Consider the following 230686-nt stretch of genomic DNA (forward strand, 5'->3'; position numbering starts at 1 on the left):
CCGACGCTCTTCCGATCTCGGGGCGATACCCATCGCCCCGGGCCGCTCCCCGCCCGCCGGCCCCCGCGGGTGCCGGTCTCGCACAGGGTCATGAGCATCAGCCGTGGTTAGGTCCCCGGACCGTAGCGGCGTTCGCGTGGGCATTTTGCCGGAGATTATCTGTCTTGCGGGCGCTGGGGCGCTTCGTAGAGGATTGCGGCTGCTCGCGTCCTCCTCCCCGGAAGCACCCGTTCGAGGCTAGTAGCGTGGGCGCTGAGGGGCTTCTCATGGCGTCGCCGATCATCCTGGACGGGGTCCGGACCCGGCCGGCGGACATCGCGGACATCGCCATCGCCGGCGCACGCGTGTCCCTGGACCCGGGCGGGCTCGACCGCGCCCTGGCGTCGTACAAGGCCGCCAAAGAGATCGCCGCGCGGCGTCCCGTCTACGGCCGCACCACCGGGGTCGGCGCCAACCGCACCGAGGCCGTCGCGGCGGGCGAGGAGGACGTCCACGGCCTGCGCCTCCTGCGCAGCCACGCGGGCGGCATCGGCCCCCGGGAGCCGGACGTCCACGTGCGCGCGATGCTCGCCGTCCGGGCCAACCAGATCCTCGCCGGCGGGGCCGGGCTGCGGCCCGCCTTCGCCGAGGCGCTGGCGCGGGCCCTGAACTCGGGGAACCTGCCGGAGATCCGCGAGGTCGGCGCCATCGGCACGGGAGATCTCACCGCGCTGGCCGAGACCGGGCTCACGTTGATCGGCGAGCGGCCCTGGGCGGTGCACCCCATGCCCGCCCCAGCCCGGACGGGCGAACCCCACCCTCAGGGCGGGGAGGGCGGCGCCCCGCCGCCTGCGGAGCCCACCGCCCGCCGTCACACCGGGCCACTGCGGCGAAGCGCTCCCCCGGAGCCGCTGAGGCTCGAGGCCGGGGACGCGCTCGCCTTCTGCAGTAGCAGCGCCATGACCATCGGCCAGGCCGCCCTCGCCTGGTCGGAGATCGCCACCCTGCTGCGGGCCGCGGGGGCGACCGCAGCGCTGTCCCTGTTCGCCGTCGACGGCGGCACCGAGCCCTACGACGCGCGCGTGCACGCCGGGCGTCCCCATCCCGGGGCCGTCGCGGCGGCCGCCGAGATGCGGCGCCTGCTCGGCGGCCCGCGCGCGACGCCCTCCCGCGTGCAGGACCCGTTCGGGTACCGCTGCCTCCCCCAGGTCCACGGCGCGGCGACGGAGGCTGCGGACGCGCTCGAACGCGTCCTTGGCGTCGAGATCAACGCCGCCGCGGAGAATCCTCTCTTTTCGGCGGCCGGCGGCACCGTCCACCACCACGGCGGGTTCCACCAGGCCGCGCTCGGGCTCGCGCTCGACCACCTGCGCCTGGCGCTGCTCCAGGCCGCGCACCTCTCGGCGGCGCGCCTGGCCACCCTCATGGAGCCCGGGTACACCGGCCTGCGTCCCTTCCTCGCCGGCGACGCGCCCGCCGCCTCGGGCGCGATGATCCTGGAGTACTCGGCGAACTCGGCGCTGGCCCGGCTGCGCGGCGCCGCGCAGCCGGCCTCACTCGGGCACGCCGTCCTGTCGCGCGGCATGGAGGACCACGCGAGCTTCGCCCCCCAGTCGGCCCGCCAGACCCTCGACGCGGCCGGGTGCTACCGGCTCGTCCTCGCCTGCGAGCTGGTCGCGGCGGTACGGGCCCTGCGCCTGCGCGGGACCGCCCCCGGGCCGTCCACGCCGGCCGGCGCGGCGTTCGCCCTGGCGGCGGCCCGGCTCGACCCGCGCGACGAGGACCGCCCCCTGGGCTCGGACGTCGACACCGCCGCGCACCTCCTCGACACCCTCGCCGTACTCTGAGACCGCGCCCTGACACCGTGCTCTGAGACCGGACCGCTGTCAGGCGGCGTAACCCCAAGCCGGAGATTTGCCTCCTGACCGGACGAACTACAGTTTCCTCCGCCGGGCAACCCGCGGTCACCGTCATGCATACGGAAGGGCGGGCGCCGCACGAGCGCCCGGCCGGAGGTCACGCCGTCCGGGAATCCAGGCCGGGCGGCCCATGGAGAACCCGCGCGCGTGCGGCCACCCCACCGAGCAGGAACGGACGGAACCAGCGACGTGACCCGAGCGACACTGCCGCCGGCACCGGAACCACGCCCGGCCACCGAACCCGACGGCATACGCGCGCCCACCGGGCCGCCGGCACCGCCGCACGATCGAATGCGCGCCCTGGACGGCCTGCGCATCCTCGCCGCGCTGATGGTCTGCCTCTACCACTACTCGGGCAGAAGTGGCCAGATCACCCACATGTGGGGCCAATCCCCGAAGGAACTGTTCCCCGCCGCCCTGTGGCAGGCCACCTCCTACGGCAGCCTCGGCGTGCAGATCTTCTTCGTCATCAGCGGCTTCGTCATCTGCATGAGCGGCTGGGGACGTACGGTCGGCGACTTCTTCCGCTCGCGGGTCGCCCGCCTCTACCCCGCGTACTGGGCGGCCATCGTCGTGGTCACCGCCGCGTGCGTGATCATGCCGTCCGTCAGCGAGCCGCTGCGCCCGCACGAGATCCTCGTGAACCTGACCATGCTCCAGCAGCCGACGGGCGTGAATCGGGTGCTCGGAGTGTGCTGGACGCTGTGGATCGAGGCGCGGTTCTACGTGCTCTTCGCCGTCTTCGTCCTGTGGAAGGGCGCGACCTACCGGCGCGTGGTGATCTTCTGCGGCGGGTGGACGATCGCCACCGCCCTGGCCCAGGTCGCGGACAACCGGCTCGTCAGCGAGATCGTGATGCAGGACAGCGCGCCGTTCTTCATCGGCGGCCTCGCGCTCTACCTGATCCACCGGTACGGCGGCGACCTGCTGCTGTGGGGCATCGTGGCCGTGTCCTGGGCGCTCGGGCAGTACTACGCGACCATCACGCTGTGGGATCCGGAGGTGACCAAGGTCTTCTACGTGCGCTCGCCGTACGTGATCCTGCTCGTCGTCACCTTCGCGTTCGCGTCCGTGGCGGTCGTGGCGCTCGGGTGGGCGCGGTGGGCCGACTGGCGCTGGCTGACGTTCGCCGGCGCGCTCACCTACCCGTTCTACCTCGTGCACGAGCACCTCGGCTGGTTCGCGATCACCGTGCTGCACCGCGGGCTCCACCTCGGCGCGGTCCCGACGCTGCTCGCCTCGATCGCCTCGATGCTAACGGTCGCCTGGCTCATCCACCGCCTGGTGGAGAAGCCCCTCGGCCCAAGACTCAAACACGCCCTGAAACGCGCCGCCCTACGCTTGCGTCCCTGACAACACGCCGCCCACGCCGGCGACGGTGGTCACGGGAGATCCGGTGGCCGGGGGGTGGTCGAGGGGGTGGCCGGCTGGTCAGGAGGTCAGGCTGATGGCGAGGCGGGCGGTCAGGCCGGTGTTCCTGCGGTTGCCGAGACGGTGGACCGCAGCCTCCAGGGCGTCGCGGCGTCCGACCAGGACCACCCACGCCTTGGCCCGGGTCACCAGCGTGTAGAGCAGCCTGCGGCGCAGCATCACTCCCCCGGCGTCGGCGACGATCGGCGCGACCACGAACGGGTACTCGCTGCCCTGCGAGCGGTGGACGCTGATCGCGTAGGCGTGCGTCAGCTCGTCCAGCTCGCCGAAGGTGTACGTCACGGTCTCGCCGTCGTCCGTGCGGATCTCGATCTGGCGCTCCTGCGGATCGACCGCCGTGACGGTCGCCGTCTCGCCGTTGAACACGCCCTTGTCGTAGTTGTTGCGAATCGGCATGACCCGGTCGCCCACCCGGAACACCGACGGCCCCGACCAGTGCTCGGCCACACCCTCGCGGGCGGGGTTCAGCCGCTCCTGCAGCCTGCGGCCGAGCTCGCCGGTCCCCGTCGGGCCCTTGCGCATCGGGCACAGCACCTGCACCTGATCCGGGCCGATGTTCTGCTTGCGCGGAATCGCCACCGTCGCCAGATGGACGACCCTCTCTGCCACCTGCTCGGCGTCGTCGAGCTCCTCGAACCAGAAGCCGCCCCGGCCCGGCAGCACGGGCAGCTCGCCGGCCCGGATGCGGTGAGCGGACTGGACGATGCCGCTGTCCTGCGCCTGCCGGAAGACGCGGGTCAGCCGGATGCGCGGAATCTGATCGACCCGCAGCAGGTCGGCGAGGACGCTACCCGGCCCGATGCTCGGAAGCTGGTCGCTGTCGCCCACCAGGAGCAGATGGGCGCCCTCAGGGATGATCGACGTGAGCCGGGTGGCGAGCTGCAGATCGAGCATCGACGCCTCGTCCACCACGACCAGGTCGGCGTCGGCCGGGGACTGCTGGAACAGCGCGCCGTCGTCGCGGTCGGCCTGCTGGGCGAGCATGCGGTGGACGGTCATCGCGGGCATGCCGGTGAGCTCCGACAGGCGCTTGGCCGCCTTGCCCGTCGGGGCGGTGAGCGTCACCCTGCCTCCCATCGCGCGCACGGTCGCCGCGATCACCTTGAGCGTGTGGCTCTTGCCGCAGCCGGGACCGCCGGTCAGGATCGAGACCGTGCTGGTCAGGGCCAGGTTCACCGCCACGCGCTGGTCCTCGTGGAGCCCTTCGTCCTCTGCGTAGGGGCGGTGCGGCATCGTGGAGCGGGCCCGCAGCAGCCGGGTCAGGTTCGCCGTCAGGGCGACCTCGCGGCCGTGGTGCTCCTTGGAGTACACCACCACCTGGCCGTGCCCGGCGGGCGAGGCCTCGACGACGACCCGGCGGTCGGCGGCCAGCGCGTCCACGGCCCGGCGGATCAGCTCCTCGTCCTGCTCCACGAGGGCGACGGCCGCGGCGACGAGGACGGGCAGGGGCAGGTAGCAGTGCCCGTCGCGGGCGGCCGCGGCGTCCAGCCGGTCCGCGACCGCCGCCTTCATGCGCTGGGGGCTCGTCTCCGGCACGCCTGAGCGCAGCGCGATGCGGTCGGCGGTGTGGAAGGCGATGCCCCTGACCCGGCCGATCAGCCGGTACGGGTCGGAGGTCAGAACCTCGCGCGCCTCGTCGCCGTACACCTGGTAGATCTTCGCCGCGAGCAGCGGGCTCACGCCGAAGCCCTGCAGGACGACCATCAGCGCGGCGACCGCCTTCTGCTCGGCCCACGCCTCGACGATCTGCGCCTGCCGCGCGACGCCGATGTTCACGACCTCCGTGAGGCGCTCCGGCTCGGTGTCGATAACCGTCAGCGTCCGCTCGCCGAAGTGTTCGACGATGGCCTGGGCGAGCCTCGGGCCGATGCCGCGGATCAGGCCCGAGCCCAGGTAGAGCGCGATGGCGGGCACGGTGGAGGGGACCACCCGCTCGCAGTGCCTGACCACCAGGCGGCCGCCGTGACGCGGGTGCTCCTCCCACTCACCCGCCAGCCGCAGCGTCTCGCCCGGCTGCACCCCGGCCAGCGCGCGCCCCGAGGCCACGAACACCGGCCGCGACTCGGCGCTCATCCGCGCGACGGTGTACTCGTCCTCGCGAACGTACACCAGCCGCTCGACCGCCCCCTCCACCTCGACCAGCCCCGACTCCGACACCACAGAGCCTTTCATCGGATCGGCCGAAGGTCTCATGAGCACGCCCACCGTGCACTCCCCGGGTAATGTGCGCCACCTCCTCGCACACTAGCGCCCCCTTCCGACACACCCATCCCCCTCGGCCCCAAGCCCCACGCCTAGGACAACGCGGGTTCGGCCGCATCCGAGGTGGCCGCCGAGCGGGTGGTGATGCGGGTGGCCAGGACGTGTTTGCAGGGGCCGCGGGAGCCGCGGTGGTCGAACCACCAGGGGCAGGTGCACGAGCCCTGTTCCAGCCCGACCTCGTAGACCCCTCCGGCCGTGGTCACCTGGGCCGTGCCGGGGCCGGTGAGGCGGACGGCGCCCGCCTCCACCAGGGCCCGGGCGGCGGACAGGCGGGGGTTCAGGGTCTCGACGTGCTCGCGGTCGTAGGGCAGCTCGCGGTGGAAGTGGCCGGCCTCGGCGAGGTCGTAGCCGACCCTGCCCGCGGTGCCGAGCTGGGTGAGCGCGGCGCGGACGCGGGCGGGGGTGAGGCCCGACCGGTCTGCCAGCAGCCCGATCTCGACGGAGGGTTCGAAGTTGAGCAGCATGCCGATCACGTCGGCGTCGGCCTCGGCGTCGTCGCCGGACAGGTCGTCCAGCACCGCGCCCTCGCCGGAGAACCCCCTCCAGGCCTGCGGGGACAGGACCAGGGTGTACCGCATGCCGGGCAGTTCGAGCTCCCAGGCGCTGGAGGCGGCACGGTCGTGGACGGCCGGGCCGTACACGCGCAGCGCCTTGGCGAAGCGCAGCAAGGGGTGGAGGGTGGCCAGCCGCCCGACCCCGGCCAGGCACACCGCGCCGGGTGCGGGACCGTCGGTGACCCGCAGGTCGCGGCCCGACGGGACCACCCACACGTTCGCCGAGGCCTTCTTCGGCAGGCCGCGCAGAAAGCGGACGGCCGGCATCCCGGCGAGCTCCGCCCGCAGGTCGAACCCGGCCGCGATCACCTGGACCTCGGCGAACCCGCGCAGCCACCGCTCCGGCAGCGGCACCTTCTTCTCGATCACCGCGCCGTCCATCGTGGTGACGGCGAGCTCGTCGGCTCCGACCCCGAGGTGCAACGGATCGCGCCCGCCGACCCGGGCCAGCGCCTCGCGCAGCGGGCCGTTGACGTCGACGTTGGTGGTGCCGCGGTCGAAGACCTCGCCGTCGAGCGCGCCGCCCAGCAGGTCGAGCCGCGCGTACACCCCGCCGCAGGCCGAGAACGATTCCAGCCGGAGCCGCTCGCCGTCGCAGGTGATCACGGGATCGCGCGAGAAGCCGCCTCCGCCCGCGCGGGGCTGGTGGTAGCGCGCGAGCGCCACGTCGGCCAGGGCGAGCAGCCCGTGGGCGGCGGGGGCCGCCTGGGTCACCACCCCGCTGAAGAACCTGGGGCGGCCGATGAGGCCGGTGGCGGTGCGCCCGCCCGAGGTGGACAACCCCAACTGATCCCCCACCAGCGTGGAGGGCCCGGCGTAGGAGTACGCCTGCACTGTGCTCGTCATGCCAGGAACCGTAAAGATCGCCTCCGACAAAAACCCGGGGCAGCGGCGACGGGTGACGGGTATTGTGCGCTGACATGAAGGTCCTCATCTCCATCGACATGGAGGGCGTCGCCGGTGTCGCGACCCTCGACCAGATCTACCGCGGCGGCAGCGGCTACCCGCGTGCGATGGAGCTGATGACCGAGGAGGCGAACGCCGCGATCGTGGGCGCGTTCGCCGGCGGTGCGACCGAGGTGGTCGTGGACGACAGCCACGGGACCATGGACAACCTGCTGCACGCGCGGCTCGACCCCCGGGCGCGGGTCACCTTCGGCACGCCGCGCGCGCAGTGCATGGTGCAAGGCGTCGACGCCGAGACCGATGTCGTGCTGTTCGTCGGCTACCACGCCCCCGCCGGTTGCCACGGTGTGCTCGCCCATACGTACGCGGGCTTCACCTCGGTGCGCATCAACGGGGTCGAGCAGAGCGAGGCCTCGGCGAACGCGATCATCTGTGCGGCACACGGGGTGCCGGTGGGCATGGTCACCGGTGACGACGTGATCTGTGCGCAGGCCCGGGAGCTCTTCCCCTCGGCGGAGGTCGTCGAGGTCAAGCAGGCGGACGGCTTCGCGGCGGCGACGTCGGTGCACCCCGAGGTGGCGCAGGACCTCATCCGGGCCGCGGCCGAGCGGGCGGTCCGCGACGCGGCGCAACTGCCGCGACCCGAGGCGCCGGCGTACCTGGTCCTCGAGCTCGACTTCCCCACGCCCTTGCACGCCGACTTCGTCGCGCTGTGCCCGGGCTTCGAGCGCGTGTCCGGCATGACCGTTCGTGCCTCGTTCTCGGACGCGCAGGAGCTGGCGCCGGCCATCTCGGCGGCCTTCTACCTGATGTCGATCGCGGCCGGCCAGTTCGCGGCGGGTCGTCGCTAGCCGGGCGTGTGGTCGCGCGGAGGCTGCTGCTTGAGCAGCAACCGGCCTACCTGATCGGCCGTCTTCGCATCGAACATCTCCGCGACCGAGCCGCACGCGAACTCGGAACCCGGTTCACCATCAAGGACTTCCACCACCACGTTCTCGCCAATGGCGCCGTTCCCTTGGAAACGCTCGACGACATCATCGAGCGCTGGATCGAACGAACAACCGGCTGACCAGTGTCCTAGCCAGGTGTCCCGCACCCAGGAACGAGGCCCGGGCGACAGTTGTCGCTCCGCGGTGACCGAACACTCGGCAATCGTCTGATGTGCCCTGCAGTGCCGCGGCGCGAAAATTCCTCTCGACCACCTTCCCCGTCTGACCGGATCCGCAGGAAGGAAGACATCATGGAAGACCTGGAGACCACAGCGGCCTATCGGAAGGTCACGGACCACCTGCGGGCCCTGCACGAACCGGCGTTCGGCCGTCCGCACGCGCTCCGGGAGCCGCACGTGACCCGCGACGGCGGGCGCGTGGTGGTGACCGGTGCGGTGCTCGACGAGCTGACCGGGCTGCCCAGGACCGTGGTGTACGCCGCGGAGGACGGGGAACTCCGCGCGGTGTCCGCGGGGCGGGGATCGGCGCGGTGGGCGCGGTTCTCCCCCGACGGCGGCATGCTCGCGTTCCTTTCCGACCGCCGTGAGGCCGGCGTGTTCCAGCTGCACCTGCTCGGGGACGGCCGGCTGGGCGAGGCGCTGCCCGCGCCCGAGGTGCCCGGAACCGTGGAGTACGCCCACTGGTCACCCGACGGCCGCGAGATCCTGCTCGGCGTCGCCGGGCTCGGCGCGGAGCTGTCCGGCGGCCAGGGCTCGGGCACGAACGCGAAGCGGGAGCGGGACAAACCGTCGTGGTTCCCGGAGGTCGACGACGGCACCGACGACGCGGCCTGGCGCAGCCTGTGGGTCTACACCGTGGCCACCAACGCCCTGACCCGCTTGTCGCCGGAGGGCCTCAACTGCTGGGAAGCCGGGTGGTGCGGGCGGCAGGTCGTCGCGATCTCGTCCGACGCGCCGGGAGAGGACGCGTGGTACACCGCGCAGCTCAACCTGATCGACTCCGGCGGCGAGGTGCGGAAGCTGCTCGGCAGTCCCGTCCAGCTGGGCCTGCCGGCCGGTTCGCCGGACGGGACCCGGGTGGCGGTGGTCGAGGCCGTGTGCAGTGACCGCTGGGCGGTCGCCGGGGATCTGCTGCTCGTCGACCCGGCCACCGGCGCGGTGCAGCGGATCGATACCGAGGGCACGGACGTCACGCAGGTCGAATGGCTCGACGCGAACCGGCTCGGCTATCTCGGGCAGCGCCGGCTCGATTCGGTCGCCGGGATCCTCGACGTGCCCGGCGGGAAGGCCCGTGAGGTGTTCGCCACCGAGTTGTCCTGCAGCGGCGGCACCTTCTACGCGCACGGCGCGTTCACCTCGGACGGCCGGGTGCTGACCGTGCAGGATGGCTATGAGCTGCCGCCGCAACTCGTGCTCACCGGGGAGGACGGCCGGGAGGTGCTCGCCTCGGCGGCGCATCCGGGCACCGACTACCTCCGCTCGGTCGCCGGCACGGCGGAGGCCGTGACCTGGACCGCGCCGGACGGACTGGAGATCGACGGGATCCTGTGCCGCCCGGCGGGGGAGGGACCGTTCCCGCTGGTGGTCGACATCCACGGCGGGCCGATCTGGGCCTTCCAGAACTGCTGGTCGATGCGGCTCCCGTGGGTGCCGCTGCTGGTCGCGCAGGGGTATGCGGTGCTGAGCCCCAATCCCCGTGGCAGCAGCGGCCGGGGACAGGACTTCACCGGCCGCGTGGTCGGGGATATGGGCGGCGACGACACCCACGACTTCCTGTCCGGCATCGACGCGCTGGTCGAGCGCGGCATCGCCGACAGCGCGCGGATCGGCCTGATCGGCGCCAGCTACGGCGGGTTCATGTCGTCCTGGCTGGTCACCCAGGACCGCCGGTTCGCCGCCGCGGTCCCGATCTCCCCGGTCACCGACTGGTACAGCCAGAGCTTCACGAGCAACATCTCGGCCTGGGGCAACCGGTTCCTCGACGCCGACCCCGAGCAGCCGGGCAGCAGGGCGCACACGCGCAGCCCGGTGCTGCACGCGAGCAAGGTCCGCACCCCTTGCCTGAACGTGGCCGGCGCGCTCGACCGCTGCACGCCACCGGGCCAGGCCCGGGAGTTCCACCAGGCCCTGCTCGCCCACGGCGTGCCCTCGGTGCTGGTGATCTACCCGGAGGAAGGCCACGGCGTGCGGGCGTTCCCCGCGCAGATCGACTTCCTCGCGCGGGCCCTGCAGTGGTTCGACCGGTACATGCCCGCCTCGTGACCCCGGGCGAGGGAAGCCATTCCTCTCGGGTGTGAACACGCGAGGTTCCTGGCTAGATGGCGCTGAAGTGGTCCCGTGAGGGCACGAGAATCGCAGGGAGGACGTGAGCCATGAGCCCGGAAGTCAGCGCGGATGCCGTGGTGGTCGGCGCGGGCGTGATCGGATCGGCGATCGCGCTGGAGCTGGCCAAGACAGCCCGCCGGGTCGTCGTCGTGGACCGCGCGGGCGGGGCCGGGCAGGGCTCCACGAGCGCGTCGAGTGCGGTGGTGCGGTACAACTTCTCCACCCTCGCCGGGGTCGCGGCCGCGTGGGAATCGTACTTCTGCTGGTCGGCGTGGGCCGAGCACCTCGGCCACGACGTCGGTGACCTGGCCCGGTTCGAGCGCAGCGGCCTGGTCATGCTCGACGTGGCGGCGGCCCCGCGGTCGGCCTGGCTGCCGTTGTTCGACCAGGTCGGTGTCCCGTACGAGGAATGGGACGCGGCCACGCTCGCCGACCGGGTGCCGGGCATCGATCCGGGCCGGTACTGGCCGCCGAAGCGCATCGACGACGACCGGTTCTGGGCGGACCCGGATGACGCCCTCGGCGGGGTCTACACCCCGGACGCCGGGTACATCACCGATCCCCAGCTGGCGGCGCAGAACCTCGCCGCCGCGGCGGTCGCGGAAGGTGCCGAGTTCCGCTTCCGCAGCACGGTGACCGCGGTCGAATCCGCCGATGGCCGCGTGACCGCGGTCGTGCTCGCGGACGGCACGAAGATTTCCGCACCGATCGTGGTGAACGCCGCGGGCCCGTGGTCGGGCAAGCTGAACGCGCTGGCCGGCGTCGGCTCGGACTTCACCGTCGGCGTGCGGCCGATGCGGCAGGAGGTCGCGCACGTCCTCGCGCCCGAGGGCTACCACCCGGCCGGTGGGGTCGGGCCGGCGATCGCCGACATGGACCTGGGCACGTACTTCCGCGGCGAGGTCGGCGGCGGGCTGCTCGTGGGCGGCACCGAGCCGGAATGCGATCCGTTCGAGTGGCTCGACGACCCCGACGACGCGAACCTCAACCCGACGATGGCGGTCTTCGAAGCCCAGGTGACGCGGGCGGCGCGGCGACTGCCCGGGCTGCGGATGCCGAACCGGGCCCGTGGCGTGGTGGGTGTCTACGACGTCGCCGACGACTGGACCCCGATCTACGACCGGACCGACCTCGGCGGCTTCTACGTCGCGATCGGCACCAGCGGCAACCAGTTCAAGAACGCCCCGGTGGTCGGCCGGCTGATGGCAACGCTGATCGAGCAGGTCGAGGCGGGCGCCGACCACGACCGCGAACCCGTGCGGTACAAGGGCGTGCACACCGGACTGGCCGTCGACCTCGGCGGTTTCTCCCGCAAGCGCGAGCGCAATGCCGGCAGCTCCGGCACGGTGATGGGCTGACCGTCCGCCGCCGGTCACGCAGCGTGCGGGGTGGGTTCGCTCGGTCGGGTGAGCGCGCCTCCGCCGGGAGCCGGTGTGAACCCCCTGTCCGGGGGCATGGCCAGCCGTAGGAGAGACCCCGATCCGGGAGGCTGAGCTCTCATGCTGATCGTCGGGACGTCCGGATGGCAGTACGCGCACTGGCGCGAGGTCCTGTACCCGACCGGGCTGCCGCAGCGGCTGTGGCTGGAGCGGTACGCCGAGTGCTTCGACGCCGTCGAGAACAACAACGCGTTCTACCGGCTGCCCGCGAGGGAGACGTTCGAGGGCTGGCGCGACCGCACCCCCGGCCACTTCGTCATGGCCGTCAAGGCGAGCCGCTTCCTGACCCACATCAAGAGGCTCAAGGACCCGGCGGAGCCGGTGGAGAGGCTGATGGAGGCCGCCGGGGGTCTCGGCGGCAAGCTCGGACCGATCCTGCTCCAGCTTCCCCCCACCCTGCGCGCCGACCCCGAGCGGCTGGACGCCTGCCTGCGCCGCTTCCCGTCCGGTACCCGTGTGGCCGTCGAACCGCGCCACCCCTCGTGGTGGACGGACGGGGTGCGCGACGTCCTCGCCGCCCGGGGCGCCGCCCTGTGCTGGGCGGACGTCCTGGGCAGGCCCGTGACCCCGCTGTGGCGCACCACCGACTGGGGGTACCTGCGCCTCCACCAGGGCCGCGCCCGCCTGTGGCCCTCGTACGGCGAGACGTCCCTGCGCTCCTGGGTGCACCGCCTCGGCGAGCAGTGGGACGCGGCGGAGGACGTCCACGTCTATTTCAACAACGACCCGAACGGCGCGGCCGTCCGCGACGCCACGCGCTTCGCCGCCCTGGCCCGCGCCGAGGGCCGTCCGGTGACCCGCACCCCGGAGGGCGTCCCCGCTGTGCCCGCCCGGTCATAACGCCCCGTCCGCCAAGCTCGACGCGCAGCGCTCCGGGAACGCCCGAGGGCGCCCAGTGGTCACCTGGGCGCCCTCGGGCGGGGCGTCGCGTCCTAGATCTCGTCGAGGATGCGGGTCAGGGCCTTCCTGGTGTCGGACACCGGGATCGCGTCGAGGCAGAGGCGCTCCATGACCGCCTGGTAGCGGTCGAGGTCCTCACGCTTGTCGAGGTAGATCGCGCTGGTGAGCTGTTCCAGGTAGACCACGTCGGGCAGGTCGCGCTCGGCGAAGCGCAGGATGCTGAACGGGCCGCCGGCCGCGGCGTGGCCACCGGCGCTGAACGGCATCACCTGCACGGTGATGGTGGGGGACGCGATGGCCTCCAGCAGGTGCTTGATCTGGCCGCGCATCACGTCGGGGCCGCCGAGCGGGCGCCGCAGCGCCGCCTCGTCGATCACGGCCCACAGGTGGGGCGGGTTGGCGCGTTCGAGCAGCTTCTGGCGGGCCATGCGCAGGTCGACCCGCCGCTGGAGCTCGTCCTCCGCGCAGTCGGGGTGGCCGAGCATGACGACGGCACGGGCGTAGGCCTCGGTCTGCAGCAGGCCAGGGACGAACTGGACCTCGTAGCTGCGGATGCGGGTGGCGGCCTCCTCCAGGCCGACGTACGCCTCGAACCAGTTCGGCAGCACGTCGTCGAAGTTGTGCCACCATCCGGGGCGGTTGGCCTGGGCGACCAGGGACAGCAGCGCCTCGCGCTCGGTCTCGTCGGTGACGCCGTAGAGGGTGAGCAGGTCGGCGACGTCGCGCAGCCGGAAGCTGACGCGCCCGAGCTCCATGCGGCTGATCTTGGAGTGGGAGGCGCGGATCGAGTGCCCGGCGGCCTCCAGGGTGATGTTCCGGCTCTCGCGGCGCCTGCGGAGCTGCGACCCGAGAAGGATGCGCAACACCGTTGAGCTGCCGCGTTCCCGAGCCATCATGTTGAGAGGGGCCTCATCCCCTTCGGCTCGGGCTGTGATCATATCTCTTCCTTAGAACGGCAGATCGACTCACTTCTCACGGGCATAGAGAAGTTCACGATACCCCTCACGCCCCAATCCGGATATACCCCAACATCACCCTTAGGGCACAATTTTGAACGGTCAGTAATCGTCTAACCGGTCAAAAGGCCAGGTCATCGAAGTCCCCGCGCTTCGCGCCCTGGATGAAAGCCGCCATTTCGCCCCGGCTGTAAATCAGCGCGGGGCCACCCGGATGCCGGGAGTTCCGTACCGCGACACCGCCGTCCGGCAGAGGGGCCAGCTCGACGCAGTTGCCGCTCGGGTTACTGTACGCGCTCTTGCGCCATCGCACGCCGACTTGCTCCAAGCGTGCGGTGAGCTCGGACGCGGGCATGCCGTTGGAGATTTCGTCCATCTCGCCCCTTCACATCCCCCCGGAAATCCAGACAAATCTGACATCTGTCTCGTAAGCCCCTCTGTGCCACGGGAGCCCCATATAGGCGGTTCGGCCCTCAAGCGACAGCATACCTCTGTGCGTATGCACGTGCATCGGTACTTGCACATGCACACTAGCTAGGGGCAATATGGCTAAGCGCTAATCGCCCCGCCGATCAGGACCTAACCTCACAAGGCTCACTTATGACTGGGTATAGGACACAACGGACGAATCCCGCTCGGGTACCGGACCACGAGTGGGACGACTGGCTGGCCGCTCTCGACCGTGTCCTGTCGCCCGCGGGCCCCTGGGCCTCTGATGACGAGACGAGCGGCGAGAAGAGCACCGACCGGCTCAGGCTCGCCCTGTGCGAACTCCGCCAGGACCCGTACGCCGCCCGCACCGCCCGCACGTTCACCACGGACACCGTGCGCGGATGGGGGCTCACCGACCTGCTCGACGACGCCGAACTGGTCATCGGGGAGCTCGTGATCAACGCGCTGCGGCACGGGTTACGGGGCCGCCCCGCCGTCGTGTCCGCTCACACCGTGCGCGTCGTTCTGCTTCTCACCGACACCTCGCTGGTGTGCGTGGTCATCGACGAGGGCGCGGAGGTGCCGACGCCGCGCGAGCCCGACTTCGGCGACGAGGACGGGCGCGGCCTCCAGGTGGTCGCGGCCATCAGCGACCGGTGGGGATGGGCGCCCCTGCGCTCCCCCGGCAAAGCCGTGTGGGCCGCCTTCGGTCTCGGCGACCGGCCCGCACCCACCGGCCGACATCTGGAGATATGCCAGTAAATCCCGTTGAACCGGCACATCGGTCATACGCCGGAGAAAACCTTCTCCGTCCCCTCTCATCTCTTTTGAGGAAAGAACGGCCTCGGGCTCCCTCCGCCGGCGCTAGCATCGGCATTCCGGTGGAGGTGGAGCATGACGGCGCACGCGGGGTACAAGCCTCTCGGGTTCGATCCGAAGATCCCCAGCGAGGCCCGCGTCTACGACTACTACATGGGCGGCAAGGACAACTTCGCCGCCGACAGGCACGTGGCGCGGCTCGCCCTCAAGATCGCGCCCGAGCTCCCCCTCATGTGCCGTGAGGGACGCAGGTTCCTCGAACGTGTGGTGCGCCACCTCGCCGCTGCGGGGATCCGGCAGTTCATCGACGTCGGCTGCGGCCTTCCCACCCAGGGCAACGTCCACGAGATCGCCAGGGAGGCGGCCCCCGGCTCGCGGGTGGTGTACGTCGACAACGACCCGATGGTCGTCCGGCACGCCCAGGCCCTGCTGGCGGACGACGACTCGTGCACGGCCGTCATCGAGGCCGACATGCGCGACCCCCGCGTGCTCCTGAACCACCCCCGCCTGACCGAAGTGATCGACCTGGAGCAGCCGGTCGCGATCCTGGTCCTCTTCACGCTGGTCGGGATCTCCGACGACGCCGCCGCGCACGCCATCGTCCGCGGGTTCCGCGAGGCGGTCGCCCCGGGCAGCTACCTCGCCATCGCTCACAGCGTCTCCGACCTGTGCCCCGAGACCACCGCCAGGCTCACGGCCCTCTTCCAGGACGACGGTATGGTCTCCGACGGCCCGCGCCGCGACCAACTGCGCACCAAGGCCGAGGTCGAGCAGTTCTTCGACGGCCTGTCGCTCATCGAGCCCGGCGTGGTCTACATCGTGGACTGGCGGCCCGGCACGACGAAGGCGGAGGGCGACGGCGGTGGGGTGTGGTCGGTCGGCGGACTCGGCCGGGTGGCCGCGCGGACGGCCGCGACCGCCCCCGAACCGGCCGCCCCCGAACCGGCCGCCTGAGCCGGCCGAGCCGACCCCGAGCCGACCGAGCCCGCCTGAGGCGATCCCCGGCGATCCCGGGCTCCGGCGCGGCCGGGCCGAAGGCGTACTGTGGGCGCATAACGGCATCGAACCTGGTCAGGGACACCGCGAGGGGGCCCTGCCGGTGCCGTCCGGCGGCGCGCGCCGTGCCGCCCGATGGAGTCGCCATGTCCGCCACCACCGTCACCCCGCCCCGGCGGGCGGTGCTCGCCCCGCTGCCGGTCGCCGTGCTCGGCCTGCTGGCGGCGTTCCCGCCGTTCGCCGCCGACATGTACCTGCCGGGTTTCCCGGCCATCGCCCGCGACCTGCGCACCACTCCCCTGGGCGTGCAGTCGACGATCACGGCGCTGCTGCTCGGGATGGCCGCGGGCCTGTTCCTGACCGGCGCGCTCGCCGACCGGTACGGCCGCCGCCGCACGCTGCTCCCCTGCCTGGCCCTGTGCGCCCTGGCCGGCGCGGTCTGCGCCCTCGCCCCGGGCATCGGGACGCTGATCGGCGCCCGGTTCGTCCAGGGGCTCACCGGCGCGGCATGCGTCGTGATCGCCCGTGCCGTGGTCTCCGACGCCACCGACGGCCGGGAGGCGGCCCGCCTCTTCGGCCTCATGATGACCGTCCTCGGCATCGCGCCCGTGGTGGCGCCGCTCATGGGCGGCATCGTGGCGAGCGCTGCGGGCTGGCGCGCCGTCTTCTGGGCGCTGGCGGCGCTGACCCTGCTGATGTTCGCGGCCGCGGTGGTTGCCGTTCCCGAGACGCCACCCGGGCGCGTGCGGCCCCTGCGGGAGCCCGGCGCGCCGGTGGGCGGCCTCCTGCGGGACCGCCCGTTCCTCGGGTACGCGGTGGCCTTCGCCCTGGCCTTCGGCGCGCTGACGGCGTTCCTGGCCGCGTCGCCGTTCGTGCTGCGCAGTGTATACGGCCTGTCGACCGAGGCGTACTCGCTGATCATCGCCGTCTACGCGCTGGTGCTCACGCTGGTCGCCACGGCCGGCGCCCACCTGGTGTACCGCCACATGCCCCACCGGCTGCTGGAGGGCGGGCTGACCGTGCTGCTGGCGGCCTCGGCCACCCTGTGCGGCCTCGCGCTCACCGGCGCGCTGCCGCTCGCCGCCTGCCTGCCGTTGCTGCTGGTCGCGGTCGCGTCCCTGGGGCTGGTGCTCGGCAACGCCTGCGCGCCGGCCCTCGGGCGGACGCCCCGGGCCGCGGGAGCCGCCGCGACGTTCCTGGCCGCCGCGCAGTTCACGGCCGGGGCGATCACCGCGCTTCTGGCCGGGATCGGCGGTGACCACGCGGCGGCCATGGGCCTGGTGATGACGGTCTGCGCCCTGGTGGCGCTCTTCGTCGTGGCGACGACGCGGGGCACCATGGACGTGACGAGACGCGAACGCCTTGATACCGGACGTATCGGTATCGGGTCTTGCGATCAACCCCGGTGACGCACACACTCGAAGCGGGCGAGCCGACTCACGGCGCGTTCTGGGGGTGGTCCTCGTGCACGATGGCTACAGCACTCGCGAAACCTGGCCCTTCGAGTGCCCGCGGTGCCTCATGATCTGGGAAGAGGATTACACCGTCCGGCATCTCACCGACCGCCACGGCAACGTGGTGGAGGTCTGGTCGCTCGGCGGGGTGCTGGTCCAGCCACCGTGGTCGGGCGCGTGGTGCCCGGGCTGCGGCCACGCCGACGTCAAGATCTTCCCCCGCGGTTATCTCTCCCGACATCCGGAGATTCGCCTCACCACCCGCGCCGCGCCGCCCCTCCCGGAGCCCGTGGCGGGCGGTGAGCCGATCACGCCGGCGTCCGAGCCGCCGCCCGCCGTTCCCCCCTCGGCGGCCTCTCGGCGCCCTCTCGTCCATCCGAGGCACCCGGTGCTCTACGCGCTGGCCGGCCTCTCGGTGCTGCTCGTCGCGGGGCTTGAGTTGCTCCAGCTCCTCAGGGCGGCTCACCCCGTGCACTGACGGCGCCGCGGGGCGTGGCGCGCACGGAAACGAAAACTTTCCCGGCGCCACCCCGAGGCACGTGTCAGCGGTACGGCGCGCCGCGCCACGCGGGGCGGGCTCACCGCCCCTGCGATGATCTCGAATGATTACGGTCCGTTGGTACCGTCCGGACGATCGAGCCCCAATATGTCAGTGATCTCGTGGGAGAAAGATCGATTGCCGCCCGCGCGTCGGCACGAATCAGACTTAACTTTTGCCTCATACCCCGTAAAATCCGCCGATGTGAACGATGGTCACCACGTCCCACAGGAGCTTCCGGTCCGCGAACGCTCGTTCCGGACCAGCTCCGGCAGGCACCGGCGCCCGGTGCCCGCGCATCTGCCTCCGGACGCGCCCGCACTCGTGCTGGCCGCGCCCGGCGCCGGCGGCGACATCCCGGCGGCCGTCAAGACCATCGTCAGCGTCGATCATCCCCAGCTCGACGTGCGCCTGATCCACCTGGGCGACGCCAAGACCAACCTGGCCGAGACGCTCACCGAATGCGCCGCCAAACGGCCCGCCGGATCGCCCGCCGCCATCGTCGTCCCGCTGGTCACCGGCCCTCACCAGCAGGTCTACCGGGCCATCCGGGAGGCCGTCGCCGAGAGCGACGTCATGACCACCATCGCCGACCCGCTCGGGCCGCATCCGATGCTGGCCGAGGCGCTGCACGTCAAGCTGGCCGAGAGCGGGCTCGCCCGGGCCGACCGCATGCGCCTGTTCAACATCGCCGCGCCGGTGGACGGCATCATCGTGGCGACCGTCGGCGGCCAGGAGGCCGTGCGCGCGGCGGACGCGACGGTCGTCCTGCTCGCCGCCCGGCTCACCCTGCCCGTGGTCGCCGCCTCGCTGGACGCCTCGCCCGGCGTCGGGGACGCCGCGCAGCGGCTGCGCAACATCGGCGCCTCCCGCCTGGCGCTCGCGCCCTTCCTGATCGGGCCGGAGATCGACCCGCTGAAGATCACGAAGGCCGCCGAGTCCGTGGGCGCCGGGTGCTCCGATCCCATCGGCGCGCACACCGCGGTCGCCCAGCTGGTCGCGCTCAGCTACGGTAGCTCGCTCACCGGCGTCGACCCCGACCAGCCCTAGGCGGTCACGTCCTCCGCCGCGTCCCGTCCACCGCAAGGGCCGGCGTCACATCCGGCCACGTGTGCACGGGCTCCTCTCCTCCCCACCCAAGATGGAGCCCCACCCTTGACTCCACGTGCGCGGCCCCGGCCGTTCCGGCGGGCCCACCGGGAGCCGCGCGCGGAGATCACGGGAACCCATTGACGCCGCACCGGCTAGTCGGTATGCCTGAACAGCGCCATTGTTTGACGCGCTCCCCGGGCTGAAGCCCGGGGATTCCGCCTGTGCCGCGCATACTCACGCGGCGGCACTTCGGTGGCTTCCTGCTTCCTCGACCGTGCCCTTCTCCCCGCGCCGGGGCGCGGGGGCCGGGGTCTTACGGGTCTCCGCAGGCGTTTTGGGTCTCCGCTTCCCGCCCATCTCAGGCACGGGTTTCCGTCCAGCGGCGACCTGCCGCCTCCCGGCGGCCAATATGTTACGCGCGGCGTTGACATCCCGATCGTGGACCGCCCCGCAGGCGCAGGTCCACTCCCGGACCCTCAACGGCATCGACTCGGCGACGGCCCCGCAGTCCGAGCACAGCTTGGAGGAGGGGAACCACCGGTCGATCCGATGAAAGACCCGCCCGTACAGCGCCGCCTTGTACTCCAGCATGCCCACGAACGCCGACCAGCCCGCGTCATGCACGCTCTTGGCCAGCCGGGTGCGCGCCAGTCCCGCCACGGCCAGATCTTCCACGTAGATCGCTTGGTTCTCGCGAACTATCCGGGTGGACTGCCGGTGGTGGAACTCGCGGCGCGCGTCAGCGACCTTCGCGTGCTGCCGGGCGACCTTCTGCCGGGCCTTGGCCCGGTTGCTCGACCCCTTGACCTTACGCGACAGCGCCCGCTGGAGCTTCTTGAGTTTCTTCTCCGCCCTGCGCAGGAAACGCGGAGCGTCGATCTTCCGCCCGTCGGACAGGACCGCGAAGTGCCCCAACCCCAGATCGATCCCGGTCTCGGACTCGACCGGCGGGAGAGGCCGTTCGCCGATCTCGACGACGAACGAGGCGAAGTACCGCCCGGCCGCGTCCTTGACCACCGTCACACTGGACGGGTCGGCGGGCAAGGCGCGCGACCAGCAGACCTCCACCTCCCCGATCTTCGGCAGGCGCAACCCCCCGCCGGGCGTGACGCAGAAGCGGGCGTTCTTGGTGAAGCGGATCGCCTGCCGGTTGTCCTTCCGGGACCGGAACCGGGGCAGGCCCACCTTCGGCCCCTTCCGCTTCCCGCTGACCGAGTCGAAAAAGTTCCGGTACGCCGTGTTCAGGTCCGCCAGCGCCTGCTGCAACACCACGGCCGACACCTCACCCAGCCAGGAACGCCCAGGCGTCTTCTTCGCCTCGGAAATGACCCGCTTGGACAGCTCACCGTCCGAAACGTACGGCAGCCCCGCCGCGTGGGCGTCGGTCCGTGCGCGCAGCCCGTCGTTGAACACCACCCGCGCGCACCCGAACGCCCGCGCCAGCGCGACGCGCTGACCAGCGGTCGGGTAGAGGCGGAAGTTGTACCTGAGCTGCACGGCGCCAACGGTATCCCGGTACGCGGCCGGGCGAATGGGTGTTCGAGAACTCGCGACCACCTGGGGCGCCTACTTCTTCACTGGTGAGCCGGCCACCGCCGAACGCCACCGCGAACCCCGCGGCCCTGGTCCGCCACCCGCCCGGCAGATCGAACAGCACAACATCTCGACTCCGCCGGGTAAAGCCGATCCGCCTTGGCGGCGGATCGGCTTTCCTGCCCCGCTGTTCGGACTCCCGGCCTCCCGGCCGGGAGTCCGTCCGTCACACCGGCCGGCTCGGACGCGCTACCGGATCGCCGCGAACGCCGCGCCCGCGACCAGAGCGATGATCAACGACAGGACGATCACGACCATGATCGTGCCCAGCGGCTCGGGGCGGCGCGGCATCCGGCCGTGCACCCGCGCGGCGCGGACCTGCCCCGAGGGCGTGACCGCCGAGGGAGAGGGCTCGGCGGACGGCAGGGACGGCGCGGGCGTGGGCTCGGGCACCTGCCGCACCGGCGGCCGCACGACCGACGGCAGCGCCAGCGGCGGCCGGACGGGCGGCCTCGGTGAGGGGACCACCGGCGGCACGGGTGCGCGCGTGGGCGTGGCACTGGGCGCAGGACGCGGCGTGGAGGTCGGCCGCGGGGCGGGCTCGGTGGGAGCCGGGGGCCGGGACGGCTCGGGCGCGGGAGTGAGCGTCGGCGCGGGCTCCGGCTCCCGCGTCGGCGGGGAGGACGGCGGGGGCTCGGGCGGCGGAGCGGGCCGCGGCGGCGGGCGATGACACAGGGGCGGGCCGCCGATGCTGAGCCCGACCCGCAGGCTCACCACGACGTCCACGTCCAGGCACACGGTGATCAGCCCGTCGTCATCGTCCCCGCCGAGCAGTCCGAGATCGACGTCGGCCACCCGCCGGGCGTGCTCGGGCGACGACGGCGGGTCCGAGGGAAGGGCGTCGTCCGCCGTGACGGTGATCCGCGCCGGGCCGGGAGCGGGAGTCGCGTGCCGGCGCTGGGGGGCCGCAGGCTCGGGGGTGGCGCCCGGGAGCGGGGTGAGCGGCGAGAGGGAGAGCGCGGTCAAGAGCGCGGTGGCGCGGATGGCCGGCACGGTCAGCCGCTCCAGGGCAGGCGCCGCACTTCGGTCAGCGCGGCCTCGAACGCGTCGGGGCCGACCGAGAGGCCGCTGGCGAAGGTGTGCGAGATCTGCCAGGCGAGGAAGACGCCGAGGCCGAGCAGGCCGGACATCACCATGAGCGGCACCAGCGTCTTGCCCCGAGGCCGCGCGCCCGCGAGGAAGGGGAAGACGATGACGATGAGGCCGGTCAGGACGGCCAGGGGAAGCACGCCCGCGGGAGGTTTGGCCGAGGCGTCGGCCGCGCGCTGGCGGCGGGCCGCGGACCAGTCGCGCATCTCGTCGAGCAGCTCGCCGCGGGCGACCTTGGCGTCGTCGTCGCTCAGCACCAGCCCGTTCACCAGTGTGCGCAGCGCCTCCAGCCGCGTGGCGCCCTCCTCCCCGAGCCTGCCGGAGGCCATGAGCGGCCATTCGCGGTGCACCACGAAGTCCAGGTAGTCGCGCACCTGTTGCCGCACCTGGGGCCCGGCGGGCGCGGGCAACCGGGCCGCGGACCAGTAGGACTCGACGGCCGCCTGGCTCTCGGCGTAGGTGTTCTGGCGGGCGGAGTCGGCCGTGGCCCACGGCACGACGATCGCGATGGCGAAGACCAGCAGGAACAGCGAGGACAGCATCGACCCGGAATGCCCAGCCGTGGGGCCGTTCGGCGCGAGGTCGTCGGTGCCGCCTCCGTACCGCCGGAACAGGAGCGCGGCCACGGCCACCACGCCGACGGCCGCGAGGATCGCGAATACGCTGACCAGGATCATCTGCATAGCCACTTTCTGCCAGGGACGCTGCGTCCGTTGCTGATCGCATGCCGTGACATAGGTATCACATTACGTAATGACTTCGGACGCCGATCGCGCAGATGTGCATAACTCGTGCTTGGTGCCCGTCACCATCGGGAGCAATCCGACATAGTGAGCACGTGACGGCGAAGGGAGGCTCGCACCACCCTGAGAGGGGAGGCCAGGCCCATGTCCGGGCAGGGCCGAGTGTCCCTACGGTGAGGACATGAGCGTCGCCGAGGTGAGCACCCCCTGGGACCGGGTCCGCGCCCACTGGTCGTCGCGTTCCTGGCTGCGCATGTTCCACCTGGTGACCGGCGCTCCCCTGAGCGCGGTCGCCCTGGCGCTCATCCTGGGCGTCGGCGCCGTGTCGGTGATCTTCGTGTGGACGCTGGTCGTGCCGGTGGCGGGCTCGCTGCTGCTGATGTGGCTGCTGCCGCTGCTCACCCGCCTGCAACGCCTGAGGTTCGCCGCCTACCTCGGCGTCGAGATCCCTCCGGTGCCGAAGCGCCGCTGGGAGGGCAACATCGCGATGCGGCTGGTGCGCCGCGCCCGCTCGGCCACGCTGTGGCGCCAGGTCGCCTACCACCTGCTGTCGCCGCTGATCAGCGGGGTCGGGTTCGCGGGGGTGATCGCCACCTGGTCGGGCGCCTTGGTGACGGGCGGGGTCGCCGCGCATTTCTGGGGGCTCGGGGACCGCTGGCCCGGCGTGCTGTTCACCGTCCTTTCCGGGGCGCTGGTCGTGGCCGGGCCGTGGCTGGCCCAGGGGGTGACCGCGCTCGACGTGATCGCCGCCGAGGCGCTGCTCGGCCCGAGCATCAGCGACCAGCTCGCCGAGCGGGTGGAGACGCTGCGCGAGAGCCGGGCCGAGGTGATCGACGCCGCGGACGCCGAGCGCCGCCGCATCGAGCGCGACCTGCACGACGGGGCGCAGCAGCGGCTGGTGTCGCTGGCGATGAAGCTCGGCATGGCCCGCGCGACGTTCGGCGACCTGCCGCCGGCGGCCCGGGACATGATCGCCCAGGCGCACGACGAGGCCAAGCACGCGCTGAAGGAGCTGCGCGACCTGGTACGGGGCCTGCACCCGGCCGTCCTGAACGACGAGGGCCTGGACGCGGCGCTGTCCGGCCTCGCCGCGCGCGCCTCGCTGCCCGTGCGGCTGCGCGTGGACGTCCCCGAGCGGGTCTCCCCCACGATCGAGGCGGTGGCGTTCTTCGTGGTGTCCGAGGCCCTGGTCAACATCGCCAAGCACGCCGGGGCGTCCACCGCCGAGGTGACCGTGCTGCGGGAGGGACCGCGGCTGCGCGTGGTGGTGTTCGACGACGGCCGGGGCGGCGCGGACCCGGCCGCGGGCACGGGCCTGCGCGGGCTGGCGCAGCGCGTCGGCTCGGTGGACGGGACACTGAAGCTCGACAGCCCGCCGGGCGGGCCGACGACGATCCGCGTGGAGGTGCCGTGCGCGTAGTGCTCGCCGAGGACTCGGTCCTGCTCAGGGAGGGCCTGGTCTGGATGCTCGGCTCGGCCGGCATGGAGGTCACGGCGGCCGTGGCCGACGCCGAGGCGCTGCTGCGCGCCTGCGACGAGCACAGGCCCGACCTGGTCGTCACCGACGTGCGCATGCCGCCGGGCCACTCCGACGAGGGGTTGCGCGCGGCGCTGGTGCTGCGCCGCCGGTGGGCGGAGCTTCCGATCGTCGTCCTGTCGCAGTACGTCGAGGAGCGCTACGCGACCCAGCTGCTGTCGACGGAGACCAGCGGCATCGGCTACCTGCTGAAGGACCGTGTCGCCGACGTCGAGCAGTTCCTGGACGCGCTGCGCCGGGTGGCGGCGGGCGGCACCGCGCTGGACCCGGAGGTCGTGGCCCAGCTGCTCGTCCGCCGGCACAGTGATCCGCTGGACCGGCTCACCCGCAGGGAGTACGAGGTGCTGGCGCTGATCGCCGAGGGCCGGTCGAACACCGGCATCGCCGAGGCGCTGGTGATCTCCGAGGGCGCGGTCGGCAAGCACATCAACAACATCTTCTCCAAGCTCGACCTGCCCGGCGCGGACAAGGACCACCGGCGGGTGCTCGCCGTCCTGCGCTTCCTGAAGATCTGAGGGGCTCTGGAAGACGTGGCCATGCGCAGCACCGTTCGCACCGGCTGGATCGTCGTGGGAGGGCTGTTGTCCGCCCTCGCCGTGTTCGGCATCGCCTTCGCGGTCTGGGACAACCTCCGCCTGCCCGGCGCGTACGGGCTCGGCACGCGGTCGTACGACTCGGCGGACCTCGGCCGGGTGACGACCGAGATCTCGACGGTCGCCTACGCGATCACGGCCCCGCTGATCCTGGTGGACGCGTCCGGCCCGGTGGAGGTGCGGGTCGTCCGGGGCGCCGAGGGCAGGCTCACGATCCGGCGGGAGATGTCCTGGCACGAGGCCGACCGCGAGTTCGGCGAGTCGTGGGCCGGCGGCACGACGCTGCGCGTGCGGCTGGACTGCCCCACCCGTCCGGACGGGCCCTCGTGCCGGGCGGTCTACACGTTGAGCGTGCCGCCCGCGGTGAAGGTGAGGATGGCGACGCCGGACGGCCTGGTCGCCTGTCCCGCCGCGGCGGCCACGGAGGCACCCTCCGCGACGCCGTCCCCGTCCGCCCCGCCCGTTTCCGCCACGCCCTCGCCCGCTCCGGAGGCCCCGGCCGGGCCGTCCGTCCCGTCGTGCCGCGACGGCGTCCCGGCGGACGCGGAGCTCGCCGGAACGTGAGATCCGTCAGCGACCTTCGACGGGCCTCACGGAGGGAACGGCGACGTCGCCCGAAGCCCGTCCGGGCAGGTGGTTCCCTTGCCGCCGCCGGTGACGACGACGGACCGCCCGGCCACTGAGGTGAACATGGGTACTCCGTCGTGCTCTGCCCTGCTTTGGGGCTCTAGAGGGAGCCGCTCAGATAGCGCTCGGCCAGCTCGCAACTGCCCAGCGTGTAGCCGGTGCCGAGCTCGCGGGCGACGTCGGCCGCCGAGTGCGAACCGATCCAGGCGAGCAGCAGGAGCCGGCGGAACATGACGAACGTCCAGATCTCACGCTCGTCGTCCGCGGAGAGGCCGTGGACGGTCCGGTAGCCGCGCACCCAGGCGTCGATCATCTCGGGGACCTTGGGGTGGTGCTCGATGAAGCTGACGGCGGCGCCGAGGTCGTACATGTACCAGCTGATGCCGCAGTCGTCGAAGTCGATGACGGTGGTGCCGGCGGTGCCGTCCACCAGGAGGTTGGCGAGGCGCATGTCGGCGTGGATGAGCCCGAACCGCTCGGGGCCCTTGCCGTACCGGGCGAGCCGGTCGCGCAGGGCCGACTCCAGCCGGGCCAGCACCTCGTGCGCCTCGCGGTCGACGCCCACCCCGTCCTGCCACCGGCCCCAGCGCGGCGCGGGGCCGAACGCGGCGTCCTCGTCCCAGGCGAAGCGGGTGAACGCGGCCGGCCGCCGCCAGCGGCGGGCGTGCAGGTGCATGCGCGCGGTGATGGCACCGAGGGGCTCGAAGTGCTCGACGAGGCGCTCCTCGGGCGGCTCGGCGCCGGGGACCCACTCGAACATCACGCAGTTGCGCGGCGCCGCGCCCGGGTCCTCGACGGTGACGACGCGCGAGCCGTCGAGGGCGGCCAGCACCGCGGGGGTGCGCACGCCGGCCTCGTCGCCGAGCGCCGACTGCCAGTCCAGCTCGGAGAGGATCGCCTCGGGCGAGTGGTATCCGAGCCGGTGGACGCGCAGCACCGTGCGCGCCCCTTGGTCCTCGACGAGGAACGTCGCGTTCTCGGACACGTTGAGGAGCGTGACCCGCGCCTCGGGCGACATCCCGTAACCCGGCAGCGCCCGCCGGGCCACCAGCCCGACGCGGGACAGCACCTCGTCACCCCCGGACAGGTCGTGGAGCTCCATCGGCCCTCCTCATGCTCGCGGCTCGCCCATGACCGGCGTGGCCGCCACGCGGTAACGGTCCCATGCTCACGGCTGCGGCGCCACGCCGACCCAGGGCCTCCGCGTCAGTGGTCGCGACCGTCGTGCTCACCCGACGGCCTGATGGCGGGCTCGCTGAAGATGCGCGACCCGACCAAGTGCGACATCATCGGCCGGATCGTCCTGGAGGACGCGCCAGACGTCCGGGTTGGAGGCGATGGCGTCGAGGATGTCGTAGGTGATCACGGCGCTCTGCGCGGGCGAGGACGCGCTCGGGTGCTCGGAGTCCACGGACGAGGGGACGATGTAGCTCACCTTGGGCAGGCGCCCGCGAGGGCGTACACACGCTTCCGACGGCCGAGATCAGAACCGCCGCCGCAGCCGGTGACCGTTCCGGTCGGGCAACGCGGGGCTCCACGAACTGGTGACGGTCCCCGGTCCCTGGGTGCACCGCCTCGCACTTCACGGGCTGGACCGTCTGATTCTCGACTGCGCCGAGCGGCCTTGCAAAGAGCTTCCGTGAAACCGGATGTCCGGCCTGGAGAGCGCGAAGTGTCCAAGGCCAGGCAGGCTCGATGACCGGTCCAGAGACCACGGCGATGGCCGACGCCTGACAAGGGTTCGCACGGGCCGGCACCACGATACGTAAACCTCCCGATGTGTGAAACGCGGCGCGGCGCCTACGGTCGGCGGCGTCGAGAACCCCCTGAGGCAAGGTGGAGTTCATGCGCGTTCTGGCCGTGTTCCTCTTCGCCGTCCTTTCGAGCACCCTCATCTCCTCCCCCGTCGCCGCGGACACTCTCGCGGCGGGCGGGAAACCCCGTCCCAGTCCCGTGGTGGACGTCGTCTACAAGCGCGAGGCGTTCCTCGCGGGCACCGCCGAGGGCGTGTCCGCCGCCGACCGCCTCACCTTCCGGTCACCCGCGGGGACGACGACCTACACCGACGCGCTCGGCACCAAGACCTGGGAGTACGCCCGCTGGACCGGCAGGGAGCGGCCCGTCGGCTTCGCCGCCACCGAGCTGGTCGCCTCCTGGACGGCCGACACCCCCGCCGGGAGCTGGCTGCAGGTCGAGATGCGCGGGCGGCACACCGGCGGCCTGACCAAGTGGTACGTCCTCGGCCGCTGGGCGTACGGCGAGGGCGACATCCGCCGCACCTCGCTGCCCGGGCAGGGCGACGCCGACGGCACCGTCTACGTCGACACCTTCGCCGCGAAGACCGGCAAGGCCATCTCGGCCTACCAGCTCCGCGTCACCCTGTACCGCACGCCCGGGTCGTCCGCGCGGCCGGTCGTGCGGACACTCGGCGCGATGTCGTCGGCCGTCCCCGAGCGGACGGAGGTGCCGGTCAGCCCCGGCGGCGGCGCGTGGGGAACCGAGCTTCCGGTGCCCCGGCGTTCGCAGAGCGTCCACCAGGGCCACTACCCCGAATGGGACGGCGGCGGCGAGGCGTGGTGCAGCCCCACCTCGACCACCATGGTGCTGGGCTACTGGGGCAGGTGGCCGAGCGCCGCGGACACCTCGTGGGTGGACCCGTCCGACCCGAACCCCGAGGTCGACTACGCGGCCCGCTACACCTACGACCACGCCTACCAGGGCGCGGGCAACTGGCCGTTCAACACCGCGTACGCCGGGCGGTACGGGCTGGACGGGTTCGTCACCCGGCTGCGGTCGCTGACCGAGATGGAACGCCTGATCGCCGCCCGCATCCCCGTGATCACCTCGCAGTCGTTCGAGGAGGAGGAGCTGCCCGGCGCGGGCTACGGCACCAACGGCCACCTCATGGTGATCATCGGCTTCACCTCCACGGGCGACGTGATCGCCAACGACCCGGCCTCGCCCTCCAACGACGCCGTGCGCCGGGTGTACCCGCGCGCGGCCTTCGAGAAGGTCTGGCTGCGCAGCACGGGCAGCGGCGGCGTCGTGTACGTCATCCACCCGGCGAACCGTCCCCTGCCCCCGGCCGCCGTGCCGGGACAGCCCAACTGGTGAACTGAGGCCTGAGGGGACGGCGGTCGCGCCGTCCCCTCATCCGTCGGCGTCGCCAGGTCCAGCACCCGGATCCCCGCCAGGGCTTGCATCTCGCTCCTCCGTGGTCACGGAGTCAGGGTTTCGCGGCTCGGAGGTTCGCGGCTCGGAGGTTCACGGCTCAGGGGTTCACGGCTCAGGGGTTCACGGCTCAGGGGTTCACGGCCGACTCCAGGGCGGCGTCGACCTCGGCGCGCGTGGGCATGGACGTGCTCGCCCCCTCGCGCTGGACGGACAGCGCCGCCGCCGCGGTCGCGAAGCGCAGAGCGCGCTCGGCGGGCATGCCCTCGGCACGGCCTACCGCCAGCGCGCCGGCGAAGGTGTCGCCCGCCGCCGTGGTGTCGACGGCGGTCACCGGTAGGGCCGGGACGCGCAGCCGCGCGCCCGAGCGCGAGCCGTACAGCGAGCCCTCGGCCCCGAGGGTGATCACCGCCTCGGGGACCAGGTCGAGCAGGGCCTTGAGCGACTCCTCCGGGTCGGCGAGGCCGGTGATGGCCGCCGCCTCGTGCTCGTTCGGGACGATCAGGCCGACGGCGCCGAGCAGTTCGCGCGGCATCTCCTGGGCGGGGGCGGGAGTGAGGACGACGGGGACGCGCGCCCGGGTCGCAGCGGCTACCACCGCCTCCATGGGCAGCTCCAGTTGCAGCAGCAGCGCGTCGGAGCGGTCGATGACGGCCAGGTCGTCGTCCGTGGGCCCGGTGAGGGTGCCGTTGGCGCCGGGGACGACGATGATCGAGTTGCCGCCCGCGTCGTCCACGACGATGTGCGCGATCCCGGACGAGCCGGGCACGACGCGCAGGCGGGTGACGTCGACGCCCGCCGACGCCAGCGTCTCGCGCATGACCGGACCGAACGCGTCGTCGCCGACCGCCCCGATGAAGGCGACCTCGGCCCCGGCGCGGGCCGCCGCGATGGCCTGGTTCGCCCCCTTGCCGCCGGGGATCGTGGCGAACGCCCGGCCCGTCACGGTCTCCCCGCGTCTGGGGGCGGTCGCGGTGTAGGCGACCAGGTCCATGTTGGCGCTGCCGAAAACCGAGATCATGATCCGTCCTCTTCCCTACCGGTTACACCCGCGTCGTACCCGCGGCCGGTCCGGCCGCGCGCGTGCGGCGGGCGAGCTCGTCGAAGCCGATGCCGTCGGCAGGTCAGTGGACGTGGTCGACGGCCTGCGCCTCAGAGTTGGCCCTGAGCCGGGCGATGCGCTCGCGGCTCTCGTCGTCCATCGGCGTGTAGACGACCATGCGCGTCTCGGGCGGGGACGGCAGGGCCATGCTCGTCGACGTCGTGCGCACCTCGCCGACCGCCGAGTGCTGGAAGATCTTCATGCGCTTGCCCGGCTGCGCCACCTCGTGATCCGCCCACATCGCCGCGAAGGTCGGGCTCGCCTTGGACAGGCCGCGCACGAACTCCACCCACGACGGCTCGCCGATGTGCCGGACGAAACCGGCGCGCAGCGTGGCCACCATCAGCGCCTGCTCCGCCTCGGCGTTCAGCACGGGATTGCAGCACGCCGGGCAGGTGAAGCACTGCCAGATCGCGTTGCGCTCGGGCAGCTCGCGCCGGACCATGTTCGGGAGCAGCGCTCCGTACGGGGCGTTCCAGGCCAGCAGGTCGTACCTGCTGTTGTACACGGACGCGGGCAGCGGGTCGAGGTTCTCCAGGATCGTGTGCACCTCGGGCTCCAGGACGCCGCACCCGTCGGCCGGGCGCACCTCGGGGACGTCCGCGAGCCGGTACAGGTGCTCGCGCTCGGCGGTGTCCAGCCGGAGCGTGCGGGCCACGGCGTCCAGCACCTGCACGCTGGCGTTGATCCTTCGCCCCTGCTCCAGCCAGGTGTACCAGGTCACCCCCACCCCGGCGAGCTGGGCGACCTCCTCGCGCCGCAGGCCCGGCGTACGCCGGCGCAGGCCGGGCGGCAGGCCGACGTCGGCGGGCGAGATGCGCTCGCGGCGGCTGCGCAGGAACGCCGCAAGCTCGGTACGCCGCACGGGGTCCTTCTCCCGTACGGCGCCCGTCATCGGCACCGGACCACCGTTCCGCATCGCCCCCGCCTCCCGCCGCGCATCCCCCCGAGACCGCGCCGCCACCCCGCGGCCCGGACCTCCCCGGCCCGGCCGGATCGAGGCTCCGGCGGCACCCCCTTCATACTGGACGCCGGGCGGACCCGTTGCCAGGTGGCACCGGTACCAGGATAGGCAGGCTCTCGTTACCGGTATCGACGGGCGACGACGATCGTCCCCATGACCTCAGTGACAAGATCCTCTCCCGCCGGGGGGACGGGGACGGCCGCCGTCCCCGGGCGGGCCGATCGGGCGTCCCGGCGAGGTGCGGGGTGGCTGCTCGGCATCGTGCTGGTGGGCCAGTTCATGGCGACCCTCGACGTCTCGATCGTCAACGTGGCGGCCCCGACGATCCGCACCGACCTCGCCACCTCCGGCTCCGGCCTCCAGCTGATCATCTCCGGCTACACGATCGCGTACGCGATGCTGCTCATCACCGGCGCCCGCCTGGGCGGGCTGTCCGGCCCGCGGCGGCTGTTCCTGCTCGGGCTCGCCGTGTTCACCGCCGCGTCCCTGGCCTGCGGCCTCGCCGGCTCGGAAGGGGCGCTGATCGCGTTCCGGCTCGTCCAGGGCGCGGGATCGGCGCTCATGGTGCCCCAGGTGCTCAGCATGATCCAGCTCCACTTCACGGGCGCCGCGCGGGCCAGGGCACTCGGCGCCTACTCGGCCGTGCTCGCCGGGGGCGTGGTCGTCGGGCAGGTCGCGGGCGGCGCGCTGGTGAGCGCCGACCTGTTCGGCATGGCCTGGCGGCCGGTGTTCCTGGTCAACGTCCCCATCGGCGCCGCCCTGCTGGTCATCGGCGCGCTGCTGCTGCCACGCGAGCACGTGCCCCGCGAGCAGGGCCTCGACCTCGCGGGCCTGATCACGCTGTCGGTGGCGGTGGTCATGCTGGTGGTGCCGCTGGTGCTCGGGCACGAGCAGCACTGGCCGGCGTGGGGCTGGTGGTCGATGGCCGCGAGCGCGGCCGTGACCGGCGTGTTCGTCGCGGTGGAGCGGCGGGCGCGGCACCCGCTGATCCCCGGCCGCCTGCTGCGGACCCCCGGGCTGGCGCCCTCGGCGCTCGGCATGTTCGGGTCGATGGTGACGTGGGGCGGGTTCCTGTTCAGCGTGGCGCTGCACCTCCAGGGCGGGCTCGGCGACAGCCCGATCGGCGCGGGGGTCTCGTTCGTCCCGGGCGCGGCCGGGTTCGCGCTCGTCAGCCTCACCTGGCGGCGCCTCCCGGCACGGCTGCACCGGCCGGTGATCTTCGCCGGCTTCGCCGCGGCGGCCGTGGGCTACCTGGGCGTGGCGCGGGCCTTCGCCTCCGGCGGCGACGGGCAGCCGTACTTCGGGATCTTCTTCGCCGTAGCCGGGATCGGGCTCGGGCTGGCCTACAACCCGCTGTTCACCGTGGCGCTGGAGAACGTCGCCGCGCGCGACGCGGCCGACGCCAGCGGGCTGATGGCCATGACGCTGCAGCTCGGACAGGTGGTGGGCGTGACGGCGTTCGGCACGCTCTACCTGAGCCTGACGCCGTCCGCGCACGCCGTGGGGGTCACCGCCGCGGGCCTCGCCGCCACGACCGTGGTCGCGGGAGCCTGCGCGCTGCCTCTGCTTCGGCGCGGCGCCGGACGCCGGGCGACGGACGCCTGAGTACGGGCGCCGGACACCGGCTCAGAGCGTGCGGCGCCACACGTCGATGACGAGAACCGGGCGCATCCCGACCGACTGGTACAGATCCAGCGCCGGGGACGTGTTGCCGGAATCCACGTGCAGGTAGGTGCCCACGCGGCCCCGGCGCGCATCGGCGGCGAAGGCGTGCCTCAGCAGCAGCCGTCCGATGCCCCGCCCCCGGAACTCCGGCAGCACGGCCAGGATGCGGACGTATCCGTGGTTCTCGTCGGCGGCGAACATGTCGCTGCCGAGCAGCATCCCGGCCGGGTGGCCGTCCGCCTCGGCCAGCAGCAGTTGCGACCAGTCGTGGGTGGCGGACGCCTCGAAGTCCTCCTTCCAGCGGTCGTACTCCTTGGGGACGAAGCCGAAGTGCTCGGCGAAGCCCTCCTGGTGGATCCGGTGCGCGGCCCGCATGAGCTCCTCCAGGCCGGCGGCCGGGTGGACGGTGACGCCGGGCAGGGAGCCGGGGTCGGGGTCGCCGTGCTCGATCCTCAGCCGGTGGAAGCTCGTCGCCGGGGCGAAGCCGTGCGCGCGCGCCGCCGCCCGTTTGGCCGCGTCCCCCCGGTAGACGCCGATGTCCACGATCGCCGCGGGGAGGCCGAGCTCCACGGCGATCTCCCGGGCGCGCCCGAGCACAGTCCGCCACAGCCAGGAGCCGGCCTCGGCGTCCCGGGCGTAGACCTCGATCTCCACTCCCCCGCCGGACCCCTGCCGCACGGCGTACCCCCAGCCCACGGGGTCCTCGCCGCCGTCGCGCCCGCGCACCAGCCAGGCGTCGCGGGAGACGTCCAGGCCGGGGTCGGCGAGCGCGTCGGCCACGTCGTCCTGGGTCATGTCGGGACGGCCGAGTACCTCGGTGTCGCACGCGGCGACCAGCCGGTGGATCGCCGGCACGTCGGCCATCTCCGGGCGGCGGACGTCGTACCTGCTCAGGATGGGGTCGGCCGGGTTCTGATGTGCGTTCACGCCTTTCGTTGTACCGTGGGCGACTTGCCGGACGCTGGGTGCGGACTTGGCGCGAGCCGCCGCGCCCGGCCCTGCGTGCGGCATGATGGCGATATCAGGGCGGATCATCACACGCGGAGGCCGGCATGAATGTACGGGAGTTCTTCGAGAACCTGTCCGGGGCCCGGCGCGTGTACGGGGATCCGTACGAGAAGGACGGCGTCACGGTCATCCCCGTCTTGCACATCCGCGCGGCCGGCGGCTTCGGCCGTGGGGAACGGCGCGGGGCCGAACCCGGCGAGCAGCCCGGCGGCGCGGACACCGCCGTGGTCTCCGGCAACGCCATGAACGACGGGGAGGGCGGCGGCGGCGCCGCGGAGGCCCGGCCGGTGGGCGCCTACATCGTCAAGGACGGCGAGGCCCGGTGGGAGCCGGCGTTCGACGTCAACCGCTTCGTACTCGGCGTCCAGATCCTCGTCGGTCTCGCCCTGATCCTCTTCGCCCGCCGCCTACGCCCCCGCCGGTAGGCGAGCCCACGGTCCGTCCGCGCGCGCTTGAACCGTCCCTTGGGACGAACAGCGGCGCCTCTGCCGGGCGGTCCGGGAGCGGCTCCAGCAGGGCGCCGCGCACCCGGGGCGGGACGGGCAGGCGGAGGCCTCATCCCAGAAAGAACGAGGCTAAACGCAAGATCTTCAATGGACTTCTAGGACCATTGGGGGAGGGAATCTCAGCCCCTGGGCCCGTGATCGCTAGTCGGTGCACGGTTAGTGTCAGGTCCCATGAACATCGACGACACGCTGGACGAGGCCTACGAACGGCTGCACCGGACCGGACCGGAGTTCGAAGGCTGGCTGACCAATCACGGCCCCATGGCGGTGGAATCCATGATCAGGCGCGGACATGCGCGACAGGTCCACCGTTGGCTCGACGACTACATGCGCCGGCTGGACGATCTCCCCCGCGGCACCTCGCCCATCACCGCCGACGACTGGCGCACCGCGCTGGGGGACCCCCGTCGTCTCGGTGACTGGCTGGCATTCTTCGCACGTGAGATGACCGAACAACCCTGGCCGGCGGTGCTGGAAACATGGTGGCCACGACTGCTGCCCGGCATCGCCGCCGGCGCGACCCACGGGGTGATCCGCACCGGCCACGCGGTTCACGCCCTGCTGGACCACGAGGACGGGCCGCGCCTGGCCGAGCTCGGCCAAGCCCTCGGCTACTGGGCCGCACGCTGGCAGCAGGTCCCGTTCACCGCGCCCTCCGGAACCGCCGACCCGGCGTCCGCTCTCGCCGCCGTTCCGCGTGTTCCCGACCAGAGCGCGGGCATCAACCATCGGCTCGACCAGCTCACCGGCCTCGCCGGCTGGCCGACCACGCTCACCGCGCTGAGGCCCGCCACCGATGCCGCGCAGGCCCGGGACCTGCTGGCCGATCTGACGGCAGCCGCCACCGCGCACTATCTGCCGAACGCGCACGGCTCGGCCGTCATGCTGGTGCACGCCGCGACCGCGCCGATGGCCGTCCTGCGCACCCTGCCCGCCCTTCCCCGTGACCAATGGGTCGTGAGCCTGCACGCGGCATGGGCGGCTAGCGCGGCCGTGACCGCGGCCTACACCCCCGCCGCACCCGCCCCCCGGCACACCCTGCCCACCGCCCCCGACTCACCGGACGAGGTGTTCGCCCGCGCCGTCCGCCATGGGGACGAACACGTCATCAAGCTCGCCGACACCTGCCTCGACGTCCACCAACGCACGGGCGACCCCGACGCGCTCACCGCAGTGATCCGCGCAACCGACCTGATCGACGAACTCTGACCACATCCCAGCACCACAGCTGTCGCAACACATACGTCGATCCACACCAAGCACGGCCGGCCGGATTTGGCGTGTGTGGATTTTTCGGGAGATGCTCAAACAGGTGACATCACCGACGAACTCCGCGACGGACACCTACGACCTGGGCGGCACGCTCACGATCCCCCGGCTGGGCTTCGGCGCCATGCAGCTCCCCGGCCGCTGGCACAAGCCGCCGATCCCCCGGGAGACGAGCGTGGCGGTCGCGCGCCGCGCCGTCGAGCTCGGCGCCCGGCACATCGACACCGCCGCCTTCTACTTCTCCCCTGCCGCCCGCGCCAACGACATCCTGCGCGAGGCACTGCACCCGTACCCGGCGGACGTCACCATCGCCACCAAGGTCGGCCCCCTGCGCGACGACACCGGTCGCATGTACGCCGAGGCGGCGCCCGGGCAGTTGCGCGGCGAGGTCGAGCGGAACCTGCGCGATCTCGCCGTCGACGTCCTGGACCTGGTGTACCTGCGGGTGGGCCGCCTCGCCGGCGACGCCGCCGACCCGATCGGCGAGCGGTTCGCCGTCCTCGCCGGGCTGCGGGACGAGGGCCTGATCCGGCACCTCGGGGTCAGCAACGTGACGCGCGCCCAGCTGGACGAGGCCCGTGCGATCGCCCCGGTCGCCGCGGTGCAGAACCGCTTCGGCGTGCTCGACCAGCAGGACGGGGCGCTGGCCGACGCGTGCGCGGACCTCGGCATCGCCTACATGCCGTTCTTCGCCCTCGGCGGCGGCCACGCCCCGCTGTCCGGCGAGAACCTGGACGCGGTGGCCGCGCGCCACGGCGCGACACCCTTCCAGGTCGCCATCGCCTGGGGCCTGGCGCGGTCGCCCTCGATCGTCCAGATCCCCGGCACCGGCTCCCTCGCTCACCTGGAGGAGAACATGGCCGCGGGCCGCCTGGTCCTGGACGGGGAGGACATGGCCCTGCTCGCCGTGGCCTAGTCGTACCGCCCTGAGAGGTTGGATAGGCGGCCGGTGGGACGGCCGTCCGTCACCGCGAAATCCGCGTTCCCCGCTGATTCGCCGCGGCGCTGCGTGCCGCGGCGAATCGGCACGCAGCAAAGCGAGCCGAAAGCCCATATCATTTCCGCCCGCGCCATTCTAATGGCCCGCTCCACCGGCGCGGAATTTCGGCCCCGCCCGCATTGAAAGGGCGTCCTGCTTTCGCCCGGTCACCGGGCCGGCTGCGGATACCGCCTTGCCGGGCGGGGTTCCGGGGCTTTTTCCGTATATATACGGATGCCGCTACGGATGTACGACACCTTCCCGTGGCCCTACCGTCACGCACAAGTCGGTTCGTCCCTCCACCCCCAGTCCCGCCTCGTCACGCCGTCGCCCGAATCACGACCGCATCACGGCCGATTCACGACGGCGCGATGAACGCTGCCCGCGTACACGGCGAACTACGCGGCAGCGGGATGCCGAGAAAGGAATTCGCGCATGAGGCGCAAGCTCGTCCTCGCGGTGACCGCCGCCCTGGCCCTGTCGGGCCTGGTGGCGTCCGCGACCCCCGCGATCGCCCAGGCCCCTCCAGGTGCCACCGGGAACAGCTCACCTCTCAGTGCCCCCCTCGGCCGCACGACGGCACTCGCGGCGGCGCCCGACATCAGCCTGACGAACATCAAGACCCACCTGAGCCAGTTTCAGAGCATCGCCAACGCCAACGGCGGCACCCGCAGGTCGACCACCAGCGGCTACACCGCGTCGGTCGCCTACGTCGAGCAGAAGCTTCAGGCCGCCGGGTACACCACCCAGCGCGTGGCCTGCACGCCGGGCTGCACCAGCGGCGCCGGGCCGAACCTGATCGCCGACTGGCCGGGCGGTGACGCCGACCAGGTCATCATGTCCGGCGCGCACCTGGACAGCGTCTCGGCCGGCCCCGGCATCAACGACAACGGCTCGGGCTCGTCGATGCTGCTGGAGGTCGCGCTGACCCTGGCCGCGCAGAACCCGACGATGACCAAGCACGTGCGGTTCGGCTGGTGGAGCGACGAGGAGCAGGGCCTGCTCGGCTCGCGCGCCTACGTCAACGGGCTGAGCTCCACCGAGCGCGCGAAGATCAAGCAGTACCTCAACTACGACATGGTGGGGTCGACCAACGGCGGCTACTTCATCAACAACATCACCACCACGGCCGCCGCCGACCTGCGGGTGTTCTACAACAACCTCGGCCTGCAGCCGGAGGAGAACACCGAGGGCGCCAACCGCTCCGACGACGCGTCCTTCCGCAACGCGGGCATCGCCACCTCGGGCGTCGCGGCCGGCGCCGGCGCCACCAAGACCTCCGCGCAGGCGAGCAAGTGGGGCGGCACGTCGGGACGCGCGTACGACTCGTGCTACCACCGGTCCTGCGACACCACGACCAACATCAACGACACGATCCTCGACCGGGCGGGCGACGCGGCGGCGTACGCGATCTGGACCCAGGCCACGGGCACCCCCTCCAGCAGGGACTTCTCGATCTCGGCGAGCCCTTCCTCGGGGAGCGTGACCGCGGGCCAGTCCGTCTCGACCACGATCGGCACCACGACGACGGCGGGCGCGGCGCAGACGGTGACCTTCTCGTCGGTGTCCGGCCTGCCGAGCGGCGCCACCGCGACCTTCACCCCGACCTCGGTGACCTCGGGCGGCTCCTCGACGCTGGCCATCTCCACCTCGGCGTCCACGCCCACCGGCACCTACGACCTCACCGTGACGGGCACCGGTGAGACGGCCACGCACACCGCCTCGTACACGCTGACCGTGCAGGGCACGAGCGGCGGCCGGACGTTCCGCAACGACACGGACTACACGATCAACGACCTGTCGACGATCAACAGCCCGATCACCTCGACCGCCTCGGGCAGCGCGGTCTCCCCGGTCCAGCTGACGATCGTCATCAGCCACACCTGCGCCGAGGACCTGCGGATCCGCCTGCGCGGCCCGAGCGGGACGTTCTACACCGTCAAGAGCAGCGGCGGCATCTCCTGCACGTCCTTCGGCACCCGCAACTACTCCGTCCCCGTCAGCCAGACGGCCGCCGGAACCTGGACCCTGGAGGTCACCGACCAGTACACCCTGGACACCGGCTTCCTGGACTCCTGGAGCATCACCCTCTGACCTGGAGGCGGAGCCCGGACCGCTGAGCGGAGCGGCGCGGCGTCCCTGAGAGCGGTGGGCCACATCCGGTCCCAGGGGCGCCGCGCCCTCAGCATGATAGCAATGGTTTTCATAATCGATAAGGGGCGCACCCGCGGCGGCGCGGGACGCGTCCTCCGCCGTCCACCGGCGGAGCTATCGTTGGCGGACATGGTACGTACACGCCTTTATCGCGACGGCGCCCTCGCGGCCGAAGGCTTCCCGATCGCCGACGTCTCCGACCACCTGGAGGATCCGTCGGCCACCGTGTGGTTCGACCTGTGCTCTCCCCCGCCCGAGAAGCTCGCCGTCATCAGCGAGGAGCTCGGCCTGCACCCGCTGGCCGTCGAGGACGTGCTGCACCCGCACCAGCGGCCCAAGCTCGACATCTACGAGAGCCACCTGTTCATCGTGGCCTACGCCGTGAGGCTGGGCGAGGACGACGGCTCCCTCGGCTTCAGCGAGGTGTCGATGTTCGTGACGCGCAACGCGCTCGTCACGGTGCGCTCCGACGACACGTTCGACATCGACGCGGTGGCCGCGCGCTGGGACGCGAGCCCGGGCCTGGCCAAGCACGGCGTGTCGTACCTGCTGCACTCCCTGCTCGACTCCATCGTGGACGGCCACTTCGATGTCGCCCAGGCGCTGGACGACCGGGTGGAGGAGCTGGAGGACCTGCTGTTCACCGACCACCCCGGCGACGGCCGCGGCCTCCAGCGGCGCATGTTCGACCTGCGCAGGACGACGGTGCGGTTCCGCCGGATCGTGGTGCCGATGCGCGAGGTCGTCAACGGTCTCATGCGCCCCGACCTGCGCGTGGTGCAGCCGGACATGGCGCCCTACTACCAGGACATCTACGACCATGTCCTGCGGGTCTCGGAGTGGACGGAGTCGCTGCGCGAGCTGGTGGGCAACGTCCACGAGACGCACCTGAACCTCCAGGGCAACCGCATGAACGACATCATGAAGCGGGTGACGAGCTGGGCGGCCGTCATCGCCGTCCCCACCATGATCACCGGCTTCTACGGACAGAACATCCCGTACCCCGGGTTCGCGCAGGCCGCGGGCTTCTGGACCTCCACCCTGCTGATCCTGGTCGCGTCGGCGATCCTGTACGTCGTCTTCCGCCTGAAGGACTGGATCTGACGCGCTCCCCGCGCGCCGCGGGTCAGCCGCAGGCGCCGGCCGCTCCGAGGTCGACCATCGCCTTGTAAACCTGGTCGGGGCGCATGGGCGGCTCGGGCAGCGGGTGGGCGCGGTCGGCACGGAAGGCGTCCAGCATCAGGCCGAGGTGGCGCCGCCACGCGCTCGGGCAGACCGCGCTGGTGGCCTCGGTGATGCGCGTGTGCGCCCAGACGACCAGCGCGAGGTCCTCGGCGGTGACGTCGGGCCTGACCGCGCCCGCCGCCTGCGCGCGCTCCACGATCCGCGCGCTGAGCTCGTAGATGCGGCTCCGGGCGCGCTCGCTGCAGGAGGCGTCGGGGAAGCGCATGGACGCCAGGTCGTTGAACCCCCGGTCGTGCGCCTGGAGCTCACAGAGCCGCTCCAGGTAGAACGCGAACGCCTCCCACGCGTCGTCCATGACGAGCGCGCACTCGGCGTGCTCCAGCCACGTGCCGAGCTTCTCAAGGAAGATCGCCTCGACCAGGTCCATGCGGGTGGGGAAGTTGCGGTACAGCGTGCCGATGGCCACACCGGCCCGCCGGGCTATCTGCTCCAGCGGCGCGTCGAGCCCTTCGGAGGCGAAGACCGCGCGCGCCGCGGCGAGGAGGGCGTCGCGGTTGCGTCGCGCGTCACGACGGAGGGGCCGGGCGGCTGCGGTGTCGGCGGAGTCGGGCGGCATCTCCCCAGTGTAACGAACTGGAGGAGACCCTCGACTTCTGTGCTACGCTCCCAAAGCCGAGGAACCCCTCGACTTCCGGACGCGCAGGTCGGGCGCGCTTTTCCGGAGGTGATCCCCAGGCGTGCGGCCGGCGCGCCCGGACCGCGCCCTCCCCCCGTCCGGCCCTTCGAAGGAGACCCCGTGAACGTCTTCCTCTGGGTGCTTCAGGCACTGCTGGCCCTGGCGTTCGGCCTCGCCGGCGTGCTGAAGACCACCCGCCCCAAGGAACAACTGGCCCCGCAGATGCCGTGGGTCAACGACTTCTCCGCCGGCACGGTGAAGCTCATCGGCGCGGTCGAGTTCCTCGCCGCCCTCGGCCTGATCCTCCCCGCCGCCACCGGCATCGCGCCGATCCTCACCCCGCTGGCCGCGACCGGCCTCGTGATCACCATGATCGGCGCCATCATCGTGCACGGCCGCCGCGGCGAGGCCCAGGGCATCGTGATCAACGTCATCCTGCTGGTCCTCGCGGCCGTGGTCGCCTGGGGCCGGTTCGGGCCCTACAGCCTCTGAGCCACGGCCCGTAGGTCACGGAGCAGGGATCCCCTCCGCCCACGCCGCGAGCGCCGCCTCGCTCGTGACGTGGTCCAGGCCGACGGCGACGGCGCCGTGCAGCGCGCCGTCGTCGCCGTGCGCCGCGTCGAGGACCGGCGGGGGCCGGTCCCTGCGGAAGCTCATCAGGCCGTCTTCGTAGGCCGCGCCGAAGCGGGCGGAAGCCGCGGCACGCAGGTGGACGGCGAGGCCACCGAGCGTGACGACGTCGGGGGCGTGGGCGTTGACCAGCCCGGCGATGCCCGCCGCCAGCGACTCGGCGACGAGGCCCACCGCCCGCGCGGCCTCCTCGCCGGGAACGTCACCGAGGCTCTCCCTCGCGGCCTCCCCGCCGGCGACCCGGGCGAGGACCCGGCGGGCGTAGGTACGCGGGTCGCGCGGCGCGGGGGCCCCGAGGTGGCGGGCGAGGGCGCGGCCGTCCACCTCCAGGTCCCAGCACCCGCGCGCGCCGCAGGGGCAGCGCAGCGCCCGGTCACCGAAGGGCACGTGCCCGTACTCGCCGCCGGTGCCGCCCGCGCCCATGACCGGACGGCCCCCGACGATGAGGGCGCCGCCGACGCCGACCTCGACCAGCAGGTGCAGCGCGGTCCCGGCCCCGGCGGCGGCCCCCGTGCGCGCTTCCGCCACCCCGGCGAGGGTGGCGTCGTTGCCGACCAGCAGCGGCAGCCCCGAGCCTGCGGCCAGCGCGCCGAGGTCCACCGGGCCCCAGCCGAGGGCGGACGCCTGGACGATCCGGCCGTCCTGGACGGTCGCGGGCACGGCGAGGGACACCGCGCGCAGCCGGTCGCCGTGTCGCCGCCACGCGTCGCTCACCACCTCGCCGAGCACCCCGAGGACGGCGCCGGGCTCGCGTCCGGCGTGCCGTCCCTCCCGCAGGTCGTGGACCCGCCCGTCCAGCGAGGCGAGCCCGCACCGCCAGTCCTCCTGGCGCCGGTCGATCGCGAGGACCAGCGGGCCGGACGGGTGGGGCGCGAGGACGGTGGTCGGCCGTCCCCGGCCCCGCGCGGGCGCCGGGACCTCGCTGAGCAGGCACAGCTCGCGCAGCCGCGCGGTGATCTCGGTCGCGGAACCGGTGGTCAGGTTCAGCCGCCGGGCCAGCTCGGCGCGGGTGATGCCGGGCTCCCCGCGGACCCGCGCCAGCACGTCGGCCGCGGTGCGCCAGCGCGCGTTGCGGGCACGCTCGGGCCGGTCGCCGTGACCGGGACCGCCGTCGCCGGATCGCCGCGGCCCATCACTTGCCATCCGCCGTGCCCACCACCTTATGCTCGTGCTACGAGTATAAACCGGAAGGGGTGGACATGGATCTGACGCACGTCGAGGCCGTCCTGCTCGACATGGACGGCACGCTGGTGGACTCCGACGCCGCGGTCGAACGCGGGTGGAGGGTGTGGGCCGCGGAGTACGGCGTGGACGCCGGGACGGTGCTGGAGATCATGCACGGCAGCCCGTCCATCCTCACCGTGCGCCGGCTGCTGCCCGGCGCGGACGAGACGGCCGTCGCCGCCGCCGCGGCCCGCCAGCTCGCGCTGCAGTACGACGACCTGTCCGACGTCGTCCCCGCCCCGGGCGCGCCGGAACTGCTGGCCGCGCTCGACGACCTGGCGCTGCCGTGGGCGGTCGTCACCAGCGCCGACGCGCGGCTGGCCAAGGCCCGCCTCGGCGCGGCGGGCATCGACCCGCCCGTGTTGCTCACCATCGAGGACGTCACGGCCGGCAAGCCCGACCCCGAGGGCTACGTCCTCGCCGCCGCGCGGCTCGGCGTCCACCCCGGCCGCTGCCTGGTCGTCGAGGACAGCACGCCTGGGACGACGGCCGGGCAGGCGGCGGGCGCGACGGTCGCGTCCCTCAGGGGCCTGCCCGGCGATGTTCCCCTCGCCCACCTGGCCGAACTCGCCGGTCTGCTCACCCGTTCGCTCCGGCCCGCGACCGGGTGACCCTCCCCCGGACCGATGCGCGGCTGGGAGGTCTCTCCGCTAGGCCCGGCCCTCCGCGGGCCGATCCTCCTCAGGCCAGGCCTCCCGAGGTCCGGCCTCCCGAGGTCTGATCTCCTGACGCCGAGCCGCCTCCGACTGGCGGCGGAGCTGGCCGTAGCGCTCGGCCACTCGCCGGGCCGTGGTCACCGGGTCGTCGGCGGGGCTGTAACTGTAGGTCCTGCGGTTGCCCGCCATCACGGCCCTCGACCACCAGAAGCAGGAGCCGTCGGTCCACGCGACCAGGTCGACCCACACGCTCACCAGCGCGAGCCCGCGTCCCTCGTGGACCTCGCCCGTGATGCCGTGTCGTTCCAGCGCATGGCTCAGCCGGTGGGCAGCCTGCGCGGACGGATGCCGCCACGACCGCTCATCGGCCGCCATGGCGATCCCCTTGCGCGCCTGCGGCAGCCCTCATGACAACGAACCTAGAAATGAGACGATAAAACGGGCAAGAGGGTTTCTTGTTGTTGCTTCGGATTGGTCGATGATTCAATCTCCGGGCGGCGGCCAGAAACCCGCTGTTACTAGTCCGGACACTTCCGAAAATCGGTCACCCCCACGGGCGTCGCACCCGAAAACGCCCGGACGTTCGCCGCGTTCACCGCCCTGGCCAGCCATGACGGCCTCCGGGAGCATGAAATCCGGAAATTCGGCCGCCCATATTCAGGCCGAATATGGGCGGTCCCGATAACAGGACGGCCGTGACGGGCGTCGCACGGCCCGCGAGGGCGCAGAACGTCCCGAACGAGCCTTTCCGGCGACGGGCGTGCCGGAACGCCATCCATGTCGGCGGAAGTCTGGTTGCGCCTGGTTGACCCGCCGGGCACGCGCCGTGACCACACCCAGGGTCAAGGGACGGCCCGGCCCCGGCGCGGGCGAAGTCGCCGGGCCGCCCGGGCGCGACCGTCGCCTCCAGCGACTGGCGCACCGTCCTGGGCCCGAAATCGAGCGGGTACTAGATGATTGATTCCAAGGGCTATGCGATCGCGGTCAGTGGTCGTAGCTGATCAGAGATCGCTTGACCGGCTGGCCGGTCTTGTCGTTGTGCCAGATGACGGTGGTTAAGGCCAGCACCCGGGTGATCACGCGGATGATGATGCCCGCTGATGTTCGCCCGCCGTGTCGTTCCAGGTCAAGCTGGCTTTTCAAGGTCTGGTTGATCGATTCGATGGTCCGGCGCAGAGGTTTGAACAGCTGTTTATACATGGCCTTGCTACCGCTCCAGCCGGGCGTCTTGGGACAACATCAATACTTTGCTCTTGCGCTAAGTGTTTCGATGAGCAATACTTAGCCACATGGCACAGTATTCGGCGGAGCTCGACGGCGTGTTCGTCGCCCTCACCGACCCGACTCGGCGCGGCGTCATCCGACGCCTTGGCCGTGGCCCGGTAAGCGTGGGCGATCTCGCCCGCGAATTTCCGATGACCCTGCCCTCTTTTATGAAACATGTGCGGACACTTGAGGCGAACGGCCTGATCCGGACGGTCAAGCTGGGCCGGGTGCGCACCTGCGTGCTCAACCGCGAGCGTCTCGTGCTCGTCGACGACTGGCTCGCCGAACAGCGCCGAATCTGGGAAGAGCGCACCGACCGGCTCGAACGCCTCGTCACCGATCTGAAGGAGAACATCAATGAATCCCGATCTTGACCTGACCCTGGAGCGGGTCATCCGCGCACCCCGCGCCGTGGTGTGGAGCGCGTGGACCGATCCATCGCGCTTCGAGCAGTGGTGGATCCCGGCTCCGACCCTGTGCCGGGTCGACCGCCTGGACGTCCGGCCCGGCGGCGCACTCGTGACGCGAATGAGCGATGACGGCGTGGAGTACGTCCCGCACATGGACGCGAGCTTCCTCGTCGTCGACGAGCTTGAGCGGATTGTGTTCACGAACGCGATCGACAGCGCCTGGCGCCCCACGAATCCCGCGCCGGTTCCCATGACGGCCGAGGTCACACTGAGTGATCATCCGGACGGCACGGACTACCGGATCATCATCCGGCACGGCGATCCGGCCGCCCGCGCCCGCCACGCGGAGCTCGGCTTCTCCGATGGCTGGGGCTCGGTCAGCAAGCAACTCGCCGTCATCGCGGAGAGCGAGGCCGCGCGATGAAGATCGTCATCACGGAGTTCATCACCCTGGACGGAGTCAGCCAGGGCCCTGGCTCACCCACCGAGGACACCAGCGACGGCTTCACCCGAGGCGGTTGGCTTGTGCCCTACCTGGACGAAGTGTTCGTCCGGAGCACCTCCGACTGGCTCGATCTCGCCGACGGTCTGCTGCTTGGGCGGCGAACCTACGAGGCGTTCGCCCGGGACTGGCCGCAGATCACCGACCCGGACGACCCGTATACCAAGCGGATGAACGTGCTGCCGAAGTACGTGGTGACCAACACCCTCACCGAGGGCAGCTGGCACCCGACGACCGTGCTCCGCGGCGACCCGATCCAGGCCGTCGGGGAGCTCAAGGCCCAGCCAGGACGGGAACTCCAGATCCACGGGAGCGCGCGACTCGGCAACGCCCTGCTCGCGGCCGGCCTCGTCGACACGCTCCGGCTCGCCGTCGCGCCAACCGTGATCGGTTCCGGGCGGCGGCTGCTCGATCACCCGGGCGGGTCCGTCGGCCTCCGGCTCGTCCACCACGACGTGACGGTGAACGGACTGCTGTTGCTTGAGTACGACACTGTCGGCGCCGCCCAGGTGGGGGAATACGAGGGCGTCACAGCCTTCGTCTAGATGATTGATTCCAAGGGCTGAGGTTGGCTGATCACCTGCGGACATGAGGCGAGGGTGTCCAAGATCGATTTGTGACGAAAGACCTGAACGCCCTCGCCACCGCACTGTACGTGAAGATCGACGATCATCTGATCGCTTTCCCCGAGCTGGCACCGCCGCGCCCCTGCACCGGCATCAAACCGGCCCTGAGCGATGCCGAGCTGGTGACCCTGGCGATGCTGTCGGCGCTGCTCGGGTTCACCTCCGAACGCCACTGGCTGCGCTACGCCCGCGCCCATCTGACCGGCATGTTCCCCTACCTGCCCGGTCAATCGGGCTACAACAAGCGGCTGCGTGCGGCGATCACCCTGGTCCTGCATCTGATCCAGATCCTCGCCCTGGACACCTCGCTGTGGAGCGACGACGTGTGGGTGGCCGACTCCACCCCGGTCGAATGCGGCCGATCCCGCCAGACGGCACTCCGCAGCGACCTGGCCGGCTGGGCCGAGTACGGCTGCTGCGCCTCCCACTCCCGTTTCTTCTGGGGACTGCGCCTGCATCTACTCTGCACGCTGGGCGGGCTGCCGGTCGCCTTCGCCCTCACCGGTGCCAAGGCCGATGAGCGCACCACCCTGCTGGGCATGCTGGAGGCCGACCCCGGCCTGGCCGCCGCCCACCCCGGGCAGACGATCATTGCCGACATGCAGTACTACGGCCGCGACTTTGAGCACGCCCTGGCCTCGGCGGGGCTGCGCCTGCTGCGCAAGCCCCGCAAGGGCGAATCCCCACGGCCTGGAACACAGCTGTTCAAACCTCTGCGCCAGACCATCGAATCGATCAACCAGACCTTGAAAACCCAGCTTGACCTGGAACGACACGGCGGGCGAACATCAGCGGGCATCATCATCCGCGTGATCACCCGGGTGCTGGCCTTAACCACCGTCATCTGGCACAACGACAAGACCGGCCAGCCGGTCAAGCGATCTCTGATCAGCTACGACCACTGACCGCGATCGCATAGCCCTTGGAATCAATCATCTAGACGAGTAGTTCCGAAGTCCGGTCGGGTTGCTGGTTTTGACCCCGGATCACTGCGAGGGTGGCCGGGTCTCTCCGGCCGATTGCCGTGAAGGGAAGACCGGCCATCGTGGCCACGGGCGGGGTCAGCGAAGAGCCGGGCTCACAAGGTCAAGCATCAGCCGGTTCCCCCAGTCGTTGGTGAAAACGGCGCTCATGCCCTCGTAGTGCACTCGGATGAACGGGTTGGAGTGAAACATCACGGCGACCCACAGCAACGAGCCGTCGGCGTTGAGACGGGCGAGGTACCCGATGTTGCCCATCCCGCCACCCCCGCCAGACATCCACCCTGAGCCGTTCGGTAGCGGGCTTTCGAAATTGGTGTCCACCCCGTCGACGCCGTGCTCCTCAATGGCCTCGGCCACGTCGAACGGTCCTCCGATGCGGAAGGGAATCGGTTGTCCGGCATCCGGGTGGTACGCCCCCGGACCGTCAACATGCAACTCCAAGCCAGTGTCGTCGGGCCGGTACAGCCCGTCACGCAGTGGCATCTCTCTGGCCTCCCAGAGCCCTTCGACCATTCCCATAGCCGATCCCACCCTCTAAGACGAGTTGGTGCCGAAATCTGGCTGCGCGCAAGGACAGAGGGCGTCCAAGATCCGGTTGTGACGACCGACCTGAACACCCTCGTGGCCGCACTCTACGTGAAGATCGACGACGAGATCGGCGGAACCCGGTGCATCGGCAGACCGCCCTTGCTCAGCGACTCCGAACTCGTCTGCCTGGCAGTGGCCCAGGCCGTGCTCGGCTTTCACTCCGAGGCCCGATGGCTGCGCTTCGCCCACGCCATCTGCGCGACATGTTTCCCCGCCTACCGCAGCGACCGGGCTACTGACCAGGGCGTCGCAGCCCGGTCCGCGAACGCCGGCGACCCGCCGTGAATCGGTAACGGATAGATCCGGCCGTCGCTGAGGCGCCGGAGCGCGCTGGGCTCGTCCAGCTGAGTACTTATACTCATGCGCCGTTCTGGCGGTCTTCATACGCTTCGATCATGTTTCTGAAGCTGGCCACCACCGGCCGGTGGCTCGGGTGGGCAGCCGCCGTCGCGGCGGTCGCAGCCGCCGCCGGCCTCCGGCTCTGGTGGACGACCCCCTCGGACGACGGCAACGACCGCTGGAAACTGGTGGCCGCTCAGTCGTCGGTCACCTACGGACAGGTCATCGCCACCGGCGAGCACGACGCCTGGGCCGTCGGCTGGGGCATCCTCGGCATCGGCGCCTGGCTGCCGATGGCCGACGGCCCGCACCGCCCCACAGTCTTCCACTGGGACGGCGACCGCTGGACGCAAAGCGACTTCCCAGTGAGACGCGGCGACATCAGCTCAGTCGCCGCCTCCGCCCCCTCCAACGTGTGGGCCCTGACCAACGACGAGAGCGGCACCTCCGTCCTGCGCTGGGACGGACACACCTGGGCGATCGCCCAGAAGCTGCCCGGTACGTGCCTCGCCGTCACCGCTGACAACGACGTGTGGGTCTTGGGCGACTACAAGGCCTGGCACTACAATGGCGCAACCTGGTCGGAACAGAGCCTCTCCTTTTCCGCCTACCAAGCCAGCGCCCGCTCCGCCTCCGACATCTGGGCCCTCGACCGCGACGCCCCCTCAGTGCATCACTTCGACGGCAAGCTCTGGGCCCGAGTCGACGTGACCGCGGCGCTGCCCAAGGCTCCGCCCCCGTCCGACGATTTCCCGCCCGACCCGACCGGTCCTCGGCTGACCGCCATCACCGCCGACCCGTCCGGCATCTGGATCACCGGGGAGATCGGAGCGTCGTCGTTCCTGCTCTCCCAGACCGGTTCCGGCTGGCGCAGCGAGGACACCTCCGCGAAGGCCGGACGCATGGTCCGTGACCGCCCACCCGTCCCCGACGGCAAGGGCGGCCACTGGTTCCTCGGCTCCACCGACATCAACGGTGACGACTCCGCCCTCGCCCACCGCGACCCCTTCGGCCACTGGACCAGGGTTCCGTCCGGCGGTGAACTGACGTCGCTGTCGGCCGTCCCCGGCGGCCCGCTCCTAGCCACCGGAGCGATCGGCAAAGCGTCAGGCGTCTTCCGCAACCTTCCGTCAGCTTCTCGGCCGTAAACGACCGAGCTTGCAGTTCCTCGCCGTCGATGGCTTCGACGATTCAGGCCGCGTCGTCGGCAGCGTGACTAACTGCCCGGGGCGTACCGCCACGATCCGTTCCGAGCCTCCCCGTGAGCCATTCTCGCGATCGGCCGGCCGCCCGCACGCGCCGTAAACTCCCCGCACCAAGCAACCATAGTTGACTATTCCCAGATTAGTCAACTATGGTTGCTTGCATGCCGGCAGAAGACGTACCTGTTCCGAAAGATCCCGCAGACGCGCTGGCGGCCGTCCTCGCGCTGCGGCGCCTGGCCAACCAGCTCGAGGACGCCGCCGTGGAGCAGGCCATGCGCGCGGGCTGGAGCTGGCCGGACGTCGCAGAGGCGCTCGGCGTCACCCGCCAGGCGGTCCACAAGAAGCACGCCAAGCGGCTCATCGCCGCCGGCGTGACGCTGAGGAGACGACAATGAGCGCGATCGACCACTACATGAACGACATCATCCTGCGGGGAGGGGCCGAGGCGCAGGAGGACGGCTCGGCGGCGACCGAGGCCCACCACCTCCTGCTGGCGATCGCCGCCAACGAAGGCACCGCCGCGCACCGCGTCCTGACCGCGGCGGACCTCGGGCGGCAGGCCATCAGGGCGGCGCTGGAGCGGGAATTCGAGCACAGTTTGAACGCCGTCGGCGTGTCCGTCGCCTCTTATGACCTCCCGGAGTCGAGCCGCGCCGCCGGCCAGCCGCCAAGACTGGGGGCGTCGGCCTATCTCGCATTCGAACGTGGCATCGCCGCCGCGGCCGGCAAGAAGGATCTGCGTCCCGCGCACCTGCTGCTCGGCGTCCTGGACACCCAGATCGGCACCGTGCCCCGCGCTCTCGCCCTGGCGGGCGTCGACCGCGTCGATCTGATGGCACGCGTCCGGCGGACGCTCGCCCACGAGAGCTGGTAGCCGCTCCCGATCTCCCTGTTCCCACGGCCCCGGTCCGCGCGACGACGCGGGCACCTCGGGCCGCGATGCGTCATGCCCTCGCGACGAGACCGCCGGCACGCGTCTTGAGGGTGTGCGCCCGACCAAGAGAGGTCATCCATGACAGCCGACGAGAAGATCGTGCTCGACGTCGACGGGCTGCGCATGCGCTACGGCCCGGTCGACGTCCTGCGCGACGTCACGTTCCAGGTCCGCCACGGCGAGGTGCTGGCCCTGCTGGGGCCGAACGGGGCGGGCAAGAGCACCACGATCGAAATCCTGGAGGGCTTCCGTACCCGCTCGGACGGCCGGGTCGAAGTGCTCGGCGCCGATCCCGCGCACGGCGACGAGCGGTGGCGGGCACGGCTCGGCGTCGTGCTGCAGTCCTGGCGCGACCACGGCAAATGGCGTGTCCGGGAGCTCCTGGCCCACCTCGGCATCTACTACGCCGCCTACGCCACCCCGGCGATCCGGCGGCCCTGGGACGCCGACGAGTTGATCGAGGCGGTCGGCCTGACCGAGCACGCGAGCAAGAAGATCAAGACGCTGTCGGGCGGTCAGCGGCGCCGGCTGGACGTGGCGATCGCCCTGGTGGGCCGTCCCGAACTGCTGTTCCTCGACGAGCCGACAGCGGGCTTCGACCCGCAGGCCAGGCACGAGTTCCACGACCTCGTACGCGGCCTGGCCGACGCCCACGACACCACCGTCCTGCTCACCACCCACGACCTGGACGAGGCCGAGAAGCTGGCCGACCGCATCCTCATCCTGAACGGCGGCCAGATCATCGCCGACGGCACGGCCGGCGAGCTGGCGCGGCGGATCGCCGGCGAGGACGAGGTGCGCTGGCTCCGCGATGGGCAGCGCTTCGTGCAGAAGACACCCGACTCGACCGGGTTCGCCCGCGACCTGTTCACCCGGTACGGCGACGAGGTCCAGGAGCTCGAGGTCCACCGGGCCTCTCTGGAGCAGACCTACCTCGCCCTGGTCCGCCAGGTCGAGTCGACCACCCCTGAGGTGACCCCATGAACCCCGCCATGACCGCACCACTGCGCGCGGGCTGGTCCCGCGGCCTGATCGAGCTGCGGCAGTCGTTCACCAACGGCGCCGAGCTCTTCGCGCACTTCCTGTGGCCTGGGCTGATGGTGGCCACGATGTTCTTCATCAGGGACCTGCCGGTCGGGACCGGCGGGCTGCTGCTGGGCACGCTGGCGCTGCCGAGCATCCTCGGCATGAACGCCGCCACCGCCATGATCAGCATGAGCCAGCAGCTCACCGCCGACCGCGAGGACGGCACCCTGCTGCGGGCCAAGGCAACCCCGCACGGCATGCCCGCCTACCTCGTCGGCAAGGTGATCTCGGTCTCCGGCGGCCTGCTCGCCGACCTGGTGATCTTCCTGGCGCCCGGCGTGCTCATCGTCGAGGGCCTGCGGATCGGCCCGGGCTCCTGGCCGACCCTGGCCTGGGTGCTGACGCTCGGCCTGCTGGCGACCCTGCCCCTGGGCGCGGTGCTGGGCTCGTTGTTCCCCAGCGCCCGCGGCCAGGGGCTGGTCCAGCTGCCGTTCCTCGCCGTGATCGGAATCTCCGGCATCTTCTACCCGCTCACCGCACTGCCCGAATGGCTGCAGTGGATCGCCCAGCTCTTCCCGATCTACTGGCTGGGCCTCGGCATGCGCTCGGCCCTTCTGCCGGACTCGGCGGTCGTCGTCGAGGTCGGCGAGTCCTGGCGGCACCTGGAGACCGCCGGCGTGCTGGGCGCCTGGGCGGTGCTCGGCCTGCTCCTGGCGCCGGTCGTGTTGCGGCGGATGGCGCGAGGGGAGTCCGGTTCGACCGTGGCGGCGCGCCGCGAGCGCGCCCTGCAGCGGGTCGGGTGAACGCGGTGACCGTCACGACCTCGACCAGCCGTTCACCGGCGCCGGACCTGGCCCGCGCAGCGCCTGCCGACCCCGACGGGCGAACCGGGCAAATGGCGCAAAGCTTCACCTGTCCGCAACCCGCAGTTGGGCAATAACCCTTATGTCATGTAGGTATACAGGGTTATCGTGAGCACGTGCCTCACCCTCCAGCGGTCGTCATCGTGGGCGGCGGCGCCAGCGGGACGCTGGCGGCCATCCACCTGCTCCACGCGCCCGCGAACGGCGCACCACTGGAGGTGGTGCTGATCGACCGGGACGGGCGCCACGCGCTCGGGCAGGCGTACTCCACCACCGATCCGCGTCACCTCCTCAACGCCTGCGCCGAGAAGATGAGCGCGGTGGACGGCGACCCCGGCCACCTGCTGGCCTGGGCTCACGCCAACGGCCTGGACGTGGCCGGGTCCGACTTCCTACCCCGCGAGGCGTACGGACGCTACCTGCGCCACGTCCTCGACACCGAGGCGCGCCGCGCCGCGCCCGAGCGGCGGCTGACCCAGGTGACCGGCACGGCCTGCTCCCTCGCGTGCCCGGCCTCCGGCCGTCCCGTCCACGTACGCCTCACCGACGGGCGCGTGATCGAGGGCGACGCGGTGGTGCTCGCCACGGGCAACCCCTCCCCCGCCACGCCCCCGGCCCTCGTCGGGCACACCGGCGAGCGCTACATCGCCGACCCCTGGGCGCCGGGCGCGCTCGGCCGCATCCGCGACGGCGCGGTGCTCGTGATGGGCACCGGCCTGACCATGGTGGACATCGCGCTCACGGTCACCTCGGCCGACCCGCGCGCGGTGGTGTACGCCGTCTCCCGGCACGGCCTGCTGCCCCGGCCGCACCGGCATCCGTCGCCCCCGCCCGTCCCCGCGCCTGTCCCCGAAGGCCCGCTCACGCTAACCCGGCTGCTGCGCGCCGTACGGACCGCCGTCCGGGACAACGGCGGCGACTGGCACGCCGTGGTGGACGGCCTGCGGCCCCGCGTCCCGGAGCTGTGGTCACGGCTCGCCCCGGACGACCAGCGCCGGTTCCTGCGCCTGGTGGCCCGCTACTGGGAGGTCCACCGCCACCGCCTCGCCACCGCTACGGCCGCCCTCGTCGACGAACTGCGCGCCACCGGCCGCCTGCGCGTGCTGCGCGGCCAGGTGACCGGTGCGGTCCACGCCGGCGGCGCGGCGACGGGTTCGCGAGACGCGCTGACCGTCGCGGTGCAGGACGGCGGCTTCCGGCGCGACCTGCGGGTCGGCTGGCTGGTCAACGGCACCGGCCCCGCCTCCGGCGTAGATCGTGACCCGTTCCTGGCCCGGCTGCTCGCCGACGGCGTGGTGCGCCCCGGCCCGCTCGGGCTCGGCCTGGACGCCGACGCGGGCGGCGCCGTCCTGGACGCCGAGGGCCGCCCGTCCGACCGGGTCTTCACCCTCGGGCCGCCCCTGCGCGGCAAGTGGTACGAGACGACGGCGGTCCCGGAGATCCGCGCCCAGGCGGCGGTCCTCGCCCCTCGCCTCGTCGAGGCCGTCACCCGCCCCGCGGCCCTGCGCTGAGCGTTGAGGACAGGCACGTTGGCCATGGGAGGGTGCGGCGGGCATTCCGCCAAGGAGCCGGGATCTGCCATGTCTTCTCCATGGATGGGAGTACGGGAGGTGTACGTCGTCAGTCGCAGAAGTCCTCGCCGGCGAGGATGGCGGGTAGTCCATGAAGCCGTATGCGGTAGGTGCGGTGCACTGTGAGGCGGGCGGGCATGTGGTCCCGCGCCCAGTTCGGCGCAACCGCCCGGCCGAACCAGAGCAATTCTCTGAGGCTCTCCACGAGGTGGCGACGGATCGCGGCCCCGATACCGAGCCGTTCCTCAATGAAGGAGTCGCGAAGCTGCTGGGGTAACCGGCCTGGAAGCAGATATGTCTGCGCACAATATAAGGGGTCATCTTCCGCGGCATCCCTGACCAGCACCCGGCGCCGCGCGCAGGCGGTGCCCACCGGTACCTCCAGCCAGGCCGCCGACCCGTGGTCGAGCTCGACGAGATCCTCCGCTAGCACGTCGACGCGCAGCGGGCGCATGGTGTACGCCTCGAACAGGCTAGTGACGGTGGAATCGGACACCAGCACGGTGCGCAGCAGCGGGGGGAGCGCGCTGACATCGAGGTCGGTCAAGCCGTCGGGACGGCGGTTCTGCGCAGTAAACCGGTCGGCGATGAGAGTGGTCGCCGACGTGGCCGGAGGCCTTGTCACGTGCGACGCCAGGCGTTTGATCAAGGATGGCTCCCTCTTCGAGGTGGGTGGTGAGCGCGTGCCGTTCCCGGTCAGGTTGTTGCGGGGAAGCTGGACGACGACGGCTCGCCCGCCAAGGCGTTCCCACAGCTCCGCAGCTCCGGACGGCAGGTCGGGATCCGCGCGCACCACCCGCGAGGGCGCCACAGGGTCCCGGGCCCGCGACAGGCCGGACGCGGCTCGTGATCAGCCGGAGGCCGGATACCCGACGATGAGCCGCAACGAGCCGACGTACTCCGGCCGACGACGCAGATACCCGTACTTCTCGTCCCAGGCGCCGCTCTCCAGGTCGCGGCGCAGCCGGTCGGCGGCGCGGGCCTCGTCCACGTCGTCCACGAACCCCCACGCGGACTGCGACGCGCGGACCTGCGGGTCCAGCAGGCACTCGGGACGCGCGTAGTACGCCTCGACGAACCCGTCCACGCAGTCGATCGGGACGGGGACTGGCTCGACGCGGGAGACCGGGCCGACGAGGGAGGCGATGGCGCCGATCGCCGGGTACCGGGGCCGCTCGGCGGCGAACAGCTCGGGCGCGTACTCGGCCAGCCAGAACTCGTCGAGCGCGTCGCCGTCGAAGGTGAGGATCACGACCGGGCCCCGGCTGACGCGGCGCAGCTCGCGCAGCCCGCGCTCGTGGTCCGCCCACTGGTGGACGGTGATGGTGGCCATGGCGGCGTCGAAGGTGTGGTCGTCGAACGGGAGGTTCTCGGCCGTCGCGATCACCGCGGGCGCCCGGTGCGCGGGACGCTGCCCGCGCATCACGGCGGACGGCTCGACGGGCGTCACGTACCGGTCCTCGGGCTCGTACGACCCCGCCCCCGCGCCCACGTTGACGACCGTCCGGGCGTCGCCGAGCGCGGCGTGCACCATCGCGGCGATCCGCGGATCGGTGCGCCGTCCGACGGCGTACCCGTGGCCGTGCGTGTCGTAGTCGAAGTCCCCCGCCGGGCCGCTGGTCACGTCAGCTCTCCGTTCGTCGCCGTCCCTTCAGGACGGTATTGATCGATCCCGGGCGAGGGCAATCGAATATGGGTCCATCTCCGGGATTTCCGGACGCTACCGTGGGGGCGTGGCCACCTCCGGATACTCGGGCACCCCGCTCGCCAAGAAGATCGGCGTCAAGCCGGGCCACCGCGTGCACCTGGCCCACCGCCCCTGCTGCTGGCAGATCCCAGATCCGCCCGATGGCTGCATGGTCAGGGACGCCCGCCTCGGGGACGGCGCGGCCGGAAGCGGCGGGAGCGCGAGCGCCGCGACGGCGGGTGCCGACATCACCGTGGCCTTCTACCGCGCGGCGGCCGACCTGACGAGCGAGTCGTCCGGCCTGGTCCACTCCCTCGCCGACCACGCGATGCTGTGGATCGCCTGGCCCCGCCGCGCCGCCGGACACACCAGCGACATCACCGAGAACCTGCTGCGCGAGATCTTCCTGCCGCTCGGCGTCGTGGACGTGAAGGTCGCCGCCCTGGGCGACGACTGGTCCGGCCTCAAGTTCGTCCGCCGTAAGGAGAACCGCACCACTTGACCCGGCCGACGGGAGGGCCCGCTCCCTGGCCTGTGACCGATCCTCAGGTGAGCACCTTCGGGACATCTCACCTGAGGATCCATCACCAGGGGACGCGGCCAGGTCAGGCGGACAGTTCTCCTCGCGCGAGGCCGCGCAGGAACGCCGACCAGCCGTCAGGCGAGGCGACAAGAGCCGGACCTGACGGGTCCTTGCTGTCGCGGACCGCGACCAGCCCCGGCAGATTGGACGCCACCTCGACACACTCTCCCTGCGCAGCGCTGAAACTGCTCTTACGCCACTGCGCTTCCCGAAGATCTCGGGCCATCATGGTTCACCGCTTCCTCTATTAGTCGGAGTGACTGGCTGAACGGGACTGCCTCCGCCCGGAGCGCGTCGTAAAGACGGACCAGCTCGGCGATCAACCGACGATCGTCGAAGGTCCGTCCGAACGGCTGCGCGTCGGTATAGGCGGCGTAGGGGTGTCCGTTCCGCTCGGCGATGATGAAACCGCCTGCCATCCCACAGTGCGCCCGAACAGTGCTCGGCACAATTTGGATCGTCACCTCGGGAAGCCGGGCGATGTCAAGCAGGTGCATCAGCTGCTCCCGCATGACCTCGGACCGGTGGAGAACCGGGCCGATCAGCGCGCAGGAGTCCGGGACGCTGCCAGGTGGGGGGACTGCCACGGCGGGGGCATGCGTGTGATGATTGCGCTGCCCGTGGTTTCCCTCATAGGACCAATAGTCATCTGGCCGTCGTGCCGCTAGGGGGGCCGATTCAGTGCGCCAAGCCCGGCCGGGCCGTGTCCGCGTCTTCGCCGTCCTGTTCCTGCTCACGTTCACCTCCGCCGCCATCGGCGGGGTGATCGCGGGGATGAAGATAACCGAGCTGCGCGACGCGGCGCGCGCGCAGGAGAGCCGGCTCGCCTCGCTGCAGAGCAGGGTGAGCACCGTCAGCAAGGAGACCGACCAGCTCCGCGACGAGCGGGACGCCGCCAAGAAGGCCATCGCGGCGCTGGAGAAGCAGTCCGGAACGTCCGTGAAGGACGTCACCGAGATCTTCCGGGACGGGCTGACGCTGACCCGGACGAGTGTGCTGGACGCCGCCCTCCCGAAGGACTCGCTCAGCGTTCCCCTCCGGCAGACGAACTGCCGGTCGGACTTCGACAACTGGGCATGCGAGGACTTCACGACCATCTCGGCGTCGCTCGCGCCGTGCGAGACCGGCGAGCCGTGCCTGTCGCAGACGTGGGTGGACGGCGCCGTGGCCCTCTCCAAGAGCGACGACCCGGCCGCCTCGACGTGGTCGGGGACGGGCACTCCGGTAGGGGTGCAGTTCCAGTGCGGCGGCGCCGACGCGAGCGCCGAGATGACGTGGAGCTTCACGTTCGAGCCCCACGCGGCCGCCTACGACGCCCGCGGCCGGAAGTGGCGGGTCACCGAATACTCGGCCGAGTTCCAGCTCCAGACCTCCCCGGACTCGGCCTGCCCCGAATTCACGGCGACGTGGAGCCTGCCCGACGGCACCGCCTCCTGACGCCCCGGACATCGCCCCTCGCCGGGATCTCACCGGCCGCCGGCCGCCATGTCCACGCTCGGCATCGCCTCGGCGCCTTCCGCCACCACATCCTGGGACGCCGCTTCGATCGGGTCACGCGGGGTAGGCATGGGTTTCGGTGGCTTTGACGGAGGCCCAGACGGTCTGGCCGGGGGTCAGGTCCAGGTCCGCCACTGCGGCGGGGGTGATGTCGGCGAAGGCGGTGATCGGGCCCGTCAGGTGGACGCGGACGTTGTCGCCGTGCCGTTCGATGCCCTCGATGCGCGCCTGCCAGAGGTTGCGCGGGGTGCCGTCCGGCCGGGTGCGGTAGAGGGCGACGGCGGCCGGTGAGAACGTGACGAACGCCGGGCCCTGGAGGTGCTCGGCGACACTGAACGCCATGCCGCCGACCTCGACCCGCCGCTCGGCGGCCGTGCCCCGGTACAGGTTGAGGCCGACCAGGCGGGCGACGTAGTCGGTGCGGGGACGGCGGGCGACATCTGCGGGCGTGCCGCTCTGGACGATCGCGCCGTCCTCGACGACCACGAGCCGGTCGGCCAGCACCATCGCGTCCAGCGGGTCGTGGGTGACGAGCACGGCGGCGCCGTCGAAGTCGTCCAGGTGGCGGCGCAGCTGGGAGCGGATCTCCAGGCGAGTGTGCGCGTCGAGGGCGGCGAGCGGCTCGTCCAGCAGGAGCAGCCGGGGCCGGACGGCCAGCGCGCGGGCCAGGGCGACCCGCTGCGCCTGGCCGCCGGACAGGGCGCGGGGACGGGAGAAGGCGTGCGCGGACAGCCCGACGCGTTCCAGCAGGGCGGCGGCGGTGCGGCGGGCCTCGGCCTTGGAGGCGCCGTGACAGCGCGGCCCGAAGGCCACGTTATCCAGGGCGGACAGGTGCGGGAACAGCAGGTAGTCCTGGAAGACCATGCCAATGGGCCGATTCTCGGCGGGCAGGCCGTGCAGCGGACGACCGTCGAGGTGAACGCGCCCTCCCTCGGACAGGGCGGCCAGCCCGGCGAGGGCCCGCAGCGCGGTGGTCTTGCCCGCGCCGTTCGGCCCGAGCAGCGCCAGCACCTCCCCGGGCGCGACCTCAAGCTCGACGTCGAGGACGAAGGAGGGCCGCGTGACGACGAGCCGCGCGCGCAGACCTCCGGCGTCCCCGGTCTCCGGCGTGGTCATCGAAGCGCCGCCCACCAGGTCGGCCCGATATTCGGTCCGTCGCCGACGGTCCCGCTCCTGTGCCGCCGTACGGCGGGTCGGACACGCGAGACGGCGTACGGAAAAAGGCGGGTCATGGGGACGTCACCCACCTGTCGCGCAGGGCGGCGAGGATGGCCACCGAGACGGCGAGCAGCACCAGGCTGAGGACGATGGCGGACTCGGGGTCGGTCTCCAGGGCCAGGTACACGGCCAGGGGCATGGTCTGGGTGCGGCCGGGGAAGTTGCCGGCGAAGGTGATGGTCGCGCCGAACTCCCCCAGGGCGCGCGCCCAGCACAGGACGGCCCCGGCCACGACCCCCGGCGCCACCAGGGGCAGGGTGACGCGGTGGAAGACGGTCCAGCGCGAGGCGCCGAGAGTGGCGGCGGCCTCCTCGAAGCGCGGGTCGGCGCCCCGCAGCGCGCCCTCGACGCTGATGACCAGGAACGGCATCGCGACGAACGCCTCGGCCACGACGACGCCCGCCGTGGTGAACGGCAGCGACACGCCGAAGGCGGCGTCCAGCCACTGACCCACCAGCCCGCGCCGGCCGAGCACCAGCAGCAGCGCCACTCCCCCGACGACGGGCGGCAGCACGAGCGGGACGGTGATCAGCGCCCGGACGACGCGCCGCCCGGGGAAGCTCACGCGGGCGAGCATCCACGCGAGCGGCACGCCGAGCAGCAGGCACAGGGCCGTGGCGATGGTCGCGGTGACCAGCGAGAGCCGCAGCGCCTCCAGTACCTGCGCCCCGGCCAGCCGCGACGGCAGCGTGGACCACGGCGCCCGTACCAGCAGCCCGGCGAGCGGCAGCACCAGGAACGCCATGCCGATCACGGCAGGCACCAGCAGCGGCCAGGGCAGCCGGCCCATCACCCGGTCGCCCCCGGGCGCGGCCGGACGAACCCGCGTCCTGACACGGCCGGAGGACGGCACGGGAGATGTCATCCGATGTCCGCCCGAGGCCGGACGGGTGGTGGCGTGGCCGCGGGCGGGACGTTCACGGCGCTTCGAAGCCCGCCTTGGTCAGGACGGCCTTGCCCTCCGGGGACAGCACCAGGTCGACGAACTGCCTGGCCGGCTCGGGCGCGGGGGCCTTGGTCAGCGGGGCGATCGGGTAGTCGTTGATGGCCTTGTCCGCCTCGGGGAAGGGGATGCCGGTCACCTGGCCCTGCGCGGCGAGGACGTCCGTCTTGTACACCAGGGCGGCGTCCACCTCGCCGAGCCGCACCTTGGTGAGCGTGGCCTTGACGTCCTGCTCCAGCGTGACCGGCTTGACCGTCACCCCGGCGGCGTCCAGCGCCTTGACGGCGGCGGCGCCGCACGGCACCTGCGCGGCGCACAGCGCGACCTTGACCTTCGGGTCGGCGAGGTCCGACAGCGCGTCCACCTTGGCCGGGTTGTCGGGCGGGACGGCTATCTCCAGCTTGTTGCGCACGAAGGTGACCGGCGAGGCGGCCAGCGAGGCGTCGGTGACGGTCTTCATCGTGGCGGGGCTGGCGGCGGCGAAGACGTCCGCGGGCGCGCCCTGGGTGATCTGCTGCGCGAGCGTGGCGCTGGAGCCGAAGTTGAACTTCACCGAGACGCCCGGGTGGGATGCCTCGAAGGCCTTGCCGAGCTCGGTGAACGTCTCGGTCAGCGAGGCGGCGGCGAACACGTTCAGCGTCGTGGCCTCGGCGGCGGACGTGGACGAGGCCGGGGAAGAGGAGGCGGAGGACGCGGAGGACGCGGTGGCGGCGGGTTCGCCGGAACCGCAGCCGGACAGGCCGGTGGCGAGCGCGAGAGCGGCGGGGGCCACGACGGCCCACCGGGAGAGACGCCTGAACACCAAGGGCTCCTTACTGGTTCACCATGCGCGTGTGGTCGGGGATCTCCACGACGACGTTGGTCGACTTGATGACGGCGACCGCCACCACGCCGGGCTGGAGGCCCAGCTCGTCGGCGGCCTGCCGGCTCATCAGCGACACCACGCGGTACGGCCCCGCGGCGATCTCGACCTGGGCCATCACCGCGTCCCGGATCACCTCGGTGACGATCCCGCGGAAGCGGTTACGCGCCGAGGACAGCCCCGAACCGTCCTCGGTGTCGATCTGGGACCGCGCGAACGCGGCGAGGTCGACGCCGTCGAGCCGCCGGTGGCCGTTCTCGTCACGCTCGGCCGCCAGCCTGCCGGAGTCCACCCAACGGCGGACGGTGTCGGAGCTGACCCCGAGCAGCGCGGCGGCCTCGCTGATCCGGAACGTCGTCACGAACAATCACCATACCCTCGCACATCAAAGTCTCAACAGGCGGATCACATCGCAACAGCGGCGCCATAGGCGTTCGTGTCCTGGCATCCACGAGGCCGGGAGAAGTTCCCGCAGGTGGCCGCGCGTGCCGTCCACGATCATGCCTGGAGGGCAAGCCGACCGCGACGAGTACCTGATCGTCCAGGGAGCCCACCTCGCGGGCACGGACACTCCTACTCCACCAAGTCCTGAGGGCCCTTGTGATGAGTTGTCGCGCCCGCACCCGTCACACCTACGACGGGACACGACGAGGCGGAAGGATGACGTGATGAGTGCGGACACGCGGCTGGAGGAGCTGGGCGGGAGCGGTCTGGGCGAGGTCGACGAGCCGGCGTTCTCGGGGCTGGCGGAGCGGCACCGGCGGGAGCTACACGTGCACTGCTACCGGATGCTCGGGTCGTTCGAGGACGCCGAGGACACCGTGCAGGAGACGTTCCTCCGTGCCTGGCGGCGGCGGGAGACCTTCGAGGGGCGGTCGACGTTCCGGGCCTGGCTGTACCGGATCGCCACCAACGCCTGCCTGGATCTGCTCGCCAAGTGCCGCCCGGAGCCTGCGACCGGCGGCGAGGTGCTGTGGCTGCAGCCCTACCCGGACCGGCTGCTCGACGAGCTACCCGCGGGCGACGCGGACGAGCCGGAGACCGTCGCCGTCGCGCGGGAGACGATCGAGCTGGCGTACCTGGTCGCAGTCCAGCACCTCGCGCCGCGCCCGCGGGCCGTGCTGATCCTGCGGGACGTGCTCGGCTGGCCGGCGAAGGACGTCGCGGAGCTCCTCGGGGACTCCGTCAACTCCGTGAACAGCGCGCTGCAGCGGGCCCGCGCCGGCATGCGGGAGCACCTGCCCGCCGAGCGGCAGGACTGGACCGGCGGCGAGGAAGACGCCGGAACGCGCGAGCTGGTGCGCCGCTATACCGACGCCAGCGTGGCCACGGACGTCGACGGGCTCGCCGCACTGCTGCGGGACGACGTCCGCTGCTCGATGCCGCCCACGCCGGGCCTGTACGTCGGCCGCGACACGGTGGTGAACGACTGGGTCGAGAGCGGCTTCGAGGGCATGAAGCACCTGCGCGCCGTCCTGACATCCGTGAACCGGCAGCCCGCCGTCGCCTTCTACCTCTGGCGGAAGCGGGAGCGCGCGTACCTGCCGCTGACGATCGACGTCCTGCGCGTCACCGGCGGGGCGATCACCGAGATCGTCACGTTCCACGACGACCAGTTCCCGCGGCTCGGGCTGCCGGAGCGCCTGCCGGCGGACGGCACGGAGTAGTCCCGGTGCGGACGCTCGCACTGCGAGGTGGCGCGCGCGTCGCGGTGGTCGCGGCCGAGTGGTGCGACGCGTTCGGCGTCGTCACCCGCGGGCGGGTGCAGCTCGAGCTGCGCGACGGCGAGCCCGGGCCGGTGCTTGGCCGCGACGCCGGGTTCTGGCTCCGCGGCACCGGCGTCCGCGCCCTGCGGAACCCCGGCCGTCGCACGGCGAGGGTGCGCATCGTCACCCCCAGGGCCAGGAGCGTCACATGCCAGTCAACACACCCCTACGCCAGTCACCGAATGATGGAGGATGACATGAACAGCATGAATGACACCAGGGTCGTCGCAGGCCCGGCATCGGGCCAGACCAGCCACACCCACCGACTCCGCGGGCTCGCCGGCACCGGCTTCGTCGCCGCGCTCGCAGCGATGGTGGCCACCACCCTCGCCGCTGCGGTGGCCCAGGTCGTCGGTGTCGACTTCGAGCTCCCCGATGGTGGCGAGACGATCCCGTTGCCCGGGTTCGCCGTGGTGACCGGCTTCTTCTCGGTCGTGGGCATCGTCATAGCCGTCGCTCTTCTTCGTTGGAGCGCTCGCCCCGCCGAGCGATTCGTGTGGACGGCAGTGTCGCTGACCGCGATCTCGCTGGTCCCGGCCCTCCTCTCCGGGGCGAACACCGCCACCACCACCGCCCTCCTCGGGCTACACCTCGTCCCTGCGACGGTGATGATCCCCACCCTGGCGCGGAGCCTCCGCACCCGGACCGATTGACGATCCCGCAACGGGACAACGCGCGGCGCAAGGGCGTGCGCGAGCGCACTAACGTGGCCCCCGGTGCTGCCGCCCTCCATTCCAGGTTCTTTTCTTGGTCGATTCGAAGGCTGAGCCGCGTGTGCGAAGAAGCACAGGGCACCTTGCGGGATGAAGACCAGAGCGACAGCTACTGAGCCTTCCATCCTGATGGTTCGGGCATCAGAAGGCTGAAGAGCGGTACCGGAGGAGATGTGCCGAACGGCGCTGCCGGTGGCGGCGCTTAGATCCGGCACAACAGGCACTGCTGGTGCCCGGCCCACCCGATGGCCGACGTCAAGGCGGTTTCAGGTGAGCGTCTCACGGAGGATGCGAACAGCTCGTGGACCGACTCCGTGCATCGCCAGGAGGTCGGCATCGGTAAGGGCGGCCACCTGGGCGAGCGTGATGATGCCGGCGCTGGTGAGGGCCCGGGTGGCGGGCCCTCCGATGGCCTTGGGCAGGTCACCGGCCTCACCGGGTGCTGCGGTACGCCCCGCGGCTACTCGCGCGGCAAGCTGCTCCGGCGCCCGCGACAGCCAGGCGCGACGCACCCAATGGTTGAGCTGTTGACCGTTGATGTCTCCGATCGTGACACGTACGCCGACCGGTGTCGCACCGCGGACCAGGCGCTGCGCGGTCGGATGCGCGACAAGGACCTCCTCGACATCCGGCATGGGAAGCCGGAGTTCCACCAGGCGGTCCTTGTCCACCGAGGCGAATCGCTTGCCGCGCACCGTGAATGCGACGATCCCTGAGCCGAGGACCTCCTCAGCGGTCTCGGGATAGGAAAGGGCAGCCTTGCGAAGCTGGGTGAGCGTCGTCATGGATGAAGCGTAAGTTGAGCCGCTCACCTCGTTCGGGTCAACAGCGGGCGGCGCCCAGTGATGGTCAGCAGGATGTCCTTAACCGGCATCTCGACCGGTTCCCCGTCACCGATCCGGACATCGGCGTCGGTGCCCCGTAACTGGATGCCCGCCAGATCGACGCCGAAGTAGGACAGGCTGCGCGGGTTGGCGTTCGTTAGGACCAGGGCCACTCGCTCGACCGGCGGCGATGGCAAACCCAACGGCTCGGTGATGTCCAAGCCGTGAATGGTGTCGTGGCTCAGCGCGCCGGCGGGGCCACCGCCCGGCGGCTGCCAAGGGTTGGCGATATTGGCCCGCAGGACGGCCAGTAGTTCGGCCCCCGACATCCGGGCAGCGTCCCTACGGGCCGCCCGGTCGGCGTACCGGTTGAACGAGAAACCGGCCGCGGCCAGCCCCACCACCACCCTGGGCAGGCTCGTACGGAAGGGCGCGGTGATGTGCGTGACGACCTCACGTACCCGCCAACCCCGGCACAGGGACGGATTGTCCCACTCGTCGTCCTGGAGTCCGGAAAGGAGACCGGCCAGTCGCTCCCGCTCGGCGCGGACGTGCGGCGTGAGGTCTGTCTGGGTCGATGACATGAACGAAAGCCTTCCGGTGGTAGCCGATGAGTCGCCTCTTATACGACCGGCAACGGCCGGACTCATCGCTCCTCGGGAATCAGGTTTCGAGGATTTTCGGCAGACCGAACTCCGCGAAGCGGTCACCGCAACCCAGGAACGTCACGATCTCGCTGATCCGCTCGCCCCGGCACTCGATCACCACCAGCGCCAACGGCGCCAACGTGCCGTTCGTGTCCGGCCGGTACTGGCCGAGTGTCCAACACCCGTTGACCAGGTCACCAGGGACGAGACGGTCCTCGGTGCAGGCGTCCGTCCTGGTCATCGCCGCGCCGATTCGGGTCGGCCCGTCCAGCCACCACGCGAACGGCGGCATCCCGGACCGGACATCGTCGGCCAGCACCGCGAGCAGCGTGGGCACGTCGTGCATCTGAAAAGCGTGCACGTACCGCTGGAGAAGATCACGCTGAGTCACGTCATGCAGGTCCGGCGGGTCGGCCCGGCGCGGCCGGTGCTCAGCCAGCGTGGCCCTGGCCCGCTGCAGCGCACTGTTCACCGCGGCCACCGACATCTCCATGACCTCGGCGGCTTCCATGGCGGCGAACCCGAGGACATCCCGCAACACCAACACCGCACGCTGACGCGGCGGCAACCACTGCAGCGCAGCGATGAAGGCCAGGCGCAGCGTCTCATGCCGGACCGCGAGCGTGGCCGGGTCAACGGTGCCCGCAAGGCGAGAGTCCGCCAACGGCTCGACCCACCGCGTTGGCGGGAGCGGGACACCGATGTCCGGGCCGGACGCGGCCGGCTCCATGTCCCAGGGCAACGCTCGCCGCTGCGCGCCGCGCAGCATATCCAGGCAGACATTCGTGGCGATCCGGTGCACCCAGGTCGAGAACCCGGCGCGGTCCGGGTCATAGCTGCCGATCGCCCGCAACGCTCGCAGCATCGTCTCCTGCACGGCGTCCTCCACCTCGCTGGCGGACCCGAGGATGCGGTAGCAGTAACCGGTCAGGGGTCCCCGCAACGCCTCCAGGCTCGTCGCCATGGAATCAGGCTCGCCGTGTGCCACCACGGCATCAGTCTCCCATCCGTGAACTCGATCGCCCGGATGTGCCGATAGCTCGAGTGGCCTCTCGCCGAAAGCGAACCTCGTGTGGTCCGACACTACGGGGCGTTCAAGGGCTGTTCCGGGTTGATCGTGGGTGGGCATGTCGTCGCTGGAACTCGACAATCAAATGATCAACCAGCACCGTGCCCGCCTCCATACCAGTGATCGACTTTACCGGAACCCTTTTCTGGAGCGTGGGCTACACCGGACCGCAGGGCGGGGGCGGCCAAGTGCATCACCCTTCTGTGGTCGTTGGTTGGGGGCGTGATGGGATGTGGGGCGGGAGGTAATGACATGGAGTACGTTCGGCTTGGTTCTACCGGGATGAAGGTTTCGCGGGTCTGTCTCGGGATGATGAGCTACGGGGACCCGGGGCGCTGGCAGGACTGGGTGCTGGACGAGGAGGCCGCCGAGCCGCTGGTCAGGAAGGCCGCCGAGGCGGGGGTGACGTTCTTCGACACCGCCGACACCTACTCGGCCGGCGCCAGCGAGGAGGTCACGGGCAGCCTGCTCCGGAAGATCTTCACCCGGCGCGAGGAGTACGTCCTGGCGACCAAGGTGTTCTTCCCCGTCGAGAAGGCCACCAACGACCACGGGCTCTCGCGCAAGCACATCCACGCGGCCATCGACGCCTCGCTCACCCGCCTGGGCACCGACTACGTGGACCTGTACCAGATCCACCGCTGGGACGACAACACCCCCATCGAGGAGACGATGGAGGCCCTCAACGACCTCGTCCGCGCGGGCAAGGTCCGCTACATCGGCGCCTCGAGCATGTACGCCTGGCAGTTCGCCAAGGCCCAGCATGTCGCCGAGTCGCACGGCTGGACAAAGTTCGTGTCCATGCAGAATCATCACAATTTGCTTTACAGAGAAGAGGAGCGGGAGATGATCCCGCTGTGCCTGGACCAGGGCGTGGGGCTGATTCCCTGGAGCCCGCTGGCGCGCGGCGTGCTGGCGCGGGCCGGGTCGGACGAGGCGACCACCCGGGCCGGGACCGACCCCCGCATCGAGTACCTGTACACCGACCCGGAGAACGACCGGCAGATCCTCGACCGGGTGGCGGAGACGGCCAAGCAGCGCGGCGTTCCCGCCGCTCAGGTCGCCCTGGCCTGGCTGTTGCACCAGCCGGGCCTCACCGCGCCGATCGTCGGCGCCACCAAGGACCGGCACATCGAGGACGCGGTCGCGGCCGTCGACCTGCCCCTGTCGGACGAGGAGCTGGCGTTCCTCGCGGAGCCCTACCGGCCGCGGGCCGTCCGCCACTGAGCCCCCCGGGGGGTCGGCCCGCCACGGTAGGGCCGGGTTGTTCGACCAGGCCATCTCGGCGCGGGAGTCCCGTGGGGACGACTGGACCAAGGAGGACGGTGAGGTTTTCCCCACCGTGTTTCGAGAGGCCACGACCATGTCGCCGAGCGGAGCGTAGGCGGTCGTCGCCGGGAGTCGGGGCCGCGGATTGTCGGCGGGTTTCCGTAAGCTGAGGCGCATGGGACGGGCGAATGACGAGGCCGCGGCGGCGCTGGAAGAATACGCCGATCTGTTCGCGATGACCGGCGGGGACGCCTTCCGGGTGCGCAGCTACCAGAAGGCCGCCAAAGCCATCGCGGGGTTCCCCGAGGACATCTCGCGGGTCGACGTCCGCAAGGTGCCCGGGGTCGGCGAGGCCATCGCGAAGAAGGTCGAGGAGTTCCTCCAGCGGGGCGCCTTCCGCCAGCTCGACGACCTGCGCTCGCAGGTGCCCGAGGGGGTGCGCCGCATGACGCGCATCGCCTCGCTCGGCCCGAAGAAGGCGGTGTTCCTGTTCCACGAGCTCGGCATCGACTCGCCGGAGGCGCTGGCCGAGGCGATCCACGAGGGCCGGCTCACCGGGCTGAAGGGCTTCGGCGCCAAGACCGAGGAGAACCTGCTCAAGGGCATCGAGCAGCTACGCCAGGCGGGTGAGCGGGTGCACCTCGGCGTGGCCATGGATCTCGCCGAGCGCGTCCTGGCCTCGCTGCCCGCCGAGCGCATCGCCTACGCCGGGTCGCTGCGCCGTATGAAGGACACCGTCGGTGACATCGACGTGCTCGCCGTCGGCCCGCAGAGCATCATGGAGGTGTTCAAGGAGCAGCCGTACGTCGCCGAGGTCATCGCGAGCGGCGAGCGCAAGACGTCGGTGCGCACGACGACGGGCCTCCAGGTGGATCTGCGGGTGGTGCCCGCCGAGTCGTGGGGCGCGGCGATGCAGTACTTCACCGGCTCCAAGGAGCACAACGTGCGGCTGCGCGAGATGTGCGTGAAGCGCGGCTGGAAGCTGTCGGAGTACGGGCTGTTCGAGGGTGAGACGGTCATCGCCTCCGAGACCGAGGAGGAGATCTACGCGGCGCTCGGCATGCAATGGGTGCCGCCGCCGCTGCGCGAGGACGGCGGCGAGGTAGCGGCGGCGCTGCGCGGCGAGCTTCCCGAACTGGTGACCGTAGAGGACGTCAAGGGCGACCTGCACACGCACACGAACCTGACCGACGGCATCGCGACGCTGGAAGAGATGCTGGACGCGGCCTCCAAGCGGGGGTACGCGTACTACGCGGTGACCGACCACGCGCCCAATCTGTTCATGCAGCGCATGACGCTGGACAAGGCGCTGGAGCAGCGCGAGGAGCTGTACCGGCTTCAGGCGTCGTATCCGGGCATGCGGCTGCTGCACGGCACCGAGCTGAACATCGCGCCGGACGGCACGGTCGACTGGCCGCTGGAGGTGCTGGAGGGTTTCGACGTCCGGGTGGCGTCCGTCCACTCGCATTTCACGCAGTCGCGGGACGAGATGACCCGCCGGTTCATCGCCGCCTGCGAGAACCCGGGCGTGCAGATCATCGGCCACCCGACCACGCGGAAGATCGGCAAGCGTCCGCCGGTGGACGCCGACTGGGAGGCCGTCTTCGCGGCGGCCGGGCGCACCGGCACCGTCATGGAGATCGACGCCTACCCCGACCGCGCGGACCTGCCGTCCGATCTGATCCGCCTCGCGCGCCACCACGGGGTGAAGTTCTCCATCGACAGCGATTCGCACGCCGTCCCGCACCTGGGCAATCTGCGGTTCGGCGTCGGTCTGGCCCAGCGCGCCTGGCTGACGACGGACGACGTCATCAACACCTGGCCGCTGGACCGCCTGCTGGCCTTCCTCGGCCGGTCCTGAGCGCGGCGCCCTCGTCGTTCGGACAACGCGCCGCCTTTACAAAGTAGATCAAAATGGACGAACACGGCGAGACCCGGTCGCGGGCCTCGTGAGAGGGAGGGGGTGCCCGCGACCGGGCCTCGGGCGGCGGCGACGAGGGTCGCCGCCGCGGGACCGGCGGGCCGTGGCGGCGGCCCGCCGGGGGCGTCAGTGCGAGGTGGCCTTCTCGGCGCCCGCGCCGGTGAGGGAACGGACCTCCATCTCCGCGTACTTCACCGAGTCGTACCGCTTGCTCAGGACCGTCCCGAGGTAGCCGCACAGGAAGCCGATCGGGATCGACACCAGTCCGGGGTTCTCCAGCGGGAACCAGTGGAAGTCGACGTCGGGGAACATCGCCGTCGCCGACCCCGACACCACCGGGGAGAAGATCACCAGGATGACGGCGGACAGCAGGCCGCCGTAGATCGCCGAGACCGCTCCGGCGGTGTTGAACCGCTTCCAGAACAGGCTGTAGAGGATCGCGGGCAGGTTGCCGGACGCGGCGACGGCGAAGGCCAGCGCCACCAGGAACGCGACGTTCAGGCTCTGGGCGAGGATGCCGAGCCCGATGGAGACGGCGCCGATGACCAGGGCCGAGATCCGCGCCACCGTGATCTCCTGCCGCTCGGTGGCGTTGCCCCGCCGGAAGACGTGCGCGTACAGGTCGTGGGCGAAGCTGGACGAGGAGGCCAGCGTCAGGCCCGCCACGACGGCGAGGATCGTCGCGAAGGCGACGGCGGCGATGACGGCGAGCAGGATCGTGCCCCCGACGTCGCCGAACAGCAGCTGCCCGATCTTCAGGGCGAGCTGCGGGGCCGCGGTGTTGCCGGCCTTGTTCTGGTCGGCGATGGCCTTGCTGCCCACCAGCGCGGCGGCGCCGAAGCCGAGCACCAGGGTGAACAGGTAGAAGACGCCGATGATGCCGATGCCCCACAGGACGGACTTGCGGGCGTCCTTGGCGGTGGGCACGGTGTAGAAGCGGATGAGGATGTGCGGCAGGCCGGCCGTGCCGAGGACCAGCGCGAGGCCCAGGCTGATCAGGTCGAGCTTACCCGCGAGCCCCTTGGCCTCGACGCCGTACTTGAGCCCGTGGTTGAGGAACGCGTCCCCCTTGCCGCTCTGCTGGGCGGCCGTGCCGAGCAGGTCGGACAGGTTGAAGCCGAAGTGGCCGAGCACGAGCAGGGTGATCAGGGCGGCGCCGGCCATCAGCAGCACGGCCTTGACGATCTGCACCCAGGTGGTGCCCCTCATGCCGCCGACCACCACGTAGATGATCATCAGCAGGCCGACGACGACGATGGTGAGGGCCTTGCCCGCAGTGGAGGTGATGCCGAACAGCAGGCCGACCAGCGCGCCCGCGCCGACCATCTGCGCGAGCAGGTAGAAGATGCTGACGACGATGGTGGAGACGCCGGCGGCGGTGCGGACCGGGCGCGGGCTCATCCGGAAGGCCAGCACGTCGGCCATCGTGTACTTGCCCGAGTTGCGCATCAGTTCGGCGACGAGCAGCAGCGCCACGAGCCAGGCGACCAGGAAGCCGATCGAGTACAGGAACCCGTCGATTCCGGACAGGGCGATGATGCCCGCGATGCCGAGGAACGACGCCGCCGACATGTAGTCGCCGCCGATGGCCATGCCGTTCTGGAAGCCGCTGAACGACCGGCCCCCCGCGTAGTAGTCGCTGGCGCTGCGGTTCTGCCGGCTGGCCCAGAAGGTGATGGCGAGCGTGGCGGCGACGAAGAGCACGAAGAGCGTGATGGACAGCGCGTGGTCACTCACCGCGCACCCCCTCGATCTCGCCGCGGAGCTTGTCGGCCAGCGGGTCGAGTTTCCTGTCGGCGTGCCGCGCGTACAGCCAGGCGATCAGGAACGTGGAGACGAACTGCAGGGCCCCGAAGATGAGCGCGACGTTGATGTCCCCGAGGACCTTGGTGCCCATGAACCCGCGCGCCCACGCCGACAGCACGACGTACAGCAGGTACCACACGAGGAAGGCCACGGTCACCGGGAAGGCCCAGTTGCGGTAACGCCGGCGCAGCTCCTGGAACTCGGCGCCGGCCTGCACCTGTTCGTACCCGGAGGATTCATCTTGTCTAGTGGTCACGTGACCTCCCACATGGTGACTTGGATCACGCTCACCGTAAGAGGATCGTGAGGAGCCGCGAAGGGCGCCGGGCGGCGTTCTCGCCAAGCCGCCCCGACCCATCGCTCACAGGGGGCCGCCTTGCGACGAAAGGTTCGTTACACGCGACGAGCGGTCCGCCGGCGCCGGCGGGTCGAGCGCGGGCGCTCACGTGGAGCGCGGACGCCAGTCGCCGCGGTTGACGTCCAGCGTGTCGGGCGCGTGCAGCCGCACCATCGTACGCGCGACGCCCCGCGGGGTGCGGCCGGGGGTGAGCAGCGAGACGGCGATCATCACGAGGAACGAGATCGGCACCGTCCACGCCGCCGGCTGGGCGAGCAGCGCGCCCGCCCAGCCCGTCGTGGGACCCCCGGCGATGACGGCGAACCCGGCGCCGCCGGCCAGCCCGCCGCCGATGAGCAGGCCCGCCATCGCGCCGGTGGTGGTCAGCCTGCGCCACCAGATGCCGAGCACGAGCAGCGGGCAGAACGAGGACGCGGCCACCGCGAAGGCGAAGCCCACGACGTCGGCGACGGCCAGCGAGCGGGCGACGGTGGCGAGCACCAGCGGCACGCTGATCGCCATGAGCGTGGCGGCGCGGAAGGACGGCACTTCCCCGCGCAGGATGTCCTGCCCGATGACGCCCGCCACCGACACCGCGAGCCCGGACGAGGTGGACAGGAACGCGGCGAACGCGCCCGCGGTGACGAGCGCGGTGAGCAGGTCGCCGGCCATGCCGCCGACCAGCCGCCCGGGCAGGGTGAGCACGACCGCGTCGGTGCGCCCGGTCATCAGCAGCTCGGGCGTGTAGAGGCGGCCGAGGAAGCCGTAGATGGCGGGCATCAGGTAGAAGGCGCCGAGCAGGGTGAGCACGACGAGCGTCGTCCTGCGCGCGGCCCGCCCGTCGGGGTTGGTGTAGAAGCGGACGAGCACGTGCGGCAGGCCCATGGTGCCGAGGAACGTCGCGAGGATCAGCGAGTACGTCGCGTACACCGGGTGCTCGCGGCCGTGCAGCGGCAGCGCCCACTCGTGGTCGCTGAGCACCGGCAGGTCCGCGACGTGCGGCACGGGCGTGCCGGCGGGGAAGGTGACGGTGGTGTCGTGGGCGATGCGGTGCGGGCCGGGGCCGAGGGCGACGGGCTCTCCCCGGACGGCGCGGCCGTCCACCTGTCCGGTCGCGGTGACCGTCACGGGCCGCTGGACGCGCACGGTGACGTCGGCGCCGACCGCGACCGTCACCGCCTCGGCGAACACCGGCGGGACGTCCCCGTGCGGGGCGGGGCGTCCGGCGTGGTTCCAGGCGAGCAGCAGGAACGCCACGGGCAGCGCCAGCGCGGTCAGCTTGAGCCAGTACTGGAACGCCTGGACGAACGTGATGGACCGCATGCCGCCGGACAGCACGTTGACCCCGACGACGACGGCCACCAGCAGGCCGCCGACCCACGCGGGCGCGCCGGTGATCTCGCGGAACACCAGGCCGGCGCTCTGGAACTGCGGCATGAGGTAGAGCCAGCCGATGAGGACGACCAGCACGCTGGCCACGCGGCGCACGGCCATCGACTCCAGCCGGGCCTCGGCGAAGTCGGGCAGCGTGTACGCGCCGGAGCGGCGCAGCGGCGCCGAGACCAGCACGAGCAGCACCAGGTAGCCGCCGGTCCACCCCACCGGCAGCCAGAGCATGTCGGCCCCGTAGGCGAGGATCAGCCCGGCGATGCCGAGGAAGGACGCCGCCGAGAGGTACTCGCCGCCGATCGCCGAGGCGTTCCACAGCGGCGAGACCGTCCGGGAGGCCACGTAGAAGTCGGAGGTCGTGCGCGACAGCCGCAGCCCGAACGCGCCGATGAGGAGCGCGGCCACGACCACGATCAGCACGGCGGTCAGGCCGAGCCCGGCGCTCACCGCGCCCGCCCAGCGCTCACTCGCGCTCGACCAGGTCGGCGAAGTGGCGCTCGTTGCGCTCGGCGCTGCGCACGTACAGCCAGGCCCCGGCGACGAACGCGGGGTAGATCAGCCCGGCGAGCACCACCCAGGGCAGAGGAAGGCCGAGCAGACGGGCCTCGCGCAGCGCGGGGACCAGCATGAACAGCAGTGGCAGGCCGCCGATCAGGCACGCGAGCACCGTGCACACGAACAGCGCCAGCCGGAACTGGGTGCGGATCAGCGAGCGCATGTAGACCTCGCCGAGGCTGGTCTGCTCGTCGATCTCCATCGTGGCCGGGTACCGGGGGCGGCGGGCGGCCCGGGTGCGCGGGCTGGTCACGACCTCGCGGCGCGGCGGGCCTTTGTGCGGCGTCATCGCGGCGTCACTTCGCCCTCATCCGGCCGCGTCCGGCAACATCCGGTCTCATCCGGCGTCATTCGGCACGGCCCTTGCGGGCGCGGCGCACCAGCAGGTCGCGCAGCTCGCGCGTATGCCGGCGGCTCACCGGGATCTCGGTCTCGCCGATGCGCACCGTGCAGCGGCCCGAGTCGATGTGCAGCTCGTCGATGTGCTTGACGGCGACCAGGTGGCTGCGGTGGACGCGGACGAACCCCGCGCCGGCCCAGCGTTCCTCCAGGGCGGCCAGCGGGATGCGCACCAGGTGGCTGCCGGTGGGCGTGTGCAGCCGGGCGTAGTCGCCCTGCGCCTCGACGAAGCGGACGTCGGAGCTGGCCACGAACCGGGTCACGCCCGCCAGCTCGACGGGGATCGTATCGGCGTCCGGGGTGGCGCGGCCGGGTTCCTCCGGGAGCCGGGGCCCGGGGACGGCGGCGTCGGGGACGGCCGCGCACACCCGGCGGATCGCCTCGGCGAGCCGCTCCGGCCTGACCGGTTTGAGCAGGTAGTCCTCGGCCTTGATCTCGAAGGCGTCCACCGCGTGGTCCTCGTACGCGGTGACGAACACGACCCGGGGCGGGCGGGCGAACTGTGTGAGCAGGCGGCCGAGCACGACGCCGTCCAGCCCGCGCATGCGGATGTCCAGGAACACCGCCTCGATGGGCCGGCCGTCGGCCATGGCGCGGTCCAGGATCTTCAGCGCCGAGGCCCCGTCGCGCGCCGTCGCCACCTCGCCGATGCGGGGATCGGCGCGCAGCAGGTACGCCAGGTCCTCCAGCGCCGGCTGCTCGTCGTCCACCGCCAGCACGCGCAGCGCGGTCACGTCACATCCATTCGCCGGTCAATTCTGAGGAATGTTTTTCGAGCGTGATGAATCCTGGCCGGGAAGTCAACCGGTCGCGGCCCGGACCTGCGCATACTTCGATAACTATCCGGAGACGGAGGCTCGGCCGGCTAGACCGAGACGCCCTGCCGGTACTTCGGCAGCCGGACGCTGACCTTGGCCCCCGCGCCGAGCGCCGTCTCCACCACCAGGCCGTACTCGTCGCCGTACACCTGGCGCAGCCGCTCGTCCACGTTGGCCAGGCCGACGCCGCTGGTGCCCGACCGCTCGTCGGGGTCGCCGGCCAGGATGCGCCGCAGCCGCTCGGGGTCCATGCCGATGCCGTCGTCCTCCACGCTGATGCGGCACTCGGCCCCGGCGTCCTCGGCGATGATCGTGATGTGGCCGACGCCGGGCTTGCCCTCAAGGCCGTGCCGCACGGCGTTCTCGACCAGCGGCTGCAGGCACAGGAACGGGACGGCCACCGGCAGCACCTCGGGCGCGATGCGCAGCGTCACCAGCAGGTGGTCGCCGAAGCGGGCGCGTTCCAGGGTGAGGTAGCGGTCGATCGAGCGCAGCTCCTCGGCGAGCGTCGTGAAGTCGCCGTGGCGGCGGAAGGAGTAGCGGGTGAAGTCGGCGAAGTCGAGCAGCAGCTCGCGGGCGCGCTCGGGGTCGGTGCGGACGAACGAGGCGATCGTCGTCAGCGAGTTGTAGATGAAGTGCGGGGAGATCTGCGCGCGCAGCGCCCGCACCTCGGCCTCGATCAGCAGCGTGCGCGAGCGGTCCAGCTCGGCGAGCTCCAGCTGCGAGTCGACCCAGGTGGCGACCTCCTGCGTGGCGCGGACCAGTCCCGCCGAGGCGTGGCCGCCGTACGCCGCGAGCGAGCCGACCACCCGCTCGTCGGTGGTGAGCGGCACCACGACGGCGTACCGCACCGGGCACTCGGGCAGATCGCAGGCGACGGCCTCGGGGCCGAGCACCTGGATGCGGCCGTCGCGCAGGGTCTCGGCGGCGTGGGCGAAGGCGTCGTGCGCGTGGTGCTCCCCCGCCCCGTCGTACACCAGCAGTTCCTCGCCGCTGGTGATCGCGATGGCGGGCGAGCCGAGCAGCTCGCGCAGGTAGCGGGACGCCTTGAGCGCGCCGGCCGCGGTGAGCCCGGCGCGCAGGGGTGGCGCGGCCAGGGACGCGGTGTGCAGCGTCTCGAAGGTGGCACGCTCGGCGGGGCTGGTGCCGAGCTCGCGCCGGCCGCGTAGCATGCGCCAGAGCACGACCGAGGGAACGCCCAGGAGGACCAGCACGACGGGGACGGCCAGCAGCGGTTCCACGCGGCCGCAGCCTACTCCACCTCGAGGCCCGGGGCCTGCCCCGTTCCCCGCATCTCGGCGGCGACCTTGGCGGCGTAGGCGGCGGCCTCGGCGTCGTCGGCGTACTTCGTCCGGGGCCAGAAGAAGCCGCGCAGGCCGTCCTTGCGGTTGCGGGGGACGATGTGCGCGTGCAGGTGCGGGACGCTCTGGCTGATCTTGTTGTTCATCGCCACGAACGTGCCCGCCGCCCCGAGGCCCTCCTCGACGGCGCGCGCGAGCTCCCGCACCCGCGTGAAGAACGGGCCGACCGCGTCCACGGGCAGGTCGGAAAGGGTCTCGACGTGCGTCCTCGGGACGACCAGGACGTGCCCCTTGAACACCGGGCGCGCGTCGAGGAACGCCACGGCGACGTCGTCGGCGTGGACGACGTGCGCGGCCAGCGTCCCGGCGGCGATCTCGCAGAACGGGCAGCCCGGCACGGTCCCGGCGGGGGCGCTCGACTCGCGCAGCGTGCGCTGGAACAGCCGCTGCTCCTCGTTCGGCTCGAAATCCATGGACGTCCGACTCTCCTCGCTGTGGCCGCCGCGCGGGGACGGCTCACCCGGCCCATGGTGTCACGCCGCCGCGAACGAACAGAACCGCCCGTCAGGGGTGCGGAGCGGGCCCCGGCGCGGGGAGCAGGATGCGGAAGACCGTGCGGCCGGGGCGGCTCTCGGCCTCGGCGGAGCCGCCGTGCGCGGCCACCACCGCCCGGACGATCGCCAGCCCGAGCCCCGTGCCGCCCGAGGCCCGTGACCGGCCCTGGTCGGCGCGGACGAATCGCTCGAAGACCTCCCCCGCGAGCTCCTCGGGGAAGCCGGGCCCGTCGTCGGTCACCGAGAGCTCCACCCGCGTCCCGTCCGCCGCGGCGGCCGCCCGGACCCGCACGGTGATCAGCACGGTGGTGCCCGCCGGGGTGTGCCTGCGGGCGTTGTCGAGCAGGTTGGCCAGCACCTGGTGGAGCCGGTCGGCGTCCCCGCGGACCATCACCGGCTCCTCGGGCAGGTCGAGCCGCCAGCGGTGATCGGGCCCGGCCACGCGGGCGTCCCCGGTGGCGTCCAGGACCAGCCGGGTCAGGTCGACCTCGTCGCGCAGCAGCGGGCGCCCGGCGTCCAGGCGGGCGAGCAGCAGCAGGTCCTCGACGAGCCGGCCCATGCGCACGGACTCGGCCTGGATCCGGTCGAGCGCCCGCCCGACCTCGGGCGGCACGGGGCCGGGGTGGCGGCGGGCCAGCTCGGCGTGCCCGCGGATCGCGGCCAGCGGCGTGCGCAGCTCGTGGCCGGCGTCGGCGGCGAACGTCCGCAGGCGCTGCTCCACGGCGTGCCGGCGGGCCAGGGCGTCGCCGACGTGCTCCAGCATCCGGTTGAACGCCGCGCCCACCTGCCCGACCTCGGTGCGCGGGTCGGTGTACGGGACGCCGTCCGGCAGCGCCACCTCGCCGTCGGCGAGCGGCAGCCCGGTCACGACCCGCGCGGTCGCGGCCACCCGGCGCAGCGGGCGCAGTGCCGCGCCCACCCACAGGGCCCCGGCGACGCCGGTGACGACCAGGGCGACGGCGAAGACCACGGCCTCCACGGCCTGGAGCCGGTGGACGATCCCCTCGGCCTCCACGAGCGGAAGCCCGGTGACGAGCTTGTCGCCGTCGGCCCCGGGCACGGCCATCAGCCGGTAGTCGCCGAGCCAGGAGAGCTTGACGCTGCGCCCGCGCCCGTCCGCCGGCAGCCCGGCGAGCTTCGCGCGGTCCTCGGCGGAAAGGGTCGGCACGGCCCCGGCGGCCGAGACGTCGTCCATGTCGCGCTGGGGGCTGACCACCCCGGCGTGGGTCACCGTCCCGTTCAGCACCCGCGCGCCGAAGGTGCCCGCGGCCTGGCCGCGGGTGTCGCCCCCGGCGGCGTACCGGTCTTTCCCCGGCTGGGCCGCGGAGTGCTCGAGGCTGGCTGCGAACCTGCCCCCGGCCTGGGCGAGCTGGTGGTCGATGCCCGAGTGCAGGGAACGGCTCAGGGCGAGGACGCTGGCGATGCCCACCGCCGCGCAGGCGCAGGCCAGAAGCACCAGCAGCCCGGCGATCAGCCGGCCCCGCATGGTCGCCGGTAGCCCGCGCACCCGCCGTGCCCGCGCGGGGATCATCCGGACGCCGGTTTGATCACGTACCCGACGCCGCGGACCGTGTGGATCAGCGGGGGCGCCCCGGCGTCGATCTTCTTGCGCAGGTAGGAGATGTACAGCTCGACGACGTGCGCCTGCCCGCCGAAGTCGTAGGACCACACGCGGTCGAGGATCCGCGCCTTGCTGAGCACACGCCGGGGGTTGCGCATGAGGAAGCGGAGGAGCTCGAACTCGGTCGGGGTCAGGTCGATCAGCTGCCCGGCCCGGGTGACCTCGCGCGCGTCCTCGTCCATGACCAGGTCGCCGACGACCAGCCTGCCGCCCTCGCCCGCGCGGGCCATGCCGGCCCGCCGCAGCAGGCCGCGCAGCCGCGCGAGGACCTCCTCCAGGCTGAACGGCTTGGTCACGTAGTCGTCGCCGCCCGCGGTGATCCCGGCGATCCGGTCCTCCACCGCGTCCCTGGCGGTCAGGAACAGCACGCAGACCTGGGGGATCTCCGCGCGCAGCCGGCGCAGGACCTCCAGGCCGCCTATGTCGGGCAGCATGACGTCCAGGACGACGGCGTCGGGCGTGAACTCGCGGGCCGTCCTCAGCGCGGACGCGCCGTCGCCGGCCACCCGCACCTGCCAGCCCTCGTAGCGCAGCACCGCGCTCAGGACCTCGGCGAGGTCGGGCTCGTCGTCGACGACCAGCACGCGCACGGGCGTGCCGTCGGGGCGTACCAGCCCCGTGACCGGGGGTGCCGTGATCTCCTCCATGGTGACTTCCAGGGTGCCGTCCGCACCGCAACGCACCCTATGCGATTCCTCTGAGAATCCTCTGAACGGCCGTCCCTGAGAGAAAACGCAGAGATTGTGCTGGCACGGTGGCCGGTGAACCCGACGAAGGGAGCATTTCGTGACCACCATCGACGTCGGCCGCCGGGGACAGGCGCGCGGGCGGCACACCCCCACCCCGGGCCGGCCCCGGGCGCGGGCCGTACGGCCGGGCGCCGCCGCGAGGGTGACCCTGGCGCTCATCGGCGCGGGGGCGGCGGCCGTGGTGGCGCTGTGGTGGGCGGACACCCCCGTGGTGGCCGGGGCCGGCGACTGGCTGACGAACGCGGGAAGGATCAGCGGGCTGCTGGCCGGGTACGCGATCGTGGTGCTGCTCGCGCTCATGGCGCGGGTCCCGGCGCTGGAGCTGAGCCTCGGCGCCGACCGGCTGGCCCGCTGGCACGCAATGGGCGGGCGGTACACCGTCGGTCTCGCCGTGGCCCACACGCTGCTGATCATCTGGGGCTACGCCGTCACCGGCCTCGGTGGCGGCCCAGACGGCGAGCCTGGTGCTGTCGTACCCCGACGTGCTGAAGGCGACGGTGGCGGTGCTGCTGCTGGTCGGGGTCGGCGTCATCTCCGCCCGGGCCGTCCGGCCGCGCATGCGCTACGAGACCTGGTTCCACCTGCACTTCTATACGTACCTGGCCGCGGCCCTGGCGTTCGGCCACCAGCTCTCCGACGGCGCCGAGTTCGCAGGGAACCGGCCGGCCCAGATCGCCTGGTACGCGCTGTACGGCGGGGTGGGGGCGCTCCTGGTCTGGTACCGGTTCCTCACTCCGGTGGTGCGTGCCTTCCGGCACCGGCTGCGGGTCGCGCACGTCGTGCGCGAGGCCCCGGACGTCGTCTCCGTCTACATCACCGGCCGCCGCCTGGGCGAGCTGCGGGCCGAGGCCGGGCAGTTCTTCCGGTGGCGGTTCCTCACGCGGGACCTGTGGTGGGCGGCCAACCCGTACTCCCTGTCGGCCGCGCCCTCCCCGCACGAGCTGAGGATCACGGTCAAGGACCTGGGCGACCATAGCCGGGCGCTGGCCCGCCTGCGGCCGGGGACGCGCGTGGCGGCGGAGGGCCCCTACGGCGCGTTCACCGCGGGACGGGCGACCCGGCGCAGGGTGCTGATGATCGCGGGCGGGGTGGGCATCACGCCGATCCGGGCGCTGTTCGAGACGGTGCCGGGCGAGGTGACCCTGCTCTACCGGGCGAGCGGCCCGCAGGACGTGGTCTTCGCCGGCGAGCTGTCGGCCATCGCCGCCGCGCGCGGCGCCACGGTGCGTTATCTGGTCGGCCCGCGGGCGCGGACCGGCGACCCGTTCACGGCGGAGGCGCTCACCGCGCTGGTCCCCGGGCTGCGCGACCACGACGTCTACCTGTGCGGGCCGCCCGGCATGACGGCGGCCGCGGTGGCGGCGCTGCGCCGCGCCGGGGTGCCGCGCCGCCGCGTCCACCACGAGTCGTTCGAGTTCTGACCGACCGCCGGCCTCCGGCGTCCCGACCTGAGGAGATCCCATGCGCAGAGCCGTTCTCGCCGTGCTCGTCACGGCCGCCGGCCTGGTGCTGCTGTTGTCCTTCAAACCCCACGACGTGGCCTCCGCCGGTCGTCCGCCCGCCGCCATCGCCCCGGTGACGGTCCCCTCCCGGGACGGCGGCGGATCCGGCTCGTCCGGAAGCGACTCCGGGAGCGATTCCGGGAGCGACTCCGCGGGCGATTCCGGGAGTGATTCCGGGACGTCGGCGGGCGGCTCCGGCCCGACCCGGAGCGGCTCCGGCACCTCCGCGCGCTCCCGCACGGTGACCGGGGCCGCCGTCGACACCCGCTGGGGCCCGGTCCAGGTGCGGATCACCGTCGCGGGCGGGCGGATCTCCGCGGTGGAGGCCGTGGTGGTGCCGGACGCCAACCCCCGCGACCGGGAGATCAACTCCGTGGCCGTGCCGATCCTCACCCGGGAGGCGCTGGCCGCGCAGAGCGCCCAGATCGACACGGTGTCCGGCGCGACCTACACCAGCGACGGCTACCGGGGCTCCCTGCAGAGCGCCCTGGACAAGGCGGGCCTGTAGTGCGGCACGTCGAGCACGTCATGGGCACGGTCTTCTCCTTCGACCTGCGGCACGAGCCGTCCGGAGCGCTGCGCGCCGCCCTCGCCGCGGCGGTGGGGCTGCTCCACCGGGTGGACGAGGTGTTCTCGACCTACCGCGCGGACAGCCCGGTCAGCCGCCTCAGGCGCGGCGAGATCACCCTGGCCGAGTGCCCGGACGAGGTCGCGGAGGTGCTGGCGCTGTGCGAGGAGGCGGCGGCGGTCAGCTCCGGATACTTCACCGGCGCACCGGGCGGGCGGCTCGACCCGTCGGGCATGGTGAAGGGATGGGCGGTGGAGCGGGCGTCGGCCGTCCTTCGCGCGGCGGGCGCGACGCGGCACTGCGTCAACGGCGGCGGCGACGTACGGGTCTCGGGCGAGCCGGAGCCCGGCCGGCCGTGGCGGGTGGGGGTCGCCCACCCGTGCCGCCCCGGGGAACTGGTCACCGTGGTCTCCGGCCGCGACCTGGCCGTGGCGACGTCCGGGACGGCCGAGCGCGGCCCGCACATCGTGAACCCGCGCACGGGTGCCCCGGCGACGGGCCTGGCGTCGGTCACCGTGGTCGCCGAGACGCTGACCAGGGCGGACGCGATGGCCACCGCGGCCTTCGCCATGGGAGAGGCGGCCCGCGGCTGGGCCGAGCGGCAGACGGGCCTGGAGGCGTTCGCGGTCACGGCGTCGGGGGCCATGTGGTGGACGGGCGGCTTCCCTCGCTACGGCCTGGTGGGAGCGGCACAACCGTCAAAACCTATGCTATGACCTGATCTACCCGCGAAACCGACGGTTACCGGGCCTCCTGCCGGGTCCGACGGCCCCCGGCGAAAGGATGATCATGACCAGCACAGGCGGCGGCCACGCGGGCCCTCTGTCCGCGTTCACCCTCGACCAGCTCCGGGAACGGCGCAGCTTGAAGTGGCGGGAGTACCCGCCGGAGGTGCTGCCGCTGTGGGTGGCGGAGATGGACACCCCGCTCGCCGAGCCGATCGCGGCGGCGCTGGCCGAGGCCGTCGGCCGGGGCGACACCGGGTACGCCATCGCCGGAGGGCTGCCCGAGGCGTTCGCCGGGTTCGCCGCGCGCCGCTTCGGCTGGCGGCCCGACCCGGCCGCGATGCGGCTGGTGCCGGACGTCATGGCGGGCATCCTCGAGGCGCTGCACCTGGTCACCGAGCCCGGGGACCGGGTCGTGCTCAACACCCCCGCCTACCCCCCGTACTTCCACTGGCTGCCCCGCGTCGGCCGTCAGGTCGTCGAGAACCCGCTGGTGCTCACCCCCTGCGGCTACCGGCTGGACCTCGCCGCCCTCGAGCGCGACTTCGCCGCCGGGGCCTCGGCCTTCCTGCTGTGCAACCCGCACAACCCCACCGGCGTGGTCTTCGGCGAGGAGGACCTGCTGGCGCTGGCCGCCCTCGCCGACCGATACGGGGTGCGGGTGGTCTCGGACGAGATCCACGCCCCGCTCGTCTACGACGGGGCCCGGCACGTGCCGTTCGGGTCGCTGGACGCCACGGCCGCCGCGCGCTCGATCACGCTGGCCTCGGCCTCCAAGGCGTGGAACCTCGCCGGGCTGAAGGCGGCGCTGGCCGTCCCCGGCGCGGAGGCCCGCGCCGACGTCGCGCGCATCGCCCCCGAGGTGGCCGACGGCGCCGGGCTGCTCGGCGTGATCGCCTCGGAGGTGGCCTTCACCGCGGGCGAGCCGTGGCTGGAGGAGCTGATGGCCGATCTCACCGCCAACCGGGCGCTGCTCGGCGAGCTGCTGTCCGAGCGGCTGCCCGAGGCCGGGTACCAGCCGCCGCAGGCGACCTACCTCGCCTGGCTGGACCTGCGCGCGCTCGGGCTCGGCGACGACCCCGCCGAGTGGTTCCGGCGGCGGGGCGACGTCGCGGTGTACCCCGGGCCGAAGTTCGGGGCCCCCGGGCGCGGGTTCGCCCGGTTCAACTTCGCGACGTCCCCCGAGCGGGTGGCCGACGCGGTCGGCCGGATGGCGGCCTCGCTGGCCGGTCGTCCCCGCGCCGGCGCGAGCGGGACCCCGGCACGTCCCTAGCCGCCGTGCCCGCCGATCAGGTGTCGACGAAGCGCGGGGGCACCATCACCCGCAGTCCGTTCGGGATCGTGCGGATCGTCAGCGGCGTGCGCAGGCGGACCTCGCCGTCGACGTCGGCGGCGATGGATGGCTCGGTCTCCAGCAGCATCTCGCCGCCGGTGACGAACGGCCCGCCCGCCAGGCTGCGCCAGCGCCCGCCCGCCGCCCGCACCATCGTCTCGGCGATCAGCCGGAGCCGCTTGCCCGAGCCGAGCTGGTAGGCGACCAGGCGGCGGTTGTCGATGCTGATGTCCCGGGCGATCTGCCAGCCGCCGTGGTAGCGCCCGTTGGCGATGTTGAGCTGGTGGGTCAGCAGCTCGTGACGCCGGCCGTCGACGGTGATGAAGGCGCGGAAGGGCTTGTGCCCGGGCAGGACGGCGAGCGCCGTCAGCGGGTAGGCGGCTCGGCCGAGCGCGCGCTTGAGCCAGGGCTTCACCGTTCCGGCGACCTCGACCGACACCCCGAAGCTGGCGAGGTTGGCGAAGGGGCGGTCGCCCGCCATGCCGAGGTCGATGTCGGCGACCTTGCCCCTGCTGAACACCTTGACGGCCTGGGCGAGGTCGAGGGGCAGGCCGAGGCTGCGGGCGAAGTTGTTGGTGGTGCCGAGCGGCAGCACGCCGAGCGCGACGTCGCGGTGGGCGACGTGCTTGACGGCCTCGCTCAGGCTGCCGTCGCCCCCGCCGACCACGAGCAGGTCGGGCCGCTGGTCCAGCGCCTCGTTGATCGTCTGCGGGAGCCGCGACGGATCCATGACCGCGTACGACCGCAGCGGGCGGAACCCGTCGGCCTCCAGCAGCCGCAGCGACGCGAAGTAGCTGTGGCGCCCCTTGCGGGATCGGGTGTTCACCACCAGGACGGCCCGGCGCAGGTCGCGGATCGCCGCCGTGTGCTCCGCTTTGCTCCGCAGCTCGCTCACCGATCTTCCGTCCTTAGCGTTTCCGGGGGGACATGCCGTGCAGTCGCGAAAGGTCCTGGACAGCGTACGGGACGGGCACGGCGTTGCCGTACCCGTCCCGTCGGCCTTATGGCTGGGTTACTTCGGGGGTGTTACTTCTTCGGCGCGGTGAACTGCGCGATCACGCCGAGGTTGCCCGGCAGCGGGGCGAGGAGCTGGATCTTGACGCCGAGCTGCTTGCCCTCGTCACCGGGGTTGCCGGAGCCGAGGGTGAAGCCGTTGATGTCCTCCCCGTACAGGTCGGTCGCGGGGGTGCCGTCGGGGTTGACCACGCGCAGGGAGTACGGCTCGTTGTTCTTGGACGGGACGACCGCGGAGCCGTCGCGGAACCGGTAGAACAGGCCCGTGTCGCGGCTCTCCAGGCCGGGGTACCAGCCCTTGGCGTCGGTGAACGTGGCGACCGGGTTCTGCGGCTGGAACTGCGTGCAGTACTCGGTGAACGCCGCGCCCTCGATGCACTCCTTGAAGGGGTACGTCTTGATGAAACCGAAGGCCGCGTTGGAGGCCTGCGGGCGGGACGGGATGTTCTTCAGCGTGCTGGTGTCGATCGTGGCCGCCTCGCCGGTGCGGCGCAGCGGGTCGAAGTGGGAGTCCACCAGCAGGAGCTGGCCCTTGGAGCCCGGGGACGGCAGCTCCCAGACGTTGCTCGCCGGGTTGTTGTAGCCGAGCGAGGCGTCACGCAGCCACACGAGCATGCCCGGGGCGTTGTAGCGGACCTTCTCGACCTTCCACGCGCCCTGGCGGTTCCAGGTCGTGTCGTAGGTGTAGTTCAGGCCCTTGTCGAAGCCGTCGAGGTTGCGCCACTCGGCGAGGTAGTACTGGGCGCTCTTCAGGAAGCCCGGGTGCTGCACCCAGCCCGCGCCGGTGGTGTCGACGAAGGTGCCCTTGACGGCGGTCCAGCCGGCCGCGCCGGACTCGACGTCGTCGCTCCAGACGGTGCTGCCGCCGCTGACGACCGAGAAGTCGTCGACGAACCAGCCGCGCTGGTTGGCGGCGGCGTCGGTGGCGTACCGGAGGCGGAGCTTGACGTTCTGGCCGGCGAACGGAGCAAGGTCGGCGTAGTAGTGCTGCCAGCCGCCGGAGTCGCCGGTCAGGCCGTACTTCTTGTTGCCGTAGTCCTTCAGCCGCTTGTTCGGGTCGGCGTAGCCGTCGTCGGTGGAGACGAGCGCGCCGTCCGCGCCGTAGATCTTCTGCTCGTTCCAGGTCGTGCCGCCGTCGGTGGAGACCTCGACGAAGCCGAAGTCCCAGTCGCCTTCGATGGTGTAGTCGTTCCAGAACCAGAACCTGGTGTCGGCCCCGGCCGGGACGGCGATGTCGCGGGTCAGCTTGACGTCGGCCCAGTCCTGGTCGTTGCTCGCCCAGTAGACCTTGGTGCCGCTGTGCGGGGTCGTGAGCGTGACGTCCTTGTCCGGCAGGTTGACCCGGACGCCGTCCTCGGTGAGCTTGGGCGTGCGCGAGGACTGGCCCACGGTGACGAGCTTGGTGCCGTCACCGGGGTTGAGGACCTTCGGGTTGGCCCAGCCGAGCACCCACTTGTCCCACAGGCCCATGTGGATCGGCATGGACTGGAAGATCGGGCCGGAGTGGGAGCCGGTGGACATGAGGTCCCAGAACTCGACGTCGCTGTCACCGGAGCCGGTCGCGTCGTAGAGGTCGGGCAGGCCGAGGTCGTGGCCGTACTCGTGGGCGAACACGCCGACACCCGAGTTCTCCGGCTGCACGATGTAGTTGGAGATCTTGATCGAGGTGCCGGGGATGGTGTAGCCGCCGGGGATCGCGCTGGAGTGGGCCCAGATCGCGAAGGTGCCCTGGGCGCCGCCGCCGCTGGACTTGTCCTCACCGGCGTGGACGAGCACCAGGTGGTCGATCACGCCGTCGGGCTCGTTGTAGTTGCCGTCGCCGTCGGCGTCGGAGGTGTCCTCCTGGTCGTAGTCGGCCCAGGGGAAGTTCGGGTTCGCCTTGACCAGCTCGTTCACGGCGTCCACGCCGAGCTGGGCGGCGCCGCGCGGGTTGTCGGGGTGGCCGGAGGAGTCCTGGATGGCGGCGTGGCAGGCGCCGGCGCCGTACCAGGCCTCGGAGTGCGGGACCTTGATCCAGCCGATCGCCTCACCGGTGACGGTGTAGGCGCCCTTGGACATCTCCTCGTACATGTTCTTCATGGTGTAGCCGGAGATGTCGATGCCCGGCTTGCCGTCACGGGGGTCCTTCAGGTCCGTGCGGACCCGCTGGGTGATGCCCGTGCCGGAGTAGAGCATGTTGTTGTAGTGGGCGTTGTTGAAGTCCGCCACCCACATGGAGTTGTTGTCCTTGCCGCCCCCCGCGGCCAGGGCGGGGTTCGGGATCGTGTTGTGCAGCGGCCCGTTGATCTTGGTACCGGGCGGCTCGGTGACGCAGTCGTCCGCGTTGGCCGTCGACTTCGGGTGGCTGAACCCGGAGAAGTCGTCGTTGGCGTTCTCGTTGAACTCGACCAGCAGCGTGAGCAGCTTGGCCTTGTTCGTCGTCTTCGCCTTCTTGTACAGGAACTCGTAGGGGTTCTTGCCGGTGTGGACGGCCTGGCGCTCGTGCTTGGCGAGCTCACGCGCCGCGACCGGGTTGCCGTCGGCGAACTTGTGGTCGATGTCCTCGACGGTGGGGGTGCCCGCCCGCCGCTTACCGGTGGCGGTGTCCACCTTCTCGTCGGACTTCGACGCGGTGTCGCTCTGCACCCGCGGCGGCGCGTAGTTGATGTAGTAGTCGCTCGCCTTGGGCACGTACCTGGCGACCGTCGTGTCCCCCGACGCCGCGGCGCCCGTGACCGCGAGGCCGGCGGCCGCCAGTCCCACGACCGGCAGCACGGCGACGAGCCGCCTGATTTTACGTGACAACAGGATTCCTCCTCCGCCCGTGGCCGGGCTTCACCCGGGTTCACCGGGCGACGTCCAAGGCGCGCCGGGATGGACGCGCCAGCAGTGGAGATCCGGTGCGTCCACCATGGAACGCCCCAGAATCGGCAAAGCGGACGTTAGAGGAAAAAGTAAAGTTACAGTAAAGTCGTCCGAGGATGTTGTGAAATTGTCATACGGATCGGACGGCGGGGGCGGGGTTTGCGGCTTCCGGGACGTCCACTATCCCCTTTACCGGCGCACACGACTAGACATATCGCCCCTTGCCCTGATTGGTCGGGTTTTCCAGGGAGAACGTACAGTCACAGGCGTGAACGCTCTCGCTGACCTGGTCGACGCCCTCCCCGCCGGACGAGTCCTGACAGATCCAGACGTCACCGGCTCCTACGCCCGCGACCAGACCTTCCTGGTGCCGGGCACCCCGCTGTGCGTCGTGACAGCCCAGACCCGCGACGATGTCGTCACGACCCTGCGCTGGGCCACCGAGCACCGCGTGCCGGTCGTCCCCCGGGGCGCGGGCACCGGGCTCGCGGGCGGCGCGACGGCCGTCGACGGCTGCGTGACGCTGTCCCTCGCGCGCATGACCGCCATCCGCGAGCTGTCCCCCGCCGACGAGATCGCCGTCGCCGAGCCCGGCGTGATCACCGCCGACCTGGACCGCGCCGCGCGCGAGCACGGGCTGATGTACGCCCCCGACCCGTCGTCCTACGAGATCTCCACCATCGGCGGCAACCTCGCCACCAACGCGGGCGGGCTGCGCTGCGTGAAGTACGGCGTCACCCGCGACTCCGTGCTCGGCCTGGAGGTCGTGCTGGCCGACGGCAGGGTCATCTCGACCGGGCGCCGCACCATGAAGGGCGTGACCGGGTACGACCTGACGGGCCTGTTCGTCGGCTCGGAGGGCACGCTCGGCGTGATCACCTCGGCCACCCTGCGGCTGCGCCGGGCCCCCACCCTGCCGCCGGTCACCATCGCCGCCGAGTTCCCCTCGCTGCGCGCCGCGGGCGACGCCGTGGCCGCCATCGTCGCGGCCGGGTGCCGGCCGTCGCTGCTGGAGCTGATGGACCGCAACACGCTCAAGGCGATCGACGACTGGAAGAACATCGGCCTCGAACCCGGCGTCCAGGCCATGCTGATCGCGCAGGCGGAGGGCGACACGCCCGGCGACGCCGCCGAGATGGCACGGCTGTGCGAGCGGAACGGGGCAGGCTTCGTGGCGGTGTCCTCAACGCCGGAGGAGACCGAGGAGCTGATCGGCATCCGGCGCCTGGCCTACTCCGCCAAGGAGCGGCTCGGGGCGTGCCTGGTGGAGGACGTGTGCGTCCCCCGGTCGGTGCTGCCGGACATGATCTCCGCGGTCGAGCGGGCCGCCGTTCGCCACGACGTGCTGATCTGCACGATCGCGCACGCCGGGGACGGGAACCTGCACCCGGTGTTCGTCTTCGACCGGAGCCTGCCCGAGCCGCCGGAGAACGTCTGGGCGGCGGCCGACGAGGTCTTCCACGCCGCGCTCGACCTCGGCGGCACGCTCACGGGCGAGCACGGCGTCGGGCTGCTCAAGCGGCGCTGGCTCGGCCTGGAGAACGGGCCGGTGGTGAGCGAGGTCCAGCGGGGGATCAAGCAGGTCTTCGACCCTTTGGGCATTCTGAACCCCGGCAAGGCCATCTGACGCGGAACTGACCATGAACCCCCGGTATCACGTGTCTCGCTGGTAGCGTTCTTTCGCAGAACGGGCAGACGGGCGGATATCGGGGGTCGGGGTGGCACAGGCGCTCACGGACGAAGATCCGCGCCGCCTCGGCGCGTTCGAGATCATCGGGCGCCTCGGCGAGGGAGGCCAGGGCGTCGTCTACCTCGGCAGGGCCACCGACGGGCGGCAGGTGGCGATCAAGCTCCTGCACGCGCGGCTGTCCTCCGACCCCGAGGCCCGGGGACGCTTCCTGCGCGAGGTCTCGGTCGCGCAGCGCGTGGCCCGGTTCTGCACCGCCGCCGTCCTGCACGCCGACCTCGCCGGCAACCGGCCGTACATCGTCAGCGAGTACGTGCCGGGGCCGTCCCTGCGCCAGCTCGTCGAGCGCGAAGGGCCGCGCCAGGGCGCCGCGCTGGACCGCCTGGCGATCAGCACGGCGACCGCGCTCTCGGCGATCCACCGGGCGGGCATCCTGCACCGCGACCTCAAGCCCGCCAACGTGCTCATGGGCCCGGAAGGCCCCGTGGTCATCGACTTCGGCATCGCCAAGGCGCTGGACTCCCCCGGCGCGACCATCACCCAGGACACCCTCGGCACCCCGTCGTACCTGGCGCCCGAGCAGCTCAGGGGCGCGCCCGTCACGCCCGCCGTGGACCTGTTCGCCTGGGGCGTCACGATGGTCTTCGCCGCCACCGGACGACCGGCCTTCGGCGCGGACTCGATCCCCGCGGTGATCAACCGCATCCTCAACGAGAGTCCCGACCTGTCCGCGCTGGACGGGCCGCTGCGCGACATCGTGGCCGCGTGCCTGTCGAAGGACCCCGCCCGGCGGCCCACGGCCGACGACGTCGTCGGCCACCTGATGGGCCGGGCGATCGCCCCGCCACCGGGGACCCCCGGCCCTCCGGGGACGCCCACACTGGGGACGCCCACGCTGGGGGCCGCACGACCGGGAACGCCCGGGGCGGCCAGGCCGGACCGGCGCGAGACGCGGCGCGGGCGCAGGGCCGTCCTGATGCCGGTCGCGGCGGGAGCGGTGGCCGCCGTCCTGGCCGCGGGCGGCGCGCTGATCGTCCAGACGGTCGCCTCCTCGGCGGCCCCGGCCCCGTCACCGGCCGCGCCCACGAGCTCCGATCCGCTGGTGGAAGGCACCTCCTCGGTCGCGCCCTCCCCGGTCCCGAGCACCCCGCACCCGTCGCGGAGCCGCACGCCCCACCCCACGGCCGGGACGACGCGCCAGGCCACCGCCCCGGCCAAGCCCACCCACGCCGCGAGGGCCTCGGCGTCCCCGTCACCGTCGAAGGCGCCGTCGAGAAAGCCGTCGAACTCCCCGTCCGCCTCGGCCGAGCCCACGCGCTCGCCGACCCCCACGGCGAAGCCGACCGCGACGAGCAAGCCCACGGCGAGCCCGACGGCCAAGCCCACCGTCACGCCCACGCCCAAGCCGACCGTCACGCCCACGACGCAGCCCACGGTGAAGCCGACCCCCAAACCCACGCCCAAGCCGAACCCGTACACGGCGGCCCAGGTGTGCGGGGCGGGGTACAAGGTGCTCGAATCCCACGCGTTCGGACCCGGGACGGCCTATCTGCTCTACAACGCCACAGCGGGGAAGAACTGCGTCGTCACGCTGTCGAAGTACGTCGTGCCGCAGAAGGTCAGGATGATCGCGATCCTCCAGGTGAAGGGCGGCGCCACCGGGAACGACACGGGCAACTACACGGCCTACGCCGGGCCGGTCCGCCTCGCCGCCAAGAAGGTGTGCGTGATCTGGGGCGGCGGGTACGGCTCCGTCACGTGGAAGAGCGGCTGGTCCCACTGCGGCTGACCGGGTCCCGCGCCGAAACCGTCGGCGCGGTGTAATACCTTCTGGGCCAGGCTTCTGGATCAGGCCACCGGCATCCGGGGAGTGAAGCGTGATCGACAGCAGGCTCGACACCGCGAGCGCCGACCACCGGGCGAGGCGCGAGGCCATGCTGGCCAAACTGCGCGACCTGGAGGCCGAGCAGGCCAAGGCCGTGGCGGGCGGCGGGCCCAAGTACGTCGAGCGCCACCACGGGCGCGGCAAGCTGCTCGCCCGCGAACGCGTCGAGCTGCTCCTGGACCCCGACTCGCCCTTCCTGGAGCTGTCGCCGCTCGCCGCGTGGGGCACCGACTTCCCCGTGGGCGCGAGCGTGGTCACCGGCATCGGGGTGGTCGAGGGCGTCGAGTGCGTGATCACCGCCAACGACCCGACCGTGCGCGGCGGCGCGTCGAACCCGTGGACGCTGCGCAAGACGCTGCGCGCGGCCGACATCGCGCTGGAGAACCGGCTCCCGCTGATCAACCTGGTCGAGTCGGGCGGCGCCGACCTGCCCACCCAGAAAGAGATCTTCATTCCCGGCGGGCGCGTGTTCCGCGACTTGACCCGCCTGTCGGCCGCCGGAGTCCCCACCGTCGCCATCGTCTTCGGCAACTCGACCGCGGGCGGCGCCTACGTCCCGGGCATGAGCGACCACGTGGTCATGGTCAAGGAACGCGCCAAGGTCTTCCTGGGCGGCCCGCCGCTGGTCAAGATGGCCACCGGCGAGGAGGCCGACGACGAGTCGCTGGGCGGCGCCGAGATGCACGCCCGGGTCTCGGGCCTCGCCGACCACCTCGCGCTGGACGAGCACGACGCGCTGCGCCTCGGCCGCCGCATCGTGCGGCGCCTCAACCACCGCAAGCCCGGCCCGCCACCGGGCCCCGCGCGGCCTCCCCTCTACGACGAGGAAGAGCTGCTCGGCATCGTCCCCGAGGACCTGCGCGTCCCGTTCGACCCGCGCGAGGTGATCGCCCGCGTCGTCGACGCCAGCGAGTTCGACGAGTTCAAGCCGCTGTACGGCGAGAGCCTGGTCACGGGGTGGGCCGAGCTGCACGGGTACCCGATCGGCATCCTGGCCAACGCCCGCGGCGTGCTGTTCAGCGAGGAGTCGCGGAAGGCGGCGCAGTTCATCCAGCTCGCCTGCCGCGCGCGCACCCCGCTGCTGTTCCTGCAGAACACCACCGGCTACATGGTCGGCAAAGAGTACGAGCAGGGCGGCATCATCAAGCACGGCGCCATGATGATCAACGCGGTGTCCAACTCGACCGTCCCGCACCTCACCGTCGTGATGGGCGCCTCCTACGGGGCGGGCAACTACGGCATGTGCGGGCGGGCGTACGACCCGCGCTTCCTGTTCTCGTGGCCGAGCGCCAAGTCGGCCGTCATGGGCCCCGCCCAGCTCGCCGGGGTGCTCTCGATCGTCGGGCGGGCCGCCGCGCAGGCCCGCGGCCAGGTCTACGACGAGGAGGCCGACGCGGCGATGCGCCAGATGGTCGAGACGCAGATCGAGTCGGAGTCGCTGCCGTTCTTCCTGTCCGGGCGGCTGTACGACGACGGGGTGATCGACCCGCGCGACACCCGCACCGTCCTCGGCCTGTGCCTGTCCGCCATCGGCAACGCCCCCGCCCCCGCCGAACCCGGGTTCGGCGTCTTCCGGATGTGAGCCCATGATCAGTCGCCTGCTGGTGGCCAACCGCGCCGAGATCGCCCGCCGCGTCTTCCGCACGTGCCGCGACCTCGGCATCGAGACGGTCGCGGTGTACTCCGACGCCGACGCCGGCTCCCCGCACGCCGCCGAGGCCGACCACGCCGTGCGGCTGCCCGGCGCCAGGCCCGCCGACACCTACCTCGACATCGAGGCGGTCGTGGACGCGGCGCTGCGGGCGGGCGCCGACGCCGTCCACCCCGGCTACGGATTCCTGTCCGAGAACGCCGCGTTCGCGCGGGCCGTCCTTTCCGCCGGGCTGACGTGGGTGGGGCCGGGGCCGGACGCGATCGCCCGCATGGGATCCAAGATCGAGGCCAAGGCGCTGATGGCCGGGGCCGGGGTGCCGGTGCTCGCCTCGGTCTCCGCCGAGTCCGCGGACGGCCTGCCGTACCCGCTGCTGGTGAAGGCCTCGGCGGGCGGCGGCGGGCGCGGCATGCGCGTCGTCCGCGACCCTGCCGGGCTGGCGTCCGCGCTCGAAGCGGCCGGAGGCGAGGCGCTGGCGGCGTTCGGCGACGGCACCTTGTTCGTCGAGCCCCTGCTGGAGCACGCCCGCCACGTCGAGGTGCAGGTCCTCGCCGACGCCCACGGCACCGTCTGGACGCTGGGCGAGCGCGAGTGCTCGATCCAGCGCCGCCACCAGAAGGTCGTCGAGGAGACGCCCTCCCCGGGCCTGTCCCCCGCCGTCCGCGAGGAACTGCGCGAGGCCGCCGTCCGAGCCGCCAAGGCGATCGGCTACGCCGGGGCGGGCACCGTCGAGTTCCTGGTCCGGGAGGACGCCCACGGGCACACCGTCGCGTTCCTGGAGATGAACACGCGGTTGCAGGTCGAGCATCCGGTGACCGAATGCGTGTACGGCGTCGACCTGGTGCGCCTGCAACTGGAGGTCGCCGAGGGCGCCCGCCTGCCCGCCGAGCCGCCCGAGCCGTCCGGCCACGCCATCGAGGTCCGCCTGTACGCCGAGGACCCCGCCGACGGGTGGCGTCCCCAGGCGGGCACGCTGCGCCTGTTCGAGGTGCCGGGCGTGGACGCCCGCTTCGGGACGCCCGCCGGGGCGGCGTACGGCCTGCGGCTGGACTCGGGGGTCGAGACGGGGTCGCGCGTCGGCACGCACTACGACCCGATGCTGGCCAAGGTGATCGCCTGGGGACCCGAGCGCGCGGCGGTGGCGCGGCGCCTCGCGTCCGCGCTGGCCCGCGCGCGCGTGCACGGCCTGACCACCAACCGCGACCTGCTCGTGCGCGTACTGCGGCACGAGGCGTTCCTGGCGGGCGACACCCACACCGGCTTCCTGGACGTCCACGACCTCACGTCCGTGCCGGCACCCGCGTCCGGCACGGCGTCCGCGCCCGTGGCCCGGTCCGCTTCCGAGACCGGATCAGAGTCCGGATCCGAGGCCGCTTTCGAGGCCGGATCAGAGGCCGAGCCCCGGGCCGAGTCCAGGGCCCCGGCCGTCGCGGGGGTGCCGTTGTCGGCGCTGGCCGCCGCGCTCGCGCTCGCCGCGGGTCGCCGGGCCGCCGCGCCGGTGCTGGGCGGGCTGCCGAGCGGCTGGCGCAACGTCCCCTCCCAGCCGCAGCGCGCCGCGTTCGAAGGGCCGGGCGGGCGGGTCGAGATCGCCTACCGGCTGACCCGCGACGGCCTGCGCGCCGAGGGCTTCGATGACGTCCGGCTCGTCTCGGCCACCCCCGCGCTGGTCGTCCTCGACGTCGCCGGGGTCGCCCGGCCCTTCACCGTCGCCCGGTACCCCGGCGGCGCACGTGCCCGCGCGTACGACGCCGCGCATGACGACGTGTACGTGGACTCTCCTCTCGGCTCGGTCCGGCTGACGGCGCTGCCCAGGCTCCCCGAGCCGGTCGCGCGGCTCGCCCCCGGTTCCCTGCTCGCCCCCATGCCGGGTACGGTCCTGCGGGTCGAGGTCGCGTCCGGGGCCCTGGTCGCCGCCGGGCAGCCGATCCTGACGCTGGAGGCGATGAAGATGGAGCACGAGATCCGCGCCCCCTCGGCCGGGGTGCTGTCCGCGCTGAACGCGACGCCCGGCCTCCAGGTGGAGGCGGGGGCGGTCCTGGCCGTGATCGAGGATGCTCAGTGAGAAGGAAGGTGCTGCGGTGACCACGCTGGTCCACCACGAGACGGGGGGCGGGGTCGCCACCGTCACCCTGGACTCGCCGTCCAACCGGAACGCGCTGTCGGTGCGCCTCCTCGGCGAGCTGGAGCGCGCGCTGCAGGACGCCATCGGCGACGAGGCCGTGCGTGTGATCGTGCTCACCGGCACGGGCCCGGTGTTCTGCTCCGGCGCCGACCTCAAGGAGCAGGCGCCCGCGCGCGCCGAGCGCCCGGACGACGCGCCGGTCACCGCCTCCTTCCCCGGCATCATGAGCACGATCTGGCAGAGCCCCAAGCCGGTGGTCTGCCGGCTGAACGGCACCGCCCGCGCCGGAGGGCTCGGGCTCGTGGCCGCGTGCGACTTCGCCATCGCGCCCGACTCGGCGACGTTCGCGTTCAGCGAGGTGCGGCTCGGCGTCGTCCCCGCGATGATCTCGGTGACGGTGCTGCGGCGGCTCGACCCGCGCGCCGCCGCCGAGTACTTCCTCACCGGCGAGGTGTTCGACGCCGCCCGCGCCGCCGAGATCGGCCTGCTGACCCGGGCCGTCCCGGCGGAGGAGCTCGACGCCACGGTCGCGCGGTACGTGGACATGCTCCTGCGCGGCGGTCCCGAGGCGCTGGCGATCACCAAGCGGCTGGTCCGGGAGGTTCCGGGCATGACGGTGGACGAGGGCATGCGGCGCATGGCCGAGCTGTCCGCCCAGCGCTTCACCTCCGCCGAGGGGCAGGAGGGTCTGCGGGCCTTCATGCAGAAGCGCCCGGCCTCGTGGGTCCCCTCCGCCGGGGACCCCGCCACATGACGACCTCCGGCGCCCCGCTGCGCGTCGCCAACTGCAGCGGGTTCTACGGCGACCGGCTGTCGGCCGCCCGCGAGATGGTCGAGGGCGGGCCGATCGACGTGCTCACCGGGGACTGGCTGGCCGAGCTCACCATGCTGATCCTCGCCGGCAACCGGCTGAAGGGCCGCCCCGGGTACGCGCGCACGTTCCTCACCCAGATGGAGCAGGTCCTCGGCACGTGCCTGGACCGGGGCATCAAGATCGTGTCGAACGCGGGCGGCCTGGACCCGGCCGGGTGCGCGCGGGCCGTCGCCGAGCTGGCCGGCCGGCTCGGGCTGGACGCGCGGGTCGCGCACGTGACCGGCGACGACCTGACCGGCCGGGACCTCGGCGCCCTCGGCGCCCTGGTGAACCTCGACACCGGTGAGCGGCTGGAGGCCGCGCCCCTGACCGCCAACACCTACCTCGGCGGCCGGCCCATCGCCGCAGCCCTGGAGCTCGGCGCCGACGTCGTGGTGACCGGCAGGGTGACCGACGCAGCGCTGGTGACCGGCCCGGGCATGTGGCGGTTCGGCTGGGGTCCGGGCGACCTCGACGCGCTCGCCGGGTCGGTCGTCGCCGGGCACGTCATCGAGTGCGGCTGCCAGGCGACCGGCGGCAACTACGCGTTCTTCGCCGAGGTACCCGATCTCGCGCACTGCGGCTTCCCGATCGCCGAACTGCACGCCGACGGCTCCAGCGTGATCACCAAGCATCCGGGCACGGGCGGCCGTGTGTCGGTCGGCACGGTGACCGCGCAGCTCCTGTACGAGATCGGCTCGCCCCGCTACCTCGGCCCGGACGTCGTGGCGCGGTTCGACACGATCCGCCTGGAACCGGACGGCGAGGACCGCGTCCGCGTCTCGGGCGTCCGGGGCGAACCGCCGCCGGGCACGCTGAAGGTCGCCCTCAACCACCTCGGCGGTTACCGCAACACCATGACGCTCGTCCTCACCGGCCTGGACATCGAGGCCAAGGCGCGGGTCGCGCTGGACGCCGTGTTCGCCCGCGTCCCGCGCGAGTCCTTCGACCAGGTGCACGTGGAGCTGACGCCCCTGGCCGCGCCGGACGGGCCGGGCGCGCTCGCGCTGCTGCGCGTCACGGTGATGGACGCCGACGAGAGGAAGGCGGGGCGCGCGTTCTCCTCCGCCGTCGTCGAGACGGGGCTCGCGAGCTTCCCGGGGTTCTACGCGCTCACTCCTCCGGGCGAGGCGTCGGCGTACGGGGTGTACTGGCCGGGCGCCGTCCCCGCCGGCGCCGTGCGGGCCGAGGTGTGGTTCGGCGACGCGCGCGCCTGGCAGGACTCCCCCGCCGATCGCCCGCCCGCCGAGGCCCTGGCTCCGGACGGCGAGGCCCTGGGTCTGGACGGCACGACGGGCGATCCCGGCGCCGCGAGCCCGGCGGCGAGCGGGGAGGGCGGCGGCACCGTCCGGGAGGTCCCGCTGGGGACGGTCGCGGGGGCCCGGTCCGGCGACAAGGGCGGCAACGCCAACCTCGGCGTCTGGGTGCGCACGGACGCCGAGTACGCCTGGCTGGACGGCTTCCTGACCGCCGAGCGGCTGCGGAGCCTCCTCCCGGCCCTGTCCTCGTGCCGGATCGACCGCCACCGGCTGCCGAACCTGCGCGCGCTGAACTTCGTCGTGCACGGCCTGCTCGGGCGGGGCGTGGCGGCGAGCCCGCGCATGGACGCCCAGGCCAAGGCGCTGGGAGAGGAGCTCAGGGCGGTGATGGTCCCGATTCCTATAACCGTTGGACAGCCGGGCGCGGGTCTAGCAGGCTCCTGCCATGACACGAACGGACACACCTCCCACCTGGGATGAACGCGCCACACTGACCACCATGCTCGACTACGTCCGGGCCACGGTCCACGCCAAGTGCGAGGGCCTGGCCGAGGACGACGCTCGCGCCACGCCGCTGCCCACCTCGCCGCTGATGAGCATCAGCGCGCTGGTCAGCCACGTGCGGTGGGTGGAGTACTCCTGGATCCAGGTCCGGCTGCTCGGCGAGGAGAACCGCGGCCCCTGGACCGACGAGGACCCCGACCGCGAGATGCGGATCGCGGCCGAGATCCCGCTGGACCGGCTCCTGAAGGAGTACGAGGAGCAGTGCGCGCGCTACCGCGAGCTGGTGGCCGTGACCGACCTCGACACCGTGGCGAAGAAGCCCACGAGGAGCGGCACGTACGTCACGCTGCGCTGGATCATGCACCACCTCATCGAGGAAACCGCCCGACACAACGGACATATCGACATTCTTCGGGAGATGGCGGACGGCGTCACCGGGGACTGACCTCCGCGACATGTCCAGATAATCTACAATTGCGCGCAATTGTGCTGTTTCGGCAGCATTACGGGGAAGGAGGATATTTATGCGCCTGCGGTTCCTGGGGTCCACATCCGAGGCCGGCGCGTGCCCGTCGCTGTACGAGACCGACCGGGGCACGATCGTCGTCCAGGGCCTCACGCTCACCGACCCGGACGCCCGGGCCGACCTGCGCGATGTCCTGGACGGCGAGTCGGCCGTGGAGGTGCCGCGCGCGCTCCTGGTGGAGGTCGCGCGCACGCTCCTGTCCGGGCCCGAACCGGACATCACGGTAGTTGATCACCAATAGGGAGATCCCTATGGCACCGGAGCCCCGACCGGTCTAACCTCGTGCGAGTTCGAGGCCGACCGGAGGGTGAGGGTGAGCAGCTTTCAGCAGGCGCGGATCGACCTGGGCACCCGGCTCCGCCACCTGCGCGAGGCGGCCCAGTTGTCCGGCAAGGACCTCGCGGCGCGCCTGAACTGGCAGGCGTCCAAGGTCTCCCGCATCGAGAACGCCCGGCAGACCGCCACCGAGGACGACGTCGTGGTGTGGGGCCAGGCCGTCGAGGCTGCGCCCGAGGTCATCGACGAGCTGATCGCCGAGGCCATCGGCCTGCTGGAGCGGCACGACTCCTGGCGCCAGCGGCACAAGAGCGGACTGGCGGCGCTCCAGGAGGACATCCGCGACCTCGAGTCGCGCACCAGGCTGTTCCGCGCGTTCGAGCCCGGCGTCATCATGGGCCTCCTCCAGACGGCCGAGTACGCGCGCAACATCTTCTGCAAGGTCCGACGCATCTACGGCGCCACCGACGACGTCGACGCCGCGATCCGCGTCCGCATGCGCCGTCAGGAGATCCTCTACGACCCCGAGCGCCGGTTCCGCTTCGTCGTCCCCGAGGCCGCGCTGCGTTACCGGCTCGCCCCGGACGAGGTGATGCGCGGCCAGCTCGACCGGCTACTCGCCGTGACCACCCTGCCGAACGTCGAGTTCGGCGTGATCCCCTTCTCGGCCGAGCTGCCGTCCACGTTGCTGAACGGTTTCTGGATCTACAACGAGTCCCTCGTGGGCGTGCCCACCCGCACCAAGGACCTCCAGCTCCGCGACCCGGAGGACGTCGCGTTCTACGCGAGCGCCTTCGAGGATCTGTGCGAGGTCGCGGTGTTCCGTGAGAGGGCGCGCGAGGTGATCGTCCGGGTGCTCTCGGACTTCGCCCACCGGACGACCCATAACTCACCGAAAGCCACGTAACCGAAATATTTGGATGAATCCGCCCTAACCCTCCGGCCTGGTGCCCGAAAATTCCGGTTGGGGCCAACAATCGCTCCCTAATACTCACAATTGCTTGCCCGCTACGCCAAGATCATGCAATCCTGACTTCTACGGTAGAAGCGGAGGTGAGGAGTGCATGCTGGACACCATGTCCTGCCTTGAGCGGTTCGCCCTCGCGGCCCGCGGACATATCGACCTTTCCGTGCGCGTCCTCGGCGGCACTCCGGTCACCGTCCGCGTCCGGAACCGTTTCAGCAGCACGCTGAACGAGGTCGTCACCTGCAGCTCCGACGGAGTCTTCCTCACCTCCTGGGGCTACCGGCTCGGCACCGCCGACAACGTCGAGGCCGCCGCGGCCCGCCTGGCCTACCTCCTCGCCGCCATGCCCGCCTGAGACCCGCTTCGGCCGGTCACGCGCGGAGCGGTCACCGAACGTCACAGCAGGACGGCACAGCCGCGCTCACGGAGCGTGTCGAGGACGGCGGGGTGCCCCTCCAGCTTGTTCCAGCGCAGATCGAGCTTCTCCAGGCGGGGCAGCGCGGCGAGGGCCTCCGGGAGATCACGCAGGCGGTTGTTCCGCAGGTCGAGGTGGGTCAGCGCGGTCAGCCCGCCGACGGCGTCCGGCAGTCGGGTGAGCACGTTGTCCCGCAGGTCGAGCACGCGCAGCTCGCGCAGGCCGCCGAGCGCGGAGGGCAGCCCGGCGAGGCGGTTTCCGCGCAGGTGCAGCTCACGCAGCGCGGCGAGGCGCCCGAACGACTCGGGCAGCGCGGTCAGACGGTTGTTGTAGAGCCTGAGCTCGACCAGCCCGGCGAGGTCGCCCAGGCTGCCGGGCAGGCCGGTCAGCCGGTTGTCGGTGAGGTTCAGGTACGCCAGCCGGCGCAGCCTCCCCAGCGAGGATGGCACCGAGGTGAAGCCGTTGTCGCTCAGGTACAGGTAGTCGGTGAGGTTCACCAGGTCGCCGATCGCCTCGGGGATCCGCGCCAGGCGGTTGTGCCCGAGGTCGAGCATGCGCAGCTCCCGCAGGCGGCCGAGGCCCTCGGGGATCTCCGTGATCGCGTTCTCGGCCAGGTTGAGCGAACGCAGCCCCGTCAGGCGCCACACCGCGTCCGGTACGGAGGTGAGCGCGTTGCCGCCCGCCGCGAGGTGCCGCAGGTTCGCCAGCCGGTCCAGGTCCGCGGGCAGCTCGGCGACGCGGTTGCCATAGAAGGAGAGCGTGGACAGCCCGGACAGGTTCAGGACGAGCCGGGGGAACGCGTCGAGGGCGTTGCCGTCCAGGTGAAGTTCCCGTAGAGCGCCGAGGCGGGCGATCTCCGTCGGCAGGGCGGTGAGCCGGTTCCCGTCGAGGTTGAGCGTGACCAGCCCGCTCAAGCCGCCGATCGAGCCCGGAAGCCCGGTGAGGTGATTCCACGCCAGGTCGATCCGCCGCAGGCTCGTCAGCTCACCGACCTCCTCGGGAAGGACGTCCAGCCCGAGCCCGGGAGCCGACAGCTCGACCACTCCACCATCCCGATGGACCAATGCCTCCGCAGGCAGCACACGCACCGCCGTACCGTACCGCCCTGCTCCCTTCCCCTTGAAGCGAGACGTCCACCGAGCGCTTCCACCAAATCGGCCGCGGCGCCCATCGCAACGGCCATGGCGATCGGCGGACGCAGAGCCCCCGGTGCAAAGACGACCCGGGGCTCTGTGCTGACCTTTATCCATGCCTATGAGGTGTCACATCCCTGTTCGCTTCTCTCGATGAACCTCCTTTCCCGTAGTGAGAGGGGACGGGAGGATTCGAACCTCCGAGGTCCCCCGGCCGGTCGGTGAAGGCGCCCCGGATCTCGGTCCTGAGACGGTGGTGAACACGCTCGCGGCGCCCGGCCGAGCGGCCGGAGTTGATATCGGTAAGTACGGCTATCAGAACCTGCGGAATGACTGAAGTGCGGGTGGCAGCGTCCGAAGGCACGACCACGATCGAATAGCCGCCGACCAGATATCCGCCTCGTCGGACGACAAGGTGGCAGAATGCACGGACAACGGAAATCCGGTGATCAGAGGTCTTGGCGGACGTCTCTGGAGGACCCCGAGGGCGTTACGTCCTCGGATCTTCTTTCAGCAGGTCCCCGAGGGCAAGACCGCCAAGAACCTCCTGCACCTGGACGTACGCGCCGCACCCGGCCTGCACGGCGACGAGCGGATGGCCGCCCTCGAAGCGGAGTGCGAGCGCCTCGTCGGTCTCGGTGCCACCCGCTTGCGCCGCGACGAGCCGGCGCCTCCTACCAGCGCGGGCTACATCGTGATGGCCGACCCAGAGGGAAACGCGTTCTGCATGGACTGAACGACGGGGAACTTCACCCCGGTGAGGTCTTCGGAGACGGCCCACAGCCGCTGCTGGACGGCTACCTCGTACGACTCCGGGCTGGAGGTGACCAGCCGGGGGTGGCCCATGACTTCGTTGCGTCCGCCGGGACCGTAGTACTGGCCGCCGAGCGCGGCGGGGTCGGTGGCGGCGCGCAGGGTCGGCAGCGCGCCCATCGCCGGCGTCTGGGTGATCAGCGGCGCGAGCCAGGTGAGCGGAAGCCGGAGGGCCGCGGGGGTGTTGCGGGCGAGCTCGGTGCTGGACATGCCGGGGTGCGCGGCCACCGCGACGGTGGTGCCGTGCGTGGCGAGCCGGCGCTGCAGCTCGTACGTGAACATCAGGTTGGCCAGCTTGGACTGACCATAGGCGGCGGCCCGGCTGTACGACCGCTCCCACTGCAGGTCGTCGAAGTGGATCGCGGCCCGGATGCGGTGGCCGGTGCTGCTGACCGTCACCACGCGCGAGCCGGGCACCGGCAGCATCAGGTCCAGCAGCAGCCCGGTGAGCGCGAAGTGGCCGAGGTGGTTGGTGCCGAACTGCATCTCGAAGCCGTCCCGGGTGGTCTGCTTCGGGGTGTACATCACGCCGGCGTTGTTGATCAGCAGGTCGATCCGGTCGAGCCGGGACCGCAGCGCCGCCGCCGCGGTCCGGACGGAGTCGAGCGAGGTCAGGTCGAGCGCCTGCACGGTCACGTCGCCGGTCATGCGGGCCGCGGCCTGCTCGCCCTTCTCGACGTTGCGCACGGCGAGCACCACGGACGCCCCGCGCTCGGCGAGCGCCTTGGCGGTCTCGTACCCCAGTCCGGTGTTGGCCCCGGTCACCACGGCCACCCGCCCGTGCTGGTCCGGAATGTTCGCCGTTGTCCACTTCTCGCTCATGCCGGGCCTCCAACTAACTAACGTACCGAAGGTATCTTGTGTCGACGACGTTAAAGTACTTTCGGTACATTGTCAACGTACCGCAGGTACCTAAATTAGGCTGGTGATCGTGACTTTCCAGCGGGCGCGAACCGAAGAGCAGCGGGAGATCCGCCGACGGGCGATCCTCGACACGGCGTCGGCGATGCTCGACGAGATGCCTGTGGCCGCGGTCACCCTGAACGAGCTCAGCCGCCGGGTAGGCCTGGCGAAGCCGAACGTGCTGCGCTACTTCGAGTCCCGCGAGGCGGTGCTGCTAGAACTGCTGGACCACTTCCTGCAGGAGTGGCTGACGGAACTGGCGGGCGAGTTGGCCGCCGGCATCGACGAAAATCTACCCATGGCCGAGCGAGCGGCAGCGGTGGCCGAGATCCTCAGCCGCTCACTCTCCGGCCGAGTGGTGCTGTGCGACCTCTTCGGCGCACAGGGTAGCGTCCTGGAACACAACGTCTCCGTCGAGGTCGTAGCACGCTACAAGCGTGCCTCCCTAGACCGCTTGACAACCATGACCGCCCTGATCCTGAAGTACCTGCCGGAGCTGGGCGAGAACGCAACACTGTTCAGCCTGCAAACCATGGTCATGGCCGGCGCGCTGTCGGCGTACAGCACACCCCCACCCAGCCTGCAGGCGGCCTACCAGGCCGAGCCCGACCTGGCCCGCTTCCACTTGGAGCTGAGGGACTACTTGAAGCCGGCCCTGACCGCAACCCTCCTGGGCGTGCTGCCCCGCCGCTGACCTGCGTTGCACTGGACAGGCCAAAACCTCTGTACTTCTCGCGCACGGCGGAGGAGCCGGGGTGCCCAAGCTCGGGCCGCTGGCCCTGACCACTTCGGACTCCGCGTCAACGCTCTTCCTTGGACCCGGCGACGGCTGAGTCGTCACGCCGGCGAGGTTGGCAGCGCCCGGCGGACCTGGTCGACCGAGGTGCGCAAAGCCGCGGCGAGCGCGGCTGGAGAGCCCGGGTTGGTTGGAGGCCCTGATACCTGGAACAGTCTCCATTCGATCCTCAAAGTGAGACTAAGCCGGATTTCTTCTCGCCGGCAGAGGTACCGTCAGGTCCATAAATACAGCCCGAGCGAAGCGAGGGCCATTTCCCGGGTGCAGGGTCAGGAGGAGGGGAAGGCGGAGCGGTCGATGCCGACCTCGCGGGCCGCGGCGATGCGGGCGTGCTCCAGCAGGCGGCGGCGCGACAGCACCGACGGGTGCAGCGTGTAGCGGATGATCAGGCCGTCGAGCATGCCGTCGATGCGCTCGGCGGCGCCGCGCGGGTCCTCGCAGACGAACTCGCCGGTGTCGACGCCCGAGCTGATCACCTGCTCCAGCGTGCCGATCCAGCCGGACTCCAGCTCCAGCAGGATCTCCTGGACGACCGCCTCGCGCAGCCCGGCCGCGAACGCGTCGATCCAGAGCAGCCAGCTCTGGTCGGCACGCGACCTCGGAATGTAGTAGCGCAGCACGCGGTCCAGCCGGTCGGTCGCCGTGCCGGGCTCCTGGATCAGTTCTCTGAGCCGCCCCACCTCGCCGTCGATGGTGGTGCGGAGCATGGCGGTGATCAGGTCGTCTTTGGTGGCGAAGTGGTAATGGATCAGGCCGCCGCTGACGTTGGTCGCCTTGGCGATGTCGGCGACCCGGGTGCTCGAGATGCCGCGTTCGAGCACGACCCGCCGCGCGGCCTCCAGGAGCTCAGCCCGACGGTGATCCGCCTGGTCGGCCCGGCTAACGCGCGTTCCTCCCGCTGCACCATCAGCACTGCGCACGGCCTGATCCTACTACCCGGACGGCCGTCCACCCGCCGCGTCGATCGGCGGGCGCACCGGCGCGCGGAGACGTCCTCACCGGCCTTCCCGCGCGACGCTCGCCACCGCGGGGGCCAGATGACGTAGTGCCTCATGTGACGAAGTCCGGTCGCTGCGGTGAACGGTGATTGTGAACCGTTCACCCTTGCCACTTTGCCGTTCATCCAGACACTCCTCCCATTCCCCGCCCACTTCGTCCATCCATCGCATTCGCACTAACGGATGAATGACAGATGAAGTAACAATTCCAGGAAAGAACGTGCCACCCCGGTCCGCGCACCCCCCATCGCCCTTCGTCAAGGAGCGCCATGGCACAGTCCACCCGCATCCGCCCGTCCGTGCCCCACGCCCTGGACACGCAGACGGTCCTCCCATCACCGGATCGGGCGCCTCACGTCCCCCCGCCGGCCGATCCCCACGAGAGCGCCCACCAGGTTCTCAACCGCCGCTACGCGGAACTGTTGCAGGAGGTCCGCATCGGCCAGACGTGCGTCCAGTACCTGGCGAGCTTCCTGATGGCCCTCGCCTTCATGCCGAGGTTCGCCGACATCACCGCGCAGCAGCGCGGCATGTACGTGACGGCCCTGATCACCACCTTGCTCGCCGCGGCCCTGCTGACCTCCCCCGCCCCTTTCCACCGCGTCGTGTTCGGGCGCCGTCTGAAGGCGCGGCTGGTCGTGATGTCCAACCGGCTCACGCTGGCCGGGCTGCTCCTGCTGGTCGTCGCCCTCGGGTGCGCGCTGATGCTCGTCCTCGACGTGGTGGGCATCACGGCCGGGCCCTACATCGGCATCGCCACGCTCACGGGCTTCGTGGTGATCTGGTTCGGCCTCCCGCTGTGGTGCCGCCTGCGGCACAGCGCCCGCGACGAGAACTGACCTGTTCGGGGCGCCTCCGGGGCGCCCCGAACACGCCGAGCGAAGCGAGGCCATAGGCACAACCCGGCACCGACGACGCTGCCGGGCGGACCTCCCCTCACCTCGCAGGCCGTTTCGGCTCAGCCGAGGCGGTAGAGCGTTCCTCCTGTACCGGTTCCTCCGTACTCCTCCGCCGGGACCGCGGTGCCGTTGGCCCGCACCCACGCGGTGACCTCGTCGTTCCGCTCCCCCGGCCCGCCCATGCGACCGCCGAGCAGCACGTACATCAGCCGCCCCTCCGCGACGTACCGCCGGAGCTTCTCCACGGTCATCGCCGGGTCGCTCCCCGTGAAGCCGCCCATCGCGATGACGGGCCCGCCGCCGGTGGCGAGGATGATGGACGACGCCTCGCGGGCACTGCTCACCGCGACCAGCCACGTGGCCGTCCCCTTGTTCGCGCGCAGGTAGGAGACCAGCGCGGCGTCGACACCGCCCTCGGGACCGCCGAGACCGCCGGACGGCGGCGCCCCCACGCCCGCGGGCGTCCGCGTGCCGCCGGGCGCGCCGGCAGATGTCCCCGCGCCGGGGGGCACGCCGTCCTCGGCCCCCGCAGGACGACCGTCCGCACCGCCGGGACCGTCCGGACCGCCTGCACCGCGCGGCCCGACTCCCATACCGCCGAAGCCCGTCTGCGGCCCGGCCGTGGGGTTGGTGCCGTTGACGGGGGCCGACAGCGGGGTGAGCGCGTACGCGGCCGGGCCCGCGAGCCCGCCTACCAGGGCGAGGACCAGCGCGACGGCGGCGAGCCGGGCCCGTCCCCGGCGGCCGAGGCGCAGCACGACCAGGCCGAGCACGGCGGCGGCGCACGCGGCGGCGACCGCGAACGGCAGCCAGGGCGCCCAGCCCGGCGTGCGGCGCAGGACGATGAACGCCCACGCCCCGGTGGCGGCCACGCCGAGCGGGAGGGCCCAACCGGCGACCGGCCGCCGCGAACGGTACGCCCGCCACATCAGCACGCCGCCGATCCCGGTCAGCGCGGCCACGGCCGGGGCCAGGGCCGTCGCGTAGTACGGGTGGAAGATGCCCGCCGAGAAGCTGAACACCGCGTAGTGCACCACGAGCCACCCGCCCCACAGCAGCAGGGCCGCCCGCACGCCCGGCCTCCGCACGGCGGTCCACGCGGCGTCGGCGGGAAGCAGGCCGACGTGGGGCTTCACGGGACCGCGCCGCCGCGCGCAGATGAGGAGGCCGGTGACAAGAGCGAGGACCGCGAACGGGATCAGCCAGGAGATCTGCCCCGCCATGATCTCGTTGAACAGCCGGCCCGCGCCCGCCTGCCCGCCGAAGCCGCCGCCCCCGCCCGGCCCTCCCCCGCCCGGACCGCCACCTGGGCCGCCCTCACCGCCGAAGATCCGGCCGAGGCCGTTGTAGCCGATCACCAGGTCCCAGACCGTGCCGTCCGTGCTGCCCCCGACGTACGGGCGGTCGCCCGCGGGCCAGAGGTCCACGACGACCATCCACCACGCGCTGGACACGACCAGCGCCGCGCCCGCGACGGCCAGGTGCCCGACCCGCCGCCACATGCCGGCCGGCGCGGCCAGCAGGTAGACCAGCGCGAAGCCCGGCAGGACCAGGTACGCCTGGAGCATCTTCGTCGTGAAGCCCATGCCGACGAGGACGCCGCACAGCACCAGCAGGCGCGGGCGTCCTGTCCTGACCGCCTCGGCGCAGGCCCAGGCGGCGGCGACGAGCAGCAGCACGAGGATCGTGTCGGGGTTGTTGTCCCGGTTGATCGCCACGGTGATCGGCGTGAGCGTCATCACCAGGGCGGCCAGCAGCCCGGCGGCATGACCCGTCGCGGAACCGCGACCAGAGCCGATCACGGGGCCGACCACGGGGCCGGTCACGGAGCCGGTCACGGGACCCGTCGCGCGGCGGGTGCGCGCGGCCCGCCCGGGGCCGTCGAAGGCGCGCCGGACGGCGGAGTACAGGACGCCGGTCGTCGCCACACCCGCGAGGGCCTGCGGCAGCAGCATGCTCCAGGTCCCGAACCCGAAGATCCGCGCCGACAGGCCCATGACCCACAGCGCGAACGGCGGCTTGTCCACCGTGATGAACGACCCCGAGTCCAGCGCGCCGAAGAAGAACGCCTTCCAGCTCCGCGTCCCGGACAGGACGGCGGCGGCGTAGTAGTCGTTGGCGTACCCGTTGCGGCCGAGCCCCCAGGTGTAGAGCGCGGCGGCCAGGGCGAGCACGGCGAGCAGCGCGGGGCGGGCCCAGCGGGGATGCTCCGGCGGGCCGAGGACGATCCGGGCGAACCTCCCGCGCGGGGCGTGCCGGCCCGCGGCCACGCGCACCGGAGCCTCGATCTTCAGCGTCATCGGCCGTTCTCCTTCTGGCTGGTGGGCCGCGCGTGACTCCGGTCCGGGCCGTGGCCGCCCGGGCCGCTCGGTTCGGGACCGTTCCGCTTGTGGCTGCGCGGGGTGAACACCCAGGCGCGCAGGAGCAGGAAGCGCAGGAGGGTGGCGAGCGCGTTGGCGCAGACGACCCCGGCGAGCTCGGCCGTCCGGGAGGCGGTGTCAGGGAGCAGCGCCAGCGCGCAGGTGGTCAGCGCCAGCCCCGCGGCGAACGCGACCAGGCCCTGGACGTGGTGCCGCAGCGCCCCGGCGCGCCCGGAGACGCCGAAGGTGAAGCGCCGGTTGGCGGCGGTGTTCGCGACGGCGGTCACCAGCAGCGCGATCGCGTTCGCCGCCACCGCCGGCATGAACCCGCGCAGGACCCAGAACAACGCTGTGTAGGCGAGGGTGCAGGCCACCCCGACGGCGGCGAAGGACGCCAGGTGGCGTACCAACCCGGGCCGGATCGCGCGCGTCTCACCGGGACGGGGCTCGGAGGCGCGCGGGCCGTCCGAGAGGGCGGCGCGGGCGACCCTGGCCATGCCGCGCAGGTCGTCCAGGGCGGTGCGGACGATGTCGACGCGGCTGTCGGGGTCGTCCACCCAGTCGACCGGGACCTCGTGGATGCGCAGGCCGTGGCGTTCGGCGAGTAGCAGCAGCTCGGTGTCGAAGAACCACTCCTCGTCCTCGACCGCCGGGAGCAGGGCCTGGACGACCTCGGTGCGCGCGGCCTTGAACCCACACTGGGCGTCGGAGAAGCGGGCGCCCATCGCCGAGCGCAGCAGCATGTTGTACGAGCGCGAGATGATCTCCCGCTTCGGGCCCCGGACGACGCGGGACGCGCGGGCGAGCCGGGTGCCGATCGCCAGGTCGCTGTGCCCGGACAGCAGGGGCGCGACCAGCGGCAGGAACGCGTTGAGCCCGGTGGACAGGTCGACGTCCATGTAGCAGACGACGTCGGCGTCGCTCGTGGCCCACACCCGGCGCAGCGCGCGGCCCCGGCCCTTCTCGTCCAGGCGGACGGCGCGCACGCCCGGCAGGTCGCGGGCGAGCGCCTCCGCGATGGCGCCGGTGCCGTCGGTGCTCGCGTTGTCGGCGATCGTGATGCGGAAGCCGTAGGGGAAGGTGCCGCTCAGGTAGTCGTGGAGGTGGCGGACGCTGCCCGCGAGCGCCCGCCGCTCGTTGTACACCGGGACGACCACCTCGACGAGGCGTCCCCGCGCGTGCGGCGGCGAGGCGGGGCGGGTCTCCGGGGGCGATGAGACCGGCGGGGTCATCGGCGGGGTCACCGGGGGCGGCCCTGGGTCGGTTCGTTCATGGCTCCAACCTCGGCGGGCCGGATTGAACCGCTCTTAGGCGTTCGTTAACCCCGTCTGAGAATGCGCGCGCCCGGGGAGGCGGACGGTGGCCAGGATCCCGCCGCCCGGCGCGTTGGCGAGCGTGACCTCGCCCCCGGCGTCGCGGACGGCCTGGGCGACGATGGCGAGGCCGAGGCCGGAGCCGGACATGCTGCGGGCGGCCGAGGATCGCCAGAACCGTTCGAAGACGTGCGGCAGTTCGTCCTCGGGGATGCCGGGGCCGTGGTCGCGCACGGTCAGCTGTCCCCCGGCCAGCCGCACGGCGATCACGCCGCCCGGCGGGCTGAACTTGACGGCGTTGTCCAGCAGGTTCACGACCGCGCGTTCGAGGGCGCCCTCGCGGCCGTGGACGTACCACTCGGCGAGGTCGGCGTCGACGCGGACCTCCCCGGCGCGCAGGCGGGCCCGGGCCAGGGCGGTCTCGACGACGTCGTGGAACGGCAGGCCGGGGACGGGTTCCTCGGCCTCGGAGACGCGGGACAACTCCAGCAGGTCGCCGACGAGGCTGGACATCTCGGTCATCTGCGCCTTCAACCCGGCCAGGAGCCGCCGCCGGGCGCCCGGGTCGAGCGGGCGGCCGGAGTTCTCGCTGTGCAGCAGCAGGTCGACGTTGGCGCGCAGGCTGGTGAGCGGGGTGCGCAGTTCGTGCCCGGCGTCGGCGACGAGCATGCGCTGGCGTTCGCGCGAGCCGGCCAGCGCGGCGGTCATGGCGTTGAACGATGTGCCCAGCCGGGCGATCTCGTCGTCGCCGTCGACGGGGATGCGCGTCGCGAGGTCCTCGGTCCTGGCGATGTGCTCGACGGCGCCGGTGAGCCGTTCGACGGGGCGCAGCGCGGCGCGGGAGACCAGCCGGCCCGCCGTGGCGGCGCCGAGGACGCCGAGGGCGGCGACGCCGGCGAGCGTCAGGGCCAGGACGCGCAGGGTGGCGTCCATCCCGGAGAGCGAGCGGGCCGCGCTGACGACGATGCCCGGCCCGATGTTGACGGTGAGCACGCGGACGGCGTCGCCGCTCTCGGTGACGCCGTCCCGCAGCAGCCGGCCTCCCGGCGTCTGGGCCACGCGCGCGTCGGCCGGGACGACCTTGACGGCGTCCCACCCCTGCGCGCAGCGCGTCCGGTCGGCCGTGACGATCTGCTGGAGCCGCAGGAACGGTCCAGGCGGCTCGCTGCCGCTCGGCTGTTCCGCGCAGTCGCGGCGGATCATCGCCGCCGTCCTGCCGTCCAGCGGGGGCTGGTTCAGGGAGTCGTTGAGCTGGCGGTCGAGCACGTCGCGGACGAGGAACCAGCAGGTGACCGCGCAGACGGCGATCGCGAGCGCGACGGCCGCCGCGACGAGCAGGGTGAGCCGCGATCCGAGCGACCGGCGACCGCCGCGCGTCAGGCCGTTCATCAGGCGGGCGTCCGCAGCGTGTAGCCGACGCCGCGCACGGTGTGGATCAGGCGGGGCGCGCCTCCGGCCTCGGTCTTGCGGCGCAGGTACATGACGTAGACGTCGAGGGAGTTGGAGGACGGCTCGAAGTCGAAGCCCCACACGTCGCCGAGGATCTGCTCGCGGGTGAGCACCTGCCGGGGGTGGGCCAGGAACAGTTCGAGCAGCAGGTATTCGGTGCGGGTGAGCTCCAGGGGGCGGCCGTCGCGCGTGACCTCGCGGGTCGCGGTGTCCATGCGCAGGCCGCCGTAGGCGAGCACGCCGGTCTCCTCGGGGGCCCGCCGGGCGCCGCGCCGCAGCAGGGCGCGCACGCGGGCGAACAGCTCGTCCAGTTCGAACGGTTTGACCAGGTAGTCGTCGGCTCCGGCGTCGAGCCCGGACACCCGGTCGCCGACGGCGTCGCGGGCGGTGAGCATGAGGACGGGCACCTCCCGGCCCGCCGCGCGCAGCCGCCTGCACGCGGTGAGGCCGTCCACGCGGGGCATCATGACGTCGAGCAGGACCAGGTCGTAGGTGCCACCGGCCAGCGTCTCCAGGGCCTCGGCGCCGTCCTTGGCGAGGGTGACGTCGTACCCCTCGAAGGTGAGGCTGCTGTGCAGGGCCTCGCGCAGGGCGGGCTCGTCGTCCACCACGAGGACGCGGACGGCGTCCCGGCGCGCGGGATCCTGGAGGTCACGAAGGTCGGAGGTGCTCACCGGCCCACGGTAGCCGCGAATCGTGAGAAGCCGGTTAAGCACCATGAGAACCCGATTAAATGGCCCCGGCGGGGATCGTCACGAGCCCGCGCCGAGGACGGCCATGGCCGCGTTGTGCCCGGGGATGCCGCTGACGCCGCCGCCGCGCCGGGCGCCCGCCCCGCACAGCAGGACACGCGGGTGGGCGGTCTCGACGCCCCACCGCCCGGCCTCGGCGGGGTCCTCGGCGAAGGGCCAGGACAGGTCCCGGTGGAAGATGTGCCCGCCGGGCAGTCCGGCCTCGGTCTCCAGGTCGACGGGCGTCTTGGCCTCCAGGCAGGGAGATCCGTCGGGGGCGCGCAGCAGGCAGTCCTCGATGGGCTCGGCGAGGACGCTGTTGATCGAGGCGAGGGTGGCGGCCAGCGCCTCCTCACGCGCCTTGTCCGGATTTTTCCGGAAAAGGCGGGCGGGCATGTGCAGGCCGAACAGCGTCATCGTGTGCGCCCCGGCCTCCCGCAGCGCCGGCCCGAGGATCGACGGGTCGGTCAGCGAGTGGCAGTACACCTCGGCCGGCGGCAGCGCGGGAATCGTCCCCGCCCCGGCCTGCGCGTACGCCCGGGCGAGCGCCTCGCGCCCCTCGTTGATGTGGAACGTGCCGCTGAACGCCTCGGCCGGGTCCACGAACGGGTCCTTCAGCCGGGGCAGCCGCGCGAGCACCATGTTGACCTTGAGCTGCGCCCCCTCGGGGTCGTCCGCGCCGCCCTCGCCGAGCAGCCGGGCCAGGATGACGGGCGAGGCGTTGACCAGCACGTGACCGCCGGTCACGGTGTGCTCGGCGCCGGACGCGTCCCGGAGGACGACCTCACCGCCCGGGTCGACGGCCAGCACCTCGGTCCCGGTGCGGATCTCCGCGCCGTGGCGCGCCGCGGCCTCGGCGAGCGCGCCGCTGACCGCGCCCATGCCGCCCACGGGGACGTTCCAGTCGCCGGTGCCGTCCCCCACGACGTGGTACAGGAGGCAGCGGTTGGCGAGCAGGTCCGCGGACGGGTCGGCGAAGGTGCCGATCAGGGCGTCGGTCAGCACGACGCCCCGCACGGTGTCGTCGGCGAACCGCTCGTCCACGACCTCGCCGATCGGCCGCTCGAACAGGTCGCGCCAGGCCTCGGCGTCGGCGACGACCTCCTCGCGCGCGGCGGCCCGGTCGCGCAGGGGCTCCAGCAGGGTCGGGGCCAGGCGGCGGGCGACCCGGGCGGTCATCGCGTAGAAGCGGTCCCAGGCCGCGAGGTCGCCGGTGCCGCCGGTCACGTTGGCGAAGGACGCGGCGGTGCGGGCCGCGTCGCCGTTGTCGACCAGCAGCCCGGTGTCGCCGACGGGGGTGTAGGAGGCGAAGCGCCGCCGCCGCAGGTCGAGGGCGAGGCCGAGGTCGGCCACGACCTTGCCGGGCAGCAGGCTGACGAGGTAGGAGTAGCGCGACAGCCGGGCGTCCACCCCGGGGAACGCGCGGGCGGAGACGGCGAGGCCCCCGGTGTACGGCAGGCGTTCCAGCACCAGCACGCGGCGGCCGGCGCGCGCCAGGTAGGCCGCGGCCACCAGGCCGTTGTGCCCCGCGCCGACGATGACGGCGTCGTACTGCGACCGTCGCATAAAAAGCCCCCTAACAGGACAGTACGGTGAGACGGCACACCCGGGAACAATCTCCCTGGGAGCGTACATACAGAGAGGACCCAGAGCGAGCATGCACATGACCGGCCCCGGCACGGCGATCCGCACGTCCGAGGAGGTGTCCGAGGCCCTGGCCGCGGGCGCCCCCGTGGTGGCGCTGGAGACGACGATCATCTCGCACGGCCTGCCCCGGCCCCGCAACCTGCGCGTCGCGATCGAACTGGAGGAGCTGGTCCGCGAGGCCGGCGCCGTCCCCGCGACCATCGCCGTGCTCGACGGGGTGGCCCGGGTCGGCCTGGACAAGAACATGCTGGAACGCGTCGCCACCGAGCCCGGCCTGCGCAAGCTGGGCTTCCGCGACCTGCCCGTCGCCGCCGCGCTCGGGGCGAGCGGGGCGACCACCGTCTCGGCCACCGCGTTCCTCGCGGCACGCGCCGGGATCCGGGTCTTCGCCACCGGCGGCCTCGGCGGCGTCCACCGCGAGTGGACGGCCGACCAGGACGAATCCGCCGACCTGGACATGCTCGCCAAGACCAGGATCACGGTCGTCTGCGCGGGCGTGAAGTCGATCCTGGACGTGCCCGCCACCCTGCAGAGGCTGGAGACGCGCGGCGTGACCGTCGCCGGGTACCGCACGGACGCCTTCCCCGGCTTCTACCTCCACAGCTCCGGCCTGCCGGTGGACTGGCGGCTGGAGACCCCGCAGGACGCCGCCGCGGTGATGCGCGCGCAGGACCGCCTCGGCGGCCCCGAGACCGCGCTGATCGTCGCCAACCCCGTCCCCGAGGACGAGCAGCTCGACCCCGCCCTGCACGACCGCGTGCTGGCCGAGGCGCTCGACGCCGCCGCACGGGAGGGGATCACCGGGCAGGCGATCACCCCGTTCCTGCTCGACTTCCTCGTCCGGGGCACCGCGGGCGCCTCGCTGGAGGCCAACCTGGCCGCCGTGCGCGGCAACACCCGCCTCGCCGGGGCCATCGCCGCCGCCTGGACCGGTCCGGAGAGCTGAGTGGGCGGCCTGCTCGTCATCGGCGACACCGTCACCGACGTTGTGGCGGTCCACCACGCGCCGGTCGCCCCCGGGACCGACACCGCCGCCGACATCGTAGTGCGGCCGGGCGGCTCGGGGGCCAACACCGCCGCCTGGGCCGCCCACCTGGGCGCGGACGCGCGCATCCTGACCCGCGTCGGGTACGACACCGGCCCCTGGCACGTCGCCGAGCTGCGCGGCGCGGGGGTGCGCCCGCACGTCCAGGTCGACCCCGGCCACCCCACGGCGGTCGTGATCGCGATGGTGGACGCCGCCGGGGAGCGTTCCATGCTGACCAACCGGGGCGCGGGTGGGCGCATCGGCCCCGGCGACTGGGACGACGGCCTGCTCGACGGTGTGGCCCACCTGCACGTCTCGGGGTACACGCTGTTCGCCGAGCCGGGTCTCGCGCTGTTCAGGACGGCCGTGGGCGCCGCGCTCGGCCGCGGCCTGCGGATCAGCGTGGACCCGGCCTCGACCGGGCCGCTGACGGGCTTCGGCGTCGAGCGGTTCCTGAGCGAGACCCGCGCCGCGTCCCTGATCTTCCCCAACCGGGACGAGGCCCTGCTGCTCACCGGCGAGCACGACCCCGAGCGGGCCGCGTCCGCCCTCAGCGCCCGCTACGGGACCGCCGTGGTGAAGCTGGGGCCGGACGGTGCCCTGCTGGCGGTGGATGGCCGCGTCGTGCGCCGCGCCCCCGCCGCCGCAGCGCGGGCCGTGGACTCCACGGGCGCCGGGGACGCGTTCGCCGCCGGGTTCCTCACCGCGCTCCTGGACGGTCACCCTGCGGAGTCCGCCCTGGAAGCGGGGTGCCTCGCGGGCGCGCGGGCGGTCGCCAGGCTCGGCGGGAGGCCCGGCGGGACGGGCGGGATCCGCGCACCGGCGGGCCCGGGGGTCACTGAGCCGCTATGTTCTCCCTAGACGGCGCTAATTGATAGCCTCCGGCGTAAGCTGCACCATTAGCAACATGCGTCACACTCGGGAGGATGCGGTCAGCCGATGGACGCCGATTCAATGATCTGCCTGAGTGATCTGGTGCCGGTTCTGCGCTGGAGCCGGCCTCAGCAGGTCGCCGAAGTTCTCGCCGACCCCCGGCTGCCTGGGGGCTGGTGGGCGTCGGTCGCTCTCGGTCGCGCCCTCGGCACGACCGGTGTCGAGTGGCTCTGTGACCGCCTCTCGCGGCTGGCGGTCAGCCGCTGGGAGCACCTGGCGCTGATGGACGTGCTGCCCGCGCTGCAGGTCCACAAGGTCGACCCGGCCCTTCCCGGCTGGCCCGAGCCCGCGCGCTCGGCCATCAGCGGCATGGGCGGATGGCAGCGGCTGCGCAGGCTCACCGCCGCGGACCTGCGGGTCCCGTCGGCCCCCGCCTCCCCCGAGGTCATCATCACGGCGATGTTCCGCGAGGTGCTCGGCCGAGTGCCCGCCGTGTCGCCGCAGGTCCCGTCCAGCCCGCCGACCGGGCCCCATCCCGCGCAGCCCACCGGCCCTCACCCCGCCCAGCCCACCGGGCCGCGCCTCACGCAGCCCACCGGCACTCACCCCGTCCAGCCCACCGGGCCCCACCTCACGCAGCCCACCGGGCCCCATCCCGCACAGCGGACCGGGCCCCACCCCGCGCTTCCCGCCGCCGCCCGGACGGCGCCGACGGGCCCGCACCCGGTGCAGCCGACCGGCCCGCACCCCGTCCAGTCCCCGGCCGCCGGGGCGAACGGCGCGCCGCAGGCCCCGTACGCGCCCCAGGCGCCCGCGCAGCCCGCCGTCCCTCCCCCGCCGCCTGTCTCGGACAACCCGCTCGTCCGGCTCGTGGACGCGGTCTTCCGCGAGTGGACGCCGCTGGAGCGGGCCGTGGCCATCGAGCGGCTGTTCGCCGAGGAACCGGTCAGCCTGCGCACGCTGGCCCACGAGTTACACGTCGACCGCGACGTGCTGTCCCAGGCGCAGCGCGCCGCCGAGGAGCGCGTGCTGCACTGGCTGCGCTCGCCGGAGTCCACCGCCGTCACCGGCCACCTGTTCCGGCTCACCGAGTGGCTCGGCAACGCGGCCACCGAGGACCAGCTCATCGGTGCCGACCCCGCGCACCCGATCGAGGTGCCCTCGCTCGGCACCCCCCTGTGGCGGGTGCTGGTCGCGCTCATGCGCGACCGCCGCCTCCAGGACGGCTGGCTGGTGGTCGGGGACCTGGGCCGGCTGCGGGAGCGCACCGCGCAGATGCTCGGCGGCAAGACCTCCGGCGAGGACGCCGTCGAGCTGCTGGCGCAGGTCGGGATCCGCGCCCACTCGGCCCAGGCGTGGATCGACGCTCTGCCGAAGGCCGCGGTCCCGCCACCCGACCCCACGGCGACGGGCGGCTTCGCGCCGCTCCCCCGCCGCACGCCAGGCGCGAACGGACACCAGATGCGCGGCGGCGTACCCGTGCCGTCCGTGACGCGCAACCTGCCGGACGCCCAGACCGCGCTGGCGGCGCTCACCGCGCTGTCCGGCCCGCCGCGACCCCACCTGGTCCCCGAACCACGCGCCGCGACCCACGCGCCGCCGCTGCCGAGCCCGGCCTCCGACCCGCGCCGCTGGCAGCGCATCGACGTCACCAGCGAACACCTGCGCGGCGAGCCGGTGCCCGTACCAGAGGGGTACGCCACCCAGCTCGGCATGCGCCCCGGCACGCTGCTGTCGGTCACCGGGCCCGGAGACAACGCGGTGGTGCTGGTCTGGCGCGACCGCCAACCGGTGTTCGACTCGCTGCAACCGGTGCTCATGCGCCTCAACGCCCGCCCCGGCGACTCGGTCTACGTCACCGTCGACGGCTACCGCCTCGACGCCCAACTCACCGCCTGACCGCGCACCTTGAGACGCCCGAGCACGAGGCGGTAGGCGGCCAGGCATGCGCGAAGGCTCAGAAATGCGCAGCCCGACCTCCTGCCGCAGGCTTCAGCTTTGCGGGTCGGCTGAACCCTCATGGAGGGCGACGCCGCCCGTCCTGTTGAACGGCAGCCAGAGCAGCCGGACGGTGACGTCTGGTCGTCGGCTGAATCGATGTACCGCGCGTTCCGGCGAGTCGAGGATCATACACGCTCCGTCCTCGGTGCAGATGACCTGAGTCTGCTCTCTGAACGCCATCCCCCAAGCCGCGATCCTGCCGTCCGCTCGCCGACCGTACTCCTGAACGACGGCGAACACGCGCGGCGCCTCCTCGACCACCATGTCGCGTACCAGCACGTCGAACTCCGCCGCACCGCAGAGCGGCGCGAGTGGGGAAAGACCAGCGGCCGGTTCATCCTCGTGTGGACTCGCCATTCGTCGCTCCAAGTCTTGTTGTGGACCCTGTAGGCGTATTGACCGTGTCGTCCGTCCGGAGAGTAACCGTCCGATCGCGATTTGAAGTTAGTTCTTTACATCAAAGATCACAATCAAGTCGGCCTAACTTGCCCTACGATCTCGTGCCGGTAGGGTTCCTCACTGAGCCCCACGGAAGGTGACCAATGACCGGCTCATCAGCCCCCTTGCGGCGGCTCGGTATGGAGTTGCGGCGCCTGCGGATGGCGACCGGGCGCACACAGGCCGACGTGGGCAAGGCGATCGGGCGGACGCACGCGACACTGGTCAACTGGGAGCACGGCAAGACGAAGATCAGCAAGTCTGACCTCCTGTGCCTCATGACCGAGCTCGGCGTACCGAACGACGTACGCGCTGGCCTTGAACAGTTACGAGACGAGTCCGGCCCAGGCGCCGGCCAGTGGGCCGTCTATGGACTTCCTGACTCGCTCAAGCCCCTGATCAGCTTCGAAGCAGACGCAGTAGCGGTCACAGCATTTGAGCCGATCATCATTCCCGGCCTCTTGCAGACCGAGGACTACGCACGAGCCATCCATATCGCCGGGCCGCACACCGTAGCACCGGAGAACGTCGAAAAGTGGGTCGCAGCCCGGATACAGCGCCAACGGCAACTCACGGGTGCCGCACCACTGAAGTTTCATGCCGTGATCTCCGAGGCCGCCCTCCGGCTGCAGGTGGGCGGTTCCTCGGTGATGACCACCCAAATCGAGCATCTTCTCGAATCGTCCCGCTTGGACAACATTACGATCCAGATACTCCCCGCCGCCGCGGGAGCACATCCCGCACTCGCGGGAAACTTCACGATCCTGCACTTCGCCGACCCCACGTCCGATCCGCCGCTGGGCTATTTCGACGGGCCTCTCGGCGGCTACATGATCAGCGATGAAGCCCAGGTCGCCGCCATGGCCGACATGTTCGACGACATATGCGCGAAAGCGGCGACCGAGGCCGAGTCAACCCGGATGCTGACCACCGCCCTCAGAGACGCTAGGAAGTAGAACGACACATGTTTGATTTATCCGCAGCAATATGGCGCAAATCCAGCCACAGCACCGCCGGTGGCAACTGCGTCGAGGTGGCGTTCCTCGATGGTGCCGTCGGCCTGCGTGACTCCAAGGACAACAGGCAGGGCCGCCTTCTCGTCTGCACACGTGCCGAGTGGGACGCCTTCGCCGAAGGGATTCGCAGGACGGCAGTCGTATCGGAAAACGACGCGGCATGATGCCCCACGCGGCTTGACTCAGGAAAGCTTGCGGCTCAGTCACGAGCGGCGTAAGGCCGACGCCACTCCCCTCCCTGCTTAACCGCCCCGGGGCACATCACTCGTCCAAGAGGGAGGCCTGGCGCTACTTCACCCTGGGCGGCGCCTACCACGCAGCCACAGCGAGCAGAACGCCGCGATCGCCGCATACATCCGCTGGCGCAACGCCCGGGCCGAGCCGAAGAGCAACTTCGCCCCGACTCACCCATCCGCCAGTGGACCGACTACCCGGTCAGGGCGGCCTGACCCAGCTCTACGATCTTCGGATGAGTGACCGGAGCCTGACAGCCGAGGAGCTGCAGACCGCCCGACTGTCGCTGCGGCGTCCAACCGAAGCCGACATCGATGCGATCTTCGCGATCCACCGTGATCCCGAAACCTGCCTGCACAACCCCTCCGACGCGCTCGCCAGCCTCAATGAGGCCGAAGAGCTCTATCAACGCTGGAACGACCAGTGGCAACAATGTGGATACGGGTACTGGGTCGTGCGACGCCACGACTGCGCCCTGCAACTGGGATTCTGCGGGATCAAGCCCATGGAGCTGCACGGAATGAAAGTCCTCAACCTCTTCTATCGCTTCGCCACTTCGGCATGGGGACAGGGCTTCGCCGGCGACGCCGCGACCGCAGTCACCACTTGGGCGTCCCAACGCGTTCCCGTCCTCCCACTGATCGCACGCGTCCGGCCGGCCAATATCGCCTCCCAGCGCGTGGCGGTGCGTGCCGGCCTGACCCGGGCACAACACCTCGATGGAACCGGATACGACGGCCTCGACTGGATCTACGCAGCAAAACTGCCGAACTGAACAAACTCCGGACACAGGGCGGCCCTCCCTGAAGGCCGCCTCCATAGCCGTCCAACGTTTCCGAGCCGAGCCACTGGCAGCAAAGGCGAGCAACGGAGCCTAGGTTCCGCCCTGATCACGCCCGGCCCCGATGAATGAAAAGGAGTTTTCCCGTGCCTGAGAAGGTCACCAAGGACAAGGTGCTGTGCTACGTCGTGCGCGACGGTCGGCTGCTGGTGTTCCGGCACACCGATTACAGCTACGAGGAGGTCGGCATCCAGGTTCCGGCCGGCAGCATCCGCGCGGGCGAGACGCCCGAGGCAGCGGCCCTGCGCGAGGCGGGTGAGGAGACCGGCCTGAAGGACTTCAAGATCGTGCGGAAACTCGGCGAGACCACCTATGACATGAGCCCCTACCGGTTCGAGCTCCAGCGCCGTCACGTCTTCCACCTGGAGGTGACCGGGCCCACCGCGGAGCGGTGGGCCAGCCAGGAGGACCACGACGGCGAGCAGGAGCCCACGCACTTCGAGTGTTTCTGGATCCCGCTGGAGGCCGCCCACATCCTCCAGTCCGGCCAGGGAGCCCTGCTGGGGCGCCTGTACGACTGAGTCCAGTCCGGTCACGGTCACGCCAGGAGGCAGCCGATGCACCGCACCACCCGACAGCACGACCAGATCGCCCAGCTGTACCGCGGCCTCGATCGCGAGGACACCGCCAGCGCCGTATCAGTGATCTTGAAGTTGCGCGGTGAGACCTGCGACATCGACTGCCTGTACTGCTATGAGAAACGCAAGGAGACCCCCGGAGGAGCCCGCATCGACGCCGCCCAGGTGCGCCGGCTCGCCGAGCTCTTCCAGGGGCGGCCGCTGGCCGTCGAATTGCACGGCGGCGAACCCCTGACCGCCGGGCGCGACCACGTCTCCGACGTCCTGCGGGAGCTGGCCGCCCAGCCCTCGGTGGTCCGCGTGTCACTGCAAACCAACGGTGTGCTGCTGGACGAACAGTGGCTGGACCTCTTCGACGCCCTGTACCCCGGCCTGAGGATCGGCGTCTCCCTGGACGGCGACGCGCGCGGCAACGCCTGGCGGGTCGGCTACGACGGAGAACCCGTTTACCCGCGCGTCGCCGCGGCCCTGCGGCTGCTGGCCGGCCGAGGCCGCGGTGCCGGGGTGATCGCCGCGGTCACCCCGGCCGTGCTCGGCCGCGCTGAAGCCGTCCTGGACCACCTCGCCGGATTCACCGCTGAGGAGCCCGGCCTGCGCGACAGCAGGCGACGCCCTGGACCTGACAGAAGCGATCAGTTCCCATCGCACCACGGCGCCATTGCTCGAACTGGCGACCCGGCTCGCCAACTACTCCGTCCCTGCGGCTCGCGACTTCCGCGAGCGCGCCCGCACCGTTCTGGCGGCGTAGTGGCGTTAAATCGGCCCTGACGGACTGCGACCGTTGTCAAACGGGACGGGCCCCATCCGTACGCCCCCGTCGACCCACGCCGGACGGCCGCGTGCCTCAGCACGACTACGACCCGGCGCGCGAGCATGGTCCACGGCGCCCCACCTGCTGAACTGCAAGCCCTGATCGACGCCGTCGGTGCAGGCCACGGCCTACACCTCTATCTCCCACCTTGATCCAACAAACTACCGCTAGCAGGGTCTGTCAGCCCTCCTCGTGCCTACTTGTGCTGCAGCCGCAGCAGTTGCTTGCCCAAGTTCTTGCCGTCGAAGAGCCGGTTCATCGTGTCCACCGCGTCCTCGACGCCGCCCTCGTGGACATCCTCGGCCCACACCAGGCGACCCTGCCGGATCCAGTCCACGAGCCGACGCGTCGCCTCGTCGAACCGGTCAGCGAAGTCGGTGACGATGAACCCTTTCATGTTCGCGCTGCGCACGGTGATGGTCGACAGGTTAGTGGGCCCGTAGGCCACCGCCTCGTCGGAGTACCCGCTCGAGATCCCGCCGCACATGACGATCGTGCCGCGCTGCGCGATGTTCGCGATCCCGGCCTCCAGGATCCGGCCTCCCACGTTGTCGTAGAAGACGTCGACGCCGTCGGGGGCAAGCTCGTGGGCCCGCGCCCTGACGTCTTCGGCCTTGTAATCGATGACGTCGTCGAAGCGGCCGACCTCGGAGAGCCAGCGCACCTTCTCGGCGCCACCGGCGATGCCGATCGTGCGAGCGCCCGCGAACCGGGCCAACTGCCCGGCCACCGACCCGGTGGCACCGGCAGCGCCGGAGACCAGAACCACGTCACCCGGGCGAGGAGAGGCGAGCTGGAGCATCCCGAAGTACGCGGTGAGGCCCGTGGTGCCCAGCACGCCCAGCGCCGCCGTCACCGGCACGCCCTCGGGGACCGGCCGCGCGACGGGCGTACCCACCGCGGCCGCGTGGATGTGCTCCAGCAGTGCCGCCGAGTGCGACCCCGGCTGGGCCACCACGTAGGTCTGCCAACCGAAGTTGCCGGTCACGACGGTGCCGACCGGGAGCTCGTCGGTCCTGCTGACGACGACCTCCCCCACCGCGTGACCACGCATGACCTCGCCCAGCGGTACCGGCGGCGCGTACGACGGGCCGTCGTTCATCCAGCCGCGCATCGCCGGGTCGAAAGCCAGCCAGTCGACGCGGACCACGACCTGGCCGGCGCCGGGCTGGGGGACGGCCACCTCGTCCAGCACGAAGTCGTCGAGGATCGCGGTCCAGGTCGGCCTGCGGGCGAGCCGCAGCCGTCGATTGACGAGTCGAGTCATACGGGCCAAGATACCCGAAAAGGTCTAAACGCTCTACCAATAGCACACATAGGAGGCGTCGAATGGTGGCTCACCCCTCGCGACCGGTCATCGGTCTCACCTACTCCTCGACGGATCTCGAACGGTTCTCCCTGTGGCGCAACATGCTGCACGGGTTCGCCGAGGCAGGTGCGGTGACGCTGACCATCGACTGCCACCAGCCTCACGACGACATCGCGACGGTCGTACGCCGCCTCGACGGCCTCGTGGTCAGCGGGGGCGCCGACGTCGACCCGGCCGCGTACGGCGCGGACCCCGGCGACCCGGCGATCCGCGACGTCGACCCGATCCGGGACCGCAACGAGCAGGCCGCGCTGCGCGCCGCGCTCGATGCGGGCCTCCCGGTGCTGGCGATCTGCCGTGGCCTGCAACTGGTGAACGTCACGCTCGGCGGGACCCTCTACGCCGACCTGAACCGCGACCTCGCGGGCGAGGTCGCCCACGAGCTGGGCGAGGAGGCTCTCGCGTGGCCGCTCCACACGGTTGACGTCACCTCCGGATCGCGCCTCTCGCAGTGGCTGGGCGGGACGAGCGGGCGGCTGGCCGTCAACAGCGAGCACCACCAGGGCGTCCGCCGGCTGGCCGACGGGCTGGTCGCGACGGCGGTCGCCGAGGACGGCCTGGTCGAGGGCGCCGAGCTGAGGGACCATCCGCTGGTCGCCGTGCAGTGGCACCCCGAGATCCTGTGGCCGAACGAGGAACACGCGCTCCAGCTCCTGAGCGGCTTCGTCGACGCGTGCCGAACCGACCCGACCGCGGGTCGGTCGGTGCCCGCCGGCGCGGAGGTCACGACCGTCGTGACCGACTGAGCCAGGACGGCACGGGCGCCCCGACGCTGGTGAACGCCTCTTCCGGCAGGAGCGCAGGGTCCTTGTAGAGGGACCACGTGCACCGGTCCCGGCCCGGGCCTTCGCCATCGGGGCGCACCGGCGGTTCGACCACCCGCAGTGGCATCCCGAGGTGCTCGATGGGGGCGCGCTGCTGCAGCTGGCAGCAGTGCACGCAGTAGTGGCACACACCGGTGGTCCGCCACGCCCAGTCGTGCTCGCTCTGGGTGAAGGTCCGGCTTGGCGACTCCGGGTCGACGTACGTGCGCCCGCCCGAGCCGCAGGGCTCGAACCGGACCACCCACCGGTCCGACTCCTCCCAGACCTCGAAGCCGCCGTCCCGCTTCGGCCCGCTGAGGTGACCGCGGGTGGCCTCGAAGATGTCGAGCACCAGCCGCTCCAGGGACTGCCGCCACGGCCTTGTCGCGGGGGCGTACTTCTCCTCCAGCGCCGCGTAGTAGTGCGCCAGGAGCCGATCCCAGAGTGGACCGACACAGTCCTCGCCGAGCACGTCGACGCCGACGGCGATCAGGGCGCACAGGGCGTCGGTCGCGGGATCGTGGGCGATCTGCCACGCCATCCGGCCTGCCTCGAGCTCCTCCTCCGCGCCCCGGGTGTCCCTTGCGCGCGCCCGTACGCCGAAGGCGGCGAGGTGCTCGCGGTAGGTCGCCCAGCCCGCCTCCAGCGACTCGGCGGTCCGAGCGGCCAGGTCGCGGGTCGGTGCCAGATCCCCGTCAGGCACGCCCAGCTCGACGAGCAGGGCGGGCAGCCGCCCGAGCCAGAGCAGGTAGAGGTCGAAGGCCTCCTGGGCCTCCTGGGCGGTGAGCTCGGCGAGACTCACCGCCGCTTCGACGTCGTCCGCGGCCAGCGCCTCGCAGGCCCGGACGTACGTCGACTCCCCCTGCTGTGTCCAGTCCTCCAGTCGGACCGCATGGCCGAGCAGCTCGTTGTGCCCGACCGCGGTCGGCGGCCGCATCGTCAGACCCGCTCGAACAGGCGGCGTTTCTCCCAGTCGGTGACCGTCTCCATGAGGAACGCCTTCTCCTCCTCGCGGCCCATGGCCAGCAGGTGGGCGTGCGTGACGGGGCCCAGGGCGGTCCGCAACTCCTCGCTCCGCTCGAACAGGTCGAGCGCGTCGTGCAGGGAGCCGGGGATGAGCGGGACGTCCTCACGGGTGTACATGTCGCCGTACTCGATGGTCGGCATGGGCATCCCGGCCTCGATGCCGTCGGCGCCGGACAGCGCGATCGCGCCGAGGGCGACGTACGGGTTCACATCGGCACCGGGGATCCGATTCTCGATGCGGCGGGTGTCGCCCGAGCCGACCACGCGCAGCGAGCAGGTGCGGTTGTTGTCCCCGACCGCGATCACGGTGGGCGCGAACGAGTGCGGCTGGAACCGGCGGTAGGAGTTGACCATCGGCGCGTACATCAGCGTCGCCGCCTCGGCGCGGGCCGCGAGCCCGGCCACGAAGCCGTCGAAGCGCGGGTCCGCACCCAGCGGCGTGGACGTCTCACGGTCCCAGAGGCTGACGTGCACGTGGCAGGAGCTGCCGTCCGCGTCGATGTTCCACTTGGCCATGAACGTCGCCGACTTCCCCATCCGGGCGGCGATCGTCTTGACGCCGAACTTGTAGAGGAAGTGCCGGTCCGCCATCTCCAGGCAGGTGGTGTGCTTGAGGTTGATCTCGTGCTGCCCGAGCCCGTACTCGCCGGCGTACCCCTCGATCTCGACGCCGGCCTGGTCCATCTGCCGGATGACCTGCTCGATGAACCCCTCGGACCGCAGGCAGGCCAGCGCGTCGTACGCCGCGTGGTGGCGGCTGGAGGGTGTGAGGGTCCGGTAGCCGTCGTGCCAGGCCGTTTCGTAGCTCTCGTCGAAGAGATGGAACTCCACCTCGGTGGCCGCCTGCAGGGTGACGCCGAGGGCGTCGAGCCGCGCAAGCTGCTCCTTGAGGATCTGCCGCGGCGCGAACGGGATCGGGACACCGTTCTCATCGACCGGGTCGCAGATGACCACGGGCAGGCCGGGCATCCACGGGATCCGACGGATGGTCGTGAGGTCCGGGACCAGGAACACGTCCGGGACGCCGGCGCCCATGCCACCGATGTGGTCGAGTCCCGGACGTACGTCCTGCTCGATATCGACGCCCCACAGCATCAGCGGGACCTTGTAGGCGTCGGTGCGGCCCAGGTTCTGGACGAACCCGTCAGCGGCGACTCGCTCCGCGAGACAGCGACCGGCGTTGTCCGGCGTCACCAGGAGCATGCCGTCGACGAGACCAGCGTCGATCTGCTTGATGAGCTCGTTCACCGAGAGGAGTCCGTTTCGAATCGTCTCCGTCTTCATTCGGCACTCCTCGTGCGTACAAGTGAAGGGTTAAGGTCTATTTTCTGAACCATATTTGTCCTGGTTCTCTGTGTCAACGATCACGACGACGCGTGACGAAGGCGCGGATGACGTTCTCGGTCATGCGGGACACGCCGTTCTCGGTGTCCGCCTGCAGCAGCGAGCCGGACCAAGCGATCGAGCCGGTGGAGAAGACCTCGCCGCCGCCGGGCGTCGCGAAGTAGACGATGTCGGCGTGCACCTCGGGATCCTGCTCGCCTCCGCCGTGCTCGGGCAGGTTCATCGGGATCTCCTCGATGGCGCGCTGGTAGAAGTTCGAGTGACCGCGGGACGTGGCGAGCACCACGGCGTGCCGCGGCGTTCCGAGGGCCACGTCGGCCCGGTCGATCTCATCGCCTGCGGCGCCGTCCATCACCAGCCCGTAGGCCCCGATCGGCTCCTCGTCGACGCCCTCGAAGATCCAGGCGTGCTCGGGGTCCGCGGCCGCCTCGGTCCGGAAGTACGGCTCGGAGTGACCCCACCCCTGGGCGGCGAAACCGACCCCGGCCAGGTCCTGCGGCGCCCGGCCGCGGTGGCGCCAGAGCCCGCCGGGTAGGCCGGTCGACATCAGTGTGACCTCACCGGGGAGCGACTCCCAGCAGCGGACGCCGGCCTGGCCGCGCCGGATTTCGATGACGAGGGGGTCGTCGCTCAGAACGCCGGTGACCCAGTACCAGCCGTTACCGCCGAGGTAGAGCAGCCCGCCACCACCGTCGCGGTAGTCCGTCAGCGCGTCGAGCATCTCCTCGGAAGTGTACTCCGGGTGCGAACCCGACACCACGGCTGAATACGGGCGCAGGTAGTCGGCGCCCCGCTGGTGCACCTCGTGGTCGGTGAGCACGTCGGCCTCGATGCCGCGCCGCGCGAGCCACTCGATCAGGTACATGTCCGAGGAGAAGGCGCGGCCCGCTCCCCCGACGACCCACATGCGGTAGCCGCGGCGCATGTTCACGATCTGGCGGCGCGCGGCCGAGAGCATGACCCCGCTTCCGTCGGGGTGATGGTCGTACATCGACAGCCCGAAGGAGTGGTCCCCCACGTGCGCCAGGCTCTCCGGGGCGACCACCACCTCCTGGTCGGTCATCGCCGAGGTGTCCAGCCCGTTGAAGAGGGCCTCGTTGGCGTAAGCCAGGTAGGTGAACGTGGGCAGAACGACCGCGACCTTGCGACGCTCGTCGGAGGATCTCGGCACCACGGAGATCGGCACCACGTCGGACCCGGCGGCGTTCTCGACGAAGATTCCGTAGACGCCGCTCTCGAGCTCCTCGGGGAGTGGTGCGGTGAGGAGGGCAGGCCAGCCCGCGTCGACCAGGTCGGTGGCGTGAAAGTGCGCCGCGGCGTACTGGTCCGTGGCGAGGGTGAAGTCCAGGCACCGGCCGGTGAAGGTCCGCCCGGTCACGGCCCGCGCCGGTCCGTTGACCAGCGTGCCGTCCGGCTGGCCGGGCACCACCGCCCTGGCGACCGTGGGATCGTCACCGTAGGAGAAGGCCAGGTCCCAGGCGGCCACCGGCTCCAGGGCGCGGACGTCCACCTCGGCCCGCGCCAGCGCCTCGAGCTGCGCGTCGTCGGGGTGCGAGCCGAGGACGAACGGCAGCTCGACCTTGCCGGTGAAGTGCTCGTCCGCCTGCCCGCGGGTGGCACCCTCGACGGTCTCGACAGCGCGGCCGCGGTGCGCCGCGACGGTCACCGGACCTGTTAAGTCGACCGTACCGACGGGCGTCGACGCGGCCGCGTCGAGCCGTACGCCGCGCAGGGGGTCCACCGGCAGCGCCAGAACCCGGACGCCGTCCGGTCCGAGCATTCCGACCACCAGATGCCACTGGTGGTCGGCCAAGCGCTCGCCGGCCGTGACGAGCACGTCGCCGCTGCCCGGGTCGGCGAGCCCCGGGCGACCGTCCCGCAACTGCAGCACAGGTCCGGAGGCCAGGGAGACGAGGGACTGCACGGGTGCGGACCCGACGTCGCCGGAGTAGACGAAGGCACCCAGGGTGGCACGGGTGTGGGACGCCGTGGCGGCGGGACCCGGGTCGCCGTGGAGGAACGAGCCGACGCAGGTCGGCGCCAGGCTCACGGCGTACCGCGCGGCGGCCTGCCAGTCGACGGGCCGGTCGAGCGAGGGCTCGTCGGCGCTCGCACTGATCAGCCGCACCAGGCGGACGTCGACCGGGTCCGCGGCACTGACGTGGACGGAGACCTGGTCGCCGCGCTCGTAGGAGAGGCGGTCGGTGTAGGCGCGGACGGGCAGGCTGGGCATACGGCTCCTAGGTCGGGTCGTCGTGGTCGTTGTGATGCTCGGCGTGGTCGCGCATGGTCGACGTCCGATCAGATCGGTCCCGCGGCCAGGTAGCCGCCGTCGACGGGCAGGTTGGCCCCGTGGACGTAGTCGGCCAGCGGGGAACTGAGGAACAAGATGGCGTCGGCGATCTGCTCCGGCCGCGCCCAGACCTTTGTCGGGACGGCGGCCGCGATGGTCGCCTTGGTCTCGGCGTCGTAGATGTCGGTCAGCTCGGTGCTGGTGAACCCGGGCAGGATCGAGTTCACGTTGATGCCGACCGGCGCGCAGTCCAGGGCCATCTGCCGGGTGAGATTGACCCAGAGGCCCTTGCTCGCGCAGTAGGCCGCGAAGCCGGGGTTGCCGACCATCCCTGAGACGGAGCCGACCACGACGATCTTGCCTCGGCGGCCGGTCTCCTTCATGTGTCGGATCGAGGCCCGGGCGCACCGAAAGATGCCGTCGACGTTCACGTCCATGTGCCGGCGCCACAGCTCGTCGTCGGTCTCCTCGGCGCTCGATGGCTCGATCACCGCCGCGCTCAGCACGACGATGTCGATGCCGCCGTCGGCGCAGAGGTCCGTGAACACCGTGGTGACCGCGTCGGCGTCCGCGACGTCGAGCCGGCGGTGGGTGATCCGCTCTGCCACCTCGGGCGCCGGCGGGAGGGCGGTCAGCCGGTCGCGGCGCGAAAGCGTGACCACACACGCTCCCGCCTCGGCCAGGGCGACGGCTGAGGCCCACCCGATGCCGGTGGCGCCGCCGACCACGACGGCTCGCTTGCCCTGAAGATCGATCAACCGCATCCTTGAGGTCCTTCCGACAACGGAGCCGACCGGGATGGCCGGGGGTGATTCTGCGCGTTCCTGCGCAGCTTGGAGGTCGAGGCTAGGCGCCGCTGTCGAGGAGCTCTGCGTACCGATCGGGTCGCCGCGCCCGCGTGACGGCCGTGACCACGGCACCGATCACGAACGACGCGGCGAGGGCCACCAGGATCGCGGTGGCCGCGGCGTTGGTCCCGACGAGGAGGTCGAAGTTGCGCACGATCATGTAGAGCACGAAGCCGAGGCCGATCAGGGACAGGACCGGGGCGACCACGGAGCCCCACAGCGGGGTGTCCGCGTGATACCGGCGGTGGAAGGCGATGACCGAGATCGAGGTCAGCGCCATCAGGGCGATGACACCGAGCGTGGCCGCGCCGGAGAACCAGGTGTAGACCTCGGTGATGGGGTCGAGGCCGAGCAGGAGCATGAGGACCAGCACCACGACCGACATGACGGTCACCACGACCGACGAGCTGGACGGGGCCCGGTGCTTGGGGTGCACCTCGCCGAGGAAGCCCGGCAGGAGCTTCCCATTGGCGAGGTTGAACTGGTAGCGCGCCACCACGTTGTGGAAGGAGAGCACGCAGGCGAACACGCTGGTGACGAGGAGGATGCGGACGGTGTCCTCCATGGCCGTGCCGACGTACCGCGTGGCGAGGTTCTGGACCACGTTCGAAGGGTCCGCGCCGGACACGGCGGCGACGTCCGGGCCGATGCCGATGGCAATCGAGTAAGACGTGAACGCATACATCGTTCCGATCAGCGCCACCGCGATGTACGTCGCCCGCGGGATCGTCCGGGTCGGATTGGTGGCCTCGCTGCGGAAGACCGCGGTGGCCTCGAACCCGATGAACGCGAAGAAGGCGAACATCAGCCCGAGGCCCGGGGTGCCGTCGAAGGCATGGCTGGGGTCGAGCGGCCGCGCCGAGAAGCCGGAGGCGCCGCCCTGGGCGAGGATGGCGATGTCGATCACGAGGACGACCAAGGCCTCGAGCACCAGCGCCACGCCGAGGACCTTGGCGCTCACCTCGATGTCCCGGTAGCCGAGCAGGGCGACGACGACCAGGAAGGCGAAGGCCGGCACCCACCAATCGACGGTGAGCCCGAGGTACTGCTCGACGACGGCCACGGCCGAGACGCCCAGAAGGGCGTAGAGGCCGATGAGAAGAAGGTAGTATGAAACCAGCGCCAGCGAGGCGGTGCCAGCGCCGGCCATCTTGCCGAGACCGGCCTGGACGTAAGAGTAGAACGCGCCGGCGTTCTGCACGCGTCGGCTCATCAGCGTGAAACCGACGGCGAAAACGCAGAGCACCACGACGGCGCTGAGGAAGTACAGGGGTGCCGCCGCGTTGCCGCTGAGGGCGAACACCAAGGGGAGGACCGCACAGGCGGCACCGAGCGGCGCCACGGCCGCGATGACCATGAAAACGATGGATCCGACGCCGAGACCTCGATGCAGCAGGGCGGTCTTCTCATCGGGATCTGCTGTCTGGGGGTCGCTGTACGCTGTCATACGCTGATTCCTTGCTTGTGCTCCCCCACCGGGAGCCGAAGGTGGGTGTGACTCATGGCCCGAGCCACCAGAGCGTTCGGGAGGAGCCGACAGTGACGCACCCCACACCCAAATGTCTATTGGCTCGATATTCAGACCTTTAGGGATCGGGTGTCAAGACCCTCAGAGCAGACGGCGGAAATCCGTCCGCGGGAGGTCAGTCCTCGGGGGTCACGTACGCTGCGGAGATGCCGCCGTCGACCCTCAACTCATGACCGGTCACGTAGCTGGAGGCGTCGCTGAGCAGGTAGAGGGCCGCCTCGGCCATCTCCTCCGCGGTGCCGAACCGGCCCGTGGGCACGTGGACCATTCGCCGTGCCACCTCATCCTCGGAGAAAAGTGCGCTCAGCATCGGCGACTGGACCGGTCCGGGACTCAGCACGTTGACCCTGACGTTCTTGCGGGCCAGCTCGACGGCCATCTCCCGCGACATCGCCACCACGGCGCCCTTCGAGGCGGTGTAGGCGATCTGGGACACCGCGGAGCCCATGCTGGCGACCAGCGACGCCGTGTTGACCACCGCGCCGCCGCCACCCGCCACCAGGTGCGGGATGCCGTGCTTGCAGCACAACATCACGCTACTGACGTTGACGCGCAGGGTGCGTTCGAAGGTTTCGAGCTCCTCGCGCAGCACCGATGCGTCCTCGGCGAGCGCAACGCCGGCGTTGTTGAACAGAGCGTCGATCCGCCCATGACGACGGGACACACCGACGTAGAGCTCGGCCACCTGGGCCTCGGCAGTGAGGTCGCAGGCGACGAAGTCGTCCGCCCCTGTGTCGTCGGCCTCGACTAGGTCGACTCCGACAACGGTGGCCCCCTCCCGCTTGAAGACGGCGACCGCGGCCCGTCCGATGGCGCCGGCGGCCCCGGTCACCACGACGACCTTGCCGTCGAGCGCTCCGGTCACGAGGCTTTGACCCCGAACCAGCGCGCGAGCCGGGTGCCGATCAAGTAGGCCGTGGGGCTGAACGCCCACTGGCTGATGATTTTGCCGCTGTCAGCGTGGAAGTAGCTAGGCACCTCGGCCCACACCGTCTGGGCCAGGCGGCGCTGGAGGCGGCGGTTGTACAGGTCGTGGACGGAGCGGCGCACGGAGATCTTAGTGGCCTGTCGGCGCACGAGCTTCCTGGCCAGCTTCGCGGCGAACCGCGCTTGGGCCTCGTAGAAGGTCACCAGCGGGATGCCGCTGGTGTTCGGACCGAAGATCATGAAAAAGTTCGGGAAGTTCGGCGTCATCAGCCCGTAGAGCGCTTCCGCACCCTCCTTCCACTGGTCGCGCAGGTCGACGCCCTTCTCGCCGATGACCCGGAAGGTGCTGAGGAAGTTCGCCGCGTCGAAGCCGGTCGCCAGGACGATCATGTCCAGGTCGTGCTTCTTCCCCTTGGCGTCGACCACTCCCGTGGGCGTCACGTCGGCCACGGCACAGGGAACCAGCTCGACCTTGGGGCTCCGGAGGGCGCGGTAGTAGGTGTCGCTCACGACCGTGCGCCGGGCCTCGACCGAGAACGCCGGCCGCAGCAGCTTCATCAGCTCCGGTCGCGACGACATCTCCTGCTCGAGGTAGGCTTCGACCATCTTCTGGCGCTTCTGGTTGACCCGGCCGCCGGTGCGGGCGTGGCTCGCGTGGTACTGCCGGAGGTCGTAGTCGAGGTAGAGGCGGTAGCGGCGCCAGTAGTGTACCGGCTTGAACCGGTTCCACCGCCGTTCCCGCGGGCTGAAGTCCCGCGCGTCCTTCGGCAGCAGCCAGTTCGGCTCGATCTGGAAGACCTTGACCGCCTTGCCCTGGCGCTCGGCCTCGGTCACGATCTGTACCGCCGACGAACCGGTCCCGAGGACGCCGACCGTCTTGCCCTCCAGGGACAGCTCCTCCCGCCAGGTCGAGGTGTGGCAGATGTCGCCGTGGAAGGGGGTCTCACCGCGCATGAACGGCGGGATCAGCGGGGTGTTGAGGAACCCCACCGCCGAGATCACCGCCTTGAACGGCCCATGCGTCTCGCCATCGGCCGTCTCGATGGAGTAGGTCCGGGTGGACTCCGACCAGCGGACGGTGGCAACGCTCGCGCCGAGCAGGGTGCGCTCGTACAGCCGCCACTTGCGTGCGACGTGCTGGAGGTAGCCGAGCAGCTCGTGCCACTCCGCGTGCGTGCGGGTCCAGTCGTAGGGCTCGAAGGAGAACGAGTAGATGTGCGACTCGAGGTCGACCTCGGCGCCCGGGTAGCGGTTGACCCACCAGGTGCCGCCGATCTCCTCGGACCGTTCGAACATGACGAAGTCGTCGACGCCCTGCTTGATCAGGGCGATGGCGGCGGCGATCCCGCTGAAGCCGGCGCCGATGATGGCGACGTCATGGGCGCCGTTCGCGGGCGACTGCTTGCCTTCAGGAGCATTCAAGGGGACCTCGATCCGTCCTAAGTGGTCGTATGGTCCGATCTCTAGACCATTATCGGAATGTCAGGCCTGCGCGTGCGCGGCGGCCGCTTTCTCGAAGCACTCGCGGGGCGCGCGGATCACTCCGGCACCGATCTGGCCGCCGTCGCGGCCGGCGAGACCGACGTCCATGACGGGCAGCACGCCGGTCTCGAGCACCTTCCGCACGTCGACGGCGGTCGGCGTACCGCGGAACCCGAAGAGCGGGATCCGGTAATCGGGGTTCTCCCCGTGGGTGATCTGGTACATCTCGCGGTTGCGCTCGATCATCACTTCGGGAGACCCGCCCTGGTATGCCTGCAGGGACAGGGCGCAGGCCTGGGCGAAGCCACCGAGACCGACGGTCTCGGTGATCGGCGACTCGCCGCCCATCCAGGTGATCTCGTCCTCGGTGTGACCGGCGAAGAGCTTGCCCTGGTGGATCGGCGGCGGCCCCTCGAACCACTGATCCCCCGTCCCGGCGACCTTGATCGCGAAGCCCTTGCAGCTGAACGCCATGGCCGAAACCAGGGTCGAGCCGGCGACGCCCGCCATCGCGTCCGCGCTCGCCTTCGCCGCGGCCATGGACAGGCGGAGGAAGAAGTAGTCGTTCTCGGCGAGGTGGAGCATCGTCTCGCGCACGCTCGGCACGTCCTCGGCGACCATGTCCAAGACAGAGGGCAGGATCTCCCGGCTGAACAGCACCGACGCCGCCGCGTTGCGGCTGTGGACCTCGTCGCCCATCCGCAGGGCCCGGGCGATGAGCGGCTTGAGCGCGACGCCGCCCCGCCGGCGGATCGCCTCCCCCACCACCGGCGCGAGCACCTCATTGACGTGCACCAGCCGGTCGTGGACGCCCTGGTCGTAGCAGCCGTAGTTGAGCCGGCGCGGCTCCTTACCCTCGTAGAAGTTGCAGAAGCCAACGTTCCCGTGCGTGCGGTTCTCCACGACGAACACCGGCATGGACGCGGTGTAGATGCCGGCCAGGGACCCGACCGCGCCGTAGTCGTGGCAGGCGCCGACGACGATCTCGCCGCTTTCGAACCCGGCGATCGCCTCCGCGCGCGTCGCGGCGAGCCCCTCGAAGAGCGCGCCCCCGATCAGCGCCTCGCGCTGCCCGCCGACGTACTCGGACCAGGGCATCGGGGCCCCTGAGGTGAGGACCAGGTTGTCCGCGTACCCGGAAATGACGTCGCGGGCGATGTCGACGTCGACCACCCAAGGGTCGGCCGTGGTGAGCCGCTCGAAGGCCTCGGCATTCGCCGCATCGATGTCGAGGGGACACATGACGTCGGGCGGGGTCACCATGCGACGACCCCGCCGTCCACCAGGAGCGTCTGGGCGGTGATGAACGACGCCCGGTCCGAGAGCATGAACTCGACCACCTCGGCAACCTCGCGCGGCTCCCCGATCCGCTTGAGCATCGCGTACGAGGCTGCGACCTCCTCGCCGCCCGAGACACGGGCCATCGACGGGCTCATCGGGGCCCGGATCACGCCCGGGGCGACGTTGTTCACGCGGATCCCCCGCGGCGCGAGCTCGTCGGCCAGGTAGCGCGTGTAGGCCGCGATGCCGGCCTTCGTGGCGCCGTACACGGAGGCACCGGTGAATCGGCCGAAGTGGCCGGTCAGGCTGCCCACGTTCACGATGGCGGTGCCGTCGGCCAGGCGAGGTGCGCAGACGTCGGTGACCCGCGCCATGCCGGCGATGTTCACCTGAAACATCAGCTCGAGCTTCGCCTCGTCGATCTCGCCCAGGAAGGAGTCCCGCAGGACCCCGGCGCAGTTCACGAGACCGGCCAGCCGCTCACCCGGCTCAAGGACCGTCGCGACGGCGTTCTCGATGCTGCCGCGGTCGGAGACGTCCATGACCACCGTGTCCACGCCGACGAGCGAGGCGTCGGTCAGGTCGACGGCCTCGACCGCGTCCTTCAGGTCGGCGGCCACGGGGTCGAACCCGCCCTCGACCAGGCGCCGGCAGATGGCCCGCCCGATCACGCCGGCGCCTCCGGTGACGATGACTTTACGATTCACCTCTCCACCTCTCGGTGTGTTATCGGTCGTTGGGTACGCTGTTGGGCGCACGCCGAGAACCCGAGCGGACGGGTCCGAACAGGTTCGGACCCGTCCCGTCGGGAAGTACGTGGGGTGGGGACCGCTAGTTGACCTGGCGCTCCCTAGTGCCCCAGAAGGTCTGGCGGAGCTTGAACTTCTGGAGCTTCCCGGTCGCCGTGCGAGCCAGCTCGTCGCGGAACTCGATCCGCTTCGGGCACTTGTAGCCGGCCAGCCGCTCGCGGCAGTAGGAGATGAGCTCGTCCGGGGTCACCGTCTCGGAGGTCACGACCAGCGCCGTGACCAGCTCGCCCCACTTCTCGTCGGGGATGCCGATCACCGCGACCTCCCGGACGGCGGGATGGCCGGCGAGGACGTCCTCCACCTCGATGGACGAGACGTTCTCACCGCCCGAGATGATGACATCCTTCTTGCGGTCGAGAATGGACAGGTACCCGTCCTCGATGCGGCCGCCGTCGCCGGTGCGGAACACGCCGCCTTCCTGGGCGGAAGCGGTCGCCTCCGGGTTGCGCCAATAGCCGTCGAGGTTGTGGTTGCTGGCGGCCAGTACCTCCCCGTCCGGGGCGACCGAGATCCGGACCCCGATGCCCGGCGCCCCCGCGCGCCCCAGGAGCCGGGCCTGGTCGACGCCCGGGAGGTCGCGCCACTCGCGCCGCATCCGCGACATGGTCAGGAACGGCGAGGTCTCGGTCAGGCCGTAGATCTGGATGAACTCCCAGCCCAGCTCGTCGCGGATCCGCTCGATCAGCCGGGTGGGCGGCGGCGCGCCCGCGACGACGACCCGGACCCGGTCCCGGCCCGGGATCTCGCCCGACCACGACCCGGCCGCCTCGAGGACGGAGGCGAGCACGGACGGGGCGGCGCACATCACCGTGACGCCGTGCTGCTCGACCCGGCGCAGGATCTCGGCTCCGTCGATTCGGCGCAGGACCACGTGCGTTCCGCCCATGCCGGTGAGCGCGTAGGGCATCCCCCACCCGTTGGCGTGGAACATCGGCAGCGTGTGCAGGTAAACGTCGTCCTCGTCGACCTTGAGGTGCCACCCGAAGACGGTGGCGTTGAGCCACAGGTTGCGGTGCGTCAGCTCGACGCCCTTGGGGCGAGCGGTCGTGCCGGAGGTGTAGTTGATCGTCGCCGTCGCGTCCTCGTCCGGCTCCCAGGACGCGGGCGCTGTCCGGCGGTCCCAGAGCCGGTCGTCCTCCCCGAACAGGAAGGTGTGCCGCGCGGGCAGGTCCTTCACAACGTCGCGGAGCGTGGGGTCTGCCAGCAGGACGTCCGCCCCGCTGTGCTGGACGATGTACTCGATCTCGGCTCGCCCCAGGCGGAAGTTGATCGGCACGAGAATGCGGCCGTAGCCGCTCACCCCGTAGAAGGAGGCGAGCATGCGGCTGGAGTTCTGCGACACGATCGCGACTCGCCCGCCCACGGGGACCTCGAGCTCGTCGAGAGCAGCGGCGAGCGACCGGGTGCGGCCGGCGAACTCCCCGTAAGTGAGCGGCCCCCACGAGTGCTCGGCGCACGGCTCGTCGACGACCCCCGTACGGGCCGGGAACACCTGCTCGGCGCGATACAGGAAGTCACCAACGGTGAGCGGGTAGCGCATGGAGGTCCTCCTCAGCACCCATGGTTCGCCTCATGAACGATGAGGCTAGAGGATTTAAGGTCTAAAAACAATGCCTTTAGGCCTTTAGGCCTTTTTGGTGCTGTCGTTCCGCTGCGAGGGCCGGGTTCGGTTAGCCTTGTCTGAGGGAGGTGCCGTGACCGAGAACAACAGCCTCGGGCCGATCAGGCAGATAGCCGCGCACGAGCTGGTGCTGGACCAGATCCGGCGGTCGATGGACCTGGGCCAGTTCCGTCCCGGGGACCGGCTGCCGGCCGAGCGTGAGCTGGCGGAGATGCTCGACGTCTCCCGCACAACGGTGCGCACCGCCGTGGCCGTCCTGGAGCGCGAGGGCCGGCTCGCGGTCCGGCGCGGCCGCGGGGGCGGGTTCCTGGTCCTTGAGCCGACGTACGACGCCGCCGAGACCAAGCGCGAGTTCAAGCGGAACAAGGTGGCGGTCCGCGATGCCTTCGACTACCGCGTCGTCGTCGAAACCGGGGCGGCCCGACTGGCGGCCGAGCGCCGCAAGGCGACCGACATCCCTCGACTCAGGGACCTGGTGCGCCGGATGAGCGAGACCATCGACGCGGCCCGGGACTCACCGTCGACCGCGCAGATCACCGACTTCCAGCTCCTCGACTCGGCGTTCCACCTCGGGATCGCGCGGACAACCGGGAACGAGCAGCTGGTCCGCTCCGTCGAGCTGGCGCGCAGCGCGATGTGGCTGCCGGTCGGCGCGATCTTCGGCCACATCGAGGACAACGCCAATGACCACCACGCCGGCATCCTTGAGGCGATCCGCACCAAGGACGCCGACCTGGCGGCGGCCACCATGGCGGCCCACATCAACGAGACGCGGCACACGATCGAGTCCTGGCTGAAGCGCTGAGGCTCAGCCCATGGTCGTGAGCCAGCCGCCGTCCACGACGAGGTCGATGCCGGTCACGAATGAGGAGTCGTCAGACAGGAGATAGTCGACGGCCCCGCACACGTCGTCGGTGGTGCCGACGCGCTGGAGCGGTACCCGCCGCGCCATCGACGCTTTTCGGGACGGGTCCGCCTCGTAGATCCCGCTGATCATGGGCGTCAGGATCGCGCCGGGGCACACGGTGTTGGAGCGGACGCCGTGGCGTCCTTGCTCAGCCGCGATCGCCCTCGAGAGGCTGATGAGGCCGGCCTTGGAGACTTGGTAGGCGTCCAGCGCACCGTCCGCCCGGCGCAGCCCGGCGATGCTGGCGATGTGGGCCATGACGCCGAACCGGGCCGGCACCATCACCTGCAGCGCGGCGCGGGCGAAGAGCATCGCGCCGGTAAGGTTGATCTCCAGCACCCGCTTCCACACGTGGGGCTCGATGTCGGCGATCGAGCCGTCGACGTACTGCGGCGTGGGCAGCCCGGGTTCGTCGAACCAGGCCACGCCGGCGGCGTTGACGAGGTAGTCGAGCCGACCCTCGCTCGAGAGTTCGGTCGCGGCCTTCACCGCCGCGGGCGCCAGCCCGGGGTCGGTCACGTCGCCGCGCAGGTACGTCACCCCGGTCGGCAGCCCCGCCGGCTCGGTCTTCAAATCCACGGCGACGACCTGCGCGCCCCGGCCGGCCAGGTGCTGGGCCACCGCCAGCCCCATCCCGCCGCCGGCGCCGGTCACCAAGGCTGTGCGGCCCGCGTGGTCAGCCATCAGCGAGCCGCTCGCGCAGGAACTCGGCGGCCTGGTCGACCGCCTCGTTCGCCTCGTCGAACAACGTGGGGAACTGGACGAAGCCGTGGACCATGCCGGGGTAGCGCCGATGCTGGATCGGGACGCCCGCCTCGGCGAGCTTCTCGGCGAACAGCTCGCCCTGCGGCCGGATCGGGTCGTACTCGGCCGTGATCACCAGGGTCGGCGGCAGGCCGGCCAGGTCGGCACCCAGCGGGGAGGCCTGCGGCGACAGCGCGTCGTCCGGGCTCGTGAAGTAGGCGTCCTTGTGCCACTGAACCTCGTCCCGGAACAGCATCAGCCCCTCGAACTCCAGGTCGAACCCGAGCTCGAGGTCGAAGGTCGTGGCCGGATAGAAAAGCACCTGGCCTGCCGGCGCCGGCCCGTCCTGGTCCCGGGCCCGCAGTGCCACCGCGGCGGCGAGGTTGCCGCCCGCGCTGTCGCCCGCCAGTGCCACCCGCGCGGGGTCGATGCCCAGCTGCTCGGCGTTCTCCACGGCCCACACGAAGGCGGCGTAGCAATCGTCAGGCGCGGCCGGGAAGGGGTGCTCTGGCGGCCGCCGGTACTCCACGCCAAGAATCACGAACCCGGTCCGGTTGGCGATGGCGCGGCAGATGCCATCGTGGGAGTCGAGGCTACCCATCTGCCACCCGCCACCGTGCAGGTATACGACGAGAGGCGCGATTGCTCTCGCCACGTCCGGCCGGTAGACCCGGACCGGGATCTCGTGCCGCGTGCCGGGCACCACCAGATCTTCCGTGGCGGCGACGTCCTCGACCGGCAGCGCCGCGAACGTCGCCTCAAAATTGGATCTCGCTTCCTCGATCGGCAGCAGGTGGGAGTTGGGTCGACCACTCTGGGCCGCCTCTTTAAGAAGGTTCGCAGCTACCGGGTGGAGGGACATCACCGAAGTCTCGCCTTCAACTACATCGACCACCTAATGGACTTTTGGTCGAGACTATAGACCATGAAGTGACGAGTGTACACATGAGCACCGGCACAGCGGTGGGGCCCGTCGACCCACCCAACCGAGAAGGCACGTGTGGCAGTCGGGGTGGGCGATGACGGCTAAGACGGATCCGGGCATGGTCACCACAGCCCCAGCTTTTCGATCACGTCCGCGGGCTTGGGGAGGGCGGGGCTCGCCTGGCCGGTGGCCTGCCATGCTATGGGGACGTCGCGCCGCATCCGGCTCAGGTCGCGCCAGCGCAGCACGTCCGTCCACGCCGCCTCGATCGCGGCGCCCTTGGTCCCCGTCAGACGGCCGCCGGCGCGGAGTCCGTCGAGGGTGAGACTGCCGGCCAGCAGTGTGCGGAACCGAGGTGAGCCGGCGCGGTTTGCGGTCTCGTCGCTCCCTGAATCGTGACGGCGCCGGATTTGCCGCCTATAGTGCGCTTTGTCGGTTATCTGGTCAGGCGCTCCGTGCGATGTCGTGACCGGGCTCTCGCCGGTCCCCCAGAGCGGGCTTCGCTCCGCCCTTCACCTCCAGTTCACGCAGCCCTATTGACGTGTCCCGATGTCGCCTGCCACATTGCATGTCACCGAATAGGAGACCTTGTCTTCTTATAGAGGACGGACATGGCCACGCAGATACTCACCTCATCGCTCAAGACCCTCGAAGTGCTCGCGGCGCTGGCCGACTGCGACACCGGTGTGGGAGTCTCCGAGCTCGCCCGGCGGCTCGGCGGCAGCCGAGGTTACGTGCATCGGCAGCTCGTCACCCTCGTGGCCGGCAACTGGGTGGAGCAGAGCGAGGATGGCACCTACCGGCTGAGCCTGCGCGTGGCCCGGCTGTCGGCGGCGGCGCTACGGCAGGCCGGGCTGGACCAGCGGGCCTCGGCCGCGATGGAGGAGCTGGCCGCCGCGCTGCGCGAGCCCGTGTCGCTGGCGGTCCTGGACGGAGACGCCGCCAGGATCATCCACCGCATCGACGTGGACCGCTCGCTGCGGGTCGACACCCGGGTCGAGACCAGGATGCCGATGTCGAAGTCGGCGTCCGGGCGCGTGCTGACCGCCTTCGAGTCACCGGTCGTGCTGGAGCGGCTGGCCGGCCTCGGCGTGGAGCTCCCACCCGACGAGGATCTGGCCGCGATCCGTGAGGCGGGCTACGCCCACTCGATCGCGGGCTACCAGGACGAGACCGTCGCCATCGCGGCCCCGGTGTTCGATCCGGCGGGCCATGTGATCGCGGCCGTATCCCTCGTCGGCCCGGTGTCGCGCTTCGATCTCGACGCGGCGGTGGAGCCGCTGCTCGCGTGCGCCGCCCGGGTCAACGCCATCGTGAGCGGCACGTCGTTCGTGCCGCCCTCCCAGGAAGGACGCTGAATTGCCCTCCACTCTCGTGTCCCCGGAACCACGGGCGCCAGAGGAGATCATGACCGCCGAGGCCCTGTCCGCGATGCAGCCCAACCGGCTCTCGGCGAGCCGCTCGCTGATCAACAGCATGATCGATCAGGGCTGGCGGGTAGAGCGGCTGGTATTCGACGTGGACGAACGCGGCGCCGGGGACGCGGTCTACCGCGTCCATGCCGCCGGGCACACGCTCGATTTCGTCGCCTTCGCCTTCACGCCATCGGCCCAGGAGCGCACCCAGCGCATCTTCGACCAGTCGTGGGACATGATGGGCGCGCTGATCGACGGCGCCGCCGACGCGGGGACGATCGAGTGGACGCACAGGGAGCTGCCCCTGCTCTACCACGGCCGCGCCACCCCCGACACGCTGACCTGGTGCCGCTCCAACCGCAGCATGCGGGTCTTCGAGCACGTGGTGACGGAGCTGGCCGCCGGGCGCCAGCCCGACGTCGCCGCACTGGCGCGGGTCGGGTACCTGATGCGCAACGTCGGCCTGGACGGCAACGGAACCTTCGGCACCCGCACCTTCCTCGCCTACGGTGAGGACCATCCGCTCCGGGTGCCGTACCACGCCCAGATGCTCTCGGCCTATCTGATGCGGGAGTTCAGCTTCGACCTCGCCGAGAGGCTGGCGGCGCTGCGCTCACCGCACGCCGTGCCCCTGGACCGCCGGATCAAGCGCTTCCTGGGCGTGGGCAACAGCTCGGCCCTGGGCCTGGTGCTGTGGGTGGGCAACCACCCGCAGCTGGTCGGACGCTGGATCGAGCTGCGCGAGCGGGCGCTGGCGCACGCCTGGTCCCTGGTCCTGGAGCCGGACGGCGAGCGTGTCCGGCTGCTGATCCGCCTGTTGGATCGGGCCGTGACGTTCCTGGCGGAGGACGCCAACGAGTACACCTCCTTCGTCCCTGCCGGCGTCATCGCGGACGAGCTGGCCGCCCTGCGGCACAAGGTCGTCCTGCGCCTGGGCGAGACGACCACCCCGCCGACCGTTGCCGAGGCCGTGGGCGATCCGGCGGGCGACCTTTCGGCCGAGACCCGCGAGGTGCTGCACGCGATCCTGCTGGAGCTGGACCCGGGCTACGCCGATGGGTCGGTCGCCCGGCTCGTGGTGAACGAGTCCACACGGCGCGAGCCCGCCATGCCGATCGGCCGCCTGCGCGAGCTCCTGGCCACGGAGTACGCCTGGGCGCTGGAGATGGATTCGAACTCCGCGGGCAAGCGGCGCCACGTCTGGTACAAGTCGCGCAGCGCCGAGGAGCCGCGGTGCGGCCCCGCCGGGGAGGTGCCGCCCGGCACGGTCGATCTGACCGTGGACGTCCCCGGGACGGTGCGCGCCCTCGACGGCGCGCTCGCCGCGGCCGACCCGGCGCTGCCGGTCGGCAGGTTCCTGGCCGCCGCCCCGCAGCATCGCGGCACGGTCGAGCGGGTCCAGACGCTCAGCCGCTTCCGCTACCACACCCCGCACGTCGACCTCCGGCACGCCGGGTTCGTCCCGGCGCACCTGATCCGGCTGGGCAACGCGGCCCTGTACGGGCTGGACCGTACCAAGGACTTCATGCTGCGCGACCTGCGCGGAGTGATCTTCCAGGGGGCGCCCACCCGGGAGGACCTGGCCGCACCGCCGGAGGACGAGATCTGGTTCTGGCCGCCGATCCCGCTGGAGGGCGAGCCCGCCCGTGCCGAGGAGGGGGCCCGGTGACGACCTCCCTGTCCATCACCCTGTCCATCAGAGAGACCCGCCTGGTCGTCGAGCGGCTCCTGCAGGCCGACGGCCTGGCGCCGGGCGCCGTCCCGGCCGTCCGCGACTTCGTGATCCTGGCGCAGGCGGCCGGGCTGCCCGCGCTGGAGGTCCTGGAGTCCGGGCTGTCGGAGCGGGACCGCGAGCTGCACGGCGCCCTGCGTACGGTGCCGGTCCCTGCCGCGGAGGGCACGGTGCTGGTCGCCGACTGCGCCGGTCAGTCCTCCTACGTGGTGGCGCCGGGCCTGTTCGATCTGGCGCTGGCCACTCCCGCCCCGGTCACCGTGCGGGCGCGGGACGTCGAAGCGCCCGACCTGCTGGCCGCGCTGGAACCCCAGGCCGGGGCCCACGGGGTCAGACTCACGGTCACCGGCGGCGGGAGCGTGACGATCACCACCGAACGCGGCAGCGCGCCGCGTCCGGACGACGAGCGGCTACGCCGGCTGCTGCCGGTCACCGGCTCGGCCCCCATGGCCCGGGCCGTGATCGAGGGCATGACTGTGCCCTCCGAGCTGTGGTGGCGGCTGTTCCACTCCTCCGCGCGGGCGCTGTCGGAGGAATCGGTGACCTCCCTCAAGCACGCGGGCGCCACGCCCGTCAGCGACACCGGCGATATCGAGCCGGATCTGACCGACGACATCGACTTCGCGGGACCAGGGAGGACCTGATGCGCATCGACGGCCTGCAGTGCGGGCACTTCAACCGGCAGGCGTTCGAGGAACTGCGCGCCGGCGGCCTGGGTTGCGTCACCAACACCATCGCCGTGTGGGAGAACGCCTCCGAGACCATGGCCGCGATCGGGCGCTGGCGTCACCTGGCGCGTGAGAACGCCGATCTGGTGACGATCGCCCGCACCACCGCGGACATCGAGGCCGCTGACGCGAGCGGCAGGACCGCGGTCCTGCTCGGCACGCAGAACTCCTCTCCCATCGAGGACCGGATCGACTTCGTGGAGCTCTTCCACGACATGGGGCTGCGGGTCATGCAGCTCACCTACAACATCCAGAACGCTCTCGGCTCCAGCTGCTACGAGCCCGAGGACAGTGGCCTGACCCGGTTCGGCCGCAACGTGATCGCCGAGATGAACCGGGTGGGCATGGTCGTCGACCTGTCCCACGTCGGCGACCGCACCTCCTACGACGCCATCCTCGCCTCGCAGCGGCCAGTGGCGATCAACCACGCCAACCCGCGCGAGCTGTTCGACCACGCGCGCAACAAGCGGCCCGAGGTGCTGGACGCGCTCGCCGAGCACGACGGGGTACTGGGCCTGTCGATGTACCCGAACATCGCCGGGCCGTACGCCGACACCCTGGACAAGTGGTGCGAGCTCGTGGCCCGCACCGCCGAGCGCATCGGGGTACGGCACGTCGGCGTGGGCAGCGACCTGGGCCGGTTCATGACCATGACCGACCTGGACTGGATGCGGCGCGGCCGGTGGACCCACGGGCCCGAGTACGGCGCGGGCTCACCCGATCGACCTGGCATGGTCGAGGACCCCGAGTGGTTCACCACCTCCGCCGACTTCGCCGCCATCCCCGGCGCGCTGCGCGCCGCCGGCTTCTCGGCCGAGGAGACGGAGGCGCTCTGCGGCGGCAACTGGCTGCGGCTGTACCGGGAGGTGATCGACCTCACGAGCTGACCCGCCCGCGCCCCGGGAGGGACCACTTCCCAGATCCACCCCCTGCTCCCTTGGGAGAGCCATGTCACCCCACCGATTCCCGGCCCACCGCCGGCTCGTCTCCTCCACTCTCGTCCTGCTTTTCGCCGGTGGTCTGGCCGCGTGCGCCGACCAGCGGCCCGCGGCCGCGCCCGGCGGCGACACCCTGGTCGTGGACACCGCCTTCAACGCCAAGAGCCTCGACCCGGCGCGGATGTTCCAGCCGACCGACTTCTACGCCGAATCGGCCCTGTACGACACGCTGCTGAAGTTCAAGGGCAACGACCTCAAGGAGCCGGTGCCCGGCCTCGCCGAGCGCTACGAGGCATCCGACGACGCCACCACCTACACCTTCCGGCTACGCAAGGACGCGGTGTTCTCCGACGGCTCCCCGGTCACCGCGGCCGACGTCGTCTTCTCCTACAACCGGCTGAAGAACGTCAAGGCCAGCCCGGCGTTCCTGATGGACGGACTGACCGTCACCGCCAAGGACGACCGGACCGTCGTGATCAAGGCGGAGCGGGCCGTGCCCGAGCTGCCCAGCCTGCTCACCGCGCCCAACTTCGGCGTGGTCAACGCGGACCAGGTCAAGGCGCAGGGGGCCACCGACGCCGAGAGCGCCGACAAGAGCGACACCGCCGAGCGGTACCTCAACACCGCATCCGCGGGCAGCGGGCCGTACGTCCTGGAGGGCTACAGCAACACCTCCCAGATCACGCTCACGGCCAACCCGAAGTACTGGGGGACCAAGCCGGCCTGGCAGCGCGTGGTGATCCGCAACGTGACGGCACCGCAGCAGCAGTTGCTGAACGTCGAGGGCGGCGAGAGCCAGATCGCGCTCGACCTGTCGGGACGGCAGGCGCAGGGCGTGGACCAGAGCGCCTTCACCGTCACCAGCGACCAGGCGCCGGAGGTGCTGTACCTCGCGGCGAGCCAGGCGAAGGCGTCCGCCACCGCCGATCCGAAGATCCTGGCCGCGATCCGGGCCGGCATCGACTACCAGGGCCTGCTCCAGGTGGCCGGCCCCGGAACCGTGCAGGCGGCGGGCCTCGTGCCCTACACCTTCGTCGGCGCGCTCGACGCCGCCGAGGCCCCGAAGTACGACCCGGAGCGGGCCAAGGAGTTGGTGGCCCGGTCCGGCGTCACCGCGCCGAAGGTCACCCTGGACTACGCAAGCGACTACCACCGCCTGGCCGGGCTGGACTACGCCACCATCGCCCAGCGCATCCAGAGCGACCTGAAAAAGATCGGCATCGAGGTGACGCTGAACCCGGCGCCCACCGCCACGTCGCTGCAGCGGTACGTCGACGGCCAGACCGAGCTGGCGCTGTGGTCCTACCCGCCCGACTTCACCGACCCCGCCAACCTGGTCGCCTTCGGCCCCGGTGGCTTCCTGGCCAATCGGGTCCACTGGAGTGAGAAGGACTCGCCCGAGGCCGCGAAGCTGACCGAGTCGGCGCCGACGGCCAAGGGCGACGCCCGCGCCGCCGCCTACCAGGCATGGCAGCGCGCCCTCAACGACGGCGGCCCGTTCCTGCCGCTGCTCGTGCCGACCACGGTGACGTTGTCGTCCACGCGGGTGACGGATGTGGCGCGCAACCCCATCACCGGCATCGATCTCGGCGCCGTCGGGAAGAAGCAGTCGTGACGGTGGTGGAACGCCGGAAGGACCCGGCCGGCGTGCTCGCGCCGGCCGGGCCGGACCCGACCGGCCGGCCCGCCTGGTGGCGCCGTCCATTCCCGCGGTACGTGCTGCGCCGGCTGGGATCCTCGGCCCTTATCCTGCTCGGCGTCACGTTGGTGGCCTTCCTGCTCACCACGGTCGTGCCGGCCGACCCCGCGACCGCCAACCTGGGCCAGCGGGCGCTGTCGGACCCCGAGACCGTGCAGCGGTTCCGGGAGCACTACGGCCTGGACCGGCCCCTGCCCCTGCAGTACCTCACCTACCTGGGCAACCTGCTGCGGGGCGACTTCGGCCAGTCGCAGCAGACCCTGCGGCCGGTCAGTCAAGACCTGCTCCAGTTCGCGCCCGCCACCCTGGAGCTGGTGCTGAGCGCCACCCTGGTGGCCCTGCTGGTGGGCGTGCTGTGCGGGGTGGCCGCCGCCCGGCGGCGCGGCGGCTGGTTCGATCGGATCGCCCGGCTTTCCTCGCTGACCGGGGTCAGCCTGCCGATCTTCTGGATCGCGCTGGTGGCGTCGGTGGTGTTCTTCCGCGGGCTGCGCCTGCTGCCCGGCAGCGGCCGGCTGGACCCGGCGCTGGTCAAGCCGCCTCAGGTGACCGGCTTCCTCACCGTCGACAGCCTGCTCGCCGGCGACTGGCATGCCTTCGGCTCCGCGGTGAGCCACCTGGTGCTGCCCTCGGCGGTGCTGGCCATCTCGGTCGTCGGCATGGTGCTCAGGTTCACCCGCACCGCGGTGCTGGAGGCACTCGGCACCGACTTCGTCAAGGCGGCCAGGGCCAAGGGGCTGCGTGAGCGGGACGTGCTGTGGGGCTACGCCGTCCGTTTCGCGTTCGGCCCGCTGGTCACCGCGACCACGTTGTCGTTCGGGTTCATGCTCGCCGCCACCGTCTACGTGGAGCAGCAGTTCTCCTGGGGTGGCATCGGCCAGTACGCCTACCGCAGCTCCACCAATCTCGATCTGTCCGCGGTGATGGGGGTGAGCATCGTCATCGCGCTCGTCTTCGTGTTGATCAATCTCGCGGCCGACCTGCTCTACGCCCTGTTCGATCCGAGGATCCGGCTCCGATGACCCCCACTCTCACCGATACGGGCGCCGCCGTCGCCCGGCGGCCCCGCCTGCCGATCCGCACCCGCGGCGCCGAAGTCGTCGCCGTGGCCGTACTGCTGGCCTGGCTGGTGGTGATCGTCGCGGCTCCGCTGCTCGCGCCGCACGACCCGCTCACCCAGGACGCCGCGCCGCTGTCCGGTCCATCCGCGCAGTACTGGTTCGGCACCGACGCCGCAGGACGCGACGTGTTCAGCCGGGTCCTGTACGGCGCCAGGCTGTCGGTGCCGCTGGGCCTGGTGCTCGTCGCCGCCACCGCCGTGGTCGGCACCGTGGTCGGACTGCTCGCCGGCTTCTTCGGCGGCTGGGTGGACGAGGTCCTGATGCGCGTCGCCGACGTCGTGTTCGCCTTCCCCGTGATCATCCTCGCCATGGCCGTGGCGGCCTCACTGGGGCCCTCGCTCACCAACGCGGTCCTCGCCGGCGTGCTGGTGTGGTGGCCCGCGTACGCCAGGACCGTGCGCAGCGTCGTGCTGGGCCTGCGCGAGTCGGAGTTCGTGCTGGCCAACCGGCTGGCCGGGGTCGGCTCCGTACGGTCCATGTTCGTGGACCTGCTGCCGTCCGTGGCGGGCCCGGTGCTGGTGCTCGGCATGCTCGACGTCGGCGCGGCCATCCTGCTCCTGTCCGGGCTGTCCTTTCTCGGGCTCGGCGCCCGCCCGCCGGAGCCGGAGTGGGGCGCGCAGGTCTCCGAGTCGCTGCAGTACTTCGACCAGTGGTGGCTGGCGGTCTTCCCCGGCCTGGCCATCGTGACCGTGGTGCTCGCGTTCAACATCATCGGGGACGCGCTGCGCGACCGGCTGGACCCCAAACTACGCCAGGCAGGTGAACACGCATGACCACCCCATCACCCGCCCAGGACCTGCTGACCGTCACCGACCTGTCGGTGAGGCTGCGCACGGCGAGCGGCCCGGCCACCGTGGTGGACGAAGTGAGCCTCGCCGTGGCGCCCGGCCGGATCCTCGGCATCGCGGGCGAGAGCGGCAGCGGCAAGACCATGACCGGCATGACGCTCGTCGGGCTGCCGCCGGCCGGTGCCACGGTGACCGGCTCGATCCGGCTGGACGGCCGGGAGCTGACCGCCCTGTCCGAGCCTGGCTGGGCGGCGGTGCGCGGTGGCCAGATCGCCATGGTGTTCCAGGACCCGTCGTCCAGCCTGCATCCGATGCTCACCGTGGGCCGCCAGCTCACCGACCACATGCGCCGCCACCTGGGACTGTCCCGCACGGCCGCGGCCGCGCGGTCGGCCGAACTGCTGGGCCTGGTCAGGCTGCCCGACCCGCGGGGGGCGCTGCGGCTGTACCCGCACCAGTTCTCCGGCGGCATGCGCCAGCGGGTGGCGATCGCGGTCGCGCTGGCCGCCGAGCCTCGGGTGCTGATCGCCGACGAGCCGACCACCGCTCTGGACGTGACCGTACAGGCCGGCATCATCGACCTGCTGGACGAGTTGCGTCACGACACCGGGATGAGCATTCTCCTGGTCACCCACGACCTCGGCGTCATCTCTGCGCTCGCCGACGAGATCGCCGTCTTCTACGGCGGCCGCATCGTGGAGAGCGGCCACGCCGCCCAGGTGCTTGGCGCCGCGCGCCACCCCTACACGCGCGGCCTGCTGGAAGCCCTGCCCCACTTCTCCATGGAGACCCGCCCGGCCGGCGGCAAGGCGACGGGCCGCGGCTTCGTGCCCATTCCCGGCGTGCCGCCCACGGCCGGTTCGCTGCCCGCCGGCTGCGCCTTCCATCCCCGGTGCGCGCACGCCGCCCCGGCGTGCCAGGAGCGCCGCCCCGAGCTGCTGCCCCTGACCGGCCCGTCCTCGGCCTGCCACCGTCTCGCCTGCCACGTCGATCCCTGGAGGCCGTCATGACAACCAGCCCCGCGGCTCCGCTGCTCCAGGTGCGTGACGCGGTCGTGGAGTACACCCGCAAGGACCGCCCGGCGGTGCGGGCCCTGGCCAGGGTCTCGCTCCAGGTGGCCGAGGGCGAGATGGTCGGCGTCGTCGGCGAGAGCGGCTGCGGTAAGTCCACCCTCGCGCGGGCCATGACCGGGCTCGCCCCTCTGGCCTCGGGAGAGATCCTCTTCTCCGGCCGGCCGGTCGAGCCGCTGCGCCGCCGGCGGCGGTCCGCCCGGCTGCTGCCCCTTCAGATGATCTTCCAGGACCCGTACGCCTCGCTCAACCCCCGCCGCCGGATCTCGGCGCAGCTCGCCGACGTCATCCGGGCGACCGGCAAGGGCACCACCGGGCATCGGCCGGTCGGCGAGCTGCTGGAGCGGGTGGGGCTGCCCGCCGCCGCGGCGGACCGCTACCCCCACGAGTTCTCCGGAGGCCAGCGCCAGCGCATCGCCATCGCCCGGGCGCTGGCCACCCGGCCGTCCCTGATCGTCGCCGACGAGCCGGTCTCCGCCCTGGACGCCTCGGCCCAGGCGCAGGTGGCCGCCCTGCTCAGGGAGATCGCCCGTGAAGACGGCGTCACGCTCGTGCTGATCTCCCATGATCTCGCGGTGGTGGGAGCGCTGTGCGACCGGGTGGTGGTCATGTACCTCGGCGAGATCGTCGAGGAAGGCCCCACGGAACGGGTGTGGTACGCGCCCCGCCACCCCTACACGCGGTCGCTGCTGCGCGCCGTACCCGTCCCCGACGGCACCGGGCGCAAGCCGACGGCTCTCACCGGCGAGGTCCCCGACCCCGGGCGTCCGCCGTCGGGATGCCGCTTCCACCCCCGCTGCCCGCTCGCCATGGACCACTGCCGGGAGGAGGCCCCCGCACACGGCGAAGTGGACGGTGGCGGGTCCGTGGCCTGCTGGGCCGTGTACCCGCCCGCAAGCCGGCGAATTCTTGCTCCGGCTGACCCGAATCTCTCGTAACAGACAGGTGGTCGACCCGATAAGCGAGGTAATAGCGGACAACATCGGCATCGATGGCGCGGCGCCGGCCCGCGTCCGGGTGCTCGCAACCTGACCGGGCTTATCCGGCGGCTGCTTGTGAGGATGGGAGGGGCGTCGCCGCGTCCGCGGGGGCGACGATCGTGTCCAGTGCGAACTGCAGGGCGGCCCGGGGGTCGGCGGGGAGACCTGTGCTGCGCCAGGCGACGATCGTGTCCGGCCGTATCAGAAGTGCGCCGTCGCCGCCGACCTCGCGCAGTTCCGCCCACCGTCCCTCGGTGTCGTGACGCGCCCTCCCGGTGCCGGGTCCGCTGCCCACCTCGATCAGGTCGACCAGCCCGGCCAGGGGGTGGACGACGCCGCTGAGCGCCTGGCGCCAGGCGTCGGCCTGCTCGTCGACGACCAGGGCGAACCTGCCTGGCGCCACCAGGTCGAGGGTCGACGCCAGGCCGTCCGGCGTGGCCAGCCAGGTGTGCGGGACATGGTGGCCGGGCGCGGACGTCGGCCGGTACACGAGCATGTCCTCCGGCACTGAGGCCCCCCCGCCCTCGGCGACCAGCGCACCGGCCCGGTAGGAGAACCCGTTCTCCGCGCCGTGGGCGTGGAACTCCTTGTCGAGCAGCCGCATCGTCTCCTGAATGGTCGCCCGCTTGGCGTCACCCTCGGGGCCGTCCGACCACAGCGTCTCCAGCGCGGCCCATCCCTCGGCGGGCGGTGTGGTGGGCGAGAGGCCGAGTGCGACGTCGACGACCCCGCCGTGGCTCTGGAAGTTGTACAGCGAGGTCTCGGCGACCGCGAGCGCCACCGGGCGCCGCTCCAGCTCGTAGCTGTCCAGCAGCCCGGCCAGGTACGGCGGGCTCAACGCCGCGGCGAGCTTCCAGGCCAGGTTGTGCACGTCCTGAATGCCGGTGTTGAGCCCGAGCGCGCCCCACGGCGGGATCCGGTGCGCGGCGTCGCCGACCAGGAAGCAGCGGTCCTCGCGGAATCGCTCTGCCACCACCGCCTGGAGGTACCAGTGGCTGATGGAGTGCAGTGACACCTCCAGGTCGGGCAGGCCGAGCGAGCGGTTGATACGCCCGCACATGGCCTCCTCGTCGAACCGCTCCGGATCGTCGGGGAGGAACGCGCAGGCGAACACCCACTCTTTGGACACGCCTTCCGGCGTCCACGGCCCAAGGTGGTAGAGGTAGCCGCTGCCGATGGACCCGCCGAAGTCCGGGTTCACGAACCAGTTGATCAGGCAGCCGTCATCGGGCAGGTACGGGCTGAGGTCGGCGCTGAAGTGCGCGCTGACCATGTCGATGAGGTTCGTCGGCCCGGCCATGGCGACGCCGAGCCGGTCGGCGACGGTGCGGCCCCCGTCCGCGGCCACCAGATACTCCGCGCGCACCTGCCGGGTGTGCCCGTCGGCGTCGGTGACGGACACCGTCACGTCGTCCGGGCCCTGTTTCACGGTGGTCACGGTGGCGCCGAAGACCACGTCGGCCAGGGGCGAGGACTCGGCGTGGCGCCGCAGGATCGGCTCCAGCCTGATCTGCGGGAGCATCGTGTAGTGCGACGGGCTGGCCTGGGCGTACTCCTCGGCGTAGACGCCACCGCCCCACGCGTCCCGCACGGCGATCTGCCGGCCGTGCAGCGGTGTGGGGCCGGCGAACGAGGTGTACCAGGCGGTCCGGCTCACCGTGTGCGGCGGCGCGGCGGCCGCGTCGATGTCGTCGGCGAGCCCCGCGGCGCGCAGGATCTCGATCGTGCGCTGGTTGAGCCCCACCGCCTTCGGGTGCACCGAGGTGCCCTGGTGGCGCTCGAATACGGCGTGCCGCACGCCGAGCCGGCTGAGCAGGATCGAGGCGGTGAGCCCGACCGGGCCTCCGCCCACGACGACGACAGGGTAGTGGTCCGTGACGGTCACTTGTTCGACCTCCGTTGACAGCCGGCGCTTCTGTTGCAGGTGTTGATGGGTCGCGCTCAGCGGCTGTGCGTCGAGGCGCTGTGGTAGTCGGTGTAGGTGTAGGGGTTGTCGAGGATGGTCGTCTCGGGGATGTCGGGGTTCATCCCCTTCTGCCACTCCTCCTCCCCCATCGTCGACCGTAGGTATTCGACGGTCTGCTCGACCTGGCGCCGGGACGCGGCGAGGTCGACGCCGACCAGGCGGTGCTCGTGCTTCACCACGCGACCGTTGACGAGGACGGTGTGCACGTCCCCGCGCTGGGCCTGGAACGCGACGTGGCCGAAGGGGTTGAGCAGCGGGAAGGAGACGGGCGAGTGCTCGTTCTTGATGAGGACGATGTCGGCCTTCTTGCCGACCTCGAGGCTGCCGAGCTCGTGGTCGCGGCCGAGGGCGCGTGCCCCGCCGCGGGTGGCCCAGTCGACGACCTGGTCGGCGCGAAGGGCGCAGTGCGTGACGGTGCCGCCGTTGGCGTGTGCTTCCATGTGCTCGCGGGAGCGGTCGGCGCCGAGCGTGGTGCGCATGGCGGAGAACAGGTCGCCGCTCCACCAGACGCTGGTGTCCATCGAGAGCGACACCGGGATGTCGTGGGCGCGGATGGCCCAGGTGGGCGGGTAGCCCTGGCCTGCGCTCTGCTCGCTCTCGGTGGAAACCGAGATGGAGCCGCCGGTGGCGGCGATGCGGTGGTAGGAGTCCGCGGAGAGCGAGGCGGCGTGCACGTACACGGTCTCGGGGGTCATGTAGCCGTTGTCGTACATGAGCCGGATGCCGTCGTCGCCGGTGGCGCCCCACACGCCGGCGTGGGTGGTGACCGGGACTCCGAGTTCGCGGGCGACTTCGAAGGCGGGCTTCTCGGGGAAGGCCGGGTCGCCGGTGACGTCGAACGCGATCTGGAAGCCGAGCATGTCGTCACCGGTGATCCGTCGGCGTACGAAGTCGCGGAACTCCGGCGCGGCGGTCCACTCGGCGGGGGCCTGCTGGATGTTGCCGTAGGCGAGCACGAACCGGCCGGGCACCGACCGAAGCGCGTCGGCGGCGGCGTCGGCGTGGTCGACGGTCCGCAGGCCGTGCGACCAGTCGACGACGGTGGTGACGCCGGCGTCGATGGCCTCGATCGCGGCGAGCACGTTGCCCGCGTGCACGTCCTCGGGGCGGAACAGCTTCCCGTGCTCCAGGTAGTACCAGACGAAGTACTGCGTCAGGGTCCAGTCCGCGCCGTAGCCGCGCATGGCGGTCTGCCACATGTGCCGGTGGGTGTCGATCATGCCGGGCATGACGATGCCGTCGGTCGCGTCGATCACGACCGTGCCCTCCGGGACCGGTAGATCGGGCCCCACCGCGGCGATCCGGTCGCCGGCGACGAGGACGTCGGTGCGGGCGAGCACCTGGCGCCTGTCGTCCATGGGCAGCACCGTTCCGCCCCGCAGCACCACGGGGCGTCCGGGTACGAACTCGGTCCGCTCGTTCATCGATAACTCCTCACCGCACGTCCGACCGGGTTACGCGGCACAGGCCGATCTTCCGAACGATTGTCCGCCACACGGTCACATCTGTTCGCCGTTACTTTACGAGCGCCGATGAAGGTGTCAAGGGGCAGAGCTCTTTTGGCGTACGCTCCGGGTGTGTCAGAATCGATTTGGCGGACGGATGTCCGTTAAGCGGACAAGGAGGGGTAGTCGGATGACAGAAGGCGCCGCGCCTGAGCGGCCGAGCGGGGGCGGGCCACTGTCCGGCGTACTGGTGGCCGACTTCTCCCGGATCCTGGCCGGCCCGTATGCCACGATGCTCCTGGCGGACATGGGCGCCGACGTCATCAAGGTCGAGGGGCCGAAGGGGGATGACACCCGCAGCTGGGTGCCCCCGATGCGCGAGGGGGTGTCGACCTACTACCTCGGGGTCAACCGGGGAAAGCGGTCGATCGCGCTCGACCTGCGCGACGAGGCCGACGCCGAGGTGGCACGGGAGCTGGCCCGCCGCGCCGACGTGCTGATCGAGAACTTCAAGCCGGGCGGGCTGGACAAGTACGGGCTCGGCTTCGAGTCCGTACGGTCCGCCAACCCCGGCGTCGTGTACGCCTCCATCAGCGGGTTCGGCTCCGGCGCCGGCAGGAACGTGCCGGGTTACGACCTGATGGTGCAGGCGATCTCCGGCCTGATGAGCCTCACCGGCGACCCGGACGGCCCGCCCTACCGCGCCGGCATCTCGGTGTTCGACGTGATGGCCGGCAACCACACCGTAATAGGCGTCCTGGCCGCGCTGCGGCACCGCGACGCCACCGGCCAGGGCCAGCACGTCGAGGTCAATCTCCTGTCGTCGGCGCTGACCGGGCTGGTCAACCACAGCTCCGCCTACGTCGCAGGAGACGTCGTGCCCTATCGCATGGGCAACGCGCACCCGAGCGTGTTCCCGTACGAGCCGCTGCCCACCGCGGACAACGACCTCATCGTCACCGCCGCCAACGACGGGCAGTTCCGCAGGCTCTGCGAGGTCCTCGGCATCCCCGAGATCGCCGACGACCCGAGGTTCGCCGGGAACGCCGACCGCACCGAGCGCCGCGAGGAACTGCGTCCCATTCTCACCGAGCGGCTCGCCGGGCGCGGCGCGGTCGAGTGGTTCGAGTTGCTGGTCGAGGCCGGGGTGCCGAGCGGGCCGATCAACACCATCGACGGCGGGTTCGCGATGGCCGAGCGTTTCGGGCTCGATCCGGTCGTCGAGGTCGGCGAGGGCGGCCGATCGGTGCCGACGACGCGGCATCCGATCCGGTTCTCCGAAACCCCGGCCGGTTACCGGCTGCCGCCGCCCGAGCTGGACGAGCACGGCGAGGAGCTGCGCGAGTGGCTGACCGCTCCACAGGGGGACGGCCGTGGCTGAGCAGGCGAACAGGCCGGAGCGAATCGACCGGCCGGAGTACCCCACCGCGCTCGGGGCGTCGTCGCTGAAGTCGATCACCCTGCTCGGCCACGACCTGGCCGAGGACGTCATGGGCAAGGTCGGGTTCGGCGAACTGGCCTTCTGGCTCGCGACCCAGCGGCGGCCCACGCCGGGCGAGACCCGGGTGTTCGAGGCCGTGCTCGCCGCGCTGGCCGACCACGGGTTCACGCCCACCGCGATCGTGACCCGGCTGACCTACCTGTCGGCGCCGGACTCCATCCAGGGAGCCCTCGCGGCCGGGCTGCTCGGCGGCGGATCCCGCTTCCTGGGCGTCACCGAAGACTGCGGCCGGTTCCTGCACGACGTGCTGACCTCGCTCGACGGCCAGCCACCGGCCGACGACACCGGCTGGGACGCCCTCGCTCTGGAGACCGTGCGGGCCCAGCGGGAGGCGAGGAGGTTCATCCCCGGCCTCGGCCACCATGTGCACAAGGAGGGCGATCCGCGCACCCCGCGGCTGCTGCGGATCGCCGCCGAGGAAGGCCTGTACGGGCCGCACCTGTCGCTGTTCGCCGCGATCGGCCGCGTCCACCCGCAGGTGCTGGGCAGGACGTTGCCGCTCAACGGGGCCGGCGTCTGCGGTGCGGCGCTGGCCGACCTGGGCCTGCCGCTGGAGCTGCTGCGCGGCTTCGCGCTGCTCGCCCGCACCGCTGGGCTGATCGGGCAGCTCGCCGAGGAGCTGCGCCGCCCGGTGGGCAACGAGATCTTCCTGTCGGTGGACCTGAACAACCGGTCCGTCGCACCGGAGCCGTACACCCCCGCCGTCGATGCCACTGGAGGTTCGCATGGCTGAACTGGTCGCGGTGATCGCGTCCACTCATCACCCCTTCTACTACCGCGCCAGCACCTCCACCGGGGAGGACCGGCCGCCGTTCGCCGACGAGTGGGTGCGCAAGGTGGAGGCTTTCCGGGAGACGCTGACCAAGGCGCGCCCGGACGTGCTGGTCATGGTCGGCTCCGACCACTTCCACCAGTTGTGGCTGGACAACATGCCGCAGTTCCTCATCGGCAAGGCCCCCTTCTACGACGCGAACTTCTACAACGAGGAACGCGAGTTCGGCCTGCCGAGGATGTTCTTCACAGGCCAGGAGGACCTCTCGGCCTACGTGCTCAGGGAAGGGCTGGACGCGGGATTCGACCTCGCGTTCTCCAACGAGCTGCGGATCGACCACTCCATCACCTGCCCGATCATCACCCTGCGCCCGCAGAACGACCTGCCGATCGTGCCGATCTACACCAACATCTTCGCCCCTCCCCTGCCGCAGCCGAAGCGGTTCGTGCAGCTCGGACGCACGATCCGGCAGCTTGTCGAATCCTGGCCCGAGAACAAGCGGGTCGCGGTCATCGGCACCGGGCACCTGTCGCTCGAACTCGGCGGACCGCGGCAGTTCGGCCCGCACGGGCCGGATCCGCAGTTCGACCAGAAGGCCGTCGAGTGGATCTCGTCGGGGGACATCGAAGGCTGCCTGGCCGAGGTCACCCTCGACAGCCTGCACCTGCCCGGCAACGCCACGCACGGCTTCATGGACTTCATGCTGATGATGGGCGTCGCAGGCGAGGGCAGTAAGGCCGACTACGTCGACACCTACGACCTGTTCCACACCATGGAGGCCTACTTCACCTGGTACCCGAACGGAGTTCGGTCGTGAGCAAGTACCTGCTGAACAAGTTCCTGTTCACCGTCGACCGCGACCCCGAGCTCGTCGAGCGCTACCGCGAGGACCCGAGGGCCACGGTGGAAATGTGGGAGGGCGAGTACGCCAATCGCATCCTCAACTGCGTCGACGGCGAGTCTTCCACCTGGCTGCGGTTCGACGACACCGAGCGCGAGGCCCTGGCCACCCACGACTACCCGAAGCTGTTCGATCTGGGCGCGCACCCGTTCCTGACGCTCACGCTGTTCATCGCCATGTTCGAGCGCGACCACGAGCCGATGGGCTTCCAGACCGAGTACGCCCGGCGGCTCGCCCACGTGACGATGCCCTACCCCGACATCGCGACCTGAGCCGTGCGCGCCGCGGAGATCCAGGAACCCGGCCGGCCGCCGCTGCCGGCCGACCGTGCCGCGCCCGTGCCCGGGCCCGGCGAAACACTTGTCAAGGTCGGCGCCGCCCCGATCACCCCGCTGGACGTCCTGTGCGCGAGCGGCACGTCCTACTTCGGCAGGCCGGCCACCCCGTACGTGCCGGGCGTCCAGGGGGTCGGGACCGCCGGCGGGAGGCCGGTGTGGTTCACGACCTCGGCCGGCATGGCCCCGGGTGACGGGAGCATGGCCGAGACCGTCTCAGTGCCCACGGAGGACCTCGTCGAGCTGCCCGAGGGGGTGGACCCGGTCGCCGTCGCAGCGCTCGGGCTCTCCGCCGTCGCCGCCCACATGGCTCTGACCTGGCGTGGCGGGCTCGCCGCCGGTGAGCAGGTCCTGGTGCTCGGCGCCGGTGGAGTGGTCGGGCAGGCCGCGGTCCAGCTCGCCCGCATCGCCGGCGCGCGCAGGATCGTCGCGGGCGCGCGCTCACCGGCCGCGCGGGACCGTGCGAAACAGGCCGGTGCCGACGCCGTCGTCGCGCTCGACACCGACGACGTCGCCGAGCTGACGGCACGCTTCGCCGCCGTCGCCGACGGGCCGGTCGACCTGGTGCTCGACCCGCTCTTCGGCCCACCGGCGGCGGCAGCCGCCCGCACCCTGCGCGCGGGCGGCAGGCTGGTCAACCTCGGAAGCTCCGCCGCCGAGACCTGCCCCATCGACTCTTCCACGCTCCGCAGCAGATCGCTGCGGCTGCTCGGCTACACCAACAACGAACTGAGCCCCGAGCAGCGCGCCGCGGCGATCACCATGGTCGCCGAGCAGGCCGCGCTCGGGCGGCTGAAGGTCGCCCACGAGATCGTGGCGCTCGACGACGTCGAGCGGGCGTGGCTGCGCCAGGCCGGTGGCGCAGCGGCGGGCCGGATCGTCCTGGCTCTGTGAACGGCCTACGGGCGACCCCGTTCAGGACGCCGGGACCTGTGGAACCGCCTCGTACAACGCCCAGTCGGCGCTTATCGCGCCCGCGGTCTTGAGCAGCAGCGGCAGGTGCTCCTCGGTCAGTTTCTCCACCGACGTCTCGGCGGCGTGCGAGTTGACGTTGACGGCGGCGATCACGTTTCCCAGCCCGTCGCGGAGCGGAGCGGCCACAGACCGGATCCCCAGGGCGAGCTGCTCGTCCGTCAGCGCCCAGCCCTTCGCCCTCACCGCGCGCAATGCCGCCTCACGCTCCTCTGGGGTCGGGCGCCAGCGCGGCTCGATGCCCGACCGGCTCGGCTCCGCGAGGACCCGTTCGACCTCGGCGGGCGGAAGCGAGGCCAGCAGCACCTTGCCGAGGGACGTCTGCAGCGCGGGAAAGCGCGTCCCGATCTGCACCGAGAGGGTGACGATCTTCGGCACGGCCACCCGGGCGACATAGACGACGTCGGACCCGTCAAGCTGGGCGAGGGACGAGGACTCATGCGTCTGCGCCACCAGTCGTTCAAGATGCGGCCTGGCGATCTCCCAGAGGCCCATCGAGCGCACGTAGGAAACGCCCAGTTCGAGCACCCTTGGGGTGAGGGCGAAGCCGCCCCGCTCGGCTCTGGCGTAGCCCAGTTCTTGCAGGGTCAGCAGGATGCGCCGGGCCGTCGGCCGGGCCAGCCCCGCGGCGGCGGCCACCTCGGTCAGTGACATGACGGGACGTCCTGGCTGGAACCCTCTGATGACCTCGAGGCCTCGGGCCAAGGCCTCGATGAAGTCGGGTCCGGTGTCAGCACGTGCCATGAGCGCCTCTCCTGGTCGGTTTCGCTGATCCGACTCTAGACCGCGGCAGCGGCTGCTTGTCCGCTTCGCGGCAGCCGTGCTCGCACCGGCCAAGACCACTGCGGCTTTCAATGTCGCAGGTCCCGGCACCACCGAGGAAGACCATCATCGTTACAGCAACGTTTCAGTGTCCGCTAGACGGACCTCCGTCCGCCACACTATGCCCTGTCGGTCATCCGGATGACCGCGACGCTCGCCGCAGCACAGACCGGCGGGAAGCCGCCGGGCCTCGCAGCCACTGACGGCGAGCAGCGCGCTCCCACTCAGAGGTAATGCATGCGTGGGGTTCCGGGCAGTTCTGCTCGCCGTCAACGACCGTCCTGTCGTCATGTGGAGGCGGTGGCCGACCCGCCGAAGTTGCTCTTGACGGTGATGCGTCCGGGGTTGCCGATCCAGCCCCGCTGGTCCGCATAGCGGCCGCCGCCGAGGTTGGTGAGCCTGAACATGAAGGAGTCGGACGAGGTCAGGTAGACGCTGAGAATGGCGTCGGGGTTGGTGCTGGTGGCCTCGATGCGCAGGAGGCGGTCCTTCCAGGTGGCGCGCTTGATCTGGACCACGTCAGGGACCGGGGGCGTGGTGGCGGGGACGACGGTCAGCGTGCCGGTGCGGGTGACGCCGAAGGCGGTGGCGGTGACGGTCACCGTGGTGCCGGCGCTGACGGAGGCGGTGGTCACGGGGAAGGCGCCGGACGACTGGCCGCCGCTCACAACCGTCTCGGCGGGGACGCCGACCACGGCCGGGTTGCTGCTGGTCAGCGTGACCACCGCGCCATCGGTCACGGTGGCGAACCGGACCGTGCCGGTGGCCGGGCCACCTCCGGCGACCGTCGCCGGGCTGAACGTCACCGAGGACAGGACCGGGCCGGAAGGGACCGGGTTGACGTTGAGGCAGTCCGCCTGGGTGATCCCGCCGGCCGTGCCGTTGACGCACGCGAAGTCGCCCGGGCCGGTGAAGGGTACGGTCGTCACGGTGAAGTCGGTGCTGACGGCCCCGGCCGGGATGGTCACCGAGCCGGGGACCCTGACGACGTCGGTGTTGGTGCTGGACAGGATGACCACCGTGTCTTCGCCGACGGCAGCCGCCAGCGTCACCGTGCCCTGCGCCGAGGTGCCCGCGACGACCGTGCGCGGGGAGATCGACAGGCTGTCGAGCGTCCCGGCGCCGAGCCCGTACGCGGTGGAGGGGAGGCCCGCCAGCGAGCCACCGCACAGAACGATCGCCGAGGCCGCCACGACGGACAGCCTCCTGAATAAGCGTGAAATCACCTTCACCACAGCCTCCGCTGAGATCATGTCGGGATGTGTCCGTAATACAAACGCATGGCCGCCACCCGTGGTTCAGAGCGCGAGAGCCGGCCGGCGCTCTGCGGTCTGCGTGCCTCCAAGGATCCCGGACAGGGCCGCCTTCTCGAAGGGTCATGCCGAAACAGCGACCCCGACCTCACGCAGGCCGTCCTACGTGAGGTCGGTCCGCGCCTGCAGGCCGCCCGCCTCAAGAGGGACCTCACCCTCGATGCGCTCGCCAAGACGACCGACATCCAGCGCTGGACGATCGACGCCGTCCATGGCCAAGGACGGGAGATCAGGTGTCGTGGGTGCGTTATTCGAAGAACTTGAGGCTGAACCCGGTGTTGGTGTTGTCGCCGGGCACGTTCGCCCGCCGGTAGGTGGTCTTGCCCCACCAGACGGCCGTGCCGGTGTACCAGTACCGGTTGGACCAGTCGTACGGCGTGCCCTTGGCGACAGCGTGGTACATGGTCGGGAACCGGTTGCCGGACGGCGGGCTGGTGGCGATGTCCCCGCGCTCCAGCGCGAACGTGTGGTGGCCCGGGCCGTCCACCCACAGCGTCGGGTCCCAGCCGTCCATCATGTACTCCGCGTACGAGCCGAACAGGCAACCGTTGCTCTTGTACCAGTCCCACACGTACGTCGGGTCACCACCGGAGCGCAGCCGCAGATCGGCGATGCAGTACTTGCTGCTCCAGCTGCCGTTCGCGGAGTACACGATGTGCAACTGCCCGTTCGGGTCGAGGATCGGCTCGGGGGCCTCGTTGATGAACGGGTTGCCGACGACCCGCTCCCACGGCTCCCGCGGCTGGGAGATGATGTAGCGGCCGCCGGTGGTCGTGGTCGGGCTGCTCATCTGGGCGATGTAGAGGTTCTGCTCGACGTTGGTGTCACCCGCCCAGCCGGACCACACGAACCAGCGCTGGCCGTTGAAGGTGAACGGCGCGCCGTCGATGGCCCACTTGTCGCCGGGCAGGGCGACCTTCGTCGCGGCGGAATACCCGGAGTCGGCGGTGGCGGAGCTGATGTGGTACATCCGGTGGGCGGCGCCGGTGCCCGCCCCGAAGTAGATGCGGTAGCGGCCGTCGTGGTACACGATCTCGGGTGCCCACACCTCACCGAGGTTGCCGGTGTCGTTCCACACCTGGCGCCGGGGCGCGTCGGCGATGCCCTCGAGAGTGGTCGCCGTCCGTACGGCGATGCCGCCGTTCACCGACTTGGCCGCGACGTAGAGGTTGCCGACCCGGATGACGCTGGGGTCGGCGCCACCCAGTGCGGTGCGGCCGAGGGTCACGGACTGCTTGGCGGACGCGGCGGCCGGTGCGGCGTTGGCGGGGGATGCAGGGGAGGTGGCGATGCCGCCGATGGCGGTCAGAGTGAGGGCGATGATCACTTGCCGAAGAGCATATCTTCTCATGAGGCTCCTTCTACCTGCGGACCCCCCATAACTTTAAATAAAGTTTACTAATAGATTCGGTCCTCATTCAAGGGGTCGCCCGAACGGTCTTTAAGACCTTGCGGTAGTACGTTCCGGCGGACTCGTACTTGAGCGCCTGGTAGAACTCGGGCGCCCTGCGGGTGGCCAGGGCGATGTATCCGGCGTCGCGGGAGCGGGCCCAGGTCTCGAACTCCTCCAGCAGCGCCCGCCCGAGCCCGCGCCTGCGGAAGCCGTGCTGGGTCATGGCCTCCTCGACCCAGGCGACGTGGCCGTTGGCGAACAGGGTGAGGTGGACGAAGCCGAGTAGGTACCCGCGCACGTGGCCGTCCACGCAGACCACCAGCACCTGCGCGTCGGGGTTGGCGAGCAGCGCCGGGAACGCCGCCTGGAAGGCCTCCCACTGGGGCCGGAAGGAGAGCGCGAACTCTCGCGTCAGCTTGTAGATCTCCTCGACGTCGTCCCCGTCCGCCCTCCGCACCAGGAGATCATCTGAAGTCATGAAAAGGACTTTAGGGACTCGCACGCCTGTTCGTCCATTCGAGGACCGGGACGGTCAGGCATCGTGTAGTCGGCGGCGATGTCCCCGGTGCCCGGAATGCCGCGTATACGTATACAGTGTACTGTAGGGAAATCGGAATCCGGAGGGAAGGTGGCGCCGTGTCATCCACGCACTCGATCCGAGCAAGATCCACGCCGACCGCCTCGGCGCTCCTCACGGAGACCGGGCGCCTCCTCGCCGCGGGCGGCGCCGTCCTGCTGGCCTTCGGGGTGTGGGTGACCTGGTCCCTGATGGGCCGCTCCCTGCGCCCGCCGGCGGCGATCCGCACGCGGATGTCCCAGATCATGCCGGGCCACCTCGGCCTGCGCGTGCCCATACCACCGCACGAGAACGAGATCGCCCTGCTCGCCCGCTCCGCCGACCAGGCCCTGGACCCGCTGGAGACCACCGTCGAACAGCAGCGCCGTTTCGCCCTCACCGCCTGCCACGAGCTCGGCGCCCCGGTCGCCGACCTGCGCGAGCACCTCCGGGAGTCCCTGCTCCGGCCCGGCGAGGCCGATCCGCGCGACGCCATCCGCCTCGCCCTGTCGGCCACCGGGCGGCTGGAGACGATCGTCGACGACGTGCTGTACCTGGCCCGCCTCGGCGCCGGCGACGCCGCGGGCGCGCCCCGCGAGCTGATCGACACCGGTGCGCTCGTGCTGGAGCGCGCGGCACGGCCGCACGGCGTGCCGGTACGCGTCCACGCCACCGCCGGCATGTGGGTCTGCGGCGTCCGCGCCCAGCTCACCCGGATGCTGGACACCATCCTGGACGGCGCCGGGCGCGCCGCGGAGACCCGCGTGGACGTCATGGTCCGGCCCCACGGCGATGAGGTGGTCGTGACGGTGACCGACGACGGGGCCGCCGTCTCACCCGCCGACCGGGCGCGCGTCTTCGACCCCTTCTCCGGGCTCGACGACCCGCGCCGCCGCGACCCGGACGGCAGCGGGCTCGGCCTGACCATCGCCCGTGAGATCGCCCGCGCGCACCACGGGACCGTGGAGGCCGAGGACTCCGCGCGGGGCCTGCGTTTCGCCGTCCGGCTGCCGCTCATGAACGCGGGAGATCCCGGGCCCGGCCACCCGGGGGCCGAGCGCGACGGGAGCGGCACCGTCCACGCCGGGACCGGCTGCCCCTCCCGCTGAGGGCGCCCGCCCCGGCGCGTGAGACCGCTAGGCGCTCAGGCCGAGCTGGCGGGCGATGAGCATGCGCTGCACCTCGCTCGTCCCCTCGCCGATCTCCAGGATCTTCGCGTCGCGGTAGAAACGGCCCACGGGGTACTCGTTCATGAAGCCGTAGCCGCCGAAGATCTGCGTGGCGTCGCGGGCGTTGTCCATCGCGGCGTTGGAGCTCACCAGCTTGGCGATCGCCGCCTCCTTCTTGAACGGCTCGCCCGCCAGCATCTTCTCGGCGGCGTGGTAGTAGGCCAGGCGCGCCGTGTGCGCGCGGGCCTCCATGTCGGCGACCTTGAACTGGATGGCCTGGTAGCGCCCGATCGGCGTCCCGAACGCGTGGCGCTCCTTGACGTAGCGCAGGCTCTCGTCCACGCAGCCCTGCGCGAGCCCGACCGACAGGGCGGCGATGGCGACGCGGCCCTCGTCCAGCGTCCGCAGGAACTGGGCGTATCCGCGCCCGCGCTCGCCCAGCAGGTTGGCTGCGGGCACCCGGCAGTCGGTGAAGGACAGCTCGCGGGTGTCGGAGGCGGACCAGCCGACCTTGGAGTACTTCTTGGACACCGTGAACCCCGGCGTGCCCGACGGGACGATGATCGTCGAGATCTCCGGCGTCGCGGACCCGCCCTCGGCGTCCTCGCGCCGCCCGGTGAGGGCCGCGACCGCGACGAACCCGGTGATGTCGGTGCCGGAGTTGGTGATGAACGCCTTCGAGCCGTTGATCACCCACTCGTCGCCGTCCAGCACCGCCGTGGTCCGCATGCCGCCGGGGACGTCGGTGCCGCCGCCCGGCTCGGTGAGGCCGAACGCGCCGAGCGTGCGGCCCGCCGCGAGCGCGGGCAGCCACTCGGCCTTCTGCTCCTCGGAGCCGAACCGGTAGAGCGGCATCGCGCCGAGGGAGGTCGCGGCCTCCAGGGTGATGGCCACCGAGGAGTCGACGCGGGCCAGTTCCTCCAAGGTCAGGCACAGGGCGAAGTAGTCGCCGCCCATGCCGCCGTACTCCTCCGGGATCGGCAGGCCGAACAGTCCCATACGCCCCATCTGGGAGACGATGTCGTACGGGAACGCGCAGCGCTCGTAGTAGTCGCCGATCACCGGGGCGACGACGTCCCTGGCGAACTCCTCGACGGTCTTGCGCAGCGCCTCGTACTCGTCAGTGAGCCGATGCATGCCCTACTCCTCATCCTCTGAAGCGAGTTCCTTCGCCAGCGCGCGGACCACGCGGGAGGGGCTCGGACGGCCCAGCTCCCCGGCCAGCCACACGCTGGTCGCGACCAGCGACCGCAGGTCGACGCCGGTCTCGACGCCGAGCCCGGCGAGCATCCAGAGCAGGTCCTCGGTGGCGAGGTTGCCGGTGGCGCTCTTGGCGTACGGGCAGCCGCCGATGCCGCCCGCCGACGCGTCCACGACGGTCACCCCGGCGCGCAGGGCGCTCAGGGTGTTGGCCAGCGCCTGGCCGTAGGTGTCGTGGAAGTGCACGGCCAGCCGCTCGGGGCCCACGCCCGCCTCGCCGAACGCCTCCAGCAGCGCGGTGACGTGGCCGGGGGTGCCGACGCCGATCGTGTCGCCGAGCGAGAGCTGCGCGCAGCCGAGGTCCAGCAGGCGCCTGCCGTTGCGGACGACCTGCTCGATCGGCACCGGCCCCTCCCACGGGTCGCCGAAGCACATCGACAGGTACGCGCGCACGGCCAGGCCGTTCTCGCGGGCGCGTGCCACGACCGGGGCGAACATCTCGATCGAGCCGTCCACGCTGCGGTTGAGGTTGCGCTGAGCGAACGTCTCGGTGGCGCTGCCGAAGATCGCGATGTCGGTGACGCCCAGGTCCAGCGCGCGGTCCAGGCCGCGCTCGTTGGGCACCAGCACGGGGTAGCGGACGCCCGGCACGCGTTCGACCCGCTTGAGCAGTTCCTCGGCGTCGGCGAGCTGCGGCACCCATTTGGGGTGGACGAAGCTGGTGGTCTCGATGGTGGTCAGCCCCGCCGCGGTCAGGCGGGCGACCAGCTCGGCCTTGACCTCCAGGGGGACGACGGACGGCTCGTTCTGCAGGCCGTCGCGGGGCCCGACCTCGTAGATCGTGACCCGCTCGGGCAGTCCGTCCGCCGGCACGCGCATCGGTTCGAACATCATTCCCCTCCCCCGTCCGTTCCCGCCGGACCGCTTGTGCCCGCGGATCCGCCCGCGGCCTCGCCGGGGGGACCGACGACGGCGAGCACCGCGTCCATGTCGACCGGCTGCCCGGCGCGGACCGGCAGCTCGGCGACCACGCCGTCGGAGGGCGCGGTAACCGTGTGCTCCATCTTCATGGCCTCGACGATCAGCAGCGGCTGGCCCTCGGTGACCTTCTCGCCCGGCGTCACCTTGACCAGCAGCACCGTGCCCGGCATCGGGCTGCGGACGACACCGTCGCCGGCCCCGCCCGTCCCGGCGCGGTCGCCCGGGTCGCCGGGCAGGTGGCGGGTGAGCGCCCAGGCGTGGCCGTCGCGTCCCAGCCACACCGTGCTCCCCTTGCTCCCCGCGCTCCCCGCGCTCCCCGCCGTGCCGCTTCCGCCGATCGCGCAGGCGTAGCGTGTGGTCACCCCGTCCATCGTGACCAGCACGTCACCGCGCCACTCGCCCGGCGCCGCCCCGGCCGCGTCCTCGCGGGACAGCCGGGCCGCGGACGCGGCGCCGTCCCCCACGGCGACCTCGGCGGCGCGTCCCGGCAGGCCGCGGACCCGGACCGCGACCGGCTCGCCGCGCGCCGCGAGCAGCCAGGTCGTCCAGGCGCGCTCCCCGGCCCGCCAGCCGTCCGGAACCTCCCACGGGTCGTCGCCCGCGTCCTTGGAGAGCCGGTCGTGCAGGACGAGCGCCGCCGCGGCGAGCACCTCGTCCGGCGGCGCGCCGGTGCCGTAGGCCGCGGCGAGCAGGGCGTCGAGGCGCTGGTCGATCAGGCCGGTGCCGAGGTGCCCGGCGGCGACGTCGGGGTCGGCCAGCAGCGCCCGCAGGAAGGCGATGTTGGTGGTCACGCCGAGCACCGCGGTCTCGCGCAGGGCCGCGTCCAGCCGGCGCAGGGCGCTCGCGCGGCCGGGGCCCCAGGCGATCACCTTGGACAGCATCGGGTCGTAGTCGCTGCCGACGAGCGCGCCCTCGAAGAGCCCGGAGTCCACGCGCACGCCGTCGCCGTCCCCGGGCTCGGCCAGGGCGAGCACCCGCCCTCCCGTGGGCAGGAAGTCCCGCGCGGGGTCCTCGGCGTAGACCCGGGCCTCGATGGCGTGGCCGTTCAGGCGCACGTCCTCCTGGGCCAGGGGCAGCGGCGCGCCCGCCGCGACGCGGAGCTGCAGTTCGACCAGGTCCAGGCCCGTGACCATCTCGGTGACGGGGTGCTCGACCTGGAGCCGGGTGTTCATCTCGATGAAGTAGCCCGGGTGCCCGGCCCGGTCGCCCGGGACGATGAACTCGACGGTGCCCGCGCCGACGTACCCGACCGCGCGGGCGGCGCTGACGGCGGCGGCGCCCATGCGGCGGCGGGTCTCCTCGTCCAGCAGCGGGGACGGGGCCTCCTCGATGATCTTCTGGTGGCGGCGCTGGAGGCTGCACTCGCGCTCGCCGAGGTGGATCACGTTGCCGTGCGCGTCCGCGAGCACCTGGATCTCGATGTGCCGAGGGTCGCCGACATAGCTCTCGACCAGCAGAGTGCCGTCGCCGAACGCGGCCTGGGCCGTGCGCCGGGCCGAGGCGATGGCGTCGGCCAGCCCGTCCGCCGAGCGGACCACGAGCATGCCCTTGCCGCCGCCGCCCGCCGAGGGCTTGATCAGGACGGGGTAGCCGATGCGCGCGGCGGCCTCGGCAAGGTCGTCGCCGGGCTCGGCGCCACCGGGCACCACGGGCACGCCGGCCGCCTCCACCGCGGCCTTGGCGCGGATCTTGTCGCCCATCGCCTCGATCGCCTCGGGCGGCGGCCCCACGAACACCAGGCCCGCCTCGGCGCAGCGCCGGGCGAACGCGGTGTTCTCGGCCAGGAACCCGTACCCCGGGTGGACGGCCTGGGCGCCGCTCGCCCGCGCGGCCGCGACGACGCCCTCGATGTCGAGGTAGCCGGAGGCCAGCCGCACCGCCGTGTCGGCCTCGCGGACGTGCCGGGCGCCCGCGTCGGCGTCGCTGTGGACCGCGACCGACCGGATGCCGAGCCGGCGCAGCGTCCTGATCACCCGGAGCGCGATCTCTCCCCGGTTGGCCACCAGCACGGTCTCGAAAAACCCAGAGTTCATGGTCACATCCGGAAGACGCCGTAGCCGATGGGGTCGAGAGGGGCGTTGGCCGCGGCCGACAGGGCCAGCCCGAGCACCGTGCGGGTGTCGAGGGGGTCGATCACGCCGTCGTCCCAGAGCCGCGCCGTGGAGTAGTACGGGTTCCCTTGCGCCTCGTACCGCTCGCGGATCTCGCGCTTGAACTCCGCCTCCCCGGCGGCGTCGCCGCCCGGGCGCACGGTGGCCAGCACGTTGGCGGCCTGCTCGCCGCCCATGACCGAGATGCGGGCGTTCGGCCACATCCACAGCAGGCGCGGCGAGTACGCCCGCCCGGCCATGGCGTAGTTGCCCGCGCCGAACGAGCCGCCGATCACCACGGTGAACTTGGGCACCCGGGCGCAGGAGACGGCGGTGACCATCTTGGCGCCGTGCTTGGCGATGCCCCCGTGCTCGTAGGCGCGGCCCACCATGAAGCCGCTGATGTTCTGCAGGAAGACCAGGGGGATCCCGCGCTGGTCGCACAACTCGATGAAGTGCGCGCCCTTCAGCGCGGACTCGCCGAACAGGATGCCGTTGTTGGCGACGACGCCCACCGGGTGGCCGTGGATCCTGGCGAAGCCGGTCACCAGCGTGGTGCCGTACTCGGCCTTGAACTCCAGGAACTCGCTGCCGTCCACCACCCGGCCGATCACCTCGCGCACGTCGTAGGGGGTGCGGGTGTCGGACGGCACGATGCCGTACAGGTCGCGCGGGTCGTGGACGGGCTCGCGGGACGGCGCGCGCTCCCAGGGGGCGGGGCTCCTCGGGGCGAGGGTGGCGACGATGTCGCGGACGATGGCCAGCGCGTGGGCGTCGTCCTCGGCGAGGTGGTCGGTGACGCCGCTGACCCGGGAATGGACGTCGCCGCCGCCGAGCTCCTCGGCCGAGACCTCCTCGCCGGTCGCGGCCTTCACCAGCGGCGGGCCGCCGAGGAAGATCGTGCCCTGGTTCCTGACGATGACGGCCTCGTCGCTCATCGCGGGCACGTACGCGCCGCCGGCCGTGCAGGAGCCGAGCACGGCGGCGATCTGCGGGACGCCGCGCCGGGACATGGTGGCCTGGTTGTAGAAGATGCGGCCGAAATGCTCGCGGTCGGGGAAGACCTCGTCCTGCAGGGGGAGGAACGCGCCGCCGGAGTCGACCAGGTAGACGCACGGCAGGTGGTTGTGGAGGGCGACCTCCTGGGCGCGCAGGTGCTTCTTGACCGTGATCGGGTAGTACGTGCCGCCCTTGACGGTGGCGTCGTTGGCGACGATCACGCACTCGCGGCCGGAGACGCGCCCGATGCCGGTGATGATGCCGGCCGCGGGGGCCTCGTCGCCGTACAGGCCGGTGGCGGCCAGCGGCGAGAGCTCCAGGAAGCGGGACCCGGGGTCGAGCAGCGTGCCCACCCGGTCGCGGGGCAGGAGCTTGCCGCGCTCGACGTGCCGGGCGCGCGAGCGCTCGGGGCCGCCGAGGGCCGCCAGCGCGAGCCGTTCGCGCAGCTCGGTGGCCAACCGCTCGTTGACCTCGACGTTGCGCTTGAACTCCTCGCCGCCCGGACTCACCAGAGTCCGGAGCACAGGGGCCATGGTGCGCTCCTTCCACCGGTTAACGTACGCTAACTCCATCCTGGATGTTAGTCATCATTAACCGGTTCGTCTACCATTGCTGGTCATGACCATCATGCGAAGTCCTACCCGCGTACCCAGCCCCCGGCGCAGGGAGATTCTGGACGCGGCCGCCGCGCTGTTCGCGGCCCGGGGCTTCCACGGCACGTCCATCGAGGAGATCGGCGGGGCGGTCGGCATCTCGGGCCCGGCGCTGTACCGCCACTTCAGCGGCAAGGAATCGCTGCTGTCGGAGATGCTCCTGGACATCAGCCAGCGCCTGCGCGACGCCGGCGTCGAACGGGTGACCCGGGCAGGCTCGGCGACCGAGGCGCTGGACGCGCTGATCAGCGGCCAGATCGACTTCGCGCTCGACCATCCGGCGCTGATCACCGTGCACGACCGCGAGCTCGACAACGTGCCCGAGCCGGCCCGGCGGCAGATCCGCCGGCTCCAGCGGCTGTACGTCGAGGAGTGGGTCACGGTACTGACCGAGATGTACCCGGACGCCCCCCCGCCGCGCCTGCGGGCCGCCACGCACGCGGTCTTCGGGCTGCTGAACTCCACCCCGCACAGCGCCGGGGAGCTTCCCCGGGAGGCCATGGCCGCGCTCCTGCACGGCATGGCCCGCGCCGCGCTCGGCGGCCTGGTTAATCTGGACTAACTTTCCGCCGTCCCACCCACCGCCCGGCCCCACGGCCGCGGCGGGCGTCCGTATGTCCGGAAATAGCACCTTGTTGTGCCAACTATCTAGATATATCGTTAACGTATCTCGATAGATCGCCGGTCACCGCGGCGAGCCGCTCACCCCCTGGTCGGAGGTCACGGGCAGCCCGCCCGAGGAGATGATGGAGTTGCGCATGCTCTGGGCGCGGCTCGGCGAGACGTTCGCCCAGCTCACCCAGGTCTCCACTCCAGAGCAACCGGCCGCGGCGCGCAGGCCGCTCAAGACCACCAGACGGTCGGTCTTCGCGATCCTCGCGGAAGGCAGGGACGAGGAGGAAGAGGAACAGTGACGACAAGCGAGGCGCCCGCCGTCGCCGTACGGGGGCTCAGGAAGAGCTACGGCACGCTGGAGGCCGTGAAGGGCATCGAGTTCGACGTGCGGCCGGGCGAGGTCTTCGGCTTCCTCGGCCCGAACGGCGCCGGGAAGACCACGACCATCAGCATGCTGTGCACGCTGGTGAAGCCGACGGGCGGCAGCGCCCTGGTGGCGGGGCACGACGTCGTCCGGGAGCGCGACGAGGTGCGGCGCAACATCGGACTGGTGTTCCAGGACCCGACCCTGGACGGATACCTGTCGGCCGAGCAGAACCTGCGCTTCCACGCCGAGCTGTACGGCGTGCCGAGGGACGTCGTCGGCGAGCGCATCAAGCAGGTCCTGGAGATGGTCGCCCTCTGGGACCGCAGGGAGGCCAAGGTGAACACCTTCTCCGGGGGCATGAAACGCCGCCTGGAGATCGCACGCGGACTGCTGCACTCGCCCCGCGTGCTGTTCCTGGACGAGCCCACGGTCGGGCTGGACCCGCAGACCCGTTCCGCGATCTGGGGGTACATCAACAAGCTGCGTCGCACCGAGGACATCACGATCTTCATGACGACGCACTACATGGACGAGGCCGAGTACTGCGACCGCATCGCGATCATCGACCACGGCGAGATCGTGGTGATCGACTCCCCCGAGAAGCTCAAGGCCGGCGTCGGCAAGGACCGCGTCCAGATCCAGACCGCCGACGACGAGACGGCCATCGCCGCGCTCAAAGAGCGCTTCGCGCTGGACGCGGCCGTCCACGAGGGCACGGTGACCTTCGCCGTCGCCTCCGGGGAGGCGTTCGTCCCCCGGCTGTTCTCCGATCTCGGCGTGCCGATCCGCTCGGTCAGCGTGTCGCGCCCGTCGTTGGACGACGTCTTCATGAACTACACCGGCTCCACGATCCGTGACGCCGAAGGCGAATCCGGCGCGTCGGCCATCATGCGCGCCCGGGCGAGGAGGTGAACCGATGGCGACCGGAGTGACCGCGCCGGGTGTCGTCCAGGTGCGCGTGCCGGGACGCAGCGTCCGTCACGACCTGCGCGCGATCAAGATCGTGCTGCACCGCGAGCTGCTGCGGTTCGTCAACGACCGCACCCGCATGGTGTCCACGCTGGTCCAGCCCGTGCTGTGGCTGTTCGTGATGGGCACCGGCCTGAGCACGCTGATCGCGGGCGGCGCCCGGCAGGGCGTCGACTTCCGCACGTTCATGTACCCGGGCGTGATCGCGATGACGGTGATCACGACGGCGATGTTCTCGGCGGGCTCGATCGTCTGGGACCGCGAGTTCGGGTTCCTGCGCGAGATGCTGGTCGCGCCGGTCGGGCGCGGCTCGATCGTGATCGGCAAGTGCCTGGGCGGCGGCATCGTCGCGACCGCCCAGGGCGTCATCATCCTGGCCCTGGCCGGCCTGGTGCACGTGCCCTACTCCCCCACGCTGATCCTCACGCTGCTGGGCGAGATGTTCCTGGCCTCGGTCACGATCACCGCCTTCGGCGTCAGCCTGGCGGCGCGCATGAAGAACATGCAGTCGTTCTTCGGCATCATGCAGATGGCGATCATGCCGATGATCTTCCTGTCGGGGGCGGTGTTCCCCCTGGCGAACCTGCCCGGGTGGCTCGCGCTGCTCACGAAGATCAACCCGCTGACATACGCCGTCGACCCGATGCGCCACGCCGTCTTCAGCCACCTGTCGGTGAGCCCGCAGGTCGTGGACGCGCTCAACCCCGGCGTCCACTGGTTCGGCTGGCACGTCCCCGTCGGCGTGGAGCTCGGCATCGTCGCCCTGATGGGCGTGGCCCTGCTCGGCGTCGCCATCGCCCAGTTCCGCCGAACCGAGTGAACCGGACAGCCCCGGGCAGCCGCCCCCGCGCCCTCTTCGGGCAAAGAGCAAATATTTGCACCAAGGGGAACGATCCGCATCCGTGATCAGACGGTTCCGGCAAGCCCCGGGACGCCGCCTCGCCTGGGGCGACATAATCTGCCTTGTGGGCCGAGACGCAGTAGAGACGCACTTCACCGAGTCGGTCGCCGCGCTCTCCCCGGGTACGCGACGCGATCCCGCCCTGCCCATACGCCCGGGCACGACGCTGACGGGGGCGCACTGCCGGGAGCTCTTCGAGATCCAGCTCACCAGCCGGCTGCTCGACATCGCCGCCCGGTGGCTGCGCGAGCAGGGCGAAGGGTTCTACACGATCGGCTCGGCCGGCCACGAGGGCAACGCGGCGGTCGCCGCGGCCGTGCGCGCCACCGATCCGGCGCTGCTGCACTACCGCTCCGGGGCGTTCTACCTGGCGCGGTCGGCGCAGGCGGGCCGTCTCGCCGAGGAGGGCCTGCGCGACGTCCTGCTCGGCCTGTCCGCCGCGGCCGAGGAGCCGATCTCCGGGGGCCGTCACAAGGTGTTCGGCCACCCCGACCTCGCGGTCATCCCGCAGACCTCGACGATCGCGAGCCATCTGCCGCGGGCGGTGGGGGTGGCGTTCGCCATCGAGCGGGCGCGCAAGATCGGCGTCGCCTCCGCCTGGCCCGCCGAGGCGATCGCGGTGTGCAGCTTCGGCGACGCCTCCGTCAACCACGCGAGCGCGCTGACCGGCTTCAACACGGCCGCCTACTGCGCCTACCAGGGCCTGCCGCTGCCCGTTCTGTTCGTCTGCGAGGACAACGGCATCGGCATCAGCGTCCGCACCCCGCCGGGGTGGGTGGAGGCGTCCGGCCATCCGCTGATCCCGAAGTTCCACGCCGACGGCTGCGACCTGGCCGAGACCTACGACGTCGCCGTCCGGGCGGCCGAGCACGTGCGCACCCGCAGGTCGCCCGCCTTCCTCCACCTGCGCATGGTCCGGCTGATGGGCCACGCCGGGTCGGACGTCGAGTCGGCCTACCGCTCGCCGCGCGAGATCGCCGAGTCCCTGGCCCGCGACCCGCTGGTCGCCACGGCCAGGCTGCTGGTCGAGGCCGGGCTGACCGACCCGGAGGAACTGCTCGGGCGGTACGAGACGATCCGCGAGCACGTGCTGAAGCTCGCGCTGGAGTCCACCCGGCGGCCCCGGCTGCGCTCGGCGCGCGAGGTCATGGAGCCGCTGGCCCCCCGCCGCCCGGCCCTGGTCGCGGCGCAGGCGGCGCGGCGGCCGCGCGACCGCGCCGCGCTGTTCGGCGAGGCGCCGCCCGAGCACGAGGGCCCGCTCACCCTGGCCCGGTCGATCAACCGCACACTCACCGAGATCCTCTCCTCCTACCCCGAGGCCGTGCTGTTCGGGGAGGACGTCGCGCGCAAGGGTGGCGTGTACGGCGTCACGCGCGGGCTGCTGAAGCGCTTCGGCGCGGCCCGCGTCTTCGACACCCCGCTGGACGAGCAGGCGCTGCTCGGCCTCGCGCTCGGCGCGGGCGCCTCGGGGCTGCTGCCGATCCCGGAGATCCAGTACCTCGCCTACCTGCACAACGCGCTGGACCAGATCCGCGGCGAGGCCGCCTCACTGCGGTTCTTCTCCAAAGGCGCCTACCGCAACCCGATGGTGGTGCGGGTGGCCTCGTACGCCTACCAGAAGGGGTTCGGCGGCCACTTCCACAACGACAACTCGGTGGCGGCGCTGCGCGACATCCCCGGCCTGGTCATCGCCTCCCCCGCCCGGCCCGACGACGCCGCCGCGATGCTGCGCACCTGCGTGGCCGCGGCCAAGACCGACGGCGAGGTCTGCGTGTTCCTGGAGCCGATCGCGCTCTACGGCACCCGCGACCTGATGGACGAGGGCGACAACGGCTGGCTCACCCCGTACGTCCCGCCGTCGAGGTGGCCCGAGACGCACGTGCCGATCGGCCGGGCGCGCTCGTACGGCGACGGCCGCGACCTGACGATCGTGACGTTCGGCAACGGGCTGCGCATGAGCCTGCGCGCCGCGATCCGGCTGACGTCCGAGGGGTACGGCTGCCGCGTGCTGGACCTGCGGTGGCTGGCGCCCCTGCCGGTGGAGGACCTGATCCGCGGCGCCGAACTGACGGGCCGGGTGCTCGTCGCCGACGAGACCCGCGGCTCGGGTGGCGTCTCGGAGGGGGTGCTGGCGGCGCTCGCGGACAACGGGTTCGGGGGGAAGGTCGCCCGGGTCACCTCCCGGGACAGCTTCATCCCGCTGGGCGACGCCGCCGCCCACGTCCTGCTCTCGGAGGCCGCGATCGAGGACGCCGCCCGCCGGCTACTGTCCTGACCGCCCGGCCGCCGGGCACGCGGCGGCCGACCGCGCCGCGCTCGGCGTGGGCGGGGACGATCACCAGGGAGTACCGGTGCAGCCGGCCGACCAGCGCCACGCGTAGGCGGCGCAGGACCCGTACCGCCGCGCGCCGGATCGCCCGACCACTGGGCGTCAGGGGCGGCGGCCGGTGAGGGCCAGGGTGCGGTCCTGCGGTCCCGCGTCGTCCGGCACGGGGACGGGCGGGGCGAACATCCCGCTCGCCGCCAGGGCGTCCTTCATCGGCGCCAGGTAGTCGTAGACCTCGGCCATGAGCCCGGGGTCGATGCGGCTGTCCACGCCGAGGGCGCGGGCCAGGTCCCAGGCGTGGACGGCCAGGTCGCTGGTCATCTCCATGCAGTACTGCCGGGCGCTCACCGTCCCGTAGGACAGGTGGACGTCGCGGTCCAGGGCCCCCGGCTCGGCGAAGGCGCCCTGCGCGGCGGCGCTCGCCTCTGTCCACCGCTCCACGGGGTCGTCGCCGAGCTGGTCGCCGTCGAAGCGGTCGCCGACCTCCTCCACGGTCTCGCCGGCCAGCAGCGGCGGCGCCCAGAGCTGCTCGGTCACCAGGTGGCCGACCAGGTCGCGGACGCTCCACTCCTCGCACGGCGTCGGAGCGTCCCACCCGTCCTCGCGGATCATCGCGACGCGCAGGCCGAACTCGTCCATCGCGACGGCGTGCAGTTCCAGGACACGATTCTCCATACCGGCGGACCTACCCCGTTCACCGGGGTTTACCGGCGTTTACGCGGTCCGGCCGGTAAGTTGACCGATCACAGCCAGTCGCGGCGTTTGAAGATCAGGTAGAGCGTGACGCAGACGGCCGCCATGAGCGCGACGGCGAAGGGGTAGCCGAGCCGCCACCCCAGCTCGGGCATGTCCTTGAAGTTCATGCCGTAGATCGTGCCGACGAGCGTGGGCGCGAACAGGATGGCCGCCCAGGAGGAGATGCGCTTGACCTCCTCGCTCTGGGCGTAGCTGGCCTGGGTGACGTTGCGGATCTCCTCGTTCTGCGCCTGGCTGACCAGCGTGGAGTTGACGATCAGGATGTCCTGGAGCATCTGGCGGAAGTTGTCCACCCGCTCCACCACGGTGATCGCGTGGTCGGCGACGTCGCGCAGGTAACGCTCGAGCTCGCCGTCCACGCCGTACTTGGAGGAGCCCGCGATCAGCCCGTTGAGCATGTCGAGCAGCGGCCGGGTGGCGCGCTGGAACTCGATCACCTCGCGGGACAGCGCGTAGATGCGCCGCGGCGCGGCCGGGTCGCCGCCGAACACCTGCACCTCGATCTCGTCGATGTCCTTCTGCAGGCCCGCCACCACCGGGGCGTACCCGTCGACGACCGCGTCCAGGATCGCGTACAGGACGGCCTGCGGGCCCTGGCGCAGCAGGTCGGGGTCGGTCTCCATGCGGCGGCGGACCTTGCTCAGGTCGGGGGCCTCGCTGTGGCGGACGGTGAGCACGAAGTCGGGCCCGACGAAGACGTGCAGCTCGCCGAACTCGACCTTCTCCGGCGAGTCGAGGTACTGGGCCGCGCGCAGCACGAGGAAGAGCGTGTCGCCGTACCGGTCGGCCTTCGGGCGCTGGTGGGCGACGATGGCGTCCTCGACGGCGAGCTCGTGCAGGTGGAACTCCTCGGCGACGTTGAGGATCTCGGCCTCCGCCGGGCGGTACAGGCCGATCCACGCCATACTGCCCTCGTGCGAGCGCAGCGCCACGACGGCCTCGGCCAGCGACGGCGGGGTGGCCACGCGCTGGCCGTTCACGTAGACGGCGTTGTCGATCAGGCTCTGGTGCGAGGTCACCTCGCGTTCGGCCGCGCGGGGGTCCATGGAATGTTCCGGCGGCGCCTGCTCGTGCTCGCCGCCTCGCAGCGGCGGCACCCGCATGAGATCCCTCAGCCCGCGTACCCGACGCTCTGCCATGAAACCCTCCCCTCGGACGATGGGGACGCGCGGTCAAGCGACTCCGCCCGTGTCAGACCTTAACCTGATATGGGCGAAGTACTCCGCAGGTACTCCTCCAACCGCCCGCGGGCATGGTCACGTACCCCGCGCCGCAGGGCGGGAGTCCAGCCCAGCAGAACCCCGGCGGGGACGCCGAACGCCATCTTGCACCACCGGCGGAAGTCGAACACGTCGTGGTGGCGGACGATCAGCCCGTCCTCGAAGCGGAACTCCGCGTCCACCTCGTTGAGCACCCGCCGCCCGTTCTCGCGCAGGACGTACCGCGCCGTCCAGTGGGCCGCCCCGGTGTGCTCGCCCGCCACGATGTCGCGGGCCGACACCTCGACGTCACGGCTGCGGAGGATCATCAGCCGCCACATGCCGACCACGCGCTCACGCCCTTCGAGCTCCGGGTAGAGCGGGTCTCCGAAGCTGATATGCGGGTGGTAGCACCTCCCCATGGCGTCGTAGTCGCCGCGGGTGAAGGCGTCGAAGAAATCGTGCAGCAGTCTTTGGTGCTCCCGGCCGAGTGAGGCCGACGTAGGGCGCATTCCCCCAGCTTAAACGGCACTTCCCAGCAGCTTCAGCCCATTGTCCCAGCAGACGGCGCGCAGCCGGTCGTCGCCGAGGTCCAGCCGCGCGAGCGCGTGGAGCTGATGGGCGTAGGCGTAGGGGATGTTGGGGAGGTCCGAGCCGAGGACGATCTTCCCGGCGAGCCCGAGATCGCGCAGCGCCGGGCGCAGGCGCGCGGGGAACGGGCTCAGAGCCTCGCAGGACCGGTGCGCCGTTCGCTCTCAGGCCGTCCTCCCGCGCGTCCGGGGCGCCGCGTTCACCACGCCACCCGGGCGAATCATGCCCTAGCATCTCGGGCAAGAGCCAAACCCCGCGACTTCCCGGCGATGTCCGGGGGATCGTGCGACGCCACGTCCGCGCGATTCCCGCCCGCGCCCACGACACGACGGCATGGCACCGGAGGTGCACCCTGCAGACGCTCAGCACGCTGCTGGCCAAGCTGGCCGACGTGCAACCGGGGCCGCCGTTCTGGATGACGGCCCTGGCCGCGCTCGTCGCCCTCGGCGTGGTCGTGTACCCGACCTCCTGGCACATCTCCCGGGGCCTGATCACCGTCGCGCACGAGGGCGGGCACGCGCTCGTGGCCCTGCTCACGCGGCGCAAGCTCCAGGGCATCCGCCTGCACTCCGACACCTCCGGCGTCACGCTCACCCGCGGGCGCCCCACCGGGCCGGGCATGATCTTCACGGCCGCCGCCGGGTACGTCGCCCCCTCGCTGCTCGGGCTGGGCGCCGCCTGGCTGGCCGCGGCCGGATACATCACGCTCCTGCTCTGGACGGTCCTGCTGCTGCTCGCGTGCATGCTGCTGATGATCCGCAACCTGTTCGGCGTGGTCTCGCTGCTCACCATCGGCGGAGCGGTGTTCGCGCTGACCTGGCTGGCCACGCCGGACATCCAGGCCATCGGTGCGCAACTCGCCGCGTGGTTCCTGCTGATCGGTGGCATCCGGCCGATCCTGGAGCTGCGCCGCAAGCGCCTTCAGGGCCGGGCGCCGGAGTCCGACGCCGACCAGCTCGCCCGCCTCACCCCGTTCCCGGGCGGCTTCTTCGTCTTCCTGTTCCTGCTGGTCTCCGCGGGCGCGCTCGTCGTGGGCGCGTACCTGCTCACGCCGTCCGACCTGCTGGCCCGGCTGAGCTGACCTCTCGATCGCCTCGTTGTCCCCTCGCCCCTCAGCGGGCGGCACCAGGATCTCCGGCGACGGGGACATACGGGGAGATTCGCGGTGGGACCACTCGATGACGCCCCCGGTTACCGCATCCTTGGCCAGGCGGGGCAGGGGGCTGCTTCGCCATCGTCTACCGCGCCCGGCAGGCGCGCAGGACACGGGGGTGGAGGCGACGGCCGAGCCGCCTGAGCGGCGGGGTGCCGCGCCGGACGAGCGCGCTCACCGCGTCCGCGTGGCGCCACGCGGTCTCGGGCGTGCCGGGGCCGACGTCCCGTCCGGCGAACTCGGCGTGGTTCACCAGCTCCGCCAGCGCCCCGATATGAGGTGATATTTCGGGCCCAACCCGGTCCAGCGCGCGCGCCGCGACCTCGGACGCCGTCAGCGCCGGCTCCCCCGCCAAGCCCAGGTCCTCGCGCACCTGCCGCCAGGCTCCCCTCACCCGCTCCGCCGGATCACCACGACGGCGGCGGCGCCGTCGCAGCAGCGGCACGGTCACGACGGCGAGGCCGTAGACCAGGACGGCCGCAGCGACCGCCCCGGCGCCCACCACCAGGCCGGACGCCCAGGACGGCCGAGCGCCGTCCTCACGGGCGCGCGGCTTCGGCGGCGGCGTGGGCCGGCTCGTGGGCGCGGCCTGGATCCGCTCGGCCAGGCGCTCGCGCTCCTTGACCTGCGTGCTGACGACGTCCTGCCCCGCCCGCGCGCCGCTGCGCTCGGGGGTCGGGTCGAACGCCGTCCACCCGAGGCCCCTGAACTCGATCTCCGGCCAGGCCAGCACGTCGCCCGAGGCCACGTGGTAGGCGCCGTCGGCGCCAGGCGTCCCGGGACGGAAACCCACCACCACGCGGCTCGGCAGGCCGAGCGTGCGGGCGAGCAGGGCGAACGACGCGGCGAACTGCTCGGACGTCCCCCGGTGCGTCGTGCGCAGGAAGTAATCCAGCACCGCCAGCGAATGGCCCGGCGGCGAGGTCACGTCGTACTTGTGCCGGGTGCGCAGGTAGTGCTCCAGCAGCGACGCCTGCTCGTACGGCGAGCGCGCGTTGCGGGTCACCCGCTCGGCCAGCGACCGGAACACCCCCACCTTCGGCGGCAGCGCGGGCGGCGCCCCCACGGGCGTGGCGTCCCGGCGGCGCTCGGCCGAAGGGACGGGAACGTGCGAGGTGACCCGGTACGTCCTGCCGGGCGAGCCTCCCGGGGCGGACAGCAGCGTGCCGGACTCGTCCACGGCGACGCCGATCCCCGACACCGAGACGGGACGGTCGGCGGCGGGGAGCCAGCCGCCGGGAAGCCCGTCCAGCGTGACCGTCTGCTCCACCGTCACGTACTCGCCGCGGTACGGCCCCGGCGGCACCGGACCGCCGGTCATGCGGTAGCGGGACGAGGACGTCCAGCGCACGCCGTCGTAGCGGTCGAGCACGGCCAGCCGCCAGTTCGCGGGGTGGGACGCACGCACGGTGAACATCGGCGTGGTCGGGACCTGCAGCCAGGCCGACACCCGGTCCAGCGGGCTCACGCCGTCGAACCGCGTCACCGGAGGCTCGTCGACGAGCGTCCGCGGGTCGTACGGCTCGCGCGCCACAGGCAGCGAGGGGGCCACGAGCACGCCCGCCAGGCCCAGCGCCGCCGCGACCGGGACCGCGGCGAGCGACCGCGGCAGACTCCGATCGCCGCGCACCACCGCCAGCGCCGCGACCAGCCCCAGCAGCACGCCCGCCACGGACATGACCGAGCCGGGCCCGTTCACACCCACCGCCACGGCGACGGCGAACACCACGACGGCGGGCAGCGCGGGCAGGACCCGCGACCGCGAGCGCAGCGCCAGTTCGGCGCCCGCGGCCCCGGCCAGCCACACCAGCAGGTGCACCACGACCAGCAGCGCGGGCTCCGCCGGTGCCGGGAGGATCGTGGTCAGCAGGGCACGCCAGGAGTTCAGCAGCGCCTCGGCGACGGCCGAGGCGGTCGCGGGGGACGGCAGGAAGCCGGCCACGGCCGTGGCGTGGAACAGCGTCGCCGACACCGTGAGCAGCCACACCACCAGGTGCGCCGCCAGGGACCGCCACAGCGGCCCCCGCCTGCCGAGCGCCGCCAGCAGCACCGGCACCACGGCGGCCACCCCGGCCACCGGGGCCAAGGCCCTCGGCTCGAATACCCGCAGAAACCCGAGTCCCGCCACCGCGGCCATCGCCGCGACCACCACCAACGCCCCGACGACCTCCGCCATGCCCCCACGTCCCGGCTGACGCGGATCATCCCCTGCGGGGGACGTCTCCCCATGTGTCCTCGTGGACGCCCCTCTTTCTGGGGCGAAGCCGGGTGAATCCGGATGGGCGCCGCGATCCACGCCGTGCGGGGATCCGTAAGGCGAGGAAGGCAAGGTGGTGGTCATCGGGCGACTCCCGTCCAGACGGCGGCGAGCGTCTCCAGGTCCGGGACGTCCAGGACCGTCACGCCGGGCACGGACACCGGGCCGCCGGACGGGGCGACGCGCAGGCAGACCGTGCGCTCGTGGCGGCGGCGCGCGGCGGCGACCCCGGCGACGGCGGACGGATCACCGGTGACGACGACCAGCGAACCGCCGGGACGCGCGAGCCGCACCGGGTCGGTGCCGGGGTCGTCGCCGAGCCCGACCAGGGCGAGGGCGTCCAGCACCGCCTCGACGTCGCCCGCCCCGCCCCTCAGGTCGAGCAGGACCCGCTCGCCCGTGACCACGCGCACCGGGAACCCCGCCCTCGCGGCCCCAACCGCGACGGACGCGGCGACGTCCACGGCCAGCTCGAACCAGGCCCTGGCCACCGGCCCGGCCTCGGATCCGACCCCGATCCTGGACGCCGGCCCCGCCCCGGACCCGGTCGCGGACGACGCGGACCTCGCCCCGGACCCGGCCATGGACACGGCCCTGGACACGGCCCTGGACACGGAGCCCGCCGCCCCCTCGATCCCCGACGCGGACCCCGCTGCCGCCGCGACCCTGGACCACGCTTCGGCGGAGAACGCGCGGGTGTCCAGCGCGACCGTCGTGACGGGCAGGCTCGCGTCCACGAGCCTGCGGACCATCAACGTGCCCGTGCGCGCGGTCGAACGCCAGTGGACGTGCCGCATGTCGTCGCCGGGGACGTACTCGCGCAGCGTTTGGAACGTCGCGGTCCCACTCGGGGCGCGGTCCGCGCTCGGGCCCTCCAGGTGCGGGGCCCGCCCGGACGGCAGCACGCCGAGCGGCACGACACGCGGCCGCACCAGCAGGCGGGCCCGCTCGCCGTACTCGTTCACGTTGCGCGTCAGGCCGAACGGGTCCTCCCGCACGACCGCCAGCGGGCCGACCTCGATCTCCCCGCGCGTGTCCGTGGGGAGGGTGTAGGAGACGACGCGCGCGCGGCCGCCGCGCAGGGTGGGCAGTTCCACGACGTGCTCGGCCGCGCCGACCCGGTCGCGGGCGCGCAGGCCCGCCGGCGCGAGCCGTCCCTGGTTGTGAACACGGAGCACGACGACGGCCGCATCGCCCCGTGAGACCTTCAGCGGCGTCACCTCGCGGCCGACGTCCAGCCTGGCGCGGGGCAACGTCCACAACAGCGCGACGATCAGGCCGATCACGCCCCCGGACGCCAGCACGACCGTCTCCCGGTACCCCAGCGCGAACGCCGCCGCGTACAGCAGGACAGAACCGGCCAGCACACCCTTTCCCGCCCGCGTCAGCACCGCCCCCGTCGCCCGTCCCACGCCGTCGCCGGCGTCGGCCGGGGAGGCAGTGATATCTGGAGGAGTCACGACATCGGCGGACCTTCCCGGCGCGGGGCCGTCTGCCCGGCGGCGGCGACCCGCCATCATGATCCCCCACCCCTCGGACCGGCCGATCGGCCGGACGAACCCGATCCGTCACGCCCCGGCGGTCGAACCCCGCCCACCCGGCCCACCATCACGGCCTGGATCGCCGTGGACAGACAGGAGCATCTCGCCGCCAGCCCGGCGGCACTCCCCCGTCCCTGGATGATCCCCGCCGCGGCCCGGCCCCGGGGCGACTTCGGAACCGGCGCCCCTCCACGCCCGCACAGCGTCGTCGCCACGGCGAGCCTCCTGCACGTCAGCGAGGGACGACGCGGCGGGACGGCATGGCGAAGGACTCTGGGCGGCCGGTCGGGGGACGTCGGCACGAGATCAGACTCCCGCGAGTGCCTGGGGGCCGGGCGTCGTCGCGAGGGTGTCGGCGACGATCGCCATCGCGGTGCGGCCGCGCAGCTCGGCTTCGGCCGTGAGCAGGAGCCTGTGGGCCAGGACCGGTACCGCCAGCGCCTTGACGTCCTCGGGGACGACGTAGTGCCGCCCGGCCGCCGCCGCCCTCACCTTGCACGCGCGCAGCAGCGCGAGACTGGCCCGGGGGCTCGCGCCCAGCCGCACCTCGGGCGAGCGCCGCGTGGCGCCCACCACAGCCACGATGTAGTCGTAGATGGAGTCGGCGACGTGGATGCGCGCCGCGAAGTCGATCATCCCGGCGACGTCGGCCGCGCGCGCGATGAGCGGCAGGCGCTCCACCTGCGGGCCGGTGGGCATGCCCTTGAGCACCTCGACCTCGGACGCGTGATCGGGGTAGCCCACCGCTACGCGCATGAGGAAGCGGTCGAGCTGCGCCTCGGGCAGCGGGTAGGTGCCGTCCATGTCCACCGGGTTCTGGGTGGCCAGGACCATGAACGGGCGCGGCACGGGGTGGGACTCCGCGTCGACGGTGACGCGTCGTTCCTCCATGACCTCCAGCAACGCGGCCTGCGTCCTGGGCGACGCGCGGTTGATCTCGTCGGCGAGGACCAGGTTGGCGAAGACCGGACCCCAGTGGAACGCGAAGCTCTGGCTCGCCTGGTCGAAGATGGACACGCCGGTGATGTCGGACGGCAGCAGGTCAGGGGTGAACTGCACCCGGCGCAGCTCGGCCTGGATGCTCGCGGCGAGGCTGCGGGCGAGCGTGGTCTTGCCCGTCCCCGGCACGTCCTCGATCAGCACGTGGCCTTCGCAGAACAGGCAGATCAGCACAAGTTCGACGATCTCCCGCTTGCCCCGGATGACCTGCTCCATGTTCGCGGCGAGCGCCTGGAACCGCTGCTGAAACTGCAGCGCCAGCCCCGCCATGTCAAGGTCATCCTGCCCGACCTGCCCGACCTGCCCAGCCTGACTGCTCAGACTGCTCTGACCGCCCAGTCCGACCTGACCACTCTGACCAGCCTGACCACCTTGCCCGATCGGCCCGACCTGACTCCCCGGGATCTGCCCGACCTGACCAGCCTGATCGCCCTGGACCTGACCGGCCAAAACGGCCTGCCCAGACTGCCCCACCAAACCACCCGGGGTCTGAGCAGGCTGACCGCTCAGCCCGATCTGGTTCGCCTGCGCGTCCTGACCGATCCCACTGAGCTGACCGATCGGATTCGGCTGACCGATCAGGTCAAGCTGACCGCCCTGCCCGGAGTGGCCGCCGTGCGTGCCCCCGGGAGCGCCGTGGCGGGAGCCCCTGTCCTCCTCGCCCACCTGGTACGGCGCCGCCATAAGATCGGCGACCCCCGTCCCGCCGTACCCGGCCCCCAGAGCGCCTCCCTGGCCCGGAAGCCCCGCGCCGCCGTACCCGGCCGCCTGGCCGGGGATGGTCATGCTCGGGTCGGCCTCGACGGGTGCGCCGTACGGCACCGGCCGGCCGACATGCTCCGGGAGATACGGACGGCCCGGGTACCCCGCGCTCGCGTAGTCCGGGTTTCCGTACCGGGCACCGGAAGGCTCGGAGGTCCCGTACTGCGCGTCGGAAGGCTCGGCGTTTCGGTACTGGGCACCGGAAGGCTCGATGTTCCCGTACTGCGTGCTGGAAGGCTCGGCGCCGTACGGGCCGCCGGTGTACGGCCGGTCGTCGGTGCGGGCGCCGGCCTGCCCGGCTCCGCCCGGTGGCGGGCCGCCGTAGGGCTGGTCCACAGGAGCGCGTGGGTCGGCCGGTGGCCGCGGGCCGGCGTGCCCGTGGTCACCGTGCCGCGGTGTGTGGCTCACGACGTCGCTCCCCCTGATCGGTCGTCGCATTGGTACAACGGCGCGGCGGGGAATCCGCCGCGCGGTGTCTTCATCAGCGTGTCGCTGAGGTACGCGACGCCGCCGTTCCACTCGATGCGGTCCCAGACGTCGCTGGTCTCCCCCGACTCGGTGTGCGAGCTCCACAGCCACGCGCCGATGTCGGCGAGCTTCGGGCCGGCGCTGGACACGCCCACGCCGACCAGGGCGGCCGTGACCCCGAGCGCGCCGACGACGACCGCCGCGATCACCCCCGTGAGCCGGTCGCCGCGCGGCTTTGCGACGTTCATCCCCGTGCTCTCCCCAACTGATCGAACCTGTCCCGCCGTACCCGCTATCCCTTGGGTCTCGTTGACCTCCTAGGCACCAACCGTCCCAAGCGCGACAACGTTCCCATAGGCGGCGGTCTATCCGGGAACGGCCATGGAAAGACGGGAGCCGAAGCGGTTCTTGACGACCCGCAACTGTGCCGGGACGCGCGCGCGGAGCTCCCCGACATGGCTGACGATGCCGACGGCCCTTCCGCCGTCCCGCAGCTCGTCCAGGATGTCGAGGACGCCGTCGAGGGTCTCGTCGTCGAGCGTGCCGAACCCTTCGTCGATGAACAGCGTGCCCAGCTCGACACCGCCGGCCTCGGCGGTCACCACGTCGGCGAGCGCCAGTGCCAGCGCCAGGGACGTCATGAATGCCTCGCCGCCGGACAACGTGGCCGGATCGCGGTCGACGCCCGTCCACCCGTCCAGGACCCGCAGGCCGAGGCCGCCTCCGGCCCGCTTGCGGTCGCCCGCCGCCTTGCGCGGGTCGTACAGCAGGACGTAACGGCCGCCGGACATGTGGTCGAGACGAGTGTTGGCCGCCGCCACGACCTGCCGCAACCGCTCCCCCAGAACGTACGACGACAGGCGCATGTGCGGGACGTTGTCGGAGGACGTGCCGATGGCCAGTTCGGCGAGCCCCTTGGCGAGCTTGTGGCGCTCCTCGGCCGGGCGCCAGGACGCCATCGTGCCCTCCAGGGCGCCGGTCAGCGCGGCGAGCTGGTCGCGGCGAGCGGCGGCCTGGTCGCAGGCCGAGGCGCGCTCGCCGTGCTCGCGCTCAGCGCGCTCGAACGCCTCGGCGAGCGCGGGCAGGTCGGGCGCGGGCCGCGCGGCGGCCTCCGCGAGCTCGGGGTCGGCCAGGAGCTTGGCCACCGCGGCGTGCTCGGCGTCCAGCGCGCGCAGCCGCTCGGTCATGCCCTGCCGGGCCGCCGTCGTGCGCGTCGCCGCGCGGGCGTCCTCGACCCCCGCGAACCCGGCCTCGGCCGCCGCGCTCTTGGCTCTGGTGACGGCGGCGTCGCGCTCGGCGTCGGCCGAACGGGCGTGGCGTCCGACCTCGGCGGCGTCCCGCAGCAGTTCGGCCTCGTCGGCGAGCCGGTCCAGGCGCGCGGCCAGCGTGGCGTCCTCGCCCCGGGCGTCGCCGAGCCGTGCGGCCAGGCGTTCGGACTCGGCCGTGAGCCCTTCCTGCTTGACCGCCTCGGCGGCGAGCTCCACACCCGCGCGGGCGAGCCGCTCGTTCAGCTCGGCCAGCTCGGCGTCGATACGCGTCACCGCCTCGGCCAGCCCGGCCTCCCCGTCACCGACCTCCCGCAACACCCCGAGCGCCTCCTGCGCCCGCCCGGCGATGCCCTCGGCCCCCGCCGACGTCGACCACCCGTCCTCGTCCCCGCCGACCATGCCCGCGCCGGCCTCGGGGGCGCCGATTTCGGGCACACCGACGCGGTTCCCGGCCTGGGGATCGCCGGTCCCGGACCCGCCGGATTCGACGTCCGGGTCCGGCGTGACGCCTGACGGGGCCCTGGCCTGGCGGGCTGCGGTCTCCGCGGCGTCGAGCAGGCGGAGGACCTCCGGGACGTCGCGGCGCACGGCGGCGCCGGCCTCCTCGTGGGCGGTCGCGACCTCGCCGAGACGGGCCGCCGCCTCGATGGCGAGGCCGAGCAGCCGCGCCTCCTCACCGACGCGGTCACGACGGGCGGCCACCGACGCGTCGTCTCCCCGGGCCGCGTCGAGAACGACCGTGAGGCGGTCGAGCTCCGCCTGGAGCGCGGCGCGGTGAGTGCGATGCCCGGCCGCCAGCAGGCCGAGATCACTCGCCTCGACCCGCGCGGCCTCGAGCGAGTCGCGGACCTCCCGGGCCCGTTCGGCGAGCTCATCGACCTCCTCGGCCGCCACGGCGAGCGCGGCCAGCTCGCCCTCGGCCCCCTCGCGCTCGGCGAGTGCCTCGCTCGCCGAGTACCCCTCGGCGCGCGCCTCGGCCTCGTCGAGCTGGGACGACAGCACCGCCGCCCGGCCCTCGGCGGCCTGGCGGGCGTCCTGGGCGGCGTCGGCCAGCGCCTCGGCCTCCAGCTCGTCGTCGACCGTGGGCATGGCCTCGGCCGCGAGGGCGGGCTCGGGGTGGTCGGTCGACCCGCAGACCGCGCACGGCTCCCCGGGCACCAGCCCCTGTGCCAGCTCGGCGGCCATGCCCTCGATGCGGGCCTGCCGGATGGACTGGAGGCGGTCGCGCAGGTCCTGGGCCTCGTCGGTGGCCGCGCGCCGCTCGGCCTCGGCGGCCTCCAGCTCGGCCGCCACCGCGTCGCGGCGCTCGACGTGCTCCAGCCGGGCGCAGGCGGCGTTGAAGGCGTTCTCGGCGGCGGGGATCCGCGCGGCGCGCTCGTGTGCGGCCGCGAGGCGGTCGTCGATCTCGGCGAGGCGCGCGGGCAGCTCCGCCTGGGCGGCGGTCAGGGCCGCTTCCTGCTCGGCCAGCGCGGCCAGCCGCTCGCCCGCCTCCGCCAGCTCGGCGCGCACCTCGGCGAACCGGGCCTCGTCGGCGCGGCGGTGCTCCAGGCCCGCCAGCTCGTCCCGGTGGTCCCGTTCCAGCGTGACGAGCCGCTCGCGCACCGCACGCACGACCTTCTTCACCTCGGCGGACGCGACCCGCACCGACCCGGCGACCCCGGACCGGCCAAGCCCCGCGGACGCGGTCCGTCCCAGCAGGGCGGACAGGTCGTTCGCGAGCGCGGCGATGTCGTCGGCGAGCGGGCCGCCGGTCAGGGTGGCGGGCAGGTGGCCGAGGACGGCGAGAAGCTCGCCGCAGGCGGCGGCGACGTCGCCGGCCAGCGCTTCGCGGCGGCGTACGGCCTCGAGGTGGCGGGTGGCGGCCGACACGGCGGCGCGTGCCGTCGGAAGGCCGGAGATCGCGAGGCGCGCCAGCGCCAGACGCTCGCCCGTCTGTCTGCGAAGCTCCGGGAGGACGGCGAGCCGCCCGTTCGTCTCGGCCTCCTCGCGCGCCAGCTCCCGCAGGCGGCGGCCGGCCCCGGCCAGCTCGTCGTGCAACCGCGCCAGGCGCGACTCTTCGGGCACGAGCTGGTCGAGCCGGGCGATCTCGTCCCTGCGCACGCGCTCCAGTTCGGCCAGCCGCTCTGGATCCGGCCACGCGGACAGCCTCTCGAAGCGTGCCCGCTCCATTTCGGGGAGCAGGGGCAGCGCGCGGGCGGTGGCGTCGGCGGCGAGGCGGCGGGCCTTGGCCGCGGCCTCGCCGCGTTGCTCTGCCTGCTGGAGCAGGGGTGCGACCCTGTCGGCGCGGGCGGCCTCGGCGAGGATCGTCTCCAGGTCGGAGCGTTCCTCGGCCGCGCGGTCGAGCTCGTCGCGCCTGGCCTGGGCGTCGGCGTGGGCGCGGCGGCGCCGGTCCAGCTCGCGACCGGCCTCCAGTTCGGCCCTGGCCGACTTCAGGACGTCTTCACCGGTCGCGCGCTCGCCCGCGTACGCGGCCCAGGCCCGCTCGGCCGCCGCGAGCAGATCGCGCGCCCACTCCAGCGGCTCCTCCCGCGGGTCGTGATCCACGCGGATGCCTCCACCGGGCTCCGGGGCGCCGAGGTCGGGGAGCACGTCCAGCTCGCCCTGGCCGGATCGGACGTGGGGTTCGTCCCGCCGGGACCGGGCGACACCTGCGTCCCTCCCGGACGGCCCAATACCTCCGTCCGGCCCGGACCGCGAGTCGTCACCGGACGGCGCCGCCAGCAGCGCGGGGCCGGCCGCGCCGCGCATCTGGTCGATGACGGAGTCGACGCGCGCGCGGAGTTCCTGGCGCTCCTGCCAGGTGGCGGTGCGGTGGTCGGCGAGCCAGTGCTCGACCTCGCTGTAGATCTTGACGGAGAAGAGCTTCTCCAGGAGCTTGCGCCGTTCCTCACCGTCGGCGCGCAGGAAACGGGCGAAGTCGCCCTGGGGCAGCATCGCGACCTGGCAGAACTGGTCGGCGTTCATGCCGAGCAGCCCGCCGATGAGATCGCCCGCCTCGTCGGCGCGGTTGGTCAGGAACGAGGGCTCGCCCGAGGCGGGCAGTTCCTCGACCAGGACCTTGGCCTTCTCTTCGATGACCCCCTCGCCCCGCAGCTTGGGCCGTTCCCAGACCGGGGAGCGCGTGACCCGCAGGCGGCGGCCGCGCAGGGTGACCTCGAGCGTGACCTTCGGCCCGCGGTCGGCGGGAGCGTGGTCGCAGCGCAGGCGCCGGGCGTTGTTGCGCAGGCCGGGCACCTGCCCGTAGAGCGCGTAGCAGACGGCGTCGAGCACGGTGGTCTTGCCCGCGCCCGTGGGGCCGTGGACGAGGAACAGGCCCGCTTCCCCGAGCGCGTCGAAGTCGACCTCCTCGCTGCCGGGGAAGGACCCGAAGGCGGTGAGCCGCAGCCGGTGCAGCCTCATCTCAGGGAGCCTCCCGGCACGGGGGTAATCGAGGGCATGACGACATCACGCGCTCCAGCCTGGCACGAACGCATTCAGACCAAGGCCTCTTTCAGCCGACACGCCTCGACGGCCGTCTGGAGGAGGCGTTCCTCGTCGGCGTCCGCGGGCTCGCCGCGCACGGCGCGCACGAAGTCGAGGGCGACGTCGATCTCGGGACGGCCTTCGAAGCGGGGCGTCTCGGGCACGGCCTCGGGGCCGCCCTCCGGCTCGAAGGCCAGGGCGAGCGTGTGGGGGAAGCGCTGCCGCAGCCGCTCCATGGCGGCCTTGGGACGCTGGGGGTCGGTGAGCGTGACGTGCAGCCAGTGGTCTTCGTGACGGGCCCAGGCGTCCGAGGTCAGCAGGGCGTCCAGACGGCCCGCGATCTTGGCGATCGGGCGCGGCACGGGGGCGGGGACGAACTCGGCCGAGGCGAACCCCTGCGCGCCGATGTCGACCAGCCAGGACCCCTTGAGCTGCCGCTCCTCCGAGAAGGAGTAGGCGATCGGCGAGCCGGAGTAGCGGACGGACTCGCTCATGCGCTGCCGGCCGTGCAGGTGGCCGAGCGCGACGTAGTCGACGCCGTCGAAGGCGGAGACCGGCACGTGGGAGACGCCGCCCACGCTGATGTCGCGCTCGCTGTCGCTGCTCTCTCCGCCGGTGACGAACGCGTGGGCCAGCACGACCGCGCGCGTGCCGCGACGGGAGAGGTCGGCGCGGATCAGGCCCATCGCGTGCTGGAGCGCGGCGGTGTGACTGCGCTCGGCGAGCTCCCAGGGCGTGCGTACGACCTCGGGCTCCAGGTAGGGGATGCCGTAGAAGGCGACGTCTCCGACGACGACCGGCTCGCCCACCCGCGCGGGGTCGGTGCGCAGGTGCACGCCCGAGGCGTCGATCAGGTCGGCGCCGAAGCCGAGCCTGCGCGCGGAGTCGTGGTTGCCGCTGATCAGGATGGTGCGGACGCCCTCGTCCTTGAGCCGGCCCAGGGCGTCGTTGCACAGCGCGACCGCGTCCACGGAGGGCAGCGCCCGGTCGTAGACGTCACCGGCCACGGCGACGACGTCGACGCGCTCGGAGCGGACCGTCTCGATCAGGTGGTCAACAAAGGCCGCCTGGGCACCGATGAGGCTTTCGCGGTGGAATGCCCGCCCGAGGTGCCAGTCGGAGGTGTGCAGCACACGCATGTCGCAGGAAGCTAACAGGTCCCACCGACAATTGCGGTACCGGCCGCACCATCGTTCATGCCCCGTGACTTAACCTGATGATCTGAGGTCGTGTGTGGGGATGTAATCCTGTTGTGCTCAGTGAACGTTCGATCCGGATCCCGTCGCGTGGGCGAAACACATGGGGACGGGATACGGCGAGGAGGTCGCAGGAGTAGGAGGTGGCGTGACCGACCGTAGCCGGTTGAGCGTCGCGACGGCGGTGGTGCTCGCGATGCTCGGGTCAGTGGGCTATCTGCTGTCCCCGCCCGCGTTCGACCCGCCCCGGCTGTCCGAGAGCCTTCGATCCCTCCCGGCCCAGCCCGCGGCGGAATACCGCCCTGTCGCGCACGACGGCGCCATCACCAGCCAGGACATCTCCGTGCCCGTCGAGGGCACCGCGCTGACCGCGACGATCCGCGCGCCGCGCACGCCGGGCCGCCACCCCGCGATGGTGTTCGTGCAGGGCTCGGGCTCCGGCGCCCGCGGCGACTTCACGACGCAGTCCACGTGGCTGGCCAAGGCCGGGGTGGTGACGCTCACCTACGACAAGCGCAGCATCGGGTACGACTTCCGCCACCGCGACTTCGGCCTCCTCGCCGACGACGCCCTGCGCATGATCCGCGTGCTGCGCCAGCGTGCCGACGTCGACCCGCTGCGCACGGGTCTGTGGGGCGTCAGCGAGGGGAGCTGGGTGATCCCCATCGCCGCCGCCGCCAGCGCCGACGTCGGTTTCAGCGTCCTGGTGTCCTCCCCCAACGTGTCGCCCGTGCGCCAGGTCGCCTGGGCGCTCAACGAGCAACTGGAACGGCTGCACGCGCCGCTCGGCGTCCGCGAGCTGCTGACCAAGGCGATGGGCGGGGTCGGGTTCGACTTCCTGCGCTACGACAGCGTCCCCGAGCTGCGGCGCATGCGCCAGCCGGTCCTCGCCCTGTACGGCACGACGGACCCCTCGATCCCGTTCGTCGAGAGCATGAACACCCTGACCTCGGCGCTGGACGCGGGGCACAACCCCGACTACACGATCCGCTTCCTCGGCGGGGCCGACCACGCGATGCGCGTCAACGGCGGCCCGTACACGCGGGGTTACCTGGAAACGCTGGCGAACTGGGTGCTGGGGCTGCCCGCGACGGCCCGCCCGCAGCCGGGCGCGCAGATCGCGGGGGCGACGCCCGTGCAACGGTACGAGGCGAGCGACATCCCCCAGGCGCCCTGGTACGCGCACAGCGCCATCCTGGGCCTGGCGCTGACGCTCACGGCGGTCGGCTACGTCGCGGCCCCGGTCACCGAGATGGTCGTGCGGCTGCGCGGCCGGGGTCCGCTGTCCTCTTCTGGGGTCGATCTGTGGCCGGCCGTCCGCCGCCGCCTGCGCCGCATCGCGTGGACGGGCGTGGGCCTGCTGGCCTCGGTGATGGCCTTCATCACGTTGATCGTGCTGTTCTCGGTGAACCAGGCGGGGGCGTGGCCTGCGGTCCTGTCCGGGTGGCTGGTCGTCCGGGTGCTGGCGCTGTTCATGCTCGTGCAGGAGGTCGCCGCCGTGGCGGCGGTCGTGACGGCGTTCCGAGAGGGGTGGCGGCCGGGGCGCTGGCAGCGGTACACGATGGCGGCGGTGCTGGGCGGCAACGCGCTGCTGCTGGTGACGGCGGCGTACTACGGGCTGTTCGGCATTCCCTGGTAGCGCTTCGTCCCCGGTGGGGCTTCGTCCGGGTAGCGATTCATTCCGGTGGCCCTTCGTCCCGGCGGGGCTTCGTCGCGGGCGGCCGGCGTGGGTTCGCGTCGGCCGTCCGACCAGCCGATGTCCGGATAAATCGTGATTTGTTCGCGACGTGTTAACGTTCCGGACGGGTGATCTAGATACTGTGCCCCCCTGACTTGGGGGGAGCGGGGATCATTGCCTGGCACTAGCAAGCGGCCCAGAACCGCCGAGGTGATCGCCTGGACGGCCCTGTCGGCTCTGCTGCCCGGTTCGGCGCACCTGCGCGCCGGGCGCCACCGCACCGGCCTGATCCTCCTCGGCTCGTACCTCCTCGTCGTGGTGGCCCTCGGCGTGACGATGCTGACGGCGGGGGCCGGCCTCGCCACGCTTCTGGTCGACCCCGCGTGGCTGCGCGGCGTCATCGTGGGCGCCGCGCTGGCCGCGCTCGGGTGGTTCGCGATGCTCGTCCGCTCGTACGTCGTGCTCCGGCCGTCCCTGCTGTCCCAGACCGGCCAGGTCGTCTCCGGCGTCCTCGCGGGGACGCTCGCCGTCGCGGTGTCCCTGCCCTTCGTCGTGGTGGCGCAGTACGCCCTGGTCTCGGAGGACACGCTCAACACCGTCTTCGACGCCCCCATGCCCGTCGCCGCGGCCCCGAGCGGGTCCGCCTCCCCTGCGCCGGCCGAGGTGGATCCCTGGGAGGGACGGACGCGGGCCAACGTCCTGCTCATCGGGGGCGACTGGCAGCCGGACCGCGTGGGCATCCGCACCGACAGCATCAACGTGGCCAGCGTGGACGTGCGCACGGGCGCCACCGTGCTGCTCAGCCTCCCCCGCAACCTCGAGAACGTCCGTTTCCGCCCGGGCGGCCCGATGCACCGCCGCTTCCCCGACGGCTTCCGCCTCCCCGCCAACCCGGACGGCTCCCGCGAGGACCTGCTCTTCTCCGTCTGGGAGTACGCCGAGACCCACCCCGAGCTGTTCGGGGGACGCACCGGCATGGGCCCCGAGACGCTGAAGGACACCATCGGGTACACCCTGGGCCTGAAGATCGACTGGTACGCGATGGTGAACATGTGGGGGCTCGCCAGGATCATCGACGCCCTCGGCGGGCTCAAGCTCACCGTCCCCACCGACGTGGTGTTCGGCAAGTACAACGAGGGCCTGATCAAGGCGGGCACCCGGCGGCTGCGCGGCGCGGACGCGATGTGGTTCGCCCGCTCGCGCACCTACAGCGACGACTACACGCGCATGGGACGCCAGCGCTGCGTGCTGGACGCGCTGCTGCACCAGGCCGACCCGGCGACGGTGCTGCTGCGCTTCAACCAGCTCGCCCGGGCGACCAAGGGGATGTTCCGCACGGACATCCCGCGGCAGATGCTCTCGCATCTGGTGCCGCTCGCCCTCAAGGTCAGGGACGCCCGCGTCGCGGGGGTGCAGTTCGTCCCCCCGCTGATCCACACCGGGAACCCGGACTGGATGCTGATCCGCAAGCTGACCACCAAGGCCGTGCGTGACTCGGTGCGGCGGGCGACGCCTTCCGGCTCGCCGTCGCCCGAGGCCGCGGCCACCCCGGGCGTCACGGGCACGTCGTCTCCCTCGCCGTCGCCGGGGGTCACGGGCACTCTGTCGCCGACGCCGCGGGCCACGGGCTCGGAGCCGGACGCGTCGGCCTCGCCGGAGCGCGGCACACCCAGGCCGTCCGCCACGCCCGAGCGGGACGAGGGCATCTGCGCCGCCTGAGCCACCTCCCCATGGCGGTCATGGTTCGATAACGGCCTTCCGGCACGACCAGTCGATCGGCTGGGCCTCCGATCCGATGGCCGTTCCCGGGCCGCCCCGCGCCCGGGCGCACGCCCCGCCTCAAAAGCGGCTCACAAGCGTCACAAGCGGAAGGAGTCGCGGGCGAGCCGCCGGACGCGGTCCTCGTCGACGAGGTGCCCGAGGCCCGGCTGGGTCAGCGGGACGGCCACCACGCCGCCGGACGCCCCGACCGGCGGCGCCACGATCTGGGCGCTGCGCGGCGGCTCGGTCACGTTGCTGGGCAGCGTGCAGCCGGGCAGGCTCGCGACGGCGACGGTAGCCGCGCGGGCCAGGCCGGTGCCCGCGCCGCCGGCCGCGGTGATATCCCACCCCGCCGCCGCGGCGCGGTCGTGGGCGACCCGCGCGGCCCACAGCGACCCGAACCGCGCCGGGCGCAGCAGCAGGGCGCTCGCCGCGCGCGCCGCGATGGCCTTTTCCAGGGCGGAAACCGAGTGGACCTCGACGGCGACCGCGGACGACACCCTGCCCTGCAGCTCGGCGTGCATGGCGAGGTCTGGAGGGCCGTCGACCCCGCCGAAAGGCCGCTCGATCGCCGTCACGTCGTAGGCGTCCAGGGCCTCCAGCGCCGTGACGTCGGTGTACCCGCCCAGGGCGTCCACCGCCAGCGCCAGCGCCGGGTACGCCTGGCGCACCGCCCGCACCGGCTCGACGTCCCAGCCCGGATGCACGTCCAGGGTGACGTGGGCGTATCCGGCGCCCACGTGGCGGTTGACCCGCGCGACCATCGCCTCCAGGGATCGCTCCGCGGGCAGGCGCACGGTGGCCACCACCGACGTGCGGGTGCCGCCGATCGCGTGGGCCAGCGGCACGCCGCGCATGCGGGCCCACAGATCCCAGCAGGCGAGGTCCACGGCGGGGCTCGCCGGGACCGCGGCCAGATCGTTGGGGTGCTCCCAGTCGACGCCGAGCAGCGCGGGCCCGAGGGACTCCTCCAGCGTGGCCCAGGTCTTGGCCAGCACCTGGTCGCGGTCGCTCCGGCCCTCGCCGGTCTCGCGGTCGTCCGGGTCCCGCTCGTCGTCGGCGGCCTCCGCGTGGACGGCCCGCGGGCGGTCGGGGCCCTGCACGACCTCGCCCCAACCGGTCATCCCCCCGTAGTCCGTGAGCTTCACCAGGATGCTCTCCGGGCGCCTGCCATAGGGCAGGACGAGCCGGAAGACCTCGAGCTCGCGGACGCGTGGCATGGAACCCCCTAGTCGGACACCTGCCCTTCCATGGTGCCCGCTGTGCGGATCCAGTCCAAACGCGGGCAGAGGTCACGACCGGTGAGGGCCTGGGCCCGTCGGTCCTCAGGTCACCGCCGGACGCGCCCGGCGGTCACCGTGGCGAGGGCCGCCTGGCCCGCGATCACGCCGAAACAGACCAGGTAGACCCACCAGGCGGTGTCCAGACCGGCGAACACCGCGCCGGTGACCGCGATGACCACCACAGAGAAGACGGACTCGCCGATCTGCAGCGACGAACTGTTCACACCTTCCTCACCCGGCTCGGACAGCTCCAGAGTCAGCACGGACAACGTCGGGTAGACCAGGCCGATGCCGAACCCGGCGACCAGCCACGCCCCGAGGCCCACGGCCAGCGGCACCACGTCGAAGACCAGCAAGGACGTGCCCGCTATGCCGGAGGCGAGCAGCGCGGTGCCGAGGCGCAGCAGCCTCGTGCGGTCGTAGCGCCCGCGTCCCTGGATCCACGAGGCCAGCGACCAGCTCAGCGCCGACCCGGTGAGGAAGAGCCCGGCCTGCGTCGGGCTCAGCCCGCGCTCGCCGGTCAGCATGAGCGGGACGAACACGTCCGCCGCGAACGACGCGCCCGCGGCCAGGCCGCGCAGCAGGACCACGGCGGGAAAGCCCCGCCCGGCGCGCAGCGTGCCGCGGGGCAGCAGCCGGGGAAGGGCGAAAGCCAGGATCAGCAGGCCGGCCGCCGGCAGGACGAGCCCCCGCCCGCCGAGGCCGCTGCCGTACTGCAACAGGGCCGCGCCCACGGCGACCACGCCGCCCCAGACCAGCCTCATCCCGAACCCGGCGGAGGGAACGGCGTCCGTCCTGGGCGGCGGGGTGATCCGCCCCGCGAGGCCGCGCCAGAGCAGCAGCGCCGCCGGGGCGACGAAGATCGGGATGCCGAGGAAGACCCACCGCCAGCCGGCGTGCTCGACCAACGCCCCCGTGATCGCCGGGCCCACGACGGACGGAAGCACCCACGCCGCGGCGAGCAGGGAGAACGCCCTCGGATGCATCGCCGGGGGAAAGACCTGGGCGACCACGACGTACAGGGCCACCGAGAACAGGCCGCCGCCGATGCCCTGGACGAACCTGCCGATGATCAAGATGTTCATGGTGGGGGCGAAGCCGGCGATCAGCAGTCCCAGCGTGAACCCGCCGACCCCGGCCCACAGCGGCGCCACCGGCCCCCGGGCGTCGCTCCACCGGCCGCCCGCCACCGTGGCGATCACGCTGGCCGCCATCGACCCGCTGAAGGCCAGCCCGTACAGGGATAACCCGTCGAGTGCCTTGGCCACCACCGGCATGGCGGTCGCCACCGCCAGGTACTCGAACGCCAGGAGAAGGACCAGCGCGACCATGCCGATGCTGATCGCCCGATAGGGGCGGCTGAGCACACCGGGAGGAGGCGCTCCGACGGGGGATTCGGTCACCGCTGAAGACACGTCCCCAAGCTAAGCCCCCACCCCCATCTCCCACATCAGCCGCCCCCTCCGCCTTTGGTCCTAGGCCACCAAGCCCTCCGAACGCTCACCCCACGCCGACACCGGCCGTCGCGTGGTCATCACAAGGATCGGCCCACCGGTCCGCGACCACCCCGCCGGACCATCCGATGGTCCGGCCGATGCTCTGGCCGGGCCCGCCGCCGAAGCCCCGAAGGCGCCCCGATTTTCTCCCATTTGTCACGGGAGCCACGGGGTGAGGCGCCTGACCGGATCTGGCCAGGCACGGGACTGCGGCCGATTTCACCCCGCTGAGCTGGGACTTTCTCCCATCTGTAACGGACGCGGCGGCGGCCCCCCGAACGGCCCCGATTTTGTCAGAGGGCGCCGCTAGTGTGCCGCTCGTGATCGAACGTTGGAGCCGTGATCAAGTGCTCGCGCTCGCCCCCGACGCCTCTTCCCAGAAGGGCGCGCAGAGCGTGAGCACGCCGGCGAAATGGTCGGCGACGGGCGCCGGGCAGGGTGCGCTGTGGGGCGAGTGCAAGGGCAGTGGCGCGTCGCCGTACCGCGCGTGCGTCGACTTCGGCGAGCCCGCCTACCGCTGCTCGTGCCCCAGCAGGAAGTTCCCCTGCAAACACGCGCTCGGCCTGCTGCTGCTCTGGTCGGCCGACGGCGTGCCCGCCGACGAGGCCCCGCCCGCCTGGGTCTCCGAGTGGCTGGAACAGCGCCGTGCCCGCGCCGCCAAGGCCGTCGCCGCGAGGGCGCCCGAGCGATCGGCCGCCGGGTCGGAGGCCGCCGGCGCCCAAGAGGCGAGCCCAGGTGACACCGCCGCGGCGGAACGCCGCGCGGCCCAGCGTGAGGAGCGCGTCACCACCGGGCTGTCGGAGCTCGAGCGCTGGCTGGCCGACCAGATCGGCCAGGGCCTTTCGGGGGCGCGGCAGAACGCCCCGGCCCAGTGGGAGGATCTGACGCGACGGCTGGTGGACGCCCAGGCGCCCGGGGTGGCGGCGACGGTCTCGCGCCTCACCCGGGTGCTCACCGAGGACGACTGGCCGGCCCGCCTGCTCGGCGAGTACGGCCTGATCAATCTCCTGGCCGTCGGCTACCGCCGCTCCGAGGAGCTGCCCGCCCCGCTGCGCGACACCATCAGGTCCCGCGTCGGCTTCCCGGCGTCCCGTGAGGAGGTGCTCGCCGGTCCCGCCGTGCGGGACGAGTGGCAGGTGCTCGGCCTGCGTGACGAGGAGCAGGATCGGCTCGTGTCGCGCCGGGTCTGGCTGAAGGGGCGCTCCCACGGCCGCTTCGCGCTGGTGCTGACGTTCGCGCCGGTGGGCCAGGCCATGGACGCGTCCCTGGTCACCGGCACGACGATCGACGCCGAGCTGGTGTTCTACCCGGGGGCGTCCCCGCTGCGGGCGCTGGTGGCCGTGCGGCACGGCGCGGCGCCGTCCGGGGTTCCGGCGGGTTGGGGGGTGCGCGGGGCGCTCGGCCAGGTGGCCGCCGCGCTCGCCGGCGATCCGTGGGCGGACTCCTGGCCGGTGCTGCTGGGCGACGTCGTCCCCGCCGCCCGGGGCGAGCGGTGGCTGCTCGCCGACGCCGGCGAGGGGCCGGGCGACCAGGTGGAGGGCATGCCGCTGCATCCCTCGGCCGGTCCCCCCTGGCGGCTCCTGGCCGTGTCGGGAGGCCATCCGGTGACGGTCGCCGCCGAGTGGACCCCCGACGGCCTCCGCCCCCTCACCACATGGGACGAGCACGGCCAGGTGGTCGTCTTATGACGCCCCCTGCCGCCGGTCCGTCCATCGACCTTGCCCGTCCGCTCGTCCGCGGCGCCGACGCGTCCTCGCGTGGCCGGCGCGGCGTAGAGCGTCATGAGAAAGAGGGGTCCCGGTGACCACGATCGACGAGTGGGAGCGGCTGGTGTCGGCCGCGCTGGTCGGCACCGACCGGCGCCCGCGGCCCGACCTGCTCGGCCAGGCCGCGGCGCACACAGTCGGGGCGCGCGCGGGGCAGCGGCTCCATAGGGGCGAGCCGCTGCCCGCCGCGCGCGTCGAAGAACAGCCGCCCGTGCCGCGGGCGGCGGGAGAGCGCGTGGCGCGCATCCTCGACGGCGAGCATCCCCGGTTGCTCGCCGAGTGGCTGGAAGCCGCGGCAGGGCGGGGGTATCGCCTGCCGGCGAAGCTCATCCCCCGCGTGCTGGACCACGGCACGCGCGACCGTTCGCTGCGGCCGTCCCTCGGCGTCCTGGCGGGGGCCAGGGGCCGGTGGCTGGCCTCGCTCAACGAGTCCTGGGGCTACCTGCTGGAGGAGGCCACGATCTACGTCCGCGAGACCGGCCCGGAGTCCGGGACACCGCCGGAGGCCGTCCCCTCGCCCACGACCGTCAGTGGCGGCGGCGACGCCGTGGCCACCGCCGCCCCGGACGACGGCGACCAGGACGGCGGGGCCGAGCCGGAGGTGGTCCACCCGCTGTGGGAGTTCGGCACCCGAGGGGACCGGCTGTCGTTCTTCCGCGGCCTGCGGGCCACCACTCCCGCGAAGGCCAGGGCCCTGCTGCTCCGAGGCTGGGACAAAGAGGCCCCGGAAGACCGCGCGGCCTTTGTCAACGCCCTGGCGGACGGGTTGTCGATGGCCGACGAGCCGTTCCTGGAGGACGCGCTGGACGACCGGCGCCGCGAGGTCAGAAGTCAGGCCGCCGACCTGCTGACGCGGCTCCCGGAGTCGCGGCTCGGGAGCAGGATGTCCGAGCGCGCCGCGCGCTGCCTTCGCGTGGTGGGCGGCCGCCTTCACGTCGAGCCGCCGGAGTCGTGTGACGCCGCGATGGAGCGCGACGGCATCCGTTCCCGTGCCCTGGCGGGCACCGGGCAGCGGAGCTGGTGGCTCCAGCAGGTCGTCGCGCACACGCCGCTCCCGTTCTGGACCGGTCACCTCGGGCTCTCCGTCAAGCGGATCGTCGCGCTCAACACCGGCGACTGGGCGCGCGAGATCAGGCTCGGCTGGGAACGCGCGGCCGTCCTGCAGAACGATCCGACGTGGGCGCGGGCCCTGTTCGCCGTCGAGCCGCTCAGCGACCTGCTCGCCGTCCTTCCTCCCGCCGAGCGTGCGGACAAGGCCGCCGAGCTCGTCCGCGAGCAGCCGGTCGACGGTCAGTTGATCATGATGCTGGGCGGCCTGCCGGCGCCATGGGGGCCGGCGCTGGCCAGGGCGGTGATGGAGAAGATCGTCGACACCGCCGGGCGCCAGCCGTGGAACCTCGCGGAGCTGGTCCGCCTCGCGGGCGAGCGTGTCGACCCGGCGATGCATCAGATGACCGCCCGGCTGTCGGCCGAACCGCCTGTCCAGGAGGTCGCCGCCACGCTGCGCTTCCGCTTCGACATGCACGAGGAACTCCGCCCATGACCACCTCCCCCGCCCTCCGGCTCCCGTCGATCCCCCTTCGAGGCGTCGCCGCGGCGTGCCGGTGGCCGGTGCAGGCGCTCCTATCTTCCCTTTCCAGTCCTTTCTCGGCCGGTGCCGCGCATCGGGCCGAGCACCTGAGAGTGAGCTGAAATCGATATGACCGTTCTGCGCCCCCATGCGGAAGACCAGTACGCCGAGGAGCTCGAGATCCTCGCCAAGTCGGACGACCGGCCGCGGCCGCCCGGGTGGCGGCTGTCGCCCTGGGCCGTGACCACCTACCTGCTCGGCGACGGCGACCAGATCACGCCCAAGTACATCGGCCCCCGCCGCATCGTCGAGGTGGCCGTCGCCACCCTCGCCACCGACCGCGCGCTGCTGCTGCTCGGCGTGCCCGGCACCGCCAAGACCTGGCTGTCGGAGCATCTGGCCGCGGCGATCAGCGGCGACTCCACGCTGCTCGTCCAGGGCACGGCGGGCACGGCGGAGGAAGCCATCCGGTACGGCTGGAACTACGCCCGGCTGCTCGCCGAGGGCCCGTCCCGCGAGGCGCTGACGCCGAGCCCGGTGATGCGCGCCATGGCCGAGGGGCGGCTCGCCCGGGTCGAGGAGCTCACGCGCATGCCCTCCGACGTGCAGGACGCGCTCATCACCGTCCTGTCGGAGAAGACGCTGCCGATCCCTGAGCTGAATGAGGAGGTCCAGGCCGCGCGGGGCTTCAACGTGATCGCCACCGCGAACGACCGCGACCGCGGGGTGAACGAGCTGTCCAGCGCGCTGCGCCGCCGCTTCAACACCGTCGTCCTCCCGGTCCCGGCCAGCGCCGAGGAGGAGGTCGACATCGTGGCGCGCCGCGTCGCCCAGCTCGGCCGTTCCCTCGAACTGCCTCCCACGCCCACCGGCCTGGAGGAGATCAGGCGGGTCGTCACGGTGTTCCGCGAGCTGCGGTCCGGGGTGACCTCCGACGGCCGCACGACGGTCAAGTCCCCGAGCGGCACCCTCAGCACGGCCGAGGCGATCTCGGTGGTGACCAGCGGCATCGCCCTGGCCGCCCACTTCGGCGACGGCGTGCTGCGCGCGGGCGACATCGCGGCGGGCATCGTCGGCGCCGTCGTGCAGGATCCGGTGTCCGACCGCGTCGTCTGGCATGAGTACCTGGAGACGGTGGTCCGTGAGCGGCGCGACTGGCGTGACTTCTACCGGGCGTGCCGCGATGTCTCCTGACGAGCCGCGCGCCCCGGCCGCGCCGTCCGGTCGGCACAGGAAAAACGGGGGTGCGGCGCCGACGTTCACGGTCCTCGGCGTGCGCCACCACGGCCCGGGCTCGGCGCGCGCCGTGGCGGCCGAGCTGGAACGGCTGCGGCCCGACATCGTCCTGGTCGAGGGCCCGCCCGAGGCCGACGATCTGGTGGCGCTGGCGGCCGATCCGCAGATGGAGCCGCCCGTCGCGCTGCTGGCGCACGTGCCGGGTGATCCGTCCAAGGCCGCGTTCTGGCCGTTCGCGACGTTCTCGCCCGAATGGCAGGCCATCCGGTACGCCCTCCGCGCGGGCATCCCGGTCCGCTTCTGCGACCTGCCCGCGACGCACGGCCTGGCCGGCCCACCGGCCGGTCAGGTCCCCCCGCCCGTCGCCCCCTCCGTGGACGCCGATCCCCCGGGCCCGGCGACCACGCCTGCCGACGACGAGGACGCGGAACGGGCGGAACGGGCGGACGGGGCGGACGGGCCGGGGGACCCGGTCGTCCACCGTGATCCGATCGGCGAGCTCGCCCGCGCGGCGGGGTACGACGACCCGGAGCGCTGGTGGGAGGACGCGGTCGAGCATCGCGGCGACACCCCGTTCGAGGTGATCGCCGAGGCGATGGCCACCGTGCGGGAGGGGTACGTCCCGCACGAGCAGGAGGCGCGGCGCGAGGCGTACATGCGCCGGACGATGCGCGCCGCCGTCAAGGACGGCCACCGGCACGTGGCCGTGGTGTGCGGCGCCTGGCACGTCCCGGCGCTGCTCGACCCGGGCCCGGGCGCGCCCGACGACCGCCTGCTCAAGGGGCTGCCCAAGGTCAAGGTGGAGATGACCTGGGTGCCGTGGACGCATGGGCGGCTGGCCTCCTGGAGCGGCTACGGCGCGGGCATCACCTCGCCCGGCTGGTACGACCACCTGTTCTCCGCGCCGGACAAGCCGATCGAGCGCTGGCTGGCCTCGGCGGCGGCCGTCCTGCGGGACGAGGACCTGCCGGTGTCCTCCGCCCACGTCATCGAGGCCGTCCGCCTGGCGCACAGCCTCGCCGTCGTGCGGGGGCGCCCGCTGGCCGGGCTCGGGGAGGTCACCGAGGCGGTCCGCGCGGTGCTGTGCGAGGGCGACGAGTTGCCGGTGGAGCTGATCCAGCGGCGCATGGTGGTCGGCGAGCGGCTCGGGAGCGTGCCGGACAGCACGCCGATGGTCCCGCTCCAGCGCGACCTGCGCGACCGGCAGCGCCGCCTGAAGCTGCGTCCCGAGGCGCTCGACCGCGAGCTCGACCTGGACCTGCGCAAACCCCTCGACCTGGACCGCAGCCGCCTACTGCACCGGCTCGGGCTGCTCGGCGTGCAGTGGGGGACGGCGCGCGAGGCCCGGGGCAAGGGCACCTTCCGCGAGTCGTGGACTCTCGCCTGGCGGCCGGAGTTCGACATCGACCTGATCGAGGCGAGCGGGTACGGCACCACCGTCCCCGCCGCCGCGACCGCCCGGGTGCGTGAGCTCGTCGATCCGGGTTCCCCGCGGACGGCCCGGCACGCGGGGCCCGGGCCGTCCGCTGCGCCCCCGGCGAGAACGCTCGCCGAGCTCACCGCGGTCGCCGAGCGCTGCCTTCTGGCCGACCTGCCGGGCGCGCTCCCCCACGTCCTGTCGTCGATCTCCACCCGGGCGGCCCTGGACAACGACGTCACGCACCTGATGGCGGCCCTGCCCGCCCTCGTGCGCACGCAGCGGTACGGCGACGTCCGCGGCACCCCGGCGGCGGGCCTGTCGGTGATCGTCGACTCACTGCTCGGCCGCATTCGGGCGGGCCTGTCCGCCGCCGTCACCGGCCTGGACGACGACTCGGCGCGCGCGATGCTCGGGCACGTCGACGCGGTGCACGCCTCGGTCGGGTTGCTGGAGTCCGGCCGGGAGGGGTGGCTGGCGGCGCTGCGCGGGGTCGCCGAGCGGCGCGACGTGCACGGGCTGATCAGCGGCCGGTTGACCCGCCTCCTGCTCGACGCCGGCACGATCCCGGCCGAGGAGGTCGCGCGGCGCATGTCCCGGGCGATGTCGGCGGGCACGCCGCCCGCGCAGGCTGCGGCCTGGGTGGAGGGGTTCCTGGCGGGAAGCGGCCTGCTCCTCGTCCACGACGCCGGCCTGCTGGGCCTGATCGACACCTGGCTCACCGGCCTGACCGGCGAGGCGTTCGTGGACGTGCTGCCACTGCTGCGCCGCACGTTCGGCGCGTTCACCCCGCCGGAGCGCCGCGCCATCGGCGAGCGCGTGTCCTCGGGCGAGTCCGGGCGGGTCGCCGCCCTGGAAGCGGACGAGGAGCTCGCCGCGCCGGCCGTCCGCACGGTACTCACGATCTTGGGAAGCGATCTCATGTCCGCGACCACCTCAGACAGGAGCGCGTGATGGACGAGCGGTTGCGCAGGTGGCGGCTGGCCCTCGGCGGCGACGCCGACGGCACAGGGTGCGCCCTGAGCGGGGACGACGCCCAGATGGACGCCGCGCTGGCCGCGCTCTACAACGGCGGGCGCGGCTCGGGGCAGGGCGCGGGCGGTCACGGGGACGCCGAGCGCGGCGCGGGTCTCGGCGCCTCGGCGCCGCGCGTCGCCCGCTGGCTCGGGGACATCCGGTCGTACTTCCCCTCGACGGTCGTCCAGGTCATGCAGAAGGACGCGATCGAGCGGCTCAACCTCACCCGCCTCCTGCTGGAGCCGGAGATGCTGGAGGCCGTGGAGCCGGACGTCCACCTCGTGGGCACGTTGCTGTCCCTCAACCGGGTGATGCCCGAGACGGCCCGCCGGTCGGCGCGCGCCGTGGTCGCCAAGGTCGTCGCCGACCTGGAGCGCAGGCTGGCGCAGCGCACCCGGACGGCCGTCACCGGAGCGCTCGACCGGTCGGCCCGCACGCACCGGCCGCGCCGGGTCGCCGACATCGACTGGGACCGGACGATCCGCGCCAACCTCAAGAACTACCTGCCGGAGCGGAACACGGTCGTGCCGTCCCGCCTGGTCGGGTACGCGCGCCGTCAGCAGGCGGTGATCCGCGAGGTCACCCTGTGCATCGACCAGAGCGGCTCGATGGCGGCGTCGGTGGTCTATTCGAGCGTGTTCGGGGCCGTGCTGGCGTCCATGCGGGCGCTGCGCACGTCTTTGGTGGTCTTCGACACCAGCGTGGTGGACCTGACCGACCAGCTGCACGACCCGGTCGAGCTGCTGTTCGGCACCCAGCTCGGCGGGGGCACCGACATCAACCGGGCCATCGCCTACTGCCAGGGGCTGATCACCCGTCCGTCCAACTCCATCTTCATCCTGATCAGCGACCTGTACGAGGGTGGGGTGCGGGAGGAGATGCTGCGCCGGGTCGCGGCGATGACGGCGGCGGGGGTGCAGGTGATCGTCCTGCTCGCCCTTTCGGACGAGGGTCAGCCCCACTACGACCGCGACAACGCCGAGGCGCTCGCCGCGCTGGGCGTGCCGGCGTTCGCCTGCACTCCGGACGCCTTCCCGGGGCTCATGGCCGCCGCCATCGAGCGCCGCGACATCGCCCAGTGGGCCGAACGCACCCTCGCCGTCCGCACCACATAGCGCCACGCTGTCAGACGCTGGGTCAGACCCCACCGGGAGGCGCTCACCTACATCCTCACGGTCAGCCGACGCGGGCGCCGATCGGGGAGGCGTAGGCGCCATCGGCCAGGTCGGCGGCCCTGGTCAGCAGGTCGGTGTAGACGGTGGGGTCGTCCGCGTCGATGACCGGGAAGCCGATGCCGAAGTCGCCGTTCACCCAGCGGGTCCGGATGCCGGGGTTGGCCATGTTCGTGCCGTCGTGAAGGAAAACGTGCGGGCTGCAGTTCACCCGTCCCTCGCGCGACGCCTCGAACTGGTCCATCACCATGCGCCGGGCGCGGCCGTCGTCCAGGGCCGCCGCCAGCGCCTCGACGTCCACGACGCCGGTCCGCGCCGCGACCTCGAGGATCTCGTGCCGCAGGGAGATGCACCGGCCCTCCGCCCAGAACGCCTTCCGAAGTGCCAGGTCGAGCTGCTCGCCGGCGTGCATGCTCTGCGCCTTGGCCGCCTGCACCGCCTCCAGCGGGGGCAGCATGGTGACCGGGTAGGACCAGTCCGGGCCCTGCCAGAGCCGCCACCCGGCCTTGGGCTCCAGGGCCCCGATGACCGCGACCTCGGAGTCGACGCCGGGTCGCTCGTTCACGGTGCGGTTGTACAGCTCCAGCGGGAAGGCGCGGTGGTCGAAGAAGATCCGTCCCTCCAGCCCGAGCCGCCGCCGCGCCTCGTGCAGCCGGTAGACGCCCAGGTGGGCGAACGAGCAGTTGAGGTCGGAGAACACCACGATCGTGTCCGGTGTCGCGGGAAGCCGGGGGTCGAGCGTCATCGGTGGCTCCTTTCGAGTGGCGCGGCCGTGCCGGTCGCCACCTCGGGGGTTCGCTCCTCGGGGAAGAGCCGCCACAGGGCGTAGTACAGGACCGCCGCGGTGACGAACGGCACCAGGCAGCTCAGGTCCACGCCGTTGGCGAGCGAGGCCAGCGGGCCGGTGTAGAGGGTGTTGCCGACGAACAGCAGGCCGAGGATCACGGCCGGGACGAACGCGCCGAGGGCGCGCAGGTTGACCCCGCCGGTGAACCAGTACAGGCCCTGCCGCGCGCCGGTGGTGAAGCCGTACAGCTCGTCGGGGACGTAGCGGCCGCGGCGCAGCGAGAAGCCGACCAGCATGATCGCCGTCCAGGGCGAGACCAGGACCAGCAGGATCAGCACGAAGGCCGAGATCGAGTCGATCGCGTCGAAGGCGATCGCGCCGATGTACAGCGTCGCGATGCCGATCAGGGACACCAGCCACGTGACGGTGGCCCGGGACATGCGCCACAGCATCGAGTGGGCCGACAGGCCCGCCGCGTAGATGCACAGGGCGCCCTGCGGCAGCGTGCCGGCGAAACCGAAGGCGATGACGACTACGCCGAACCACTGCGGCACGACCTCGGCGGTCCCGACGATCCACGGCACCGACATGTCGGTGAACAGGCTCGTGACGTAGGCGCCGACGAGCAGCGCGATCGCGTTGCTCAGGTACATCGCCACGCCGTTGTAGGCCACAGCGGCCCGGTCGCTGGTCGCGGGAGACAGGTAGCGGCTGTAGTCACCCTGGAAGGTGGAGTACGAGACCGGCAGCGTCGCGCTGAACGACACCGCCAGCAGCCAGGTCTTCCAGAAGTCCCCCAGGACGTACTCGCCGCCCTCGAAGCCGAGGGAGAACTTGGGCAGCAGCACGGCGACCAGCGCCAGCAGCACCAGCCCGCCGATCACGGTCATGGTCTTGTACGTCGCGAGCAGGGCCTTGTGGCCGTAGACCGCGAGGACGACGACCGCGACCGCCACGACCGGCATGGTGATCGCGAGCCCGGTGGACCCGGTGGACGTGCCGAACAGTCGTTGCCCGGCGACCAGGATCGCGGTCGCACCCGTCCACACCGCGATCGCGAAGAAGCCCGTGGCCACGACGATCGTGATCACGTTGGAGATGATCCGGCCGCGCACGCCGAAGTGGGCGCCGCTGGAGACCGGGTCGTTGGCGCCGGTCCGCTTGCCGAACCGCACGAGCGGCGCGAACACCGCGGTGCCGATCAGCAGCCCGACCAGCACCGAGCTGACGGTGGCCCACCATCCCAGGCCGAAGGTGATGGGGATGGACCCCAGCACCACGGTGCCGAAGGAGAACTGGGCCGAGTGCCACACCCACATGAACTCGCGGGGCGAGTCGGTGCGCTCGGACTCGGGGATGCGGTCGACGCCGTGCGCCTCGACCCGGCCCGAGCCCTGCGGCTCGGGCGCCGGAGCGGCCGAGGCCGCAGGACTCTTGGGGGTGATCTCGCTGACGGTCATGCCGGCTCCTCCTCGCCGCCGGTGCCGGACTGCGGCAGCGGGGCGCCGTCGGGGATCACGTTGACCCCCAGCGACCCGCAGGGCGGGCCGGCGACCTGCCGGCCCGTGACCAGGTCGAACGTGGAGTAGTGCAGCGGGCAGCTGATCCGCAGCGTGCGCGGGTTCACGTGCCCGTAACGCATGAGCCCTTTCCGGTGGGGGCACTGGGACTGGATCGCGATCCGCTTGCCGCCGACCTCCACGAGCACGAGGTCGTCGGTGAGCTGCCGTAAGGAGGGTTCTTCCTGTTCGACGGCCGGACCGTCGACGGTCGTGGTCATGACGCCTTGGCCTTCTCGATCGCGGCCTCGGTGGCCTCGGCGACGGCCTGGCTGGTCAGCTCGACACCCGTCCACACCTTGGCCAGGTCGACCTCGCGCTCGGTGCCCAGCAGGCGGATGGACTCCTTCATCTGCCGGCTGTGGAAGCTGTCGATGTACAGGTGCTCGTTGTAGTACTTGTCGTTCTCGATGCCGAGCCGCTTGGACGCCGCCGCGTAGGGCTTGAAGGCGTACAGCACGCTGGACTCGAAGTAGGAGTACGCGCCGAGGAAGTACTCGGGGTCGGGCGACCGGTCGGCCAGCCAGTGGAACAGGTTGACGTACGCGAAGCTGGTGTCCTCGACCCGGTCGGCGTAGTACTCGAGGTCGGTGGGCAGGCCGAGCTCGGTCATGAGCTTGGCGTAGATCGCGGAGTGTTCCAAGTCGTCGTTGCCGCAGCCGAATTCGTCGATCAGCACCCGCAGGACCGCCATCCGGGACCTGGACGGCAGCCTGCGGATGATCCCCAGGTGCGACTGCGACTCCACCAGGCCGTCCACGGCGAACTCCGAGACGACCACCTTGAACTGGTCGAGCGTGGCCTCCTCGGCGAGCCACTGCTCGCCGTCGGACGGGTTGGCCTCCTCCTCGTCCAGGCGCTCGCGGAGCGCCTGGGCGAATTCGGTGCGGGTGTCGAAGCGGGGGGCCTCGGCCTCGAACTTCTCGGCGCGGGCCACCACCCAGTTCTTCTCGATGTCCCAGATCTCGGCGTACTGCTCCGGGGTCGGAACGGAGCGGTTGTACTTGTACAGGCGGCGCTGGGCGCTGTCGGACGGCTGGACCTTCATAACTCCACGCCCTCGACGGCCAGGTCGGTGTCCAGGATGCCGCGCTGGAGCAGCTCCTTCTTGGCGTGGCGGTACCAGTCGTCCAGGAAGAGGCCGTAGCGCTCGCAGGTGGCGTTGATCTCCTTCTGGCGCGCGGCCGAGGGGTCGGCCAGCATCGCGTTGGCGAGCTCGGGCTCCAGGTTGGCCAGCGGGCCGATGAAGCCGTCCACGCCCGCGGCCTCGTGCAGCAGGTTCTCCCAGCCCTCGAACACCGGCACCTTGGTGCGGGCGGCGATCAGGCTGCGGGTGAACTCGGCCGAGCCGCTGGACTCCTTGATGCCGACCACGTCGGGCAGCTCGCAGATGCGCAGCAGGGTCTTCAGCTCGATCTGGTTGCCCGACAGGGCCTTCTCGTTGTAGATGAACAGCGGGATGAACACGGCCTCCCGCAGGTCGGCGTAGTGCTGGTAGATCTCGTCCTGGCTGAGGTCCGGCTGGAACGGGGTGGTCACCGCGACGGCGGACGCGCCGCACGCCTGGGCGACCTTGGCCCGCTCGATGACCTGCTCGGTGGAGGGGAGCTGGACGCCGGCGATCACCGGGAGCCCGGCGGCGTGGCGCACGGTGTAGGTCACCACGTCGCGCCACTGCCGGTCGGACAGCTTCCAGCCCTCACCGGTGGTCAGCGCGGGCATGAGCCCGCTGACGTGGGGGCGAAGGGAGTCCACCAGGCGCCGCACGCTCGGCTCGGACACCTCACCCGAGGCGGTGAGCGGCGTGACCAGGGGGACGATGGTTCCTGAGTACATTGAAGGGCACCTCAGAGGTCTCGGGGATTGACGCGTAGTTTCAGGGAGGGCTCGTAGAGCCGCTCCAGGTACTCGGGGAACTCGGGCTCCCCGTCGACCGGCTCCACGAAGCTGACCGGCAGGTCCTCGCGGTCCCGCAGCCGGGGGCCGGCGGTGATGACCGTCGCGTCGCGGTTGATCGCCATCGCGACGAGCAGGCGCTCGTGCATGGGGAGGCCGGCCAGCGACTCGTTCTCCAGGGCGGTCCGCAGGTCCCGCTCCTCGTAGCCGATCCGCTGGATCTTCATGTCGGTGTGGAGGACGTCCATGAACGGGTAGTAGGCGTCCTGCTCCTCGCGGCCGTACAGCCACACCAGGGCGTCGCACTTGCCGACCTGCTCCTGGTTCAGGACGACCCGCTCGTCGGCCAGGTGCCGGGCGAAGAAGCCCTTGCAGGCCCGTCGCACGTCGTCGTCCTGGCTGTGCATGCCCATGAACAGGGCGGCGTCGATGAAGATCTCACTTGCCATGGCTGAGCAGCGCCTCCCTCATGTGCCGCATCGCGAAGGCGAAGATCTCGGGGCGGCGGGCGAGGGCGATGCGGATGAAGCGCTCACCCTTCTCCGGCTGGTTCCAGAAGAAGTAGGTGCCCGGCAGCACGTAGACCTCGCGCTCGAACAGCTTCGCCTGCAGCTCGGTGGCCGTGAGGTTCTCGTCCTTGATGCGGAACCAGGCGACGCTGGTCTTCACGACCGGCTCGATGTACTCGAGGATCGTCCCCTCCATCGCCTCGATGGCCGCGGAGCGGTTCTGGATGATGACGTCGCGCACCGACCCGAAGTCGTCCTCGATCGAGTCCTCGACGTAGCGGGTGAGCATGTTCAGGACGAAGGGCGAGACGTTCAGCAGGACGGCGGTCTGGATGTTGTAGACCTCTTCCTTGATGTCCTCGCTCACCGTCAGCATGGCGGCCTTGGCGTCCTGGACCGGCCAGGTCTTGCCGGTGTCCTCCAGGGCCATGTAGGTGACACCGGACTCCTCGAGGAGCTTGTAGATGTCGACCCGGCCGATGTTCTTGTCCGCCAGCGCGAAGGAGGCGAAGCAGAAGTCCATCATGAGCAGCTTGTTGTGGTCCTTGCAGTAGCGCACGACCTCCTTGAAGCCCTCCAGGCCGTCCTTCAGGAGGCTCGTGCCGGTCGGGTTGTTCGGGTCGACCAGGTAGAGGGCGTCGGTGTCGAGCTGCTGCAGGTTGGCGTAGATCTCGGAGGGGTTGTGCAGCCACTCCTCGGGGAGCGGGGCGAGCGGGACCTCCATGTGGCGGAGCAGGTCGACCAGGTTGTCGAAGCACGGCTCGATGAGGCCGACCGACATCTCACGCTGCTGCAGGTACATGCCGGCGACCATCGTGGAGACGCTGGCCGAGTAGGAGAGCCAGGTCTTCTTCATGGCCCGGGCGGTCGGCTGCTTGTGCAGGCGGAAGAAGGCGTCGATGAAACGCTCCTCGAAGTACGCCTGCTGGTTCTCCTCGGCCTCGTACCAGATCTCGGGGAGCTGGAGCACGATCTTGTCCTGGCTGCCCGACTGGCGCTGGTGGGTGTGGGCGTCGGCCAGGTTGTACCGGGTCTTCAGAGCCTGGATCTCGTGCTGGGTGAGGTCCACGAACGTGGAGACGTCCGGGGTGTCGGAGTTGGAGACGACGGATTCTTCCAGCATGGCGTTGATGCCGCTCACGGCGAACACCTTTCTTTGAAATGACGTGGGATTTCGCTGAAACGGTGGGGCGTGGGGAACTGTGGACCGCCGGGGGGAACATCCGCGTGTGGGTTCGCCATTCCCGGGTCTTTCTCTGGAAACCGGCCCGCGGGCTTTCGCCTGCTTTTCACTGCCTGTAATTTCCAGACGTGAGACATGCTAGGCAGCCGATTCTTCGTGAGTCAACACTCGGTCGAACGGGGTGCCGCCGGCGTTCAGCTGTGGAGTGCCTGGTTGAATGTTCCGGGTCGTTCTTCGGCCCTCGCGTAATCGGGAGACCACCGCTGTGGGGCGCGCCTGAGCGCGCCTTCCACAGTTGGACGCGGGTTCTCGAAAGTGAGGAGCCGACGGGCATGTGAGGAATTCGAGTGAGGAATTCGGGGGTCCTGCCGGGTCGGCGAGAACGGGCCCGTCGCTCCTCAGGCCGCAGGTCAGGTACGGCCCGAGGAGCTCGGGAGTCACATAGGAATCACATGAGGGAGTCACGTGGACGGATCGCCCGAGTGGTCGGGCGGAGAAGTGGCGCGCCGTCGGACGCGATAACACGGATCGCGCGCATTTAATGCCGTCGCCGGAAAGCCGGATCGTTCGACCGAACGGCTGCATCGGCAGGGCAGATGAGGAGAGGGGCGGCGCGGGGCGCCGCGAGATAAGACGCGAAAGAGGGGGCGCGGCCGGAGAAAAGGCAGGAGACGGCCGGGTGCGACCGGCCACAATGGGCGTGTGCGGCCGGTCCTCGGCGAGCTGGGCCGAAAACAGCTCAGGAGGGTATGGCGGGCATGACGGACAGGGCGACGGTCACCGGGGGACGGTCGCCCTGTCCGTGTGCTGTGTCTTTACCGCGGTGTACGCCGCTCAGGCGGCCGACCGCTTGAGGATGTCCTCGTACACGGCCGGGTCGTCGGCGTGCACGACCGGCCAGCCGATGCCGTACGCGCCGGTCCAGCCCACCTGGATGCCGGGGTTGGCGTGGTTCGTCCCGTCAGGGAGGAACAGGTGCGGGCTGCAGTTGATCCGGTCGGACTTCGCGAGCGCCGTCTGCTCGGAGAGCGAGTGCCGCGCGCGGCCGTCGTCCAGCGCCTCGTTGAGCGCCGCCACGTCGACCACGCCGGTGGATGCGGCCGTGTCGAGGATGACCTTGCGGTGGCTGATGCACCGCGACTCGGCCCAGAACGCCTTCCGCAGGGCGAGGTCGAGCTGCTCGGAGGCGGCCCATCCCTGCTCCTTGGCGGCCTGGACGGCCTCCAGCGCGGGCAGGGTGGTCGACGGGTACAGCCAGTCCTTGGCCTGCCAGAGCTGCCAGCCGGCCTCGGGCTCGTGGCTCGCCATCCGGCCGACCTCGCTGTCCGTGCCGGGCCGGGGGCTCGGCGCGTCGTTGAGCATCTCCAGCGGGAAGGCGCGGTGGTCGAACTGGACCGCGTCGGTCAGGCCGAGCCGCTCCCGGGTCACGTGGAGCCGGTGGATGGCGATGTGCGCGAACGAGCACCAGATGTCCGAGAAGATGATGATGCGTCCGGGCTCCGGGGTGGGGTTCGCCTCGGCGGGATTCACTGTGGTCACGTGTTCACTCCTTTGTGATCAGGGAAAAGGTAGCCACGCGGCGGGTCAGAAGGCCGTGACCTCGGCCAGCGTGTCGTGCGCGGCCAGCAGGGTGGCGGCCTCGACGTCCTCGCCCGGCAGCCACGGCTGCTGGGTCGGGACGGCGCGCACGGTCCCCAGCAGTTCCTCGATGCGGTCCTCCACGGTCAGGCCGTGAGCGCTCAGCACGAGGCGGGGACGCAGGAGCGCGACGCTGTCCAGCAGGGCGTTCCACTTGTTCTGGTCCACCAGCGCGGTCCAGGGGGCGTTCGCCCGGGTGAACATCGACACGCCGTCGAGGTAGTCGGTGCGGGAGACCTCGGCGGCGTTCTCGGCCAGCTCGGGAATGACGGTGCCGAGGCTGTCCGCGCTGAACAGCGCCTCGCTCCGGTGGTCGTACACCGCGAGCGTCGAGGGGGAGTCGAAGGACGGGGGACGCAGCAGGCTGATCTCACGCCCGCCGAGGTCCAGCGTCCGGCCGGGGTTGACCTGCACCACGCGGTGGGCGGGCACGTCCCACTCCTCGCCGAGCCGCGCGACCGACAGGCCGTTGGTGATCAGCTTGGCGTGCGGGGCCGCCATCAGGACTTCCTTGAGGTTGCCGGCGTGGTCGCGGTCATCGTGCGTGAGGATGATCCAGCGCAGGTCCTCGGGCTCGACCAGCGACCACAGGGCGTTCTCGAAGTGGCCCCGGTCGATCGCCATGCCGGTGTCGACCAGGATCGGCTGCGCCGAGCGGATCAGGAAGGCGTTCACCGGCAGCCGCCCCGCGCCGGGGATCGGTAAGGACGACGGGAAGGTGAAGACGTCCGGAGCCGCCTGGTAGGTGGCTCGCAGGTTCGAAGGCACGGAGGAGTCCTTTCGGAGTTCGGGGAGTCTCAGGGCCGGGCAGCTGGGATGCCTTCTCGCGCTGAGATGTCTCAGGCCTGAGGGAATCTCAGGCCTGAGGAATCAAGAGGCCGGGTCGGGCTCCGGCTGTGCCGCGTCCATCGGGTGGTACCGCGTCGATCTGGTGGATCCGAGTGGCTCTGGACGGGTCCGGATGGTCCTGGTGCGGTCCGAGCTCGGGGGGTCGGCCGCGCAGACCATCCGGGTGATCTCAGGTGAGCTGGACGAGCACCGACCCGGCGATGAGCAGGGCCAGTCCGCCGAGGCGGGGCAGCGTGAGCGGGCGGCGGGGCATCCGGAACAGGCCGTAGTTGTCGACGACCGCCGAGGCCACCTGCTGGCCGGTCACCGTCAGCGCGACCGTGGTCGCGGCGCCGATGGTCGGGATCAGCATGAACGTCGCCGTCACGTACGCGGCGGCGCAGGCGCCACCGAGCCAGCCCCACCACGGCATGCGGCGCAGCGGCTCGAACTTCGGCGCCGGGGTGCGGCGGGTGGCACGCAGGAGGAGCAGGGTGACGAGGATGGTCAGCGTGGCGACGATGAAGCTGATCATCGCCACGGTCACCGGGGCCTGCAGATCCTTGCGGAGCTGGGCGTTGATCGCGCCCTGGATGGGCAGCACGGCGCCGGCGATGAGGCCGAGGACGATCCAGCCTCCCTGGCCGAGGCCGGAGCGCTTCGGAGCCGGGGCGGGCGCGGCGGGCCTGGCGGCCGTCGCGACCGAACCGCCGCCGCCCACGGTGACCGCGACGGGCGTGGCGGCCGCCGGAACCTTCTGGGCGACGAGCTGGCTGCGGATGATGACCGTGATGCCGACCAGGACCGCGATGGCGCCGACGACGATGCCGACGCTGATCGGCTTCTGCTCGATGCCGATCAGGCCCAGCAGGTCCAGGCCCAGGGAGGCGAACATCTGGCCCGTGACGAACAGGCCGACCGCGGCCAGGGCGCCGAGGCGCGGGAAGAGCAGGATGCCGCTGGTGATGTAGAGCGGGCTGGCGAGGCCGCCGAGCAGGTGCCAGAACGGGACGTCCGGCACCAGGTCGACCGCGGTGATCGTCCCGACGGCGACGGCCAGGACGGCCAGGAGCGCGGTCGCCACGCTCAGCTGGAGCGTGGAGGCACCATACGGGGTACCGACGGCCTTGTTGAGCTGGAGGTTCACCGAGGCCTGCACGGCTAACAGGCAGCCGATCAGCAGTGCCGAGGCGAGGAGGAGGGCATGCATTTCGGAATCCTCATCGACGGAGAAGTGGACATTGGGTCCGGTTAGCTGTCCCCAACAGTACGACACAAGTGGACGCGATGTCCACATGACTCAGTTGAACGCCCTACGATGGGGGTATGAGCGAATTGCATAACGGTGCCGACGGGAACTCGGCGAAGAAGGAGACTCCGACACGTCAGATCGGGTCGGTGCTCGGTCCCGCCCTCCGTGAACTCCCTTTACTCCAGTTTTCTTCCCCCGAACAGACCCGCCCTCCGGTTCAGGAGCGCGCGGACGCCGCGCGCAACCGGGCACGGGTCCTGGAGGCGGCGGAACGGCTGTTCGCGACGATGGACGCGCGCGACGTGACCATGGAAGAGATCGCGCGCGCCGCCGGCGTGGGCCGCGCGACCCTCTACCGGCGGTATCCCGACCCCGCGTCCATCTGCATCGCGCTGCTCGACGAGCACGAGCGGCGCCTCCAGGAGGATCTGCTGCGTGGCGAACCGCCGCTCGGTCCGGGCGCCCCGCCCACCGAACGGCTCGTCGCCTTCTACGAGGCCTCCGTTGACCTGCTGGAACGTCATCTCCACCTCATCCTGGGCGCGGAGACCGGCAGGGCCAGGTTCGTCACGGGGGCCTACGATTTCTGGCGCGTGCACGTGCGCATGCTGCTGGTCCACGCCGAGGCGCCGGACCCGGACGGGGCGGTGGACCCCGTCCTGGCCCCGCTGGCGCCCGAGGTGTACCGGTTCCAGCGGCGCACGCTGGGACTATCGAAGGAACAGATAACCGAATCGCTGATCTGGATGGCGCGCCGTCTGACGGACCGCGCGTGACGCCGCTTTCCGCCCCCCGGGAAACCTCCCACTCAGAGCCGGGCCGTGCGTCCCGCCCCTTCGCGCATCGAATTCGCCGATGACCGGATTCGGGACGTGAATGGGTTTCTGCGGAGGGACATGAATCACTTCTATGGGCGAGCGGCGGGCATCGAGTTCGCCTATGACCGCCTATGGAATGTGAATACGCCGGCCGCCGGTCAGCCGTCCGCGGGAAAGGCGTGGAAGCGGACGTGCAGCGGGCGCGCGTCCGGCGGGGCCTCGCCGGGACGGCGGACGTACTTCATCAGCAACGCCGTGCAACCGCTCCCGGCCGGCACGTGGCAGGCCGCCCGTCCCGCCGGGGACGAGGGCGTCCTGGTGAGCTGCGTGGCGTCGCCCGGTTTCGACTTCGCCGGCTTCCGGGCCCTGCGACGCCTGACCTTCGGTGTCCTCGACGGAGCGCGCGCCCCGGTAGCCCGCGGGCCGGAGGCGCGCTCCCGGCGGCGGGGCCGATCAGTTGATCCGCTGCAGATAGCCGTTGTCGACCAGCCACTTCACCGGGACCTCGTCCCGCGTCTGCGGCGCCTCGGCGATCAGCCTGCTGACCAGGTGGTACTGCGAGCCTCCGCCCGGCTGCTGGAACGCCGAGGCGATGGGGCCGAAATCGACGGCGAAGTCCCGGCTCACCCGGTAGGCACGGTAGTTACAAGGATATTCCGGGGAATCCGGGAACGTGTCCAGGTTGGTGGGCGGAATGCTCCGTTCGGCGTACGGCGTGCCATAAGGGGCGAGGAAGGCACCGAATTCGCTTCCGAAGCGGTCCACCCGCTCGCCGATGCGCAGCGTTTTCGAGGCGATGAGCGGCCTGCCGTTGGAGTAGCCGCCGGAGCGGGCGAATCCGAAATCAGGCGGGTAACGGTACGAATTCTTTCCCCAGTCCCAGTACCGGTTCAGGAACTTCTGCGGAGGAAGCCCGCCGAGCGGCTCGTAATCGGCCAGAATCCTGCCCAGGATGCCTTTTCTCGGCAGAATCATCGGCCCGAGCCTCGGATCCTCATTGATGTAGGGGGCCACGCAGACCGGCTCGTCGGGAGTGGAGGTCCCCCCGGCGGACTGCGGCACCGCCACGCCGGCGGCGTCCCCACCAGGCGCGTGGACAGCGTGAGCCGACGCGACGGGCGCAACAGGTACGGCCGTGCGAACGGAGGCCGTCCTCGTCACGGAATCGGTTCGGGTGCCCGCCTGGGCCGGCACGCCGGCAAGGGAAAGGGCGGTGATGCCGATGGCGGCGGCCAGCGACGCGCGTCGGCGAAAATTTCGCAACGGATCCTCCTGATCGATGGGTGCGAATTCGGGCACGCCTCCCTGGATCCATCGATCGCGACGGATCAGGGGAAACAGGTTGATTGACGAGATCCGCCTTGTTCGACCTGGAGGGTTTTCGCCCGTTTCTCCGGCGGCACGGCACCGGCCGCCCGGAATTCGGCCCGCTCCAGAAAGCGGTGACAATCGATCTCGTGCGTACCCGTATCTTGATCAGGAGTTTCGCGAGCACGGCAATGAAACGACAAAGATCGCACGCCAAAGCGCGCGATCCACTTCAATGTCAGTCACATTCGGAAATGCCGAGCGCGGCCTCTTTCACACCGGCCTCGAGACGATCGGCGTGGTTGCCCGCCTCGTCCCGGGCCGTGCTCACCGGCGGGACGCCTCCGTGGTCCATCCGCCTCCTGAGCCCGGGCGGCCGCATCGCCGGGCCTGGGAGCGCATCGCTGCCCGGCCCCGCCGACCACCGCCGAACCCTGTTCGCGAGGTTCGTGACGACCGTCCCTGTGGACGACGCGAAGTTGTCCACAGATGGCGGGGGGCGTGTTGGGGAAAGCCGGTTCAGGCGGAAGAATGCTGGCAAGAGCCCACGTGAGGAGGTCAACGGTGACCCGCCAGATCAGCTCCGTCATCGGTGGCAAACCGGCCGACGACGCCACCGGCCCGGCCTACGAGTCGGTCAACCCGGCACGCACGTCCGAGACCGTGGCCAAGGTCCGGCTCGCGAGCGAGGCGACGTTCGCCTGGGCCTGCGGCGTGGCCTCGGCCGCCCAGCGCGAGTGGGCCGCCGTCCCCGCGCCGGTGCGCGGCCGGGTGATCGCCTCGATCGGGCGACTGGTCGAGGCCAACGCCGAGGCGCTGGCGCGCCTGGTGACCGCCGAGATCGGCAAGCCGTACGCCGAGGCGCTCGGCGAGGTCCGCGAGATCGTCGACACCTGCGACTTCTTCCTCGGCGAGGGCCGCCGCCTCTACGGCCAGACCGTGCCGTCAGAGATGCCCGACAAGAGCCTCTTCACATTCCGCGTCCCCGTGGGCGTCGCCGCGGTCATCACCGCGGGCAACTTCCCGGTCGCGGTGCCCAGCTGGTATCTCGTCCCCGCCCTGCTCTGCGGCAACGCCGTGGTGTGGAAGCCCGCCGAGTACGCCGCGGCCTCCGCCCACGCGATGTACCGGCTGTTCGCGGCGGCCGGGCTGCCCGACGGGGTGCTCAACATCGTCTTCGCCGACGGGCCCACCACCTTCGCCGGGCTGGACACCGCGCTCGGCGAGGGCACCGTCCAGAAGGTCGGCTTCACCGGCTCCACCGCCGTCGGGCGGCGGATCGGCGAGCTGTGCGGGCGTCACCTCCAGTCGCCGTGCCTGGAGCTCGGCGGCAAGAACCCCATGGTGATCATGCCCGACGCCGATCTCGACCTGGCCGTCGAGGGCGCGCTGTTCTCCGGGTTCGGCACAGCCGGGCAGCGATGCACCTCGCTCGGCACCGTCCTGGTGCACGAGTCCGTGCACCAGGAGTTCGTCGGCAGGTACGCGCGGGCCGTGGCCGGGGCGCACGTCGGCGACCCCGCGGGCGACGTTCTGTACGGCCCGATGCTCGACCAATGGTTCGCCGACCGCTACGAGGACTACCTGGGCTGGATCGAACCGCACCACACGGTCGTCACCGGTCCCACGGGGCGGATCACCGCCGACAACCCCCGCGCGGGGTTCGACGGCGCGGGCGGGCTGTACTACCACCCGGTCGTCGTGGACGGGGTGCGTCCCCAGGACCGCCTGTTCCTGGAGGAGACGTTCGGCCCGATCGTGGGGGTGACGTCGTTCGCCGGCCTGGACGAAGCGGTCGAACTCGCCAACCGGCCCGGGTACGGGCTGTCGTCCTCCATCTACACGACCGACCCGAAGTCCGCGTTCCGGTTCCGGGCCGGCATCGGGGCCGGCATGGTGAGCGTCAACAACTCGACCTCCGGCGCCGAGGCGCACCTGCCCTTCGGCGGCAACGGGAAGTCGGGCAACGGCAGCCGCCAGTCCGGGCAGTGGGTGCTCGACCAGTTCACCCGCTGGCAGGCCATGAACTGGGACTACTCAGGCCGCCTGCAGAAGGCCCAGATGGACGTCGCCGAAATCATCCCCGACCTGGACTTCAAGCTGTGAAGCACCACCCACCCGACCCGGGCTTCACCGTGTGAAGCACCATCGGCCCAGCCGACCTGGACTTCAGGCTGCGAAGCAGCATCCGGCCACCCCGGCCGCACCCGGCAGCACGTGTCATGGCGTTTGGTGGGGGGCGGGGTGGGAGGTCGAGTCGTAGCCGAGGAGGCGCATGGCCGCTTCGGGTTCCATGGCGGCGGCGAGCAATTGCGCGCGTTCCATGGCGCGGTCTCTGGCCTCCTCGGCCCGGCGGCGAGCCGCCTGCTGGCCTCGGACGACCATGATGGCGACGACTCCGCCCACGAGCAGCAGCACCAGTCCGGCCAGCATGGCCGCGATTCCGCTGGTGGACGGTCCCGCCATCGCTTCGCTTCCGTCGGCGGGCGTAGAGCCTCCGAACACGGCGACTCCGACGAGGACGAAAACGACGAGCGCCGCCGCCGCGAAGGCTACGACAACCGGCTTGATGGACCGCGGCCTCGCCGCCGAGCGCCCGTACCCGGTCTCCTCGCCCGAGGTCGAACCCTCCGAGGAGTGCGGAGGGGCTTCGGGGGGCGTCTCCGGGGGCGTCCAGGGGTGCGCCATCTGGTCTTGGAGGTTACTGCCCGGAGGCGCGAATGAGGGGCCGGTGAGCGGAACGCCGCCTAGACCGTATCCCTGGGAGGTCCCGGGAGCTCCCCTATTGGCCGTGGGCGCGGCGGGGGGTGTGTCCGGGACAGCGGGACCGGGTCGCGTGACGGTCTCGGGGCCGCCGTAGGGCCATGCCCCCTGCCCGGCGTAGGGCCACGCCCCCTGCCCAGCGTACGGCTCGCCGACCGTTCCGCCGTTCCATCCGTTGCGCTGTTCGTCGTGGAGGCCACCCCCGAGAGAGGGTGAGGGCTGCCAGGGCGAGGGTGTTTCCACAGGGGTCTTACCTCCGCTTTGCGGGCCAATACGGTGGTTGTGCCCCTTTTCGGAGGGTCGTCCTGCCCAGCGGCTGTGGAAATCTTGACCAAATCTTGCCGGAAAATTAGCTCGATTTGTTACACACGCCCGAACATCCTCGGCGGTGGAATAGTTGAATCATCAACTTCTGTTGTGAGGAGTATCCTACGCCAGAGCGGCGCCACACCGGGAGGCCCATCCTCGCGGCCCACGCCGCCATCCCGAAGGAGGGACCATGCCTGCCGTAACTGTCGACAACCCCTTGACCCTGCCGCGCGTGGCCGCGTCGGCGGATGCCGTGGCGCGTCCCGTGCTGGCCGTGACGACCGCGCCGAGCGGATTCGAAGGTGAGGGTTTCCCCGTCCGTCGGGCGTTCGCGGGGATCAACTATCGGTACCTGGACCCGTTCATCATGATGGACCAGATGGGTGAGGTGGACTACCAGCCTGGGGAGCCGAAAGGGACCCCGTGGCATCCCCATCGTGGCTTCGAGACCGTCACCTACATCATCGACGGGATCTTCGACCACCAGGACACCAACGGCGGCGGCGGCACCATCACCAACGGCGACACCCAGTGGATGACGGCCGGCTCCGGTCTGCTCCACATTGAGGCGCCGCCGGAGCACCTCGTCATGTCGGGTGGTCTCTTCCACGGTCTGCAGCTGTGGGTGAACCTCCCGGCGAAGGACAAGATGATGGCCCCGCGGTACCAGGACATCCGCGGCGGCCAGGTCCAGCTGCTGACCTCCCCCGACGGCGGGGCGCTGCTGCGCGTCATCGCCGGTGAGCTGGACGGCCACGCCGGTCCCGGCATCACGCACACGCCGATCACGATGATCCACGCGACGCTGGCGCCGGGCGCGGAGATCACCCTGCCGTGGCGCGAGGACTTCAACGGCCTCGCGTACGTGCTGGCCGGGCGCGGGTCGGTGGGCACTGAGCGGCGTCCGATCCACCTGGGCCAGACCGCTGTCTTCGGCGCCGGCTCCGCGCTGACCGTCCGCGCGGACGAGAAGCAGGACGCCCGCACTCCGAACCTGGAGGTGGTCCTCCTCGGCGGGCAGCCCATCCGCGAGCCGATGGCGCACTACGGCCCGTTCGTCATGAACACCCAGAAAGAGCTTCAGCAGGCGTTCGAGGACTTCCAGAAGGGGCGACTGGGCACGATCCCGGCCGTGCACGGGATGTCTGAAGGCGGACTGCAGGGCTAGCCAGGACCATATACGGACGAGTCCCGTCAGGAATCGGGAGCGGCTAGTCTGCCCCCATGCCTACCGCACTCATCACGGGCGCGACCGCCGGTCTCGGCGCCGCCTTCGCCCGCAGGCTCGCCGCCGACGGCTTCTCGCTGGTCCTGGTGGCCCGAGACGGCAAGCGCCTCGACGCGACGGCCCGCACGCTGCACCGCCGGTACGGCGTGCGGGCCGACGCGCTCGCCGCCGACCTGTCGGACGAGAAGGGCGTCGCGGCGGTGGAGGACCGGCTCGGCGAGGGCGTCGACCTGCTGGTCAACAACGCCGGGTTCGCGCACAGCGGCGAGGCCCTCGAGGTGCCGGTGGCCGAGGAGGTCACGATGCTGCGCGTGCACTGCGAGGCGGTGCTGCGGCTCACGCTGGCCGCGCTGCCGGGCATCCGCGCGCGCGGCCGCGGCGGCGTCATCAACGTCGCCTCGGTGGCGGCCTTCATCGCGGACAGCACCTACAGCGCGTCCAAGGCGTGGGTGGTGAACTTCAGCGCGGGGCTGGCGGCCAAGGTGCCGGAGCCGCGCGTGCGCGTCATGGCGCTGTGCCCCGGCTTCGTGCGGACGGAGTTCCACGAGCGGGCGTCGATCGACACCTCCGGCATCCCGGACTTCCTGTGGCTGTCGGCCGACCGCGTGGTGGACGCCGCCATGCGCGACTTCGCCCGCGGCGTGACGGTCAGCGTGCCCGACGCGCGGTACAAGGTGATCTCGGCGGTCGCGCGGCACGTGCCGCTCGGCGTGATCGACCGCGTCTCCTCGCTCATCGGCCGCTGAAGCCGCGCCGCCCGAAGCGCCGCACAAAGCGCCACCCAAGCGCCGGCCAACCACCGCCCAGGCGCCGCCGCCACGCCGTCCGGACATCACCGCAGGTCATCACGGGTTCTCCCATCACGCGGGCGACACGCGCGCACGCGGCGAATGATCGTCGCGGCGCGCGCGGACGCCTACAGTCTGGCCACGTAGCCGAACTACGGGGGGTCCTGACATGGGCGACAAACTGGTGGTGATCGGACAGGGGTACGTCGGCCTGCCGCTCGCCATGCGCGCGGTGGAGGCGGGGTTCGACGTCGTGGGGCTCGACGTCGACGCCTGGAGGGTGAAGCGGCTCAACGCCGCCGAGTCCTACATCGAGGACGTCGGCGACGACGTGCTGGCGGAGGCGCGCCGCTCCGGCCGGTACCTCGCCGCGACCGACTACTCGCGGGCGGCGGACTTCGACGTCTGCGTGATCACGGTGCCGACGCCGCTGCGCGACGGCGTCCCGGACCTGCGGCACATCACCGAGGCCGGCCGCTCGATCGCGCCGTTCGTCCGGCCCGGGGCGACGGTCGTCCTGGAGTCGACGACGTATCCGGGCACGACGGAGGAGCACCTGCGCGGCGTGCTGGAGGAGGGTTCGGAGCTGCGCACGCCCGAGGACTTCTCGCTCGGGTACAGCCCCGAGCGCATCGACCCGGGCAACCCGCGCTGGCGCCTGGAGAACACCCCGAAGATCGTCTCGGGCATCGACCCGGCGTCGCTGCGCAAGGTGCAGGACTTCTACGAGCGCATCGTGGAGCACGCCGTTCCGGTCTCCTCCCCGCGGGTGGCCGAGCTGTGCAAGCTGCTGGAGAACACCTTCAGGCACGTCAACGTGGCGCTGGTGAACGAGCTGTCCATCTTCGCCGAGCAGCTCGGCATCGACGTGTGGGAGGCCATCGACGCGGCCTCGACCAAGCCGTTCGGCTACATGCGGTTCACGCCGGGGCCGGGCGTGGGCGGGCACTGCCTGCCGATCGACCCGTCGTACCTGTCGTGGAAGGTCAAGCGGAGCCTGGGGCACAACTTCCGGTTCGTCGAGCTGGCCAACGACATCAACGACCACATGCCGGACTACGTGGTGCACCGGCTCTCGCTCTCGCTGAACCGGCAGGGCAAGCCGATGCTGCGCAGCAAGATCCTCGCCCTCGGCCTGGCCTACAAGAAGAACACCGGCGACATCAGGGAGTCCCCGGCGATCGAGGTGGTCAAGGCGCTGATCAAGCTCGGCGCGGAGGTCAAGGCCGCCGACCCGCACGTGGACGCCCATCCGCTGCCCGGCGGGCTCTCGCTGGTCGAGGCGACGGCCTGGGAGATGGCGCAGGCGGACATGGTGGTCGTCCTCACCGACCACGACCGCTTCGACTACGAGATGGTGCAGCGGGCCGCCGCGTACGTCTTCGACACGCGCAACCGGTGCAGGGGCCCCAACGTCGAGCGCCTGTGATCCTGCGGGCGGGCGGGTACGGCGCGGGATAAAAGGCCGGTAAGAAGATCGCCGCCTGAGGGCGTCCGGGCCTGTTCCGGCAGGTCAGGACCCCTAGCTTTCGCCCATGACGACGAATCCGCCGGCCGGCGCCACCGCGCGCGGCCGGATCGCGCCGGCTGGTGGTCCCTCACCGGCCAGCACCGTGGCGCCGCCGCGGCCCGCGCCATCGGGCCCTCCGGCCGCGCCTTTCTCCCGGCGAGGACGCCTGGGAGGTCCGGCGCGCCGCCTTCTGACCTCCCGATGGGTCCCCGGCGTCGTGGCGGGCGGCTTTCCCCTCGCGGTCCTCGCCCACTACGGCGTCTCGGCCCGGGACCTGGCGTTCTTCTGCGTCTATCTGGCCGTGTGCGTCGCGGTGCCCGGGACGCTGCTGGTGCGGGCCGCGTACCGGGGACGCCGCACGCTGCCCGAGGACCTCGCGCTCGGCCTCGCGACCGGCTACGCCGCCGAGGTGTTCGCCTACGTCCCCGCGCGGGCGTTGGGCGCGCCCCTTCTCGTCCTGGCGTGGCCGGTCGCGGTGTACGCCGCGTTCCTGCTGGTCCCCCGGCTGCGCCGGTTCTGGAGGGCGTGCCCGCGCCGGGACGCCGCACCGTGGCAGCGGTGGTTCGCGGCCGGGACGGTCGTGTACCTGACCGCATGGAGCGCCTTCATCTGCTTCCGGGTCACCGCGCCGACCTGGCCGGAGGCGGGCTGGTCCCACGTCGACCTGCCGTTCCATCTGTCCCTGGTCGGTGAGCTGAAGCATCACATGCCGCCACAGCTCCCCATCGTCGCCGGCGAGCCGCTGAACTACCACTGGTTCGCCTACGCCCACATGGCGGCGTCGAGCTGGATCACCGGGGTGGAGCCGCTGACGCTGGTCACGCGCCTGTCGGTGCTGCCCATGCTGGTGGCCTTCGCGGTCATCGTCGGCATGACGGGCCGCCGGGTCATCGGCTCGGCGACCGGGGGCGCGATGGCCGTGGCCGGGACGCTGCTGGTGGCGGCGCCGAGCCTGTACGTGAACGCCAACGGCCTGATGCGCTGGACCGGCGTGCTGCACGTGCCCTGGAACAGCCCGACGCAGACCTTCGGCGCCCTGCTGTTCGCGCCCGTGATGCTGCTGCTCGCCGACCTGCTCGCCCGTCCGGGAGGGGGCCGTGCCCGGTGGGCGCTGCTCGCCGTGCTGCTGGTGTCCGTCGCGGGGGCCAAGGCTCCGTACCTTCCCCTGCTGGCGTCGGCCCTGGCGGTGGTGACGGCCGCCGAGGGGGTGCGGTCGCGCCGTCTGCCGCGCACCGCGCTCACGGCGCTCGGCATGACGGCGGGCGCCCTGGCGTTCGCGCAGGTCGTGCTGTTCGCGGGGGCCCGGGGGGGGATGACGATCGACCCGCTGTCGGTGGTCCGCGCGACGTGGGCGGAGCTGGCGGGACGGCAGGCCACCGCCGGGCTGGTGGCGGGGTTCGCCCTGGTGTACGTGATGTGCTGGGGCGTGACGTGGTGCGGCGCGCTCGGGCTACTCGCCCGGCCCCTGCTGCTCCTGCGCCCCGCCGTGACGCTGATGCTCGGCCTGTCGGCGGCGGGGGCCGCGCTGATGCTGCTGCTCGGCAGCGCGGGCGACCTCAACCAGGGGTACTTCCTGCAGTCGTGCTACCCGTACCTGGCTGTTCTGGCCGCGTACGGCCTGGTCACCGCCGTACGTCAAGGCCGGCCGGGCATCCGGGCGATCGTCGTCGCGGCGGTCGCCGGGACGGCCGTGGCGGGCGTGGTCCGCGTGGCGTGCGGCGTCCAGGTCCCGCTGCCGCCCGGAGAGCGGAGCGTCGGCCTGTTCCTGCCGTTCGCCGTCCTGCTCATCCTGATCGGCGCCGCGTCGCTGGTGGCCGCGTCCCTGACGGAACCGAGGCGCGCGGCCACCTGGGCACTGCTGGTCGTGGCCGTCTCGGCGGCCGGCGTGCCCGCCGCCTGGCAGGCGCGCGTGCTGACCCATCTGAGCCACGGCGCGGACAGCAACCTGAACGCGGCCGACCACCCCACGCCCGAGCAGATCCCGCGCGGCGCGCTGCGGGCGGCGCGGTGGCTGCGCGCGCATTCGGGGCCGGGCGACCTGGTCGCCACGAACGCGCACTGCCGGTGGGGGTACGAGCGGCCGTGCGACAGCCGCCACTTCTGGGTTTCGGCCCTGACCGAGCGGCGCGTGCTCGTGGAGGGCTGGGCCTACACCGCCGCCAACCTGGACCGGGGAAGGCGCGACCTGCCGTTCACCGAGCGGCCCTTCTGGGACGCCGCGCGCCTGCGGGCCGGCGACGCCGTCTTCGAGGCGCCCTCGGCGCGGGCGGTCGCGGCGCTGCGCGAGCGGTACGGCGTGCGCTGGCTGGTCGCCGACGAGCGGCTCCTGGGCCGTCCGGAGGAGGTCGGGCGCTTCGCGTCCCTCCAGGTGCGCTACGGCGACTACGCGGTCTACCGGATACCGGGCTGAGGGCCGTCAGGCACGCCCTCCCGAGCGGCGCTTCAGCGGCCGCCACCACGCCTGGTTGGCCCCGTACCAGCGCACCACCTCGGCGAGCCCCTGGTCGAACCCGGCCAGGGGCTCGTACCCGATGGACCGGATCTTCCCGCTGTCGACGGCGTACCGCCGGTCGTGCCCGGGACGGTCCTCGACGTGGTCCACCATGTCCCAGCCGGCGCCGCAGGCGTCCAGCAGCCGGCCGACCAGCTCGCGGTTGGTGAGCTCGACGCCGCCCCCGACGTTGTACACCTCGCCCGGCGACCCCTTCTCCAGCACGAGCTGGATCGCCCGGCAGTGGTCGTCGACGTGCAGCCACTCGCGGACGTTGAGGCCGTCGCCGTACAGCGGCACGCGGTCGCCGTCGAGGAGGTTGGTGACGACCAGCGGGATCAGCTTCTCGGGGTACTGGTAGGGGCCGTAGTTGTTGGAGCAGCGGGTCACCCGCACGTCCAGACCGTAGGTGCGGTGGTAGGCGCGGCACAGCAGGTCGGCGCCCGCCTTGGCGGCGGAGTAGGGCGAGTTGGGCAGCAGCGGCTCGTCCTCGTCCCACGCGCCCTCGGCGATCGAGCCGTACACCTCGTCGGTGGAGACCTGCACGACGGTGCGCACCCCGGCGTCCAGCGCGGCCTGCAACAGGGTCTGGGTGCCGAGCACGTTGGACACCACGAAGTCCGCCGCGCCGGTGATCGAGCGGTCGACGTGGGTCTCGGCGGCGAAGTTCACCACCACGTCGTGCCCCGGGACGACCCCGGCGGTGACGCGCGGGTCGGCGATGTCGCCGTGGACGAACGTGAAGCGCGGGCTCGCGGACACGGGGGCGAGATTGGCCGGGTTGCCCGCGTAGGTGAGCTTGTCGAGGACGGTCACCCGCGCGTCCTCGTAGCCGGGGTAGGCGCCGGTCAGCAGGTCGCGCACATAGTGGGAGCCGATGAACCCGGCCCCGCCGGTGACGAGGATCTTCACACGCTCACCTTCATTTCGCCCGCGTCCCTCCGCCGAGCCGGCGACGGGACGCCCGTCCCGATCATGACGGGCTCAACCTACGCCGGGGCGGACCCGCGGGCCCGCGCCCTCTCGCGCCTTTGCCGAAACGCGTTCGACACCTTGCCGCGCCCAGGGGTGGGCCCAGCGGTGGGCACCGTCAGCTGGTGCTGAAGAGCACGTCGACCCAGTAGTTGGTCATCTGGAAGGTCTGGGTGGGGAACACGTTCGTCGAGCTGTACGCGTAGACGCCGTTCGGCCCGTCCGTGCCGCTGGCGAGGGCGGTCAGCGGGGGGTTCACGTACGACGTGGTGAAGAACGGCCGGTTCGTCGCGTAGTTCCCCGACGGCGCGAGGTAGGAGGCGACGTAGGTCGTGCCGGCGGTGATCGGGACGGGGTTCGCGAAGGTCACCTGCTGCCAGCCGGACGATGTCTCGTTGGTGAAGGTGGCGCTGGCGAGCAGTTGACCCGTGTTGCTCCACAGGCTCCCGATGTGCGTCCCGGTGTTCCCCGCGCCCTTGTAGAACCGGATGCCTTTGATCACGCCGTTGATGGACGAGTTGAACTTCACCCCGAGTACCACCGACTTGGGGTCGGGCCAGGACGGGTTCGCCGGGACCGTCGAGTCGTTCCACAGGCTGCTGGTCACGGGCTGCACGAAGATGACGTCCGTCCAGTAGTTGGTCGACTGGTAGGTGCTCGTCGGGAAGGTCGTGCTCGCCGCGTACGTGTACACCCCGTTGCCGCCGTCCGTGCCGTCCGCGAGGGCGGTGAGCGGCCCGTTCACCACCGCCTGGGTGAAGTACGGCGTGTTCTTGGAGTACATGCCCTGCGGGGCGAAGTACGACGCCACATAGGTGGTGTTGGGGGTCACCTGCACGGGAGTGGAGAAGGCCACCGACTGCCACCCGGTGTCCGTCTCGTTGGTGAACGTCGCCCGCGCGAGGAGCTGCCCGGTCGAACTCCACAGGTTGCCCACGTGCGTGCCGATGTTCCCCGCGCCCTTGTAGAACCGGAGACCGTTGATCGTGCCCGCAGTCGAGGTGCGGAACTTCACCCCGATCTCAACCGAATTCGGGTCGTTCTGCGCCGCGATGGCGGGCACCGTGCTCGGCGACCAGATGGAGTTGGTGAAGAGCACGTTCACGTTCACCGAGGCCGGCGTCGGCTGGATGTTCCCGCTGTCGTCGATCGCCCGCGCCATGATCGTCGCCGGTCCGGCCACGGTGGGCGTCCAGGTGAACTGCCAGGTGTCGCGCCCGATCGCCTGCCGCCAGGTCGCGCCGCCGTCCAGCGACACCTCCATGGCCGCCACGACGCCGCCCCCGGTGTCGGTGGCCGTTCCCTGGATGACGGTGGACACGCCGCTCAGCAGGGACGTGCCGCTCGCCGGGCTCGTGATCGTCGCCACGGGAGGCGAGGTGTCCGTCGAGGGCGTGGCGATGACCAGGCCGGGCTGGATGCTCGCGGGCTGCGCCCCCATGTCCGCCAGGATGTTGACCGTGAACTGCTGCATATCGATGTTCGTGGGGGTGCCCGGCCGGTCGTGGACGGCGTCCAGGCCCCAGGACCACTGGGTGGTGCCGGTGCCCAGCACGAGCGCGCCGCTGCTGTGCTTGTAGAGGGTGAGTTTGTTGGTCGCCACCCCGGCGCCGTAGACGCTGCCGAAGTTCAGCAGATACCTCTCCGTCAGGGCGATCGTGGTCTTGGACATGTTCACCAGCCCGGGCGGCCGGGTGGCGTTGTCCGGCGCCTCGTCCCATTCGTAGCCGAGCACGCCCGCGGGGAACGTGACCATCTGCCCGGGTTGCAGGTTGGCGACGCTGGTGTTCTTCCACTCCCGCAGGCTCGCGAAATCAGCCGGGACGGTGGTCGCGTCGTTGGCGATGCCGTTGACCATGAAGAGGGTGCCGGTCAGGGCGTTCTCCGGCCGGCCGCCGTCCGACGGCGGGGAGAAGCGGGGGTCGCGCCAGGTGCCGGTCCACTGCGGGCTGGGATCGATCTTGGCGTTGGCCAGCGTCTCCTTGTAGCAGACCATCGTGCGGAACGGTGTCGACGTCCCGTCGATGCTGGGCTCCCACCGCGTCTTCCAGAAGATCTCGTTGCCGGAGAAGAAGGCGAGGTTGACCCCGTTGTTCCGGGCGTTCTCCACGTTGGTGCGCATCTCGTTGGACCAGTACTCGTCGTGGCCCACCGACATGAACGTCTTGTGCTCCAGCAGCTCGGCCGGGCGCGAGGCGGTGTCGATACTGGTGGTGTAGCTGACGTCGTAGCCGTTGGCCTCCAGCCAGCGGACCATCGGGTACTCGGAGTTGTAGAAGAAGCTCTGCGGCGAGACGTTGGGGTCGCGGGTGAGGATCGGCCGGTCGTAGCTGACCTTGTAGGCGCGGCCGGCGGGCTGGCCGGCGTACAGGCTGTTGCCGCCGTAGGTGTTGTAGGCCTGCCAGGTGGCGTCGGAGGTCTGCATGAGCAGGGTGGACCCTCGCGCGTCGTCCCGCACGACGAAGATGATCTGGCTCGCCCCCCCGGTGTCCTGCCGTACCAGTTTGGCTATGTAGACGCCGGAGACGGCGGTCGGCGGCACCACCCACGAGGCCGAGACCGCCCAGTTGCCGCAGTCGACCAGCCCGGTCGACGCGTCGCTCGCGCAGGTCGGCTGTGCCTGCGGCAGGGGGACGGACGGGAGGGTCGTCGCGATCTGCCGCGCGCCCATGCCGCCGTAGTAGCCGATGCGGTAGATGTCCAGGCGGTAGTCCGACGAGGTGGTGGCGATCTTGAAGTTCACCGTCTCGCCGTGGTTCACGCTCATCTGGGTGGCGTAGCCCTGGATCGAGGGATCGCCCGCGCCGACGATGTCCCACTGACTGGGAGGGTTGCCGGGCAGGCTGTTCTCCAGGCAGATGACCGAGGTCGGCGGGCAGACGGCCGCCGAGCCCGGGCGCCCGCCGTGCGAGCCGGGCGTCACGGCCCATGCCGCTCCGAGCGGGCCCGACGTGGCGAGGACGACCGCCTGGAAGGCGGCCAGCGCCCCGCGAAGCGTCCAGCGCCAAGGCCTTGACATTCCACCAGCATGATCCGCCACGAGCGCTCCCCCTGCGACGATCCGTGGCCGCCCCCGCGGGCCACGCGAAGCCCGTGAGCATGAAGGACGGACACGAAAGCTCGGGCTTGGGCAGGATCGTAAGGTCCCGCACCCGGGTGAACGTCGACGTATTTTCCGTGTCGAGGCAGGTCAACCGATGTTTATCGGTACCACTCCGCCCCTTGACCGCGGCGCCGGAGTTCACCGCAAAAGAAATTCACCGCCCTTTACCGGAACACCGGGCGTGCCCCGCATATCACCTCCAGGGGACGTGATCACAATCAGTGACGGCGGCTACTTATTCATAAGCCGCATCACTCCACATTGGGGATAAAGGATCAATTCATGATACACAGAACTCGTTTTCGGGTTCCGCGGCCGAACACCGGTCGTACCTGGCTGACGGCGGCGCTCACGGCCGTCCTCATCGCGACACCGCTCACCGCGAACGCGGCGCGGCGGGCGCCGGTGAACCTCGGCACGGCCGCCACGTTCGCGGTCCTCGCCGGCACCGCGGTCAACAACAACAACTTGACCGCGGTCACCGGAGACCTGGGCGTGAGCCCGGGCGGCACGGTGACCGGTTTCCCGCCGGGAACCGTGACCGGCACGACGCACGCCGGTGACGCCACCGCCGCCACGGCCAAGTCCGACATGGTGGCCGCCTACAACGACATCGCCGGCCGGACGCCGGTCACCACGGTGGCCGCCGAGCTAGGAGGGACGACCCAGGGGCCCGGCATCTACACGCCTACCGGCGGCGCGTTCACCATCACCGGGACGCTCACCCTCGACGCCCAGGGCGAGCCGGACTCGGTCTTCATCTTCAGGTCGACCACGCTCACCACGGCGACGGTGAGCAACATCACGCTCATCAACGGCGCGCAGGCCAAGAACGTCTACTGGCAGGCGACCGACTCGGCGACCCTCGGCGTCAACTCCACCTTCCGCGGCACCGTCATGGCTGCCAACACCGCGCGGGCGTTCCCGGGCGCGTCCGTCTTCGGCCGGCTGTTCACCCTCAACTCCAACGTCATCCTGGACGGCACCACCAACGGCCCGGCGACCCGCATCGCCCTGCCGAACGACCCGCAGACCACGACGGCGCTGACGTCGTCGCCCAATCCCGCCGCGCGGGGCCAGGTGGTGACCTTCACCGCCACGGTGAGCGCGGTCAGCGGCTCGCTGACCCCCCAGGGCCAGGTGCTGTTCAAGGAAGGGACGACGACCCTCGGTTCCGGCTTCCTCGACCCCTCCGGCATGGCCACCTACAGCACCTCTTCCCTGTCGGCGGGAACCCACCCGATCCAGGCCGTCTACCTGGGCGGCGACGTCTTCTCCGCCGAGGCGCTCGTACACTTCGCGCCGAGCAAGTCGGGCATCCTCAACCAGAACATCTCCGCGAGCCTGTGGGACAGCTCGGCGACCCCGGCGGTGGCGTCCTATCAGGATCCCAAGGCGGTCGCGCTCGGGGTGAAGTTCCGGGCCTCCACGAGCGGGAACGTCAGCGGCATCCGTTTCTACAAGGGGGCGCAGAACACCGGAACCCATGTCGGGAGCCTGTGGACGAGCAATGGGACGCAGCTGGCCAGCGCGACGTTCAGCGGCGAGACGGCCTCCGGCTGGCAGCAGGTGAACTTCGCGGCGCCCGTCGCGATCAGCGCGAACACCACTTATGTCGCCAGCGTCCAGACGTCCTCGGGGTACTACTCGGTCACCCGCCCGTACTTCACCCTCCAGTACAACAACGCTCCGCTGCTCGCGCTCGCGGACGGCGCGGAGGGCGGCAACGGCGTGTACGTCTACGGCACGGCCAACGCCTCCCCGACCAGCACCTTCCAGTCGTCGAACTACTGGGTCGACGTGGTCTTCACGCCCGCCGCCACGTGAGTCGGAGCGCACACGGATGAGCCCGTCCGGTCCCCTTCGCACGAACGCGGCCGGACGGGCCCGCGCCGGCCGACCGGGAGGTCCCCGGCCGACCGGCGCGCCCGATCCCGGCCGGATCTCAGACCTTCACCTGGATTCTGCTGTGGTCACCGACCATGAGTTCGTGGGTGTTGGCGACACCGGCCGCGCGGCTGACCTGGACGTTGCGCCCGATCAGCGAGTGCGCGATCCGCGAGACGCCGTCCACGGAGGAGCCGTCCAGGATGATCGAGTACTCGATCTCGGCGTTGCGCAGCTCGCAGCCGCGGCCGATCGACGTGAAGGGCCCCACGTACGATGAGACGATCTTGGTGTCCGCTCCGATCACGAGGGGCCCACGCAGGACGGAGTTCTCCACCACCGCGCCGGGCTCCACGACCACCCGTCCCGACGTCTCGCTCAGCGCGTCGATCGTACCGGCGATGTCCGGTTCGACCGCCTCCAGGACGATGCGGTTGCACTCCAGGATGTCCTGCAGCCGGCCCGTGTCCTTCCAGTAGCCGCTGACCAGGTGGGAGTGGACGCCGTATCCGTTGTCCACGAGCCACTGGATCGCGTCGGTGATCTCCAGCTCGCCCCGCGCGGACGGCTTGATCGCCCGCACGGCGTCGTGAACGGCGGGAGAGAAGGTGTACACGCCCACGATCGCCAGGTTGCTACGCGGGTGGTCGGGTTTCTCCTGCAACGCCAGGATCTCTCCCTGCGGCCCGAGTTCCGCGACCCCGTAGTACTGCGGCTCGGCCACCGGCGTCAGAAGGATCTGCGCGTCGTAGCCGCCCCGCCCGAACGCGTCGACCAGTCCGGTGATCCCTCCCACCAGGAAGTTGTCCCCGAGATACATCACGAAGGGGTCGTCGGCCAGGAACTCCCTGGCGATCAGGACGCAGTGCGCCAGGCCGTGGGGCGCGTCCTGGGGGATGTAGGTGACCGCGAGGCCGAAATCCGACCCGTCCCCCACGGCCGCCCTCACCTCGTCACCGGTGGTTCCGACGATGATGCCGACATCGGTGATGCCGGCGTCACGGATGGCCTCCAGCCCGTAGAACAGCACCGGCTTGTTGGCGACCGGGACCAGTTGCTTGGCCGAGGTGTGGGTGAGCGGCCGCAGCCGCGTCCCCTTGCCTCCGGCGAGTACGAGTGCCTTCATCGCTCATCGAATCCTTAAGTCACGACCGCCCGCGGTCACGAAACGCCCACAGGCGATTCATCGCATAATTCAGCGGCAGGCTCGTCACCATCAGGATGAACTGCGCCGCCAGTATCGGCAAACCGGCCCATTCCACGAGAACAGGAAGCCCCGCGAGGGACCACGCCAGGAATCCGATGCCCACCGCATAGAAGCGGACATAACCGGCGATCCAGGATTCCTTTCCGCCGGGAAAGACTACCAGCCGGTACCACGGATATACCATCACCACGGTCAGGAAATGGCTTGCCACCACCACGTACAGATAGGGAACGGCGCGACCAAGAAGTCGCAATCCGGCGACCAAGATTACGTAGTAGAGCAGAGCCGTGAGAGCACCCCCCGCGAGGTATGTGATGAGGTGGCCGCCGGGCATACGGACGAGCCCGGCTATTTTGGGAACGGCACCCCGGTCGAGGCCGATCCGCTGTCTGGTTTCGACCATTCGGATTCCCCCGAACCGATGATGGACGGTCGCGTCCCCAACATCGTAATCGTTATGCGCATCGTGAACGCCGAACAACGGGGGAATTCAATGTCAGTGTCGGTGGTCGTTCCGTGTTATCGCTCCGCGCGCACGCTGCCGAAACTCCTCGACAGGCTCATGATCGTGCTGGACGGCATGTCCGTGCCGTACGAGGTGATCCTGGTGGTGGACGGAAGCCCGGACGACACCTGGGACGTCGCGGCGAGGCTCGCCGACCGGTTCGGGCCCGTGCGCGCCCTTCACCTGTCCCGCAACTACGGCCAGCACAACGCGCTGCTCGCCGGGGTGAGAGAGGCACGGCTGGAGGTCATCGTGACGCTGGACGACGACCTGCAGCATCCGCCCGAGCAGATTCCGCTCCTGCTGGCCGCCCTCCACGGCGACCGCCTCGACCTCGTCTACGGCGTGCCGCACGAGGAGGAGCACGGGCCGCTGCGCAGCCTCGCGTCCCGGTCGGTCAAGGCCGCCATGGCGGGCGTGCTCGACGTCCGCACCGCGCGCATGATCAGCGCCTTCCGTGCCTTCCGCACGCACCTGCGCCAGGGATTCGAGGGGCTCACCGGACCGTACGCCTCGATCGACCTCGTGCTCTCCTGGGCCACGACCCGGGTCGGGTCGGTCAAGGTGCGCATGGACCGGCGCGACCACGGGCCCTCCAACTACACCCTCCGCATGCTGTGCCGGCACGCCTCCAACATGCTCTTCGGTTACAGCTCCCTGCCGCTCCGCGTGGCCAGTTACCTCGGCTTCCTGGTCGGGGTCGTCGGACTGGTCCTCGGAGCCACCGTCCTGTGGAGCTTCGCCGTGGGCGCCACCACGGTGGCCGGGTTCACCAGCATCTGCTCGATGATCACGCTGTTCTCCTCGGCACAGCTCATGTCCATCGGCATCCTCGGGGAGTACGTCGGCCGCATCCACACGAGCGGGATGGGACGGCCGACGTACGTGGTCCGCGAGCGGATCGGCTCCGGCGCGGCGGCGAGCGTCCCGTCGCCGGCGGGCCCCATCGGGCTCACGAGGACGGGATCAGCCCCTTCCGCACCAGATGAACGGTGAGCAGGGTTCGTACCGGCTTGAATCCGTACCTGGCCCAGGCACGCTGCACACCGGTGTTGTGGCCCTGGGTGGAGATGACCACCTCGGTACCGCCGCGGGCACTCGCCCGCTCCTCCACGGCCGCGAGGAGGTGCGCGTACCGGTTGCGTCCTCGCTCCCCCGGCACCACGCCGGCCAGGAGGATCTCCGTCGCCGGCCCGTCGTCCGCCACGGTCGCCAGCCCGATCACGCGGGACTCCCCTTCCCCCGGCCCCGGGCCGTACAGGGCGAGGCAGTCCCCCGCGGCGACCGGCCCCCGGGTCCAGTCCGCGTAGCACTCGCGCAG

Annotated in this window: 204 protein-coding genes and 1 pseudogene (1 of these 205 cut by a window edge); 106 read left to right on the forward strand and 99 right to left on the reverse strand. The window is 71.7% G+C overall.

Going from position 1 to position 230686, the window contains the following annotated elements:
* Positions 1–266: 266 nt before the first annotated feature.
* Both AB0H21_RS00005 and AB0H21_RS00010 read left to right on the forward strand, forming a co-directional pair.
* A complete protein-coding gene (locus AB0H21_RS00005; RefSeq protein ID WP_358509073.1) occupies positions 267–1826 on the forward strand; it encodes an aromatic amino acid ammonia-lyase in 1560 nt (519 codons plus the stop codon).
* Between the two features lie 363 nt (positions 1827–2189).
* On the forward strand, positions 2190–3251 hold the full coding sequence (locus AB0H21_RS00010; RefSeq protein WP_358509076.1) for an acyltransferase: 1062 nt from the start codon (positions 2190–2192) through the stop codon (positions 3249–3251).
* A 78-nt stretch (positions 3252–3329) separates the two neighbouring features.
* Here the strand turns inward: AB0H21_RS00010 and AB0H21_RS00015 are convergent, their stop codons facing one another.
* Positions 3330–5501, reverse strand: a complete 2172-nt coding sequence (locus tag AB0H21_RS00015) for an ATP-dependent RecD-like DNA helicase (protein WP_358509079.1) — start codon at positions 5499–5501, stop codon at positions 3330–3332.
* Between the two features lie 122 nt (positions 5502–5623).
* Positions 5624–6991 carry an SWIM zinc finger family protein gene (locus tag AB0H21_RS00020; RefSeq protein WP_358509082.1) on the reverse strand — a complete coding sequence of 456 codons (1368 nt, stop codon included), beginning with the start codon at positions 6989–6991 and terminating at the stop codon, positions 5624–5626.
* Positions 6992–7065: 74 nt separating this feature from the next.
* On the opposite strand from AB0H21_RS00020, the gene AB0H21_RS00025 reads away from it, so the two are divergent.
* The 5 genes from AB0H21_RS00025 (at position 7066) to AB0H21_RS00045 (ending at position 12604) form a co-directional block, all read left to right on the forward strand.
* Positions 7066–7902, forward strand: a complete 837-nt coding sequence (locus AB0H21_RS00025; protein WP_358509085.1) for a M55 family metallopeptidase — start codon at positions 7066–7068, stop codon at positions 7900–7902.
* Between the two features lie 8 nt (positions 7903–7910).
* Positions 7911–8120, forward strand: coding sequence for a DUF885 family protein (locus AB0H21_RS00030; protein ID WP_358509088.1), 210 nt, complete (start codon positions 7911–7913; stop codon positions 8118–8120).
* A 171-nt stretch (positions 8121–8291) separates the two neighbouring features.
* Entirely contained in the window at positions 8292–10262 is a 1971-nt protein-coding gene (locus tag AB0H21_RS00035) for a S9 family peptidase (protein WP_358509090.1), read from the forward strand.
* 110 nt (positions 10263–10372) lie between these two features.
* Positions 10373–11683 carry an FAD-binding oxidoreductase gene (locus AB0H21_RS00040; RefSeq protein ID WP_358509093.1) on the forward strand — a complete coding sequence of 437 codons (1311 nt, stop codon included), beginning with the start codon at positions 10373–10375 and terminating at the stop codon, positions 11681–11683.
* A gap of 141 nt (positions 11684–11824) precedes the next feature.
* On the forward strand, positions 11825–12604 hold the full coding sequence (locus AB0H21_RS00045; protein ID WP_358509096.1) for a DUF72 domain-containing protein: 780 nt from the start codon (positions 11825–11827) through the stop codon (positions 12602–12604).
* 92 nt (positions 12605–12696) lie between these two features.
* On the opposite strand, the gene AB0H21_RS00050 is transcribed toward AB0H21_RS00045, so the two are convergent.
* Complete coding sequence (locus tag AB0H21_RS00050) at positions 12697–13602, reverse strand: helix-turn-helix transcriptional regulator (protein WP_358509098.1); 906 nt, start codon at positions 13600–13602, stop codon at positions 12697–12699.
* A 139-nt stretch (positions 13603–13741) separates the two neighbouring features.
* Complete coding sequence (locus AB0H21_RS00055; protein ID WP_358509101.1) at positions 13742–13996, reverse strand: DUF397 domain-containing protein; 255 nt, start codon at positions 13994–13996, stop codon at positions 13742–13744.
* A 224-nt stretch (positions 13997–14220) separates the two neighbouring features.
* Here AB0H21_RS00055 and AB0H21_RS00060 point away from each other — a divergent pair, with 224 nt between their 5' ends.
* From AB0H21_RS00060 to AB0H21_RS00080, 5 genes are all read left to right on the forward strand, one after another.
* Positions 14221–14814, forward strand: coding sequence for an ATP-binding protein (locus AB0H21_RS00060; RefSeq protein WP_358509104.1), 594 nt, complete (start codon positions 14221–14223; stop codon positions 14812–14814).
* Positions 14815–14946: 132 nt separating this feature from the next.
* Positions 14947–15825, forward strand: a complete 879-nt coding sequence (locus AB0H21_RS00065) for an SAM-dependent methyltransferase (protein WP_358509107.1) — start codon at positions 14947–14949, stop codon at positions 15823–15825.
* A gap of 188 nt (positions 15826–16013) precedes the next feature.
* Positions 16014–17276 carry a multidrug effflux MFS transporter gene (locus tag AB0H21_RS00070; RefSeq protein ID WP_358509110.1) on the forward strand — a complete coding sequence of 421 codons (1263 nt, stop codon included), beginning with the start codon at positions 16014–16016 and terminating at the stop codon, positions 17274–17276.
* A gap of 112 nt (positions 17277–17388) precedes the next feature.
* Entirely contained in the window at positions 17389–17799 is a 411-nt protein-coding gene (locus tag AB0H21_RS00075) for a hypothetical protein (RefSeq protein WP_358509113.1), read from the forward strand.
* A gap of 264 nt (positions 17800–18063) precedes the next feature.
* The gene (locus AB0H21_RS00080) at positions 18064–18909 is read left to right on the forward strand and encodes a hypothetical protein (RefSeq protein ID WP_358509116.1); all 846 of its coding nucleotides are present in this window, start codon (positions 18064–18066) and stop codon (positions 18907–18909) included.
* A gap of 276 nt (positions 18910–19185) precedes the next feature.
* Here AB0H21_RS00080 and AB0H21_RS00085 read toward each other — a convergent pair whose 3' ends face one another.
* The 3 genes from AB0H21_RS00085 to AB0H21_RS00095 all read right to left on the reverse strand — a co-directional run bounded on the left by AB0H21_RS00085 (position 19186) and on the right by AB0H21_RS00095 (position 22316).
* Complete coding sequence (locus AB0H21_RS00085) at positions 19186–20448, reverse strand: transposase (protein WP_358509119.1); 1263 nt, start codon at positions 20446–20448, stop codon at positions 19186–19188.
* A gap of 285 nt (positions 20449–20733) precedes the next feature.
* Positions 20734–21537, reverse strand: a complete 804-nt coding sequence (locus AB0H21_RS00090; protein ID WP_358509122.1) for a hypothetical protein — start codon at positions 21535–21537, stop codon at positions 20734–20736.
* A gap of 2 nt (positions 21538–21539) precedes the next feature.
* A complete protein-coding gene (locus AB0H21_RS00095) occupies positions 21540–22316 on the reverse strand; it encodes a hypothetical protein (protein WP_358509125.1) in 777 nt (258 codons plus the stop codon).
* 241 nt (positions 22317–22557) lie between these two features.
* On the opposite strand from AB0H21_RS00095, the gene AB0H21_RS00100 reads away from it, so the two are divergent.
* Genes AB0H21_RS00100 through AB0H21_RS00110 form a run of 3 tightly spaced genes read left to right on the forward strand, consistent with a single transcriptional unit; the run spans position 22558 to position 25070 of the window.
* A complete protein-coding gene (locus AB0H21_RS00100) occupies positions 22558–23796 on the forward strand; it encodes a histidine kinase (RefSeq protein WP_358509127.1) in 1239 nt (412 codons plus the stop codon).
* On the forward strand, positions 23787–24428 hold the full coding sequence (locus AB0H21_RS00105) for a response regulator transcription factor (protein ID WP_358509132.1): 642 nt from the start codon (positions 23787–23789) through the stop codon (positions 24426–24428). The genes AB0H21_RS00100 and AB0H21_RS00105 overlap by 10 nt, the downstream gene beginning before the upstream one ends.
* Positions 24429–24449: 21 nt before the next feature.
* The gene (locus tag AB0H21_RS00110; protein WP_358509135.1) at positions 24450–25070 is read left to right on the forward strand and encodes a hypothetical protein; all 621 of its coding nucleotides are present in this window, start codon (positions 24450–24452) and stop codon (positions 25068–25070) included.
* A 163-nt stretch (positions 25071–25233) separates the two neighbouring features.
* Here the strand turns inward: AB0H21_RS00110 and AB0H21_RS00115 are convergent, their stop codons facing one another.
* The gene (locus AB0H21_RS00115) at positions 25234–26235 is read right to left on the reverse strand and encodes a phosphotransferase (RefSeq protein WP_358509138.1); all 1002 of its coding nucleotides are present in this window, start codon (positions 26233–26235) and stop codon (positions 25234–25236) included.
* Between the two features lie 126 nt (positions 26236–26361).
* The gene (locus tag AB0H21_RS00120; protein WP_358511318.1) at positions 26362–26577 is read right to left on the reverse strand and encodes an alkaline phosphatase family protein; all 216 of its coding nucleotides are present in this window, start codon (positions 26575–26577) and stop codon (positions 26362–26364) included.
* A gap of 401 nt (positions 26578–26978) precedes the next feature.
* Between AB0H21_RS00120 and AB0H21_RS00125 the strand changes: the two genes are divergently transcribed.
* Positions 26979–28247, forward strand: coding sequence for a C39 family peptidase (locus AB0H21_RS00125; RefSeq protein ID WP_358509141.1), 1269 nt, complete (start codon positions 26979–26981; stop codon positions 28245–28247).
* 187 nt (positions 28248–28434) lie between these two features.
* Here AB0H21_RS00125 and AB0H21_RS00130 read toward each other — a convergent pair whose 3' ends face one another.
* Positions 28435–29325: a ribokinase gene (locus AB0H21_RS00130; protein WP_358509145.1), complete on the reverse strand. Its 891-nt coding sequence runs from the start codon at positions 29323–29325 to the stop codon at positions 28435–28437.
* Positions 29326–29428: 103 nt separating this feature from the next.
* Positions 29429–30325, reverse strand: a complete 897-nt coding sequence (locus AB0H21_RS00135; RefSeq protein WP_358509148.1) for a helix-turn-helix transcriptional regulator — start codon at positions 30323–30325, stop codon at positions 29429–29431.
* A 198-nt stretch (positions 30326–30523) separates the two neighbouring features.
* Here AB0H21_RS00135 and AB0H21_RS00140 point away from each other — a divergent pair, with 198 nt between their 5' ends.
* Entirely contained in the window at positions 30524–31975 is a 1452-nt protein-coding gene (locus AB0H21_RS00140; RefSeq protein ID WP_358509151.1) for an MFS transporter, read from the forward strand.
* A 21-nt stretch (positions 31976–31996) separates the two neighbouring features.
* Here the strand turns inward: AB0H21_RS00140 and AB0H21_RS00145 are convergent, their stop codons facing one another.
* Positions 31997–32962, reverse strand: coding sequence for a GNAT family N-acetyltransferase (locus tag AB0H21_RS00145; protein ID WP_358509155.1), 966 nt, complete (start codon positions 32960–32962; stop codon positions 31997–31999).
* A gap of 125 nt (positions 32963–33087) precedes the next feature.
* Between AB0H21_RS00145 and AB0H21_RS00150 the strand changes: the two genes are divergently transcribed.
* The 5 genes from AB0H21_RS00150 (at position 33088) to AB0H21_RS00170 (ending at position 39055) form a co-directional block, all read left to right on the forward strand.
* The gene (locus AB0H21_RS00150) at positions 33088–33468 is read left to right on the forward strand and encodes a hypothetical protein (RefSeq protein WP_358509158.1); all 381 of its coding nucleotides are present in this window, start codon (positions 33088–33090) and stop codon (positions 33466–33468) included.
* A 252-nt stretch (positions 33469–33720) separates the two neighbouring features.
* Complete coding sequence (locus tag AB0H21_RS00155) at positions 33721–34758, forward strand: questin oxidase family protein (protein ID WP_358509161.1); 1038 nt, start codon at positions 33721–33723, stop codon at positions 34756–34758.
* A 103-nt stretch (positions 34759–34861) separates the two neighbouring features.
* Positions 34862–35734, forward strand: a complete 873-nt coding sequence (locus tag AB0H21_RS00160) for an oxidoreductase (protein WP_358509164.1) — start codon at positions 34862–34864, stop codon at positions 35732–35734.
* A 498-nt stretch (positions 35735–36232) separates the two neighbouring features.
* Positions 36233–37891 (forward strand): M28 family peptidase, encoded by a 1659-nt coding sequence (locus AB0H21_RS00165; protein ID WP_358509167.1) that lies wholly within the window; start codon positions 36233–36235, stop codon positions 37889–37891.
* 189 nt (positions 37892–38080) lie between these two features.
* Positions 38081–39055 carry a magnesium transporter CorA family protein gene (locus AB0H21_RS00170; protein WP_358509170.1) on the forward strand — a complete coding sequence of 325 codons (975 nt, stop codon included), beginning with the start codon at positions 38081–38083 and terminating at the stop codon, positions 39053–39055.
* A 22-nt stretch (positions 39056–39077) separates the two neighbouring features.
* Here AB0H21_RS00170 and AB0H21_RS00175 read toward each other — a convergent pair whose 3' ends face one another.
* Positions 39078–39752 (reverse strand): TetR/AcrR family transcriptional regulator, encoded by a 675-nt coding sequence (locus AB0H21_RS00175; protein WP_358509174.1) that lies wholly within the window; start codon positions 39750–39752, stop codon positions 39078–39080.
* Between the two features lie 180 nt (positions 39753–39932).
* Between AB0H21_RS00175 and AB0H21_RS00180 the strand changes: the two genes are divergently transcribed.
* Complete coding sequence (locus AB0H21_RS00180; protein WP_358509177.1) at positions 39933–40304, forward strand: DoxX family protein; 372 nt, start codon at positions 39933–39935, stop codon at positions 40302–40304.
* Between the two features lie 15 nt (positions 40305–40319).
* Here the strand turns inward: AB0H21_RS00180 and AB0H21_RS00185 are convergent, their stop codons facing one another.
* On the reverse strand, positions 40320–41585 hold the full coding sequence (locus AB0H21_RS00185) for an ROK family transcriptional regulator (RefSeq protein WP_358509180.1): 1266 nt from the start codon (positions 41583–41585) through the stop codon (positions 40320–40322).
* A gap of 56 nt (positions 41586–41641) precedes the next feature.
* Between AB0H21_RS00185 and AB0H21_RS00190 the strand changes: the two genes are divergently transcribed.
* A complete protein-coding gene (locus AB0H21_RS00190; protein WP_358509183.1) occupies positions 41642–42277 on the forward strand; it encodes an HAD-IA family hydrolase in 636 nt (211 codons plus the stop codon).
* Positions 42278–42316: 39 nt separating this feature from the next.
* Here the strand turns inward: AB0H21_RS00190 and AB0H21_RS00195 are convergent, their stop codons facing one another.
* Complete coding sequence (locus tag AB0H21_RS00195; RefSeq protein WP_358509186.1) at positions 42317–42697, reverse strand: hypothetical protein; 381 nt, start codon at positions 42695–42697, stop codon at positions 42317–42319.
* A gap of 609 nt (positions 42698–43306) precedes the next feature.
* The gene (locus AB0H21_RS00200) at positions 43307–43522 is read right to left on the reverse strand and encodes a hypothetical protein (RefSeq protein ID WP_358509189.1); all 216 of its coding nucleotides are present in this window, start codon (positions 43520–43522) and stop codon (positions 43307–43309) included.
* An 89-nt stretch (positions 43523–43611) separates the two neighbouring features.
* Here AB0H21_RS00200 and AB0H21_RS00205 point away from each other — a divergent pair, with 89 nt between their 5' ends.
* The 4 genes from AB0H21_RS00205 to AB0H21_RS00220 all read left to right on the forward strand — a co-directional run bounded on the left by AB0H21_RS00205 (position 43612) and on the right by AB0H21_RS00220 (position 46031).
* Positions 43612–43962, forward strand: coding sequence for a helix-turn-helix domain-containing protein (locus AB0H21_RS00205; RefSeq protein WP_358509192.1), 351 nt, complete (start codon positions 43612–43614; stop codon positions 43960–43962).
* Entirely contained in the window at positions 43946–44422 is a 477-nt protein-coding gene (locus tag AB0H21_RS00210) for an SRPBCC domain-containing protein (RefSeq protein WP_358509195.1), read from the forward strand. The genes AB0H21_RS00205 and AB0H21_RS00210 overlap by 17 nt, the downstream gene beginning before the upstream one ends.
* Positions 44419–45045 (forward strand): dihydrofolate reductase family protein, encoded by a 627-nt coding sequence (locus AB0H21_RS00215; RefSeq protein ID WP_358509198.1) that lies wholly within the window; start codon positions 44419–44421, stop codon positions 45043–45045. The genes AB0H21_RS00210 and AB0H21_RS00215 overlap by 4 nt, the downstream gene beginning before the upstream one ends.
* Before the next feature lie 71 nt (positions 45046–45116).
* Positions 45117–46031, forward strand: coding sequence for an IS982 family transposase (locus AB0H21_RS00220; RefSeq protein WP_358509200.1), 915 nt, complete (start codon positions 45117–45119; stop codon positions 46029–46031).
* 156 nt (positions 46032–46187) lie between these two features.
* On the opposite strand, the gene AB0H21_RS00225 is transcribed toward AB0H21_RS00220, so the two are convergent.
* Positions 46188–46628: a hypothetical protein gene (locus AB0H21_RS00225; protein WP_358509203.1), complete on the reverse strand. Its 441-nt coding sequence runs from the start codon at positions 46626–46628 to the stop codon at positions 46188–46190.
* Positions 46629–46706: 78 nt separating this feature from the next.
* Here AB0H21_RS00225 and AB0H21_RS00230 point away from each other — a divergent pair, with 78 nt between their 5' ends.
* The 7 genes from AB0H21_RS00230 to AB0H21_RS00260 all read left to right on the forward strand — a co-directional run bounded on the left by AB0H21_RS00230 (position 46707) and on the right by AB0H21_RS00260 (position 52575).
* Positions 46707–46982: a hypothetical protein gene (locus AB0H21_RS00230; protein WP_358509206.1), complete on the forward strand. Its 276-nt coding sequence runs from the start codon at positions 46707–46709 to the stop codon at positions 46980–46982.
* A 110-nt stretch (positions 46983–47092) separates the two neighbouring features.
* Positions 47093–48184 carry a hypothetical protein gene (locus AB0H21_RS00235; RefSeq protein ID WP_358509209.1) on the forward strand — a complete coding sequence of 364 codons (1092 nt, stop codon included), beginning with the start codon at positions 47093–47095 and terminating at the stop codon, positions 48182–48184.
* A 218-nt stretch (positions 48185–48402) separates the two neighbouring features.
* A complete protein-coding gene (locus AB0H21_RS00240) occupies positions 48403–48636 on the forward strand; it encodes a hypothetical protein (protein ID WP_358509212.1) in 234 nt (77 codons plus the stop codon).
* Positions 48633–49115, forward strand: coding sequence for a Clp protease N-terminal domain-containing protein (locus tag AB0H21_RS00245; protein ID WP_358509215.1), 483 nt, complete (start codon positions 48633–48635; stop codon positions 49113–49115). Before AB0H21_RS00240 ends, AB0H21_RS00245 begins: the two co-directional genes overlap by 4 nt.
* A 138-nt stretch (positions 49116–49253) precedes the next feature.
* A complete protein-coding gene (locus AB0H21_RS00250) occupies positions 49254–50159 on the forward strand; it encodes an ABC transporter ATP-binding protein (RefSeq protein WP_358509218.1) in 906 nt (301 codons plus the stop codon).
* Positions 50156–51004: an ABC transporter permease gene (locus AB0H21_RS00255; protein ID WP_358509221.1), complete on the forward strand. Its 849-nt coding sequence runs from the start codon at positions 50156–50158 to the stop codon at positions 51002–51004. Before AB0H21_RS00250 ends, AB0H21_RS00255 begins: the two co-directional genes overlap by 4 nt.
* Before the next feature lie 176 nt (positions 51005–51180).
* Positions 51181–52575, forward strand: coding sequence for an FAD/NAD(P)-binding protein (locus AB0H21_RS00260; RefSeq protein ID WP_358509224.1), 1395 nt, complete (start codon positions 51181–51183; stop codon positions 52573–52575).
* A gap of 109 nt (positions 52576–52684) precedes the next feature.
* Here the strand turns inward: AB0H21_RS00260 and AB0H21_RS00265 are convergent, their stop codons facing one another.
* Positions 52685–53428: a chorismate pyruvate-lyase family protein gene (locus AB0H21_RS00265; RefSeq protein WP_358509227.1), complete on the reverse strand. Its 744-nt coding sequence runs from the start codon at positions 53426–53428 to the stop codon at positions 52685–52687.
* 57 nt (positions 53429–53485) lie between these two features.
* Positions 53486–54259 (reverse strand): methyltransferase domain-containing protein, encoded by a 774-nt coding sequence (locus tag AB0H21_RS00270; protein ID WP_358509230.1) that lies wholly within the window; start codon positions 54257–54259, stop codon positions 53486–53488.
* Positions 54260–54368: 109 nt separating this feature from the next.
* Here AB0H21_RS00270 and AB0H21_RS00275 point away from each other — a divergent pair, with 109 nt between their 5' ends.
* Positions 54369–54824 carry a hypothetical protein gene (locus tag AB0H21_RS00275; RefSeq protein WP_358509233.1) on the forward strand — a complete coding sequence of 152 codons (456 nt, stop codon included), beginning with the start codon at positions 54369–54371 and terminating at the stop codon, positions 54822–54824.
* Between the two features lie 103 nt (positions 54825–54927).
* Here AB0H21_RS00275 and AB0H21_RS00280 read toward each other — a convergent pair whose 3' ends face one another.
* Together AB0H21_RS00280 and AB0H21_RS00285 are read right to left on the reverse strand one after the other, a co-directional pair.
* Positions 54928–55059, reverse strand: coding sequence for a DUF397 domain-containing protein (locus tag AB0H21_RS00280; protein ID WP_358509236.1), 132 nt, complete (start codon positions 55057–55059; stop codon positions 54928–54930).
* A 37-nt stretch (positions 55060–55096) separates the two neighbouring features.
* Positions 55097–55660 (reverse strand): Scr1 family TA system antitoxin-like transcriptional regulator, encoded by a 564-nt coding sequence (locus tag AB0H21_RS00285; protein WP_358509239.1) that lies wholly within the window; start codon positions 55658–55660, stop codon positions 55097–55099.
* Here AB0H21_RS00285 and AB0H21_RS00290 point away from each other — a divergent pair.
* The gene (locus AB0H21_RS00290; RefSeq protein WP_358511394.1) at positions 55587–56342 is read left to right on the forward strand and encodes a hypothetical protein; all 756 of its coding nucleotides are present in this window, start codon (positions 55587–55589) and stop codon (positions 56340–56342) included. The genes AB0H21_RS00285 and AB0H21_RS00290 overlap by 74 nt on opposite strands.
* 114 nt (positions 56343–56456) lie before the next feature.
* Here AB0H21_RS00290 and AB0H21_RS00295 read toward each other — a convergent pair whose 3' ends face one another.
* From AB0H21_RS00295 to AB0H21_RS00310, 4 genes are all read right to left on the reverse strand, one after another.
* Entirely contained in the window at positions 56457–57518 is a 1062-nt protein-coding gene (locus AB0H21_RS00295; protein ID WP_358509242.1) for an ABC transporter ATP-binding protein, read from the reverse strand.
* A 112-nt stretch (positions 57519–57630) separates the two neighbouring features.
* Positions 57631–58410, reverse strand: a complete 780-nt coding sequence (locus AB0H21_RS00300; protein ID WP_358511321.1) for an ABC transporter permease — start codon at positions 58408–58410, stop codon at positions 57631–57633.
* A 127-nt stretch (positions 58411–58537) separates the two neighbouring features.
* On the reverse strand, positions 58538–59365 hold the full coding sequence (modA, locus tag AB0H21_RS00305; RefSeq protein ID WP_358509245.1) for a molybdate ABC transporter substrate-binding protein: 828 nt from the start codon (positions 59363–59365) through the stop codon (positions 58538–58540).
* Between the two features lie 10 nt (positions 59366–59375).
* Positions 59376–59786, reverse strand: a complete 411-nt coding sequence (locus tag AB0H21_RS00310) for a helix-turn-helix transcriptional regulator (protein WP_358509248.1) — start codon at positions 59784–59786, stop codon at positions 59376–59378.
* A gap of 307 nt (positions 59787–60093) precedes the next feature.
* Between AB0H21_RS00310 and AB0H21_RS00315 the strand changes: the two genes are divergently transcribed.
* Positions 60094–61092: an RNA polymerase subunit sigma-70 gene (locus tag AB0H21_RS00315; RefSeq protein WP_358509251.1), complete on the forward strand. Its 999-nt coding sequence runs from the start codon at positions 60094–60096 to the stop codon at positions 61090–61092.
* A 5-nt stretch (positions 61093–61097) separates the two neighbouring features.
* Positions 61098–61844, forward strand: coding sequence for a DUF6069 family protein (locus tag AB0H21_RS00320; protein WP_358509254.1), 747 nt, complete (start codon positions 61098–61100; stop codon positions 61842–61844).
* Positions 61845–62170: 326 nt separating this feature from the next.
* On the opposite strand, the gene AB0H21_RS00325 is transcribed toward AB0H21_RS00320, so the two are convergent.
* The 3 genes from AB0H21_RS00325 to AB0H21_RS00335 form a co-directional block, all read right to left on the reverse strand.
* The gene (locus AB0H21_RS00325) at positions 62171–62689 is read right to left on the reverse strand and encodes a hypothetical protein (RefSeq protein ID WP_358509257.1); all 519 of its coding nucleotides are present in this window, start codon (positions 62687–62689) and stop codon (positions 62171–62173) included.
* A gap of 23 nt (positions 62690–62712) precedes the next feature.
* Complete coding sequence (locus AB0H21_RS00330) at positions 62713–63312, reverse strand: maleylpyruvate isomerase family mycothiol-dependent enzyme (protein WP_358509260.1); 600 nt, start codon at positions 63310–63312, stop codon at positions 62713–62715.
* A 79-nt stretch (positions 63313–63391) separates the two neighbouring features.
* Positions 63392–64504 (reverse strand): RNA polymerase subunit sigma-70, encoded by a 1113-nt coding sequence (locus AB0H21_RS00335; RefSeq protein WP_358509263.1) that lies wholly within the window; start codon positions 64502–64504, stop codon positions 63392–63394.
* 192 nt (positions 64505–64696) lie between these two features.
* Between AB0H21_RS00335 and AB0H21_RS00340 the strand changes: the two genes are divergently transcribed.
* Positions 64697–65671, forward strand: a complete 975-nt coding sequence (locus tag AB0H21_RS00340) for an aldo/keto reductase (protein ID WP_358509266.1) — start codon at positions 64697–64699, stop codon at positions 65669–65671.
* Between the two features lie 217 nt (positions 65672–65888).
* Entirely contained in the window at positions 65889–67574 is a 1686-nt protein-coding gene (gene polX, locus AB0H21_RS00345) for a DNA polymerase/3'-5' exonuclease PolX (RefSeq protein ID WP_358509269.1), read from the forward strand.
* Between the two features lie 186 nt (positions 67575–67760).
* On the opposite strand, the gene AB0H21_RS00350 is transcribed toward polX, so the two are convergent.
* The 9 genes from AB0H21_RS00350 to AB0H21_RS00390 all read right to left on the reverse strand — a co-directional run bounded on the left by AB0H21_RS00350 (position 67761) and on the right by AB0H21_RS00390 (position 77061).
* Positions 67761–69371 (reverse strand): cation acetate symporter, encoded by a 1611-nt coding sequence (locus AB0H21_RS00350; protein WP_358509272.1) that lies wholly within the window; start codon positions 69369–69371, stop codon positions 67761–67763.
* Entirely contained in the window at positions 69364–69696 is a 333-nt protein-coding gene (locus tag AB0H21_RS00355) for a DUF485 domain-containing protein (RefSeq protein WP_358509274.1), read from the reverse strand. The genes AB0H21_RS00350 and AB0H21_RS00355 overlap by 8 nt, the downstream gene beginning before the upstream one ends.
* 186 nt (positions 69697–69882) lie before the next feature.
* Positions 69883–71613, reverse strand: coding sequence for a cation acetate symporter (locus tag AB0H21_RS00360; protein WP_358509277.1), 1731 nt, complete (start codon positions 71611–71613; stop codon positions 69883–69885).
* A 16-nt stretch (positions 71614–71629) separates the two neighbouring features.
* Positions 71630–72010 carry a hypothetical protein gene (locus tag AB0H21_RS00365; protein ID WP_358509280.1) on the reverse strand — a complete coding sequence of 127 codons (381 nt, stop codon included), beginning with the start codon at positions 72008–72010 and terminating at the stop codon, positions 71630–71632.
* A gap of 58 nt (positions 72011–72068) precedes the next feature.
* Positions 72069–72854 carry a LytTR family DNA-binding domain-containing protein gene (locus AB0H21_RS00370; RefSeq protein ID WP_358509283.1) on the reverse strand — a complete coding sequence of 262 codons (786 nt, stop codon included), beginning with the start codon at positions 72852–72854 and terminating at the stop codon, positions 72069–72071.
* 131 nt (positions 72855–72985) lie between these two features.
* A complete protein-coding gene (locus AB0H21_RS00375) occupies positions 72986–74179 on the reverse strand; it encodes a histidine kinase (RefSeq protein WP_358509286.1) in 1194 nt (397 codons plus the stop codon).
* Between the two features lie 11 nt (positions 74180–74190).
* Positions 74191–74712 carry an HIT family protein gene (locus AB0H21_RS00380; protein ID WP_358509289.1) on the reverse strand — a complete coding sequence of 174 codons (522 nt, stop codon included), beginning with the start codon at positions 74710–74712 and terminating at the stop codon, positions 74191–74193.
* Positions 74713–74803: 91 nt separating this feature from the next.
* The gene (locus AB0H21_RS00385; RefSeq protein WP_358509292.1) at positions 74804–76324 is read right to left on the reverse strand and encodes a HAMP domain-containing sensor histidine kinase; all 1521 of its coding nucleotides are present in this window, start codon (positions 76322–76324) and stop codon (positions 74804–74806) included.
* Positions 76321–77061, reverse strand: coding sequence for a response regulator transcription factor (locus tag AB0H21_RS00390; protein WP_358509295.1), 741 nt, complete (start codon positions 77059–77061; stop codon positions 76321–76323). Before AB0H21_RS00390 ends, AB0H21_RS00385 begins: the two co-directional genes overlap by 4 nt.
* 542 nt (positions 77062–77603) lie before the next feature.
* Here AB0H21_RS00390 and AB0H21_RS00395 point away from each other — a divergent pair.
* The 4 genes from AB0H21_RS00395 (at position 77604) to AB0H21_RS00410 (ending at position 81231) form a co-directional block, all read left to right on the forward strand.
* Positions 77604–78584, forward strand: coding sequence for a ferredoxin reductase family protein (locus AB0H21_RS00395; protein ID WP_358509298.1), 981 nt, complete (start codon positions 77604–77606; stop codon positions 78582–78584).
* 40 nt (positions 78585–78624) lie between these two features.
* Complete coding sequence (locus AB0H21_RS00400) at positions 78625–79173, forward strand: FMN-binding protein (protein ID WP_358509301.1); 549 nt, start codon at positions 78625–78627, stop codon at positions 79171–79173.
* Complete coding sequence (locus AB0H21_RS00405) at positions 79173–79949, forward strand: FAD:protein FMN transferase (protein WP_358509304.1); 777 nt, start codon at positions 79173–79175, stop codon at positions 79947–79949. Before AB0H21_RS00400 ends, AB0H21_RS00405 begins: the two co-directional genes overlap by 1 nt.
* A 73-nt stretch (positions 79950–80022) precedes the next feature.
* The gene (locus tag AB0H21_RS00410; protein WP_358509306.1) at positions 80023–81231 is read left to right on the forward strand and encodes an aminotransferase class I/II-fold pyridoxal phosphate-dependent enzyme; all 1209 of its coding nucleotides are present in this window, start codon (positions 80023–80025) and stop codon (positions 81229–81231) included.
* 16 nt (positions 81232–81247) lie between these two features.
* On the opposite strand, the gene AB0H21_RS00415 is transcribed toward AB0H21_RS00410, so the two are convergent.
* Positions 81248–82186, reverse strand: coding sequence for a YegS/Rv2252/BmrU family lipid kinase (locus AB0H21_RS00415; RefSeq protein ID WP_358509309.1), 939 nt, complete (start codon positions 82184–82186; stop codon positions 81248–81250).
* 131 nt (positions 82187–82317) lie between these two features.
* Entirely contained in the window at positions 82318–85089 is a 2772-nt protein-coding gene (locus AB0H21_RS00420; RefSeq protein ID WP_358509312.1) for a M6 family metalloprotease domain-containing protein, read from the reverse strand.
* Positions 85090–85417: 328 nt separating this feature from the next.
* On the opposite strand from AB0H21_RS00420, the gene AB0H21_RS00425 reads away from it, so the two are divergent.
* The 10 genes from AB0H21_RS00425 (at position 85418) to AB0H21_RS00470 (ending at position 97234) form a co-directional block, all read left to right on the forward strand.
* On the forward strand, positions 85418–86776 hold the full coding sequence (locus AB0H21_RS00425; RefSeq protein ID WP_358509315.1) for an FAD-linked oxidase C-terminal domain-containing protein: 1359 nt from the start codon (positions 85418–85420) through the stop codon (positions 86774–86776).
* Between the two features lie 91 nt (positions 86777–86867).
* Entirely contained in the window at positions 86868–88625 is a 1758-nt protein-coding gene (locus AB0H21_RS00430; protein WP_358509318.1) for a protein kinase, read from the forward strand.
* A gap of 145 nt (positions 88626–88770) precedes the next feature.
* Positions 88771–90303: a carboxyl transferase domain-containing protein gene (locus AB0H21_RS00435; protein ID WP_358511324.1), complete on the forward strand. Its 1533-nt coding sequence runs from the start codon at positions 88771–88773 to the stop codon at positions 90301–90303.
* A 4-nt stretch (positions 90304–90307) separates the two neighbouring features.
* The gene (locus tag AB0H21_RS00440; RefSeq protein ID WP_358509321.1) at positions 90308–92434 is read left to right on the forward strand and encodes a biotin carboxylase N-terminal domain-containing protein; all 2127 of its coding nucleotides are present in this window, start codon (positions 90308–90310) and stop codon (positions 92432–92434) included.
* A 16-nt stretch (positions 92435–92450) separates the two neighbouring features.
* Positions 92451–93248, forward strand: coding sequence for an enoyl-CoA hydratase-related protein (locus AB0H21_RS00445; protein WP_358509324.1), 798 nt, complete (start codon positions 92451–92453; stop codon positions 93246–93248).
* Complete coding sequence (locus AB0H21_RS00450) at positions 93245–95086, forward strand: acyclic terpene utilization AtuA family protein (RefSeq protein WP_358509327.1); 1842 nt, start codon at positions 93245–93247, stop codon at positions 95084–95086. The genes AB0H21_RS00445 and AB0H21_RS00450 overlap by 4 nt, the downstream gene beginning before the upstream one ends.
* Positions 95052–95555 carry a DinB family protein gene (locus AB0H21_RS00455; protein ID WP_358509330.1) on the forward strand — a complete coding sequence of 168 codons (504 nt, stop codon included), beginning with the start codon at positions 95052–95054 and terminating at the stop codon, positions 95553–95555. The genes AB0H21_RS00450 and AB0H21_RS00455 overlap by 35 nt, the downstream gene beginning before the upstream one ends.
* A gap of 79 nt (positions 95556–95634) precedes the next feature.
* A complete protein-coding gene (locus AB0H21_RS00460) occupies positions 95635–95877 on the forward strand; it encodes a hypothetical protein (protein ID WP_358509333.1) in 243 nt (80 codons plus the stop codon).
* Between the two features lie 72 nt (positions 95878–95949).
* Positions 95950–96819, forward strand: coding sequence for a helix-turn-helix transcriptional regulator (locus tag AB0H21_RS00465; protein ID WP_358509336.1), 870 nt, complete (start codon positions 95950–95952; stop codon positions 96817–96819).
* Between the two features lie 157 nt (positions 96820–96976).
* Complete coding sequence (locus tag AB0H21_RS00470) at positions 96977–97234, forward strand: hypothetical protein (RefSeq protein ID WP_358509338.1); 258 nt, start codon at positions 96977–96979, stop codon at positions 97232–97234.
* 41 nt (positions 97235–97275) lie between these two features.
* On the opposite strand, the gene AB0H21_RS00475 is transcribed toward AB0H21_RS00470, so the two are convergent.
* Positions 97276–98382, reverse strand: coding sequence for a leucine-rich repeat domain-containing protein (locus AB0H21_RS00475; protein WP_358509341.1), 1107 nt, complete (start codon positions 98380–98382; stop codon positions 97276–97278).
* Between the two features lie 490 nt (positions 98383–98872).
* Here AB0H21_RS00475 and AB0H21_RS00480 point away from each other — a divergent pair, with 490 nt between their 5' ends.
* Positions 98873–99163, forward strand: coding sequence for a VOC family protein (locus AB0H21_RS00480; RefSeq protein WP_358509344.1), 291 nt, complete (start codon positions 98873–98875; stop codon positions 99161–99163).
* On the opposite strand, the gene AB0H21_RS00485 is transcribed toward AB0H21_RS00480, so the two are convergent.
* Positions 99115–100062: an SDR family NAD(P)-dependent oxidoreductase gene (locus tag AB0H21_RS00485; RefSeq protein WP_358509347.1), complete on the reverse strand. Its 948-nt coding sequence runs from the start codon at positions 100060–100062 to the stop codon at positions 99115–99117. The genes AB0H21_RS00480 and AB0H21_RS00485 overlap by 49 nt on opposite strands.
* Positions 100063–100165: 103 nt before the next feature.
* Between AB0H21_RS00485 and AB0H21_RS00490 the strand changes: the two genes are divergently transcribed.
* Positions 100166–100837 carry a TetR/AcrR family transcriptional regulator gene (locus tag AB0H21_RS00490; protein ID WP_358509350.1) on the forward strand — a complete coding sequence of 224 codons (672 nt, stop codon included), beginning with the start codon at positions 100166–100168 and terminating at the stop codon, positions 100835–100837.
* Positions 100838–101208: 371 nt separating this feature from the next.
* On the opposite strand, the gene AB0H21_RS00495 is transcribed toward AB0H21_RS00490, so the two are convergent.
* A complete protein-coding gene (locus AB0H21_RS00495; RefSeq protein WP_358509353.1) occupies positions 101209–101859 on the reverse strand; it encodes a TetR/AcrR family transcriptional regulator in 651 nt (216 codons plus the stop codon).
* A gap of 347 nt (positions 101860–102206) precedes the next feature.
* Between AB0H21_RS00495 and AB0H21_RS00500 the strand changes: the two genes are divergently transcribed.
* A complete protein-coding gene (locus AB0H21_RS00500) occupies positions 102207–102776 on the forward strand; it encodes a DUF6328 family protein (protein ID WP_358509356.1) in 570 nt (189 codons plus the stop codon).
* A gap of 119 nt (positions 102777–102895) precedes the next feature.
* Here AB0H21_RS00500 and AB0H21_RS00505 read toward each other — a convergent pair whose 3' ends face one another.
* The 5 genes from AB0H21_RS00505 to AB0H21_RS00525 all read right to left on the reverse strand — a co-directional run bounded on the left by AB0H21_RS00505 (position 102896) and on the right by AB0H21_RS00525 (position 110255).
* Positions 102896–105136, reverse strand: a complete 2241-nt coding sequence (locus tag AB0H21_RS00505) for a glycosyltransferase family 39 protein (RefSeq protein WP_358509359.1) — start codon at positions 105134–105136, stop codon at positions 102896–102898.
* On the reverse strand, positions 105133–106428 hold the full coding sequence (locus AB0H21_RS00510) for a bifunctional glycosyltransferase family 2/GtrA family protein (RefSeq protein ID WP_358509362.1): 1296 nt from the start codon (positions 106426–106428) through the stop codon (positions 105133–105135). Before AB0H21_RS00510 ends, AB0H21_RS00505 begins: the two co-directional genes overlap by 4 nt.
* A 75-nt stretch (positions 106429–106503) precedes the next feature.
* Positions 106504–107898: a HAMP domain-containing sensor histidine kinase gene (locus AB0H21_RS00515; protein ID WP_358509364.1), complete on the reverse strand. Its 1395-nt coding sequence runs from the start codon at positions 107896–107898 to the stop codon at positions 106504–106506.
* Complete coding sequence (locus AB0H21_RS00520; RefSeq protein WP_358509367.1) at positions 107898–108632, reverse strand: response regulator transcription factor; 735 nt, start codon at positions 108630–108632, stop codon at positions 107898–107900. The genes AB0H21_RS00515 and AB0H21_RS00520 overlap by 1 nt, the downstream gene beginning before the upstream one ends.
* A 78-nt stretch (positions 108633–108710) precedes the next feature.
* Positions 108711–110255 (reverse strand): NAD(P)/FAD-dependent oxidoreductase, encoded by a 1545-nt coding sequence (locus AB0H21_RS00525; protein WP_358509370.1) that lies wholly within the window; start codon positions 110253–110255, stop codon positions 108711–108713.
* A 91-nt stretch (positions 110256–110346) separates the two neighbouring features.
* On the opposite strand from AB0H21_RS00525, the gene AB0H21_RS00530 reads away from it, so the two are divergent.
* The 3 genes from AB0H21_RS00530 (at position 110347) to AB0H21_RS00540 (ending at position 114135) form a co-directional block, all read left to right on the forward strand.
* Positions 110347–111282 (forward strand): pseudouridine-5'-phosphate glycosidase, encoded by a 936-nt coding sequence (locus AB0H21_RS00530; RefSeq protein ID WP_358509373.1) that lies wholly within the window; start codon positions 110347–110349, stop codon positions 111280–111282.
* Positions 111283–112224, forward strand: a complete 942-nt coding sequence (locus AB0H21_RS00535) for a sugar kinase (RefSeq protein ID WP_358509376.1) — start codon at positions 111283–111285, stop codon at positions 112222–112224.
* A gap of 78 nt (positions 112225–112302) precedes the next feature.
* A complete protein-coding gene (locus tag AB0H21_RS00540; RefSeq protein ID WP_358509379.1) occupies positions 112303–114135 on the forward strand; it encodes a hypothetical protein in 1833 nt (610 codons plus the stop codon).
* 93 nt (positions 114136–114228) lie between these two features.
* Here AB0H21_RS00540 and AB0H21_RS00545 read toward each other — a convergent pair whose 3' ends face one another.
* On the reverse strand, positions 114229–114594 hold the full coding sequence (locus tag AB0H21_RS00545) for a hypothetical protein (protein ID WP_358509382.1): 366 nt from the start codon (positions 114592–114594) through the stop codon (positions 114229–114231).
* 185 nt (positions 114595–114779) lie between these two features.
* Between AB0H21_RS00545 and AB0H21_RS00550 the strand changes: the two genes are divergently transcribed.
* From AB0H21_RS00550 to AB0H21_RS00570, 5 genes are all read left to right on the forward strand, one after another.
* The gene (locus tag AB0H21_RS00550; protein WP_358509385.1) at positions 114780–115631 is read left to right on the forward strand and encodes a helix-turn-helix transcriptional regulator; all 852 of its coding nucleotides are present in this window, start codon (positions 114780–114782) and stop codon (positions 115629–115631) included.
* 8 nt (positions 115632–115639) lie between these two features.
* Entirely contained in the window at positions 115640–115855 is a 216-nt protein-coding gene (locus AB0H21_RS00555; protein ID WP_358509387.1) for a DUF397 domain-containing protein, read from the forward strand.
* Between the two features lie 305 nt (positions 115856–116160).
* Positions 116161–116700 (forward strand): GNAT family N-acetyltransferase, encoded by a 540-nt coding sequence (locus AB0H21_RS00560; RefSeq protein WP_358509390.1) that lies wholly within the window; start codon positions 116161–116163, stop codon positions 116698–116700.
* A 152-nt stretch (positions 116701–116852) separates the two neighbouring features.
* On the forward strand, positions 116853–117287 hold the full coding sequence (locus AB0H21_RS00565; RefSeq protein WP_358509393.1) for an NUDIX domain-containing protein: 435 nt from the start codon (positions 116853–116855) through the stop codon (positions 117285–117287).
* A gap of 36 nt (positions 117288–117323) precedes the next feature.
* The gene (locus AB0H21_RS00570; RefSeq protein WP_358509396.1) at positions 117324–118112 is read left to right on the forward strand and encodes a radical SAM protein; all 789 of its coding nucleotides are present in this window, start codon (positions 117324–117326) and stop codon (positions 118110–118112) included.
* Positions 118113–118351: 239 nt separating this feature from the next.
* Here the strand turns inward: AB0H21_RS00570 and AB0H21_RS00575 are convergent, their stop codons facing one another.
* Positions 118352–119422 carry an NADP-dependent oxidoreductase gene (locus tag AB0H21_RS00575; protein ID WP_358509399.1) on the reverse strand — a complete coding sequence of 357 codons (1071 nt, stop codon included), beginning with the start codon at positions 119420–119422 and terminating at the stop codon, positions 118352–118354.
* A gap of 62 nt (positions 119423–119484) precedes the next feature.
* On the opposite strand from AB0H21_RS00575, the gene AB0H21_RS00580 reads away from it, so the two are divergent.
* Positions 119485–120270: a gamma-glutamyl-gamma-aminobutyrate hydrolase family protein gene (locus AB0H21_RS00580; protein WP_358509402.1), complete on the forward strand. Its 786-nt coding sequence runs from the start codon at positions 119485–119487 to the stop codon at positions 120268–120270.
* Here the strand turns inward: AB0H21_RS00580 and AB0H21_RS00585 are convergent.
* The 10 genes from AB0H21_RS00585 to AB0H21_RS00630 form a co-directional block, all read right to left on the reverse strand.
* The gene (locus AB0H21_RS00585) at positions 120248–121264 is read right to left on the reverse strand and encodes a hypothetical protein (RefSeq protein WP_358509405.1); all 1017 of its coding nucleotides are present in this window, start codon (positions 121262–121264) and stop codon (positions 120248–120250) included. The two genes, AB0H21_RS00580 and AB0H21_RS00585, sit on opposite strands and share 23 nt — an antisense overlap.
* Before the next feature lie 2 nt (positions 121265–121266).
* On the reverse strand, positions 121267–122637 hold the full coding sequence (locus AB0H21_RS00590) for a glutamine synthetase family protein (protein WP_358509408.1): 1371 nt from the start codon (positions 122635–122637) through the stop codon (positions 121267–121269).
* A 73-nt stretch (positions 122638–122710) separates the two neighbouring features.
* Positions 122711–124930 (reverse strand): N,N-dimethylformamidase beta subunit family domain-containing protein, encoded by a 2220-nt coding sequence (locus tag AB0H21_RS00595; protein ID WP_358509411.1) that lies wholly within the window; start codon positions 124928–124930, stop codon positions 122711–122713.
* 68 nt (positions 124931–124998) lie between these two features.
* Complete coding sequence (locus AB0H21_RS00600; protein ID WP_358509414.1) at positions 124999–125754, reverse strand: SDR family oxidoreductase; 756 nt, start codon at positions 125752–125754, stop codon at positions 124999–125001.
* An 82-nt stretch (positions 125755–125836) separates the two neighbouring features.
* Positions 125837–127285, reverse strand: coding sequence for an APC family permease (locus AB0H21_RS00605; RefSeq protein WP_358509417.1), 1449 nt, complete (start codon positions 127283–127285; stop codon positions 125837–125839).
* A gap of 196 nt (positions 127286–127481) precedes the next feature.
* On the reverse strand, positions 127482–128231 hold the full coding sequence (locus AB0H21_RS00610) for an SDR family oxidoreductase (RefSeq protein WP_358509419.1): 750 nt from the start codon (positions 128229–128231) through the stop codon (positions 127482–127484).
* Positions 128228–129715, reverse strand: coding sequence for an NAD(P)/FAD-dependent oxidoreductase (locus AB0H21_RS00615; protein WP_358509422.1), 1488 nt, complete (start codon positions 129713–129715; stop codon positions 128228–128230). The genes AB0H21_RS00610 and AB0H21_RS00615 overlap by 4 nt, the downstream gene beginning before the upstream one ends.
* Before the next feature lie 60 nt (positions 129716–129775).
* Positions 129776–131038 (reverse strand): DUF1116 domain-containing protein, encoded by a 1263-nt coding sequence (locus AB0H21_RS00620; protein WP_358509424.1) that lies wholly within the window; start codon positions 131036–131038, stop codon positions 129776–129778.
* A complete protein-coding gene (locus AB0H21_RS00625) occupies positions 131032–131763 on the reverse strand; it encodes an SDR family oxidoreductase (protein WP_358509427.1) in 732 nt (243 codons plus the stop codon). The genes AB0H21_RS00620 and AB0H21_RS00625 overlap by 7 nt, the downstream gene beginning before the upstream one ends.
* 124 nt (positions 131764–131887) lie before the next feature.
* Positions 131888–133405 carry an AMP-binding protein gene (locus tag AB0H21_RS00630; protein WP_358509430.1) on the reverse strand — a complete coding sequence of 506 codons (1518 nt, stop codon included), beginning with the start codon at positions 133403–133405 and terminating at the stop codon, positions 131888–131890.
* A gap of 154 nt (positions 133406–133559) precedes the next feature.
* On the opposite strand from AB0H21_RS00630, the gene AB0H21_RS00635 reads away from it, so the two are divergent.
* Positions 133560–134291 carry an FCD domain-containing protein gene (locus AB0H21_RS00635; protein WP_358509433.1) on the forward strand — a complete coding sequence of 244 codons (732 nt, stop codon included), beginning with the start codon at positions 133560–133562 and terminating at the stop codon, positions 134289–134291.
* Positions 134292–134294: 3 nt separating this feature from the next.
* Here AB0H21_RS00635 and AB0H21_RS00640 read toward each other — a convergent pair whose 3' ends face one another.
* Both AB0H21_RS00640 and AB0H21_RS00645 read right to left on the reverse strand, forming a co-directional pair.
* Positions 134295–135077: an SDR family oxidoreductase gene (locus tag AB0H21_RS00640; RefSeq protein ID WP_358509436.1), complete on the reverse strand. Its 783-nt coding sequence runs from the start codon at positions 135075–135077 to the stop codon at positions 134295–134297.
* Positions 135070–135999, reverse strand: coding sequence for an alpha/beta hydrolase (locus tag AB0H21_RS00645; RefSeq protein WP_358509439.1), 930 nt, complete (start codon positions 135997–135999; stop codon positions 135070–135072). The genes AB0H21_RS00640 and AB0H21_RS00645 overlap by 8 nt, the downstream gene beginning before the upstream one ends.
* 674 nt (positions 136000–136673) lie before the next feature.
* On the opposite strand from AB0H21_RS00645, the gene AB0H21_RS00650 reads away from it, so the two are divergent.
* The 9 genes from AB0H21_RS00650 (at position 136674) to AB0H21_RS00690 (ending at position 146488) form a co-directional block, all read left to right on the forward strand.
* Positions 136674–137420: an IclR family transcriptional regulator gene (locus tag AB0H21_RS00650; protein ID WP_358509442.1), complete on the forward strand. Its 747-nt coding sequence runs from the start codon at positions 136674–136676 to the stop codon at positions 137418–137420.
* A 49-nt stretch (positions 137421–137469) separates the two neighbouring features.
* Complete coding sequence (locus tag AB0H21_RS00655; RefSeq protein WP_358509445.1) at positions 137470–139146, forward strand: hypothetical protein; 1677 nt, start codon at positions 137470–137472, stop codon at positions 139144–139146.
* Entirely contained in the window at positions 139143–139853 is a 711-nt protein-coding gene (locus AB0H21_RS00660) for a hypothetical protein (RefSeq protein WP_358509448.1), read from the forward strand. Before AB0H21_RS00655 ends, AB0H21_RS00660 begins: the two co-directional genes overlap by 4 nt.
* A complete protein-coding gene (locus AB0H21_RS00665; RefSeq protein WP_358509451.1) occupies positions 139853–140824 on the forward strand; it encodes a membrane dipeptidase in 972 nt (323 codons plus the stop codon). Before AB0H21_RS00660 ends, AB0H21_RS00665 begins: the two co-directional genes overlap by 1 nt.
* Positions 140825–140885: 61 nt before the next feature.
* Complete coding sequence (locus AB0H21_RS00670; protein ID WP_358509454.1) at positions 140886–142490, forward strand: ABC transporter substrate-binding protein; 1605 nt, start codon at positions 140886–140888, stop codon at positions 142488–142490.
* Entirely contained in the window at positions 142487–143593 is a 1107-nt protein-coding gene (locus tag AB0H21_RS00675; protein ID WP_358509457.1) for an ABC transporter permease, read from the forward strand. Before AB0H21_RS00670 ends, AB0H21_RS00675 begins: the two co-directional genes overlap by 4 nt.
* Positions 143590–144465, forward strand: coding sequence for an ABC transporter permease (locus AB0H21_RS00680; protein ID WP_358509460.1), 876 nt, complete (start codon positions 143590–143592; stop codon positions 144463–144465). Before AB0H21_RS00675 ends, AB0H21_RS00680 begins: the two co-directional genes overlap by 4 nt.
* The gene (locus AB0H21_RS00685; RefSeq protein ID WP_358509463.1) at positions 144462–145490 is read left to right on the forward strand and encodes an ABC transporter ATP-binding protein; all 1029 of its coding nucleotides are present in this window, start codon (positions 144462–144464) and stop codon (positions 145488–145490) included. Before AB0H21_RS00680 ends, AB0H21_RS00685 begins: the two co-directional genes overlap by 4 nt.
* Positions 145487–146488, forward strand: a complete 1002-nt coding sequence (locus AB0H21_RS00690; RefSeq protein WP_358509466.1) for an ABC transporter ATP-binding protein — start codon at positions 145487–145489, stop codon at positions 146486–146488. Before AB0H21_RS00685 ends, AB0H21_RS00690 begins: the two co-directional genes overlap by 4 nt.
* A gap of 100 nt (positions 146489–146588) precedes the next feature.
* On the opposite strand, the gene AB0H21_RS00695 is transcribed toward AB0H21_RS00690, so the two are convergent.
* Both AB0H21_RS00695 and AB0H21_RS00700 read right to left on the reverse strand, forming a co-directional pair.
* On the reverse strand, positions 146589–148415 hold the full coding sequence (locus AB0H21_RS00695; protein WP_358509469.1) for an FAD-dependent monooxygenase: 1827 nt from the start codon (positions 148413–148415) through the stop codon (positions 146589–146591).
* A gap of 56 nt (positions 148416–148471) precedes the next feature.
* Positions 148472–149920: an amidohydrolase family protein gene (locus tag AB0H21_RS00700; RefSeq protein WP_358509472.1), complete on the reverse strand. Its 1449-nt coding sequence runs from the start codon at positions 149918–149920 to the stop codon at positions 148472–148474.
* A 211-nt stretch (positions 149921–150131) separates the two neighbouring features.
* Here AB0H21_RS00700 and AB0H21_RS00705 point away from each other — a divergent pair, with 211 nt between their 5' ends.
* Genes AB0H21_RS00705 through AB0H21_RS00725 form a run of 5 tightly spaced genes read left to right on the forward strand, consistent with a single transcriptional unit; the run spans position 150132 to position 154344 of the window.
* Positions 150132–151322, forward strand: a complete 1191-nt coding sequence (locus tag AB0H21_RS00705) for a CoA transferase (RefSeq protein ID WP_358509475.1) — start codon at positions 150132–150134, stop codon at positions 151320–151322.
* Positions 151315–152175 (forward strand): citryl-CoA lyase, encoded by an 861-nt coding sequence (locus tag AB0H21_RS00710; protein WP_358509477.1) that lies wholly within the window; start codon positions 151315–151317, stop codon positions 152173–152175. Before AB0H21_RS00705 ends, AB0H21_RS00710 begins: the two co-directional genes overlap by 8 nt.
* A complete protein-coding gene (locus AB0H21_RS00715) occupies positions 152168–153031 on the forward strand; it encodes an extradiol ring-cleavage dioxygenase (protein ID WP_358509480.1) in 864 nt (287 codons plus the stop codon). The genes AB0H21_RS00710 and AB0H21_RS00715 overlap by 8 nt, the downstream gene beginning before the upstream one ends.
* Complete coding sequence (locus AB0H21_RS00720; protein WP_358509483.1) at positions 153028–153387, forward strand: hypothetical protein; 360 nt, start codon at positions 153028–153030, stop codon at positions 153385–153387. The genes AB0H21_RS00715 and AB0H21_RS00720 overlap by 4 nt, the downstream gene beginning before the upstream one ends.
* 3 nt (positions 153388–153390) lie before the next feature.
* Positions 153391–154344, forward strand: a complete 954-nt coding sequence (locus tag AB0H21_RS00725) for a zinc-binding alcohol dehydrogenase family protein (RefSeq protein ID WP_358509486.1) — start codon at positions 153391–153393, stop codon at positions 154342–154344.
* Between the two features lie 21 nt (positions 154345–154365).
* On the opposite strand, the gene AB0H21_RS00730 is transcribed toward AB0H21_RS00725, so the two are convergent.
* Positions 154366–155166: an IclR family transcriptional regulator C-terminal domain-containing protein gene (locus AB0H21_RS00730; RefSeq protein ID WP_358509489.1), complete on the reverse strand. Its 801-nt coding sequence runs from the start codon at positions 155164–155166 to the stop codon at positions 154366–154368.
* Between the two features lie 365 nt (positions 155167–155531).
* Entirely contained in the window at positions 155532–156437 is a 906-nt protein-coding gene (locus AB0H21_RS00735; protein WP_358509492.1) for a hypothetical protein, read from the reverse strand.
* An 87-nt stretch (positions 156438–156524) separates the two neighbouring features.
* On the opposite strand from AB0H21_RS00735, the gene AB0H21_RS00740 reads away from it, so the two are divergent.
* Positions 156525–156821: a hypothetical protein gene (locus AB0H21_RS00740; protein WP_358509495.1), complete on the forward strand. Its 297-nt coding sequence runs from the start codon at positions 156525–156527 to the stop codon at positions 156819–156821.
* Here AB0H21_RS00740 and AB0H21_RS00745 read toward each other — a convergent pair.
* Both AB0H21_RS00745 and AB0H21_RS00750 read right to left on the reverse strand, forming a co-directional pair.
* Entirely contained in the window at positions 156805–157908 is a 1104-nt protein-coding gene (locus AB0H21_RS00745) for a glycoside hydrolase family 43 protein (RefSeq protein ID WP_358509498.1), read from the reverse strand. The genes AB0H21_RS00740 and AB0H21_RS00745 overlap by 17 nt on opposite strands.
* A gap of 67 nt (positions 157909–157975) precedes the next feature.
* Entirely contained in the window at positions 157976–158428 is a 453-nt protein-coding gene (locus AB0H21_RS00750) for a GNAT family N-acetyltransferase (protein WP_358509500.1), read from the reverse strand.
* Between the two features lie 158 nt (positions 158429–158586).
* On the opposite strand from AB0H21_RS00750, the gene AB0H21_RS00755 reads away from it, so the two are divergent.
* Positions 158587–159615 carry a HAMP domain-containing sensor histidine kinase gene (locus tag AB0H21_RS00755; RefSeq protein ID WP_358509503.1) on the forward strand — a complete coding sequence of 343 codons (1029 nt, stop codon included), beginning with the start codon at positions 158587–158589 and terminating at the stop codon, positions 159613–159615.
* A 27-nt stretch (positions 159616–159642) separates the two neighbouring features.
* Here AB0H21_RS00755 and AB0H21_RS00760 read toward each other — a convergent pair whose 3' ends face one another.
* The 4 genes from AB0H21_RS00760 to AB0H21_RS00775 are packed head-to-tail and all read right to left on the reverse strand — an operon-like array spanning position 159643 to position 165478.
* Positions 159643–160812, reverse strand: coding sequence for an acyl-CoA dehydrogenase family protein (locus AB0H21_RS00760; RefSeq protein ID WP_358509506.1), 1170 nt, complete (start codon positions 160810–160812; stop codon positions 159643–159645).
* A gap of 3 nt (positions 160813–160815) precedes the next feature.
* Complete coding sequence (locus tag AB0H21_RS00765; protein ID WP_358509509.1) at positions 160816–161769, reverse strand: hydroxymethylglutaryl-CoA lyase; 954 nt, start codon at positions 161767–161769, stop codon at positions 160816–160818.
* The gene (locus AB0H21_RS00770; protein WP_358509512.1) at positions 161766–163889 is read right to left on the reverse strand and encodes a biotin carboxylase N-terminal domain-containing protein; all 2124 of its coding nucleotides are present in this window, start codon (positions 163887–163889) and stop codon (positions 161766–161768) included. Before AB0H21_RS00770 ends, AB0H21_RS00765 begins: the two co-directional genes overlap by 4 nt.
* A gap of 2 nt (positions 163890–163891) precedes the next feature.
* Complete coding sequence (locus AB0H21_RS00775; RefSeq protein ID WP_358509515.1) at positions 163892–165478, reverse strand: carboxyl transferase domain-containing protein; 1587 nt, start codon at positions 165476–165478, stop codon at positions 163892–163894.
* 85 nt (positions 165479–165563) lie between these two features.
* Here AB0H21_RS00775 and AB0H21_RS00780 point away from each other — a divergent pair, with 85 nt between their 5' ends.
* The 5 genes from AB0H21_RS00780 (at position 165564) to AB0H21_RS00800 (ending at position 170725) form a co-directional block, all read left to right on the forward strand.
* Positions 165564–166160, forward strand: a complete 597-nt coding sequence (locus AB0H21_RS00780) for a TetR/AcrR family transcriptional regulator (RefSeq protein ID WP_358509517.1) — start codon at positions 165564–165566, stop codon at positions 166158–166160.
* A gap of 181 nt (positions 166161–166341) precedes the next feature.
* Complete coding sequence (locus AB0H21_RS00785; RefSeq protein WP_358509520.1) at positions 166342–166512, forward strand: hypothetical protein; 171 nt, start codon at positions 166342–166344, stop codon at positions 166510–166512.
* Positions 166509–167492, forward strand: coding sequence for an ATP-binding cassette domain-containing protein (locus AB0H21_RS00790; RefSeq protein WP_358509523.1), 984 nt, complete (start codon positions 166509–166511; stop codon positions 167490–167492). Before AB0H21_RS00785 ends, AB0H21_RS00790 begins: the two co-directional genes overlap by 4 nt.
* Positions 167493–167496: 4 nt before the next feature.
* Positions 167497–168369 (forward strand): ABC transporter permease, encoded by an 873-nt coding sequence (locus tag AB0H21_RS00795; protein WP_358509526.1) that lies wholly within the window; start codon positions 167497–167499, stop codon positions 168367–168369.
* 145 nt (positions 168370–168514) lie between these two features.
* Positions 168515–170725 (forward strand): thiamine pyrophosphate-dependent enzyme, encoded by a 2211-nt coding sequence (locus AB0H21_RS00800; protein WP_358509529.1) that lies wholly within the window; start codon positions 168515–168517, stop codon positions 170723–170725.
* 156 nt (positions 170726–170881) lie between these two features.
* On the opposite strand, the gene AB0H21_RS00805 is transcribed toward AB0H21_RS00800, so the two are convergent.
* The 3 genes from AB0H21_RS00805 to AB0H21_RS00815 all read right to left on the reverse strand — a co-directional run bounded on the left by AB0H21_RS00805 (position 170882) and on the right by AB0H21_RS00815 (position 173243).
* Positions 170882–171451, reverse strand: a complete 570-nt coding sequence (locus AB0H21_RS00805; RefSeq protein WP_358509531.1) for a TIGR03086 family metal-binding protein — start codon at positions 171449–171451, stop codon at positions 170882–170884.
* A gap of 68 nt (positions 171452–171519) precedes the next feature.
* Entirely contained in the window at positions 171520–172671 is a 1152-nt protein-coding gene (locus AB0H21_RS00810) for a magnesium and cobalt transport protein CorA (RefSeq protein WP_358509532.1), read from the reverse strand.
* Positions 172672–172730: 59 nt separating this feature from the next.
* A complete protein-coding gene (locus tag AB0H21_RS00815; RefSeq protein WP_358509535.1) occupies positions 172731–173243 on the reverse strand; it encodes a nuclear transport factor 2 family protein in 513 nt (170 codons plus the stop codon).
* A gap of 494 nt (positions 173244–173737) precedes the next feature.
* Between AB0H21_RS00815 and AB0H21_RS00820 the strand changes: the two genes are divergently transcribed.
* The gene (locus AB0H21_RS00820) at positions 173738–174403 is read left to right on the forward strand and encodes a M50 family metallopeptidase (protein WP_358511327.1); all 666 of its coding nucleotides are present in this window, start codon (positions 173738–173740) and stop codon (positions 174401–174403) included.
* A 157-nt stretch (positions 174404–174560) separates the two neighbouring features.
* On the opposite strand, the gene AB0H21_RS00825 is transcribed toward AB0H21_RS00820, so the two are convergent.
* The 6 genes from AB0H21_RS00825 to AB0H21_RS00850 all read right to left on the reverse strand — a co-directional run bounded on the left by AB0H21_RS00825 (position 174561) and on the right by AB0H21_RS00850 (position 186371).
* Positions 174561–176651, reverse strand: a complete 2091-nt coding sequence (locus AB0H21_RS00825; RefSeq protein ID WP_358509538.1) for a DUF3488 and transglutaminase-like domain-containing protein — start codon at positions 176649–176651, stop codon at positions 174561–174563.
* Between the two features lie 161 nt (positions 176652–176812).
* On the reverse strand, positions 176813–178192 hold the full coding sequence (locus AB0H21_RS00830) for a DUF58 domain-containing protein (protein ID WP_358509541.1): 1380 nt from the start codon (positions 178190–178192) through the stop codon (positions 176813–176815).
* A 387-nt stretch (positions 178193–178579) separates the two neighbouring features.
* Positions 178580–180442 (reverse strand): AAA family ATPase, encoded by a 1863-nt coding sequence (locus AB0H21_RS00835; protein ID WP_358509543.1) that lies wholly within the window; start codon positions 180440–180442, stop codon positions 178580–178582.
* A complete protein-coding gene (locus AB0H21_RS00840) occupies positions 180439–180750 on the reverse strand; it encodes a hypothetical protein (protein ID WP_358509546.1) in 312 nt (103 codons plus the stop codon). Before AB0H21_RS00840 ends, AB0H21_RS00835 begins: the two co-directional genes overlap by 4 nt.
* Before the next feature lie 117 nt (positions 180751–180867).
* Positions 180868–185169, reverse strand: coding sequence for an AAA family ATPase (locus AB0H21_RS00845; RefSeq protein WP_358509548.1), 4302 nt, complete (start codon positions 185167–185169; stop codon positions 180868–180870).
* A 74-nt stretch (positions 185170–185243) separates the two neighbouring features.
* Positions 185244–186371 carry an exonuclease SbcCD subunit D gene (locus AB0H21_RS00850; protein WP_358509551.1) on the reverse strand — a complete coding sequence of 376 codons (1128 nt, stop codon included), beginning with the start codon at positions 186369–186371 and terminating at the stop codon, positions 185244–185246.
* A gap of 205 nt (positions 186372–186576) precedes the next feature.
* On the opposite strand from AB0H21_RS00850, the gene AB0H21_RS00855 reads away from it, so the two are divergent.
* Both AB0H21_RS00855 and AB0H21_RS00860 read left to right on the forward strand, forming a co-directional pair.
* Positions 186577–188067 carry a prolyl oligopeptidase family serine peptidase gene (locus AB0H21_RS00855; protein ID WP_358509554.1) on the forward strand — a complete coding sequence of 497 codons (1491 nt, stop codon included), beginning with the start codon at positions 186577–186579 and terminating at the stop codon, positions 188065–188067.
* A gap of 213 nt (positions 188068–188280) precedes the next feature.
* Positions 188281–189825, forward strand: coding sequence for an LCP family protein (locus AB0H21_RS00860; protein WP_358509557.1), 1545 nt, complete (start codon positions 188281–188283; stop codon positions 189823–189825).
* 140 nt (positions 189826–189965) lie between these two features.
* Here the strand turns inward: AB0H21_RS00860 and AB0H21_RS00865 are convergent, their stop codons facing one another.
* The gene (locus AB0H21_RS00865; RefSeq protein WP_358509559.1) at positions 189966–191087 is read right to left on the reverse strand and encodes an enolase C-terminal domain-like protein; all 1122 of its coding nucleotides are present in this window, start codon (positions 191085–191087) and stop codon (positions 189966–189968) included.
* Positions 191088–191197: 110 nt separating this feature from the next.
* The gene (locus tag AB0H21_RS00870; RefSeq protein ID WP_358509562.1) at positions 191198–192565 is read right to left on the reverse strand and encodes an MFS transporter; all 1368 of its coding nucleotides are present in this window, start codon (positions 192563–192565) and stop codon (positions 191198–191200) included.
* 401 nt (positions 192566–192966) lie between these two features.
* On the opposite strand from AB0H21_RS00870, the gene AB0H21_RS00875 reads away from it, so the two are divergent.
* The 5 genes from AB0H21_RS00875 (at position 192967) to AB0H21_RS00895 (ending at position 200767) form a co-directional block, all read left to right on the forward strand.
* Positions 192967–194334: an SWIM zinc finger family protein gene (locus tag AB0H21_RS00875; RefSeq protein ID WP_358509564.1), complete on the forward strand. Its 1368-nt coding sequence runs from the start codon at positions 192967–192969 to the stop codon at positions 194332–194334.
* Positions 194335–194446: 112 nt separating this feature from the next.
* The gene (locus AB0H21_RS00880) at positions 194447–195955 is read left to right on the forward strand and encodes a DUF5691 domain-containing protein (RefSeq protein ID WP_358509567.1); all 1509 of its coding nucleotides are present in this window, start codon (positions 194447–194449) and stop codon (positions 195953–195955) included.
* 156 nt (positions 195956–196111) lie between these two features.
* Positions 196112–197176, forward strand: a complete 1065-nt coding sequence (locus AB0H21_RS00885; RefSeq protein ID WP_358509570.1) for an AAA family ATPase — start codon at positions 196112–196114, stop codon at positions 197174–197176.
* A 79-nt stretch (positions 197177–197255) separates the two neighbouring features.
* Positions 197256–199589 carry a DUF5682 family protein gene (locus AB0H21_RS00890; RefSeq protein ID WP_358509573.1) on the forward strand — a complete coding sequence of 778 codons (2334 nt, stop codon included), beginning with the start codon at positions 197256–197258 and terminating at the stop codon, positions 199587–199589.
* On the forward strand, positions 199589–200767 hold the full coding sequence (locus AB0H21_RS00895) for a VWA domain-containing protein (RefSeq protein ID WP_358509576.1): 1179 nt from the start codon (positions 199589–199591) through the stop codon (positions 200765–200767). Before AB0H21_RS00890 ends, AB0H21_RS00895 begins: the two co-directional genes overlap by 1 nt.
* 61 nt (positions 200768–200828) lie before the next feature.
* On the opposite strand, the gene AB0H21_RS00900 is transcribed toward AB0H21_RS00895, so the two are convergent.
* From AB0H21_RS00900 to AB0H21_RS00945, 10 genes are all read right to left on the reverse strand, one after another.
* Positions 200829–201569, reverse strand: coding sequence for a DsbA family protein (locus tag AB0H21_RS00900; protein WP_358509579.1), 741 nt, complete (start codon positions 201567–201569; stop codon positions 200829–200831).
* Positions 201566–203071, reverse strand: a complete 1506-nt coding sequence (locus AB0H21_RS00905; protein WP_358509582.1) for a cytosine permease — start codon at positions 203069–203071, stop codon at positions 201566–201568. The genes AB0H21_RS00900 and AB0H21_RS00905 overlap by 4 nt, the downstream gene beginning before the upstream one ends.
* Positions 203068–203391: a Rieske (2Fe-2S) protein gene (locus AB0H21_RS00910; protein WP_358509585.1), complete on the reverse strand. Its 324-nt coding sequence runs from the start codon at positions 203389–203391 to the stop codon at positions 203068–203070. The genes AB0H21_RS00905 and AB0H21_RS00910 overlap by 4 nt, the downstream gene beginning before the upstream one ends.
* Positions 203388–204218 (reverse strand): iron-containing redox enzyme family protein, encoded by an 831-nt coding sequence (locus AB0H21_RS00915; RefSeq protein ID WP_358509588.1) that lies wholly within the window; start codon positions 204216–204218, stop codon positions 203388–203390. The genes AB0H21_RS00910 and AB0H21_RS00915 overlap by 4 nt, the downstream gene beginning before the upstream one ends.
* On the reverse strand, positions 204215–205006 hold the full coding sequence (locus AB0H21_RS00920) for a dihydrodipicolinate synthase family protein (protein ID WP_358509591.1): 792 nt from the start codon (positions 205004–205006) through the stop codon (positions 204215–204217). The genes AB0H21_RS00915 and AB0H21_RS00920 overlap by 4 nt, the downstream gene beginning before the upstream one ends.
* Positions 205007–205017: 11 nt before the next feature.
* Positions 205018–205515, reverse strand: a complete 498-nt coding sequence (locus AB0H21_RS00925; protein WP_358509593.1) for a DUF6190 family protein — start codon at positions 205513–205515, stop codon at positions 205018–205020.
* Positions 205505–206716, reverse strand: a complete 1212-nt coding sequence (locus AB0H21_RS00930; protein WP_358509596.1) for an aminotransferase class I/II-fold pyridoxal phosphate-dependent enzyme — start codon at positions 206714–206716, stop codon at positions 205505–205507. The genes AB0H21_RS00925 and AB0H21_RS00930 overlap by 11 nt, the downstream gene beginning before the upstream one ends.
* An 876-nt stretch (positions 206717–207592) precedes the next feature.
* Positions 207593–208297 (reverse strand): DsbA family protein, encoded by a 705-nt coding sequence (locus AB0H21_RS00935; protein ID WP_358509599.1) that lies wholly within the window; start codon positions 208295–208297, stop codon positions 207593–207595.
* A 45-nt stretch (positions 208298–208342) separates the two neighbouring features.
* Positions 208343–209164 carry an MBL fold metallo-hydrolase gene (locus tag AB0H21_RS00940; protein WP_358509602.1) on the reverse strand — a complete coding sequence of 274 codons (822 nt, stop codon included), beginning with the start codon at positions 209162–209164 and terminating at the stop codon, positions 208343–208345.
* Positions 209165–209414: 250 nt separating this feature from the next.
* Positions 209415–210434, reverse strand: a complete 1020-nt coding sequence (locus AB0H21_RS00945) for a DMT family transporter (RefSeq protein ID WP_358509605.1) — start codon at positions 210432–210434, stop codon at positions 209415–209417.
* Between the two features lie 116 nt (positions 210435–210550).
* Here AB0H21_RS00945 and AB0H21_RS00950 point away from each other — a divergent pair, with 116 nt between their 5' ends.
* Both AB0H21_RS00950 and AB0H21_RS00955 read left to right on the forward strand, forming a co-directional pair.
* The gene (locus AB0H21_RS00950; RefSeq protein ID WP_358509607.1) at positions 210551–211252 is read left to right on the forward strand and encodes a TetR/AcrR family transcriptional regulator; all 702 of its coding nucleotides are present in this window, start codon (positions 210551–210553) and stop codon (positions 211250–211252) included.
* A 306-nt stretch (positions 211253–211558) separates the two neighbouring features.
* A pseudogene (locus AB0H21_RS00955) lies at positions 211559–211663 on the forward strand (cupin domain-containing protein); the annotation flags it as partial.
* A gap of 84 nt (positions 211664–211747) precedes the next feature.
* Here AB0H21_RS00955 and AB0H21_RS00960 read toward each other — a convergent pair.
* Entirely contained in the window at positions 211748–212593 is an 846-nt protein-coding gene (locus AB0H21_RS00960; protein WP_358509610.1) for a TNT domain-containing protein, read from the reverse strand.
* 573 nt (positions 212594–213166) lie between these two features.
* On the opposite strand from AB0H21_RS00960, the gene AB0H21_RS00965 reads away from it, so the two are divergent.
* Positions 213167–214708 carry an aldehyde dehydrogenase family protein gene (locus tag AB0H21_RS00965; protein WP_358509613.1) on the forward strand — a complete coding sequence of 514 codons (1542 nt, stop codon included), beginning with the start codon at positions 213167–213169 and terminating at the stop codon, positions 214706–214708.
* A gap of 114 nt (positions 214709–214822) precedes the next feature.
* Here AB0H21_RS00965 and AB0H21_RS00970 read toward each other — a convergent pair whose 3' ends face one another.
* On the reverse strand, positions 214823–215290 hold the full coding sequence (locus AB0H21_RS00970; RefSeq protein ID WP_358509616.1) for a hypothetical protein: 468 nt from the start codon (positions 215288–215290) through the stop codon (positions 214823–214825).
* 574 nt (positions 215291–215864) lie between these two features.
* Here AB0H21_RS00970 and AB0H21_RS00975 point away from each other — a divergent pair.
* The 4 genes from AB0H21_RS00975 to AB0H21_RS00990 all read left to right on the forward strand — a co-directional run bounded on the left by AB0H21_RS00975 (position 215865) and on the right by AB0H21_RS00990 (position 221610).
* Positions 215865–216842 (forward strand): pirin family protein, encoded by a 978-nt coding sequence (locus AB0H21_RS00975; RefSeq protein ID WP_358509618.1) that lies wholly within the window; start codon positions 215865–215867, stop codon positions 216840–216842.
* A gap of 56 nt (positions 216843–216898) precedes the next feature.
* Entirely contained in the window at positions 216899–217648 is a 750-nt protein-coding gene (locus AB0H21_RS00980) for an SDR family oxidoreductase (protein WP_358509621.1), read from the forward strand.
* 211 nt (positions 217649–217859) lie between these two features.
* Entirely contained in the window at positions 217860–219119 is a 1260-nt protein-coding gene (locus tag AB0H21_RS00985; RefSeq protein ID WP_358509624.1) for a nucleotide sugar dehydrogenase, read from the forward strand.
* A 106-nt stretch (positions 219120–219225) separates the two neighbouring features.
* On the forward strand, positions 219226–221610 hold the full coding sequence (locus AB0H21_RS00990) for a hypothetical protein (protein ID WP_358509627.1): 2385 nt from the start codon (positions 219226–219228) through the stop codon (positions 221608–221610).
* A gap of 6 nt (positions 221611–221616) precedes the next feature.
* On the opposite strand, the gene rfbB is transcribed toward AB0H21_RS00990, so the two are convergent.
* Complete coding sequence (gene rfbB, locus AB0H21_RS00995; protein WP_358509630.1) at positions 221617–222603, reverse strand: dTDP-glucose 4,6-dehydratase; 987 nt, start codon at positions 222601–222603, stop codon at positions 221617–221619.
* Positions 222604–222781: 178 nt separating this feature from the next.
* Positions 222782–225682 (reverse strand): DUF4082 domain-containing protein, encoded by a 2901-nt coding sequence (locus tag AB0H21_RS01000; RefSeq protein WP_358509633.1) that lies wholly within the window; start codon positions 225680–225682, stop codon positions 222782–222784.
* Between the two features lie 366 nt (positions 225683–226048).
* On the opposite strand from AB0H21_RS01000, the gene AB0H21_RS01005 reads away from it, so the two are divergent.
* On the forward strand, positions 226049–227593 hold the full coding sequence (locus AB0H21_RS01005) for a DUF4082 domain-containing protein (RefSeq protein ID WP_358509636.1): 1545 nt from the start codon (positions 226049–226051) through the stop codon (positions 227591–227593).
* A 118-nt stretch (positions 227594–227711) separates the two neighbouring features.
* On the opposite strand, the gene AB0H21_RS01010 is transcribed toward AB0H21_RS01005, so the two are convergent.
* Positions 227712–228779, reverse strand: coding sequence for a glucose-1-phosphate thymidylyltransferase (locus AB0H21_RS01010; RefSeq protein ID WP_358509639.1), 1068 nt, complete (start codon positions 228777–228779; stop codon positions 227712–227714).
* A gap of 19 nt (positions 228780–228798) precedes the next feature.
* On the reverse strand, positions 228799–229263 hold the full coding sequence (locus AB0H21_RS01015; RefSeq protein ID WP_358509642.1) for a GtrA family protein: 465 nt from the start codon (positions 229261–229263) through the stop codon (positions 228799–228801).
* Between the two features lie 90 nt (positions 229264–229353).
* Here AB0H21_RS01015 and AB0H21_RS01020 point away from each other — a divergent pair, with 90 nt between their 5' ends.
* Positions 229354–230361 (forward strand): glycosyltransferase family 2 protein, encoded by a 1008-nt coding sequence (locus tag AB0H21_RS01020; RefSeq protein ID WP_358509645.1) that lies wholly within the window; start codon positions 229354–229356, stop codon positions 230359–230361.
* Here the strand turns inward: AB0H21_RS01020 and AB0H21_RS01025 are convergent.
* A protein-coding gene (locus AB0H21_RS01025; protein ID WP_358509648.1) for a GNAT family N-acetyltransferase crosses the window boundary here: on the reverse strand, positions 230318–230686 show its final stretch. It continues 408 nt past the right edge of the window; only the last 369 of its 777 coding nucleotides appear in the window; the start codon falls outside the window, past its right edge; the stop codon is at positions 230318–230320. The genes AB0H21_RS01020 and AB0H21_RS01025 overlap by 44 nt on opposite strands.

It is taken from the genome of Sphaerisporangium sp. NPDC051011, assembly GCF_040653595.1.
Classification (GTDB): domain Bacteria; phylum Actinomycetota; class Actinomycetes; order Streptosporangiales; family Streptosporangiaceae; genus Sphaerisporangium.

Coding starts and splice junctions, on each gene's coding strand:
- AB0H21_RS00285 (WP_358509239.1), bottom strand. CDS start 55,660: ATGGCGGCGGAGGTGAACGTGAGCAGGAACAGGACGGCGAAGACGCGG.
- AB0H21_RS00015 (WP_358509079.1), bottom strand. CDS start 5,501: ATGAAAGGCTCTGTGGTGTCGGAGTCGGGGCTGGTCGAGGTGGAGGGG.
- AB0H21_RS00470 (WP_358509338.1), top strand. CDS start 96,977: ATGCTGGACACCATGTCCTGCCTTGAGCGGTTCGCCCTCGCGGCCCGC.
- AB0H21_RS00110 (WP_358509135.1), top strand. CDS start 24,450: ATGCGCAGCACCGTTCGCACCGGCTGGATCGTCGTGGGAGGGCTGTTG.
- AB0H21_RS00295 (WP_358509242.1), bottom strand. CDS start 57,518: ATGACCACGCCGGAGACCGGGGACGCCGGAGGTCTGCGCGCGCGGCTC.
- AB0H21_RS00950 (WP_358509607.1), top strand. CDS start 210,551: ATGAGCGAATTGCATAACGGTGCCGACGGGAACTCGGCGAAGAAGGAG.
- AB0H21_RS00200 (WP_358509189.1), bottom strand. CDS start 43,522: ATGTATAAACAGCTGTTCAAACCTCTGCGCCGGACCATCGAATCGATC.
- AB0H21_RS00915 (WP_358509588.1), bottom strand. CDS start 204,218: ATGAAGGTCCAGCCGTCCGACAGCGCCCAGCGCCGCCTGTACAAGTAC.
- AB0H21_RS00920 (WP_358509591.1), bottom strand. CDS start 205,006: ATGTACTCAGGAACCATCGTCCCCCTGGTCACGCCGCTCACCGCCTCG.
- AB0H21_RS00595 (WP_358509411.1), bottom strand. CDS start 124,930: ATGCCCAGCCTGCCCGTCCGCGCCTACACCGACCGCCTCTCCTACGAG.
- AB0H21_RS00450 (WP_358509327.1), top strand. CDS start 93,245: ATGACGACCTCCGGCGCCCCGCTGCGCGTCGCCAACTGCAGCGGGTTC.
- AB0H21_RS00905 (WP_358509582.1), bottom strand. CDS start 203,071: ATGACCGTCAGCGAGATCACCCCCAAGAGTCCTGCGGCCTCGGCCGCT.
- AB0H21_RS00055 (WP_358509101.1), bottom strand. CDS start 13,996: ATGGACGAAATCTCCAACGGCATGCCCGCGTCCGAGCTCACCGCACGC.
- AB0H21_RS00980 (WP_358509621.1), top strand. CDS start 216,899: ATGCCTACCGCACTCATCACGGGCGCGACCGCCGGTCTCGGCGCCGCC.
- AB0H21_RS00895 (WP_358509576.1), top strand. CDS start 199,589: ATGGACGAGCGGTTGCGCAGGTGGCGGCTGGCCCTCGGCGGCGACGCC.
- AB0H21_RS00125 (WP_358509141.1), top strand. CDS start 26,979: ATGCGCGTTCTGGCCGTGTTCCTCTTCGCCGTCCTTTCGAGCACCCTC.
- AB0H21_RS00075 (WP_358509113.1), top strand. CDS start 17,389: ATGATCTGGGAAGAGGATTACACCGTCCGGCATCTCACCGACCGCCAC.
- AB0H21_RS00750 (WP_358509500.1), bottom strand. CDS start 158,428: ATGACTTCAGATGATCTCCTGGTGCGGAGGGCGGACGGGGACGACGTC.
- AB0H21_RS00705 (WP_358509475.1), top strand. CDS start 150,132: ATGACAGAAGGCGCCGCGCCTGAGCGGCCGAGCGGGGGCGGGCCACTG.
- AB0H21_RS00255 (WP_358509221.1), top strand. CDS start 50,156: ATGAACCCCGCCATGACCGCACCACTGCGCGCGGGCTGGTCCCGCGGC.
- polX (WP_358509269.1), top strand. CDS start 65,889: ATGGGACGGGCGAATGACGAGGCCGCGGCGGCGCTGGAAGAATACGCC.
- AB0H21_RS00010 (WP_358509076.1), top strand. CDS start 2,190: ATGCGCGCCCTGGACGGCCTGCGCATCCTCGCCGCGCTGATGGTCTGC.
- AB0H21_RS00060 (WP_358509104.1), top strand. CDS start 14,221: ATGACTGGGTATAGGACACAACGGACGAATCCCGCTCGGGTACCGGAC.
- AB0H21_RS00335 (WP_358509263.1), bottom strand. CDS start 64,504: ATGCCCACCCACGATCAACCCGGAACAGCCCTTGAACGCCCCGTAGTG.
- AB0H21_RS00970 (WP_358509616.1), bottom strand. CDS start 215,290: ATGGCGCACCCCTGGACGCCCCCGGAGACGCCCCCCGAAGCCCCTCCG.
- AB0H21_RS00985 (WP_358509624.1), top strand. CDS start 217,860: ATGGGCGACAAACTGGTGGTGATCGGACAGGGGTACGTCGGCCTGCCG.
- AB0H21_RS00975 (WP_358509618.1), top strand. CDS start 215,865: ATGCCTGCCGTAACTGTCGACAACCCCTTGACCCTGCCGCGCGTGGCC.
- AB0H21_RS00770 (WP_358509512.1), bottom strand. CDS start 163,889: ATGAACTCTGGGTTTTTCGAGACCGTGCTGGTGGCCAACCGGGGAGAG.
- AB0H21_RS00560 (WP_358509390.1), top strand. CDS start 116,161: ATGAGTGACCGGAGCCTGACAGCCGAGGAGCTGCAGACCGCCCGACTG.
- AB0H21_RS00035 (WP_358509090.1), top strand. CDS start 8,292: ATGGAAGACCTGGAGACCACAGCGGCCTATCGGAAGGTCACGGACCAC.
- AB0H21_RS00630 (WP_358509430.1), bottom strand. CDS start 133,405: ATGCGCTACCCGCTCACCGTTGGTGACTTCCTGTATCGCGCCGAGCAG.
- AB0H21_RS00240 (WP_358509212.1), top strand. CDS start 48,403: ATGCCGGCAGAAGACGTACCTGTTCCGAAAGATCCCGCAGACGCGCTG.
- AB0H21_RS00440 (WP_358509321.1), top strand. CDS start 90,308: ATGATCAGTCGCCTGCTGGTGGCCAACCGCGCCGAGATCGCCCGCCGC.
- AB0H21_RS00435 (WP_358511324.1), top strand. CDS start 88,771: ATGCTGGCCAAACTGCGCGACCTGGAGGCCGAGCAGGCCAAGGCCGTG.
- AB0H21_RS01010 (WP_358509639.1), bottom strand. CDS start 228,779: ATGAAGGCACTCGTACTCGCCGGAGGCAAGGGGACGCGGCTGCGGCCG.
- AB0H21_RS00530 (WP_358509373.1), top strand. CDS start 110,347: ATGCACATGACCGGCCCCGGCACGGCGATCCGCACGTCCGAGGAGGTG.
- AB0H21_RS00340 (WP_358509266.1), top strand. CDS start 64,697: ATGGAGTACGTTCGGCTTGGTTCTACCGGGATGAAGGTTTCGCGGGTC.
- AB0H21_RS00190 (WP_358509183.1), top strand. CDS start 41,642: ATGGATCTGACGCACGTCGAGGCCGTCCTGCTCGACATGGACGGCACG.
- AB0H21_RS00885 (WP_358509570.1), top strand. CDS start 196,112: ATGACCGTTCTGCGCCCCCATGCGGAAGACCAGTACGCCGAGGAGCTC.
- AB0H21_RS00245 (WP_358509215.1), top strand. CDS start 48,633: ATGAGCGCGATCGACCACTACATGAACGACATCATCCTGCGGGGAGGG.
- AB0H21_RS00655 (WP_358509445.1), top strand. CDS start 137,470: ATGACCGCCGAGGCCCTGTCCGCGATGCAGCCCAACCGGCTCTCGGCG.
- AB0H21_RS00600 (WP_358509414.1), bottom strand. CDS start 125,754: ATGCGGTTGATCGATCTTCAGGGCAAGCGAGCCGTCGTGGTCGGCGGC.
- AB0H21_RS00050 (WP_358509098.1), bottom strand. CDS start 13,602: ATGATCACAGCCCGAGCCGAAGGGGATGAGGCCCCTCTCAACATGATG.
- AB0H21_RS00040 (WP_358509093.1), top strand. CDS start 10,373: ATGAGCCCGGAAGTCAGCGCGGATGCCGTGGTGGTCGGCGCGGGCGTG.
- AB0H21_RS00130 (WP_358509145.1), bottom strand. CDS start 29,325: ATGATCTCGGTTTTCGGCAGCGCCAACATGGACCTGGTCGCCTACACC.
- AB0H21_RS00410 (WP_358509306.1), top strand. CDS start 80,023: ATGACCAGCACAGGCGGCGGCCACGCGGGCCCTCTGTCCGCGTTCACC.
- AB0H21_RS00250 (WP_358509218.1), top strand. CDS start 49,254: ATGACAGCCGACGAGAAGATCGTGCTCGACGTCGACGGGCTGCGCATG.
- AB0H21_RS01015 (WP_358509642.1), bottom strand. CDS start 229,263: ATGGTCGAAACCAGACAGCGGATCGGCCTCGACCGGGGTGCCGTTCCC.
- AB0H21_RS00510 (WP_358509362.1), bottom strand. CDS start 106,428: ATGACCCCGCCGGTCTCATCGCCCCCGGAGACCCGCCCCGCCTCGCCG.
- AB0H21_RS00700 (WP_358509472.1), bottom strand. CDS start 149,920: ATGAACGAGCGGACCGAGTTCGTACCCGGACGCCCCGTGGTGCTGCGG.
- AB0H21_RS00585 (WP_358509405.1), bottom strand. CDS start 121,264: ATGCGGCCGCCGACCGCGGTCGGGCACAACGAGCTGCTCGGCCATGCG.
- AB0H21_RS00025 (WP_358509085.1), top strand. CDS start 7,066: ATGAAGGTCCTCATCTCCATCGACATGGAGGGCGTCGCCGGTGTCGCG.
- AB0H21_RS00820 (WP_358511327.1), top strand. CDS start 173,738: ATGACGGCCCTGGCCGCGCTCGTCGCCCTCGGCGTGGTCGTGTACCCG.
- AB0H21_RS00300 (WP_358511321.1), bottom strand. CDS start 58,410: ATGGGCCGGCTGCCCTGGCCGCTGCTGGTGCCTGCCGTGATCGGCATG.
- AB0H21_RS00020 (WP_358509082.1), bottom strand. CDS start 6,991: ATGACGAGCACAGTGCAGGCGTACTCCTACGCCGGGCCCTCCACGCTG.
- AB0H21_RS00795 (WP_358509526.1), top strand. CDS start 167,497: ATGGCGACCGGAGTGACCGCGCCGGGTGTCGTCCAGGTGCGCGTGCCG.
- AB0H21_RS00185 (WP_358509180.1), bottom strand. CDS start 41,585: ATGGCAAGTGATGGGCCGCGGCGATCCGGCGACGGCGGTCCCGGTCAC.
- AB0H21_RS00500 (WP_358509356.1), top strand. CDS start 102,207: ATGGCACAGTCCACCCGCATCCGCCCGTCCGTGCCCCACGCCCTGGAC.
- AB0H21_RS00005 (WP_358509073.1), top strand. CDS start 267: ATGGCGTCGCCGATCATCCTGGACGGGGTCCGGACCCGGCCGGCGGAC.
- AB0H21_RS00640 (WP_358509436.1), bottom strand. CDS start 135,077: ATGGCTGACCACGCGGGCCGCACAGCCTTGGTGACCGGCGCCGGCGGC.
- AB0H21_RS00805 (WP_358509531.1), bottom strand. CDS start 171,451: ATGGAGAATCGTGTCCTGGAACTGCACGCCGTCGCGATGGACGAGTTC.
- AB0H21_RS00460 (WP_358509333.1), top strand. CDS start 95,635: ATGCGCCTGCGGTTCCTGGGGTCCACATCCGAGGCCGGCGCGTGCCCG.
- AB0H21_RS00580 (WP_358509402.1), top strand. CDS start 119,485: ATGGTGGCTCACCCCTCGCGACCGGTCATCGGTCTCACCTACTCCTCG.
- AB0H21_RS00135 (WP_358509148.1), bottom strand. CDS start 30,325: ATGCGGAACGGTGGTCCGGTGCCGATGACGGGCGCCGTACGGGAGAAG.
- AB0H21_RS00115 (WP_358509138.1), bottom strand. CDS start 26,235: ATGGAGCTCCACGACCTGTCCGGGGGTGACGAGGTGCTGTCCCGCGTC.
- AB0H21_RS00210 (WP_358509195.1), top strand. CDS start 43,946: ATGAATCCCGATCTTGACCTGACCCTGGAGCGGGTCATCCGCGCACCC.
- AB0H21_RS00550 (WP_358509385.1), top strand. CDS start 114,780: ATGACCGGCTCATCAGCCCCCTTGCGGCGGCTCGGTATGGAGTTGCGG.
- AB0H21_RS00685 (WP_358509463.1), top strand. CDS start 144,462: ATGACCACCCCATCACCCGCCCAGGACCTGCTGACCGTCACCGACCTG.
- AB0H21_RS00775 (WP_358509515.1), bottom strand. CDS start 165,478: ATGGCCCCTGTGCTCCGGACTCTGGTGAGTCCGGGCGGCGAGGAGTTC.
- AB0H21_RS00665 (WP_358509451.1), top strand. CDS start 139,853: ATGCGCATCGACGGCCTGCAGTGCGGGCACTTCAACCGGCAGGCGTTC.
- AB0H21_RS00990 (WP_358509627.1), top strand. CDS start 219,226: ATGACGACGAATCCGCCGGCCGGCGCCACCGCGCGCGGCCGGATCGCG.
- AB0H21_RS00825 (WP_358509538.1), bottom strand. CDS start 176,651: ATGGCGGAGGTCGTCGGGGCGTTGGTGGTGGTCGCGGCGATGGCCGCG.
- AB0H21_RS00400 (WP_358509301.1), top strand. CDS start 78,625: ATGCGCAGAGCCGTTCTCGCCGTGCTCGTCACGGCCGCCGGCCTGGTG.
- AB0H21_RS00785 (WP_358509520.1), top strand. CDS start 166,342: ATGATGGAGTTGCGCATGCTCTGGGCGCGGCTCGGCGAGACGTTCGCC.
- AB0H21_RS00555 (WP_358509387.1), top strand. CDS start 115,640: ATGTTTGATTTATCCGCAGCAATATGGCGCAAATCCAGCCACAGCACC.
- AB0H21_RS00235 (WP_358509209.1), top strand. CDS start 47,093: ATGTTTCTGAAGCTGGCCACCACCGGCCGGTGGCTCGGGTGGGCAGCC.
- AB0H21_RS00365 (WP_358509280.1), bottom strand. CDS start 72,010: ATGACGCCGCACAAAGGCCCGCCGCGCCGCGAGGTCGTGACCAGCCCG.
- AB0H21_RS00315 (WP_358509251.1), top strand. CDS start 60,094: ATGAGTGCGGACACGCGGCTGGAGGAGCTGGGCGGGAGCGGTCTGGGC.
- AB0H21_RS00515 (WP_358509364.1), bottom strand. CDS start 107,898: ATGAACGGCCTGACGCGCGGCGGTCGCCGGTCGCTCGGATCGCGGCTC.
- AB0H21_RS00525 (WP_358509370.1), bottom strand. CDS start 110,255: ATGCGACGGTCGCAGTACGACGCCGTCATCGTCGGCGCGGGGCACAAC.
- AB0H21_RS00195 (WP_358509186.1), bottom strand. CDS start 42,697: ATGGCGGCCGATGAGCGGTCGTGGCGGCATCCGTCCGCGCAGGCTGCC.
- AB0H21_RS00760 (WP_358509506.1), bottom strand. CDS start 160,812: ATGCATCGGCTCACTGACGAGTACGAGGCGCTGCGCAAGACCGTCGAG.
- AB0H21_RS00390 (WP_358509295.1), bottom strand. CDS start 77,061: ATGGAGGAGATCACGGCACCCCCGGTCACGGGGCTGGTACGCCCCGAC.
- AB0H21_RS00620 (WP_358509424.1), bottom strand. CDS start 131,038: ATGGTGACCCCGCCCGACGTCATGTGTCCCCTCGACATCGATGCGGCG.
- AB0H21_RS00925 (WP_358509593.1), bottom strand. CDS start 205,515: ATGGCAAGTGAGATCTTCATCGACGCCGCCCTGTTCATGGGCATGCAC.
- AB0H21_RS01000 (WP_358509633.1), bottom strand. CDS start 225,682: ATGTCAAGGCCTTGGCGCTGGACGCTTCGCGGGGCGCTGGCCGCCTTC.
- AB0H21_RS00740 (WP_358509495.1), top strand. CDS start 156,525: ATGGCCGCCACCCGTGGTTCAGAGCGCGAGAGCCGGCCGGCGCTCTGC.
- AB0H21_RS00570 (WP_358509396.1), top strand. CDS start 117,324: ATGCACCGCACCACCCGACAGCACGACCAGATCGCCCAGCTGTACCGC.
- AB0H21_RS00715 (WP_358509480.1), top strand. CDS start 152,168: ATGGCTGAACTGGTCGCGGTGATCGCGTCCACTCATCACCCCTTCTAC.
- AB0H21_RS00575 (WP_358509399.1), bottom strand. CDS start 119,422: ATGACTCGACTCGTCAATCGACGGCTGCGGCTCGCCCGCAGGCCGACC.
- AB0H21_RS00810 (WP_358509532.1), bottom strand. CDS start 172,671: ATGGCAGAGCGTCGGGTACGCGGGCTGAGGGATCTCATGCGGGTGCCG.
- AB0H21_RS00645 (WP_358509439.1), bottom strand. CDS start 135,999: ATGTCCCTCCACCCGGTAGCTGCGAACCTTCTTAAAGAGGCGGCCCAG.
- AB0H21_RS00865 (WP_358509559.1), bottom strand. CDS start 191,087: ATGCCACGCGTCCGCGAGCTCGAGGTCTTCCGGCTCGTCCTGCCCTAT.
- AB0H21_RS00485 (WP_358509347.1), bottom strand. CDS start 100,062: ATGAGCGAGAAGTGGACAACGGCGAACATTCCGGACCAGCACGGGCGG.
- AB0H21_RS00205 (WP_358509192.1), top strand. CDS start 43,612: ATGGCACAGTATTCGGCGGAGCTCGACGGCGTGTTCGTCGCCCTCACC.
- AB0H21_RS00650 (WP_358509442.1), top strand. CDS start 136,674: ATGGCCACGCAGATACTCACCTCATCGCTCAAGACCCTCGAAGTGCTC.
- AB0H21_RS00900 (WP_358509579.1), bottom strand. CDS start 201,569: ATGACGCTCGACCCCCGGCTTCCCGCGACACCGGACACGATCGTGGTG.
- AB0H21_RS00175 (WP_358509174.1), bottom strand. CDS start 39,752: ATGCCGCCCGACTCCGCCGACACCGCAGCCGCCCGGCCCCTCCGTCGT.
- AB0H21_RS00670 (WP_358509454.1), top strand. CDS start 140,886: ATGTCACCCCACCGATTCCCGGCCCACCGCCGGCTCGTCTCCTCCACT.
- AB0H21_RS00045 (WP_358509096.1), top strand. CDS start 11,825: ATGCTGATCGTCGGGACGTCCGGATGGCAGTACGCGCACTGGCGCGAG.
- AB0H21_RS00840 (WP_358509546.1), bottom strand. CDS start 180,750: ATGAACGTCGCAAAGCCGCGCGGCGACCGGCTCACGGGGGTGATCGCG.
- AB0H21_RS00605 (WP_358509417.1), bottom strand. CDS start 127,285: ATGACAGCGTACAGCGACCCCCAGACAGCAGATCCCGATGAGAAGACC.
- AB0H21_RS00690 (WP_358509466.1), top strand. CDS start 145,487: ATGACAACCAGCCCCGCGGCTCCGCTGCTCCAGGTGCGTGACGCGGTC.
- AB0H21_RS00945 (WP_358509605.1), bottom strand. CDS start 210,434: ATGCATGCCCTCCTCCTCGCCTCGGCACTGCTGATCGGCTGCCTGTTA.
- AB0H21_RS00065 (WP_358509107.1), top strand. CDS start 14,947: ATGACGGCGCACGCGGGGTACAAGCCTCTCGGGTTCGATCCGAAGATC.
- AB0H21_RS00380 (WP_358509289.1), bottom strand. CDS start 74,712: ATGGATTTCGAGCCGAACGAGGAGCAGCGGCTGTTCCAGCGCACGCTG.
- AB0H21_RS00850 (WP_358509551.1), bottom strand. CDS start 186,371: ATGCGTGTGCTGCACACCTCCGACTGGCACCTCGGGCGGGCATTCCAC.
- AB0H21_RS00910 (WP_358509585.1), bottom strand. CDS start 203,391: ATGACCACGACCGTCGACGGTCCGGCCGTCGAACAGGAAGAACCCTCC.
- AB0H21_RS00745 (WP_358509498.1), bottom strand. CDS start 157,908: ATGAGAAGATATGCTCTTCGGCAAGTGATCATCGCCCTCACTCTGACC.
- AB0H21_RS00170 (WP_358509170.1), top strand. CDS start 38,081: ATGGTACGTACACGCCTTTATCGCGACGGCGCCCTCGCGGCCGAAGGC.
- AB0H21_RS00100 (WP_358509127.1), top strand. CDS start 22,558: ATGAGCGTCGCCGAGGTGAGCACCCCCTGGGACCGGGTCCGCGCCCAC.
- AB0H21_RS00455 (WP_358509330.1), top strand. CDS start 95,052: ATGACACGAACGGACACACCTCCCACCTGGGATGAACGCGCCACACTG.
- AB0H21_RS00165 (WP_358509167.1), top strand. CDS start 36,233: ATGAGGCGCAAGCTCGTCCTCGCGGTGACCGCCGCCCTGGCCCTGTCG.
- AB0H21_RS00330 (WP_358509260.1), bottom strand. CDS start 63,312: ATGTCATCGACCCAGACAGACCTCACGCCGCACGTCCGCGCCGAGCGG.
- AB0H21_RS00070 (WP_358509110.1), top strand. CDS start 16,014: ATGTCCGCCACCACCGTCACCCCGCCCCGGCGGGCGGTGCTCGCCCCG.
- AB0H21_RS00590 (WP_358509408.1), bottom strand. CDS start 122,637: ATGAAGACGGAGACGATTCGAAACGGACTCCTCTCGGTGAACGAGCTC.
- AB0H21_RS00225 (WP_358509203.1), bottom strand. CDS start 46,628: ATGGGAATGGTCGAAGGGCTCTGGGAGGCCAGAGAGATGCCACTGCGT.
- AB0H21_RS00505 (WP_358509359.1), bottom strand. CDS start 105,136: ATGACGCTGAAGATCGAGGCTCCGGTGCGCGTGGCCGCGGGCCGGCAC.
- AB0H21_RS00140 (WP_358509151.1), top strand. CDS start 30,524: ATGACCTCAGTGACAAGATCCTCTCCCGCCGGGGGGACGGGGACGGCC.
- AB0H21_RS00730 (WP_358509489.1), bottom strand. CDS start 155,166: ATGGCACGTGCTGACACCGGACCCGACTTCATCGAGGCCTTGGCCCGA.
- AB0H21_RS00780 (WP_358509517.1), top strand. CDS start 165,564: ATGACCATCATGCGAAGTCCTACCCGCGTACCCAGCCCCCGGCGCAGG.
- AB0H21_RS00095 (WP_358509125.1), bottom strand. CDS start 22,316: ATGCAGATGATCCTGGTCAGCGTATTCGCGATCCTCGCGGCCGTCGGC.
- AB0H21_RS01020 (WP_358509645.1), top strand. CDS start 229,354: ATGTCAGTGTCGGTGGTCGTTCCGTGTTATCGCTCCGCGCGCACGCTG.
- AB0H21_RS00155 (WP_358509161.1), top strand. CDS start 33,721: ATGAACATCGACGACACGCTGGACGAGGCCTACGAACGGCTGCACCGG.
- AB0H21_RS00845 (WP_358509548.1), bottom strand. CDS start 185,169: ATGAGGCTGCACCGGCTGCGGCTCACCGCCTTCGGGTCCTTCCCCGGC.
- AB0H21_RS00765 (WP_358509509.1), bottom strand. CDS start 161,769: ATGATGTTCGAACCGATGCGCGTGCCGGCGGACGGACTGCCCGAGCGG.
- AB0H21_RS00545 (WP_358509382.1), bottom strand. CDS start 114,594: ATGGCGAGTCCACACGAGGATGAACCGGCCGCTGGTCTTTCCCCACTC.
- AB0H21_RS00215 (WP_358509198.1), top strand. CDS start 44,419: ATGAAGATCGTCATCACGGAGTTCATCACCCTGGACGGAGTCAGCCAG.
- AB0H21_RS00815 (WP_358509535.1), bottom strand. CDS start 173,243: ATGCGCCCTACGTCGGCCTCACTCGGCCGGGAGCACCAAAGACTGCTG.
- AB0H21_RS00680 (WP_358509460.1), top strand. CDS start 143,590: ATGACCCCCACTCTCACCGATACGGGCGCCGCCGTCGCCCGGCGGCCC.
- AB0H21_RS00385 (WP_358509292.1), bottom strand. CDS start 76,324: ATGATCCCCGCGCGGGCACGGCGGGTGCGCGGGCTACCGGCGACCATG.
- AB0H21_RS00325 (WP_358509257.1), bottom strand. CDS start 62,689: ATGACGACGCTCACCCAGCTTCGCAAGGCTGCCCTTTCCTATCCCGAG.
- AB0H21_RS00150 (WP_358509158.1), top strand. CDS start 33,088: ATGAATGTACGGGAGTTCTTCGAGAACCTGTCCGGGGCCCGGCGCGTG.
- AB0H21_RS01005 (WP_358509636.1), top strand. CDS start 226,049: ATGATACACAGAACTCGTTTTCGGGTTCCGCGGCCGAACACCGGTCGT.
- AB0H21_RS00540 (WP_358509379.1), top strand. CDS start 112,303: ATGGACGCCGATTCAATGATCTGCCTGAGTGATCTGGTGCCGGTTCTG.